The sequence below is a fragment of the Anaerosinus sp. genome, from assembly GCF_965318445.1.
Window position 1 is genome coordinate 1 of sequence record NZ_CBDNNH010000012.1, and the last position, 179,549, is coordinate 179,549.

At 33.5% G+C, this 179,549-nt stretch carries 187 protein-coding genes, 1 tRNA gene and 2 riboswitches; of the genes, 12 read left to right on the forward strand and 176 right to left on the reverse strand.

Going from position 1 to position 179,549, the window contains the following annotated elements; genetic code table 11:
* Positions 1–297 precede the first annotated feature (297 nt).
* The 54 genes from ACWZFG_RS06030 to ACWZFG_RS06295 all read right to left on the reverse strand — a co-directional run bounded on the left by ACWZFG_RS06030 (position 298) and on the right by ACWZFG_RS06295 (position 55,441).
* Positions 298–837: a hypothetical protein gene (locus tag ACWZFG_RS06030; RefSeq protein ID WP_418626610.1), complete on the reverse strand. Its 540-nt coding sequence runs from the start codon at positions 835–837 to the stop codon at positions 298–300.
* A gap of 274 nt (positions 838–1,111) precedes the next feature.
* On the reverse strand, positions 1,112–3,196 hold the full coding sequence (locus ACWZFG_RS06035; protein ID WP_177503928.1) for a polyribonucleotide nucleotidyltransferase: 2,085 nt from the start codon (positions 3,194–3,196) through the stop codon (positions 1,112–1,114).
* 126 nt (positions 3,197–3,322) lie between these two features.
* Entirely contained in the window at positions 3,323–3,589 is a 267-nt protein-coding gene (rpsO, locus tag ACWZFG_RS06040) for a 30S ribosomal protein S15 (RefSeq protein WP_147668692.1), read from the reverse strand.
* Positions 3,590–3,712: 123 nt separating this feature from the next.
* A complete protein-coding gene (locus ACWZFG_RS06045) occupies positions 3,713–4,633 on the reverse strand; it encodes a bifunctional riboflavin kinase/FAD synthetase (RefSeq protein WP_455577247.1) in 921 nt (306 codons plus the stop codon).
* 103 nt (positions 4,634–4,736) lie between these two features.
* A complete protein-coding gene (truB, locus tag ACWZFG_RS06050; RefSeq protein WP_418627387.1) occupies positions 4,737–5,633 on the reverse strand; it encodes a tRNA pseudouridine(55) synthase TruB in 897 nt (298 codons plus the stop codon).
* Positions 5,614–6,570 carry a DHH family phosphoesterase gene (locus ACWZFG_RS06055; RefSeq protein ID WP_147668697.1) on the reverse strand — a complete coding sequence of 319 codons (957 nt, stop codon included), beginning with the start codon at positions 6,568–6,570 and terminating at the stop codon, positions 5,614–5,616. Before ACWZFG_RS06055 ends, truB begins: the two co-directional genes overlap by 20 nt.
* A gap of 4 nt (positions 6,571–6,574) precedes the next feature.
* Entirely contained in the window at positions 6,575–6,928 is a 354-nt protein-coding gene (gene rbfA, locus ACWZFG_RS06060) for a 30S ribosome-binding factor RbfA (RefSeq protein WP_147668699.1), read from the reverse strand.
* 21 nt (positions 6,929–6,949) lie between these two features.
* Positions 6,950–9,148: a translation initiation factor IF-2 gene (infB, locus tag ACWZFG_RS06065; protein WP_177503934.1), complete on the reverse strand. Its 2,199-nt coding sequence runs from the start codon at positions 9,146–9,148 to the stop codon at positions 6,950–6,952.
* 14 nt (positions 9,149–9,162) lie between these two features.
* Positions 9,163–9,480: a L7Ae/L30e/S12e/Gadd45 family ribosomal protein gene (locus tag ACWZFG_RS06070; RefSeq protein WP_147668703.1), complete on the reverse strand. Its 318-nt coding sequence runs from the start codon at positions 9,478–9,480 to the stop codon at positions 9,163–9,165.
* Positions 9,473–9,739 carry an RNase P modulator RnpM gene (gene rnpM / locus ACWZFG_RS06075; RefSeq protein ID WP_177503938.1) on the reverse strand — a complete coding sequence of 89 codons (267 nt, stop codon included), beginning with the start codon at positions 9,737–9,739 and terminating at the stop codon, positions 9,473–9,475. Before rnpM ends, ACWZFG_RS06070 begins: the two co-directional genes overlap by 8 nt.
* Positions 9,740–9,741: 2 nt before the next feature.
* Entirely contained in the window at positions 9,742–10,806 is a 1,065-nt protein-coding gene (gene nusA / locus ACWZFG_RS06080) for a transcription termination factor NusA (protein ID WP_147668707.1), read from the reverse strand.
* A 28-nt stretch (positions 10,807–10,834) separates the two neighbouring features.
* A complete protein-coding gene (locus ACWZFG_RS06085; protein WP_418626833.1) occupies positions 10,835–11,281 on the reverse strand; it encodes a ribosome maturation factor RimP in 447 nt (148 codons plus the stop codon).
* A 187-nt stretch (positions 11,282–11,468) separates the two neighbouring features.
* A complete protein-coding gene (locus tag ACWZFG_RS06090) occupies positions 11,469–15,155 on the reverse strand; it encodes a PolC-type DNA polymerase III (RefSeq protein ID WP_177503942.1) in 3,687 nt (1,228 codons plus the stop codon).
* A gap of 59 nt (positions 15,156–15,214) precedes the next feature.
* Positions 15,215–15,820 carry an alpha-ribazole phosphatase gene (gene cobC / locus ACWZFG_RS06095; protein WP_147668714.1) on the reverse strand — a complete coding sequence of 202 codons (606 nt, stop codon included), beginning with the start codon at positions 15,818–15,820 and terminating at the stop codon, positions 15,215–15,217.
* A 1-nt stretch (position 15,821) separates the two neighbouring features.
* The gene (cobD, locus tag ACWZFG_RS06100) at positions 15,822–16,916 is read right to left on the reverse strand and encodes a threonine-phosphate decarboxylase CobD (protein WP_455577248.1); all 1,095 of its coding nucleotides are present in this window, start codon (positions 16,914–16,916) and stop codon (positions 15,822–15,824) included.
* Complete coding sequence (locus ACWZFG_RS06105) at positions 16,903–17,787, reverse strand: GHMP family kinase ATP-binding protein (protein WP_418626881.1); 885 nt, start codon at positions 17,785–17,787, stop codon at positions 16,903–16,905. Before ACWZFG_RS06105 ends, cobD begins: the two co-directional genes overlap by 14 nt.
* A 13-nt stretch (positions 17,788–17,800) precedes the next feature.
* On the reverse strand, positions 17,801–18,550 hold the full coding sequence (cobS, locus tag ACWZFG_RS06110; protein ID WP_177503948.1) for an adenosylcobinamide-GDP ribazoletransferase: 750 nt from the start codon (positions 18,548–18,550) through the stop codon (positions 17,801–17,803).
* Positions 18,551–18,555: 5 nt separating this feature from the next.
* Positions 18,556–19,509 carry an adenosylcobinamide-phosphate synthase CbiB gene (gene cbiB / locus ACWZFG_RS06115; RefSeq protein ID WP_418626880.1) on the reverse strand — a complete coding sequence of 318 codons (954 nt, stop codon included), beginning with the start codon at positions 19,507–19,509 and terminating at the stop codon, positions 18,556–18,558.
* Positions 19,510–19,513: 4 nt separating this feature from the next.
* Complete coding sequence (locus ACWZFG_RS06120; protein ID WP_177503952.1) at positions 19,514–21,028, reverse strand: cobyric acid synthase; 1,515 nt, start codon at positions 21,026–21,028, stop codon at positions 19,514–19,516.
* Complete coding sequence (gene cobU, locus ACWZFG_RS06125) at positions 21,021–21,596, reverse strand: bifunctional adenosylcobinamide kinase/adenosylcobinamide-phosphate guanylyltransferase (RefSeq protein WP_418626879.1); 576 nt, start codon at positions 21,594–21,596, stop codon at positions 21,021–21,023. The genes ACWZFG_RS06120 and cobU overlap by 8 nt, the downstream gene beginning before the upstream one ends.
* 18 nt (positions 21,597–21,614) lie before the next feature.
* On the reverse strand, positions 21,615–22,994 hold the full coding sequence (locus ACWZFG_RS06130) for a cobyrinate a,c-diamide synthase (protein ID WP_418626878.1): 1,380 nt from the start codon (positions 22,992–22,994) through the stop codon (positions 21,615–21,617).
* A 23-nt stretch (positions 22,995–23,017) separates the two neighbouring features.
* On the reverse strand, positions 23,018–23,638 hold the full coding sequence (locus tag ACWZFG_RS06135; protein ID WP_147668731.1) for a precorrin-8X methylmutase: 621 nt from the start codon (positions 23,636–23,638) through the stop codon (positions 23,018–23,020).
* Between the two features lie 13 nt (positions 23,639–23,651).
* A complete protein-coding gene (gene cobK, locus ACWZFG_RS06140; protein WP_177503959.1) occupies positions 23,652–24,422 on the reverse strand; it encodes a precorrin-6A reductase in 771 nt (256 codons plus the stop codon).
* Entirely contained in the window at positions 24,419–25,156 is a 738-nt protein-coding gene (cobJ, locus tag ACWZFG_RS06145; RefSeq protein WP_418626877.1) for a precorrin-3B C(17)-methyltransferase, read from the reverse strand. The genes cobK and cobJ overlap by 4 nt, the downstream gene beginning before the upstream one ends.
* Positions 25,144–26,193, reverse strand: a complete 1,050-nt coding sequence (locus ACWZFG_RS06150; RefSeq protein WP_455577249.1) for a cobalt-precorrin 5A hydrolase — start codon at positions 26,191–26,193, stop codon at positions 25,144–25,146. Before ACWZFG_RS06150 ends, cobJ begins: the two co-directional genes overlap by 13 nt.
* On the reverse strand, positions 26,190–26,945 hold the full coding sequence (gene cobM, locus ACWZFG_RS06155) for a precorrin-4 C(11)-methyltransferase (RefSeq protein WP_177503965.1): 756 nt from the start codon (positions 26,943–26,945) through the stop codon (positions 26,190–26,192). Before cobM ends, ACWZFG_RS06150 begins: the two co-directional genes overlap by 4 nt.
* A 5-nt stretch (positions 26,946–26,950) precedes the next feature.
* Complete coding sequence (cbiT, locus tag ACWZFG_RS06160) at positions 26,951–27,538, reverse strand: precorrin-6Y C5,15-methyltransferase (decarboxylating) subunit CbiT (RefSeq protein WP_418627164.1); 588 nt, start codon at positions 27,536–27,538, stop codon at positions 26,951–26,953.
* Positions 27,538–28,158, reverse strand: coding sequence for a precorrin-6y C5,15-methyltransferase (decarboxylating) subunit CbiE (gene cbiE, locus ACWZFG_RS06165; protein ID WP_177503969.1), 621 nt, complete (start codon positions 28,156–28,158; stop codon positions 27,538–27,540). The genes cbiT and cbiE overlap by 1 nt, the downstream gene beginning before the upstream one ends.
* Positions 28,143–29,249 (reverse strand): cobalt-precorrin-5B (C(1))-methyltransferase CbiD, encoded by a 1,107-nt coding sequence (gene cbiD, locus ACWZFG_RS06170; protein WP_177503971.1) that lies wholly within the window; start codon positions 29,247–29,249, stop codon positions 28,143–28,145. The genes cbiE and cbiD overlap by 16 nt, the downstream gene beginning before the upstream one ends.
* Before the next feature lie 134 nt (positions 29,250–29,383).
* A riboswitch (cobalamin riboswitch) is annotated at positions 29,384–29,557 on the reverse strand.
* Between the two features lie 51 nt (positions 29,558–29,608).
* Positions 29,609–31,177, reverse strand: coding sequence for an ArnT family glycosyltransferase (locus ACWZFG_RS06175; protein WP_418627165.1), 1,569 nt, complete (start codon positions 31,175–31,177; stop codon positions 29,609–29,611).
* A 14-nt stretch (positions 31,178–31,191) separates the two neighbouring features.
* Positions 31,192–32,175, reverse strand: coding sequence for a lysylphosphatidylglycerol synthase transmembrane domain-containing protein (locus tag ACWZFG_RS06180; RefSeq protein WP_147668747.1), 984 nt, complete (start codon positions 32,173–32,175; stop codon positions 31,192–31,194).
* Positions 32,168–33,019, reverse strand: a complete 852-nt coding sequence (locus ACWZFG_RS06185) for a ChbG/HpnK family deacetylase (RefSeq protein WP_418627166.1) — start codon at positions 33,017–33,019, stop codon at positions 32,168–32,170. Before ACWZFG_RS06185 ends, ACWZFG_RS06180 begins: the two co-directional genes overlap by 8 nt.
* Positions 33,020–33,051: 32 nt before the next feature.
* Entirely contained in the window at positions 33,052–33,840 is a 789-nt protein-coding gene (folE2, locus tag ACWZFG_RS06190; protein WP_177504116.1) for a GTP cyclohydrolase FolE2, read from the reverse strand.
* Between the two features lie 22 nt (positions 33,841–33,862).
* Positions 33,863–34,537: a 7-cyano-7-deazaguanine synthase QueC gene (queC, locus tag ACWZFG_RS06195; protein ID WP_177503977.1), complete on the reverse strand. Its 675-nt coding sequence runs from the start codon at positions 34,535–34,537 to the stop codon at positions 33,863–33,865.
* A gap of 153 nt (positions 34,538–34,690) precedes the next feature.
* On the reverse strand, positions 34,691–35,335 hold the full coding sequence (gene rpe / locus ACWZFG_RS06200) for a ribulose-phosphate 3-epimerase (protein WP_147668755.1): 645 nt from the start codon (positions 35,333–35,335) through the stop codon (positions 34,691–34,693).
* Between the two features lies 1 nt (position 35,336).
* On the reverse strand, positions 35,337–36,212 hold the full coding sequence (gene rsgA / locus ACWZFG_RS06205) for a ribosome small subunit-dependent GTPase A (RefSeq protein ID WP_455577250.1): 876 nt from the start codon (positions 36,210–36,212) through the stop codon (positions 35,337–35,339).
* A gap of 16 nt (positions 36,213–36,228) precedes the next feature.
* Positions 36,229–38,091: a Stk1 family PASTA domain-containing Ser/Thr kinase gene (gene pknB / locus ACWZFG_RS06210; RefSeq protein ID WP_177503983.1), complete on the reverse strand. Its 1,863-nt coding sequence runs from the start codon at positions 38,089–38,091 to the stop codon at positions 36,229–36,231.
* Between the two features lie 19 nt (positions 38,092–38,110).
* Positions 38,111–38,830, reverse strand: coding sequence for a Stp1/IreP family PP2C-type Ser/Thr phosphatase (locus tag ACWZFG_RS06215; protein ID WP_147668761.1), 720 nt, complete (start codon positions 38,828–38,830; stop codon positions 38,111–38,113).
* 39 nt (positions 38,831–38,869) lie between these two features.
* A complete protein-coding gene (locus ACWZFG_RS06220; RefSeq protein WP_455577251.1) occupies positions 38,870–39,301 on the reverse strand; it encodes an FHA domain-containing protein in 432 nt (143 codons plus the stop codon).
* A 29-nt stretch (positions 39,302–39,330) separates the two neighbouring features.
* The gene (gene rlmN, locus ACWZFG_RS06225; RefSeq protein ID WP_455577252.1) at positions 39,331–40,374 is read right to left on the reverse strand and encodes a 23S rRNA (adenine(2503)-C(2))-methyltransferase RlmN; all 1,044 of its coding nucleotides are present in this window, start codon (positions 40,372–40,374) and stop codon (positions 39,331–39,333) included.
* Positions 40,375–40,382: 8 nt separating this feature from the next.
* Positions 40,383–41,714: a 16S rRNA (cytosine(967)-C(5))-methyltransferase RsmB gene (gene rsmB / locus ACWZFG_RS06230; RefSeq protein ID WP_455577253.1), complete on the reverse strand. Its 1,332-nt coding sequence runs from the start codon at positions 41,712–41,714 to the stop codon at positions 40,383–40,385.
* Positions 41,715–41,728: 14 nt separating this feature from the next.
* Entirely contained in the window at positions 41,729–42,490 is a 762-nt protein-coding gene (locus tag ACWZFG_RS06235; protein ID WP_177503992.1) for a DUF116 domain-containing protein, read from the reverse strand.
* A gap of 12 nt (positions 42,491–42,502) precedes the next feature.
* Positions 42,503–43,441 (reverse strand): methionyl-tRNA formyltransferase, encoded by a 939-nt coding sequence (fmt, locus tag ACWZFG_RS06240; protein ID WP_455577254.1) that lies wholly within the window; start codon positions 43,439–43,441, stop codon positions 42,503–42,505.
* Positions 43,441–43,899: a peptide deformylase gene (def, locus tag ACWZFG_RS06245; protein WP_147668773.1), complete on the reverse strand. Its 459-nt coding sequence runs from the start codon at positions 43,897–43,899 to the stop codon at positions 43,441–43,443. Before def ends, fmt begins: the two co-directional genes overlap by 1 nt.
* A 93-nt stretch (positions 43,900–43,992) precedes the next feature.
* Positions 43,993–46,374 (reverse strand): primosomal protein N', encoded by a 2,382-nt coding sequence (gene priA, locus ACWZFG_RS06250; RefSeq protein ID WP_455577255.1) that lies wholly within the window; start codon positions 46,372–46,374, stop codon positions 43,993–43,995.
* Between the two features lie 56 nt (positions 46,375–46,430).
* Positions 46,431–47,621, reverse strand: a complete 1,191-nt coding sequence (gene metK, locus ACWZFG_RS06255) for a methionine adenosyltransferase (protein ID WP_177503999.1) — start codon at positions 47,619–47,621, stop codon at positions 46,431–46,433.
* Positions 47,622–47,681: 60 nt separating this feature from the next.
* Positions 47,682–47,784, reverse strand: a riboswitch (SAM riboswitch).
* A gap of 43 nt (positions 47,785–47,827) precedes the next feature.
* Entirely contained in the window at positions 47,828–49,033 is a 1,206-nt protein-coding gene (gene coaBC, locus ACWZFG_RS06260; RefSeq protein ID WP_418627176.1) for a bifunctional phosphopantothenoylcysteine decarboxylase/phosphopantothenate--cysteine ligase CoaBC, read from the reverse strand.
* Between the two features lie 9 nt (positions 49,034–49,042).
* On the reverse strand, positions 49,043–49,249 hold the full coding sequence (rpoZ, locus tag ACWZFG_RS06265) for a DNA-directed RNA polymerase subunit omega (RefSeq protein WP_147668781.1): 207 nt from the start codon (positions 49,247–49,249) through the stop codon (positions 49,043–49,045).
* The gene (gene gmk, locus ACWZFG_RS06270; protein ID WP_455577256.1) at positions 49,246–49,860 is read right to left on the reverse strand and encodes a guanylate kinase; all 615 of its coding nucleotides are present in this window, start codon (positions 49,858–49,860) and stop codon (positions 49,246–49,248) included. The genes rpoZ and gmk overlap by 4 nt, the downstream gene beginning before the upstream one ends.
* 20 nt (positions 49,861–49,880) lie before the next feature.
* Positions 49,881–50,144 carry an extracellular matrix/biofilm regulator RemA gene (remA, locus tag ACWZFG_RS06275; RefSeq protein ID WP_177504004.1) on the reverse strand — a complete coding sequence of 88 codons (264 nt, stop codon included), beginning with the start codon at positions 50,142–50,144 and terminating at the stop codon, positions 49,881–49,883.
* Positions 50,145–50,168: 24 nt separating this feature from the next.
* Positions 50,169–51,074, reverse strand: a complete 906-nt coding sequence (locus tag ACWZFG_RS06280) for a YicC/YloC family endoribonuclease (RefSeq protein WP_455577257.1) — start codon at positions 51,072–51,074, stop codon at positions 50,169–50,171.
* A gap of 109 nt (positions 51,075–51,183) precedes the next feature.
* Positions 51,184–51,783 carry a hypothetical protein gene (locus ACWZFG_RS06285; protein ID WP_177504011.1) on the reverse strand — a complete coding sequence of 200 codons (600 nt, stop codon included), beginning with the start codon at positions 51,781–51,783 and terminating at the stop codon, positions 51,184–51,186.
* A 27-nt stretch (positions 51,784–51,810) separates the two neighbouring features.
* The gene (dapF, locus tag ACWZFG_RS06290; RefSeq protein ID WP_177504013.1) at positions 51,811–52,647 is read right to left on the reverse strand and encodes a diaminopimelate epimerase; all 837 of its coding nucleotides are present in this window, start codon (positions 52,645–52,647) and stop codon (positions 51,811–51,813) included.
* Between the two features lie 40 nt (positions 52,648–52,687).
* Positions 52,688–55,441, reverse strand: a complete 2,754-nt coding sequence (locus tag ACWZFG_RS06295) for a cation-translocating P-type ATPase (RefSeq protein ID WP_455577258.1) — start codon at positions 55,439–55,441, stop codon at positions 52,688–52,690.
* A 155-nt stretch (positions 55,442–55,596) separates the two neighbouring features.
* Between ACWZFG_RS06295 and ACWZFG_RS06300 the strand changes: the two genes are divergently transcribed.
* Complete coding sequence (locus ACWZFG_RS06300) at positions 55,597–57,360, forward strand: Rqc2 family fibronectin-binding protein (RefSeq protein ID WP_455577259.1); 1,764 nt, start codon at positions 55,597–55,599, stop codon at positions 57,358–57,360.
* Between the two features lie 44 nt (positions 57,361–57,404).
* On the opposite strand, the gene ylqF is transcribed toward ACWZFG_RS06300, so the two are convergent.
* The 28 genes from ylqF to ACWZFG_RS06440 form a co-directional block, all read right to left on the reverse strand.
* Positions 57,405–58,286 carry a ribosome biogenesis GTPase YlqF gene (gene ylqF, locus ACWZFG_RS06305; RefSeq protein WP_455577260.1) on the reverse strand — a complete coding sequence of 294 codons (882 nt, stop codon included), beginning with the start codon at positions 58,284–58,286 and terminating at the stop codon, positions 57,405–57,407.
* A gap of 140 nt (positions 58,287–58,426) precedes the next feature.
* Positions 58,427–58,558: a hypothetical protein gene (locus ACWZFG_RS06310; RefSeq protein ID WP_418627074.1), complete on the reverse strand. Its 132-nt coding sequence runs from the start codon at positions 58,556–58,558 to the stop codon at positions 58,427–58,429.
* 100 nt (positions 58,559–58,658) lie between these two features.
* Positions 58,659–59,186, reverse strand: a complete 528-nt coding sequence (lepB, locus tag ACWZFG_RS06315; protein WP_177504022.1) for a signal peptidase I — start codon at positions 59,184–59,186, stop codon at positions 58,659–58,661.
* A gap of 54 nt (positions 59,187–59,240) precedes the next feature.
* Positions 59,241–59,582, reverse strand: coding sequence for a 50S ribosomal protein L19 (gene rplS / locus ACWZFG_RS06320; RefSeq protein ID WP_147668800.1), 342 nt, complete (start codon positions 59,580–59,582; stop codon positions 59,241–59,243).
* 110 nt (positions 59,583–59,692) lie between these two features.
* Positions 59,693–60,265 (reverse strand): RNA methyltransferase, encoded by a 573-nt coding sequence (locus ACWZFG_RS06325; protein ID WP_177504024.1) that lies wholly within the window; start codon positions 60,263–60,265, stop codon positions 59,693–59,695.
* Positions 60,266–60,267: 2 nt separating this feature from the next.
* On the reverse strand, positions 60,268–61,005 hold the full coding sequence (gene trmD, locus ACWZFG_RS06330; protein ID WP_177504026.1) for a tRNA (guanosine(37)-N1)-methyltransferase TrmD: 738 nt from the start codon (positions 61,003–61,005) through the stop codon (positions 60,268–60,270).
* Between the two features lies 1 nt (position 61,006).
* On the reverse strand, positions 61,007–61,501 hold the full coding sequence (rimM, locus tag ACWZFG_RS06335; protein ID WP_177504029.1) for a ribosome maturation factor RimM: 495 nt from the start codon (positions 61,499–61,501) through the stop codon (positions 61,007–61,009).
* A 2-nt stretch (positions 61,502–61,503) separates the two neighbouring features.
* The gene (locus tag ACWZFG_RS06340; protein ID WP_418627078.1) at positions 61,504–61,902 is read right to left on the reverse strand and encodes a YlqD family protein; all 399 of its coding nucleotides are present in this window, start codon (positions 61,900–61,902) and stop codon (positions 61,504–61,506) included.
* 92 nt (positions 61,903–61,994) lie between these two features.
* Positions 61,995–62,222, reverse strand: coding sequence for a KH domain-containing protein (locus ACWZFG_RS06345; RefSeq protein WP_455577261.1), 228 nt, complete (start codon positions 62,220–62,222; stop codon positions 61,995–61,997).
* Positions 62,223–62,227: 5 nt separating this feature from the next.
* Positions 62,228–62,509: a 30S ribosomal protein S16 gene (gene rpsP, locus ACWZFG_RS06350; protein ID WP_147668812.1), complete on the reverse strand. Its 282-nt coding sequence runs from the start codon at positions 62,507–62,509 to the stop codon at positions 62,228–62,230.
* Between the two features lie 30 nt (positions 62,510–62,539).
* On the reverse strand, positions 62,540–63,886 hold the full coding sequence (gene ffh, locus ACWZFG_RS06355; protein ID WP_177504034.1) for a signal recognition particle protein: 1,347 nt from the start codon (positions 63,884–63,886) through the stop codon (positions 62,540–62,542).
* Between the two features lies 1 nt (position 63,887).
* Positions 63,888–64,247, reverse strand: coding sequence for a YlxM family DNA-binding protein (gene ylxM, locus ACWZFG_RS06360; RefSeq protein WP_455577262.1), 360 nt, complete (start codon positions 64,245–64,247; stop codon positions 63,888–63,890).
* Positions 64,248–64,342: 95 nt separating this feature from the next.
* The gene (gene ftsY / locus ACWZFG_RS06365; protein WP_177504038.1) at positions 64,343–65,260 is read right to left on the reverse strand and encodes a signal recognition particle-docking protein FtsY; all 918 of its coding nucleotides are present in this window, start codon (positions 65,258–65,260) and stop codon (positions 64,343–64,345) included.
* Positions 65,261–65,283: 23 nt separating this feature from the next.
* Complete coding sequence (gene smc, locus ACWZFG_RS06370; protein WP_455577263.1) at positions 65,284–68,823, reverse strand: chromosome segregation protein SMC; 3,540 nt, start codon at positions 68,821–68,823, stop codon at positions 65,284–65,286.
* Between the two features lie 93 nt (positions 68,824–68,916).
* Positions 68,917–69,177, reverse strand: coding sequence for a stage V sporulation protein S (locus ACWZFG_RS06375; RefSeq protein WP_177504043.1), 261 nt, complete (start codon positions 69,175–69,177; stop codon positions 68,917–68,919).
* Positions 69,178–69,231: 54 nt separating this feature from the next.
* A complete protein-coding gene (locus ACWZFG_RS06380; protein ID WP_455577264.1) occupies positions 69,232–70,299 on the reverse strand; it encodes an elongator complex protein 3 in 1,068 nt (355 codons plus the stop codon).
* A 44-nt stretch (positions 70,300–70,343) separates the two neighbouring features.
* Positions 70,344–71,066, reverse strand: a complete 723-nt coding sequence (rnc, locus tag ACWZFG_RS06385) for a ribonuclease III (protein WP_147668826.1) — start codon at positions 71,064–71,066, stop codon at positions 70,344–70,346.
* Between the two features lie 12 nt (positions 71,067–71,078).
* On the reverse strand, positions 71,079–72,323 hold the full coding sequence (fabF, locus tag ACWZFG_RS06390; protein ID WP_455577265.1) for a beta-ketoacyl-ACP synthase II: 1,245 nt from the start codon (positions 72,321–72,323) through the stop codon (positions 71,079–71,081).
* A gap of 14 nt (positions 72,324–72,337) precedes the next feature.
* Positions 72,338–73,282: an NAD(P)H-dependent flavin oxidoreductase gene (locus ACWZFG_RS06395; RefSeq protein WP_147668830.1), complete on the reverse strand. Its 945-nt coding sequence runs from the start codon at positions 73,280–73,282 to the stop codon at positions 72,338–72,340.
* A gap of 80 nt (positions 73,283–73,362) precedes the next feature.
* Positions 73,363–73,593, reverse strand: coding sequence for an acyl carrier protein (locus ACWZFG_RS06400; protein WP_147668833.1), 231 nt, complete (start codon positions 73,591–73,593; stop codon positions 73,363–73,365).
* A 35-nt stretch (positions 73,594–73,628) separates the two neighbouring features.
* Positions 73,629–74,372, reverse strand: coding sequence for a 3-oxoacyl-[acyl-carrier-protein] reductase (gene fabG, locus ACWZFG_RS06405; RefSeq protein ID WP_455577266.1), 744 nt, complete (start codon positions 74,370–74,372; stop codon positions 73,629–73,631).
* A gap of 1 nt (position 74,373) precedes the next feature.
* Positions 74,374–75,318: an ACP S-malonyltransferase gene (gene fabD, locus ACWZFG_RS06410; RefSeq protein ID WP_177504051.1), complete on the reverse strand. Its 945-nt coding sequence runs from the start codon at positions 75,316–75,318 to the stop codon at positions 74,374–74,376.
* A gap of 18 nt (positions 75,319–75,336) precedes the next feature.
* Entirely contained in the window at positions 75,337–76,236 is a 900-nt protein-coding gene (fabK, locus tag ACWZFG_RS06415; RefSeq protein ID WP_418627449.1) for an enoyl-[acyl-carrier-protein] reductase FabK, read from the reverse strand.
* Positions 76,237–76,286: 50 nt separating this feature from the next.
* Positions 76,287–77,291, reverse strand: a complete 1,005-nt coding sequence (locus ACWZFG_RS06420) for a beta-ketoacyl-ACP synthase III (RefSeq protein ID WP_147668843.1) — start codon at positions 77,289–77,291, stop codon at positions 76,287–76,289.
* The gene (gene plsX, locus ACWZFG_RS06425) at positions 77,278–78,300 is read right to left on the reverse strand and encodes a phosphate acyltransferase PlsX (RefSeq protein ID WP_177504053.1); all 1,023 of its coding nucleotides are present in this window, start codon (positions 78,298–78,300) and stop codon (positions 77,278–77,280) included. Before plsX ends, ACWZFG_RS06420 begins: the two co-directional genes overlap by 14 nt.
* A 16-nt stretch (positions 78,301–78,316) precedes the next feature.
* On the reverse strand, positions 78,317–78,871 hold the full coding sequence (gene fapR / locus ACWZFG_RS06430; protein ID WP_177504054.1) for a transcription factor FapR: 555 nt from the start codon (positions 78,869–78,871) through the stop codon (positions 78,317–78,319).
* A 146-nt stretch (positions 78,872–79,017) separates the two neighbouring features.
* Positions 79,018–79,200 carry a 50S ribosomal protein L32 gene (gene rpmF / locus ACWZFG_RS06435; RefSeq protein ID WP_147668852.1) on the reverse strand — a complete coding sequence of 61 codons (183 nt, stop codon included), beginning with the start codon at positions 79,198–79,200 and terminating at the stop codon, positions 79,018–79,020.
* Positions 79,201–79,239: 39 nt separating this feature from the next.
* A complete protein-coding gene (locus tag ACWZFG_RS06440; protein WP_418627169.1) occupies positions 79,240–79,746 on the reverse strand; it encodes a YceD family protein in 507 nt (168 codons plus the stop codon).
* A gap of 155 nt (positions 79,747–79,901) precedes the next feature.
* Here ACWZFG_RS06440 and ACWZFG_RS06445 point away from each other — a divergent pair, with 155 nt between their 5' ends.
* A complete protein-coding gene (locus tag ACWZFG_RS06445; protein ID WP_455577267.1) occupies positions 79,902–81,143 on the forward strand; it encodes a nucleotidyltransferase in 1,242 nt (413 codons plus the stop codon).
* Positions 81,144–81,221: 78 nt separating this feature from the next.
* Entirely contained in the window at positions 81,222–82,451 is a 1,230-nt protein-coding gene (gene ylbJ, locus ACWZFG_RS06450; protein WP_455577268.1) for a sporulation integral membrane protein YlbJ, read from the forward strand.
* Between the two features lie 56 nt (positions 82,452–82,507).
* Here the strand turns inward: ylbJ and ACWZFG_RS06455 are convergent, their stop codons facing one another.
* Genes ACWZFG_RS06455 through rsmD form a run of 3 tightly spaced genes read right to left on the reverse strand, consistent with a single transcriptional unit; the run spans position 82,508 to position 84,052 of the window.
* Positions 82,508–82,954: an ATP synthase subunit B family protein gene (locus tag ACWZFG_RS06455; protein ID WP_177504060.1), complete on the reverse strand. Its 447-nt coding sequence runs from the start codon at positions 82,952–82,954 to the stop codon at positions 82,508–82,510.
* A gap of 13 nt (positions 82,955–82,967) precedes the next feature.
* Positions 82,968–83,468, reverse strand: coding sequence for a pantetheine-phosphate adenylyltransferase (gene coaD / locus ACWZFG_RS06460; protein WP_177504062.1), 501 nt, complete (start codon positions 83,466–83,468; stop codon positions 82,968–82,970).
* Between the two features lie 29 nt (positions 83,469–83,497).
* A complete protein-coding gene (gene rsmD / locus ACWZFG_RS06465; RefSeq protein WP_177504064.1) occupies positions 83,498–84,052 on the reverse strand; it encodes a 16S rRNA (guanine(966)-N(2))-methyltransferase RsmD in 555 nt (184 codons plus the stop codon).
* Between the two features lie 88 nt (positions 84,053–84,140).
* Between rsmD and ACWZFG_RS06470 the strand changes: the two genes are divergently transcribed.
* The gene (locus tag ACWZFG_RS06470; protein ID WP_455577269.1) at positions 84,141–85,835 is read left to right on the forward strand and encodes a DUF4127 family protein; all 1,695 of its coding nucleotides are present in this window, start codon (positions 84,141–84,143) and stop codon (positions 85,833–85,835) included.
* Between the two features lie 47 nt (positions 85,836–85,882).
* Positions 85,883–85,958, forward strand: a tRNA-Gln gene (locus tag ACWZFG_RS06475).
* Between the two features lie 55 nt (positions 85,959–86,013).
* Here the strand turns inward: ACWZFG_RS06475 and fusA are convergent.
* The 85 genes from fusA to ACWZFG_RS06900 all read right to left on the reverse strand — a co-directional run bounded on the left by fusA (position 86,014) and on the right by ACWZFG_RS06900 (position 163,874).
* Positions 86,014–88,089 (reverse strand): elongation factor G, encoded by a 2,076-nt coding sequence (gene fusA, locus ACWZFG_RS06480; RefSeq protein WP_418626810.1) that lies wholly within the window; start codon positions 88,087–88,089, stop codon positions 86,014–86,016.
* Positions 88,090–88,409: 320 nt separating this feature from the next.
* The gene (locus tag ACWZFG_RS06485) at positions 88,410–88,904 is read right to left on the reverse strand and encodes a cob(I)yrinic acid a,c-diamide adenosyltransferase (RefSeq protein WP_177504070.1); all 495 of its coding nucleotides are present in this window, start codon (positions 88,902–88,904) and stop codon (positions 88,410–88,412) included.
* A gap of 14 nt (positions 88,905–88,918) precedes the next feature.
* Entirely contained in the window at positions 88,919–89,341 is a 423-nt protein-coding gene (ndk, locus tag ACWZFG_RS06490; protein ID WP_177504073.1) for a nucleoside-diphosphate kinase, read from the reverse strand.
* Positions 89,342–89,353: 12 nt separating this feature from the next.
* Entirely contained in the window at positions 89,354–89,869 is a 516-nt protein-coding gene (locus ACWZFG_RS06495; RefSeq protein WP_177504075.1) for a gamma carbonic anhydrase family protein, read from the reverse strand.
* A 96-nt stretch (positions 89,870–89,965) separates the two neighbouring features.
* Positions 89,966–90,427 (reverse strand): type II toxin-antitoxin system RatA family toxin, encoded by a 462-nt coding sequence (locus tag ACWZFG_RS06500; protein ID WP_147668890.1) that lies wholly within the window; start codon positions 90,425–90,427, stop codon positions 89,966–89,968.
* 39 nt (positions 90,428–90,466) lie between these two features.
* Positions 90,467–91,711: an aspartate aminotransferase family protein gene (locus ACWZFG_RS06505; protein ID WP_177504077.1), complete on the reverse strand. Its 1,245-nt coding sequence runs from the start codon at positions 91,709–91,711 to the stop codon at positions 90,467–90,469.
* Positions 91,712–91,754: 43 nt separating this feature from the next.
* Entirely contained in the window at positions 91,755–92,012 is a 258-nt protein-coding gene (locus ACWZFG_RS06510; protein WP_147668897.1) for a YlmC/YmxH family sporulation protein, read from the reverse strand.
* Positions 92,009–92,314 carry a hypothetical protein gene (locus ACWZFG_RS06515; RefSeq protein ID WP_147668899.1) on the reverse strand — a complete coding sequence of 102 codons (306 nt, stop codon included), beginning with the start codon at positions 92,312–92,314 and terminating at the stop codon, positions 92,009–92,011. The genes ACWZFG_RS06510 and ACWZFG_RS06515 overlap by 4 nt, the downstream gene beginning before the upstream one ends.
* A gap of 104 nt (positions 92,315–92,418) precedes the next feature.
* A complete protein-coding gene (gene thrB / locus ACWZFG_RS06520) occupies positions 92,419–93,330 on the reverse strand; it encodes a homoserine kinase (RefSeq protein WP_177504079.1) in 912 nt (303 codons plus the stop codon).
* A 23-nt stretch (positions 93,331–93,353) separates the two neighbouring features.
* Positions 93,354–94,649, reverse strand: coding sequence for a homoserine dehydrogenase (locus ACWZFG_RS06525; protein ID WP_177504081.1), 1,296 nt, complete (start codon positions 94,647–94,649; stop codon positions 93,354–93,356).
* Between the two features lie 22 nt (positions 94,650–94,671).
* The gene (locus ACWZFG_RS06530) at positions 94,672–95,118 is read right to left on the reverse strand and encodes an ACT domain-containing protein (RefSeq protein ID WP_147668908.1); all 447 of its coding nucleotides are present in this window, start codon (positions 95,116–95,118) and stop codon (positions 94,672–94,674) included.
* Positions 95,119–95,245: 127 nt separating this feature from the next.
* The gene (spoIVA, locus tag ACWZFG_RS06535; RefSeq protein WP_455577270.1) at positions 95,246–96,724 is read right to left on the reverse strand and encodes a stage IV sporulation protein A; all 1,479 of its coding nucleotides are present in this window, start codon (positions 96,722–96,724) and stop codon (positions 95,246–95,248) included.
* 175 nt (positions 96,725–96,899) lie between these two features.
* On the reverse strand, positions 96,900–97,493 hold the full coding sequence (gene plsY, locus ACWZFG_RS06540) for a glycerol-3-phosphate 1-O-acyltransferase PlsY (RefSeq protein ID WP_177504085.1): 594 nt from the start codon (positions 97,491–97,493) through the stop codon (positions 96,900–96,902).
* A 22-nt stretch (positions 97,494–97,515) separates the two neighbouring features.
* A complete protein-coding gene (gene der / locus ACWZFG_RS06545; protein ID WP_177504087.1) occupies positions 97,516–98,841 on the reverse strand; it encodes a ribosome biogenesis GTPase Der in 1,326 nt (441 codons plus the stop codon).
* A gap of 18 nt (positions 98,842–98,859) precedes the next feature.
* A complete protein-coding gene (locus tag ACWZFG_RS06550; protein ID WP_455577271.1) occupies positions 98,860–100,245 on the reverse strand; it encodes a DUF512 domain-containing protein in 1,386 nt (461 codons plus the stop codon).
* A gap of 77 nt (positions 100,246–100,322) precedes the next feature.
* The gene (gene spoIIP, locus ACWZFG_RS06555; protein WP_455577272.1) at positions 100,323–101,450 is read right to left on the reverse strand and encodes a stage II sporulation protein P; all 1,128 of its coding nucleotides are present in this window, start codon (positions 101,448–101,450) and stop codon (positions 100,323–100,325) included.
* Positions 101,437–102,219, reverse strand: coding sequence for a DUF1614 domain-containing protein (locus tag ACWZFG_RS06560; protein ID WP_147668927.1), 783 nt, complete (start codon positions 102,217–102,219; stop codon positions 101,437–101,439). Before ACWZFG_RS06560 ends, spoIIP begins: the two co-directional genes overlap by 14 nt.
* Positions 102,220–102,335: 116 nt before the next feature.
* Complete coding sequence (locus ACWZFG_RS06565; RefSeq protein ID WP_455577273.1) at positions 102,336–104,306, reverse strand: bifunctional 4-hydroxy-3-methylbut-2-enyl diphosphate reductase/30S ribosomal protein S1; 1,971 nt, start codon at positions 104,304–104,306, stop codon at positions 102,336–102,338.
* A 24-nt stretch (positions 104,307–104,330) separates the two neighbouring features.
* On the reverse strand, positions 104,331–104,900 hold the full coding sequence (locus tag ACWZFG_RS06570; RefSeq protein ID WP_147668933.1) for a lysophospholipid acyltransferase family protein: 570 nt from the start codon (positions 104,898–104,900) through the stop codon (positions 104,331–104,333).
* 2 nt (positions 104,901–104,902) lie between these two features.
* A complete protein-coding gene (gene cmk / locus ACWZFG_RS06575) occupies positions 104,903–105,571 on the reverse strand; it encodes a (d)CMP kinase (protein WP_177504094.1) in 669 nt (222 codons plus the stop codon).
* A 13-nt stretch (positions 105,572–105,584) separates the two neighbouring features.
* Positions 105,585–106,880, reverse strand: coding sequence for a 3-phosphoshikimate 1-carboxyvinyltransferase (gene aroA / locus ACWZFG_RS06580; protein WP_455577274.1), 1,296 nt, complete (start codon positions 106,878–106,880; stop codon positions 105,585–105,587).
* A gap of 208 nt (positions 106,881–107,088) precedes the next feature.
* On the reverse strand, positions 107,089–107,235 hold the full coding sequence (locus ACWZFG_RS06585) for a hypothetical protein (protein ID WP_177504095.1): 147 nt from the start codon (positions 107,233–107,235) through the stop codon (positions 107,089–107,091).
* A gap of 97 nt (positions 107,236–107,332) precedes the next feature.
* Positions 107,333–108,568 carry an aminoacetone oxidase family FAD-binding enzyme gene (locus ACWZFG_RS06590; RefSeq protein WP_177504096.1) on the reverse strand — a complete coding sequence of 412 codons (1,236 nt, stop codon included), beginning with the start codon at positions 108,566–108,568 and terminating at the stop codon, positions 107,333–107,335.
* Positions 108,569–108,582: 14 nt separating this feature from the next.
* Entirely contained in the window at positions 108,583–109,308 is a 726-nt protein-coding gene (locus tag ACWZFG_RS06595; protein WP_147668945.1) for a pseudouridine synthase, read from the reverse strand.
* A gap of 22 nt (positions 109,309–109,330) precedes the next feature.
* Positions 109,331–110,293 (reverse strand): hypothetical protein, encoded by a 963-nt coding sequence (locus ACWZFG_RS06600; RefSeq protein WP_147668948.1) that lies wholly within the window; start codon positions 110,291–110,293, stop codon positions 109,331–109,333.
* Between the two features lie 16 nt (positions 110,294–110,309).
* Positions 110,310–111,590, reverse strand: a complete 1,281-nt coding sequence (locus ACWZFG_RS06605) for an FAD-dependent oxidoreductase (protein ID WP_177504098.1) — start codon at positions 111,588–111,590, stop codon at positions 110,310–110,312.
* Positions 111,591–111,669: 79 nt separating this feature from the next.
* Complete coding sequence (locus tag ACWZFG_RS06610; RefSeq protein ID WP_455577275.1) at positions 111,670–112,161, reverse strand: spore maturation protein; 492 nt, start codon at positions 112,159–112,161, stop codon at positions 111,670–111,672.
* 49 nt (positions 112,162–112,210) lie between these two features.
* Entirely contained in the window at positions 112,211–112,795 is a 585-nt protein-coding gene (locus ACWZFG_RS06615; protein ID WP_147668957.1) for a nucleoside recognition domain-containing protein, read from the reverse strand.
* Between the two features lie 69 nt (positions 112,796–112,864).
* Complete coding sequence (locus ACWZFG_RS06620; RefSeq protein WP_455577276.1) at positions 112,865–113,980, reverse strand: D-alanyl-D-alanine carboxypeptidase family protein; 1,116 nt, start codon at positions 113,978–113,980, stop codon at positions 112,865–112,867.
* Positions 113,981–114,168: 188 nt separating this feature from the next.
* On the reverse strand, positions 114,169–114,579 hold the full coding sequence (ytfJ, locus tag ACWZFG_RS06625) for a GerW family sporulation protein (RefSeq protein ID WP_147668963.1): 411 nt from the start codon (positions 114,577–114,579) through the stop codon (positions 114,169–114,171).
* Positions 114,576–115,160 carry a hypothetical protein gene (locus tag ACWZFG_RS06630; protein ID WP_455577277.1) on the reverse strand — a complete coding sequence of 195 codons (585 nt, stop codon included), beginning with the start codon at positions 115,158–115,160 and terminating at the stop codon, positions 114,576–114,578. The genes ytfJ and ACWZFG_RS06630 overlap by 4 nt, the downstream gene beginning before the upstream one ends.
* 78 nt (positions 115,161–115,238) lie before the next feature.
* Positions 115,239–115,778 carry an SMC-Scp complex subunit ScpB gene (scpB, locus tag ACWZFG_RS06635; protein WP_177504101.1) on the reverse strand — a complete coding sequence of 180 codons (540 nt, stop codon included), beginning with the start codon at positions 115,776–115,778 and terminating at the stop codon, positions 115,239–115,241.
* A complete protein-coding gene (locus ACWZFG_RS06640; protein ID WP_455577278.1) occupies positions 115,768–116,499 on the reverse strand; it encodes a segregation and condensation protein A in 732 nt (243 codons plus the stop codon). Before ACWZFG_RS06640 ends, scpB begins: the two co-directional genes overlap by 11 nt.
* A 3-nt stretch (positions 116,500–116,502) precedes the next feature.
* Entirely contained in the window at positions 116,503–117,489 is a 987-nt protein-coding gene (gene trpS / locus ACWZFG_RS06645) for a tryptophan--tRNA ligase (protein ID WP_177504105.1), read from the reverse strand.
* 12 nt (positions 117,490–117,501) lie between these two features.
* Positions 117,502–118,101, reverse strand: a complete 600-nt coding sequence (locus ACWZFG_RS06650; RefSeq protein ID WP_177504118.1) for a site-2 protease family protein — start codon at positions 118,099–118,101, stop codon at positions 117,502–117,504.
* A gap of 114 nt (positions 118,102–118,215) precedes the next feature.
* The gene (locus tag ACWZFG_RS06655; protein ID WP_455577279.1) at positions 118,216–119,031 is read right to left on the reverse strand and encodes an EcsC family protein; all 816 of its coding nucleotides are present in this window, start codon (positions 119,029–119,031) and stop codon (positions 118,216–118,218) included.
* A 151-nt stretch (positions 119,032–119,182) separates the two neighbouring features.
* Positions 119,183–119,782, reverse strand: coding sequence for a stage V sporulation protein AE (locus tag ACWZFG_RS06660; RefSeq protein ID WP_177504109.1), 600 nt, complete (start codon positions 119,780–119,782; stop codon positions 119,183–119,185).
* Between the two features lie 34 nt (positions 119,783–119,816).
* Positions 119,817–120,092, reverse strand: a complete 276-nt coding sequence (locus tag ACWZFG_RS06665) for a hypothetical protein (protein WP_177504111.1) — start codon at positions 120,090–120,092, stop codon at positions 119,817–119,819.
* A 9-nt stretch (positions 120,093–120,101) separates the two neighbouring features.
* Positions 120,102–120,455, reverse strand: coding sequence for a stage V sporulation protein AE (gene spoVAE / locus ACWZFG_RS06670; protein WP_147668986.1), 354 nt, complete (start codon positions 120,453–120,455; stop codon positions 120,102–120,104).
* Between the two features lie 11 nt (positions 120,456–120,466).
* Positions 120,467–121,471, reverse strand: a complete 1,005-nt coding sequence (gene spoVAD, locus ACWZFG_RS06675) for a stage V sporulation protein AD (RefSeq protein WP_147668989.1) — start codon at positions 121,469–121,471, stop codon at positions 120,467–120,469.
* A 21-nt stretch (positions 121,472–121,492) separates the two neighbouring features.
* Positions 121,493–121,951: a stage V sporulation protein AC gene (gene spoVAC, locus ACWZFG_RS06680; protein WP_177504113.1), complete on the reverse strand. Its 459-nt coding sequence runs from the start codon at positions 121,949–121,951 to the stop codon at positions 121,493–121,495.
* A 5-nt stretch (positions 121,952–121,956) separates the two neighbouring features.
* Entirely contained in the window at positions 121,957–122,154 is a 198-nt protein-coding gene (locus ACWZFG_RS06685) for a dodecin family protein (protein WP_147668995.1), read from the reverse strand.
* Positions 122,155–122,250: 96 nt separating this feature from the next.
* Positions 122,251–122,970, reverse strand: a complete 720-nt coding sequence (locus ACWZFG_RS06690) for a SigF/SigG family RNA polymerase sporulation sigma factor (RefSeq protein ID WP_147668998.1) — start codon at positions 122,968–122,970, stop codon at positions 122,251–122,253.
* Positions 122,971–122,981: 11 nt separating this feature from the next.
* Entirely contained in the window at positions 122,982–123,413 is a 432-nt protein-coding gene (spoIIAB, locus tag ACWZFG_RS06695) for an anti-sigma F factor (RefSeq protein WP_147669001.1), read from the reverse strand.
* Between the two features lie 10 nt (positions 123,414–123,423).
* Positions 123,424–123,759: an anti-sigma F factor antagonist gene (spoIIAA, locus tag ACWZFG_RS06700; protein ID WP_147669004.1), complete on the reverse strand. Its 336-nt coding sequence runs from the start codon at positions 123,757–123,759 to the stop codon at positions 123,424–123,426.
* 150 nt (positions 123,760–123,909) lie between these two features.
* A complete protein-coding gene (locus ACWZFG_RS06705; RefSeq protein ID WP_309320203.1) occupies positions 123,910–125,061 on the reverse strand; it encodes a D-alanyl-D-alanine carboxypeptidase family protein in 1,152 nt (383 codons plus the stop codon).
* 111 nt (positions 125,062–125,172) lie between these two features.
* Positions 125,173–126,342 (reverse strand): phosphopentomutase, encoded by a 1,170-nt coding sequence (locus ACWZFG_RS06710; protein WP_177503880.1) that lies wholly within the window; start codon positions 126,340–126,342, stop codon positions 125,173–125,175.
* Between the two features lie 27 nt (positions 126,343–126,369).
* Positions 126,370–127,257: a site-specific tyrosine recombinase XerD gene (gene xerD / locus ACWZFG_RS06715; protein ID WP_177503883.1), complete on the reverse strand. Its 888-nt coding sequence runs from the start codon at positions 127,255–127,257 to the stop codon at positions 126,370–126,372.
* 191 nt (positions 127,258–127,448) lie between these two features.
* Positions 127,449–127,631 (reverse strand): hypothetical protein, encoded by a 183-nt coding sequence (locus tag ACWZFG_RS06720; protein ID WP_147669012.1) that lies wholly within the window; start codon positions 127,629–127,631, stop codon positions 127,449–127,451.
* A 30-nt stretch (positions 127,632–127,661) separates the two neighbouring features.
* Positions 127,662–128,291 carry a stage II sporulation protein M gene (gene spoIIM, locus ACWZFG_RS06725; protein ID WP_147669015.1) on the reverse strand — a complete coding sequence of 210 codons (630 nt, stop codon included), beginning with the start codon at positions 128,289–128,291 and terminating at the stop codon, positions 127,662–127,664.
* A 90-nt stretch (positions 128,292–128,381) separates the two neighbouring features.
* The gene (locus ACWZFG_RS06730) at positions 128,382–128,912 is read right to left on the reverse strand and encodes an NUDIX domain-containing protein (RefSeq protein ID WP_147669018.1); all 531 of its coding nucleotides are present in this window, start codon (positions 128,910–128,912) and stop codon (positions 128,382–128,384) included.
* Between the two features lie 294 nt (positions 128,913–129,206).
* Positions 129,207–129,980, reverse strand: coding sequence for a sporulation transcription factor Spo0A (gene spo0A / locus ACWZFG_RS06735; protein ID WP_147669021.1), 774 nt, complete (start codon positions 129,978–129,980; stop codon positions 129,207–129,209).
* Between the two features lie 166 nt (positions 129,981–130,146).
* Complete coding sequence (gene spoIVB / locus ACWZFG_RS06740) at positions 130,147–131,454, reverse strand: SpoIVB peptidase (RefSeq protein WP_455577280.1); 1,308 nt, start codon at positions 131,452–131,454, stop codon at positions 130,147–130,149.
* Positions 131,455–131,580: 126 nt separating this feature from the next.
* Positions 131,581–133,287, reverse strand: a complete 1,707-nt coding sequence (recN, locus tag ACWZFG_RS06745; protein WP_455577281.1) for a DNA repair protein RecN — start codon at positions 133,285–133,287, stop codon at positions 131,581–131,583.
* A 14-nt stretch (positions 133,288–133,301) separates the two neighbouring features.
* Positions 133,302–133,754, reverse strand: coding sequence for an arginine repressor (gene argR, locus ACWZFG_RS06750; RefSeq protein ID WP_177503890.1), 453 nt, complete (start codon positions 133,752–133,754; stop codon positions 133,302–133,304).
* 4 nt (positions 133,755–133,758) lie between these two features.
* Positions 133,759–134,325: a tRNA (mnm(5)s(2)U34)-methyltransferase gene (locus ACWZFG_RS06755; RefSeq protein WP_147669034.1), complete on the reverse strand. Its 567-nt coding sequence runs from the start codon at positions 134,323–134,325 to the stop codon at positions 133,759–133,761.
* A 5-nt stretch (positions 134,326–134,330) separates the two neighbouring features.
* Complete coding sequence (locus tag ACWZFG_RS06760) at positions 134,331–135,182, reverse strand: NAD(+)/NADH kinase (RefSeq protein WP_147669037.1); 852 nt, start codon at positions 135,180–135,182, stop codon at positions 134,331–134,333.
* Positions 135,183–135,200: 18 nt separating this feature from the next.
* Positions 135,201–136,001, reverse strand: a complete 801-nt coding sequence (locus tag ACWZFG_RS06765) for a TlyA family rRNA (cytidine-2'-O)-methyltransferase (protein ID WP_177503892.1) — start codon at positions 135,999–136,001, stop codon at positions 135,201–135,203.
* Positions 136,002–136,007: 6 nt separating this feature from the next.
* Entirely contained in the window at positions 136,008–137,897 is a 1,890-nt protein-coding gene (dxs, locus tag ACWZFG_RS06770; protein ID WP_177503894.1) for a 1-deoxy-D-xylulose-5-phosphate synthase, read from the reverse strand.
* A 59-nt stretch (positions 137,898–137,956) separates the two neighbouring features.
* Positions 137,957–138,418 carry a divergent PAP2 family protein gene (locus tag ACWZFG_RS06775; protein ID WP_147669046.1) on the reverse strand — a complete coding sequence of 154 codons (462 nt, stop codon included), beginning with the start codon at positions 138,416–138,418 and terminating at the stop codon, positions 137,957–137,959.
* 10 nt (positions 138,419–138,428) lie between these two features.
* Entirely contained in the window at positions 138,429–139,310 is an 882-nt protein-coding gene (locus tag ACWZFG_RS06780; RefSeq protein ID WP_418627396.1) for a polyprenyl synthetase family protein, read from the reverse strand.
* Complete coding sequence (xseB, locus tag ACWZFG_RS06785; protein ID WP_147669052.1) at positions 139,303–139,560, reverse strand: exodeoxyribonuclease VII small subunit; 258 nt, start codon at positions 139,558–139,560, stop codon at positions 139,303–139,305. The genes ACWZFG_RS06780 and xseB overlap by 8 nt, the downstream gene beginning before the upstream one ends.
* Entirely contained in the window at positions 139,541–140,764 is a 1,224-nt protein-coding gene (gene xseA / locus ACWZFG_RS06790; RefSeq protein WP_418627395.1) for an exodeoxyribonuclease VII large subunit, read from the reverse strand. The genes xseB and xseA overlap by 20 nt, the downstream gene beginning before the upstream one ends.
* Positions 140,765–140,895: 131 nt before the next feature.
* Complete coding sequence (locus ACWZFG_RS06795) at positions 140,896–141,084, reverse strand: 4-fold beta flower protein (RefSeq protein WP_147669058.1); 189 nt, start codon at positions 141,082–141,084, stop codon at positions 140,896–140,898.
* Between the two features lie 56 nt (positions 141,085–141,140).
* Positions 141,141–142,454 carry a replication-associated recombination protein A gene (locus ACWZFG_RS06800; RefSeq protein WP_455577282.1) on the reverse strand — a complete coding sequence of 438 codons (1,314 nt, stop codon included), beginning with the start codon at positions 142,452–142,454 and terminating at the stop codon, positions 141,141–141,143.
* A gap of 11 nt (positions 142,455–142,465) precedes the next feature.
* Complete coding sequence (gene dut, locus ACWZFG_RS06805) at positions 142,466–142,918, reverse strand: dUTP diphosphatase (protein ID WP_455577283.1); 453 nt, start codon at positions 142,916–142,918, stop codon at positions 142,466–142,468.
* Between the two features lie 44 nt (positions 142,919–142,962).
* Positions 142,963–143,211: an RNA chaperone Hfq gene (gene hfq, locus ACWZFG_RS06810; protein WP_177503902.1), complete on the reverse strand. Its 249-nt coding sequence runs from the start codon at positions 143,209–143,211 to the stop codon at positions 142,963–142,965.
* 43 nt (positions 143,212–143,254) lie between these two features.
* A complete protein-coding gene (gene miaA / locus ACWZFG_RS06815) occupies positions 143,255–144,196 on the reverse strand; it encodes a tRNA (adenosine(37)-N6)-dimethylallyltransferase MiaA (RefSeq protein WP_177503904.1) in 942 nt (313 codons plus the stop codon).
* A complete protein-coding gene (locus tag ACWZFG_RS06820; protein WP_418627393.1) occupies positions 144,135–144,977 on the reverse strand; it encodes a class I SAM-dependent methyltransferase in 843 nt (280 codons plus the stop codon). Before ACWZFG_RS06820 ends, miaA begins: the two co-directional genes overlap by 62 nt.
* Before the next feature lie 12 nt (positions 144,978–144,989).
* The gene (gene mutL / locus ACWZFG_RS06825) at positions 144,990–146,822 is read right to left on the reverse strand and encodes a DNA mismatch repair endonuclease MutL (RefSeq protein WP_418627392.1); all 1,833 of its coding nucleotides are present in this window, start codon (positions 146,820–146,822) and stop codon (positions 144,990–144,992) included.
* Positions 146,819–149,422, reverse strand: a complete 2,604-nt coding sequence (gene mutS / locus ACWZFG_RS06830) for a DNA mismatch repair protein MutS (RefSeq protein ID WP_418627391.1) — start codon at positions 149,420–149,422, stop codon at positions 146,819–146,821. Before mutS ends, mutL begins: the two co-directional genes overlap by 4 nt.
* Before the next feature lie 171 nt (positions 149,423–149,593).
* Complete coding sequence (miaB, locus tag ACWZFG_RS06835) at positions 149,594–150,919, reverse strand: tRNA (N6-isopentenyl adenosine(37)-C2)-methylthiotransferase MiaB (RefSeq protein ID WP_177503912.1); 1,326 nt, start codon at positions 150,917–150,919, stop codon at positions 149,594–149,596.
* A 27-nt stretch (positions 150,920–150,946) separates the two neighbouring features.
* On the reverse strand, positions 150,947–151,291 hold the full coding sequence (locus ACWZFG_RS06840; RefSeq protein WP_147669101.1) for a DUF3870 domain-containing protein: 345 nt from the start codon (positions 151,289–151,291) through the stop codon (positions 150,947–150,949).
* 13 nt (positions 151,292–151,304) lie between these two features.
* Positions 151,305–152,135, reverse strand: a complete 831-nt coding sequence (locus ACWZFG_RS06845) for an Asp23/Gls24 family envelope stress response protein (RefSeq protein ID WP_177503914.1) — start codon at positions 152,133–152,135, stop codon at positions 151,305–151,307.
* 79 nt (positions 152,136–152,214) lie between these two features.
* On the reverse strand, positions 152,215–153,039 hold the full coding sequence (locus tag ACWZFG_RS06850; RefSeq protein ID WP_177503916.1) for a PHP domain-containing protein: 825 nt from the start codon (positions 153,037–153,039) through the stop codon (positions 152,215–152,217).
* Between the two features lie 65 nt (positions 153,040–153,104).
* Positions 153,105–153,365 carry a stage V sporulation protein S gene (locus ACWZFG_RS06855; RefSeq protein WP_110953204.1) on the reverse strand — a complete coding sequence of 87 codons (261 nt, stop codon included), beginning with the start codon at positions 153,363–153,365 and terminating at the stop codon, positions 153,105–153,107.
* 97 nt (positions 153,366–153,462) lie between these two features.
* Positions 153,463–154,263, reverse strand: a complete 801-nt coding sequence (locus ACWZFG_RS06860; RefSeq protein ID WP_455577284.1) for a TIGR00282 family metallophosphoesterase — start codon at positions 154,261–154,263, stop codon at positions 153,463–153,465.
* Between the two features lie 12 nt (positions 154,264–154,275).
* A complete protein-coding gene (locus tag ACWZFG_RS06865; RefSeq protein ID WP_177503920.1) occupies positions 154,276–154,791 on the reverse strand; it encodes a hypothetical protein in 516 nt (171 codons plus the stop codon).
* Between the two features lie 202 nt (positions 154,792–154,993).
* Positions 154,994–156,541: a ribonuclease Y gene (gene rny / locus ACWZFG_RS06870; protein ID WP_309320210.1), complete on the reverse strand. Its 1,548-nt coding sequence runs from the start codon at positions 156,539–156,541 to the stop codon at positions 154,994–154,996.
* Between the two features lie 243 nt (positions 156,542–156,784).
* Positions 156,785–157,210 (reverse strand): regulatory protein RecX, encoded by a 426-nt coding sequence (locus ACWZFG_RS06875; protein ID WP_177503922.1) that lies wholly within the window; start codon positions 157,208–157,210, stop codon positions 156,785–156,787.
* Positions 157,203–158,246 (reverse strand): recombinase RecA, encoded by a 1,044-nt coding sequence (gene recA / locus ACWZFG_RS06880; protein ID WP_177503924.1) that lies wholly within the window; start codon positions 158,244–158,246, stop codon positions 157,203–157,205. Before recA ends, ACWZFG_RS06875 begins: the two co-directional genes overlap by 8 nt.
* A gap of 166 nt (positions 158,247–158,412) precedes the next feature.
* Positions 158,413–159,993, reverse strand: coding sequence for a DEAD/DEAH box helicase (locus ACWZFG_RS06885; protein ID WP_177505845.1), 1,581 nt, complete (start codon positions 159,991–159,993; stop codon positions 158,413–158,415).
* A 17-nt stretch (positions 159,994–160,010) separates the two neighbouring features.
* Positions 160,011–161,279 carry a competence/damage-inducible protein A gene (locus ACWZFG_RS06890; protein WP_455577285.1) on the reverse strand — a complete coding sequence of 423 codons (1,269 nt, stop codon included), beginning with the start codon at positions 161,277–161,279 and terminating at the stop codon, positions 160,011–160,013.
* A gap of 156 nt (positions 161,280–161,435) precedes the next feature.
* A complete protein-coding gene (gene rimO, locus ACWZFG_RS06895) occupies positions 161,436–162,770 on the reverse strand; it encodes a 30S ribosomal protein S12 methylthiotransferase RimO (RefSeq protein WP_177505846.1) in 1,335 nt (444 codons plus the stop codon).
* A 72-nt stretch (positions 162,771–162,842) separates the two neighbouring features.
* Positions 162,843–163,874: an extracellular solute-binding protein gene (locus ACWZFG_RS06900; RefSeq protein WP_177505847.1), complete on the reverse strand. Its 1,032-nt coding sequence runs from the start codon at positions 163,872–163,874 to the stop codon at positions 162,843–162,845.
* A 271-nt stretch (positions 163,875–164,145) separates the two neighbouring features.
* Here ACWZFG_RS06900 and dat point away from each other — a divergent pair, with 271 nt between their 5' ends.
* From dat to ACWZFG_RS06925, 5 genes are all read left to right on the forward strand, one after another.
* Complete coding sequence (dat, locus tag ACWZFG_RS06905; RefSeq protein WP_177505848.1) at positions 164,146–165,003, forward strand: D-amino-acid transaminase; 858 nt, start codon at positions 164,146–164,148, stop codon at positions 165,001–165,003.
* A gap of 14 nt (positions 165,004–165,017) precedes the next feature.
* The gene (locus ACWZFG_RS06910; RefSeq protein WP_177505849.1) at positions 165,018–165,209 is read left to right on the forward strand and encodes a DUF896 domain-containing protein; all 192 of its coding nucleotides are present in this window, start codon (positions 165,018–165,020) and stop codon (positions 165,207–165,209) included.
* A 1-nt stretch (position 165,210) separates the two neighbouring features.
* A complete protein-coding gene (locus tag ACWZFG_RS06915) occupies positions 165,211–166,398 on the forward strand; it encodes an MFS transporter (protein ID WP_177505850.1) in 1,188 nt (395 codons plus the stop codon).
* A 418-nt stretch (positions 166,399–166,816) separates the two neighbouring features.
* Complete coding sequence (locus ACWZFG_RS06920; protein WP_455577286.1) at positions 166,817–168,370, forward strand: diguanylate cyclase; 1,554 nt, start codon at positions 166,817–166,819, stop codon at positions 168,368–168,370.
* A 254-nt stretch (positions 168,371–168,624) separates the two neighbouring features.
* Positions 168,625–169,977: a pyruvate carboxylase subunit B gene (locus tag ACWZFG_RS06925; protein ID WP_177505852.1), complete on the forward strand. Its 1,353-nt coding sequence runs from the start codon at positions 168,625–168,627 to the stop codon at positions 169,975–169,977.
* 60 nt (positions 169,978–170,037) lie between these two features.
* On the opposite strand, the gene ACWZFG_RS06930 is transcribed toward ACWZFG_RS06925, so the two are convergent.
* The 5 genes from ACWZFG_RS06930 to ACWZFG_RS06950 all read right to left on the reverse strand — a co-directional run bounded on the left by ACWZFG_RS06930 (position 170,038) and on the right by ACWZFG_RS06950 (position 176,306).
* The gene (locus tag ACWZFG_RS06930; protein ID WP_177505853.1) at positions 170,038–171,699 is read right to left on the reverse strand and encodes a nucleoside kinase; all 1,662 of its coding nucleotides are present in this window, start codon (positions 171,697–171,699) and stop codon (positions 170,038–170,040) included.
* Positions 171,700–171,789: 90 nt separating this feature from the next.
* Positions 171,790–172,782 carry an inorganic phosphate transporter gene (locus ACWZFG_RS06935; protein WP_147669149.1) on the reverse strand — a complete coding sequence of 331 codons (993 nt, stop codon included), beginning with the start codon at positions 172,780–172,782 and terminating at the stop codon, positions 171,790–171,792.
* A complete protein-coding gene (locus tag ACWZFG_RS06940; RefSeq protein ID WP_147669152.1) occupies positions 172,775–173,407 on the reverse strand; it encodes a DUF47 domain-containing protein in 633 nt (210 codons plus the stop codon). Before ACWZFG_RS06940 ends, ACWZFG_RS06935 begins: the two co-directional genes overlap by 8 nt.
* A 248-nt stretch (positions 173,408–173,655) precedes the next feature.
* A complete protein-coding gene (locus tag ACWZFG_RS06945; RefSeq protein ID WP_455577287.1) occupies positions 173,656–174,906 on the reverse strand; it encodes an aminotransferase class I/II-fold pyridoxal phosphate-dependent enzyme in 1,251 nt (416 codons plus the stop codon).
* A gap of 170 nt (positions 174,907–175,076) precedes the next feature.
* Entirely contained in the window at positions 175,077–176,306 is a 1,230-nt protein-coding gene (locus ACWZFG_RS06950) for an aspartate kinase (RefSeq protein WP_177505856.1), read from the reverse strand.
* Positions 176,307–176,671: 365 nt separating this feature from the next.
* Between ACWZFG_RS06950 and uraA the strand changes: the two genes are divergently transcribed.
* Both uraA and ACWZFG_RS06960 read left to right on the forward strand, forming a co-directional pair.
* Positions 176,672–177,916: a uracil permease gene (gene uraA, locus ACWZFG_RS06955; protein WP_177505857.1), complete on the forward strand. Its 1,245-nt coding sequence runs from the start codon at positions 176,672–176,674 to the stop codon at positions 177,914–177,916.
* 132 nt (positions 177,917–178,048) lie between these two features.
* Positions 178,049–178,966, forward strand: coding sequence for a DMT family transporter (locus ACWZFG_RS06960; RefSeq protein ID WP_455577288.1), 918 nt, complete (start codon positions 178,049–178,051; stop codon positions 178,964–178,966).
* Positions 178,967–179,006: 40 nt separating this feature from the next.
* Here ACWZFG_RS06960 and ACWZFG_RS06965 read toward each other — a convergent pair whose 3' ends face one another.
* Positions 179,007–179,201, reverse strand: coding sequence for a hypothetical protein (locus tag ACWZFG_RS06965; RefSeq protein ID WP_177505858.1), 195 nt, complete (start codon positions 179,199–179,201; stop codon positions 179,007–179,009).
* Positions 179,202–179,549 lie beyond the last annotated feature (348 nt).

The window sequence follows — 179,549 nt, forward strand, 5'->3', positions numbered from 1 at the left end:
TTTATAGAATGAATTTTTAGTAATGCTTAGCTCAGAACATATTTGAGAAATACCTTTGCCTCCTAGCAGGTATGCTTCAATTGAGCTCACTTTTCCTTCTATTGAAATCTTTCCTTTTCTGCCCATGAAAAATACTCCCTTCATAGAAACAGTTATATTATTTTAACTGTCTACTATAAAAGGAGCATATCAAAGACTTAGTGCAGGCATAAATGATAGAAATTCCCATGTTAAGATTGATTCTAAAAGAATGAAGACATCACTAGTCGTTCTAGCGATGCCTTTATTTTTAGTTGCTTAATTATATTTTTGTTGAAGAATTCCCTCTGTAAAACAATCCGCCATCATTAAGGCTTCCTGTTCAATTTGATCAAAAATTTCAACGCTGTCGCAATAACGATTGGTAAGGATCGCAGCAGCCTCATCTTTAGTTAATCCTAAATGTTCATACCACATTGCCTTCATTTTCTTTACAGACCAATAAGGATTGATATGGTTGAGAAAACAAACAATGTCATCTGCATTTTCATACCATTTGCATTCTTGGCGACTTGCTTCCTCGATATTGCCTATTTTTGCTGCATTGACTAAATTAGCTGCAATAATCAGATGATCGCGGATTAGACCACCAAATTCATTTGCATTTTTTCTCCCATAATAGCGGCAAAAAACTTCCGCAAAATCAGGTGCATTGCGCAGTAGACGACTTGATGAGCAATCTAAATCGGGTAAATTGAACGCTATCCCCATGATTACGATTCTAGTCCAGTAAACATGCTGTTCCCAAAGAAGTCTAAACTCATTATTTAATTCAATATTGCACATTCTATCATCCATAAAATTAACTTCCTTCATTTTTTTATACTGTATCATATGCAATTGTTCGCTGCTTGTTCTGCTTAAGATTAAAATTAATTTGGAAATTATTACTTGTACCGTATGATAGTGAAATATAAAAACAAAAAGCTCAAGTATGATACTTTTGTACCAATGCCTGAAGTTTTTTGAATTAATATTTTTCACGTATTTTTATATGCGTAAAATACAATTATAAATAAAAAGAAAAAACCGCTTAAACCCTTATAAACTAAGGACTGGAGCGGTTTTGTTTTTATTCTTCATCGTTTGGAAGTAGCACTTTGTGAGATAAATTAATACGCCCTTGACGGTCAATTTCAATGACTTTTACTTCAATTTCATCACCAATATTTACTACATCTTCAACTTTTGCGACTCTTTCTTTTGCTAATTGCGATATATGAATAAGCCCTTCTTTACCTGGTAATATTTCAACGAAAGCACCAAAATTCATTATGCGATTTACTTTTCCTTTATAAGTTTCACCAACTTCAATTTCCTTTACAAGTCCATTAATTATATCAATTGCTCTTTCTGCGGCACTAACATCTACGGCTGAAATAAATACTTTACCATCGTCTTCAATGTCAATACTTACCCCAGTTTCATCAATGATTTTCTTTATCATTTTACCGCCAGGTCCAATTACATCTCTAATTTTATCAGGATTAATTTGCATTGTTATAATGCGAGGTGCATATGGTGAAAGCTCTTTATTTGGCATTGGCATAATTTCTAACATTTTATCAAGAATAAAAGCCCTTCCTCGTTTTGCTTGTGCTAAAGCAGTTGCTAAAATTTCTTTTGTTAATCCAGCAATTTTAATATCCATTTGAATTGCTGTTATACCCTCTGTAGTTCCTGCAACTTTAAAATCCATATCCCCTAAAGCATCTTCCATGCCTTGAATATCTGTTAGAATAGTATAGTTATCTCCATCTTTTACTAATCCCATAGCTACTCCGGACACCGGACGTTTAATTGGAACGCCTGCGTGCATTAAAGATAAGGTGCTACCACAAACACTTCCCATTGAACTAGAGCCATTAGATTCTAAAACTTCTGATACTAAACGTAAAGTATAAGGAAACTCAGCAACACTTGGAATAACCGGAACTAATGCACGTTCTGCTAAAGCACCATGGCCAATTTCTCTTCTTCCAGGACCTCGCGATGGTCTTGTTTCTCCCACACTAAACGCTGGAAAATTATAATGATGCATGTATCTTTTAGATTCTTCGGTACCTAGACCATCAATAATTTGCTCGTCGCCAATTGCACCTAATGTAGTAATCGTTAATATCTGAGTTTGCCCTCGGGTAAATAAGCCAGAACCGTGAGTACGTGGCAATATACCAACTTCGCAAGTGATTGGTCGTACTTCTTCAATTTCACGTCCATCAGGTCTAATTTTGTTGATAGTAATCATTTGTCGAACGGTCTCTTTTACAATTTTTTGTAAAATATATTGAATATATTTCAAATCATCAGGAAATTGTTCTACAAAATGTTCAATCGTTTCATTTTTTACGGAGGTTATATTTTCTTCTCGCTCTAACTTATCTGAATTTTTTATTGCAACTGCTAATTTTTCAGTAGCATATTCGCGAACTAAATTATTAATATCTTCAGGAACTTCAAATAATTGAACCGATCTTTTTTCTTTACCAATCGTATTAACAATTGTAGTTTGAAACTCAACTATTTTACGAATTGCTTCATGTCCGAACATAATAGCATCTAAAATTATTTCTTCTGATAATTCATTTGCACCCGCTTCAACCATCATAACTGCGTCATGAGAACCTGCAACAATTAAATTTAATTCACTTTCATTTTGTTGAGCTACTGTAGGATTTAATATAAATTGTTTGTCTATATATCCAACCCTTACCCCCGCGATTGGTCCATTAAATGGAATATCTGAAATAGATAAAGCACATGAAGCACCAATCATTGCAATTACATCAGGTGCATTATCTTGTTCTACGGACATTACTGTTGCAACAATTTGTACATCATTGCGGAATCCATCTGCAAAAAGCGGGCGAATAGGTCTATCAATTAAGCGACTTGCTAAAATAGAAGATTCACTAGGGCGCCCCTCACGTTTTATAAATCCACCAGGAATTTTTCCTACAGCATATAATTTTTCTTCATAATCAACCGTTAAAGGAAAGAAGTCAACACCTTCGCGAGGCTCAGCCGAAGCTGTTGCAGTGACTAAAACTGCTGTATCGCCATACTTTATTAATACAGCACCATTTGCTTGCTTGGCCATTTTTCCTGTTTCAATGATTAATGATCTTCCACCTAATTGCATTTCAAAACTATGCATTCTTTCTCCTCCTACTTATACCTATCTATTCTTCAAAGATTATCTTCGACATTTTTTTTAGTATTTCCTTTTTTATATAAAAATAACCATAAACAAATAAAAAAGCGGGAATTTTCCCGCTTTAAATTATTTACGTAAATTTAATTTTGCAATAATCGTACGATAACGCTCAATGTCATTTGTACGTAGATAATTTAATAATCTTCTACGATGACCAACCATTTTCAATAGACCACGACGTGAATGATGATCTTTTTTATGCTCTTTTAAATGGTCTGTTAAGTAAAGAATTCTTGCAGTTAAAATTGCAATTTGTACTTCTGGTGATCCTGTATCACCTTCATGTACGCGATATTGTTCGATTAATTGCTGTTTTGCTTCTTGAGTTAACATTAAAATACCCTCCTAGTTTAAATAAAACCTATAGCCAAGAATAAGTTGGAGAATCAATCTTCCTCGCCATGGTCATGACATAAATTAATACCTTAGATACAATATCATAAAACGCTTGCAAAGTCAAATCCAAAAATTTTTAGCAAACAAAATATCATCATTTATTTGCTTTTTTAAACAATCTATATTTGCAAAACGCTTTTCATTTCTAATTCTTTTAAAGAATTCTATATTAATCGTTTTTTTGTACAAATTATTATTAAAATCAAACAAATGAGTTTCTAGATGTTTACTATTGCCATTAAAAGTAGGATTGACTCCAATATTTGTTATAGAAAAATAGGTAGTATTATTGACAGTTGTTTTAGTTACATATACACCTGCGGCAGGTAAAATTTTTTCTGTAGAGTCCAATATATTAGCAGTGGGAAACCCCAATAAACGACCTCTTTGATCGCCTTGACAAACTGTCCCATAAAATGAAAAAGGTCTACCTAATAATTTATTAGCTAAAGTTATGTTCCCCTCTATAAGCAAATTTCTAATTCGTGTGCTGCTGACTATTATGTTATCGTAATAAACTTCGGGATGAATATAGGCATTGAATCCAAACTTAGCACCTAGCTTTTTTAATAGCTGTGGTGTGCCTTTGCCTTTATATCCAAAAGAATAGTTCGGTCCAGCAACTAAATATTTAGGATCCAAATGCTCGCACAAAAGTGATAAAAAATCTTCTGGTGGTAATGAAAGCAATGATTTTGTAAAGGGAATATTAAAAAGAATGTCTAATCCTATATTCTCTAAAATCTTTTCTTTTTCAAAATTTGAATTAATTTGAGGCGGGCAAAGATTTAAATTAATAACTTCTAATGGATGATTACTAAAGGTAACTACTACGCTGATTCCCTTGATCGATTTTGCTAAGTCTACTGCTTTGTTAATAATTTTTTGATGTCCAATGTGAATTCCATCAAATGTTCCCAGCGCAACTACAATATTTTTATACTTATGCTTTAAATTAGTTAATTCGGTATATATTTGCATAAATTATTTGCCTCCCTTATAAACGTGTTTACCTTAATTACTTTTAATATACTATAGTAAACAAGAAAATCAACCTCTAATAGTAGACCACTATCGAGTTTGATTAGAGAGATTTTCTAACTAACACTTTTTTTGCAGTAAGTGTTCCAGATAAATTGTCATATCTAGCAATCCCAATAAAAGACTTATCCATATTATAAACTCGAAATAGTTGTGCTTTATTTATTAAATCTATTTTAACTGAACGGCCTTCTTGAAAATCTAAAATTTGCTTGAGGGATAAATTAATACTAGGTAAATGTTTTACACTGTAGTCTACATCTAGCAGTATTGATTTTTTTTGTTCAGCAATTTCTTTAAGTGTATATGAATCATTTAATGAAAAGTCTCCAACTCTTGTTCTTGTTAGAAAAGACATAGTAGCTGGAATCATTAATTTGTGTCCAATATCCATACATAAACTCCTAATATATGTACCTTTAGAGCAACTTACATCAAATAATAATTTATTATTCCTATATTGTATAGGTAAAATTTTTTTTATTTCTACTTTACGACTAGGAACTTCAACTTTTATACCTTTACGAACTAAATCACATAATTTATTACCATTAATTTTAATTGCAGAATGCATAGGTGGTGTCTGTATAATATCACCAACAAAAGAGTTTAAAGTATCTGAAATGACTTCAAATGAAGGTAATATATATTTATCAACCTTTTTTACAATCATTCCTGTGTCATCGCCTGAATCTGTTTCAAAACCAAATGTTAACTCAGCACGATAACTTTTATCAGCCTCAGACATGTATTCAATTAATCTAGTTGCTTTTCCAATTGCAATAGGTAATACGCCACAAGCTGCAGGGTCTAAAGTTCCTGCATGTCCTACTTTTTTTGTCTGATATACGCGACGAATAAAAGAAACAACATCGTGTGAGCTCATTCCTGGTGGCTTTAAAACATTAACTAATCCATCACTACACATCTGTTGCTCCATTCTTCATCTGCTTAGCAATTGTATCAATTAGTAATTTTTTTGCTTCATTAATAGGAAGTAGTATACTGCATCCAGCCGCTCGTTTGTGTCCACCACCATTGAAAATTTTAGCAATTGAACTTACATCAACTGATTTAGATCGCATACTTACCCTGCATAAATTATCTTGTACACATTTAAATAAAATTGCAATTTCAACCCCATCAATGACTCGTGGAAAATCAATGAAGCCTTCTGTATTATCGCAAATATTTAAAATATCCTCTGTAATTGATAATACTCCGACTTTATTATCAAGAAAAAATTCTAAACTTTCTAATGCTTTAATTAATGCACGCATATTTTCTAAACTTTTTTTCTCAATTTTTTCGGAAATCATATTTGGTGATACGCCCGCTTCAATGAGTTTTGCCGCAATCCTCATTGTCGAAGCGGAGGTATTTGCATATCGAAAAAACCCGCAATCTGTCGCAATTGCAGTATATAAACAAGTTGCAATGTCTTTGTTAAATTTACATTTTTGTGATTCTAAAAGCTCAAAGATAATTTCGCCTGTCGCGGCTGCGTCTGCATCTAAATATAAATAATCTGCAAATTTAATATTAGAAATATGATGATCAATATTTAAAATTGGAGCCTGTACCATTTGAGCAACCTTGCCAATTCGCTCTATATCACTTGAATCTAATACAATTAGTAAATCAGATTTAATTATATTAGATGGTTTCTGAATTAAAGAGATATTTGGCATAAAATTAAATTTTTCAGGAATATCATCATCTAAAATGCAAGTGACATTTTTTCCACAGTCTTTTATATATATGGCTAAAGCAAGTAGTGAACCGATTGCATCACCATCTGGATTAATATGAGCAGTGATAATAATATTATCACTGCTTTTTATAATTTCTGCAGCTTGAGATAAAGTAATGTCCATAGGATTAATTGGCCTCATTCTTTTTAATTTTATCAAGTAATTCTTGAATATGTACACTATGATCTAAAGACTTATCTATCTGAAAAGATAGTTCTGGCGTACATCTTAATTTGATTCTGTGCCCAATTTCTCTTCTTAAATAACCTAACGAACTTTGTAATGCTGCCCAAGTATTTTTCACTTCTTCTTGACTTCCTAGTAAGCTAACATAAATTTTAGCATATTTTAAATCACCTGAAACATCAACCTGTGTGACAGTTACAAATCCAATTCTTGGATCTTTTAATTCCTGTAAAATTATTTTACTAACTTCTTGTTTGATTAACTCTTGGACTTTTTCTATACGGAGCTGTCCCATATTATGCCCCCATTCCATACTCTAATTATTTATACTATTTGGTTTGATTTGCTCCATTGTATATGCTTCAATGATATCGCCTTCTTTAATATCCCTAAACTTATCAATTGTGATACCACATTCATAGCCAGCAGCAACTTCTTTAACATCGTCTTTAAAACGACGTAAAGATTCTATGATACCTTCATGGACTACAATACCATCACGAATAATTCGGATACTGGAGGAGTTCGTAACCTTTCCTTCTAATACATAAGAGCCAGCAACTAATGCTTTAGAAAAATTCATTACTTGACGAATTTCAACTTTTCCCTGAATAACTTCTTTATATTGTGGAGCAAGCATTCCCGTCATTGCAGCTTCTACATCGTTAATTGCTTCATAAATTACACGATAAGTTCGAATATCAATATTTTCTGTATCTGCAATTTTTTTCGCATTCGCATCAGGACGAACATTAAATGCAATAATTAATGCATTCGCAGCAGATGATAACATAACGTCAGATTCATTTACAGCTCCAACACCAGCGTGAATTACATTTACTCTTACTTCTTTATTATTATTTAAATTTAATAAAGATTGACGCAATGCTTCCACAGAGCCTTGAACATCTGCTTTAATTAAAATATTTAAATCTTTAATATTTCCTTCTTGAATTTGTTGGAATAAATCATCTAAGGATACTTTTTGAGAATGAGCTAGTTCATCACTACGTTTTTTTGCAATTCGCTTTTCAGCAATTGATCTAGCTAATTTTTCATCAACAGAAACTAAAATATCACCAGCTTCTGGAACATCAGCCAATCCTAAGACCTCAACCGGTGTAGAAGGTCCAGCCTTTCTTACTTTTTCGCCCCGATCATTAACCATTGCTCTAACTTTACCGACAGCAGTTCCTGCAATAATGGAATCTCCAATACTAAGTGTTCCAGCTTGTACAAGAACTGTAGCAACTGGGCCACGCCCTTTATCTAATTGTGCTTCAATAATAATACCTTGCGCAGCACGATTAGGATTTGCTTTTAATTCTTGAACTTCAGCAACTAAAAGTACCATTTCTAACAATTCTGTTATACCAATTTTTTGTTTTGCCGATACTGGTACCATGATTGTATCACCACCCCATTCTTCAGGAATGAGTGCATGCTCAGCTAATTGCTGTTTTACATGATCTGGATTTGCCCCTGGTCGATCAATTTTATTAATAGCAACAATAATTGGTACGTTAGCAGATTTTGCATGATTAATAGCTTCAATTGTTTGAGGCATAACACCATCATCTGCAGCAACTACTAAAATCGCAATATCCGTTACTTGTGCTCCGCGTGCACGCATTGCTGTAAAAGCTTCATGTCCTGGAGTATCTAAAAATACAATTTTTTTATTTTGGCAAACAACTTGGTAAGCACCAATATGTTGTGTAATTCCACCAGCTTCTCTAGATGTAACATGTGTTTTACGAATTACGTCTAATAAAGAAGTCTTCCCATGGTCGACATGCCCCATTACTGTTACAACCGGTGAACGTAATACTAGAGTTTTCGGATCATCAACAATTTCCGGAATCTCTGTTGGATCTGCTTCTGGTGGCAATTCTTCTACAGTAATATCAAAGTCAGCAGCTAAAAGGGTAGCTGTATCTAAATCAATTTCTTGATTAATTGTTGCCATAATACCTAGCATCATTAATTTTTTAATAATTTCGCTGACATCTCTACCTGTTTTTATAGAAAAATCTTTAACAGTAATAGATCCACCTAATTGAATTATTTTTGGTTTTGCCATTTCGATTGTATTTGGTTTTACTTGATTATTATGATTTTTTTTATTTTTATCGTTTTGATTGGATTTATTAAAATTTTTCTTTTTATTACGATTGTTAGTAGAACTTTGTTTATTATTCAATGTATTATTATTACCCTTACTATTAAAATTTGGTGACTTTTCATTTTTTTTATGGTCTAAATGGCTATTTTGCTTATCACTATGATTGGGCTCCGTAGCTTTTACATCTTTTTTTACAGCTGAGTTAGGTTGAACGATATTATTGGATTTTTTTACAGAAAAATGATTTTTTAAAATTAATTTTTCTGGATCTCCTACCGTACTCATGTGGTTTTTTGCTGCTGTAATTTCATTTTTCGTTAAAATATCCAATATAATTTTACTTGAAGTATTAAATTCTTTTGCCAATTCATATATTCTATATTTGGACATTGATCCACCCCCAATTACTCACTCTTATATAAATTAATTATTGCCTTTGCAAATCCATGATCATTCACTGCTACCGCCGCACGATATCCTTTACCAATCATATTACCTAACTCATCTTTTGTAAAAAGTTTTATTAACATTATATTATAATATTGCGCCATATTATAATATTGTTTATTAGTTTCATCTGAAACATCGTTTGCAACGATAAGTAGTTTTATTTTCCCGCTTTTTACTAGTTTTGCAATAGAAAATTCACCCGACGTTAGATTTCCAGATCTTTGTGCTAATCCTAATAAATTGGAAATTTTTTTTAACTTAGTATCATTCATTAGAAAAAATCCTTGATTGCAAATCATCATAAATGTCCTGACTAATTTGCATTTTAAATGATTTTTCTAAACGCTTTTCTTTATAAGCTTTACTAAAACATTCTTTATCATTACAGATATAGGCCCCACGTCCTGCTTTTTTACCAGATGTATCAATCAAAAATTCATTTTCCGGGGTTTTTACTATTCTTAAAAGTTCTCGTTTATTGTGCATAGTTTGGCATCCTACACACATGCGTTGAGGAATTTTTTTATTCATAGTTAAACCTCCGATGTTATTTCATCCATTTCTTGTGCGGCCTGTGATTCGCTTTTTATATCAATTTTCCATCCTGTTAATTTTGCTGCCAATCTTGCATTCTGCCCTTCTTTTCCGATCGCTAAGGACAATTGATAATCTGGAACAATAACTTTAGAAACCTTTTCAATTTCGTTGACTTCAACGGATAATACTTTTGCCGGACTTAGTGAATTAGCAATATATTTTACTGGATCAGCATTCCATTTTACAATATCAATTTTTTCACCTTTTAGTTCATCAACGATTGTTTGAACCCGCATACCTTTATGTCCTACGCAAGAGCCCACTGGATCAATATCTTCATCACGTGAATATACAGCAATTTTAGAACGCATACCTGGCTCACGTGCTACGGATTTAATTTCTACAATTCCATCATGAATTTCAGGAACCTCTAACTCAAAAAGACGCTTTAATAGGCCTGGATGTGTTCTTGACACTAAAATTTGCGGCCCTTTAGTTGTTTTCTTTACTTCAATTATGTAACTTTTTACTCTATCTCCATGTTTATATTGTTCAAAAGGTATTTGCTCAGACGGTGCTAAAATTGCTTCCGCTTTACCTAAATCAATAAAGACATTTTTTTGCTCAATTCGCTGTACGATGCCAGTTAAAATATCACTTTCTCTATTTGAAAACTCTTCATAAATGATTCCACGTTCAGCTTCTCGAATTCTTTGCACAACAACTTGTTTAGCTGTCTGGGCTGCAATACGTCCAAAGTTTTTTGGTGTAACCTCAATTTCAATTACATCCCCTACTTCGTAATTGCTATCAATTTTCTTTGCTTCAGATAACTGAATTTCCAAACGTTCATCTTCTATTACTTCTGCAATATTCTTTCGAGCAAAAACATGAATTTCACCAGTAATTCTATCTAGAGAAACGCGAACATTTTGTGCTAACCCAAAGTTTCGTTTATAAGCAGAAATTAAGGCTGCTTCTATTGCATCAAACAATACTTCTGATGCAATCCCCTTTTCTTTTCCTAATTGTTCAAATGCTTGCATGAACTCTGCGTTCATTTAAATCCCCCTTATTCAATTGTATATATTAAAATTCAACATATAGCTTGATTTTTGCAATTTTATCTCTTGGAATTACTTTGCTATCATTAATTATTAAATCAATATTTGTAAAACTAGTTAGTTTCCCTACGATAGATTTACTACCATCAATCGGTGCAAAAGTACTGATTTCAATCATATCACCTTTATGACGTTCTAAGTCTCTATCTTTCTTTAATACTCGATCAATTCCAGGAGAAGAAACTTCTAGATAATAACTTTCAGAAATTGGATCTAATTCATCTAGTTTAGATTCCAATTGCTCACTAAGGGATTGGCAATCTTCAATTTCAATGCCCCCAATTTTATCGATAAATACTCTCAAATACCAATCACGTTCTTTTACGTATTCAACGTCAACTAATTCTATATCTGTGTCTGCTAATAACTCAGCAACTAATTTTTCAACTAAATTTTCTATGTGATTTGCCACATAATCACCTCCCAAACTATATTTATTTTCCCTAATGCTAAATATCTTATACATAAAATTCCACAAAATAAAATACAGAGTATAAGAGTAAAGAGTGGGCTGTTACGCCCACTCTTTAAAACATCAATAATTCTCAATGCAAATATTATATCATTAATATTTATCATTTACAACCCATAGATAAAATTTATCCAAATAAGATAATTTGATCGGTTTCTGGTAAATGATCCAGACAACCATGTGCCTTTAAAATATCTATTGCCGTTTTTGAAATTTTAGCACGATTTTTTAAATCTTCAATAGAAGTAAATTCTTTTTCTTCCCTAGCAGCCACAATATTGTTAGCGGCTGAAACTCCTACTCCTTCTAACGATGCTAATGGTGGTAATAAAGAGTTTTGTAAGATAATAAACTTTTCAGGAGCTGAATCACGAATATCTACTTTTTCCAAACTATATCCACGTAAATACATTTCTAAAGCCATCTCTAAAACTGTTTGTAATCCTTTTTCCTTTACAGATAAATTATTCCCCATTTCTTCGAATTCTTTTAGCTTATCTTTAATGAAAATTTTGCCTTTTGAAATAATATCAGCATCAAATTCAGTAGCTCTAACAGAAAAATAAGCTGCATAGAATGCTAAAGGATAATGAACTTTACAATATGCAATTCGATAGGCCATCATTACATATGCTACAGCATGTGCTTTTGGAAACATATATTTTATTTTTTGACAAGACGCAATATACCATTCTGGAATGTTATGAGTTCGCAATTTTTCCACATCTTCAGCTTTAATTCCTTTTCCCTTCCGTACAGATTCCATAGTTTTGAAAGATAAAGATGGATCAACACCTTTATGAATTAAATACATCATGATATCATCACGTGCAGATATTGCTTCAGAAACTTTAGCAATGCCATTTTTAATTAGATCCTGCGCGTTGTTCAGCCATACATCCGTACCATGTGAAAATCCACTTATTCGAACGAGTTCACTGAAGGTTTTTGGTTTTGTATCGTCGAGCATCTGACGAACAAATTTAGTTCCAAACTCAGGTATTCCATAAGTTCCTGTTACACTTCCTAATTCTTCTGGAGTTACATTTAATGCTTTTGTTGAAGAAAATAAGCTCATTGTTTCTGGATCATCTAAAGGAATTGTTAGAGGATCCCGTCCAGTTAAATCTTCTAACATTTTGATTACAGTAGGATCATCATGTCCTAATATATCAAGCTTAACTAGACGACTACTAATTGAATGATAATCAAAATGAGTTGTAATTGTTGTTGAATTTTTATCATCTGCCGGATGTTGTATTGGTGTAAAATGATGTACATCCATATCACGTGGTACAACCATAATTCCCCCAGGATGTTGCCCAGTTGTCCTTTTCACTCCCGTACATCCATCGACTAAACTATTTGCATATGCTTTCCGTACAGTAAGTCTTCCTTCAGCATCAGAAAAATATTTACTAATATATCCATAGGCTGTTTTATCCGCAATTGTGGCGATTGTTCCAGCACGAAAAACATTATCTTTTCCGAATAATTCTTCTGTGTATTTATGAGCAACTGGCTGATAGTCGCCTGAAAAGTTTAAATCAATATCAGGAACTTTATCCCCATGAAATCCCATAAATACAGCAAATGGAATATCATGTCCGTTTTTGATTAATTTTTCATTGCACTTTGGACAGTTTTTATCTGGAAGGTCAAATCCGCCACCATAACTTCCATCGGTAATAAATTCACTATATTTACATTTAGGGCATAACCAATGGGGTGGCAATGGATTTACTTCTGTAATATCTGTCATCGTAGCAACAAAAGAAGATCCTACAGATCCTCGAGATCCTACTAGGTATCCGTCATCTAAGGATTTTTTAACCAACTTATGCGCAATAAGGTATAAAACGGCAAACCCATGTCCGATAATTGAATTCAATTCGCTTTCTAAACGGTCTTTTACTATTTTAGGCAAATCATCCCCATACAAAGTCTTTGCCTTAGTATAAGCCATGGATTTTATTTGCTCTTCGGCTCCCGGAATTTGTGGTGAATACAACTCATCAGGAATAGGTTTAAAGTTTTCAATTTTATCAGCAATTAAGCGTGTATTATTTATAACTGCATCAACAGCTTTTTCTTTTCCCAAATAAGAAAATTCTTCCAACATTTCTTCTGTAGTTCGCAGATATAATGGCGGCTGATGGTCGGCATCTGAAAATCCTTTACCGGTCATTAAAATTCTCCGATAAATCTCATCTTCAGGATTTAAAAAGTGTACATCGCAAGTTGCTACTAATGGTAATTTCAATTTTTCGGCGATTTCTGCTACTTTTAAATTAATTTTTCTTAGCCCATCTTCATCTTGAATTTTTCCATTTCTAATTAAAAATTCATTATTGCCGATTGGCTGAATTTCTAAATAATCATAAAATCTAGCGATTTCTAATAATTTATCATCACTCTCGCCATTAATAATAGCTTGAATTAATTCTCCAGCTTCACATGCTGAACCAAACAAAAGCCCTTCTCTATATTCTTCTAGTATTTTTCTAGAGACCTTAGGACGTCTATGGAAGAATTTTAAATGCGATAAAGAAACTATTTTATATAAATTTTTTAATCCAATAGGATTTTTAGCTAAGATAACAATATGATTAGATTTATTGATATCTTGTTCAAATAGATATCCTTCCATTCCGTAAATCACTTTGATTCCAGCTTTTTCTGCAACATCACAGGCCTCTGGGAAAGCCTGTACTACCCCATGATCAGTAATTGCAATCGCGGGATGGCCCCATTTAGCAGCGGTATTAATTAGATTCTTAATGGAGACAACCGCATCCATATTACTCATATGAGTATGTGCATGGAGCTCAACTCTTTTTATTTCAGAAGTGTCACTGCGAGTATTTGTAGAAAATCTTTGCATGCTATCAACAAACATGATATAGTCATTTGCATATTTATCATGCTGAACACTGCCTTTGATTTTTGCATAAAATCCAGATTTTATATCTTTTAAAATTGGCTCTAAAGTTTCCTTATTATCAAATATTCTTTTACAGCTAATTCCACTAGTAGCATCTGCAATATCGAATAATAATAGCTGCCGTCCTGTACGTAATTCTTTTACTTCAAGATTTACTATTTTCCCAGCAATAACAATATTCCTACCCTCATCTTGAATGTCAGAAATTATTTGCTCATTTTCACGAATTGGTTTACCAAAAATAACGACTTTATCTGTATTTGTAGTTTTTGCTGTCAATTCTTTTGTAGTATCGTTCTTTAACGCTTCTATATATTCTGGGGTCATAATATCATCAATAAAATCTTTATGTGGCTCGCAATTTTCTTGTTCCGTAATGCAATCAATTTCTATTTCCGTATTAAATTTTACTTTTATATAACTGCGAATTCGGTGAATAACTAAATGAGCAGTTAAAATTTCTTCTGCTAAATCACCATAAAGGTTTAATGTTAGCTTTCTACCATCAAAATTTCGCTTACTATTTAATAGTAAATGTTTGATTGTTGAGTTTCCTTCAGCAATATGTTCAATAAATATTCCCCAATTATTTTCAAAAAACAATTCGATATCTGCGTAAATAACATTAATTTGAACATTACTTATTTTATAAAGTTGTTGTAATTTTACAGCAAGCTCTTCAAAGAACTGTATAGGAATATTTCCATTTACAATAATCTCTATCTTCCAAACAGATTTCTCTATATCAAGTAAAACTTCTTGGATTTTACAATCACTTAAATCAAACCTTTCCTTGCTAGAAAGGTCTGTATTATGAATGATTTTTTTTAGTATATAAGGCTTATTTGGTCTAAGTGAATATGTATACATATATACCCCGCTTTTCGCATCGGTTATGACATTAAAATGTAATCACCTTGAATAAATTTTTATTCAAGGTGATGTGTATCGTTCATTAAAGTAAGAATTACATGATCTTCATAGTGCTCAATAATATTTAAAGCCGTATTATCTTGTTTAATACTCCAAACATATTTCAGTGGCATATGTAAAACTCCCGCTAATATTGTTCGTATTGCTGCACCGTGAGAAACAATAACAATATCTTCATTCTTATGTTTATTGATAAGATTTCTAAGAGCTGGCATTGTTCTCTGTTGAACATCAAAAAAGGATTCACCATCTGGAATACAAATAGCTTCGGCATCCATTGTAAACTTTTGAAAACAGCCTGGCCATTTTTTATTAATTTCATTATACGTCATTCCTTCCCATAATCCAAATGAAATTTCTTTAAAAGCAGGAAGAATTTGAGGTGATAAGTGGTGAGGCTTTGCAATAATTTGACCAGTATTTATCGCTCTTTTTAAATCACTTGTATAAACAGCAGCAATCTTTTGCTGTTTTAGTGCTACAGATAGAGCTTCCGCTTGCAAAAGCCCTTTTTCAGTTAAATCGATATCTGCATGGCCTTGATATCTAAAAGATAAATTCCAATGTGTTTGTCCATGCCTAACTAAAAATATTTTTGCCATGCTACCTCCTAGCCTCAAAAATAGTTTTTATTTCTCTTAATAAAATCTGGTTTTCTGCCTCTGATTTTACAGCTATACGGACAAAAAAATTATTTAGTCCAGGATAATTGCTGCAATCTCTAATCAATATATTCTTTTTCATAAGTAAAGTTTTCAAATGCTGTGCTTCCATGGTTTCATTTAAAATTTTTAATAGAATAAAATTTACCGACGGATTATAAATTTTTAGATTCGAAATATTAGCTAATTGATGAAAAAAAGAATCTTTAGATTTTTGCACGAATTGCTTTGTTTTTATTTGATACTCAATATCTTTTAAACCTGCAATGCCAGCTTTTTGTGCCAAAACGTTTACATTCCAAGGATCTTTTGCTAATTCTAACTTTTTTATCAGTTGCTCTGACATTGCAGCAAAGCCCAAACGCAAGCCTGGAATTGCATAAAATTTGGTTAAAGACTGTAGAAGAATTAAATTTTCAAATTTATCAAGCAGTGACCTAGCTGTGTACAGTGAATCATTTTTAACAAAATCTATAAAAGATTCATCTAAAATAATGTAGCAATTTTCTTTTTTCGCAGCGATAATGATTTTTTCAATTTCTTCTATTGTGAGTAAATTTCCAGTTGGATTATTGGGATTACCAATAAAACATAGGTCTATATTTTTCAATTTTTTTATTAGTGTTTCTGTCGGAAATAAAAAATTATCTTGTTCGGATAAATAAAAATAGTTAATTTTCGAATGAGCTGCACGAGCTGCTCGCTCATATTCCGAAAATGAGGGCGCAAGAATAAGGGCTTGTTTCGGTCGAAGCACATGACATAATATGTATAATAATTCAACAGCTCCATTACCTATAATGATTTTTTTCTTATTGATCTGATAAAACTCTGCAATAGTCTTTTTTAAAGAATAACATGCAGGATCAGGATAGTGAATGATTTCTGCAATCGAATTTAGAATTGTATTTTTAACCTGGAACGATAATCCAAGCGGATTAATATTGGCACTAAAGTCTAAAACTTTTGCTTCAGCAGAAGTTTTTCGCAAAAAACTATGTATATTTCCACCATGAATAAATTTATCTTGGTCCATATGATTTTACTACCACTCCTCCTGAAATGATCTGTACTTGTTTGATAAAATGAACGCTTGGAAAAGCTTGCTTAATAAAAGCTAAACAAGCTTTCATTTTCCCTTGACGAACTTGATCAAACATCATACCTAGAATAGTACCACTATGTGCGATGCTCACCCCAATCCCATCGTATTTCGCATTAATTTCAATAAATTCTTGTAAATAAGGCTTATATAAAATTTTCTGATTGGCTTTTGCACTTAACGTAGCACCTTGCCCAATAAGCGAGGAATTGCCTTCATAGATTCCTTTTTTTATCATTTTTAAGGCTTGCTTAATTTCAAATTCTTTAGATTGATTCAATAATCTTAAATCATTTCGTGAATTAAATTCTAATGTATTTATTTCACCACCTAAATCAAAAATTAAAATTGAAATGGGTGGACAACTTCCCAAGGTAGCTAATTTCATTCCATTTATATGATCAAATAAAACAAGATCTTTATAGAAAATCCCATCCGTTGGTTCTATTTGCGCAGCGATTTTGGCAATTTCATTTGGTGTCAAAATTTTTCCAGTTGCTATAGCTACAGCTTGACAAATAGCACTAATATCAGCACTACTAGAAGCCATTCCCTTTCCTTTTGGCAATTGTGAATATAATGATAAAGAATAGTGGAAATCTGAAACTTTTAAATATTTTAAAGTATTATATAAGGCTAGTTCAGCTTTCGGTTCTAAAGAGAAACTATTGTTGTTTACCTGAGACATTGTAACGATAACGTTAGAATACATATTAATTGGACAACTGACAAGAAAATTCTGCCCATCTAAGGTCCCTTGAATTAACTCTCCACAAGAACCAGGAGCTGAAACACATATCTTCATACTCATCTCCAATCTACTTTAAAAAAGCTAAAAGTACAATTACTTCGCTAAGCTCAGTTATCGCACCATAGACATCTCCTGTTAATCCGCCTAACAATCGAGTAACATATCGACAAAAAAAGATCGTAAAAAGTCCTGTAATCACCAAACTGAAATAGGCTTTGATTCCAAATGGCAATACTAGAAATATAGTAAATATAAATGCTATCCATAGAGTTTTTTTTGTAACATATTCAGCAAAATATCTTCCTAATCCTTCACGTCGAGCATAAGGAAATGTCGTTATCCCTATAACCATCATAAATCTTGCTATAACTGGCATAAGAAAAACAGTCGTGACAATTTGATTTGTTTGCGCGATTTCAAAGAATAATGACCATTTAAATAACACCAATAGTACAAAGCCAACAATCCCATTTGCACCAACACGACTATCCTTCATAATCACCAGCATTTTTTCACGGTCTCGCCCAGAAAAAATTCCATCCATCGTATCCATAAAACCATCACAGTGTAATGCGCCAGTGAAAAAAACCCATAAAAAAATCATTGTTGTTGCATATATTACTTCTGAAATGTGAATTCCTAAAGTAGGCAAATATTCTAAAATAAGATAAGTATATAATGCAAATAAAATCCCAAGCGCAGCTCCTACTAAAGGAAAAAATTTTACACTTCCACTAAAATTTCTTGCTGACCATTCTTTTTCTTCAATTAATCGTAATCTAGTTAAAAACTGTAATCCAGTAATAAAATGTCGCATATTTTTTAACCTCGCCAAAAATAACCTATTGCTGCTACCCAAACTAAAAATAATATCGTTACACCATACATAATGTAAATCGTATGGGTAATATGCATTGGAAGTAGTTCGTTTTTCTTTTCTCCCATATACGCCCGAAAAGAAGGAGTACCAAAGTAATAATTTAGTCCACCAAGTTGAACTCCTAATGCTCCTGCTACTCCAGCCTCACTATAGCCACTATTGGGGCTAGGATGTTTTTTCGCATCTTGACCTATTGAACGATAGGCTTGCTTAAAATCAAACTGTAAACAAAATGCAACAATGATAATCATAATCGCAGTAAGTCTCGCCGGAATATAATTAAATAAATCATCTAATTTAGCTGCGAACATGCCAAAGTCTATGTATTTATCATTTTTATAAGCAATCATTGAATCTAAAGTGTTTACTGTACGATAAAAGACAGCAAAGACTACACCGCCAATAAAATAATAACATAGTGGCGAAATAATTCCATCCACAATATTTTCAGCTATTGTTTCCACTGTTGCACGTGTAATATTGGCTTGATCAAGATTTTTTGTATCTCTGCCGACAATCCAACCAACTTTTATTCGAGCGTTCTCCAAGTCATTACGTAATAAATAATTTCGTATCTCAATTCCAGCTTGCGCTAAACTGCGTGGCGATATCGTAAAGCTTAATAAAATGATATTAGCTAAATAAAAAATCCATAGATTTAAATTGTACAAATAATGTAAGAAACTCCAGGTAATACTCGTTACGATTGTTAAGGCGGAAATTACCAAAAGCACTCCAGATAAGCGTTTTTTCGTTTTTCCATCAGAACTATTTAATAAAAATTTTTCTAAAATAGAAATTAAATTACCAATTAAGACTACTGGATGAAACTTGCTACGCGGATCTCCAATAAAAATATCAAATATAAATGCTAGAACAGCTATATTGATTATCATTTTATTACTCCATTATTTTATGAATTAAATCCATATTTAAATTGTTTCTTACTGTATTTGCTAGTCTGTTATAGCTTTGCTGCTTTTGCGCATATTGATTTGTTATTTGTTGTAGCGGTTCAAGATTTTTACGTTTTCTCAAGGCATTTAATAACGAACGACGATATAGATCATTATCAAAGATTCCATGCATATAAGTTCCTAATACCAATCCATCTTCACTGATTAATCCATCTTGATAAACTTTATTGCTGATTTGATTCGTAATGGAAAAAGCATGGTTTGTTGTATCTAGAAATTCTGTTTTACCCATATGAATTTCATAACCATTTAATACTTCATTTACCTCATTCATTCCTAAAAAGCCTTTTCCGATATAAGATGCAGTTACCTGATAAGTTGATTTGCTTTTAGCAAAAATTGTTCGTGTAGTAAGTAGTCCTAGCCCCTGAATGCAATCAATTTCCGATTCCATATGATGTGGATCAAGAATTTCTTGACCAAGCATTTGATAGCCGCCACATATGCCAATCACCGGGATAGATTTTTTTAAAGAATTCTTAATTTCTTGCGCATAGCCATTTTCATATAAATAAGATAAATCTTCAATTGTATTTTTAGTGCCTGGAAGAATAATTAAATCTGGCTCGCCAATCGGCTCGCCTTTTCCAATGTATTTAACTAAAACATCAGGTTCATTCGCTAGACTGTCAAAGTCCGTAAAGTTTGATATCTTCGGCGTCTTAATGACTGCAACGGTAAGTTCAGCAGATTCTTTAGGGAGATTTTTATCATTAAGCGATACAGAATCTTCATCATCAATTCCTAAATTATCTAAATATGGCAATACACCAACGACAGGTTTTCCTGTTTTTTCTTTTAAAAAATCTAAAGCTGGCTGAAGCAAACGAATATCACCGCGAAACTTATTAATAATAATTCCTTTTATCAAATCGCGCTCATCAGAGTCTAATAATTCTAGAGTTCCAACAATAGAAGCTAAAGCACCACCACGATCAATATCAGCAATTAATAACACAGGGGCATTTAACAATTTTGCCACGCGCATATTAACGATATCATTTGCTTTTAAATTGATTTCTGCTGGGCTACCTGCACCTTCGATTACGATTGTATCATACTCACGATCAAGTTTTTGTAGGCAGTCTTTTACCGTGCTTAAAGCTTTTAATGAATAGCCATTATGATATTCATTAGCCGTCATATTCCCTATAGGATTTCCCATCAAAATCACTTGAGATCTAGAATTTCCCGTTGGTTTTAATAATACAGGATTCATTACCACTTGCGGCTCTAATCCAGCTGCCTCAGCCTGAGCAACTTGGGCGCGTCCCATTTCTTTGCCATCTTTCGTAACATAAGAATTTAATGCCATATTTTGCGCTTTGAATGGAACAACCTTTTTCCCATCTTGAAAAAAAATTCTACACAAAGCCGTTGTCAATACGCTTTTGCCTACATGAGAACTCGTTCCTTGTAACATAATATAGTTAGCCATTGTTTTCCCCCTGCTCTGCTGCTAGTTTCTTTATGTCAACAGCAATACCACTAATCACCCAATAAACTTCATCTGCTCTGGCCGCAATCAACTGATTAATTTTCCCGGCAAAATCTCGATATTCACGTGCTAGAGCATTCTCAGGAACAATTCCCATCCCGACTTCATTTGTGACTAAAATAATATCTGTATTATTTTTTTTTGCAGTTTCTAAGATTTTTTCAAATTCTTTAGCAATGCCGTTATACTTTTCCGCAGAATTTAATCGTGTATCACTCGATAATAACAAATTACTCAAATATAAAGTAACACAATCGAATAAAATTACATCATGTGCTTCAGAAGCATTTTGTACACTAGCTTCCGCATGAAATGGCGATTCATACGTCTGCCAATTTAGCGGTCTCCGGTTTTTATGCACTTCTACCCGCAGTTTTATTTCTTCATCATAAATTTGTGCCGTAGCGATATAAGCAATTCTCTCACCGATTTTTTTTGCATATTCTTCGGCAAAAAAACTTTTCCCGCTTCTCGCACCGCCAGTTACCAATATAATTTTTGCTGCCATTTTATTTTCCTCAACCTCTTAAGATTTACTTGCAAACTCTTTACACTGTAAGACAAATTTTTTTGCGAACTGTCTATTGCCAATAAAATGCAAGTGTAAATAAGAAGCAAGAATATTATCTTTTGCGTATCCAGCTTTATATTGGATTCCAGTTCGCACCTTTTTCATCTCAAAAGCCCAAGCAAAATTATCATCTATTGGCTCAGTTGATGAAAAATGGAATTCATGTCCACGCAATAAGTCACCCTTGTTCGCTAAGATATTATCATTTAAGCTTTTCGCTTCAACGTAACCCACCGTTTGCAGTTTTGTATTTAATTTACACCGCGCAGGAATAATATTTACCATCGGATGGATTCCGTTAGAAAAATCACAAAGTGATGCCGTTAAATACATAAAGCCACCGCATTCAGCGTAAATAGGCATCCCAGACTTGCTTGCAGCTTGGATACTTTGTTTCATTTTTTGATTGTTCGCCAGCTGCTGGGCAAACATTTCAGGGAATCCTCCACCAAAAATCAAGCCGTCTACCTCTGGGATTTGGGAATCTTGCAAAGGGCTAAAGTAAACAATCTTTGCTCCTAAAGTCTCTAAAACCTTCAAACTCTCCTCATAGTAAAAAGAAAATGCTTCATCACAGGCTACACCAATGGTAACCTCATAGGAATCTTCTAAAAATTTTGGTTCAGGATGAGACGTGCTTAAAGGAAGACTTTGTTTTGCTAAATCAATCATTTGCGGTAAATCAATTCTGTCTTGAACAAAGGATGCAATTTTATCGACTATTTTACCAATCTCATTTTCTGTTGTTGGTACCAATCCTAAATGGCGTTCAGGAATAACTAATCCTGCATCACGATAAATTGCGCCTAGTACAGGAATCTTAATTTTCTCCATTGCATGACGAATAATCGTTTCATGCGATAGAGATCCTACTCGATTTAAAATAACGCCTCCAATATTGACAGAGGGGTCGTAGTTTTTAAAACCTAAGGCAATTGCCGCTGCACTATCGCCCATTGATTTAACATCTAGAACTAGAACCACAGTCGCCTTGAGTTTTTTTGCAATTTCTGCTGTACTGCTAATCCCATTTTTTCCGCCATCATAAAGCCCCATCACACCTTCAACAATTGCAATATCTGAGCTCTGTGAGGAATTGATAAAAAAGTCTTCTAATTCCGTTTCAGACAAAAGCCAAGTATCAAGATTGTGAACAATTTTCCCACTGGCAATTTTATGATAGCCTGGATCAATGTAGTCAGGTCCGATTTTATATGCTTGCACTTTAAAGCCTTGCTTTTTCAATGCAGCAATTATTCCCATTGTAATCGTAGTTTTTCCAGAACCACTATGCGCTGCCGCAATAATAATACGAGGAATTTTACAAACAGACATCATGAACTCCCTCTTTATCCTTTTTATAACATATATAAAATTGCATTTGTAATCGCAGCTGCAATCGGACTGCCGCCTTTATTTCCACGAACGGTGATATATGGTACAGGTGAAGTTTCCATTAAATGCTCTTTAGATTCAGCAGCACCAACAAAGCCAACCGGCACACCGATAATAAGCGCCGGATAAATTTCTTCTTGTTGCATTAAATGTAAAATTTCAAATAACGCCGTCGGGGCATTACCAATTGCTACAATAGAGCCGTTTAAAGCTTTTCCAAAAGAGCGTACAGCAGCCATAGAGCGAGTAATTCCCTCTTCTTTTGCTTTTTTCGCTACTTCTGGATCAGCGATCAGACAATGAACTTGTCCACCATATTCAGCTAAACGCTTTTTGTTTATTCCTGTCCTTACCATCTCAACATCAGTATAAATATCAGCTCCATTTAATAGCGCCGCTTTTGCCTTGGAAATTGCATCTTGATGAATTTTTATAATTGGCGCATATTCTGGATCACCTGAAGCATGGATAATACGGGAATACACCTTTATTTCTTCTTCGGACAAATGATACTCTTTTAAATATGGAGCAATAATTTCCATACTACGACGCTCTATTTCTGAAGGAATTGTAATAAAATTCATGAGTTTCTCCTTTTTATTGATTCATTTTATTTTTCTCTAATAAGTAAATCACTTCTTCTAAAGTATTGGCAACTGTCTTGTACGCTAATTTTGGACGTGCAATCATAATAATTGGAATGTTTAGCTCAATTGCTGCACTGATTTTCGTATCAGTACCTCCAACCGCGCCGCTATCCTTTGTGATAATCACATCCGCTTGATATTTCTTATAGAGCTCTCGATTTAATGTCTGAGAAAAAGGCCCCTGCATTAAAATCAACTGATTTGGCATAAATCCCATAGAAAAGCACTCATGTAATACAGTTTCATCGGGCAAAACTCTCGCCACTAAAAAATATTCTTTATTTCCAAGTAGTTTAGCAAAATACTTTAAATTACGGCTTCCTATTGTTAAAAATATTCGTTTTCCTATAGCAGCAGCCAAGCTTACCGCTTCATCATAATCAGTCACAATAGACATTTTATCATAACTTGGCAGGGCTGTTTTAGCCCGTTCATACCGAATATACGGGATATTCAATGTCTCACAAATAGCTAATGATGTTTTGGAAACATTCATTGCATATGGATGTGTTGCATCGATAACTGTTGTAAAACTATGCGCAACAATAAAATCACGCATAGTTTTAGCATCTAATACTTGAGATTGTACTTTTATTTCTAGATTTTCATAGAGAAATTCACCGTATTTGCTAATTACAGAAGCAGTAATTGAAAATCCAAGTTGCTGTAAAGAAATTGCTAATTCACGTGCATCTTGAGTTCCTGCTAAGATTAAAATCATAATTGATAACCTCTAGGTGTTATCATATATTGATCTTCTATGTACGTCTTGCTGTTCCCAATAATGACCAGGGAGAACATATCAATATGCTCTTGGGTAAAATGCTCTAAATCGGATAATATCACCGCTTCTTCTTCGCGCGTTGCACTATGAACGATGCCAACTGGCGTTGTCGGTGCTTTATACTTTAACATAATTTCGCGAATTTCTTGGATTTGATTTACGCGTTTAATACTTTTAGGATTGTATAAAGCAACAACAAAATCACCTTGAGCAATCAATTCCGCTCGTTTTTTGATTAATTCCCACGGTGTAAGCAGATCACTTAAGCTGAGTACTGCAAAATCATGCATCAATGGAGCGCCTAAAATAGCTGCGGAAGCATTTACTGCACTTATTCCAGGAATAATTTTAACTTCTGGACGTAAGGATTTTTCTTGCTGCATGACGAGTTCCAAAATCAAACCAGCCATGCCATAAATCCCAGAATCGCCGCTGGAAATTACAGCTACGTTTTCACCATTAACAGCTGCTTGAACAGCTAATTTACAGCGTTCAATTTCTTGCATCATTGCAGTTCCAATAACTTTTTTTTCAGCTAATATTTTTTCAATTAACTTTATATACGTATTATAGCCTACGATCACATTCGCATCAGTTATTGCCGCTAGTGCTTTTGGTGTCATATGGTCAAAGGACCCCGGGCCGATGCCAACTACACTTATTCTTCCCAAGCGATTGCTATTGTTGTCTTTATTAGTTTCGTCTTTGGTAATACTATTTTTTTTGATTGACTGGCAATCATTGCTGCTGCTTCGCATACATTTCCAACTCCTATTCTTGACTGAACAAATGCTGAACATTCAAGTTTATATTTATCAATTGCTTGCTTTAATTCATGATTAGAATAAAAATAAACTGGTTTATTTATCCTTTTGCAAACTGTTAACAATCCAGTTTCATCCTTTTTTACGATAGTACTTGCAAAACAACGAATTTGCTCTATCGTAATATCTGCTATTTTACAAGCCTGTGTAAGTGAAGAAAAAATTTCTTCCTCGGTTACTCCTTTTCGGCAACCAATCCCAATAACTACTTTACGTGGAGATAAAATCAATCCATTCGATAACGAAAAATCTTTCTTATCCGTTATCAACACTTTTATTCCATCAGGTAAAGTTTTTTTGCTCATATCAATTGGAATTAAATTAAGCTGCTTTTCTTGTGCTTTTTTTAGATACAATGCAAAATTCTCCATCGTTTGATCGATAAAAAAAGGAACTGACGCTTGGTTAGCTATCGCTAAATTTACTTTTTTAAGCATAGTAAAAGAAGCTATCGTTAAATTCAAATCAACAGCAACCATATCAGCGGCGACTTTGTTATGCACATCTGTAGCAGTTGTAATCACCGGATTTGCCTGAACTGTTTTCGCAATTTCAATTGCCAAACGATTCGCTCCTCCAAGATGTCCGGATAATAAGCTAATGGAATGATTCCCCATCTCATCTAGTACAACAATCGCTGGATCCTTTTTTTTATGCACGATTAAGGGCGCTATGATTCTCACAACAATTCCCGTTGCCATGATGAAGATAATGCCATCATACGCTTGAAAAATATCACTTACTAATCCCTTTAAGGAGTCAAACTCTACACCGAACTCTTTCTTTGTGCCTTTTTTACAGAACATATCCGCGTTTTTTCCCCGGCTAATTTTCTCTGCTAGCTTTACTCCAGTACTCGTCAATGAAATAACAGCTAATTTCATTTTGCATCTCTATACATATGGGCAAAATCAGGTGCATATAATCGTGATAGTTCATAATTGCTATCTAAACATTTGCTAACGACAATCATCGCCGTTCGCGTAATATCTTCATCTTTAATTTTTTCAACAATTGTACTTAAAGTAGCACGAATAATTTTCTCCTCTGGCCAAGACGCCTTTTGCACAATCGCAATTGGTGTATTCGCTTCATAACCGCCTTCAATTAAATCAGCAACAACTTGATCAAGCATATGTACACTTAAAAAGATACACATTGTCGCTCCATGCGCAGCCAAACTTTTTAATTTTTCTTTTTCAGGGACAGGTGTTCTTCCTTCATTTCTAGTAATAATCACCGTCTGTGAAACATTTGGCAATGTATATTCTTGTTTTAAAGCTGCTGCCGTTGCTAAAAATGAGCTAACACCCGGAATAACACAATATTCAATACCGCATTTGCTTAATGCATCCATTTGTTCTTGAATTGCGCCATAAATGCTAGGATCACCAGTGTGTAGCCGCACAACCATCTCATTGTTTTTCACGCTTTTTTTAATCACTTCGATGACTTCACCTAATGTCATTGAAGCACTATTATAAATTTTACAACCTTGTTTTGCAAAAGAAAGCAGTGCTGGATTTACCAGTGAACCAGCGTAAATAATAACGTCTGCTTCACTTAATAATCTTTGTCCTTTTACTGTAATGAGTTCAGGATCTCCAGGCCCTGCACCGATAATATATACTTGCATTGTTATTACCTCCTATTTTTTAATTTTGTACAAGAAATAATCGTAATTGGATTTTGTGCTTTTCCCATATGATATCTACCGATTGCATCAAATCGTGTAATTTGTGCAGAAAAGGTATTGTATGAATAATTTTCCGTTTCTTTTAAAAATTGTAATGCTTCATACATTGTTTCAATTGTAATTGCATTGATAATTAGACGTCCGCCAACTTTTAGTTTATCATCAATAAATGTTAATATTTCTGACAATTTTCCGCCACTACCGCCGATAAAAGCTACATCACAACTTGGCAAATCTAAAAGGGCTGAAGGCGCTTCACCTAAAATCGCAGTAAGGTTCTTCGCCTTAAACTTAGCCGCATTTTGCTGAATTAAATCAATTCCCTCGCGATTGCGCTCAATCGCATATACATGACCGTTTAGTGCTGAAAGGGCAGCTTCAATAGATAAAGAACCAGTCCCAGCTCCAACATCCCAAATAATACTATCAGGATTAATTTGGGCCTTAGCAATTGTTAGAATACGAATTTCCTCTTTTGTCATTGGTGTTTTCCCACGAATAAATTCATGATCGGGAATTCCTAGATGATACATTATGCTATCACCACCACTATACAATTTTTATATTCGACGGTAGAAGCAGCTTCTTGCAATGTCATTGTCACAATAGATTCATTCTCATAAGATAAATGGTTACAAGCGTAAAGCTGCACATTTTGGGGCCAATCATTTTTTAAAAGAAGGCTAGCAATCGTAGCACTTGTATATTTTGAATCAGTTAAAAAACCAAGTTTGCGCCCTTTTGAATACTTAAGCCGAGCTAAATCAACCTCTCTCCCATGTAAACTAATTAAATCCGCATCATGCCAAGGGAGCGCCAATCTAGCAAAAGCAAGCTGCATAGAGCTTATTCCCGGAATAACCTCAATACAGGAAAATCTTTTATTTAAAGCTGCTAGAAAGCTATAATACCCTGGATCACCTGAAACCATCACTACGACATCTTGGCTTTTTAAATTTTCCTCAATAAAAGCAAGTGCAGCTTCGATCTCACCTGTAATTGCATGAGTTAGCGCCATTTTATTTTGAAATGAGCTTAACGACCGTTTACTGCCAACTAAAACCTTTGCAAAATCAATCGTTTTTTTTGCAATTGGTAATAAATAATCTTCTGATCCTGGGCCTATACCAACGACAATTATTTTATGTTCCACCCTAAAACTCCTCCGATTTTTTTTGCATTTTCATCTATTCCTAAAATTGTACCATCTAAACTGGTGATAACAGCGCCAATACAAATTTCATTATAAACGTAGCGCATTGCTCGATAACTAATTCTTTGTGCAATCAGATCATAAATTCCTTCAATATGATTTTCTTCTAAAATTTCAATTGCAGCTTCTGTCGTAGTCGTACTTAAAATATCTCTAACTACTCCTGTAGATGCTCCTAAAGAAGCTGCATACACCGCTAAAATTTCAAGACGAGCATCTGCAACTCTATTATGTGTATGAAAAATCCCACCGGCAACTTTAATTAATTTTCCTAAATGACCAACAAATAAAATATTTTGAATCTTTCTTTCAGCTGCACTTTCCAGCATAAAGCCAATAAAATTACTAGTCTGTACTATTGCATCTGCCCTTACCCCAAAATTGTCAATACAAGCATCATATCCTATTTTCCCAGGAACAAAAATTAAAGTATCTAGCCCTTTTGCTTTAGCAACATCAATTTGAGGTGCCAATGAATCTTTAAAAGCTTCCTCTGACATAGGTCTTACTATTCCAGAGGTGCCAATAATGGACAATCCTCCCTCAATACCTAAAATTGGATTTAATGTTTTTTTCGCTAACTCAACTCCGCGAGGAATGATAATTGTAATTTCACAGCCATACTCTTCTTTTAATATTTCTTTTACTACATTGGTAATCATTTTTCTTGGTCCGGGATTCACCGCTGGTTGTCCTACTTTAGCAGCTAACCCTGGGCTAGTTACGATTCCTACTCCTGTTCCAGCTTTAATGATAATGTCTTTATGCTGAGCAGAGATGAGAACTTTAACTTCGATGATCATCCCATTTGTAATATCCGGATCATCACCAGAGTCCTTTCTAACAGCAGCAAATATTTCATTTTCGCTCTTTTTCTCCACATGTTCAATCGGAATCGAAAGTATTTCACCCGAAAGTGCTTGAATATTTACTGTGTTGAGATAGCTTCCTTTATGGGCTAGCAATGCTGCCTTCGTAGCTGCAGCCACACAGGTTCCTGTTGTAAACCCCGATTTTAAAAATTTTTTCAAAAATAAAACCCCCTGCAAAGGCAGAGGGTAAAAAAACGCAAACAACCACATATTAAAAATAACAGTTGTAGAAGCTTAATTACCCACCTGCCCATCATCCGTAGGTCGCTTATAAACAAGGCTGTTTATAGTAACGGTGTGCGTTAAAACAGGTAGGTCTCCTGGCTAAAATCATCATATCTTTACGCCTTCCCAGCAATCGCCAGTGGCATAGGTAAAGATACTCATTAATACAGTGGCGGGACCGCGCCGGTATCACACCGGACTTCCCTTTTAAGCAATTAAGCACCTGTTTCCTTAGTCATTTATCTTCTCTTATTTCAATATCTATAGATAAAATCCTGCTATATAATAAAAATTTACTTTATAAATCTAGTCTCTACTAGTATGAGTTTATTATCGACTTGGTTAATTATTGTAAGTTGATTTATCGTAGACTGTGGCAATCTATCATAATCGATATCTCTTAGAATAAAATAGGTTTTCTTATTCGTAAAAACTTTTTCTAAATCAGGAATAGATTTAGGAGAAAAAACTAGCTCATTGCCATAAATTCCACTATAGAAAGAAATTCCTGGGCGAAGAAATTTAGAAATATAAACATCGCTAGTTCCATCATATTGCTCTAAAAAAACGTTACTTACATGCTGACTCGTAAAATCAGGTGCAATTTTCGGAAATAATAAATTTACTAACACAGTAGAAAAAATCATCATTCCTACTACCTGACTTTTAAAAGCTATCTCAATATTTCGTTTTAAAAGAAAGAAAATCGTTACTAAGCACATCAGGATAATGGTAGAAGCTAAACTGATAAACCCAATCTCCGCTTGTGGCATTTCTTTTATCCCAATTGTACAGCCATAAACAAAAGTTGCCGATAAAAATAGTAAGCATCCAATCCAGCCCCAAGACCTTTTGGAACCAAAATAATTTCTACCGGTTAACTTATCAAGATACCATCCCACCAACATTGCTAATGCTGGAAACATTGGCAGTATATACGATACAAGTTTTGTTTTTGATATAGAAAAAAACAACAAAATGATTACTGCCCATAGATTTAGAAATAATAAATGATCAAATTTTCCATAAGAATCGGAAAAAGATTTATAGATAGATTGAAAAAGCAAAGTTATCCAAGGGAAAAACCCAACTAATAATACTGGAAGATAATAATACCATAATAGTCCACTAGGATGCTCTGGCGATGTAAATCTCGTTATGTTATGAAAACCAAGAAAACTATCGATAAATGCACTTCCATGCAAGCTATACATATAAATATACCATGGCAACGCAACCAAGCAAAAAATAATGCTTCCAGATAAAATTTTCATTTCAGATAAAAGATGAAATTTTTTTAAGCATACTAAGTACAAAAATACAATTACACCAGGGAAAAATAAGCCTATGGGCCCTTTAGTTAAAACTGCTAAGCCTGCAAAAATATAAAATGTATAATATTGTCTACTTAAAAATGCAAAGAGCGAAACCATTAAACAAAAATTTAATGTAATATCTGTAACAGCAGCTTTACCTAAATAAAAAAATTCAATACTTGTTACTAAAATTAAAGCACTATAGATTCCCACTTTATGATTAAATAATTTTTTCCCATAAAAGTATATTGCAATAATACTAAGCAAAGATAAAAATGCTGATGGGAATCTTGCCGCAAAATCATTTATACCAAATACTTGATAACTCATCGCAACAAGCCAATAATACATCGGTGGCTTATCATACCAATATTCACCGTAAATCTTTGGGGATAAAAAATCATTCGATAAAATCATTTCTTTAGGAGTTTCTGCATAGACCGGTTCATCAGGATCTAATAAAGGAAATCCAGATAAATTAGAAAATATAGTAATAGCAGCAATTATTATCATGATTCCAATTGAAATATTTTTATTTGTTGACATCATAAACTCCTTTATTATTTTAACTGTTTTGTTAAAAATTCTCGTCCAAAAACTTTAATTGTATAATAAAATCCAATAGAAAATGGCAAATATTCTGCAATCATTCTCCAGGCAACAGCAATAATCCCTACAGTTCCTGATGGTAAAAATTCATTAAATAATAAAACAAATCCGCCTTCTGCAATTCCAGATCCCCCAGGAGTTGGTGCAAAATAAAGAAGAATATTGAGAAAAATCATTCTTCCCATAACGATTGCCCAATTTACATCGACTCCCATACCTAAAAACAAAATAGGAACAACGCTATATAAAGCTAACAAACTTAAGCCCGATTCAACAAAAACTCTAAGCATACTTAATGGGGCACTTGATAGTAAAACGATAGCTCCTTTAATATCTCTATAAAAAGCATATAACATACGCCTTTTTGCGTATTTTAAGCGTTTTGAAAATTTAATTACCAGATAATCTGTAAATTTATTTTTTAGCGCCCAAATGATGAAAAAAGTCCCTAAAACAATAAATATAGATATTCCAATTAATACATTCGTAGAAATCCAGGGTAACAAACTGTTATCAAAATAAAAAATGATAGGTAAACATAATAATAAAAATAAAATAGATACGAGCGTACGTACAATAACAAAGACTGTAGCTTTTCCTGTTGGAATTCCTGCATTGCGTAAAAAAATTAATTGTGCAACTGCTCCACCTGTTGCTCCAGGAGTTAATAAAGCTAAAAAATAATTCCCGAATATTACCTGAACAGCTTGCTGTAACGTAATATGTTCATTAGAAGCACGGACTAAGTGCATTAATCGAGTTCCATCTAAAATCAATCCAATGATAACCAAAAAAATGGTTACAATAATTGACCAAGGTTGAAATTCTGTTAAATGACTTAACGTATTTATATCTACTGTAAAGTAAATAACTCCACAAGAAATAATGCCTAAAAGTAAGATAAGAAATAAAAATCTCTTATAAATTTTATTCATTCGCCAACGCTCCAAACGAAACCAATTCAATTTTATTATGTCGTAATGAGTTTAATAAATTTTTATCAGTTAATGCGGATAATTCTTGATCCCAATGATATTGCCAATCAAATAGTTTTCGCAACTCACCAGTATTATGCCCTGGATGAACCATGATTTCATTTACTCCATTGGGTAATTGGGAAATAATTTGGGCCAATGTAGCCTCATTCATATTTCCTCCAGCCATCATTCCCCAAAAATAATCAGGTGAAACAATATTTGCTTTTTTTAGTTTTTTTCTAGCGATTTGCGCAAGAAAACTCAAGCCACATTTTCCGATATATCTACCAAATGAAAACTCATGAAAAAAAAGATAATCTTCAGCGGGAATTCTAATTGCTTTTATTTTAAACTCTTTTGCAAGCGCAATAACAACATCGATCATCCCAGGAAGAACATGTAAATGTTGATGACTATCTAAATGCGTAATAGGTATACCTGTAGATTTTACTTTAGCAATTTGTGCATAAAATTCCTGATAAATTTCCGCTAATCTAACTGTTCCACAAATATATTTTTTTATAAAAGCAGGATAAGCCGAAGCAAAATTCCCCTCAGCATCAACTAAAGTAGAAATTTTTTTGGGCTCAAGGATAGGGCTTGCTGCAACTAATGTTAAATGTACTCCTACACCTACGCTATTTTCATTTGTATTAAGAAGATTTACTGCATGTTCAAATGCAGCGGCAACCGGCATAATCGATGTACTACTAATACATCCATGCATAGCCCCTTCCATTATTCCTTGGTTAATAAATTCGTGTAATCCATAATCATCTGCATTAATTATTAACTTTTTCATTCTATACTCCTCATTAATCAATTACCTAAGTATTATTTAACAAGTTCTGTATAATTTGCATATGCATTATGATTATGAATGGATTCATAATTTTCACATTCAATATCAAACCAATTTATGCATTCAAAAGTTCTTAGCGTGATGACCAGATCTCGAAGTACATCTTCGACAAATTTAGGATTTTCATAAGCAGTTTCTGTTACGAACTTTTCATCTTCACGTTTTAATAAGGGATAAATTGGAGAACAGGCTTGCCCCTCTAGTGCAGCTACTAAATCTTCAATCCATATTAAATCCTTTGAAGCATTATATTTTACTTTAACTTTCATTAAGCCACGTTGATTATGAGCACCATATTTTGATATCTCTTTACTACATGGACAAAGGGAAGTAAAAGGAACATTTACCCCTAAGATAAAATCTATATTTTCATCAATCGCTTTTTGCGCAATAAATGAACAATCTAAATCTAAAACAGATTTTTTCAGACTAATCGGAGCAACTTTTTCAATAAAATATTTGAAATCCATCTGTAAATATACAGTATTGGCCGATAGCTTTTCTAATGCATCATCTAATAAGGATTCTATATCATTACTATATATAGATTTTTGATTCCATTCACTTAAAATTTCAATAAATCGACTCATATGAGTTCCTTTATATTCTTTAGATAAATCAACAGTAAATTTTATTTTAGCTAAAACGCTTTGGCTTGTATTATTTTTACCTTTGATAAGAAAAGGTAAATGAACATCATTAACGCCTACTTTTTGTATAGAGATTCCTCTAGAATCAAAAATATTTTGGACATCTTTCAAATCTTTCACCTCTACTAAAAACCTATCTATTTATATATTCAATAGGGTCATTGACCCCAGCTTCCTCAAATCCACGCAATCTTAACTTACAACTGTCACAGATGCCACAAGCTTTTTCTTTTCCATTATAACAACTATGTGTATATTGCAAAGGCGCCATTAATTCCGTTCCTAATAATACAATCTCTTTTTTCGTCAAACGCAATAAAGGCGTTTCAATTTTTATATGTTTTTTATCTTGTATACTAGCTTTAGTAGAATAATCAGCTAAATTCTGAAACAATTGAATAAATTCCGGTCTGCAATCAGGATAACCTGAATAATCCAATGAATTTACGCCTATGAAAATTGTATCTGCTCCTATTGCTTCTGCATACCCTAATGCATAACTTAAGAAAATCAGGTTTCTTGCTGGAACATAAGTAACAGGAATATCTTTTCGTTCAATGTTACCGCACGGAACATCAATATTTTTATCAGTTAAGGCACTGCCGCCAATCGCATCCATATTCGTATCTATAATTAAATGATGTTTGACATTATAAAAATTTGCAACTTTTTTTGCACTTTCTAATTCAATCTTGTGCCGTTGATGATAGTTAAAACTAATCGGATATAATTCATACCCTTTATTATTTGCAACAGACATACATACTGTCGAATCTAATCCCCCAGAAAGTAATATAACTGCTTTCATTGTATACACCTCTTATATCACATCTATATTAACTTAATTTAACTTAACTTAACTTTATTAATCATACATTAACATTAACTAAATGTCTATCTATATCACGATTCCGACTTTAAGATTTAAGGACTATCCTTTCGCTTGGATAGCCCTTATCTTTTATTTTCGTAAATCCTCTATACTTTTAGCAATGTTATCGGACCCATAAATAGCCGAACCTGCTACTAAGATGTTTGCTCCAGCAGCAACTACTTGCGGAGCAGTTACTTTGTTTATCCCGCCATCAACTTGAATATCGATATTGAGATTTCTTGCTCTAATCATTTCTTTCAATTCTTTTATTTTCTTTAGAACCGAAGGAATAAACTTTTGTCCACCAAATCCGGGATTAACCGTCATTAATAAAACCATATCAATATCATCTAAAATTTCATTTATTGTAGTTAATGGGGTACCAGGATTCAGTGCAATTCCCACTTTCATATTATTTTCTTTAATATTTTGAATTATTCGATGTACATGTGGTGCTGTTTCGATATGAAAAGTAAAAATATCTGTGCCTGCTTTAGCAAATGAAACTACATAATCCTGAGGATTTTCTACCATTAAGTGCACATCAAAAATCTTAGTCGTTATTTTACGCAATGCAGCAATAACAGGAGCTCCTATTGTTAAATTTGGGACAAAGTGTCCATCCATGACATCTATATGTACCATTTCTGCCCCAGCTTGATCAATGTTCTTTATTTCCTCTCCTAATTTTGAAAAATCAGCAGATAAAATAGAAGGTGATATTTTTATCATCTTAAAATCCTCGTTTCGTTTTTTTTATTTCGTCCATTATTTCTACGTAAGATTGGTAACGATTTTCTGATATTGCAGCATGATCAACAGCATTTTTTATTTTGCATTGAGGTTCGTGAAGATGTAAACAGCTATTGAACTTACACGAACCTTCAACTTTATTAAATTCAGGAAAACATTCAGAAATTGCCCGTTCATCTAAATCATTAAATTCGGTAAGACTAAAACCTGGCGTGTCAACAACAAATCCATGCTCAGGCAATGATAATAATTCAGAAAACCGTGTTGTATGTTTTCCACGACCAATTTTATCACTTACCATTCCTGTCTTTAAATTTAACTTAGGATTGATTCGATTTAATAGCGTTGACTTCCCCGCTCCTGATGGACCAGCAAACACGGAAATTTTATTATTTAAAAGACTCGTTAATTTTTCTACTCCCTCATGACTAACATTCGAAACCTTTATCACCGTATAGCCTATTTTCTGATATTCTTGTACTAAAGTTTCTATTTCAGCACGATTTAATAAATCAATTTTCGTTAGACATATAATGATATCCAGTTCGGAATATTCGGCTAAAACCAAAAATCGATCTAACAAACTAGAATTAAAATCCGGATTTTTAGCTGCAAAAGTGATAATCACTTGTTGAACATTTGCAATCAAGGGACGTAAAAGTACTGATTGGCGGGGAAAAATATTTTCTATTATTCCTGTTTCATCTCCAAGTGAGGTGTATTGAACTTTATCCCCGACACACAATGAATACCTATTTTTCTTAAAACGCCCTCTTAATTTACACTCAATTACAGAGGTTTCCCCTTGGACGTAATAATAACTATTATATTTTTTTATTATAATTCCGTCCTTCATTTTATCGTTCCTCGCATTAGTAATTTTCTTCCTTAACTAAATTCCCATTCACATAAATTTGTACTCGATATGGTGAGCTTGCATTAATTGTTTTATTAATTTTTTCATTCGCATAATGTGTGTTTTCATAAACAACTTTGCGTCCAGATTTATCAGTTACAACAAATTGGATGGATTTTGCTCCATTAGGCTCCTGAGGAACAACGAAAGTAACTTGTTGTTCTGATTTATTATTTTTTCCGCCTCTCGCTACAACGAAATCAATAGTTGAACCTTCAGCAATACTCGTTTCTGCCACAATACTTTGCTCAACTACACTATCTGGCGATACATTATAATTTTCAATCGTAGTAATCTTACCTTTTTGTAAATTTAAAGCTTTTAATTTAGTCTCTGCCTCTGATATAGACATGCCATGAAAATCAGGAACCGTAACTTTCTTTTCTTCTTCCCCTTTACTGATTACAATATCCACGCTATATCCTTTCATTACTTGAGTTCCCTGTCGAGGATTCTGCTCGACTACAGTATTAACTTTTTGGTCAGAAAAAATTTCATCCACTCGACCTAACTGTAACCCCATATTTTTCAGTTGAATTTCTGCTTCTCGTTTATTTAAACCTCGTAAATCAGGGGCTAATGCAACCTCTCCGCCTTTACTTATATAAATCGTAATCGCGCGTTGCTCTTTTACTATTGCTCCAGCTTCCGGAAATTGAGAAACAACTTGTCCCGCTGGAACTTTATCGTCATGAGTTTCTTCAACAGTCACACGCAAATTTTTATCTTCTAACATGTGTTTTGCTGCGATTAATTGCTTACCAACAACATTAGGCACTGCCACCTCATTTGCGCTCCAAAACTTTCCATAAACCAAAAATGTTCCGATAAAAAAGCTAACAACTAAGAGAAGAAATAAACCTATAGGCAATTTATTTTTTAAAATTATTGATTGAAATTTAGTTGGTTTATTTTCTTTCCTACCCTTATACTCTGTTTTGGGCAAAATTTGTGTAGCATATAAGTCAGAAACATTTTCATAGCTGTCTTTCTCAGACTTTATTAAATTTTTTGCGATGTTTAAATCAGAAATCATTGCACTAATATTAACATACCGATCGGAAACTCTTTTTTCCATTGCTTTTAAAACAATCGCCTCAAGCAAATCAGGAATCTCTTTGTTAAATTCTTTTATTGATTCAGGATTCTCTTGAATTTGTTTTAACGCAACGCTAACAGGTGTTTCACCTTGGAAAGGAACTTTTCCTGTTAATAATTCATACATAAGTACACCGAGAGAATAAATATCCGACTTGTCATTTACGCTTTCACCTCGTGCCTGCTCGGGAGAAAGATAATGAACAGAGCCAATGACGTTTCCTGAATAGGTCATCGTCGAAGAGGTTACTGCACGAGCTATTCCAAAGTCTGCAACTTTAACTCTGCCGGAATCAGTAACTAAAATATTATGTGGTTTTATATCACAATGCACCAAATTATTGCTATGTGCATGTTCAAGTGCTTCTGCTATTTGAAGTGAAATATTTAATGATGCTTTTACAGATAAAGCACCTTCACGTTGTAATTTTCCTTTTAATGTTTCCCCTGATACGAATTCCATGACAATATAATGGACATCTTCAAATCTTCCAACATCATAGATATTTACAATATTGGGATGAGATAATTTTGCTGCAGCTTGTGCTTCTTTTTTAAACCTATTAATAAATTCATCATCATCAATAAAATGAGCGCGAAGAATTTTTATGGCAACAAACCGATCTAATAATTGATCATGCGCGCGATATACTTCAGCCATTCCACCGCCACCCACACGATCTAAAATAGCATATCGATCATCTAATATACGTCCTATCATCAGATACTCACCTCCTAAATTAAAAATCACCAATTAAGATAGCTGTAATATTATCCTCGCCACCTGCTGCTATAGCTTTTTCAATAAATATATCCAAACTTTTTGATAGATTACATTGATTTGTTAATATAATGTCTTTCAATTCATCGTCTGAAATAAGATTTGTTAATCCATCGGTAGTTAACAATACATAATTACCCTGATTAACTTTCATATATCCCGTATCGACTTCTAAGTCTTCATTTACGCCAACAGCACGTGTTAACATATTGCGCAACGGATGAGTCGGTATTGATTCCTTTTCAATTTCTCCTTTTTCCAATAAGTCATTTACTAAGGAATGATCTTTAGTAATCTGTCCTAAATTGCCGTCTTTTAAAAGATATATTCTGCTATCTCCTACATGCGCCCAAAAAATCTTATTGTCAATAAACCAGACAGCACTGACTGTAGTTCCCATTCCTTTATATAATGGATCCGCTAATGATTTATTATATATTATATCATTAGCATACAATATGGATAACTTCAATAACTCTCCATAATCCTCAACATATGTATGAATATGGCTATTAATATAATTTTTTATTTCTTTAATGACTAGGCTGCTAGCTACTTCACCAGCTAAATGCCCTCCCATTCCATCGGCAACAATATATAAATTAAATGCACCACATTCAAAATTATCTTCATTGGTTTTTCTGCTTAATCCAATATCTGACTTTGCATATGCTAACAATACTGATCACCTCTCAAATTCACAATAGCCTTTGTCCTTTTAATTCACTTGCTCATATTTTATAACAGTATTGCCCAATTTTATTATATCCCCATTATGTAGAACACAATGGGCATAAGATTTATCGTTTATTAGAATTCCATTTAAGCTTCCAGCATCGTAAATAATTCGTTTATCATCTTCATGCACAATATAAGCATGTAGGCGCGAAACACTACTATCAGATAACACTACCTCGTTGTTTATCATTCTACCAATATTAATTCGATATTTTTCAACAATAAAAACTTTTCCTCTATCTTGACCTTCTAAAATGGTAAAAACGGTTTTTGCTAATGAGGGTCGTTCCATTATAGATAATGGCAACTCTTCCTTATCAAAAATTCTAGTTCGCTGCTGCGTATATTCATCATCATCCTCTTGATTTTTTAATAAAGACTTTAATTTATCATTTATCTTATCAAAAAGCATTATAAACACTTCCCACATTAAAATAGATTTTAAGATTCATCCATAGATTTATTTCTTAATTGCCCACATGCGGCTTGAATATCTGCGCCCATTTCTTTTCTAAGCGTAACTGATATATGATTTTCTAGTAAAAAATTCATAAAGTTTGATATTTTCCTTTGTTCAGGGCGAAACCAGCCTCTTTCTTCAACAGGATTTACTGGAATAAGATTTATATTCGCTAGTTTTCCTTTTAATAAACCTACTAATTCTTTAGCATCTTCTATTGAATCATTAAAATCATTAATTAAAATATATTCATAGGTAATTCTTCGCCCTGTTTTTTTTGCATAATTTGAAGCCGCTAAAATCACCTGTTCTATATTATATTTTTTATTTATTGGCATTAATGTTGTTCTTATCGTATCATTCGCCGCGTGAAGAGAAACTGACAAAGTAATTGGGAGTTTTTCTTCTGCTAATTTATACATATTAGGAACAATTCCTGAAGTAGAAAGCGTAATATTTCTGTAGCTTAAATTTAAAATTTCTTTATCATGACAAAGCTTAATAAAATTCAGCACATTGTCATAGTTATTTAAAGGTTCTCCCGAACCCATAATTACAATACTATTAACGCGTTGTCCTTCTTTATTTAAAATTTTATTAATAAAAAAAATTTGAGCTAATATTTCAGCACCTGTTAAGTTTCTTATCATTCCATGTAAAGTAGAAGCACAAAAAGTGCATCCCATATTACATCCAACCTGTGTGGAAACACATACACTATTCCCATAATTATGCTTCATTAGAACGGTTTCTATCGCAACTCCATCATGATAGGCTAATAAAAATTTTGTTGTGTTTTCATCTTGTGAAATCTGTTTATCCACCAAATTAACTGTTTTAATAACAAAGGCTTCATTTAATTGCTCGCGCATTTTTAGTGGCAAATTCATCATTTGTTTGAAATCTGTAACATTCCGTTTATATATCCATTCAAAAATCTGTTTTACACGATATTTTTCAATTTTTAAAATTTTTAGAAGTTCATATACTTCATCTATATAAAGTCCAAAAATATTTTTTTTCAAAAAAACACCTACTTATTTTTTAGCATTCTCGCAATAAAAAATCCATCAACGTTATGAATATGTGGCCATAACTGAATCATTTTATTGTTTTGCTGAGATAAGTTTACATACTTTCTTGCATCATCAAGAATAAAATTCTCATGTGAAGCTAAAAAATCTTCGATAACTTTATTATTCTCTTCAACTTCTGTTGTGCAAGTACTATATACTAAAACACCACCTGGCTTAACAGCTTTTGCTGCACTGCTTAAGATTTCACCTTGTAATTCTGCCAACTCTTTTATTAATGTCTCTGTTTTTCGCCAACGTGAATCAGGTTTCTTTCTTAATACGCCCAGACCTGAGCAAGGTGCATCTACTAATACACGATCAGCTTGCATTGGATATTTATCACCAATTTGTTGTGCATCAATTAATTCTGTATGAATGATGGAGATGCCTAATCGCTTTGCATTTTCACTAATGATATTTAATTTTTGTTCATAAATATCGGTCGACAAAATTTTTCCTGTATCTTTCATCAAGGCAGCGATATGTGTGCTCTTACCTCCTGGAGCACTACATGTGTCAATGATAAACTCGCCTTCTTGCGGTGCAAGAACATGGGCAACTAACATTGAGCTTTCATCTTGTACTTGAAATAGCCCTTCATGTAGAGAAGCCATATTCGTCAATGTTGTATGTTTTTTACATAAAATGCCTTCCGGCGTAAGTAAAGAAGGAACAGCTTCTGCACCTTCACTATGCAAACGCTTTATTAAAGCTTCTCTTGTTATCTTTAATAAATTTGTTCGAATGGATAAATCAGGCGGACAATTATTAAAAGCACAGAGCTTTTCAGTATCAGCCTTTCCTATTTTTTTAATCCATCTTTCAACCATCCAAAGTGGATGATAGTATTTTAAGGATAAATATAACGCGCTATCTTCTTCTGGCGTTGGATATGCTGCTTTTTCAGGATGGCGAATTATATTCCTTAAGACTGCATTAACCAACTTTGCCGTTCCAATATGTCCATATTTTTTTGCTAGCTCTACTGACTGATTACAAGCTGCTGAATCCGGGACTTTATCCATAAATAAAATCTGATATGCGCCCATTCGCAAAATATCTTGAATAATCGGGGAGATTTTATTTAATGGTCGACTCATATATCTATTTAAAATCCAATCTAAAGTTTTACCAACTTTTATTGTTCCATAAGCTAATTCCGTAATAAACCTTCTATCCTGTTCATTTATTTGATGTTTGGGAAAAAGTTTATTTAATACAATATTAGCATAAGCTTGCTTTATATTAACATCATTAATAACTCTTAATGCTAGTTCTCTAACATTCATTTAGACACCTGCCATTATATTAAAAATTCTTTAATTGCTTTTTCTACTTCATTCACATTAACTCTTGTATTGTTACACGGACCAAAGGGTCTTTGATTCAACACCCCAATGACCGGTAATGGATATATATCTTGAATGCCACTAGTTAAATCACGCTCACACGCAATAGATAAAACTGCTTTAGGCTTCACTTTTTTTATTATTTGCCTTGCTAAAGTACCACCAGTTACAACAGCAAAAGAAAAGCCATATTTTTCAGATAATTTTAGTAAGTCGCCAATTTGACATCTTCCACATTTTTTACAATTTTTCACATCACGCGTAATTTTATGTGGACATGTTTCCTCCTGTAAACAATGAGGTGTAACTAATAATAAATTTTTAGCATGAATCTTAATACCGCGGTTTCGAATAATTTGATTGCTAACTTCAATAAAAGAACGTTCAATCTTTTCTTTATTTACATCTATCACTTTCCCAATTATAACAGCCATTGGAAACAAAATATTTATTGCTGCCCATGCCTGTCGATGAAAACATTGGATTGTTGGCCATCCTAGGATTGAAAAAACAATCCCCATAAATCCAAAAGAAATCGAAAATAAAAGCGCAATTAAAATTATTCCTAAAATAACTGGCAAATGTTCACTAATATTAGATAAGCCTAAAAAACTTATTTTCCAAACCCCATAGGTGGAAATTGAAGTGATTAATAAACTAACTGAAATTAATATGATAAATAATCTCTTTTTAGGTCGATTTATCGCGTTTATCAAACCCTCACCTACTTATTTTAAAACATCATTTAGCCTAATCCCATGACCATTTATATAGTCTTTTGCATGCATTCGACGTTTATTCGCCGGCTGAACTTCCATAATTTCAAGCATGCCTTCACCCGCCGCTACAATAAAACCATTTTTAGTGAAATCAATAACCGTTCCAGGCTCATAGCTATGAGGTTCTTCATTAACAACTTTACTTTTCCATAATTTCAAAACAGCCTCTTTGTTCATACAATAGCTTCCGGGCCAAGGCGATAACCCACGAATTAAATTATGTATTTGTAAAGCATCTTTATCCCAGGTTATTTTTTCTAATTTTTTTGTTAAGAGCGGTGCATATGTAGATTTACTTTCATCTTGTTTTACTCTGGAAAGCTTATTCATCTGCAATAACGTTATCGTTTCTAATAAAGTTTCCGCACCTAAAATCATTAATTTATCATGAATAACCCCAGTGTCATCTTCATCAGCGATGTATACGTCTTTCTTTAATAACATATCCCCTGTATCAAGACCAACATCCATAAACATAGTTGTTACACCGGTTTTCTTCTCCCCATTAATTACAGCCCAATGAATCGGAGCTGCACCACGTAACATCGGTAGTAATGACGCATGAACATTAATACAACCTAAAACAGGTATATCCAAAATTCTTTTTGATAAAATCTGTCCAAAAGCAACCACTACAATCAAATCTGGTTGTAAACTCTCTATGAGATCTTCAAACTCATCTGTTTTAATCTTTTCAGGTTGCAAAATCGTTAAATTTACACTGCTTGCAAATTCTTTTACTGGTGAATAAATAACTTTTTGCCCACGCCCTTTGCGACGGTCTGGCTGGGTAATTACTGCGAGTATCTCATGATTTTTATGCAAAGCCTTTAAGCAAGGTACTGCAAAATCTGGTGTTCCCATAAAAATAACTTTTAACTTATTCATTATTGCTTACCTCTTGAAATACTTTTTGCTTTATCTATAAACAGTATACCCTCTAGATGATCAATTTCATGCTGCATTGCAGTTGATAATAATCCAGTTGCCTCAATTCGCACTTTTTTCCCGCGACGATTTAAAGCTTCTACTACGACTTTATCGTATCGTTCTACTTCACCAAAAATATTAGGAATGCTTAAACAACCTTCTGTATCAATCTTTTTTCCTTCTTTTTCAATAATGATGGGGTTAATTAACTCTATAATGCCTTCTCCAACATCAATAACAACGACTCTTACCCCTTCTCCAACTTGAGGAGCAGCTAAGCCCACACCATTTTCATGATACATCGTTTCTGCCATATTATCTAACAATCTTTTTACTGTTTTATCTATTTTTTCTACAGGGCTACATACCCTTTTTAATATACTATCTCCAGCTTTTTTTACTTCTAAAATAGCCACAATAAACTCTCCCTATTTTATATTAAATTCTCTTTAACTATAAAATTTTATCACACTAGACGAAAAAAATCCATGACATCATCAATCTGTCTGTTACAATGAATTCATTGGGTCAACATCAATTGTAATATCCTTCCTTTTATCTAATTCATTTTCACAAAGAAGTTGTTTTATTTTTCCCATTTCCCTACTTTTAATTAGAATATTCATTTTATAAATATCTTTTACCTTGACAACATTAGCACTAAAAGGCCCTATAATATTACATTTTACTGATTTCATCATTAAATGGAGCTTTCTAGCTAATATCTCAGCTTTTTTTATTAATATTTCTTCGACCATATCAAAAATTATAATTTTCAGCAATTGGTTGTAAGGAGGATAGTTTAAAATTTTTCGAAAGTTCATCTCTTCATGATAAAAACTTATAAAATCATGTTCTTTGGCATGCGTAATCGCATAATGGCATGGATTATACGTTTGCACAATAACATTTCCTTGATTTCCATGTCGCCCGGCTCGCCCAGAAGCTTGAGTTAAAAGCTGAAAGCCTCGTTCAGCTGCTCTAAAATCAGGAATATTAATTGTAGAATCAATACTTAAAATAGCTACCGCTGTTACATTTTTGAAATCATGTCCTTTTGCTACCATCTGGGTACCTAAAAGTATCTGATATTTTTCTTTTCGAAAATCATCCAGAATTTTTTCATATGCCATTTTTTTAGTTGTCGTATCTCTATCCATCCTTAGCACGCTTGCATTAGGAAATAGCCTGCATAATTCTTCCTCTAATTTTTGCGTGCCGGTTCCAAAGTATTTAATATATCTACTATAGCAATGCGGGCACTCTTGCGGTACTGTCTTCACCGAGTCACAATAATGACAACGTAAAATACCACTAAAGTGGTAAACCATTGGAACATCGCAATGATTACATTTTATAATATGACCACATTCTCTGCATAACACAAATGTAGAGTGCCCACGTCTATTTAATAAAATAATAATTTGTTCTTTATTTTCGAGAGTTTTCTTTATTAACGCATACAAATCATCTGATAGAATTGATCTTTTGCCTTTCGCTAATTCATTCCTCATATCCACTATATGAACACTAGGTAAATTGGAATTATTTGCCCTCTTAGGTAATGATAGCAACTTATATTCGCTACATTGAGCTTTATAATAGCTTTCAAGCGATGGCGTAGCACTACCTAATAATAAAATTGCATTTGAATAAAACGTTCTCATTTTTGCCACTTCACGTGTGTGGTAATAAGGTCGTTCTTCTTGCTTATATGAAACTTCATGTTCCTCATCAATAATAATGACACCAAGATCATCAAGAGGCACAAAAACTGCTGATCTAGCCCCAATAACTATACCAACTTCTTTATTATGCAACCTTTCAATCGCGTCATTACGTTCTTCAATAGATAATTTACTATGCATTACAACGATGTCATTTGAAAAATTTTCTTTAAATCTTTGAATCATTTGACTTGCTAAAGCAATTTCAGGGACTAAAATGATCGCCTGTTTATCTAACTTTCTAATTTTTTCTACAATATTAATATATACTTCTGTTTTACCACTACCAGTCACTCCATATAATAAAAATGTATCATGTTTTTTCTCGTATATTTTTGCAGTGACTTGTTCAATAGCATTTTCTTGTGACGGATTTAAAGATTTCTTTACCATTTGGAAGTGATAATCTTTGTAACTATCTCTTAACACTCGCTCATTTACAACGTGAATAAAGCCATCTTTCTCTAATGCATGAATTACCGAGGAAGAAAATTCCATTAATGTCTTTCGTGGAAGTTTTCTTTTTGTTAGCATTAGGTTTACTAAACGCAGTTGTGCTGGCTTATTTTTTAAATATATGCTCGGCTCTTTATCGCAAAATTCATTAATCATAACAAATTTTTCGAATTTTTCTTTCACTCTACTTCGGACTTTATATACTTTTTTAATTTTCCCCTCACTTAATAGTCGCTCTAGAACTTTTTCCATGTCATATGTAGGAAAATACTTTTTTAAGCAATTCATATTAAGCGGTCCATTTGCTTGCAAATATTTATAAATACAACAACAATTTATCCCATTTTCCTCTAATGCTATCGCCTCATAAAATAAATCCACGCTAATACTTTTCTTCCCAGGGATAAAAAGCCTCATACTTTCGCCTAGACTACATAAGTAATATGACGCTATCCATTTAGCTGTATCTATCATCTCTTGATTAAACCAAGCACTCTTGTCAATTACAGCAACCACTTCTTTTAATCCATCACAATTTTCAACAAAAGCGATTTCAACTACAAAACCCTCTAAATACTGATGTCCAAAAGGTACACAAACTCTCCAGCCAATATCAAGATAAGAAAATTGGTCGGGAACAATATAAGAATATCCTTTTGCAATCGTTTTTATTGGCATATTTATAAATATTTTTGCTACTTTATTCATCTTTTCACCATATTATCAAAATAGTAAAGGGACTCTTTTGAGTCCCTTTAGCATAATTAATTTAAAGCTTTTTTTAAAATCTCAACTTTGTCTAAGCGTTCCCAAGGTAAATCAACATCAGTACGTCCAAAATGACCATATGCCGCTGTTTTTGCATAAATCGGACGTCTCAAATCTAGCGTCTTAATAATTCCAGCTGGACGAAGATCAAAATTATCTTTTACTAACTGAACAATTTTAGTTTCCTCAATTTTAGCAGTCCCAAAAGTTTCAACCATAATTGAAACTGGTTTAGCAACACCAATCGCATAAGCAATTTGAATTTCACATTTATCAGCAAGTCCTGCAGCAACAATATTTTTCGCTACATATCGTGCTGCATAAGCTGCAGATCTATCAACTTTCGTAGGATCTTTCCCTGAAAAAGCTCCACCACCGTGACGAGCCATACCACCATAAGTATCAACAATAATTTTTCTTCCAGTTAAGCCCGCATCACCCTGTGGACCGCCAACAACAAAGCGCCCTGTAGGATTTATATAATACTTAGTTTCATCATCTAGTAATTCTGCTGGCACAATAGGTTTAATCACTTTTTCAATAAGATCTTTTTCAATTGTAGCTAAATCTACTTCTGGACCATGTTGAGTAGAAATAACAATCGTATCAATACGAACTGGCTTGCCATCAACATATTCTACTGTTACTTGAGTCTTTCCATCCGGTCTTAAATAATCAAGTTCACCATTTTTACGAACTTCCGTTAAACGTCGTGCTAATTTATGAGCAAGTGCAATCGGCAATGGCATAAATTCCGCAGTTTCATTTGTTGCATAACCAAACATCATACCTTGGTCTCCAGCACCAATTGCTTCAATAGCTTCATCCATAGTACCTTTTTTTGCCTCTAGCGCTTTATCAACCCCCATGGCAATATCTACAGATTGTTCATCTATGGAAGTTAAAATTCCACAGGTTTCAGAATCAAATCCATATTTTGCTCTTGTATAACCGATATTTTTAATCGTTTTTCTTACAATTTTAGGAATGTCAACATAACAATTTGTAGTAATTTCACCAACAACATGCACTTGCCCGGTAGTGATTAATGTTTCACATGCAACTCTTCCCATTGGATCTTGCGCTAATATTGCATCTAATACACTATCAGAAATTTGATCAGCAATTTTATCTGGATGTCCTTCTGTTACTGATTCTGACGTAAATAAAACACGTTTTTTAGTCAAATCTATTCCTCCTAATATAATATTTAAAATCAAAAAAAGCTCTCGAAAGAGAGCTTTTCACTCTCATCTTACAGACTATTCTGCAGGATTTGGCACCGTTTTGAATGATTCAATGGTTGCCGCAGCTTCATTGGGCCAGTCCCTCCACTACTCTTGATGAGCAAATATTTCATTTTAATTAATCATAATGTATCTTTTTAAAAAAATCAAGATACAATCTGATATTTTTTAATTATTTTATCTAAAATCAGACATGCTAGTTCATCTTTAGACATTTTATCAAGATTTTCAATTTTACCATCTTTATAAATAATTTTTGCAATATTTGTATCAATATTAAACCCTGCACCTGGTAATGAAACATCATTTGCTACAATCATATCTAGATTTTTCCGTTGGATTTTGTCTTTGGCATACTTAATCAAATCTTGAGTTTCAGCAGCAAAACCAACTAAAATTTGATTTTTTTCTTTTAATTGCCCCAATTCTTGAAGTATATCTGGATTCTTTTCCAACTGTAAAATTAACTTTTCTTCATTTTTCTTTATTTTATTTTCTTCCACAGTGCGTGGTCGATAATCAGCTACCGCAGCAGCTTTAATGATAATATCTGCATCTTTATATTCCTTTAATACCATTTCTCGCATTTCTAATGCATTTTCTATTTTTATTAATGTTACACCCTCTGGTTCTGGTAAATAGCTTGGTCCAGAAACTAAAACAACGCTAGCTCCTAATAAAGCCGCTTGCTTTGCAATAGCATACCCCATTTTTCCACTCGAACGATTGCCGATATACCTGACTGGATCAATTGCTTCAATTGTCCCAGCTGCTGTTACTAACACTTTTTTGTTTATTAAAGCTTGGGTAGAAATAAAATGTTGTTTTATTTCTTCAACAATATCTTCTGGATCTGCCAATCTTCCAATTCCACTAATACCGCAAGCTAAATGACCTGATTCAGGCTTAATAAATTTATACCCGTAGGTTTCTAAAACTTTTATATTATCTTGTAATATTTTATTTTCATACATATTGGCATTCATTGCTAGTGCAAATATAACTGGAGCTTTCGTTGCCATGATTAAAGTAGTTAACATATCATCTGCAATACCATTTTTTACTTTGCCAACAATATTGGCAGTTGCCGGAACAATCAATACTAAATCAGCTAAATTAGCTAATGCAATATGCTCAACATTCCACACTGGGACATCATTCCACATACTCGTATTAACCGGATTTCCACTGATTTCACGAAAAGTCAAAGGCGTTACAAAATTTTGTGCTGCTTTTGTCATAACAACATGGACGTTTGCACCATTTTTTCTTAAACGGCTGACGATTTCAACAGCTTTATATGCAGCAATTCCTCCAGTAACGCCAACAATAATATTCTTGTTTTGTAGCATATGAAATACCTACTTTATGCCAGATTTAGTTCTTTTGTACGATATTTGATTATCATAGATTTCTTCTAAAGCATTTGTTACTTTTTTCGTTGATTTTGTATGAACAGTTAAGGTATCACCGTCCATAAGCTCTCTTGCCCTTTTAGCAGCTAATACAACCAATGTATATTTACTATCAACTTTTTTAACTAAAATATCTAACGATGGATTAATCATTTAGATTCGCCTCTACTTTCAGATATATTTCTTATTAAAATTTTATTTCTAATTACATTACAACGCTCAGCTATGACAATTGCCATGATTTTTTTTACAGCAATCTCAATCTTATCATTAACAACTACATAATCATAGCATGCAGCTTTTGCAATTTCTTCACGAGCTAAACTTAACCTTTTTTCAATAACTTCTAAAGAGTCTGTTCCTCGGTCATGCAACCGTTTAATCAACTCTTCAATAGAAGGAGGTAAAATATAAATTAGAACTGCATTAGGAAATTTTTTCTTTATTTGTAATGCACCTTGAATATCAATCTCTAAAATTACATCATTATCTTTTAACATGTCTTGAAGCTTTATTACTGGTGTTCCGTAATAATTATCATAAACTTCTGCCCACTCGAGCAATTCGTCATTTTCTATCATTTCACAAAAATCTTTTTTTGATGTAAACCAATAGTTTACACCATTTATTTCACCCAATCTTGGGCTTCTTGTTGTTGCTGAAATAGAGCATCTAATTTCTTTATTTTTATTTAATATCTCTTTGCAAATTGTTCCTTTTCCCGTACCAGATGGCCCGGATAAAACAAGCAAAAGTTTTTCCATCACTTTAATTACATTCCCTTCTATTCAGCGTCGTCATTGTTATCTTTGCTTATCAAACGATGTGCGACGGTTTCTGGCTGAACTGCTGATAAAATCACATGATCACTGTCTGTAATAATAACGGCACGAGTTCTTCTCCCATAAGTAGCATCTATTAGCATCCCGCGGTCACGAGCTTCCTGGATAATTCTCTTAATTGGCGCGGATTCTGGACTAACAATAGAAATAATACGATTTGCTGACACGATATTACCAAAACCGATATTAATAAGCTTAATTTCCACCTTTATACCTCCTATAGATGAGTATTACTCAATATTTTGGATTTGTTCACGTATTTTTTCAACTTCACTTTTCATGTTAACTGCAAGATTCGCTATGGAAAAACTATTCGCTTTTGATGCTATAGTATTAATTTCACGATTAATCTCTTGAATAATAAAATCTAACTTCCGCCCAATTGTATCACTATTACTATTTATCGAAATAAAAAATTGTTCAAAATGACTCCCTAATCTTACAATTTCTTCTGTTATATTAGAATGATCCGCAAATAATGCAACTTCTTGTAAAACTCTATTTTGATCAAGGCCTATCCCTTTATCCTCTGAAGCTTCTTGAATTCGAAGCAACAATTTTTGTGTATAGGTTTTCGTAACTTCATCAGCATATTCTTCTATTTCATTGGTCTGAGATTTTAATAAATCAATCCTCCTATTTAAATCAGCCAGAATATTACGTCCTTCTAAAATGCGCATCTCACAGAGGCTTGCCGTCGCTTTTTCAACTGCATTTAAAATTTGAGGTTCCAACTGCTCTATATCCAGTTCTTTCTCTTCTCGCACTAAGACATCAGGAAATTTTGCAAGTTCATAAATATTAGGATCAAAGTCCGTATGTATCACTTTAGATAATTCCTTTAATGCCTTATGGTACGATATTGCTAACTCTTTGTCAACTTTTATTTCATTTTGGATATTATATTCAGATAAAACAATAGAAACTTCAATCCGCCCTCGCTTAATAGATTGCAGAATTAAATTACGTATTTTATCTTCTAATAAATTAAGTTTTTTAGGCAGGCGAATCATAATATCAGTATATCTATGATTTACTGTTTTTATTTCAACTTCGCATTGAAATGATTCACCTATATACATTTCCCGACCGAAACCAGTCATACTTTTAAGCATCTCAACACCTACTCTCATCATGAACGCGTTATTAAATATTCATCATTTAATACAAAATCCCTTTTAATTTCGCAAAAAATATAAAGATAAGTTAACATTATTTAATTTAATGTTAACTTATCTTTAAGAACTATTTTATTTTTTTTAAATCAAAAAAGAATCGATGTTCCCGATTATCATCAGTTAAAATAATTAAAACGACCGGTTTTTCTTTATTTACCTTACTTTCATCGAAATAAACATACCCTTGAACAAAATAATTATTTTCTGATTCACCTAAAATTTTCTCAGCATTATTGGGTATCTTAGAATAAATTACTGGATAAATAGAATCTTCCTGCTTTAAAAAAGCGCGTGTTCCTTTACAAAAATCACTTGTATTTCCTTTTAGCTGAATACTAAAACTTAGCAAATTTACATAATCACTAATTATTTTTTCTGTATCTTCAATCTGCATCGCAGGCTGCTTTTGTATAGCTCTTTCTCGTGACTCCGTAGCAATAAGCAAAAAACTTGTATATAAATGAGCATGTTCCGAAGATTCATTTAAAATAGTTGTTTTTTCCTCATAGGCACACCATGGCTTAGTAAATTCAAAAGGCTCTGTTTTAACTTGACTAATCCCATATAATTCTGCTTGTTCTATGGTAAGACTATTTAAGGGAGCAATTGCAAATGCTGATTTAGTTAATATAATTGTAAAAAAAAATAATAAACTAAGAATTTTCAAAGGAAATCTCTCCCCTCATAAAAATAATTAAAGATATACTCCATGAAAAACTTCCTGGGCTGGGCCAGACATATATACATGATTATTATCCGCCCATTCAATAATTAAATCACCACCATCTAGCTCTAAAGTTGCTTTTCGCTCAGTCTTGTTATTTAATACTGCGGCAACTAGAGTTGCACACGAGCCAGTACCACACGCCAAAGTAATTCCTGCTCCACGTTCCCATACTCTCATTCGAATATGATGCTCATTTTTTATTTCGGCAAACTCAACATTTATTTTTTTAGGAAAGCTCTTATGTACCTCTAATTTAGGTCCAATAGAATTTAAATTTATCTTTTTCATGTCATCTACAAAAATTACACAATGGGGATTTCCCATAGATACACAGGTCATATTATATTCTATTGTATCTACTAATATTTTTTCATTGATGATTCTATTATTTCCAAAACCTATCACTGGAATAAGCGCTCCGGATAAAATAGGTTCTCCCATATCAACTTTTACCTGATTAAATCTTCCATTTTCAAAAATTATTTCTGGACGAATAATTCCTGCTTTTGTTTCCAGTTCAATTTTTGTTTTTTCCGTTAATTTATTTTCATAAACATATCTAGCTACGCAGCGAGTAACATTCCCACACATTTCGGCTTCACTGCCATCTGAATTAAATATTCTCATCTTAAAATCAGCAATTTCTGATGGTGAAATGATAACTAAGCCATCTGCGCCAATTCCAAAATTACGATTACAAACAGCAATTGCAGTTTTTTCAAAATCAAGAATTGTTTCTGTAAACCCGTTCACAAGAACGAAATCATTACCAGCTCCATGCCATTTTGTAAAATTAAATCCCATTAGTATGATCTCCTATTCTAAAATCTATATTAAATATATTCTACTTGCTAACGGCTTTATATGCAACTTTGTTTTCCATAGAAAATAATGTTTTTATTCCACTTGTAATTAAACCAATACCAGAAGCAAAAAGAATCAGTACCCATTCTATCCAACCTAAAGAAACAGTGTAAAAAATATTTTGCATATATGGGATATATATAACAGCTAGTTGTAATGTAATAGAAATCAATACGGCAATATTTAAATAATAATTACTGAAAATTCCTATTTTAAAAACATTACTAGATTCTGATCTACAATCAAAAACATGACAAATCTGAGAAAAAACTAGCGTCGTAAAAACCATTGTCCTAGCGTAATTGATATCTTGATGATAACTTAAACTCCATATAAATATTAAAATAGAAGTGATTCCAATTTGAATGCCTCTATATATAATTTTTCTTAATAATCCACGAGAAAAAATTTTTTCTTTTCGTTGTCGTGGCAATTCTTGCATAATTTTTTTGCTATTTTTATCAAAACCTAGTGCCATAGCCGGCAATCCATCTGTCACCAAATTGACCCATAATATTTGTACCGGTAGTAAGGGAATAGGCAAACTGATGAGAATTCCCAAAAACATTGTTAAAACTTCACCCGTATTACATGCTAAAAGATAGCGTAAAAATTTTCGAATATTTGCATATACTCCTCTACCTTCCTCAATAGCCGCGACAATAGTAGCAAAGTTATCATCCATTAAAATCATAGAGGATGATTCCCGCGCTACATCAGTTCCGTTTTTTCCCATAGCAATTCCAACATCAGCTTCTTTTAGTGCTGGCGCATCATTAATTCCATCTCCAGTCATTGCAACTATATTACCAGAATGTTTTAAGGATTTTACAATCTCTAGTTTATGTCTAGGTGATACTCTCGCAAAAATTCGTACATTTTTAAAAGCCTTTTTATATTGATTCCTTGGAATTTTTTCAATTTCTTGTCCTGTTAATACGATATCTTTATCTTCATTGAACATTTTTAGTTCTTTGGCTATAGCAACAGCAGTATTAGGATTATCTCCAGTAATCATAATCGTTCTAATTCCAGCATTTTTACAAATTTGTATCGCTTCTCTAGCTTCTTCACGAGCGGGATCAATCATTCCTACCAATGCAAGAAAATCCAGATTGCATTCTACCATGTCACGATTACTATACGATTCATCCCACCTAGGAATTTTTCGCGTCGCGATTGCTAAAACACGCATAGTTTTTTTCCCCATAGCGTTACATTCATTAAGAATTTTCTCTCTTAAGACATTCGTTAATTCATTTCGCGTTCCATTTATATAGCAATGTGTACAAAGCTCTAATACTTTCTCAGGTGCACCCTTTGTATATAAAACAAGTTCTTTTTTTTCATTAGCATAAAGAACAGACATAATCTTCAAAAATGAATCGAAAGAAAATTCTTTGATTTTTTTATTTGATTTTTCAATAGATTCTCGCCACATGTTACATTTCGCAGCAGCAACAATAAGTGCACCTTCTGTAGGATCACCATCGATACTCCAATTACTTTCTTCCCTTCTCCATTTTTCATTAATTTCTATTTTGTTTTTTTGTAATATCGCATTATTGCATAAAGTAAAAGCCTTTAAACATTCTTTTAAACCTTGACCTTCTGCTGTACTGATAGATTGTTCATTTCTAATAAACTGACCGTGTAAAGAATAACCATCACCTGTAACTTGATAATCTTCATCAAGCATAAAAATTTTCTTTACAGTCATCTCATTTTTTGTTAAAGTACCTGTTTTATCTGAACAAATGACATTCACACAACCTAAAGTTTCTATAATAGGTAATTTACGAATGATCGCATTTTTTTTTATAATCTTTTGTACACCTAAAGCTAATGCAATTGTTACAATTGCTGGTAAACCTTCTGGAATGGCTGCTACAGCTAAACTAATCCCCGACATACACATAAAGAAAATCGGCTCGCCCTTAAGTATCCCAATTAGTACAATACTTAAACAAATTCCTAAGCAAAATAATAGTAATCGATTACCTAGATATTTTAGATTTCTTTCTAAGATGGTTTTGCTGTTGCTGTCTATTTGCAATAAATTTGCGATTTCCCCCATTTCAGTACTCATTCCTGTTCGACAAACAATTCCTTTTGCGATACCAGCTATAATAATAGTTCCTGCATAAATCATATTTTTTCTGTCATTAACCGAACTAACTTCTTTTATTATTTTCTTTACATTTTTGCTTACAGGTATAGATTCCCCCGTAAGTAAAGACTCATTTACCTCAACATTATTTACTTCATATAATCTACAGTCAGCAGAAATTTTATCACCAGCACGAAAAGAGATGATGTCCCCTGGAACTAGATGTTTAGTACTTATTTCTTGCCAAAATCCATTTCTCAAAACTTTCGCATGGGGTGTCGATAATTTTTTTAGCATCTCAATAGATTTTTCAGCACGAAATTCCTGAACAAAACCTAATACCGCATTTAAAATTACGATGATTAAGATAGTAATCGCGTCCGTATATTCTTCTAATAATAGTGATACTATAGTAGCACCGATCAATATTAAAACCATAAAATCTTTGAACTGGGATAATATTTTTTTCCATATAGTATCTTTATCTTTTTCCGTAATTTCATTGTACCCATATTTACGCAGTCTAATTTTACTTTCAGCACTACTTAATCCTTGTTCTATATTAACGTTAAAATATTTAGCAACATCATTACTTTCATGTAAGTATTCCTTATAATCTTTCACTATGCCATCACCTCAGTATCAACATTCTTTACCAATACTATTCTCTGCCAATTAAAATTAGAATAGTTTGACCATTTATTCATCCAATGATATACTGTCAGGATAACTAAAATCTAATTTATCCAAATGATGAATCTATAAGCTGAGAGGTATTTATGAACATTGATGGAATTACACTTTGTCCTTTAGTAAATGAGCTAAATAGTCATATCGCTGGAGGGCGAATTGATAAAATTGTGCAATTAAATAAAGATACTTTATTCTTTTTTATTCGTATTCCTAAAAAAAACTATATTCTTCACCTATCCACCAATTCTAATCATCCTATATTACATTTAACAAATCAAACAGTCGATGCACCAATGAATCCACCTGCTTTTTGTATGCTGCTACGCAAGCATCTTGAAAACGGGCGTATCGCATCAATAAAGCAAAACAACTTAGATAGATTATTATCTATGGATATTGATGTTATTGGGACAGGCGGGGCTATCGTAACTAAAACGCTTGTTATCGAACTTATGGGAAAATACAGTAACGTAATTCTATTACAGGATAATATAATTATTGATTCCTTAAAAAAAGTTACTCGACAAATGAATCGTTTTAGAGAGATATTGCCAAATAAGCCATATATAGAACCACCAAAACAAAATAAAATAAATTTTATTGACGCATCAACGGATTGTTTTGTAGAATGCCTGCTTGAAAACCCTGAACTGCCATTACATAAGGCGTTTATGAACGTAGCCATGGGGATAGGGCCTATGATAGCAAAAGAATTTTTAAATTATTCTCGACTTTCCGTTGAACGATACGTTAAAGAATTAACAAAAAAAGATTTGGGGAAAATACATATTGCAATAGATACAATTAAAAATTTTATCCTCACGAATAAGATAATCCCTACACTTGTTCAAAATGAACAAAATAAAATAATTGCTCTTTTACCATTTCCTTCTCAATCATCTAACAATAAGCAGATAGCCTTTCCTACAATGAGTGAATTAATAGATTATACAATAAGAAAAGAAACAAATTATTCTCTTCCAGAAAAAGAAGTTTTATTAAAATTAATAAAACATGAATTATCTAAATTAAATAATAAATTACTTATATTAAAAGATGAACTTAAAGATGCTAATAATTCACAGACTTTTAAAATTAAAGGGGATTTATTAACTACGTTCCAATATACAATAACTGCTGATATCAATGCTGCGACGATAAACCTTCCTAATATTTACAGTGAATTTCCTGATGAAAATTTAGTCCAAATAGAAATTGATCCTACCCTTTCTTTGATTAAAAACGCTCAAAACTATTATCGCAAATATAATAAGCTTAAACGAGCACAACTTCTGTTAGAAGATCAAGTTTATCAAACTCAACATACGATTTCATATCTTGAAAGCATCGATGTTTCTTTAATTTCTTCGCAAACGTTGAGTGAGTTAGCAGAAATAAAAAAAGAACTAGTAGCTGAAGGTTATATCCAAGAGAAAAAGAAATCTACGAAAATATATAAACCATCTTCACCTTTAAAAATTTTTTTAACAGAAGATACATCGATATGGATTGGTAAAAATAATTTTCAAAATGATATGGTAACTTTTAAAATTGCACAAGCAAATGATATGTGGCTTCATGTCAAAGATCACTCTGGCTCACATGTTATCATTCACACAAATGAAAAAATAATCAATGAAAACACATTACTTTTAGCTGCAAAATTTGCAGCATACTTTAGTCAGGCTTGTGGATCATCAAAAGTTTCTATCGACTATACTCAACGACGTTATGTAAAAAAACCTGGAAAAGCAAAACCTGGATTTGTAACTTATAGTAATCAAAAAACTATTGTCGTTGATTCTAATAAGGAAGAAATAGAAGCTTTATTAGCTAAATACTCAATATAAAATAAAGGTGTAAAGTCATATTTTTATGATTTTACACCTTTATTTTATATTGAATTTATTCGATCTAGGGTAATTAATCCCAGTTTTCCATTCCGAAACTCATTTAAAATAATTCGTCTGGCTTTTTCTTCATCAATCATGCCACCTTTTAATAAACAGCCTCTTTTTTTAGCAATTGCCTGTAATACCTCTGATGAACTTTCTAATAAATCACTTTGTAATTTATAGCGCTCAATCAATCGTTCTGGATAGTACTGAATCATAGTCTCTAAAAAAATATTCATTACTTTTTCCATATCATAAACTTCATCATTAATTGCACCGGTAAAAGCTAGCTTTAATCCGACTTGCATATCTTCAAACTTAGGCCATAAAACACCTGGAGTATCTAATAAATCAAGATTTTTACCGATTTTTATCCATTGCTTAGCTCTTGTAACTCCTGGTTTATCTGCTGTTTTAGCTATAGCTGCACCAGCCAATTTATTGATTAACGATGATTTTCCTACATTGGGAATTCCCAGAATCATCACACGTGCCGAACGTGCATTTACTCCCTTGCTTACTAGTTTATTTACTTTTTCTTTTGCCAGCTCATCTATTGTTTTTAATAATAGTTTCATCCCTTTTCCAGTCATTGAATCAATTCCAACTGCTGGAATATTTTTCTGATTAAAGTACTGAATCCATTCTTTTGTTGCTATTTGATCTGCTAGATCAGCTTTATTCAAAGCAATCATATGAGGTTTATCTACAATAAGATCTGCTAACATAGGATTTGCACTACTCAAAGGAATGCGCGCATCAAGCAACTCTACGACCACATCAACCAATTTCAAGTTATCTTGTATTAAGCGCCTCGCCTTTGCCATATGCCCCGGAAACCAATTTATCGTTGGAAAATCATTTTTATTATCTTCAATCATCTATTCTCATCCTCATATAAATTATTAATTTTACTAGCTTTTATTCTTCCATTCACTTTATCAATTGCTGATTTTACGCCATTGATAAAGTGAATAGCCCATTGTACATAATTTTTAAATTTAACATACAATTCGCTAATCTACCTTATCCCTTGTTCTATTTTTTCAATTTTGTCTACAAGCAATGCAATTTCTTCGCTTAAAGTGCCTTCACTAACGATATCCAATTTTATAATCGCGTCCCAAATTTCGATTAATTGTAATTTATTCACCAAATTCACCTCAACAGTAATACTATATAGATAATTTTCTCTATATAGTATTACAAAAAGAAGAATTTTTACTAAAAAAACCAGTATTTTATATACTGGTTTATGGTAACGTTTTTATATTGTCGATTGGCCAAAAAACCATCATAGCTTTGCCTTTAATTAAATCTAAAGATACAAAACCAACATCTTTGAAACGGCTATCTTCAGAATTATTACGATTATCACCCATTACAAAAATCGTTCCATCAGGAACAGTTGATAATGGGTATGAGCCACGAGTCTGATTTAATATATATGGTTCATTCATCAGCTGATGATTAACAAAAACTCTTCCATCTTTAATTTCAATCGTATCTCCAGCAACGGCAATAACTCTTTTAATAAAGTCACGACTTGGATCCTTTGGGTAACGAAAAACTAAAATTTCCCCTTTTTCCGGCTCACGGAAACGATAAATAAATTTATTCACAACCAATCTTTCGTGACTCAACAAAGTTGGCTGCATAGATGGACCTTCGACCAGATATAGCTCAACGATAAAATAACGAATAAAGAAAGCTAAAACAACAGCGATAAGTATCGAAATAAACCAATCTTTAACCTCTTCACCCAATGATATATTGCTCATATCAATTACCTCCTAAAATAAAGAATAGGGACTATAACAGCCCCTATTATACTACTAGCGTCTTTCTCTGATACGAGCAGCTTTACCAGTAAGATTACGTAAATAATAAAGTTTCGCACGACGAACAATACCTTTACGTACAACTTCAATTTTTTCAAGTCTTGGAGAATGTACAGGGAAAGTACGCTCTACACCAACACCATAAGAAATTCTTCTTACAGTAAATGTTTCACGAACTCCACCGCTTTGACGCGCAATTACAACACCCTCAAATGCTTGAATACGTTCGCGAGATCCTTCGACAACTTTTACATGTACGCGAACAGTATCTCCAGGAATAAATTCGGGAATATCTGTACGAAGTTGTTCTTGTTCTAAAGCTTGAATAATGTTCATTTATATTTTCCTCCTCATTTTAGACGTTCATTGCGATAAAATCGTAGCGGACCGTCTAGATACTGAACTAGTATATCATAAATATTTTACAAATTCAAATATTTTTAAACTTATTTTTCCCACCAAAGTTCGCCCAGCAAACGATCCAAAATAATTGCAACTGCAGCACGAACAGGTAAATGATTATAATCAACAGGACCATAAATAGGCTCTAGAATATAGTTAAATTGAGCCATTATTTTATTTTCAATCCCCCATCCAGTACCAAATAAAATTAAATAAGAGTTATTATCATTTTCAATTTTTTTTCTTAAATGAGAATAAGATATTGTATTAGGATAAATACGCGCATCTGTTGTGATAATATAAGGCTCATTTCCCGTTTCTTCCTTAATGTTAGAAATCGCTTCATCAATGGTTTTAACAAGACTTAATGTTCTAAATGCTTCTTTTCTATCTGGGTGATGCTGTCCACCATATCCATCCTGCCAATACCGAATTACATTATTTGCTAATTCAGCCTGTGTATCCAATGGATGAATAAGAAAATATTTATCAATTCCATATGTCCGTGCAGTCCTAGCAATATCATGAATATCAAAATTTGTAATAGCTGTAGTTACAATTTGATTATGTTTATTATAAATAGGATAATGAACTAATCCTATATATACCCTAGCCATTTTTATAAATCTCCTAATTCTCTTTTTATTTCCTCAAGAAATAAAACATCTTTAGATGATAAAGATGTTTTATCTAATAAATCTGGTCGATTTAGCAAAGTTATTCGTAATGATTCTTTACGTCTCCAATCAGAAATTTTAGCATGATTTCCAGATAATAAAACTTCTGGGACTTCCATTCCTAAAAAATTACGTGGTCTAGTATACTGTGGATGTTCTAACAAATCGTTATAAAAAGAGTCTGTTAATGCAGATTCCATAGACCCCAACACTCCTGGAAGCATTCTTGCAACTGTATCAACAAGAACCATTGCTGGAATTTCCCCACCGGTTAACACATAATCACCAATTGAAATTTTTTCATCCGCCAAATAAGAGATTCGTGCATCAAATCCCTCATAATGACCACAAATTAAAACAAGCTGATCATATTTTGATAACTCAATGGCTTTTTTCTGAGAAAAAGTAGCTCCACTCGGGCAAAGTAAAATAACTCTTTTATTCTCAGAAAAGGTAGGAATACTATCGATTGCCCTATATACAGGTTCTGGTTTAAGAACCATCCCCGCACCTCCACCAAAAGGGTAATCATCAACAGTATTATGCTTGTCCTCCGCAAAGTCACGCGGATTAATCGTATGAATCGTTAATATATTTTCTTTAACCGCTCTCTTTATCATACTTTGTCCAAATGTGCCTGCAAACATTTCTGGGAATAAAGTCACTATATCAATTTTCATTTTAAACCATCTCTTCTTGAAGTTTCACAATCATGTATCCATTTTCAACATCAATACTCTTTACGACAGATTTTAGTGCTGGAATAAGTAATTCTTGATTATCTTTCTTAACTATATAGACATCATTACTACCAGTTTTTAATATTTCTACAACATGCCCCAATATAGTTTCATCTTCATCCCGTACAAGTAAACCGATAATATCAAAGCTATAAAACTCTCCTGGTGATAAAGGAGGGACATCTTTTCTTTCTACTTTTAAAAGTTTCCCGTTTAAAGTATTTACACTTTCTTTACTATCAAATTCATCAAATTTAATAACAATAAATTGATTATGATACCTAACACTATTTATAGTTAATTTTTTTGAATCATCAATAATCACATTTTTTAAACTTTTAAAACGATTGGGGAAATCAGTTAAGGGTATAATACGAATTTCACCCCGCACACCGTGCGGGGCACCAAACTTGCCAATTGTAATTAAATTATCCATTCCTAACTCCGAAAAGCTATGATTTTTCCATCTTCTAATAAAATTTCAGCATTCATTAATTGAGGTAACTGCTCCCCAACTTTAACCTCAATAATGCGTTCTAAAGTCCCTTGAACAATTTCAGAACCAATTTCTAATTGTGCGGTTTCCTTTAATTTTTCTAAAAGGCGATTTTTAAATTCAAGACGTTTTTGTTTTTCCGCTTCAACCTGATGGCGAATTTGAACTAATCCTTGCGCATCTTGTTTGGCTTGTTCTGCCATAATTCTTTTTGCATGAAATTCAATTTGTTGTAATTCAACATCGGCTTTTTTAATCTTATCTTGTATATCAGCAGATAATTCTTTTTTTAAGTCTTCTGTAACTTTAGCTTTTATTGTCACAGGACATTTTAAAGTCATACTTTCCACTCTAAGTCCTCCTTAAAAATATTGTTAAAAATAAATAAACAATTAGCGGCAATAACTCAATTTGAGTTTACTTGCCGCATAATTTAAATAATTTCTACAGTAACTTTTTTATTTTCACGGGTAGCAGCAGCCTTTACAACTGTTCGCATAGCTTTTGCAATACGACCTTGTTTTCCAATTACTTTCCCCATATCATCAGGTGCTACATGAAGTTCATATACAGTAATATTATTATCTGGATTTTCATTTACGATAACCTGATCTGGATTTTGTACTAATGCTTTGGCGATAACTTCAACAATTTTTTTCATCGTTATTACGCCTCTTTCTTAGTGCTTTTTGTTTCATTCCATTTAGCCATAATCCCTAATTTACTAAATAAGGACTTTACAGTATCTGTAGGTTGAGCTCCTTTAGACATCCATTCTAAAGCTTTTTCCTCATCAACTTTAATCACTGCTGGTTCTTTTGTAGAATCGTAATGCCCAAGAATTTCAATAAAACGACCATCACGCGGAGAACGAGAATCAGCTACAACAACGCGATAGAAAGGTTTTTTCTTTGCACCCATACGATTTAAACGAATTTTTACTGCCATCAATATTCACCTCCTTTACATAAAGACTTATTATTTCATAAAAGGTAACTTAAACCCGCTAAAACGACCGGTTTTCTGCATCCCCTTCATTTTCTTCATTAATTTTTTTGCTTCATTAAATTGCTTTAATAATTTATTTACATCTTGAACACGATTTCCACTACCTATTGCAATTCTTTTTCTACGACTGCCATTGAGAATACTCGGATCTCGCCGTTCTTTTTTCGTCATAGAAAGAATAATCGCTTCAATACGTTTTATCTCTTTCTCATCAAAATCAACATCGCCCAATTTTTTCTTTAAATTTCCCATTCCTGGAATCATTCCTAAGATTTGATCTATTGAGCCAAGCTTTTTTACTTGATTCATTTGATCGAGAAAATCATCTAAAGTAAATGAATCTTTACGAAGCTTTTTCTCCATCTCCTGCGCTTGCTCTAAGTCAAAATTAGATTGAGCCTTTTCAATTAAACTGAGAACATCGCCCATTCCAAGAATCCTGGATGCCATCCGATCCGGATGGAAGGCTTCGAGAGCTTCGAGTTTCTCACCCATACCAACAAATTTAATTGGACAACCAGTGACAGCCTTTACTGATAAAGCAGCACCGCCTCGAGCATCACCGTCTAGTTTCGTTAAAATAACACCATCAAGACCAAGATCCTGATTAAAATGCTCGGCAACATTTACTGCATCTTGACCTGTCATTGCATCTACCACTAATAAAATTTCATGTGGCTTAACTGTCTGCTTAATTGCTTTGAGTTCTTGCATTAACTCTTCATTAATATGCAAGCGACCAGCAGTATCAATAATGACAATATCATTTGCATAAGAATTCGCATGCACAACCGCTTGTTCAGCGATTGTTACTGGATTTATTCCCTCTGACATTGTAAACACAGGCAAAGCCAATTGTTCGCCTAAGACTTGCAATTGCTTAATAGCCGCTGGACGATAAACATCGGCAGCTACTAGTAAGGGACGTTTTCCTTGTTTTTTCAAAGCATAGGCAAGCTTACCGGCTGTAGTCGTTTTCCCTGCCCCTTGTAAACCAACTAACATAATAATCGTTGGCGGTTTCGATGAAATGTTAATCCTACTTTGTGTATCTCCCATTAACGCAGTTAATTCATCATTTACGATTTTTATAACAACTTGAGCTGGAGTTAATGTATCTAATACCTCTTGTCCAATCGCCCGTTCTTTTACTTTTTTTATAAAATCTTTAACAACTTTAAAATTAACATCAGCTTCCAATAAAGCCATCCGAACTTCTCGCATCGCTTCATTGACATCATCCTCTGTTAACTTACCTCTACCACGAAGTTTTTTAAAAGTTGCTTGCAACCTATCAGCTAAACCCTCAAAAATCATTTTATGCCTCCTCTGCCTCAGTAACTAAATCAGATATTTTCATTAAGATATTCTGAAAAACAGGCATCCTCTGCATATCTTGAGGCAACTCAGACATCATATGCAATATTTCCTTAATTTTTCGTTGTTCAAATTGATGTCGTTCTACCAATTTAAGTTTTTCTTCATATTCTACTAATACCTGTTCTGATCGATGAATAATATCATAAACAGCTTGCCGAGAAACTCCAAGCTGATCCCCTATTTCAGACAAAGAAAAATCTTGTAAAAAATGCATCTCTAAACAACTCTGCTGCTTTTCTGTAAGCAAAGCTCCATAAAAATCATAAAGAACAGCAATTTTTAATATTTTATCCAACATTCTGTTCCCACCATTACTTTAAAAGTAATATGCGTCAAGTAGATTTACTTGACATTAGATATTATACAAGAGTAATTAATCAATGTCAAGCCTTTTTACTTGTCACTAAATAAAGCTTTTGCAAAAGAGTCAGAGTCAAACGGTCGTAAGTCGTCAATTCCTTCTCCTACACCAATCCATTTTACAGGAATATCCAATTCCGCTTTCATTCCAATGACAACTCCACCTTTAGCTGTTCCATCTAATTTAGTTAATACAAGACCTGAAATTCCGGCAGCTTTTGAAAAAATTTGTGCTTGATTAATTGCATTTTGTCCCGTTGTTGCATCTAAAACTAATAGTGTTTCATGGGGCGCCTTAGGAATTTCTCGCTGAATTACCCGTGTGACCTTTTTCAATTCTTCCATTAAATTATATTTAGTATGTAAACGCCCTGCTGTATCAATAATTAAGACATCTACTTTTCGTGCTTTCGCAGACTGAACTGCATCAAAAGCAACTGCAGCAGGATCAGCTCCTTCGGTATGTTTGATAACATCAACGCCAACTCGATTCCCCCAAATTTCCAACTGATCAATCGCAGCAGCTCTAAAAGTGTCAGCGGCTGCAAACATAACACTTTTTCCTTCCTGCTTATAATAGTTGCCCAATTTTCCAATCGTCGTGGTTTTGCCAACTCCGTTCACACCAATGACCAAAATCACGATTGGTGTATCATCTGTAATTTTCTCTTTTACAGTAGTTCCACCTAATATTTCACTAATTTGCTTTTGAATAAATGGTTTTAAATCCTCAGGATTTTTAATCTCTTTACTCTTGATTCCTTTACGAATCTCTTTCATTAAATAATCTGTCGTTTTTACCCCCACATCGGCCATAATTAAGGCCTCTTCCAACTCATCCAAAAATTCATCATCAATTTTTGCATATCCAACAATAATTTGTTCAATTTTTTCGGTAAAACTTTGACGTGTTTTTTCCAATCCTTTTTTTAACTTATCAAAAAAACCCATATTTCAAATCCTCCATATATTGCTTAAGCTTCTTCTAATTTAACTGAAATTATTTTAGATATCCCGGTATCATCAACAGTCACCCCATGCATAGTATCGGCAGCTTCCATTGTTCCTTTACGATGTGTAACAACTACAAACTGAGTATGAATAGAGTAATCTCGTAAAAATTCGCTAAAGCGCTTTAGATTTGCTTCATCAAGAGCCGCATCTACTTCATCTAATACAACAAATGGACTCGGACGAAATGCTAGAAAAGCAAATAATAACGCAATTACAGTTAATGCTCTTTCCCCACCAGATAAAAGTGATAGGTTTCTCATTTTTTTATCTGGCGGCTGGACGTAAATCTCAATCCCACTCTCAAGAATGTCCTCATCTATTAATGCAAGTTTTGCTTGCCCACCCCCGAAAAGCCGTATATATATTTTTTGAAAATTATCATTAATCGCTTCAAATGCCATTTTAAATTGTTTAGTCATTGCAATATTCATATCTTTTATAATGCCTAATAAATAGTTTTTTGCAACAATTAAATCCTCTGATTGCTTTTTCATAAAGGAATATCTAGATTGTAATGCGTCATATTCTGAAATTGCATTCGGATTAATCGGTCCTAATTCTTTAATTGAAAGCTCTAAGTTGTTAATTTTATCTTGTACTTCTTTAATATCCACGCATGCATCTTGATCATCTTCTGCAAAATCTATTAAAGAATACTCCTGTTTCAACTTTTCTGAATATGTATTTACTTCATGATTATATTTCATAAAATCAATATCTAATTTATATAACTCTTCTTTTATTTCATTATGATTTTTCCGCAATTTTTGTGCGTTTTTATCATTTTCTTGTATTTGCGCTAATTTACTAAGTTTTATCTGATAATAATTTGAATAATCTTTAGCTACGCTTGTTTCCAATAACTTCAATTCATTATTTACTAATTCTTCCTGTTCAATCTCTTGTTGATATTTTTTTTGATTCCCTTGAAATTCAAAAAGTTTTAAACTTAATTCTTCTATTAAATAAACAAGCTGATCTTCATTTCGCTTATATTCGTTCTTTAATAAATTTTTATTGTTAAATTCCCCTTTAAGTCGATTACATTCAATTTTTAAGTTTAATAAATTTTTATTTTCCGACTCATAATTAGATTTTAAATTTGCTAAAGTATTTTCTATTTCTATATTTTGTTTATTTTTATTTTTGATTTGTTCTTCACAATTTCCAATTTCCTGCAAATATATTTTTCTTGTTTTTTCAAGCTGATCCATTTGTATTTTAGTATTTTGTAATTCTTCTTTTAAAATTTGATTTTTTTCCTCAATATTTTTCAAATCATCTACGACTTTTTGACTATTAATTTTTAAAGTTTCCTGTTTAAGATAATATGCATTCAATTTTTCTTTCAGCTTTTCCATTGAGAAAAAATTACGATCGATTTGACCTTTCTTTTCAATTAATAGTGTATCTAATTTTTCATTTTCTGTACATAAATCTTTTATCAGTAAATCTAATTTTTTTATTTCCTCTAAGCGATTAAAAAAATCCATCTCATTTTTTTTACTACTTCCGCCTGATATTGCCCCACTTGGATTGATTACTTCTCCGCCTAAAGTAACAATTCTAATTCGATTCGTTTTAATAATCTTTAATGCTGTATCAATCGAATCTACCACAAGTGTTCTACCCAAAAGATTTTCCACCGCTTTTTTATATTGCACATCAAACGAAACTAATTGATGTGCTAGCCCAATTACGCCAGGTATTTGTAAAATCTTTCTATCTAGTTCTAATCTATTCACTTGCAATAAATTTAATGGTAAAAATGTCACCCTGCCAACCTTTTCTTTTTTCAAAAAGGCTATCGCCTGTTTTGCAACCAATTCATTCATCGTAATAATATTTTGCAGATTTCCTCCCAATGCTACCTCTATGGCAGTAATATATTCTGCTGGTACTTTTATCAATTCTGCAATAACTCCACATATGTCTTTTCGCCAAGCACATTGGCTTTTTAGCACTAATCTAACAGCTTTATTAAATCCATCATAATTTTCTTGTAATGACGTTAAAAATTTAAATCTATTTTGTTTTTCAATTAACATCATTTTTGTCTTTTTATTCTTTTCTTCTACTTCATCTAGTTCCTTATGAAATGCATGAGTTTGCTCTTGCGTTTTTTGAAGTATTCCTTCCTTTTGCAAAATCAAATATTTCAACGCATTTACTTGACTATTGATAAAACGCGTATTATAGATACAAACACTTCGCTTAGATGAAAAATTTATTAGTTCTTGGTTAATTTTATTTAAACTAACTTGCGCAGAATTCATATTTTCTGCGATAAGGTTTAATTTATTACGTTTTTCCATTAAATCTGTAAAATTAATTAATGCATCTTCTTTATATTTTCCTAAACTTTTTTCGTTATGATTTATCGCTTTTTCTATATTTTCTTGTCTATTTTCAAGAATCCGAAGTTCTTCATTTGTTATCTTTAATTTAGATTCTATGTCTAGACTATCATCTGCGAGCATTTTAGACTTTATCTTTAAAGCCTCTAAGTCAGCTTTTTTCTGTGTTATCTCTAAAGTTGTATGATCAAGTGAGTTTTGTGCTTGTACAATCCTATCTTTTGCAATAATTATACAATTTTTATTCTTTTCTATTTTGAACGAAATCTCTTGCCTATATTCATTTAACCCTTTTAATTGTGTATCAATTTCTAAAATTTCATTATTAAATTTAGTCTTATCAACATCGTTTAAGGTTAATAAATTTTCTAGAGATTTTAGGTTAAGATTCAAAGAATCTTTTTTTTCGATGATACGGTTTAACTTTTTTTTGCTAATCAAGAATTCATGTTTTATGCTTTTTATTTTGTAGTTTTGCAATGAGTCAAATAATAGATTATATTGTCTTGTCTTATTGGCACTTTCTTTTAACGGTATACATTGTATTTCTAACTCATTTAAAATATCAGTCACTCTTAAAATATTTTGTTCCGTATCCGTTAATTTTCTAATAGAATCTTTTTGGCGAGTTCGGTATTTAGTAATCCCCGCAACCTCTTCAAAAAATGCTCTTCGCTCTTCAGGACGACTATTTAAAATTTGATCAACTTTATTTTGGCTAATCACACTCATCGCATCTTTTCCTAACCCCGTATCAAAAAAAAGTTGATGAATATCTTTTAGCCTACATGCTACTTTATTAATATAGAATTCACTTTCACCTGAACGAAAAATTCTTCTCGTCACAACGACTTCCTGGTACTCTAACGGTAAAACTCCATCAGAATTATCAAATATTAAAGAAACTTCAGCTACACCCGATGCTCTTTTATTACTACTGCCTGAAAAAATAACATCTTCTGTTTTCACTCCACGCAAGTTCCTAATATTTTGTTCTCCTAAAGCCCAACGAATCGCATCCGTAATATTACTTTTACCACTCCCGTTTGGGCCGACAATCGCCGTAACCCCCATATCAAAATCTAATTCAACCTTGTCAGCAAAAGATTTAAATCCATATGATTCTAGCTTACGCAACTGCACCACGTTCACCAACCCATTATTTCATACTATCGTATTGATATTATACACTATTTTAATAATGATTAGCAAAAAGTAGTAGCTAATTGCTACTACTTATCGCCTCTCAATGATAAATTTTATTCCCGTACAAATATTCCCATCTATAGTGGTTTCAATAAAGGCGGGAATAAAAACTAAATCAAAACCATTTGCAGCAACAAACCCTCTGGCTATTGCAATAGATTTAACAGCTTGATTAACTGAGGCCGCACCAATTGCTTGCATATGAACCTTACCATCATTTCTTAGGGAAGCAGTTAATGCCCCTGCTACCGCTTTCGGATTAGACTTATTAGATACTTTTAATATATTCATATCACCGATCCTCCAATTTTTAAGGATTACAGTTCAGAATATTCTTTGTAAAAATTAAATATTACTTATCAAATTTATATTTAGTGTATAGATTTGATTATCACATTTAATTTTTATAAAATTTTTCTCATTTGCTTCTTGAGAAAATTTTAAATTAAAATAAGGAAAGATTCTTGACCATTTCTTAATATTAGAATTTTTATTTCCTCTAATTTTAGAAGTAAGACGATTAGAGTGAAAAATGATAATTTCCTGTTTTAAAAAATTTTTTTTATATAAATTAATTTTTTCTAAAAATTTTGTAATGCTTAAATAAAATATTTCAGCTTGCACTAATTCGCCAAAAGCAGGATGATAGGGACCTGCAAGTACGTTAGCGGAATTTAAATTTTCAGTTGCTTGTAATCCCATTCTAATAATTGGGATCTGATGATTATCTAATAAAATTTTTAATATTGAACAATACTTGATAGATTCATCTAAGGATAGCGGAGTATATTGATTTTCGCAATAAAGTTTTGCTAATTTTGTATGATTTAAAACAACCGTTGGATAAATTCTTACAAAGTCAGGCTTCAATTCAATAATATTTCGAATTGTTAATAAACCTTTTAGCAGTGTATCTTTCGGTAACCCTGGCATAACCTGTAATCCCAATTTAAAGTTAGCATACTTTCGAATTACCGCTACCGCTAGTTCCACGTCTTCCTTCGTATGCCCACGACAAGATTTTTTCAGAACTTTATTATCTAAAGATTGAACTCCCAGTTCAATAATTGATACTCCATATAATATCAGGTTTCTTAAAATTAAATCATCTATTGCATCTGGTCTCGTTGAAATACGAATTGCTTGGATTTTGTCTTGTTTTAAGAATTCATAGGCAGGACTTAATAGTTCTTGTTGCTTTTCTATAGATAATGCGGTAAAACTTCCTCCATAAAAAGCTACCTCAATAAAAGCTGCATAATTTAACCTTTCTAGCCAGTCAAGAATTATTTTCCTTACATGATATTCATTCACCGTTGTTTGGCTGCCTGTAATTTTATGTTGATTGCAAAACACGCATTCATTTGTACATCCATAATGTGGAATAAAAACAGGAATAATATAACGTTTCATAATGAATACTCCTAAAGAAAAATGGATGACGTAAAGTCACCCATTTATATATTTATTTTATTTATCTTAAGCAAAGCTTCTTTTGCAGCACATTGCTCTGCCTCTTTTTTACTTTTTCCAAAACCAGAACCACTTTGATGTTGGTTAATAAAAACTGCAATATGAAACAATTTATCATGATCAGGGCCACTTTCAGAAATCAACTCATAATGAATCTTACTGTCACTATTCTTTTGAACAACTTCTTGTAATAAAGTCTTATAGTCTTGTACATATTTACCTTTTTTTACTATATCTAAATCATCTTTTAATTGCCCCAATACAAAGCTAGTAGCATTATCAATCCCCTGATCCAAATATATTGCACCAATTATTGCTTCAAATGCATCAGCTAAAATTGATGCTCGATTACGCCCACCTGTAGCCAATTCGCCCTTCCCGAACAGCAGATGTTTCCCAACATCTAATAAATGAGCCCTTTTTGCTAAAGTAGCCTCACAAACAACGCTAGCTCTCGCTTTTGTTAATTCACCTTCTGGCAGATTTGGAAAATTACAATATAAATAACTACTAACTATTAACTCTAAAACTGCATCACCTAAAAATTCTAGCCTTTCATTATGAATTACATGAAGTTTTTTTACTTCATTTGCATATGAAGTATGCGTTAATGCTTGATGCAAAAAAGAAATATCAAAAAACGTTATTCCTAATGTATGAGAAAATGTATTAAGTTCATCTTTTCTTTCTTCATTTAAAGTGTTCATAGCAATAAATGTTTACTTAGCAAATTTTTTTAATAAAATAGTAGCATTATGTCCACCAAAACCAAAGGAGTTAGATAATGCTGCATTTACTTTGCATTTTCTTGATTTATTAGGAACATAATCTAAATCTAGTTCTGGATCTGGTTGTTCATAATTAATAGTAGGAGGAACCTCATCATTTTCAATAGTTAACGCTGTAGCAATACATTCAACTCCGCCAGCAGCTCCTAGTAAATGTCCAGTCATAGATTTAATAGAACTTACTGCTAAATTATATGCATGATCTCCAAATAAATCTTTAATTGCTAATGTTTCATTTTTATCATTCATTGGAGTAGATGTTCCATGCGCATTAATATAATTAATTTCTTCTACATTCATTCCAGCATCAATAATTGCACGTTTCATACATTTAGCAGCTTGAACTCCACCAGGAGATGGAGCTGTAATATGATATGCATCTGAATTAGATCCATATCCAACCACTTCTGCATAAATATGCGCCCCTCTAGCTACCGCATGATCAAGACTTTCTAATATAACGACGCCTGCCCCTTCACCCATAATAAATCCACTTCTATTTTTTTCAAATGGGCGTGACGCTACTGTAGGATTATCATTATGTTCTACAGACATAGCTTTCATTGAGCAAAATCCAGCCACTGCTGCTGGTGAGATACAAGCCTCAGTTCCTCCAGCAACCATAACATCAGCTTCACCATATTGAATTAGTCTAAATGCATCACCTATAGAATTTGTCCCAGTTGCACAAGCCGTTACCACACAACTACTAGGACCTTGGAGCCCAAAAACAATAGACGTTTGACCAGTAGCCATATTACCAATCATCATTGGAATAAAAAATGGACTTACTCTACTAGGACCTTTTTCAAATAAACTTACATATTGAGAGTGCAAGGTTTCAATTCCACCAATACCTGTACCAATAATAACTCCGATACGTTCTTTATCCTCTGATTCTAAATCAATTTTAGAATCTTCAAATGCCATTTTTGTAGCTGCAACGGCAAATTGGGTAGATCTATCCATGCGTTTAGCTTCTTTTTTATCAATATATTCTGTTGGATCAAAATCACGTACTTCGCCAGCAATTTGTGTAGTATATCCAGTTGCATCAAATCGTGTAATTTGATTAATGCCAGATTTTCCTGCTAATAAGGCATTCCAAAAGTTTTCTTTTCCAATACCAATCGGAGTAATAGCTCCAATCCCAGTAATAACAACTCTATTTTTCAATCAAAGCACCTCACTTAATTTGTAACTTCAGCTTCCTTAAGAAGCTGAGCAAAAATTTCTTTTACTGATAAAATTTCTTCAATTTTATGAATATACTCCCCAGTAAATACAAGTCCATTTTCGACATCACCTTGTTGCGCTCGAATTAAGGCCTTGATTATGCAAAAATTCTGTTTGCATTTTTTTAAGCAAGCATCACATTTATCTATAGGAGAAATTCCATTCATTATCTTTTCAGCAAATGGATTTCGTACAGCACGACCTGGAAGCCCTACTGGGCTCTGTATTACAACAACGTCTTCCGGCCTAGCTTTTAAATAAAATTCTTTCAACGCTGGTGCTGCATTTGACTCTTCACTCGCAGCAAAGCGAGTTCCCATCTGAACACCATCAGCACCAAGTTTTATTAAATCTACAATGTCATATCCTGACATTGCGCCACCAGCGGCGATAACAGGAATATTGACAGCCTGTCTAATTCCTGGAATTAACGACTTTACTGATTGATCTGTTCCTAGGTGTCCACCAGCTTCTTTTCCTTCAACAATTACAGCCGTCGCACCCAAGTTTTCTGATATTTTAGCTAACTTTACAGATGATACAATTGGTACAATTGGTGTATTTGACTCCTTACCCAATCCAAACATATCACGTGAAAATCCAGCACCAGCAACAACTAGATCAATACCTTCACTTATAGCAGTTTTAACTAAATCACTAAATTTACGTGCAGCTACCATAGCATTTATTCCAATAACACCAGAAGTAAGTTTTCTAGCTAATCTAATTTCATGACGTAATTCATCCATTGACATACCAGATGCGGCAATAAGTCCAATTCCACCAGCATTGGCTACTGCAGCAGCCAATCTAGCAGTTGATAATCTAATAGCCATTCCACCCTGAATAATCGGCACCTTTGCAATTTTTTCACCAATTTTTAATTCTGGAAGTTTCACGAAATAATTCCTCCATTCAATAAAACATCACCTCAATAAAGTCCCGCTTTAGCGGGACTTTCAGAGAGTGATAAACTACATTATTTATTTTGCTCTATGTAGTTAACAGTATCTTTCACAGTTTTAATTTTTTCAGCTACTTCATCTGGAATTTCAACACTAAATTCTTCTTCAAATGCCATGATTAATTCAACAATATCAAGAGAATCAGCACCTAAATCATCAATAAAAGTAGAATCAATAGTAACATCATCAGCTTCAACACCTAATTGTTCTACTACAATTTCTCTAACTTTTTCAAAAGTTGACATACATTCACCTCCCTCCAAAGGTTGTTTCATATATATTACATTACCATGCCACCATCAACATTCAAAGTTTGCCCAGTAATGTAAGATGCATTATCAGAAACTAAAAACATTACAGCTTTAGCAACATCATCTGCTTCACCAAATCTTTGCAATGGAACTCTATTACTTAACTCTCTTTTTACTTCTTCAGATAAAATCGCCGTCATATCAGTAGCAATAAACCCCGGAGCAACTGCATTAACCGTTATTCCACGCGATGCCAATTCCCTTGCCATTGATTTTGTAAATCCAATAACACCCGCTTTAGCTGCTGCATAGTTTGCTTGACCAGAGTTCCCCATAATTCCAACAACTGAAGTCATATTCACAATCCTACCAGATTTCTGTTTCATCATCAATCTAGAAACTGCCTTTGTGCAAAGAAATATTCCCTTTAGATTTGTATTTAATACATCATCCCAGTCAGATTCCTTCATTCTCATTAATAATGAATCTCTAGTAATACCTGCATTATTTATTAGTATATCAATTCTTCCGCATTCTTTAACAACTTCTTGAATCATTTCTTCAACTGCATCTGCTTTAGAAACATCCGCTTGAATTAAAAATGACTTTCCACCAAAAGAGTTAATTTCACTTTCAACAGATTGCGCTGCTTCTTGATTTCCAGCATAATTTATTACAACTAAAGCACCAGCTTTTGCCAATGAAATTGCGATTGCTCTACCAATTCCGCGCGATGCACCAGTAACTAGAGCAACCTTACCATCTAAATGCATTTTAACGAACCTCCTTGAAATAATCAAGAGTTTTTTCTAAGGAGGTAATATCTTCGACATTTAAATTTATGATTAATTTATCAATTTTCTTATTAAAGCCATTTAAAACTTTTCCCGGACCAACCTCAATAAAAGTCTTAGCACCTTGTTCTACTATCTCAGCAACGCAGTCTTCCCACTTTACAGGACTAGCCGCTTGTTTAACTAATAAATTTTTAATTGTAGCAGCATCATGCATTACTTTACCATTAACATTCGCTACTACCGGGATTTTAGCATCACGAATTTCTACTTTGTCTAATTCAACGGCTAACTTTTCTGCTGCTGGTTGCATTAATAAACTATGAAATGGAGCACTTACTGGTAACATTACAGTTTTTCTAGCACCTGTATCTTTTAAACAGCTACAAGCTTCTTCTACGCCACGAGTAGTTCCTGCAATAACAACTTGCCCCGGACAATTAAAATTAACGGCTTGTACTGATTCTCCATTGTTCGAAATTCTTTGACAAATTTCAATAATCTTCTCTCTATCCATACCTAATATTGCAGCCATTCCGCCTTTCCCCAAAGGCACAGCCTCTTGCATGAATTTACCACGTTGGTGAACAAGATATACAGCATCTTCAAAATTTATTGCGCCGGCAGCTACAAGTGCAGAGTATTCACCTAAACTATGCCCTGCAACAATATCAGGACTTAAACCTTTTGACTTTAACACCTCAAAACATATAACACTCATTGTTAAAATAGCCGGCTGTGTATTATATGTTTTTCGCAGTTCCTCTTCCGGTCCATTAAAACACATATCTTTAATAGAAAAACCTAATGCTTTATCAGCCTTTTCAAATAAATCTTTAGCTATTTCATAATTTTCATATAATTCTTTTCCCATTCCTACAGTTTGAGAACCTTGTCCAGGAAAAACAAAAGCAATTTTATTCATCTGATCGCTCCTATTATATTATTTTTGAAACGTATTGTTTAATTTTTCTTTTACAGGATAAATCCCTTTAATTAAATTTTGCATAATATCATCCACAGATTCAATTGAGCTAATTAATCCAGAAATTTGCCCAATCATAACCGATCCATTATCAATATCACCTTTGTGAGTCGCTAAATGCAGTTTTCCCGCACCCAACTGTTCTAACGCTTCTATACTTGCCCCATTTTTTTCGAGTTCTAAATATTCACGCGTTAATTTATTTCCAATTACACGAACAGGATGCCCAGTGCTCACGCCCGTAACAACAGTTGATCGATCTTTAGCTTTCAGAACAGCATTTTTATAATTTTCATGGGCAATACATTCTTTTGATGCAACAAATCGCGAACCGATTTGTACTCCTTTCGCCCCAAGTGCAAATGCCGCTGTAATCCCACGTGAATCAGCAATCCCACCGGCTGCTATAACAGGAATATTTACAGCATCTACAATTTGAGGAACTAATGCCATTGTTGTAATTGTTCCAATATGTCCTCCACTTTCCATTCCCTCTGCAATTACAGCATCTACACCGATTTTCTCCAATCGTTTTGCTAACGCAACTGACGCAACTACTGGAATCACCTTACTGCCGATTTCTTTTAATGCCGGAATATATTCTCCTGGATTTCCCGCACCAGTAGTAACTACAGGCACTCTCTCATCAATTACAACTTCCATAACCTCTTTTACAAAAGGAGACATCAGCATAATATTTACACCGAAGGGCTTTTGCGTAAAGCTTTTAGCCTTTCGTATTTCATTTCTTAATATATCCGGCGGCATATGCCCTGCACCAATAATACCAATTCCTCCAGCGTTAGATACGGCAGCAACCAATTCAGCTGTACCAATCCAAGCCATTCCACCTTGCATAATCGGATATTCTATATTTAATAAATCACAAATAGTATCATTAAACAAAACTATTCCTCCTTCGACCATTTCAATACACAAGATGCCCATGTCAGCCCTGCACCAAATCCGACTAAAACTATAATGTCACCTTTTTTAAAATGGCGTTCTTTCACAGCTTCTGCAAGCGCAATTGGAATTGAAGCTGCAGAAGTATTTCCATACTTATTAACATTAACAAAAACTTTATCCATTGGCAAGTGTAAACGTTTTGCTGCCGATTTAATAATGCGAATATTTGCTTGATGTGGGATAAGACAATCCACATCCTTAGTATCCAAACCTGCATCTTCTAAAGCTTTATAAGCAGCCTCGCCCATAATTTTAATTGCAAATTTAAAAACTTCATTACCATTCATATGAATATAATGCATTTTATTTTTCACTGTTTCCAAAGTTGCAGGATAAAGACTTCCTCCTGCTGGCATATGCAAGAATTCAGCTCCAGAACCATCTGCACCTAATTCTACACCAAGTATCCCATATCCTTCTTCAACAGGACCAAGAACAGCTGCACCAGCACCATCCCCAAATAATACACAAGTATTACGATCTTCCCAGTTTGTAATTTTCGATAAAGACTCCGCAGCAACAATTAGAACCTTTTTGTACATTCCAGATTGAATAAATTGACTTCCTACACTCATGGCATATACAAAACCAGAGCAAGCAGCCGATAAATCAAAAGCTGCTGCATTTACCGCTTGTAATTTATTTTGTACTACACAAGCCGCCGACGGAAAAACCATATCAGGTGTCAAGGTTGCTACAATAATAAGGTCTATTTCTTCTGGCTTAACCCCTGCATCAGCTAAAGCATTTTGCGCCGCTTTCACTGCAATATCTGAGGTTGCTATATTGTCATCGACAATTCGGCGTTCACTGATTCCTGTCCGATCTATAATCCATTCATTATTCGTATCAACCATTTTCTCTAAATCCGCATTTGTTACCACTTTTTCTGGTGCATAGTACCCAGTACCTATTATTCCTACTCCAAATTTATTCTTTGACATTTTCTACATCGGCCTCCTTTATTACATTATCCTTAATATGCTGAACCACATCATTTTTTATATAATTACAGGTTATTCCAACTGCACTTCTAATCGCTTTGGCTTTTGAACTTCCATGACAAATAATAAAGCACCCATCTACCCCTAATAAAGGTGCACCACCATATTCAGCATAATCGACACGTTTACTAAGCTTTTTAAGACTTGACTTTAATACTAAAGCCGCCAATTTTGAAAATATATTACTATTTTTTATTGCATCTTTTAGCAAATCAATCATTGTTTTTGCTAATCCCTCGGCAAATTTTAAAACAATATTTCCTACAAAGCCATCACAAACTACAACGTCAACAGTTCCTTTAGGAATATCTCTTCCTTCAACATTTCCAATGAAGTTAATTGTTTTTAAGCTTTGTAAAAGAGGATATGTCGATAAAGCCTGTTCATTTCCTTTTGTAGGTTCCTCTCCTATATTTAGCAAACCAACTTTCGGATTATGTATACCAAAAACATATTTAGCATATATTGCCCCCATAATGGCACTCTGCTTTAATTGGTTTGGTTTACTATCAACATTCGCACCAGAATCTAACAATAAAGTTATTCCTTCACTGTTAGGTAGTGGAGTCGCAATTGTCGGTCTATCAATCCCAGAAATACGCCCTAAACCAAGAAGTGCCGCAGCTACAGCAGCACCAGTACTTCCAGCGGAAAGAACCGCATCACATTCTCCTGTCTTTACCAATCTTGTAGCCACAACAATCGAAGAATTTTTTTTTCTTCTTACAGCTGCACCAGGATGCTCTCCCATTTCAATTACTTCATCTGCATGATAAATCGAAATTTTATTTCTATTCCAATTAGGTTTAGTCGCTAAAACTTTATTAATTTTTTCTTTATCTCCGACTAAAACTAACTCGCAATCAAATTGTTCTGTAGCCTCTATAGCACCAAGCACAATTTCTTTTGGCGCATCATCACCGCCCATTGCATCAATTGCAATTTTCATAAAGAAATGCCCTCCATTAATCTAATGAAACCATAATAAATTTAGCACGAAATACTTCTTGACATGCATTTTTTATTTTCACCCAAACAAAATATTTATTACCTCTTCGCTTTACAATCTCTGCTTTTGCGATCAATTTTTCACCGACTTCTATCGGTATTTTATACTTTATATTTGCCACTCCAGTTACAGCGGCCGGCGCATCAATTACTGCTAAAGCCAAAGAATTTGCTTGAGAAAAGACATGATATCCCCTTGCCACTTTTGTTTTTTCAAAAACCATATCTTCTGTAACAGTCATTAAAGATATTCCGCTTTTGCCTAATTCTAAATCTATAAGCTCTCCTACAACATCTCTATTAGATATTGATTTAACTTTTAATTGCGCATCTTCTGCCATTTTTTTTATGCGTTCGCGCAATTCTGGAACCCCTAGTTCTAACCTATCTAAACGAATTGTCTGAATACTAACGTGTAAACGTTTTGACAATTCTTCATCAGTTAAAAAAGGGGTTTCTTGTATATATTCTAATAAAAATCGTTGTCTATCAGCTTTCTTCATCCGCGCCATACTACTATCACCTATTTTTAGTATCAGGTACTATAATCAAGTCATTGTGTCCATTATAAAACATATCAATACTAAAAATCAAGAAAAATAAAAAATAAAATGAGCAATATATAAGTTAACTTATATATTGCTCATACTAGAAATTTTTATTCAGCTTCTACTTTAACTACTTCTTTACCATCGTAGTAACCACATTCAGAACATACACGATGTGGCATTTTAGGTTCATGACATTGCGGACATGCAATAAGACCAGGAACAGTTAATTTCCAATTCGCGCGACGTTTATCACGACGAGCTTTAGACATTTTACGTTTAGGTACTGCCATTTATTACACCTCCTTAAATCAACTCAGGCAATTAAACCTTTACCGCTTATTTAAAAGCTTTTGTAATGCTGCAAGCCTCGGATCAACAATGTGTCTATCGCACCCACATTCTTCATCATTCAGGTTCGCACCACATTTCAAACACAATCCGCGACAATCAGGACTACATATATTATTCAGTGGTTGCGACAGCAATATCGTCTCACGAATTAAATTCGCAATATCAACTTCGTTTCCACTAAAACAAATTACTTCTTCCCCGACGTCCTCATCGCTCACTTCTGCTTTACACTCTTCAAGAAAACTCAACATTTGCTTTTGAGAAAAATATTCTAAACAACGATCACATTGAAAAGATTTAGTAAAACTGATATCCCCAGAAATCCTAAAGCAAGTTCCCGTATATAAAACTTCTCCCTTAATATCAACATTACCATCTATGGTATATTGACTAACATTTATATCAAGTTCCTCTGCTGAAGTCGTAAAACTAAATATGTAAGCTTTCCCAACATTAGTTTTAGGTTGCACGACATTAATTTTCATCATTTCCACCTCAACCTCAATCTATTATAGCGATACGAAAGAAAAATGTCAAGATTTTTATCTTTTAAATAAATATAATATAGTTCTATCTATATTTAGTAAGAAAAAATGTTAAAATAGATTTTATCTAAAATAAATACAGGGGTGAAGTCTTTATGTCTATATTAGGCATTATCGCAGAATACAATCCATTTCACAATGGTCATCAATTCCATTTAAATATTTCAAAAGAGAAAGTACAACCATCTGGAATCATATGTGTTATGAGTGGAAATTTTACTCAAAGAGGTGAAATAGCTTTGCTAGATAAATGGAGCAGAGCTGAAATGGCAATAAAATGCGGAGTAGATTTAGTTATAGAGCTTCCATTTGTGTTTACGGCACGCAGTGCTGAATCATTTGCAAGTGGCGCTATAAGATTGTTAGATGCCTTAAAAATCGTTAATACCGTTTCTTTTGGTGCAGAAATTTCAAATTATAATTTGCTAAATAGTATTGCTCTCATTTCAGAAAACACAGATTTTTTACCCCTCTTTAAAAAACACCTAAAATTCGGTAAAAGCTATCCGCAAGCATTAGCAACATCTATTAGTTCACTACTAAATATCTCGCCTGAAATAATTTCTAAACCGAACAATATATTAGCGATAGAATATTTAAAAGCAATTCATCAGTATAATTCCGCTATCCAGCCTTTGCTAATTGAACGCTCTATAGCTCAACATAATGACACAAGTATAGCTGATGTTATTGCTAGCGCATCTGCTATTAGGCATCAAATTTTCACCAATCCACAAGGTTTATCGGCGGTAAAAAACTGTATTCCTATTTCAACTTATAATGTAATGATGAACCGATTACAAGAAAATTTGCTTCCTTCTCTAGATAACTTATCAATCCCACTACTTGCAAAGTTACGCAATACTACCATATTAAATCTTCAAGAAACTCCTGGAGTAGCTGAAGGTTTAGAACATAAAATATTTAATGCTATGAATATATCGACTTCTTATGAATCATTACTTGAAAATATTAAAAGCAAACGATATCCAAATTCTAGGTTGCAAAGAATTTTACTTCATTTTTTAATAGGTACAAAAAAAAATTCCTTACACTCCTTTGACAAAAGCGGACCTTTATATGCTAGAGTTTTAGGTTTTAATCAAACGGGAAGAACTTTATTAAAGAAAGTAAAACAACACTCCGATATTCCTATCATAACCAAAGTAAGTAAACACATTACATCTAAAGATAAAAACAATTCAAATCTAACAGATCTACAAAAAATGTTATTACTAGATATTTATGCAACCGACTTATTTTTTCTTAGTCTTCCAGATTCAAAAAAACATATTGGAGGATTAGATTTTTTAAACAGTCCTATTTTTTTAATTTAATATTACATTAAAAGCTTCTCAAAAACCATTAATTTGAATATGAATTATTAAAATTAATTTTGAGGAGTATAAAATTCAATGAAAACCATTAAACATTCCAAAATAATTACTTATTTATTTGCACTAGGTCTAATTTTCATGACCATTTCAATAATCACTAATCCAAAAATAACTTTTGATGCAGCAATTTCTGGGATAAGTTTATGGTGGAACGTAATCTTCCCGTCTTTATTACCTTTCTTCATTCTTTCAGAACTTCTCATGGGTATTGGAGTTGTAAATGCCATAGGCGTTTTTCTTGAACCCTTAATGCGTCCCGTTTTTAATGTTCCTGGTGTAGGTGCTTTTGCTTTATCTCTTGGCCTTGCTTCAGGATATCCAATGGATGCAGTTATAACTAGTAAGTTGAAAAAAAACAACCTTTGTTCTTCTATTGAAGCGGAACGATTACTTGCATTCAGTAATACAGCTGATCCATTATTTATCTTTGGCGCAGTGTCCGTTGGAATGTTCCAGTCTCCTGAGTTAGGCATGATTTTAGCTTTGGCCCACTACTCTTCTAGTATAATTATAGGATTCATTTATAGTTTCTATGGAAGAAATAAAGATCAAATTTCTTCCTGCGTAAAACCCTATAATAATATTTTTAAACGTGCATTTCAGGAATTATATTTATATAGACAAAAAGACCCCCGCTCCATTCCTAACCTACTAGGAGACGCTATTAGAACTTCAATGAACACTATCTTATTAATCGGTGGATTTATTGTTATTTTCTCAGTCTGTCTGAATTTATTATCAGCAATTGGTATAATCGCATATTTAAATCTTTTCTTTGCTAATCTTTTGACAATTATAGGATTTAGTGATGCTCTTTCACAAGCATTAAGCTTTGGATTATTCGAAATAGATTTAGGTGTATTAGCTGCAAGTCAAGCAGATTGCCCTTTAACTGAAAAAGTTGCAATCGCAAGCGCAATTATTGCTTGGAGTGGTTTATCTGTACATGGGCAAGTAGCAAGTATTGCAACTGAATCCCACATTCGAATGTTTCCCTATATAATCTCTCGTTTTTTACATGCAATTTTCTCAGCAATTCTAGTTCTTTTACTTATGGGACCAGCAAATTTCATCACTCAACTGTTTTTATCCCCTGATATTACCGTTACAAAATCAATTCATTCATTGTCAGATTGGATCTTAAGAATAGATTTTATCGCATACCAAACATGTCTTATATTGCTTGTTATGTTCATCTTATCTATGTTTTTTTTATTTTTAAAAAAGTTATTTTATATTCAGAAATAAATATAATGCGTTCTAAATATTTAGAGCGCATTATATTTTTATAGCTAAACTTCAAGTTATTTAATTTTTTTTAATTCAACATGTGCTTGTCTTATTGTTTGAAGCGCAGTATTTAAATTTTGATCTAACTGACTAAAAACTGCATCTGCATATTCAAAAGCATCACTACGCAATGCTTCGCGTTCCTTCTTCGTTGCATCCATTAAATCTTTTGCACTTTCTTGAGCTTTTTTGGCTATAATATGATCATTTATTAAAGAATCTGCCCTATTATGAGCCATCTCAACGATTTTTTTAGCTTCCTCCTCAGCCTCAGCTAGAATATGATTTCTTTCCTTTACGATATTTTGTGCATCTTGAATTTCATTTGGAACATCACGTCTTAATGCATCTAAAAGAGTCACTAAATCATCTTCTTCTATTACTCTCTTGTTCGTAAAAGGCACTCTGCCTGCCTCTAAAATCAACTGTTCCATTTTATCCAAAAACTCTTCAATGGTCATTAATAGCACCATCCTATCTATTCATTTGTTTTTTCAAATCAGAAATTCTTTGTTTTATTTTTATTTCTACATACTCGGGCACGAGTCCTTTAATATTTCCATCAAAATTTGCTAATTCTTTAATTCCAGACGAACTTAAAAACGAATACTCATTACTCGTCATCATAAATATCGTCTCAATCTCAGAATCTATCTTTTTTAATAATAAAGCTCGCTGAAACTCATATTCAAAATCACTAATCGCTCTTAAACCACGAACAACAATTTTAGAATCATTTTCTCTAACATATTCATTTAGCAATCCACTAAAACAATCTATTTTTATATTTTTTATATGTTCAGTAGATTTTTTTAATAAATCTACACGTTCTTCCATTGTAAACAACGGTTTTTTGTTTGGATTGTGAAAAACGCCAACGATAAACAAATCAAACATTCCACTTGCTCTTTCAAAAATATCAATATGTCCGTTGGTAACAGGATCAAAACTCCCTGGACATACAGCAATCCGCATAATTTTATCTCTCCTTTTACGCTTAATAACTATTTATTATATTGATATATACTGATTATAGTTGTGCCATATTTTTGCTGTTTTTTTAAATTTAAATATTTTAAATTCTCAATTAATTTATCTTCTCTAGAATGTTCAATAATGACCAGCGCTTCATTAGAAAGAATTTCCAGTTCGTCTAAGATCACTAGAACTTTTTCACTCAACCCTTTGTTGTATGGAGGATCACAAAAAACAAGATCAAATCGCAAATCCATATTCATAAACTTTCTTAACGCTGAGAAAACATCCATTTTATAAATATTGCATTGTTCGATTAATTTTGTATGTTCAGCATTATCTTTTATTACACGCATGCTATCTAAGCTCTGATCAACAAAAAAGGCTTTATTAGCCCCCCTACTCAATGCCTCTAATCCTAAATTCCCACTTCCCGCGAAAATATCCAATACATTAGAAGCATAGATTTTATTTTGAATTATACTAAATAAAGATTCTTTTACCCTATCTGCCGTTGGTCTAGTTACTAAGCCTTTTGGCGCTTTTAATTTGCATCCTTTTGCAATTCCTGTTATTATTCTCATTGTACTCCCTCATATAAAATTATATTTTATATTCTAGCATATTTGCTATCATTAGTGAATATTAGCACGTACAAAATACATGTTTAATATGCAAGACTTAAAGAAAGGTGATAAAGTGAAATCTAAAATTATTGCAAGCTTTTCTATTTTTCTTATAATAACCTGCTATTTTTTTTCAACTATTCCTAGTTATAGACTAATGACACCCATCCCAATTCAATATCAACATAAAATTTTATTGATTCCGTTAGACAGTCGCCCGCCTTGTACAAATTTTGTTATTGACCTAGCTAAAATAGTAAATATTGAAATAATCATTCCACCTGATGAAATTCTTGACAATTATAAAACACCCGCAAATCAAATTTTAGTACGACAATGGTTGAAAGATAATATTAAAAATGTAAATTTTGCTATTATATCTACAGATATGCTCATTCATGGAGGCCTAATGGCTTCACGCCTTTCCGAAGGCTCAGAGAATGACATAGTTGATACACTTCAGCTATTGCAAGAAATACATAACCAATATCCAAGCATAGATTTATATGCCTTTAATATAATCCCGCGTCTTTGGGTTGGCGACAGCGAAGAAACTAAAAAATATCAAAAAAGTATTCTAGAGTTTTCTAAATTAAAAGATATTATTTATACCTTTCATAATCCTATTGATATAGAACGACAAAAGGAAGTAGAAGCAAAACTGCCAGCGAATATCAAAAATAATTATCTTACCTTATATACTGAAAATGAAAAATTGAATAAAGAATTAATAAATTTAGCCCAAAAAGGTGTTTTGAAACAACTGATTATCGGTCAAGATGATGGACAATCCTTCGGCATCCCCAATATAATAAAAAGAAATTTACAACATTATTTATGGCAAAAAAACATCGCTGAAAACCAGGTGATTATTACCAGAGGGACCGATGAAATTGCTTTAACTATATTAGGGAGTATAAATTCTACACTTCAAAATCATCAACCTAAAATTTTTGTACAATACAATGATGAAAAAGCATCAAGTATTGTAATGCCCTATATGCCACATTCAGTTGCAACTACCGCAAAAGAAAAAATTGAAATTGCTAAAGGAATTCAAACCACTTCTATTGATAGTGCAGATTTTGTTCTTTACGTTTACATTGGAACTAAAGACAATATGCAGAATCGATATACTAGTACACAAGAATTAAAAAAGCTTTTAGAGAGCGGCTACAAAGTCGCGTTAGTTGATTTAAGTGAAAACTTCGAAGCTTCTGAAACACTTTTTCCTGTGTTAAAAGCTAACCACGTTCCATTAAATCAGTTGATTGCCTACTCTGGATGGAATACCACAAGCAATTCTCTCGGAACTACAATCACACAAGCAACTTTATTTACTAGCAAATTACACAATATCACCAGCGAAAGGGATTTAGAATCCACGTATTTGAATCATTTGACATTTTTAACTTCACGCTTCTTAGAAGATTGGTATTATTTAAAATCTTCACATGAAAAAATTGACCGTCTTTTAAAAGCACAAAATATTGATGTATATGATTTAAATGATTCTTACAACTTTGCAAACGCACAATTACAAAAAGAAATGTTGCAGCAATCTCGTATTCTATTGAATGACTCTGCTTATACAATTCCAATTAAAATCCAGTATAATGATACTTATTTTCTTTTAAAAGTTAAAGATATAAATATTGATGTAAAATATCCTTGGCAGCGAACCTTTGAAATTGATTTAAAACCTACACTATCTTTTGTTATTGCCAAAGATATTTCTTGACTTTCACATTATAAAAGAATATAATATTTAACTATCGGGTATGTTTTTGGGGCGTCGCCAAGTTGGTAAGGCACGGGATTCTGACTCCCGCATTCGTTGGTTCGAGTCCAGCCGCCTCAGCCATTTTGATTTTTAAAAGTGATATAAAAAAAAGAGGAGCTTTCTTAGCTCCTCTTTTCTATATATCACTTTTTTCATTTTTTTTAGATTCAATGATATCTTTTGCCAATTTATTAGGTAATTCTTCATAATGTGAAAACTCCATATCAAAGGTTCCTCTGCCTTGCGATATCGATCGTAAATCTGTAGCATACCTCGCTAATTCACTTAATGGAGCTTGAGCTCTCACCAATCCCATTCCTTTGGTTATGTTTTCCATCCCTAAGATTCTACCTCTGCTAGCATTTAAATTACCAATAATATCTCCCATATAATATTCTGGAATACTAATTGTTAAATTATAGATTGGCTCAAGCAATATAGGTTTTGCTAACATCGCTCCTTTTTTAATCGCCAATGCACTTGCCATCTTGAATGCGATTTCGGACGAATCCACGTTATGATATGATCCATCACATAAATTGACTTTGATATCAACCATAGGATATCCAGCTAAAATACCCGCTTCTAAAGTTTCTCGAACCCCTTTTTCAACCGCCGGAACATATTGTTTAGGTATAGCTCCACCAAAGAGCGTTTCGATAAACTCAAACCCGCTTCCAGCTGGCAAAGGTTCTATTTGCAGCCATACATGCCCATATTGTCCATGGCCACCGCTTTGTTTTTTATGCTTACCTTCTACTTTCTCACTAGCAGTTATCGTCTCTCTATAGGGAATCTTGCGTTCTTTCAACAAAACTTCAACCCCAAATTTTCTTTTTATTTTATCTAAAATAATTTCTAAATGTAATTCTCCGATACCACTGATTAATAATTGTTTTGTTTCAGAATCTTTAAAAACTTTTATTGTCAAATCTTCGTCGGTAATACGCCCTAATGCATTGCTAATCTTATCCTCATCGCCCTTGTTTTTCGCCTGTATCCCCATCGTAAACATCGGTTTAGGAAATTCAATTGGCTCATATAAAATGGTATTTTCTTTGCTGCAAAGTGTATCTCCAGTCGCTACATATTGCATTTTTGCTATGACAACAATATCTCCTGCATGAGCTATTTCCATAGCCTCCTGTTGTTTTCCTCGCATCGTAAAAAATGCATTTATCTTCTCCGATTTTTCCTTATCAACATTATATAAAGTCATATCTGCTTTTAATACGCCTGAAATTATTTTTAAATAATTTAGCCTACCGACAAATGGATCTGCTGTTGTTTTAAAAACAATAGCGGAGAATTCATCTGTAGCAACCCGTTCAATAATTTCTCCTGTATCGGGAATAATTCCCATCACCGGTTTGAGCATTGGTTCTGGCATATAATTGATAATGGAATTTAACAGCTTACGAGATCCAATATTCTTTAAGGATGACCCACATAAAACAGGAAATATTTTTGCCGCCTGAATTCCCTCCGCTAAAGCAATAGAAACTTCTTCTTCTGATATCTCTTTTCCCTCTAAATACTTATCTAATAAATCATTATTAAATTCGGCTACGACTTCAATTAATTGCTGTCTAGCGTCCTCTACTTCTTTTTGCAAAAATTCTGGTATTTCTCCTTCTACAGGCACATTGTTACTCGTAACAAACCGAGTATTCATCGATAATAAATCTACAACCCCATGAAAGGCTTCTTCAGAACCAATCGGAATCTGAATAGGCACTACGCCTGTTCCAAATTTTACTTTTAACTGTTCGACTACAGCATAAAAATCTGCATGTTCCCGATCCATTTTATTAATAAAAAAAGCCCTTGGCAATTTAATTGCACTAGCATACTCCCAAACCTTTTCCGTCTCAACTTCTATTCCCGCAGGAGCACATAGCACAATTAAAGCACTATCAGCCGCCTGCATTACAGATTTCACTTCGCCTATGAAATCAGGATAACCAGGAGTATCAATAAAATTCAATTTATAACCTTGCCATTCACAAGAGGCTAGAGTACTACTTATACTCATCTTTCTTTTTACTTCTTCAACCTCAAAATCAATGAGTGACGTCCCTTCATCTACTTTACCTATTCTTTTTGCATAGCCAGCATTAAAAATCAAAGTATCTGTCAGTGAAGTTTTCCCTGATTTTCCGTGTCCTACAATTGCAATGTTTCTAATAAGATTTCTTGTATACTCTTTCATGGTTATCCCTCCTGTGCTATTAACTCGACAGCTACAATATTGTCAGTATTTTCTGTATTCTCTGACAACATGCCATTCTCCTTTTTTAAAATTGATTTTTCTAAAAATTAAACCGTCCTAAATCATATAAATTATTTAAAGTAATTTATATGATCTAGGACGGTTTAATAAGTAATTATTTATTTTTACTGATGACACGTATAACACTTCGCAATGGTTTTGGCACAGAAAAAACATAAATAGAAACCGCTTTCACTAAAACCCCTCCTATGATAATCCATCTACATTACCATATGTATCACAGAAGAATTTTGTGACAATTAAAGTTCTTCATAACGCATCAACACAAAACACAAATCAGATAATCTGTTTAAATAGATTGTTACATATTTCGATACCGCTTCGTGATGATGTAAAGCAAGAACTCTGCGCTCAGCTCTTCTAATCGTAGTTCGTGCTACATCTAAAGCGGCACCAGCAGACGTATCTCCAGGCGTAATAAAAGCAGTTAACGGTGGTAATTTCCCCTCAAAATTATCAATAATATTTTCAATCTCATCAATATGTTTTTGGGTAATATATTCTTTAGAAGATTTGCTTGCCAATTCAGCCATTAATAGCATACTAATTTTTTGTATACTATGAATTTGCTCAATTACCTCTTCCTTCTTCGCAAAAGCTCTAGCTAGCCCTAAAAAAGAATTTGCTTCATCAACTGAACCATATGCCTCTACTCGTATTGAATCTTTATCAACACGTTCACCTGTAAAAAGCCCTGTAGTTCCATGATCGCCAGTTTTTGTATAAACACCCACAATATCATCTCCATTTAAAAATTATACATTAATTCATCTGCTAGAAAAAATAAATTGATTTCCCGTCGCGCATTTTCGATACAATCCGATGCATGTACAGCATTTAAAGTACTATCTGTAGCAAATTTAGCTCGAATTGTATTAGGTTCTGCATTTACTGGATTTGTGGCACCATTAATTTTTCTTACCTCATTGATTGCATTTTCCCCACTTAAAACTAATGCAACTAATGGACCTGAAATCATAAAATCAACAAGTTTAGCATAATAAGGTTTACCAATATGTTCAGCATAATGTTTTGCTGCCAACTCTTTTGTCATTTTCAACATTTTTAAAGCTTCAATTTTCAAACCAGCTTTTTCATATTCAGTTAAAATAACCCCTATTGAATTCATTTTCACAACATCCGGCTTTATTAAAACAAGTGTATGTTCCATTTGCTTGACTCCTTATTTTATGTATTCTTGTGCTATATCATAATAATGCATAGCCGATTTTTTTATATCTGCTATTTCTTTTTCAGTTAATTGTCGAACCACTTTTCCCGGAATTCCCATAACCATCGAATTTGGTGGTATAACTTTTCCTTCAGTTACTACACTTCCTGCTGCAATTATAGAATTTTCACCAATTTTACAATAACCGAGTAAAACTGCTCCCATTCCAATTAGACAATTATTCTCTACTGTGCATCCATGTACAATTGCCCCATGCCCAACGGTTACATAATCTCCAATAAGGGCTGGGCAATCCCCCATTACATGTACTGTACAATTATCTTGAATATTAGTATATTTTCCAACTCGAATTTTTTCTATATCGCCACGCAGCACAGAATTAAACCAAATATTTGCTCCTTCTTCAACTTTGACATCACCAATAACAGCAACACCTTCTGATATATATACACTTGAATCAATTTGAGGTGCTACTCCTTTATACGAAATAATATTTTTTTTATTCAAATAAAACAACTCCTAATTTAAAGAATCTATTTTCTATGATATGACAATTTCTATATTCCATCAAGCCATTATTTGTTATTTTTTAATTTTTATGTTTCAAGATGTCATCTTTATCTCATTTTCTTTTTGATTCAATTCTTTTTCTATTGATTCAAGCATTTTCATACTATTATCCGATATTTTTTTTATTAGTATCGGATTAATAAAGTTTGCTAACATCGAAATTCCTAAATCAACATCTATAATAAGCTTTACTATAGTTCCCTCTTGCGTTTTCTCCAGTATCCATTCTCCGTTAAAATTAGTAAAATCACCTTCAATTTGTTTATATGAAATTTTATAGTTTTTTTCATCAAACAAATCTTCTTCTATCCATCCTACTTTTATTCCATCCACGAATACCTTCCATGAAGTTATTGTTTTACAAGTATCACGCTCTAAGATTTTTACCTCTACTACGTTGTCCATAAATTCTGGATAACGTTCCATTCTACAAATAAATGGATAAATAGCATCACAACTGTATTTTAAAAGTTTGTCAACCTCTATATGCGGCATAAAAAAACCTCCCTATACTTATTTTAACTGTAAATATATTTATTCCATAAATTTTTCAATACTTTGAAATGCTTCTGCAAAAATGTTAATCACTTGATCAATTTCTTTCTCCGTAATAATAAATGGCGGCTCTAATCGAATTACCTTTGGGTTATTTAGCGTATATGCAACTAAAACACCGCGTTTTATAAGTTCAGCAATGGTTAATCCACCTATTTCCTCCTTAATCAACTCAACTCCAATCATCAAACCACGCCCACGAATTTCTTTTATTAAATGTGGATAAGTAGATTTTAATTGTTCTAATTGGCTAATGAAATATTTCCCTTTTTTACCAACCATTAAATTTTCATATTCACGTTGCATAAAGGTAATAGTTGCAATTCCTGCACTACAAGCTAAAGGATTTCCTCCAAAAGTCGAAGTATGCAAAAAAGGACTCTCTATAAAAGAATTCCATATTTCTTTTGTAGACGAAAAAGCTCCAATTGGCATTATCCCACCGCCAAGGGCTTTAGCTGTAAGAATAATATCCGGTACTACTTCATCATAATTCACCGCAAAAAATTTACCCGTGCGCCCCATTCCGGTTTGAATTTCATCACAAATTAGTAGACAATTATATTCTTCACATAGTTGCTTTACTTTATTCAAATATCCGGTATCAGGAACTATAATTCCACCTTCCCCTTGTATTGGTTCCACAATAATTGCAGCTGTATCTTTGTCAACAATTTTACATAAAGATTCTATATCATTAAATGGAACATGAAAAAAGTCTTGAAGTAATGGCTTAAATGGATCTCTATATAACTCTCTTCCGGTAGCACTTAACGCACCTAAAGTCTTCCCATGAAACCCATTCAGCATGGCAATAATTTTACTTTTACCCGTATAAAGTTTAGCTAATTTCAAAGCCCCTTCCACTGCTTCGGCTCCACTATTTACCACAAAACTATATTTTATATCCCCCGGCAAGATTTCCGCTAGTAAATTTGAAAATTCTGCCAAAGGTCGATTTAGAAAAACTTTGCTCCCCATAGGCATGAGATCCAATTGCTTTTTTACTTCATCAATTATAAATGAGTTGCGATGTCCAAAATTAAAAACTCCATACCCTCCTAAACAATCTATATATGGCTTATTGTTTATATCGTATATGTATAATCCATCTGATTTATCTTCAACTTTTAAAATATTCATAAAATATAACAATTTAGGCAACGATGGGTTAATATATTTTTTATACTTCTCAACAATTTCATCACAAATAAAGTTATCCATATTAATTCCCCCATAAAATTCAATTAAACAGACTTATTTAAACTCATTCTGAATTGTCTTTATATTTATAACTATTTATAATAATTAGTTCATTGCTAATTTTCTGTACTGATTCCCAAGGAATTGATATTGCACGATTGCTTCCAATGAAATGCGATAATGCATTTCTATTGGGAATCAATATAGAATGAATACTTCCACTTGTATCATCAAATACCAATTCACATTCATCCAAAACTCCAATCTTTATCCCATCGTTAATATCGACAATTTCTTTTCCCCTAAGCTCACTTAATCTCATAACCTCACCCACCTTATTATTCTTTCAATAACCGGTTGAAATACTGCTAAAAGTATAGAAATTAGTGCAATGGGTTCGACCTCTATTGCAAAAATTATAATTTTATCAGGAATAACAATTTTTAAAAAAGAAATTAACAGCGTAATTGCCAAATAAATCCCGCCTGCTGTTCCTATTAAATCTTGTATTGCTAATGACAATGGAGATGATACAGGCTCAACTTCTACTTTTTTTCTATATTTGTAGCTACGCAACCAAATTCCATATATAAGTAAAAGGAATATCCCGCCAATACTCCACACGATAATACCTCCTCTATCTATATAAAATTATGAGCTAACTCGCAATTTATTCAAAAAAAAAAATAAGAATAACAGATGAAACTGTCATTCTTATTTATGCATGTTTAAATTTCCGTAGCCTGTACTCCTTGTGAGTCAATATCTAAAATAACATATTTTGCATCAACATCATTTGATCTAAAAGCACTTACCATCGCTTCGCCTATTTCATTCATTTTTTCAGTTGTAAATGCAATCAAGCAAGGACCTGCCCCACTTAAAGCAACACCTAATGCACCATTTTTTAAGGCTTTGTTAAATACATCTTCCATTCCAGGGATCAAACCTAGGCGATATGGTTGATGTAATTTATCCCCTAGGGCATTTCTCAAGTGTTGATATTCGCCTTTACACAGCGCACCTACTAATAGCGCCGTACGGCTAACATTAAAAACCGCATCTTGTAATGGAACCATATTAGGCAGGACTCTTCTTGCCATTTTAGTCGATAAATTAAAGCTAGGAATAGCTACGACTAATTTAATTCCTTTTGGTGGCATAAAAGATAAGCATTGTGCAATATGATCTTGATCAATACTTAACGTAATGCCGCCAAAAATAGCTGGAGCAACATTGTCCGGATGCCCTTCTATATCCGTTGCCATCTGAAATATCTCTTGCTTATTAAATGGGCTGTCAATAACTACATTAGCCGCCATTAATCCAGATACAATAGCAGCCGCGCTACTTCCTAATCCACGTGCTAGCGGAATTCCATTAGACATTTTGATTATTCCACCATTATATTTTTTTTCCGCTTTTCTTAATAAATATTGAATAGATTTCCAAACAACATTGCGTTCATCACACGGAATATTATTTTTACCTTCTCCATCAATTTCTATTGTTAATTTTCCACTGTTATTCAAGGTCAATTCTAATTCATTATAAATTGTACAAGCAATTCCTATAGAATCAAAACCTGGCCCACAGTTTGCTGAAGTTCCTGGAACTTTAATTTTTACTGATTTCAGCATTTTTTCTCCCCCGTTATTGAAACCTATTTGCGCTGCGCCTCAACCCTTATAATATTACGAATCTCTGTAACATCTTTTAAATTTTTAATTATAGCCGAAGCCTTTGCAAGATGTTCTTGCGCTACTTCATGTGTAATTAATACAATTTCAGCACAACCGTTTACACGACGTTTTTGAATGACAGAATTTAAACTTACTTGATTATTTCCAAAGGCCCCTGCAATTGTTGCTAAAACCCCTGGTTCATCTTTTACTAATAAACGTACATAATAAGCAGAAATCGACTTTTTTACTGGGCAAATCATTTTATCTTCAAAACAAGTACAACTAATTTTTCCACTTGTTTTGTGAACAATATTGCGAGAAATATCAACAATATCAGCAACAACAGCACTAGCTGTTGGCCCTTCGCCAGCCCCACGCCCATAAAACATCGTCTCGCCTACAGCATTTCCTTTTACGAAAATTGCATTAAATACATCATTCACCGATGCTAATGGATGCGTATTCGGTACCAATGCAGGATGAACTCTAACATCGATGCCATACGCAGGTACATCTTTTGCAATTGCCAATAATTTTATTACATAACCAAGCTCACGTGCATATTCAATATCTTCTGGAGTAATCGCTGTAATTCCCTCCACATAAACATCATCTAAATGAACTCTAGTATTAAATGCGATAGAAGACAAAATCGCAATTTTCCTGGCAGCATCTAATCCACCAACATCAGCAATAGGATCAGATTCAGCATAACCTTTTGCTTGTGCTTCAGTAAGTACAGTATGATAATCCAATTTTTCATTTGTCATTTTAGTCAGCATATAGTTTGTCGTACCATTGACAATCCCCATAACTTCAAGGATTTTATTTGCTGTTAAGCACTGCTTTAAAGGTGTTATAATTGGAATACCACCGCCAACACTAGCCTCAAACATGAAATCCACCTTATGCTTTTCTGCTGCCTCAAACATTAATTTTCCATACTTTGCAACGACATCTTTATTTGCTGTTACTACATGCTTTCCAGCTTCTAATGCCCGTAACATATATTCTTTCGCTGGATTCTCACCGCCCATGACTTCGACTACAATATCAATACTATCATCATTTATAATTTCTTCAAAATCATCTATAATTGTACATGTAGAAGGAATTTTACGTTTTTTGTTTAAGTCACGCACTAGAACTTTTGTTATAGCAACTTCTCTACCAATTTTCTGTGTAATTTCATGAACATTTTCTAATAATACCTTAATAACACCCGTTCCAACTGTGCCAGAACCTAATAGTCCTATCTTAATCTTTTTATTCATACTTTTACCCTTTCCATCTTATCTAAGCTTGTCCTAATACTTCTAATCTTTTTACTCCCTCTACCATTCTTAGCTTATCTAACAAAGCCTCTAAATCTACTGCCAAATCTGCTGTTTCTATTGATACTGTCGCATTTGCAACCCCTTGTAGTGGAATTCCTTGATTAATAGTTAACACACTCCCTGAGTCTGCAGATATTGTGTTCAATACTCTTGATAATACGCCTTGTTTATGGTCTAATAATAATGTTAAAGTAACTATTTTATCTCGACTTGCCTCATAGAACGGAAATACAAAATCCTTATATTTATAATAAGCACTGCGACTTAATTCCATTTTTTCAACAGCTTCATTAATCGTTCTTGCTTCACCGCGTTTTAACATTTCCTTTACTCGAATTGTTTTTTTTATTGCTTCTGGCAAGATTTCCTCTCTTACCAAAAAGAATCCTGATTGTTGTTTATGCATGAAAGAACCTCCGTACTCTTGTAATGGATAATAATCTATATACAAAAGACATTATAACACTAATAGATTGATAATTACAAGAGTATATAAAAAAAGTCAGCTTGCTTTTACAAGACTGACTTTTTTTTTAAAAAATAATACAAATTAGACCGCCGCTTCCATCATTTACAATACGTGTTAGTGCATCTCTTAATTTATTTTGTGCATTTTCAGGCATACAAGATAATTTATTTTGAATTCCTTCACGAACTAAAGAATTTAACGACTTACCAAATAAATTTGTACGCCAAATTCTTTCTGGCTCTCCTTCAAATTCTTTCATCAGATATTGAATCAATTCTTCACTTTGTTTTTCAGTACCTAAAATAGGCGCAATTTCTGCCTGTACATCCGTTCTTATAATATGCAATGATGGCGCAGTAGCTTTTAATCTTACCCCAAACTTACTGCCTGTTCGAATAATTTCTGGTTCTTCCAGCACCATTTCATCCACCTGTGGTGCAACAACAGCATATCCTTTTTCTTTTACCATTTCTAACGCATCTGATAACTTATCATACTCGCGTTTTGCAACAGACAAGTCTTGCATAATTCTTAGCAAATGATGTTCACCACTAATTGTAAATCCTGTTAATTCTTCAATAACTTGATAGAATAAATCGCCACGTGTCATCACTTCAATTGTTGCTACTCCACATCCTAAATCCATATCCTGCAAAACTACTTCAGAAACAAATTCAGATTCATTCAGAGAATCTATAGCTGTATCAATATCACGCAATCTATGAATATCTTGTACCACACCTTCAACAATCCCAGTAAAATTTCGTTTTAGCCAATAATCTTCCATTAATTCATCAATCCATTTTGGCAATGAAACATTTACTTCTTTCACAGGGAATTCATATAAAACTTCTTGTAAAATTGCATAAATATCATCACTATTTAATTTTGCACAATCTACTGGAATCACTGGAACATTATATTTTTCCTCTAACGACAACACAAGTTCCTGTGTATCAGTCGCTAATGGCTTATTCGTGTTTATAATTACTAAAAAAGGTTTTTCTAGCTCTTTCAATTCATTAATTACACGTTCTTCTGCCGCAAGATATTGTTGCCTAGGTAAATCAGTTACTGTTCCATCTGTGCTTATCACCAAGCCAATCGTTGAATGCTCTGTTATTACTTTCTTCGTTCCAATTTCCGCAGCTTCTTGAAACGGAATTTCTTCCTCAAACCAAGGAGTTAATACCATCCTTGGTTCATCTTGTTCTGCATATCCTAAAGCTCCTTCTACAGTATATCCTACGCAATCAACCATGCGTACTCGGACCGAAACATTTTCTTTTATATTAATTTCTACTGCTTCATTTGGAATAAATTTAGGCTCTGTCGTCATAATAGTTTTTCCAGCTGCACTTTGTGGTAATTCATCTTTTGCTCTTTCTTGCTCATATGGATCAATAATATTAGGCAATATAAGTGTTTCCATAAATTTTTTAATAAAAGTTGATTTTCCTGTACGTACTGGACCTACTACCCCAATATAAATATCACCGCCAGTACGCTCAGCGATATCTCTAAACAAATCAAATTTCTCCATAAACGAAACCTCCCTAAAATTAATCAAATGAGCTATCGCCTAAAAATCCACTCCTTTCAAAAAATAAGTGCATTAATCACTAATAATATATGACACTACGTCCAATATATTACAAAATATTAAAGATAAAAAAACTGAATCCATATATGAATTCAGTTTTTTTATCTTTAATATTTTATTTATTCCCAGCCTTAATTTTTACTTCCGTCCCTTTCAATAAACGAATAATATTCGATTTATGCCGATATATAACAAATCCGGCTGCTAATGCGCTAAAAATTATGTACTCTATTTGACCAATCCAAAAATAAGCAAGAATAGGAACTAATCCTGCAGCAACAATTGAAGCTAAAGATACATACTTTGTAAAAACCACAATTAGAACCCAAACAATAAATATAGCCAATGTCACTATAGGCATCAATATCGCAATAACACCAAGTCCTGTTGCTACACCTTTCCCCCCAGAAAAACGTAAAAATAGCGACCAATTATGTCCGATAATTACTGCGATCCCACCAATAATCATCGCTATAGGTGTGTTTAAAAAATAAATTCCAAGCAAAACACCTAAAATACCTTTTACAAAATCAGCAACAAAAATTATTATTGCAGGATATATTCCTAACGTTCGATATGCATTCGTTGCCCCAATATTTTTACTACCGAACTTTCTCAAGTCAGTGTTCCAAAAAAGCTTTCCAAGAATCAAACCGCTTGGAATTGAACCTATCAAATATGCAATCGGTGCAATAAGAAACATTTCCATACGTATCGTCCTTTATTCAAAATTAAACTTCCTCTTCTTTTCTTCCACGTACAATTAATTTTAATGGTGTTCCTTCAAAACCAAAACTTTCCCTTAACTTATTTTCTAAAAATCTTAAATAAGAAAAGTGCATGATTTCAGGTTCATTTACAAAGAAAATAAACGTAGGAGGCTTAATATCTGCCTGTGTTGTAAAATATATTTTTAATCTTTTCCCTTTATGCGATGGTGGCGGATTAATCGCCGTTGCGTCTGTAATCACTTGATTCAAAACACTTGTTTGAATACGCATCGCTTGTTGTTCTGCTACATATTTCACTAAATCAGTCACACGATGTACTCTTTGTTTAGTTAATGCAGAAGTATATAGAACTGGCGCATATTGCATAAAGCCTATCTCATCCCGCAAATCTTCCGTAAAACGCAATGAAGTTTTATCATCCTTTTCTACTAAATCCCATTTATTAACTACAATAACTATACCTTTTCCAGCCTCATGCGCATAACCAGCAATTTTTTTATCTTGCTCAGTTATCCCTTCATCAGCATTAATGACCATCAAAACAACATCAGAGCGATCTACTGCACGAAGTGAACGCATAACACTATATCGTTCTATCGGTAAATCAATTTTAGCCTTACGACGCATCCCAGCTGTATCAATTAAAATAAATTTCGTATCATCTTTGACAAAATGAGTGTCAATCGCATCTCGAGTTGTCCCTGGAATATTGCTCACGATGACACGTTCTTGCCCAAGTAAAGCATTTACAAGCGAAGATTTGCCTACATTAGGTCTTCCAATTACTGCAATGCTAATTTCATCAGCTTCCTTCTCATCCACTGCATCCTTTGGAAAATTTTCAACTACTTGATCTAATAAATCTCCTAAATTTAATGCATTAGATGCGGATATAGGAATGGGATCGCCCAATCCTAAATTATAAAATTCATAAATTTCATTTTCTTTATTTGGACTATCCACCTTATTTACAGCAAGCAAGACTGGTTTCTTACTTGTACGTAAAATATGTGCAACCTCCTCATCGGCTGCTGTCATCCCTGTCTTTGCATCTACAACAAATACAACAACGTCAGCTTCTTCAATTGCTAAATTCGCTTGATGGCGCATAGACGTTAAGATATGATCTGTTGTTTCAAGCTCAATCCCACCAGTATCAATCATTGTAAACTCAGTATTTAACCATTCTGCATCTAAATAAATACGATCACGTGTGACTCCAGGTATGTCTTCAACAATAGATACCCTCTTTTTCCCAATTTGATTAAACAATGTAGATTTACCAACATTCGGTCGTCCTACAATTGCGACTATTGGTTTACTCATTCTCATCCCTCATCTTTATCAATTATTTTTTGTATATGCACAATTTCCCTGCCAAGTATAATTCATGTCTTCAGTTTCATTTTCTTCCTTAAAATTATTCCACATTTTTAACAAACGATTTAAATCTACTGCATCATGTGCAATTTGAACTTTTGCCCCTAATTCTTTTTCAATATCACTAATATGATAATCATCCAAAAATATATTTTCTCCTTTTCGCAAAGAAACACCAGGAATAATGATTCCGTCACGCTTTCCAGATAGGAATTTTAATTGCTGGATAATATCTTGTCCTGTTAAAAGACCCGTAACAGTAATATTTTCACCAAAAAATTTATTTTCAATAGGAATAACTCTAATAAACAAATTTTTTATCTCTAACTCACGTAATAATATCGATAATATTTTTTCGGCGGATTTGCCACACACAATATCTAAGTATATCGGCTCTTCATACGCATTGCAATCCTTATCTTGGCAAGCATTCCATTCCTCAATAAAATCTCTCGTAAGTCCAATACCATTCTCAAGTTGCGGAAAATCATCATAATAATCAGCATCTGGAATATCTTGATTAGCTAAAAAATAAAATTCGTCTCCTAAGTAAACAAAATTTTTTCCAAACTTCTTCCGTGCAATCAGCTGCCATTTTTCAACTTGCTCAATTATCTTCCCTGCTTGCTCCATTGAAAAACCTGTTAACGAATAACAACTTTCCCGATACTTTGTTAAGCCTACAGGAACAATAGCCAAGGATAAAACATTTTCTCCCATGTTAATTAAATCATGAATGGTTTGATCTAATATCTCACCATCATTAATTCCCGGACACAAAACAATTTGGGTATGAATTTGAATATCATTTTTAACTAAGTACTCAAGCTGCTCTATGATATTCGCCGCTCGCTTATTATTAAGCATCCGAGCTCTTAATTGTCCATTTGTTGTATGAACAGAAATAAATAATGGAGAAAGATGCAATTGTTTAATTCTTTGTAAATCCATTTCGCGAATATTAGTTAACGTAACAAAATTTCCATATAGAAAAGACATTCTATAGTCATCGTCTTTAATCGACAAACTGTCTCGCATATTAGGAGCAATTTGATCAACAAAGCAAAACCAACATTTATTTCCACAGCGTCGAATATTATCAAAAACAGCACTTTCGAATTCTACGCCCAATTCTTCATCATATTCTTTATCAAATTCAATAAGTTCTTGCTCACCATTTGCTTTTTCAATCAAAAGCTCTATTTCTTCTTCCGCAAATGCAAAACTTAAATCTATAATATCCATTAACTCCTGTCCATTTACACTAAGAATCCTATCCCCAATTTCCAAACCCAATTCTTCAGCTAAACTCTCTTTATGTATTCCGGCAATAACACCGTAATGACTCATTTTTCCACCTCATACCTACTTCATAAAACTATGCTAGGAGTAAAATAACACTCCTAGCATAGAAAATTTATATTCTGCTATTTTTCCTTATCTTTATTATATTTCTTTCCCCAAAAGTTTGCAAATTCTTTTCTGCGAAAATTACTCAGTTTACCTTTAGCTTCTCTCATACTACCAGTACTTAAAAATAAGAACACCGCCGTACCTATAACAAAAAATAAAATAATCCAACCAATAGATTTAACTGAACCTGATATTCCTGCTTCTGGTGTTCCAACGCCACTTTTCCCTTCAATATTACTATTATTAGCTGAAGTTACACCAATTACACTTGGAACAACTGCAGCAAACATAGCAATCCCACGTTCAGCTGCTTCACGATTATTGGTATGAGAGCCAACTTCAAGCAACATAGATTTAGGATGTAAATCTTGATTGTAATCTCCACCTTTAGCAAAAAAGATTCCTTTAACTAATCCAGGATATTGTTCATCAGAGGCTGCCTTCATTTGAAGTGCATATTCTTCAATTTGCTTCCCTGTTGGTCCATATTTTCCTACAACCAATTGTATTTTTGTTATATCCTCGCCATTGATATTCGCCTGATATGCTTCCGGTGGTGTAGCATCACGATGAATGTCAAAAATCGCTGCCGGACTTTGCTTTAATAATTGAACGACTGTGCGCCTGGATCTTTCATATGCCATATCATCATGCGGTACATGATTTGTATCCACATGTATAGGCTCTAATCCTTCCTTAGCTAAAGCATCTGAAAATACATTTCCTACCTTGATAATCCCTCCATTCCCACTATCTGAACTTTCTGTCCCATCACTAGGAACATAAGCTTCATCATTATGCGTATGGTAAATCGCAATTTTTTTATTATCTTGCGCATAAACACGCTGCAATTCTAGTAAACCAGCAAAATTTGAAACAAAAAAATGACTTAATTTTGCAACATCTTTCTTTTCCAATAATTTCACATATGCAATTTGTCCTTGAATAGATGTAATTTGATATCTATTATTATCTTCGGTAATAAATTCATCACCAATACGAACTTTCCATCCAGTTGTATAAACGATTTTCCCACTATCGTCCACCATGTTATAATACATATTTTCCGCTTTTACATCTACTGTAACTAAAAGAAGCAAAACCGTTAAAAGCATAATATTTTTATATTTAATCATTTTCATTATTCCTTCTCCCTTGCTCTTTTAACTTTGAAGAAGTTTTTCGTTTTTGGTCAATAGATACAACGTCAGCTTTTTCTTTTTGCTCTAATTCAGTTAGTTCATCACTAAACTCATACATCGGTTGGATTTTATGAATCCGGTTATTAGCCCTGTGTCCACCTTGTAATTTTTCTCTTGTTTCTCCCACTAGCTCAGCAGTCATTACAGCAATTAAACCTGCAATAATTGTGACATCAAAAGCTCCTGCTCCACCTAATGCGCTTGTACCAACAATATTATTTCTTAATAACGTAATTAAGTGTACAACATCACTTAAAATCACACCTAAAACCCCACCAATAAAAGCACTTCGTCTCGATCTTCCGATTAAATACGCAATTAAACCAGCACCAACTCCATAAATAATTTTAGGGTCCATAAACATGGTTTCTGGTTCAAACGGAAAATATTTAGATCCTAAAAAAATAAATAAAGCAACCATAATTGATGCACCAATTGCACGAATCTTTTCAATCCCACGATCAGAAGTAAAAATTAACCATACCGACAATAAAAATGGCAATACTGCCCCACCTACATTTACAGAAACTTGAATTCTCCCGCCTTGAAAAAGTGGAAATTCTAAAAAGCTCCCCATGATCATCAGAATGATAAAAATAACCGCTTGTCGATCATTTAATCGCATTCTATCTAAAAGCCGTTGCGCAACACCAAAATAAATTAAAACTCCAATAACTAGTAAAGCAATCATACCTATTGGAAAATTCATATTCTTATCACCTCTTAATTTAAGAATGGATTAAGAATATATTGCCCATTTTCGTCCACAAAATTCAAAAACATGACTTAGAAAGCCATGTTTTTGAATTAAATAATAATTTTTTATTAATCAGAAAAATTTTTGAAAAGATGCCCAAATTTATCTCCTAATGTATCATTTACAGCCTCTTGATGTTGAATATATTTTTTAAACTCTTCCCGCTCAGCATCTTGTTTCACTTGTAATAAACTTAATCCTATCCGCTTATTTTTTCTATCAATTTGGATTACTTTTACCTTCAAATCATCTCCAATATTAACGACTTCTTCTGCTTTATGTATACGTTTCTCAGTCAATTCATTTAAACGAACTAAACCTTCCAAAGCTCCATTAAATTTGACAAAAGCTCCAAAATCCATTAATTTAGTAACCTTTCCTTGAACAATCATACCTTCTTTAATTAAATCAACTTTATCAAGCCAAGGATCTCTAACTATATCTTTTAAACTTAAAGATATCCTTCTTGCTTCTTTGTCTATTTTTGTAACCATTACTTTTACGATATCACCAATACTCATAATTTCCGCTGGATCTTTTACCCGATGCCAAGCCATATCCGAAATATGAAGCAATCCATCAAATCCACCAATATCAATAAAAGCACCATATTTTACAAAGCGTTTTACAGAACCCTCAAGAATCTGATTTATAGCTAAAGAATCGAAAAGCTCATTTTCCTTTTTTGCTTTCTCAATTTCTAATAAAGAACGTCTAGATAAAATAACTTTTTGTTTATCTTTATCAACTTCAATTATAATAAAGCTGTATGCATTTCCTACATATTGAGTCAAATCTTCAATATAATGCAAATCAATTTGCGATGCTGGGACAAATCCTCTAAGCCCAAAAACAGATAAAACTAATCCCGCTTTCACTGCTTCTAAAACTTTCAACTCTAACACGGTTTTATTTAACATAGCATCTTTTATTTTATCCCATGCAACAACCTTATCTGCTCTAATCTTTGATAAAACCAATCCATTTTTTCCATCAACCTCTACTACAAATACATCAATTTTATCGCCTATTTTTATGATATCTTCAATATTTTCCGGTTGTGGAAATGCTAATTCATTGATTGGTATAATCCCTTCTGATTTATAGCCAATATCAACAAATACTTCATTATTATATATACTAATTATTTTGCCTTGTACAATATCACCTTGTTGTATTTCCTTTAAATCGTCACCTAAAAAGTTTTCCATTTGATTCATTTTATGATAAACCTCCTCTATCAACCAATCTGGTGTTGATGCTCCAGCTGTTATTCCTATTGTATTTATGCCTTTATTAAACCAATTATCATTTATTTCATTTACTGTTTCTATATGATACGTATGTTTGTTTTTTTTCAAACAAAGTTCTGCTAATCTTGTAGTGTTCGCACTATTTTTTCCTCCAATAACAATCATCATATCGACTTGATTAGCTAACTCCATTGCAGCCTCTTGCCTCTTTTCAGTAGCATTACAAATTGTACGCTCAACTTTTACATTTTCTACTCTTTCAATTAAAGAATTCACTATTTTCTGAAATTCTTCGCCTGAAAAAGTAGTTTGTGCCACAACCCCAACCTTATTAAAAAAAACTATATCATTTAACTCGGCTTCATGTTCAATAATAATAGCTCGATTTTTAGACCACTCAAAAATACTTTTCACTTCCGGATGTGATTTTTCACCAACAATAATCACCTGATAGCCTGCTTCCGACAACTCATATGCCGCCATCTGTGCCTTTTTTACATGTGGACAAGTTGCATCTACTAAAGTTAGCCCCTTCTCCTCAGCTTGTTCATAAACCTTTGGTCCTACACCATGCGAGCGAACAATAACAGTTCCTTGTCTTATATCATCAAGGGAGTGAACCATTCCTACTCCTTCATTCGCTAATTTTTCAACCATTTGAGGATTATGGATAATTGGTCCTAACGTATACGCTTTTCCTTCTAAACTAACACTATCTTGTGCTATTTTTACTGCTCTTTTTACGCCATAGCAAAAGCCATGATGTTTCGCTAATATTACTTTCATTATTAAATATCTATAATTATGAATTTAACATTTAATTAAATTCATAATTTCCTCCATAATTTCTTCTGAAAATTTTTGTAGTTGCACCTTATCAGCTTGCTCACCTTCAAAGGTAATTGCTTTCCCATATTTAACCTCAAAAGGCCCAAAAATTTTATTTGTCCCAATTACAGCAGTTGGAATAACCGGAACCCCAGCTTTAATTGCGATTAATGCAACCCCGGGCTCAGCTTTACCGATATTCCCATTTTTACTACGCGTGCCTTCTGGGAATAATCCTAAACATTCTCCATCTTTCAATAGTTGAATAGAGTTCCTAATCGCAGAACGATCTGCTGCACCTCGTTTAACAGGAAAAGCATATAATTTTTTTATTATAGTTCCCAATAAAGGAATTTTAAACAATTCCTCTTTTGCCATAAAATGTACATATCTAGGTACATATGTTGCAGCTAAAGGAGGATCCCATAAACTCAAATGGTTTGCCGCAATAATAACTCCTCCATGAGTTGGAATATTTTCTATCCCAGATATTTTACAGCGAAAAATTACATTAAATATAAACTTAAATAAACTTTTTAAAAACTTATACATAATTATGCCCTTTCACATAATTTTATTATAGAATCTACAGCTTCATGAATGCTCATATTCGTCGTATCAATTAAAACTGCATCTTTTGCCTGAATAAGTGGAGATATTTCCCGTTCACTATCAGCTTTATCTCGCGCAGCTATTTCTAGCTGCAGCTCCTTTAATCCAATCTCATATCCCTTATTCTTCAACTCTTTCCAACGCCTCATTGCACGTTCTTCAATCGAAGCGGTTAAAAAAACTTTTATTTCAGCATTTGGTAATACATGCGTACAAATATCTCTACCATCCATGACTACGCCACCATTAAGCGCCATATTCTGTTGTAAATTTACCATTTTAGCTCTAACTTCACCTATTTGTGCCACTTTTGATACCAATCCAGTGACCTCCGGCGTGCGTATTTGTTCTGTAATATCAAATTCATCCATAAACACTAAAACTTTATCGTTCCCATATTTTAATTGTAGCTGAATATTTTTTAACACGTCTAAGATTGCAGTCTTAGACGTTCCTTTATCTTCTTTTAAAACTTTCCAAGCTACAGCTCGATACATAGAACCAGTATCGATATATGTATAATTCATCTTTTTTGCAACTAATCGTGCTACGGTACTCTTTCCTGCCCCTGCCGGCCCATCCATTGCGATTACTAATTTCTTCTTATTCATTTTTATCTCCTCATTACTTTTTTAGCTCATTTAAAACAGTATAAAAATTAGGATAAGATATATCCACACAATGCGGAGACTGAATTGTAACACCATATGCAGCCATGCCTGCGATTGCCAATGCCATTGCAATACGATGATCATGATAAGAGTAGCACTCTGCTTCTTTTAAAGCTGCCTTTCCATGAATAATTAATCCGTCGTCAGTAGCCTGGATCTTTGCTCCCATTTTCGTGAATTCTGCCTCAATTGCTGCTAATCGATCCGTTTCCTTCACTCTCAACTCTCCAGCACCAGAAATAATTGTATCACCTTCAGCAAACATTGCCGCAACAGTAAGAATTGGAATTTCGTCAATTAGCCTTGGCATAATTTCTGCACCAAAAGTGACACCTTTTAATTCTGCTGATCTTACGATAAAATCTGCAACTGGTTCTTTTCCACTCCACTTTTCGTTTACTATCTCAATATTAGCTCCCATATCTTTTAAAACATCTAAAATACCTGTTCTTGTAGGATTAATTCCAATGTTACGAATGATCAATTTACTATTAGGTATAATTGAAGCTGCTACCAGCCAAAAAGCCGCTGAACTTATATCCCCTGGAACGACAATTTCCTCTGGAGACACAAATTTATCTACTTTTTTAATTCCTATAGACGTACCAAACTTTCTTAATTTAACTCCAAACGTTTCAAACATCCTTTCTGTATGATCTCGTGAAGTATAAGGTTCAGTAACAATCGTTTCTCCCTCAGCATACATACCAGCTAATAAAATAGCCGATTTCACTTGTGCACTTGCCATGGGCATAGCATAGTTAATTGCTTGAAGCTTATCCACAGGAATAATTGCAAGTGGCAAGTATTTAGAATCTTCGCGAGAAACAAGCTTTGCTTTCATTTCACTTAAAGGATTAATTACCCTACGCATAGGGCGTTTTCTTAACGATTGATCCCCAGTAAATGTTGAAAAGAAAGGTTGTGCGGCTAAAATTCCCATCATTAAACGTAATGTAGTCCCTGAATTTCCGGCATCTAAAACATCTGATGGCTCTGTTAATCCATGAATACCTTTCCCATAAATGACAATTTCATTTTCATTAATAAAATCAACCTTAACCCCTAACGCTTGTATACATTTCACTGTAGATAAGCAATCTTGGGAGTTCAAAAAATTTTTAATTCTTACCGGTTTATCTCCAAGTGCAGAAAACATAACACTGCGATGAGAAATAGACTTATCTCCTGGAATGAAAAAATCTCCTTTTAATCCTTGTCCCGCTATAATTTTCATTATATCTTTCATCAATTAGCCCTCTCCAGTTCTATAAAAATATATAAAATAATTTAAACATTCCACTGAAATCATCTAGCTAATTTTAAGCTTATAGTACTACAACGTCTCTATAAATTCTTTAAACATTAGTCTTTCTAATTATCAGATAAAATTACAAATATCTGTTTCTTATTCTATCCAAACTCCTTTTCTTCCTGCTAAAACTATATTTAGTTCATCATTTAATTCTAATTCCCTCCAATTTATCTACAATCGATAAACACATAACAAAGAAATCATTACACATTAGACTTTGTACGCCTATTAGAAAAATCATCAAACATAATGTAGCACGAAATAAAAATTTTTCAATATACTTATCCATTTTTTCATCTCCGATAATTTCATAATGAAAAAGGATAGAATAACTAATTATTCTATCCTACCTTTTATTTATTATAAACAAATTTTAACAGATTAATCTAATCGGCTGCATAAAATCCCGCAACGTAGCCCGTTGAAAATGCGGCCTGTAGATTATAACCTCCAGTTAAGCCATCAATATCAATTACTTCTCCAGCAAAATATAACCCTTGGATTATTTTAGATTCCATCGTTCTAGGATTTATTTCTTTGATATTTATCCCGCCAGCCGTTACAATCGCCTCACTTACCGGCCGAGTTCCTTTTATTGTTAAGGTCAATCCCATAATCGTTTCAATTAAACGTTGACGTTCTTCTTTTGTCACCTGATTTATCGGTTTTTCAGGATCAAGATAAGCTAAATCCATAATGACAGGAATTAATTTTGCCGGAAGCAATTCTCCTAAAGAATTCTTTATCTGCTTACGAATAAACTTATCAAAGTCTCGCTGAATCCGTTTATTTAATACTTCTTCCGTTAATGCTGGTTTTAAATTAATAACCAGCTCAATAAAATTATCTTTATTCAAATTTTCCGCAACTAATCTACTTAAAGATAAAATAATCGGACCAGATACCCCATAATGAGTGAATAACATCTCCCCAAAATCTTCTCCAGCTTTAATCCCATTCACTAATATGGTCGCCCTTATATTTTTTAACGACAAACCCTGCGCATCTTTTACCCACTCATCTTCAGTTTCTAATGGAACCAAAGAAGGATGAATTTTTATAATACTATGTCCTAATTCTTTTACTAAGGTGTACCCATCTCCAGTCGACCCTGTTCCAGGATACGAAGCTCCACCTGTAGCTAAAATAACTGCATCGGCAGGATATATTCCCCCACTTATACTTTTAACCCCAGTTATTTTTCCATCCGTGCTTTGAATTTTACTCACAGCCTGATCAGTAATAATTTCAACACCTAAGCGATTTGCCTCATGCACTAGAGCATTTACAACATCTGCCGCTTTATCACTAACGGGAAACACCCTGCCGCCCCGTTCTACTTTTGTTGGGACATCCAATTGATGAAAAAAATCTACAACATCTTCATTGCTATACTGGCTAAATGCGCTATACAAAAAACTTCCATTTCCAATCATATTTTTTATATACTCTTGCTTACTTGCTGTGTTCGTAATATTGCAACGCCCTTTTCCAGTAATCAATAATTTCTTACCTACTCGCTTCATCTTCTCTAAAACTGTAACGTTTGCCCCAGATCGTGCTGCATAAATCGCGGCAATTAAACCAGCTGCACCGCCACCAATTACAATTACTTTTTTCATTTTTACTACTCCTGTTATCCATTGATAAAATTCTTTAATCGATCAATTTCCTGTTGTGATAAAGTTCTGTATTGGCCGCGTCGTAGCCCTTTTAAGTCCAAATTAGCAAACTCTATTCGTTTCAAGCTTTTCACTGGATGCTTAATTGCTTCACACATTCGCCTTATCTGCCTATTTTTCCCCTCATGAATAATAACTTCAATTTCAGCTGTATTTGTTAAAGCATCCCCATTCAGCAACCGAATTCTTGCTGGTGCAGTGATTCCATCTTCTAAACGAATACCGACTCTTAACAAATCCAACTTCTCTTCCGTTGGTATACCAAAAACTTTTGCAATATACGTTTTATAGATTTTATATTTAGGATGAATCAATTGATTTGTTAGTTCACCATCATTCGTTAATAATAAAACGCCTTCTGTATTATAGTCTAATCGTCCAACAGGATAAACGCGTTGGTCTACCTCAGTTAACAAATCAACGACTGTTTTTCTTCCCCGTTCATCTTTTGCCGTTGTTACAACACCTTTAGGCTTATTTAATAAAATATAAATAGGTTCTTCTAGCGCAATTGGCTTTCCATCTACAAGAACCTTATCTTTCTTTATATCAACTTTAGTACCTAGCTCCATAATAATTTTTCCATTAACGCTAACTCTACCCGCTAAAATCAATTTTTCAGCTTCGCGTCTTGATGCAACCCCTGCTTGACTCATTACTTTTTGTAACCGTTCCAAAATTCCTACCCCTTTTAAAGCTTATTTAATTTTGCATAATTTGATTAAAATCAACTTGCATTTTACATAATTTCATCATTTGATTATCATGATTCATCTGCTGGCAACTGCCGCAAATACCTTCGCCACAGCACATTGTAGCATTATTGGTTACCGCCATTGGTATATTATACCCATAATCATTTAATCCATTTATTAAGCCTCGATGCTGACTGTCTGGGCCAGCACTAATCACTAAATCAATTTTCCGATCATTAAGCAACTCTTTTAATAGTACAAACCCAGTTTTTCTTAAACTATCTACATCATATACTAAAACACCTTGCTTGCGCAATTTTTCACCAACAAATATTTTTCCCACTTTACCAGGGGCAAGAATGGCTGTAATCATATTGTTATTTTCAACAAGCTTATGTATTACAGAAGATGCAGGTGCCTGACCGATTCCCCCAGCTACCAATAATATATTACTCTCTTTTATATTGTCAATCCATGGTTTTCCAAGCATTCCATTATAGTAAGGCCCTCTTACAAGAATATTCCCATCGTTAATAAATAAACGAGCTGATTTTGCGCCGACAATCTCAACTGCAACTGTTATTATATTTTTCTGTACGGCCATCACCCCTACAGGAAAACAGCAACATCCCTCATCTTCCGCATTACGTAAAAATACAAAAGCTCCTACTTCGTCTAATCTTTCTGCTAATTCTTGACTTACCGTAAACTCAATGATATAAGTTTTTTCATTGAGCTTTTCTTTAATAGAAAATTGAGTTTTTTCTTCAACTCTAGATATTTTATTAGTAGCAATACATTTTTTTTGCCAAAAATTTTCATACAAAATGCATACACCTTGCCAGTCACAATCACAAAATTCTTTTCCCTGCAATTGCGAACAATACACACAATGGTTTGTATCTGCTAAAAGGCAAGGACAATAAGACGAATTGATATCAATGCATCTTTTTATTAACTCTTTTAACATAGTAGCTCCCCCTTGCCTATACTAAACATTTATAATAAATATCTTTTAGTCCAGCTTTTTCAATATTTTGCTGAATAAATTCAGAATTAATTTCATAAAGACCTTCTTCTTTCATTCGATTAAAATAAACTGACCCAGAAAAAGTATAGCGGATCCTTCTACCGCTTTCATCAGTCATTTTTCTTTGTACAAATTCGATAAAATCACCAATTGCGATTGTATTGGGCAAAACTAAATATTCCATATCTAAGCTGCACCGAACTGCATTATGTCCGGCAAGTAATCCAGTTACAATAGCTTCTGTATGCCCTACAATTGTACCTGATTTTTCTCCTGCACAAAATAAATTGTCAATATCATCAACTCGTAGAGTACAATCACATGGAGCTATTGCTAAATAGCGCATCGAATTCCCAACTCCGCCAGAATAAGGATCTTCATAACGCGCTTTTTCTAGTCCATGAATTTTTCTTAAATCCTTTAACGGAAAATAAGATGTCATCAATTTTGCATGGCCAGTATCGAGTAATATAATATTTTCTGCAAATGCATCTAGTGCATATTGACTACAAGCTTTCTTTAATAAGCCACCTTTTTTTCTTAGTCCTTCTGGAATTTTTAATACAGCAACACCTTTGCGTTCTAGTTCTGCTTTTAATTCATCACTCAATGAATCCTTATTAATTTTACACGAACCACTCATCGCACCTACTGAACCATCTGCTTTTTCACCGAAAAACTCTTTCACCCCCGCCTTGCCACTAAGGCTAATTCTCGGGCCAAAAGATGGACAGCGAAGAATGCACATCGCACAACCATTTCCATAACGTAAACAATTTCCCATTGGGCCAGCACTACCTGTTGCATCTATAAAAGCATCCCCCTGTAATACTTCTCCATTATCAAGAGCAACTGCTTCTATATGCCGCCCTGCCTTCTTCACATTATTTACTCTAACTTGTGTTTTTATTTCAACACCATACTCTAAAAGAATTTTTTTTATCATTGGTTCCATCGTAGTTACATCATATAAAGATGCATGCTGATGCCCTGGAAAGTCAATATTTGTATGACGAGAGTTTTCGTCCATTACTTTAAAAAACTCTCCCGCGCCCATGGCAATACTTTCTTCAGCAGCTGTATATCTTCCATTATTGCGGAAGATTCCCCCCACGAGTCCAGTTCCTAATAGTAGATCGGTTCTTTCAATTAAAATAACTTTAGCACCAGCTTTGGCCGCCGAAAGTGCGGCTGCGCATCCCGACCAGCCGCCTCCACTTATCACTACATTACTCAAGGCTTTCCCTCCCTGCCTAAAATCTTAATTCCATAGTATTCAGGCAAGTTAAAAATGCCACAGATCTAAGATGAAAAAGCTAGGTAAACAATAAAGAACCTAGGTAAACAGCAGTGAAAAAAGCTACCAAATCCGCAAATAGTCCAGTAAAAATAGAATATCCTACTTTACTAATTCCTACTGAGCCAAAATAAACTGCTAAGATGTAAAAAGTAGTATCACTACTCGCCATAATCGTCGCAGCTATTTTACCATAAAGAGAATCAACGCCATAAAAATTCATTAAATCTACGCCTAAGCCCATTGTTCCCGTACCTGATAATGGTCGCATCATCGCTAAAGGAATTAATTCACTAGGTATTCCTAAAACTCTGAAAAGAGGGGCACCAAAGGATAAAAATTCCCCCATTGCTCCTGATGATCGAAAAACTTGGATGGAAACCATCATCGCAACTAAAAAAGGTATAATTTTTACTACTGTATGGATACCCTCAGCTGCTCCTTCAACAAAGCATTCATAAACTTTTATTTTCTTAATCAAGCCAAGTACGATTATACTAGTGATAATCATTGGAACGGACCATATCGATACTGCCTGTATGAAATCGCCAAACATAGCATCACCTCAATCGCAATATTTTTCTGCATAAAAAATCCATGCCAAGACCTGCAATTGTCGCTATACAGCTTACCATGAGTACACAACCTACAATGTCTGTCGGTGTAGCAGCCCCCATAGCCGATCTTAACGCAATGATGGTCATCGGAACTAGAGTCGTTCCGGTTGTACATAAAACTAAGAAAGTACACATCGCCGGTGTTGCTTTCTTTTTTTCTTTATTTAAGGTTTGCAATTGCTGCATGGCTTTTATTCCCAAAGGTGTTGCAGCATTTCCAAGGCCTAGCATATTTGCACTTATGGTCATAACAATCGCACCAAGCGCAGGATGGTTAGCTGGAATGCTAGGAAAAATCAATCTCAATAATGGCTTTAAATTTTTTGCCAAAAAACGAATCATCCCTGCTTGCTTTGCAATGTTCATCAGCCCTAGCCACAGACACATCATACCAAGCAAATTTAAAGATAATAAAACGGCATCTTGGGCAGCTTTTATCGCACTTTCTGTTACAAATTCAATATTTCCACAAAATCCAGCATAAATAATTCCGAACACAAGAAAAAATCCCCATATATAATTTATCATTGCTCGCCACACCTCCTATTCCAAGGTATGAATAAAAACAATAAAAAAAGAACGACTTTAATAGTCGCTCTAGAAAAACTTCGTCATGAATAAATTAAATACTTTATTTAATGATCTATATACAGTTTGAAAAAACGATTTTTTATCTACGCCATTGGCAGCTATTAAATCCGTTGTTGCTACTTCTTTGTTATTATACATAATTTTTAAAGTTCCTAATTTAGTTCCTTTATGGAAGCCTGCTTCTATTTTTTCTGGTAAGTCAATCACCGTGACAAAATTCTTTTTGTCTTCATCGACCATTGGAACAACAATATCATTTTTAGCAACAACATCTACATCTGATTTAACACCATAGTTTACTGAAACATTTTTTATGACAGCATTGGCATTATATAATTTTACTGCTTTTATTTTTTGGAAACCATAATCTAACAGCGCAATTGAGTCATTCCACATAAATTCACTATCTAACACAACTGCAACCAATTGAATCCCATCACGCTTAGCCGCGGATACTAAACAACGACCTGCTGCATTTGTATATCCGGTCTTAACACCATTTCCACCTTCGTAAAGCCACAACATTCTATTTTCATTAAATAACTCTCTGCCATAATCATTCGTTGCCCACGGAATAATTTTAGTCTTTGTGCTTACAATCTCTTCAAATAAAGGATTTCTATAGCCATAAGCAGCAATAAGTGCTAAATCATGCGCTGTCGAATAATGATTAGTGTCAGGTAGTCCGCTCGAATTCGTAAAAGCTGTGTGAACTGCTCCAATTTCATGTGCCTTTTGGGTCATCATCTTTGCATATGCATCAACTGAACCCGCAATGTGTTCCGCTACTGCTACCGTTGCATCATTTCCAGATACAAGCATTACACCGTATAAAAGATCTCTCAATGTTAATTTTTCTCCATGTTCAAGCCATAAAGAAGAGCCTTCAGTTTTGGAGGCATTTTCACTCGCCTCAATAACATCATTTAAATTGCCGTTTTCCAAAGCAACAATCAGCGTCATCATTTTTGTCGTACTTGCAGGATACCTTCTGCTTTCAGCATCCTTAGCATACAATACCTTTCCTGTCGTCGCGTCCATAACAATTGCAGATTTAGCTGTCAATGCGGGTTCACTACTTGCAAAACAATTCGTTCCCCCCATATTTATTAAAAATATCATACATAATATTATCTTCCATAAATTTACCATAAACCTATTATTGAGCTCCCTTCAAATCAAACGGATAATAAAACATAATAAATATTATAAACATCTTTATAACATTCGTCAAAGGATATCCATTGTTTTATCAAATCTTTACAAAATAAAACAAGACCCCCTAAATACGAAAGTCTTGTTTTATTATTTCAATTATTTTCTTTCGATTCTAAATCATCGTAATTTGTCATATTCCCATTAAGCATTTCTTGTATTTTTTCCATTGCTTGTGGCATAAAATCCAATAATTTATCATAAACATTGTGATTGTCTACACACATAAATCGAATACCTTGATTTACGGAACAAACTAAAAAGCCGACCGGTCTTACACTAACACCTCCACCACTGCCGCCTCCAAAGCCACTTTTATTTTCATTTTGTTCTATCTCACCTTTACCGCCACCAGCGACAAAACCAAAAGTTACTTTTGATATTGGAATAATCACTGTCCCATCCGGTGTAGTTACTGGATCACCTACAATTGTGTTTACATCAATCATTTCTCTAATACTGTTCATAGCAGTCTGCATGAAACCTTGTATTGACGTATCGCTCATTTTTTTGCCTCCTGCTTAAAATTTCTTATCATACATATAAAATCCCCAAAAGTAAAAGTAAATATACATTCCGCATCTACAAATAGTTGTTGTACAATAAAATTAGGTTGAATCTCAATATTAAGATATTTTGAATTATGAATAAAACAAGTATAGAACAATGAATTTAAAACGCCATAGGTAATCGATGTAATCGCAGGATCATAACAGCTATAACATATCTTTATCTTGCCTTTTTTAAAGCCGAATTTATGCTTAAAATTCCCAAAGTTTTTTTCATTTTGCGTTCTATATAAAGAACTACTAAAGATATCTTTTATTTCACTCCAGTTTTTATCCTTTGATTTATCTTCTGTTTGAGATTGAAGTTGCTGTTTTTTTAGTTTTTTCAATAAAAATTTTTCATATATTTTTTTCAGATAAGGCGAAAAGATTTTTTCGTATAACCGTATATTAAAAATAAGTATTTTAATCGTTAATAAATCTTCTGTAGAATTTTTAACATATTTTATCGATAAATTTATTTTAATAAAAAACCATGCGCAAAAAAGCAGAAAAAATATAATTAAAAGATATTTCAAAATAATCTCACCCTAATATTTTAATCATTCATACTTTCCCCAAAACAAAAAAAATTATGTATAATAAACAAAATGTTATTACACATAATCTTTTATTTCTGCCTGTATTCCTTTTTCCGGCAAGGCTGGTAAATCATCAATACAATCTAAGCCAAAGCACTTTAGAAATTCTTCTGTTGTCCCATATAAAATTGGCCGCCCAATCACCTCTTTGCGCCCAACATCTTCGATTAGACCACGTTCTAATAAAGTCGTCAATACACGATCGACACGCACACCTCTTAGCATTTCAATTTCCTGCTTTGTGATTGGCTGGCGAAATGCAATAATTGATAAAGTTTCTAACGCTGCTACTGACAATTTAGGTTCAACCACTTGTGCTAACGCTTCAATGATTTCTGATAGCTCTGGTTTCGTACATAATTGATATCCGCCTGCAACCTTTATAATTGTCAAGCCACGCTGACTACTTTCCATATCAGCTTTCAATTTGACGATTAAATCCTCAATATTCTCCTTATCAACATTTAAAATATCTGCAAGCCGATGGACTGATAAAGGGTCTCCATTTACAAATAATAATGCTTCAATATGCCCTTTTAATTCATCATAAAACATTATCATTTTCTCCTTTTAATTTAATATAAATTGGTGCAAATGCATATTGCTGCTCAATAAATATTCGTTTCAATTTTATTAACTCTAATAGTGCTAAAAAAGTAGTAACCATCTCTGCCTTATTAGATATACAGCTAAAAGTATCTGTAAATAAAACCGTTTTTTTATTTTTATGTAACAAAAAAATTATATCTTCCATTTTTTCTTCAATTGTAAATGGGTCGCGCTCAACAATTGCGGCTTCTTCCACCGCAGAAGATAAAACTGCTTTAAAAGCATTAACCAAACTAGACAGCGGCAATCCCTCAAGTGGTAAATAGCGAGTCGTTAAAGATTCTGGTTGCTTAAAAAAATACTTTGCTTGTTTAACTGCCAATTGATCCAAAACTTCACTTACTTCTTTAAATCGTTTATATTCTAGTAATCGTTCTACAAGCTCCTGCCGTGGATCAATCTCCTCTTCCGCTATATCATTTTCTGACTTTGGCGGTTTTGGCAAAAGAACTCGCGACTTTATCTGCAGTAAAGTTGCCGCCATAACTAAAAATCCACTGGCTATCTCAATATTAAACTCTTGAAACTGCTCTAAATATCCCATATACTGCTCTGTTATCTCAGCAATCGGAATATCATAAATGTTAATTTTATTTTTTTCAATTAGATGCATAAGGAGGTCCAATGGACCTTCAAATGCATCTAATTTTATTTTATACGCTTCCATAGCTTACAAATGCATAGCCTCTCGAACTTCTTCCATCGTTTTAGCTGCAACTTTTCCTGCCCGCTCAGCACCATATGCTAAAATTTCTTTTACTCTTGCAGGGTTTGCTTCATATTCGGCACGACGTATATGCATATCTGTCATTACGTCTACCATTTTTTCCGCTAACCGCTTTTTACATTCTACACAGCCAATTTCAGCCTGTTTACAACATTTACAAATTTCATTGACATTCTCTTTATTAAAGATTTTGTGAAATTTATAAGCTACACAAACATCAGGATTCCCAACATCTGTCTTTTTGATACGGTTTGGATCAGTAACAATCAAGCGAACTCGTTCTCTTAGTTCCTCTGGGCTAGCAGCGAATGGAATTTCATTTCCATAGGATTTACTCATTTTCCGGCCATCAATTCCAGGTAATAGCGATGATTTGCTTAACTGCGCTTGTGGTTCTGGAAATACTGGTTGATATAGATTATTAAATCGACGAACAATCTCGCGCGAAAGTTCTAAATGTGGAATTTGATCTTCCCCTACCGGAACATATTCCGCTTTATATAAGATAATATCCGCTGTCATCAATTCAGGATATCCGAGGAATCCATATGTATTAATGTCTTTACCCTGTTCACCAAGTTGTTGAAGTTTATCTTTATACGTTGGAACACGCTCTAACCAGGATAATGGAGTCATCATGGATAAAAGTAAATGTAATTCAGCGTGTTCCTTTACTTTCGATTGAACAAAAATTACATTTTTTTCTGGATCAAGCCCAGCACTCAGCCAATCTAACGCCATATTATGAATATTTTCGGGAATTTTACTTGTATTTTCAAAAGCAGATGTCAATGCATGCAAATCAACAATCGAAAAAAAGCATTCATATTCATTTTGTAATTTAACCCAGTTTTCTAATGCACCAAGATAATTCCCCAAATGAAATCGTCCTGATGGTTGCATCCCACTAAAAATACGTCCTTTAGTCATTAATAATTCCTCCTAAAAAATCAGCATAATAAATTGATTCATTAAAAAATTTAAAAAATATTGGACAGGACGAATAATCGCCCCAATTACACCGATATAAATTAATGCAATAAGAATAAATGATCCATATCTGCTGTAACTTTCATATTGATAAGCCAGTTTATGTGGAAGAAAGTTCATTAAAACTTTAGACCCATCAAGCGGCGGAATAGGGATCATATTAAAAATGGCAAAGATAATGTTATAGGTATAAATCATTTTTAATGTAATAATTAACCAATCTGTCAATACATTAAATTTTAATAAAATAACCATAACTACCATAGCTAAAAATGCCATAATCAAATTAGCAGCCGGACCTGCCAAAGCAACCCACATCATTCCCTGTCGCCAATTTTTAAAATTACGCGCCTCAACCTCAACGGGTTTCGCCCAACCAAATTGAACGAGCCATAACATAATCAATCCAATCGGATCAAGATGTGGAATTGGATTTAAAGTCAACCTTCCTTGAAATCTTGGTGTAGGATCGCCTAAATGAACGGCCACTCTAGCATGTGCATATTCATGTATCGTTAAAGCAATCAACAATGCCGGAATACGAAAAATCATATCTGCATCAAACACGTATCTACCAACCTCCTAAATCATCATAAGTTATATAAAATTCGTCATAAAGATAATCAATCCCTGCAAAAAATGCAAAGATTGTACGATCCCTTCAAATCATCGCATAACTTTTTGATTATCGATTAACCAGCGCTCTTGATAAAAACATTTTGCCGCAGCGACGACTTCATTTATATACCAAACATTAATTGCTGCCCCAACACCAGAACTGATTACCGGTAATGCCTGCATTAGCTTGCGTCTTGCCATATTCATGCCTAACTGTTTAGCTAACTTCTCTACAGTCATTACCGCATACCTGCGATTTAATTGTTTTTTTGCAAATTCCCCCATCAGTCGATTTGATTCCTCTTCCAATACGATATTAATTTCATTCATCATCGTTAAAGCTGCCATTTTTTCTTCTATTGTATTCGCTCCTGCAGCGGACAAAATTCCAAATACAAAATCTTGCTCCCACACTTCAATTCCTTCATATCCATAACACAAACCAATTTTATAAATCGTTCTCAGTGCTAACGTGATGACTGCAGGCACATCGATTACCAAACCCGTAAACCCAGCCCAGCCTGTCGCCGCCCCTTCGGTCGCTGCAATTCCCAATGCCCACTTTTCTATATCGTGTGCTAAAAAATCAGAAATAGCCAATCCTTTATGCCGCAAATATTTAATTTCAGCTACCGCAGCAGTATTTTTTAATTTTTCAACATCTGTCGTTTTCTTCGCAATAGAATTTGCACTATCGAGAACATACTTTATCCCTTGCAAAGGAATTATTTTTTCTAATACCCAAGACGCAGGAGCTGTTACCTTATCTAGAGCCTTTGCGATAATTCCTGGTTCTGCAGATTTCCATTGTTGAATTAAACAATACTGTGTTTCCTCATATTCTGACATTATGGGTCTATACATCTATTACACCTCATATTAAAAGTACAAATTTGCATAATGATGATGTATTTCGCCTTTTCATTCTTATTTTCCTTTATCCGATGACGAATCTACTTTTAAACGTTTTTTTAATTAAATCCTAATTTATGCATAAACAGAAATCCTGTGAAAATCACAGGATTTCTGTTTGATAATCAATACTGTTTTTTTGCAAAATTTCTTCGATAGCCTTTCTTGTAATTGGTGCGCCAATACAAATATCATCTTTTCTTTTCATTTTGCCAACATCCCCTATACCAACGACTAAAGGTATATCCAATTCATTAAGTATATCTACAGTATCTCCCTTTATGATTGGTTCACCAATCATAAGATTTCCACATTTTTTATCACCTTTTTTATCTACTGCCGTACGACTAATCGTTCCATCTTTTACAATACATAAATCAACTTTAGCTCCTTGAATCCCTGTAGTATTAGATGCTACAGCAACCGCCCCCAGCACTTCAATATCTGGATGCTTTGCCACATACTCTAGCGCAAACTCTCCCATCCCTTTTTCTGGCTCACCTTTATCATCAAACATCACCAAAACTGGATCATGCTCAGCTTGTTTTATTAAATTTACCATTGTCTCGCCAGAAATCGGAGTCGGATTCCCTGCGGAGGCGGATATACATCTTAGATTTAAAGATTGTGCCACTGTCTCAACTGCCTCTTGTGCAACACTATCCCCATCAGTTACCAAGATAACCCGAACTCTTTTTTTCATACATTTCCCCTCAATTCAAGAATCTCGTATTGCATCATGATTCATTTGCTTGAGCATCACTTAATAACTTTTCACTTTTTACAATAATACTTTTTAAATTTTTCATACTATGACTCAATTCTTCTGACATTTCATATTGCATGGCACTTATTTTTTTTACATTTTCACTCCAATTTTCTTGCTTCTTCTTTTCCCTATCCTTTTCTGTAGAATCTTGTTGCTGTGAAATAAGCTTTTCTAAACACTCAATTTTTTGATCCATTTCCTTCATCAATGTCAATATCTCATCTTCTATCATTTGCTTTTTCATTCATTCACCTTATCCTTTTGGATTAAAAATTAGTGACATTAAAAACCCAAAAAAAATTGCTGACATCAACCCAGCAGAGGTAGCTGTCAATGCCCCTGTAAATATCCCTAAAAATCCTTGTTTATCCACCGCTTCGATTGTTCCAGCCGCTAAAGAATTCCCAAATCCGGTTAAAGGTATCGTTGCACCAGCGCCACCAATTTCTATTAAAGGTTGATACCAACCTAACCCGCCTAAAATTGTCCCTGCAACTACAAAAGAAACGAGTACATGTGCCGGTGTCAACTTCGTTAAATCCATTAACAGCTGCCCAATAACGCAAATAATACCACCTATAATAAAAACCATGATATAATCCTGCATCCTTATCCCTCCTAAGCTTGTATTGCTACGGCATGAGCAATACAAGGAATAGATTCTTTCTGTTGATAAGATGTTGGACTGTGTAAACTCCCTGTTCCAACTAACAAAACTTTCTTATATTGTTTTTTTTGCAGCATTTTGTAAATATGCCCATTGAAAACTACTGCTGAACTCGCACAACCACTCGCACCAGCGTGTGCATCTTGCTCTTCTCGATAAATCATACATCCACAATCTTGATAGTTATTACTAAGATAAAAGCCATGCTCTGCACATAATTTTATGACCATTGTTTTACCAATCATCCCTAAATCACCAGTAAATATCATGTCATATTCACTTGGTTGTATACCAAAATCATTAAAATGACAAAGTAATGTATCTGCTGCCGCTGGTGCCATCGCAGCTCCTAATGAATTCGTATCTTTGATCCCCATATCTACAATTTTTCCAATGGTTGCACCAACAACTCGAGGGCCATCTCCTACAGTGGAGATTAAAGATGATCCCGCTCCAGTTACCGTCCATTGTGCAACGGGCGGTCTTTGTACGCCTAACTCTGTAGGAAAACGATACTGTCTTTCTGCAGCATCATGATGACTTGATGCTGCAGCAGCGACAAGATTCGCGAATCCCCCATCAATCATCATTGAGCTGATAAGAATACTCTCCGCCATTGTTGAGCAAGCTCCATATAACCCTAAAAAAGGGCGTTGCAATGTGCGCATTGCAAAATGGGTACTCATCAATTGATTTAATAAATCCCCTGCTAAAATACACTCTATTTCACTCACTTGTTTATTAGCTTTTTCTGCAGCCTTTGCTATTACTTGTTCCATCATATACGACTCACATTTTTCCCAACTATCAAACCCATTAATATTGTCTTCCATCAAGATATCAAAGTTTTCTCCCTGGTATCCCTCTTTCTCTTTTGGACCACCAATATTAGCGGTAGAAATAATAATAGGCGGATTTGCGAATTGGATACTTTGTTGTCCAATTTTTTTATTCATCATTATCACCTCTTAACTAGCTCACCAAAAAACTCTAAACCATCGAATCAAACCTACAATAAAGGCCATAACTAATCCATATACAATTACAGGACCAGCAATGACAAACATCTTAGCTCCAATGCCAAAAACAAATCCTTCCCGCTTAAATTCCATTGCACAAGATACAATAGAATTTGCAAACCCTGTTATAGGAACAACAGAACCTGCCCCAGCTCTTTTCCCAATTTCGTCATATATACCAATACCCGTTAAAAAAGCACCTAAAAAAACCATCACAGAAGAAGTAGCAGCAGCAGCATCCTTTTTGATTAAACCTCCATCTAAAAAATAATTTTGAACAACTTGTCCAATGCAACAAATCAATCCTCCGACACAAAATGCCCATAATATATTTTTTATCACTGGTGGTTTAGGAACAATTCCATCTACTTCATTTTGGTATTGCTTTTGCATTTCATTCTTTGATAACTTTTTCATATTAATCACTTCACTTTAAATGCCAACTTTACATTAGCGCGATATTCTACAATTTCGCCTTCATTTATGTTTGCAGTAAAATTCGTTACTTCTACACCTACAATATAATGAATCGTTTTTGCTGCTTCATGTACAGCATTGTCAACCGCTTCTGTCCAATTATTTTTGGAGCTACCAACCAATTCAATAACTTTTACTACCATTTATATCAAACCTCCAATATTAATAAACTTCATATGTATTTTCTTCTTTTAATCATTTTTTATACTCACAAAATAAAAATAGATCTCTTACGAGATCTATAAAAAGTTCTTAATTTTTTTTAATGCTTGCTTTTCAATTCTTGATATTTGAACTTGTGACAGACCAATTTGGTTGGCGATTTCCGATTGTGTTTTATCTTCATAAAAACGCATTCTTATTACATACCGCTCTTTTTCAGATAATCGGTCTATTACCTCATTTAATGTTATTTTCTCAAGACAATCTATTTCATCATTTGTACTTGCAATTTGATCTAATAACAATAACTGATCCCCACTATTATTTGTAGTAGCTTCATATAATGAAACAATGGGCTGCATTGCGTCTAAAGCAGAAATAATTTCTTGCGTAGATAATTCCGATTTTTCTGCAATTTCTTGAATTGTCGGTTCATGCCCTAATGATCCTCTCAAAAATTCCTGAACTTTATGTACTTTATACGCAATATCTTTTATAGGTCGACTTACCTTAATTGGATTGTCATCACGTATAAATCTTCGTATTTCACCTATAATCATCGGTACTGCATAGGTAGAAAACTTTACATTAAAAGATAAATCAAATCTTTCTATAGCCTTTACCATCCCCATACACCCAATCTGAAATAAATCGTCCCATTCATAACCACGATTTGTAAACCTATGGACGATACTTCGTACTAAATTTAAATTTTCTGTCAATAAAACTTCTTTTGCTCCTATATCTCCTGATTGAGCCTGAGTAATTAAATCCATTATCTTTTCATTACTCAACATACACAGCCCACCTACTGTGCAGAAAAGCACTGAATTTTTCTAATCATCTTCACACGGGTGCCTTTACCTAACTCTGATGATACTGACAAATCATCCATAAAAGATTCCATAAAAACAAAGCCCAATCCCATTCTTTCGGGATCACTTGAATAAGACGGTTCTCGTGCCATTTCAACATCAGCAATTCCTTTTCCAAAATCCTCTATAATATATTCAATCTTATCTTCATATAAAGTCATGCAAAATTCAACGATTCCTTTTTCTTCACCATACCCATGAATAATTGCATTAGATACAGCTTCTGAAATTGCAACTTTAATTTCTTCAATATCACTTAAAGTCAACTCTGCTTGAGCGGAAAAAGTTGCTGCTGATAATCTTGCAATACTAACATTTTCACTTGAGCTATACATAGACATTTTAATTTGATTTTTAATCTCCATCATATCCTCCTCATAAGCAAGTAAATGCATCCGTTTCTGTTGGATAAGTTTTTATAATTTTAAACAGCCCAGACAATTCAAAAATCCTCATAACAACAGGTTGGATACCCACTATGCATAAACTTCCACCCATAAAATGAATTTTTTTATATCGTCCTAAAATAGCTCCAATGCCAGAACTATCGATAAACTCAACTCTTTGTAAATTCAATATAACCTCTTTAATTCCTGTATTATCCATACATTTATCTAAAGTGTTTCGAAAATCATCTGTCACGTGCATATCTAACTCTCCATCAACACGCACTACTAATACACCTTTATTTATTAACGTTGTTATTACCATATTATCCTCCTCAAACTCTTTTTCTTTTTCATAGTATTCTATCTTATTCTATAAAAGGAATAAATTACCTTCTAGATTGTAAAAAAATAACGAAAATGTTTTTGCATTTCCGTTATTTTATAAATTTATCAAGTTAGCAAACAATTACTCTCATGGTAATAATAATTTTTCCACAAGATCCGTTATCGTAGAAAAGAAATTTTTTCTTTCCACGTTTTCTTGCGCCAGTAAATCTGTACTCCCTACACAAACCGTTTCATCATATAGATAAACTTCACCATATTTTTCCCCTGCAATGACCGGCGCAGTTATATTTTCCTCAACTTTAACTTCTTTTCTTAACTGATTTTTATTTTCCTTTTTTATCGTAATATTTATATCGTCTTTTGCAATTAAAATGATTTTCTTCTTTACCCCTTTACTTACGTTAGTTTCACAAATCGCTTCATTTTTTTGCATAGCTTGAATTGCTTTATAGTTAGCAAACCCCCAATCTAATAATTTCATACTTTCTTTTAAATGTTGTCTAGGTTCAGGTGCAGCAAAAACAACCGATATCAATCGTAAACTATCACGCTTTGCCGTACCAGCAAAGCAGTATTTTGCCTCTTCAGTCCAGCCTGTCTTTAAACCATCAGCTCCTTCATACCACCATAATAATTTATTCGTATTAACTAGCCAATTTTTACCATCTCGTAGCCAATATTCTTTTATGCTGGATACCTCTCTATACAGATCGTGCTTAACAGCTTCCTTCACAATAAGTGCCGTATCATAAGCACTCATATAATGATTTTCTACGGGTAATCCATTCACATTTGAAAAGTGTGTATTTTTTAATCCTAATGCTAAAGCGCGTTGATTCATTGCTGAAACTGCGGATTCTTCGTCCCCATAAATATATTCCATCATTGCCATTGCAGCATCATTTGCACTGACAACAGCTGTCGCTATTAATAAATTTTTAAACGTCATTTTTTCGCCAGTTTCTAACCAAATCTGTGAACCACCCTGACGATATGCATGTTCACTTACAGAAACTAAATCATCTAAGTTTACACGTTTTTCCTCAACAGCTTCTACTGCTAATAAAATTGTCATTGTTTTTGTTACACTAGCCGGTGACAATTTTTCATTACTGTTTTTCTCAAAAAGAATATTTCCGTTCTCATCCATTAAAATTGCCGATTTTGCTTGTAATTCAACTGAAGCATCAACATTTTTTATAAAAAGATTACTTACAAAAAAACAAATTAAACTACATACCATAAAAAATGACGTATATTTTTTTATTTTTTTCACAAAACAACGCTCCTTTCCTATTTTGTAATATTAGATTATCCAACAATAAATTTTATACACTGGAAATAAATAATCAAATAAAAGAAGTCATTGATTCAACAATGACTTCTTTTATTTGATTAATAACGTTTTTCCATATGAATTTTTAAGATTGAAATTTTCAGCAATTGTTGCCGCTACATCAGAAAAACTAGTACGAGTCCCTAGATTTTTTCCTGTTAAATTTTTGTTATAAACTAAAATTGGAACATATTCACGACTATGATCTGTAGAAGGTGTCGTCGGATCGCAGCCATGATCTGCTGTAACTATAAGGAGATCATCCGTATTTAATAAGGGTAAAAAGGTTTTCAATTCCTCATCAAAATCTACGAGAGCTTGTGCATAACCTTTTGCATCATTTCTATGACCATATTGGCTATCAAACTCTACTAAATTGGCCATAATTAGACCTTTAATATCTTGCTGCTTTACTAAGCTAGTTAAGAGCTCCATCCCATGTTTATTTGATTTTGTTGGGTTTGACTTCGTTAAACCTCTTTGTGCAAAAATATCGCCGATTTTACCAATTCCAATCACATTATATCCTTGCTCCTTCAGTTCATCTAATACAGTGTTTTCTGGTGGTAACAAGCTATAATCATGACGATTAGGAGTACGAATGAATTTTCCATTTTCTCCAATGAAAGGTCTGGCGATAATTCGTCCCACTGCATCTTTTCCTATGCACACTTTATCACGTGTAATTTTACATATCTTATATAGATTCTCCAATGGAATTACATCTTCATGTGCAGCTATTTGAAATACACTGTCTGCAGATGTATATACAATTGGATAACCCGTCTTTACATGTTCTTCTCCTAATTCTTCAATAATTTTTGTGCCCGAAGCCACTTTATTACCTAAAACAGGAAATCCTGTTAGCTCCGTAAATCTTTTGATTAAATATTCTGGAAAGCCTTTTGGATATACAGGAAAAGAAATTTTCAATGGGCAGCCTGCAATTTCCCAATGTCCGCTAGTTGTATCCTTTCCTTTTGAAATTTCCATCATTTTCCCAAAGCTAGCCAATGGATTTTGTACATTTTTAATCCCTTTAATATTAGAGATGCAGCCCAAGCCTAAAGATTCTAAAGTTGGCAAATACAACCCATCACATACTTTAGCAATATTACCTAATGTATTTGATCCGACATCACCGAATTTATCTGCATCTGGTGCTTCTCCAATACCTACACTATCCATAATGATAACAAAAATTCTTTTAAACAATCTCATCAACTCCTATCACAACAATTACTTTCATTATGCACGCGGATGTGATTTATCATACACTTCTTTGAGCGGATTTTTTACTATTTGTGTATATAATTGAGTTGTCGATATATCAGCATGCCCCAACATTTCCTGTACAGAACGTAAATCTGCACCATTTTCTAATAAATGCGTTGCAAAAGAATGTCTTAGTGTATGTGGGGTAATATCTTTAGTAATACCGGCTTCTTGTGCATATTTTTTTATAATTTTCCAAAACCCTTGTCTTGTTAATCGACCACCATGATGGTTAATAAATAATGCTGGTTCATCATATGTACGAACAACTTTCATTCTTCCTTTTATAATATAATCGTGTACTGCTTTTACTGCAATGGAACCAAGCGGAACAATCCGATTCTTTGATCCTTTTCCATAACATTTAACGTACCCCATATCTAAATTTATATCAGATATGTTTAATGCGATTAATTCCGAAACTCTAATACCGGTAGCGTAAAGTAATTCAAGCATCGCTTTATCTCTTAATCCTCCAGAAGATTTTATCTCTGGTTGTTTTAACAATTCCTCAACCTCATGAACAGAAAGAATTTTAGGCAATTTTTTTTCTACTTTAGGTGTATCTAATGATTGAGATGGGTCATTTTCTAAATAATTTTCTTTAACAAGGTACTGATAAAATGCTTTAATTGCAGCAATATTTCGTGAAATTGTTGACACAGCACGACCTTTAGTTTGTAAACTTTTTAAATATTCTTGGATCATATTCTCATTAGAATCTTTTTCAACTTCTAAATTTAAATCGTTCATATAATTTTGAAATTGCTTTAAATCACGACCATAGGATTCCAAAGTGTTTTTTGCTAATCCACGCTCAATTGCTAAATAATTTATAAAAGCATTTACGTATCCTTCCATGATTACCATCCTTCACTCTTCATACACTATACACAATAAAAATTATGCTGCAAATAAATTTTGCTGTTCTAAATCAACAAATAAAACCTTAGTTTACTAGTATAAAACAATAATTACATACATAATAAATTCCACATAAAAAACTATTCCCCTGTAGTATATATCAAATAAATAAAATAAATTTTACCAGATTAAACACGTAAAGGCTCCTGATATTTTCGATCTTGAATTTGATATTGGTCAGGCTGAAAAATTGAAGTATCGCCTATTAACTTTGATAAAACATAACAGGTAAGAATCATTAAAATAATAATAATAATAAATATTTTTCCTATTTTCATGAAAAAGTTTTTATTTATTACATACATAACCAAGATTAGACCTCCTTTATATAAGTCATTCTCCTAAAATAAATTGACAATCCATCTCATAAATACGGGGGAAACATAAACTTCTAATAAGGAGCTTAAAATTATTCCAATACACAAAATAAAGCAAATAATACTATATAAGATAGATGAATATGCCAGATTATCTTTTTTATATTGCCTTCTTTTAATTAAGTTTAGAGAGAAGTTAATTGCTGCTATACTCATTATTAAAATCATTGGAATACTTAATAAGTTATGTGGGAGAACAACAGCTAAAGCTAAAAAAATCCCTTTATAAATATATTCATTAACCAAGAACCCTACTGTAAATCCAATAACAATTCCCTTTAAACAAACAATTCCTAGAACAAACGGCAATCCTATAATCGTAAATCCTAAAATCCATATAGCAAGTATAGTTTTTGTGTTCTTAATGATGACATCACCAAGAATCATGCTATCATTTATCTTGGAAGTATCTGATAGGCTGCTTAAATATAAATTTAAATAGCCTGCTAATTCATTTCTCTGAAGTTCAGGTAAAAACTTCATTGCCATAGCACCAATTACAATTCCAACTAATAAAACCAATATAGAAAAAAAATATTTTGCAATATTTTTTTTTAAATGTTCGAGGAAAACATACCGAAATTTATTATACATAAAAATCCCCCTTGTATAATGCTATTACACCTTATGCAAAGAGGATTTAGTTTAGACCAATTTGTCCACTTTATTAACTTATACTATACGCTATACACCCGCTAATAATAGAGCCAAAATACTTTTTGCATCATTAATTTTTCCATTTTGAATCATATTTTTTATTTCTTCTTTAGTATATTTTACAACATGAATAAATTCATCTTCATCTGGACATTGTTTTCCTGTAATCAAATTCTCTGCCACATAAAGATGAATCATTTCATTTGAGAATCCAGGGGTTGTTGCAATAGATGTTAACTTACGTATTTTTTGCGCAGTATACCCTGTTTCTTCTTTTAATTCTCGAATAACACATTCATCTGGGTGCTCCCCACTATCTAGTTTTCCTGCAGGAACTTCTAACATAACCTTGCCAACTGGATATCGATATTGTCTAACCAAAGCTATCTTACCATCATTACATATAGGAACAACCGCTACCGCTCCTGGATGCTCAATCCATTCTCTTGTTGCTTTTTTCCCATTTGGTAAAGCAACAGTATCTTTTTTTACTTTTAATAATGCACCATCAAATACATTTTCAGAATGCAAAAATTTCTCCTTTAAATCTTCATCCATTTCCGTATCCTCCAATAATAAACTAAAGCTTAATTCAGATAATTTTTAATTCTACTCACATTTTTACAAAGACTCAACCACTCTAACTCTCACTTATAAAAGCAGAAAATTTATAAGCAGATAAGCAAAATCTTTATGCTTAGATTTCGTTATCTAAGCGAATGAATCATAGAATAAGTCCTTATATAGTAATCTACTATACGTTAATAAATAAGTAAAGTTTTTTATCATGTCCACAAATATTTCTTTACTAAATAAATAAATCCCAACGATTATCGTTAGGATTTATTTATCTTAAGCCCGCATTTCCATTCTTAATTTATCAGCAATCATTGCCATAAATTCAGAATTAGTTGGTTTACCTTTATCAAGTTTAATTGTATAGCCAAAAATCTTATTAATCATATCCATATTGCCTCTGCCCCAAGCAACTTCAATTGCATGGCGGATAGCTCTTTCCACACGACTTGGTGTTGTCATGTATTTTTCAGCAATTAATGGATATAAAACCTTTGTAACTGCTCCAAGCAGTTCCACTTCATTTATAATCATCATAATTGCATCGCGTAAATACTGATATCCTTTTATATGCGCGGGAATTCCTATTTCTCGAATAATATTGGTCACTTCCATATCCATAGGTCTTGCTTTTATTGCTTGCGCAACAACTAAAGGTCTTTGCTCTGTAATTGTTCCAGCTAATTGTCTAATCCTACTAGCAATTACATCAACATTAAATGGTTTTAAGATGTAGTAATCTGCTCCTAATTCTACAACTTGCTGTGTAATACTTTCTTGACCTATCGCAGTCAACATGATAATTTTTGGGCGCTTTACCGATGAATTATTTAAAGCTTCTAAAACACCAATGCCGTCAAGGTGAGGCATGATTATGTCAAGTATAATGACATCTGGTTCCTCTGCTTCAATAATTTTTAAGATTTCTTCTCCATCATAAGCTACCCCTGCAACCTCGATATCAGGTTGTTCTGACAAATACTCCTGAATAATTCCTACAAACTCACGATTATCATCAGCTACAGCAACACGAATTTTTCCTTTTATCACCTATTATCCTCTCCTTGCACTTTATAAGAACATAATAGGTATATTCGACAGTTACCTTTTATTCCCTCTATTTTTTGTAAAAAATATACAACATTTTTTTCAACATTTTCCGACATTTTTTTTATATATTTAAAAATATCCTACATTTTTATTAATATCTATGACTTTATCCGAATAGGGATGGAATTTTTTCATTGTTTTGCTTAGGAATAATTCCGCCCTCCATTAACATCCAGTCAATAAAGCAACCATATCCACGTGTTGGATCATGAACAAATACATGTGTAACTGCACCTATTATTTTTCCTTTTTGGATTATCGGGCTACCACTCATTCCTTGTACTATTCCCCCAGTTCTTGAAAGTAAATTATTATCTACAACTTTTACGACTAGCCCTTTTCCCTTAGGATAACTCTGCATATTAATTTTTTCTATTTCTACTGCAAACTTTTCTATTTTTTGCCCCTCAACTACTGTTAAAATCTCAGCTGCCCCTGTTTCGATTTCTGCCATTGACGCAACTGGCAATTCACTCTCATAATAGTCTACAATAGCATCTTTATTTATCCTACCATAAATACCAAAATCAGTATTTTTATCAATAGTGCCCATTAATTGCTCTACATCTAAAAATCTTCCTATTTTTTCCCCCGGCGAACCAGCTTTTCCATTTTGTATTCCATCTACTGATGCTTGAACTATTTTCCCATTCTCACAATTGATGGATTGACTTGTATCACTATCAACAATAACATGTCCTAACGCTCCATAGACATTGCTTTTTGTATCATAAAAAGTCATTGTACCTACGCCAACCGCACTATCTCTCACAAACAATCCTATACGATATCGTTTTGTTTGTTGGCAAAATACAGGCTGAACTTGTATTTCTTTTATTTCAGCATCATGCTTAAATTCTATTTTTAAGGGTATATTATTTTTCCCCGCCTCTTCAACGGCCTCCGCCACATCTATATCTTTTTTCATTATCTTATTATTAATACTAATAATTATATCTCCAACATCTATCCCTGCATCTTTTGCCGGAAAATATCTTTGCCCTCCTGCATCAATAATTGGCGATGTTCCAACTACCATAATTCCTTCTGAATGCAAAATTACGCCAATTGATTGTCCACCAGCCTTCACATGAATTGGCTGAATCACCTCTACTGCAACCTCTTTTATTGGAATAACACCTAGCAATTTAAATTCTACAATATTGCTATTTAATTTAACTGAATCCAAAAATACAGGTTGCAACGAAGAATCAAGTTTGTTTGTAACTTCGGATTTGACCGCATTATTTACTGTCATTGTAAAAGGATAGTTCGTTTGAAACACTTTTAGATCCTCTTGCATTATAACGATTTGCTCTGGTAATGCGTAGATATTACGAAATTGTGGCAATAAAGAAAATGCAATAATCATTAAAGAAAAAATTATTCCAATAAGTTTCTTATAATTTTTCATTGTTCACCATCCTTAATCAATTACTTATCAAAATTATTTTTCCTGTTAAGAATCAGATTATTCTGCATTTATTCCTACATATTTCCAAAAACTTATTGAAATATAGAAAAAGAGGCGTATTTTAAATTACGCCTCTTTTTTCCATTGATTTTTTTTAAATTGTGCATTTTTTTTCATTTCTAAGGCATTGTCCATTGCCGCTTTTGTGATATCTGCCCCGGATGCCATTCTCGCCAATTCATTCAAATGTTCAGTATCATCTAGCAACTTAATACTCGTAATCGTTTTTCCATCATAGGTTTGTTTTTCTATATATAAATGTGAATCTGCCATACAAGCAATTTGAGGCAAATGTGTAATGCAAAGAACTTGTTTATGCATTGCTACCATAGCAATTTTTTCTGCTACCATCTGCGCTGTTTTCCCACCAATTCCCGTATCTATCTCATCAAAAATCATAACACCAATATCCTCTTTATCTGCACATACAGCTTTAATCGCTAAAGCTATGCGTGACAGTTCACCACCAGAGGCTACTTTTTGTATAGCCTTTAACTGCTCACCTAAGTTAGCCGAAAATAATATTTCTATATCATTTATACCATAATAGTCTAATTTTTCATTGCGCGTTACCGCAATTTTAAAATGAACATTTGCCATTCCTAAATCTATCAAATGATCCTGAATACTCTTTTCTAATTGTATAGCAATTGCCTGACGCCTTTGACTTATCTCGTCCGCGAGCTTTCGCATATTGACCTCTAGCAAATCAATAGTTGATTTTAACTTTGAAACAATCTCATCAAAATTTTCAATTTCTAATAATTCCTGTTTTGCGTTATTATAATGATGCAAAACATCTGCAATTGTCGCGCCATATTTCTTTCTTAATTTATAAATTAAATCCATTCTATCTTGCAACTTATTTAACTTTTCTGGATTATAATCTAATTGATCGCCATATTCACGTACCTCATAGGTACACTCTTCTAATTGACAAATTGCTTCATTAATCATTTTCAATGCATTTAAAACTTGGCTATCATAACGACTAATTGTTTCTATATTTTTCTTTAATTCTATCAGTGATGGAACTATTGCAACATGACCTTTGTCTCCACCCTCTAACAATAGGTAAGATTTTTTTGCCAGATCTGAAATTTTTTCTGCATTTGCTAATATTTTTATTTCTGCCTCTAATTTCTCATCTTCATTTTCTTTTAATTTTGCCGCAGCAATCTCATCAATCTGCCATTTTAACATGTCAATCCGCTGTGCATACTCTCTTGATTCCGCTTCTTTTTTCTGTAAAATTGCAACCTCTTTACGCCATGCTTGATAAATTTGTCTATACTGCATTAAAAGTTCTTTAATTTTTAGGTCGTTATTATCGACTAAAGCAAACTGATTTTCATGCCGAAATAATGTTTGATTTTCATGCTGACCATGCACATCAATTAGTAATTCACCAAATTGTTTCAGCAACATTAAGGTTACCTGACAATCATTAATCATAATCGTATTTTTTGCATTTTTAGAAACTTTACGACTAACAATTAAAACCTCTTCATTATCAGCTATCCCGTTTTCAATTAAAAAGGTTTTAATATCCATGCGATTTGAAATGTCAAAGACAGCTTCTACCCTAAACCAATCCATACCATTTCGAATATATTCTACAGACATTCGTTTGCCTAAAATCGCTCCAAGCGCATCAATAATAATCGACTTTCCCGCCCCAGTCTCACCAGTTAAAATATTTAAACCTTCTGAAAAATCAACCTTTATCTGCTCAATTAAAGCAAAATTCCATACCGTTAATCTTTTTAACATATGATTTACTCCTATTAATTTGTCAAGGATTCAAGTTTTTTCAGAACTTCAGCTACTGCATCTATTGGTTTTACAACAACTAATATATTATCATCACCAGCTACTGTTCCGATAATTTCTGGCCATTTCGCATAATCAAGTGTAGAGGCAACAGCATTTGCAGTTCCCGGCAATGTTTTAATCACAATAATATTTTCGCTAAAATTTAATCCAATCACAGAGTCTTGAAACATTCTAGCCATACGGGATTTAGAAAATATAACATTTTTCTCTATAGGATAGGCATATCTATACCTTCCATCGCCTGTTGGAATTTTAATTAACATCATCTCTTTAATATCTCGTGACACAGTCGCTTGCGTAACTTCAATATTCTGTTTTCGTAAAGCTTCCGCTAAATCTTCTTGTGTTTCAACAATCGTATTTTCAATGATTTCTTTTATTCGGGCATGACGTATAGCCTTCATAAAATCAACTCCTTACTTTTTCAATCAAGTATACTACTGGGGCTGTACTTGCGTGATTGATCATCGACCAACAGCTAACAGTATAATTTTTCACGGGTAAATTACTCAAAAAATCAATTAAATAATGATATTCTCTCTTACCACTCTCATGCCCGGGATATGCCGTAATCGCAACTACACCGCCAACATTTAACAATTGAAGCATTGCTTCAATTGCAGGCATTGTAGTATCAATCGTTGTCGTAAGCTCATGATTTCCACCGGGTAAATAGCCCAAATTAAAAATTGCAACATCAACACCTCGTAATACATATTGTTTTACATTCGCATGATTATCTAAAATAAGTGTTACTTTTCGCTCTAACCCTTTTTCCTGCAATTTTTCCTTTGTGCAGCGCAATGCCAATTCTTGAATATCAAATGCATAAATTTTAGCTGTCGCTAATGAATTTTCTGCAAGATATAAAGTATCGTTTCCTTTGCCTGCTGTTGCATCAACAAGAATCTCAGCACGATATACCTGCTCTTGAATTAACTTATGCGCAACACTTACAGGATTTAAGATCTGCATACTTTTCAATCTCCCCGCCACAATTTTGTCCGAACAGTTTTATAATAATTAGAATCGTCAAATTTGACAACTCTTGCTACTAGCGCTGATTTTCTTACAATGATCTCATCTTCACTTATCAACCCATGACTTACCTGTCCATCAATCGTAAGTACAATATCATGATGTGTTGCCGTAATTTTAACATGAGCTTCCTCATCTTCTGATATAATTAGCGGTCTTGCATTTAACGTATGTGGACAGATAGGTGTGATGAGCAAAACCTTTAAACTCGGATGAACAATTGGACCACCTGCTGAAAGGGAGTATCCCGTTGATCCTGTAGAAGTAGAAACAATGACACCATCCGCTTGATAATTCGCTAATATAGAATGATCAATAGAAAGTCCTAAGCGTATCATCCGTGAAAATCCACCTTTAGTCACAACGACATCATTAATTGCAGCGCCAACATAAGTCATTGCCCCATTTCGTTTAACGATTGCATCAAGCATTAGCCGTTCTTCTATTTTATACTTACCATCAATAATTTTTTGCAGTTTACTTTCTATTTCAGCTAATTCAATATCTGCCAAAAAGCCTAATCTTCCAATATTAATTCCACAAACCGGAATATTTTTTTTTGCTAAAACACGACAAGCGTTTAATAAAGTTCCATCCCCACCCAATGTCAGTACCAAATCAACATCTTTTTGTAATAGAGATTCCACCGCTAAATGGGGATAACCTAATTCTAGAGCCGCTTTTTCTTCAATAATAATTTTCACTTCTTTATCAGAAAAAAACTCTACAACTCGCGCCAACAATATATTGACATCTTTTTTATCTATATTAGGAATAACACCTATTGTAAGCATTTTTCTCGCCTCCACACCTTATAAACCGTTGTGTGCATCCCTAACTACATTCTCTATTACCTCTGCATCAATGCCATCATTTTTATCTTCAAGCTTTATGTGAAGTAAATATTCAATATTCCCCTCTGGACCTTTAACTGGAGAAAAAGTTAAACCTACTGGAATAAGCGAGATTTCATTGCATAAATTTACAATTTTACGAATTACTTCTTTATGTATCTCTGGATCTCTTACAACACCTTTTTTCCCAACCTTTTCTCTCCCTGCTTCAAATTGTGGTTTAATTAATGCCACAACTTCAGCATTAGGTAACAATAAAGTTTTAACAACAGGTAAAACTTTATCTAACGAGATAAAAGCTACATCAATAGATGCAAAATCCAATAATTCGCCTAAATCCACTGGAGTTACATTTCTAATATTTGTTCTCTCCATATTAATTACACGTGGATCTGTACGCAATGACCATGCCAATTGACCATAGCCAACATCAATCGCAAAAACCTTTTTCGCTCCATTTTGCAAAGAACAATCCGTAAATCCACCTGTAGATGCGCCAATATCCGCCACGATTTTATTCGTTAAGTCAATTGCAAAAGTTTTTATTGCTTTTGCCAATTTAAGCCCGCCTCGACTAACAAAGCCAATGCTATCCCCTGTAACTTTAATGTCTACGGTATCTTTTACCATCGTTCCAGCTTTATCTACTTTTTGCCCATCTACATATACTAACCCAGCCATAATGGACGTTTTTGCTCTTTCACGACTTGCAACTAAATTTCTTTCAACCAATAACACATCTAACCGCTCTTTTGCCATACTCTCTCACCGCACCTCAATATTCCTGATAAACGCATATGTTCTTGCTGCTATATGTGCAGGCGTTAATTTATATAACTCAAGTAAGTTTTCGCGTTTTCCTTGCTCAATAAATTTATCCGGATACCCTAATCTTAAAACTTTTGTATCACAAAATTCTCGTTCATTTAAAGCTTCTAAGACCGCTGAACCAAAACCACCAGCTAACATATTATCTTCTATTGTCACAATGTATTTAACTGTTTTTGCTAAAACTTCTATCATTCTTTCATCTAAAGGTTTTATAAATCTTGCATTGATAACACCAGCCGAAACATTTTTTTCTTTCAGTAAATTTACTGCTTCTACACATGAATCAACCATTGCTCCAACAGCCAAAAACATAACATCTGAACCAATTGAAATTTCTTCACTCATACCAACAGGAATATGCTGATATTCTGTTTTTACTTCAACGCCCAATCCATTCCCACGCGGATAACGAATTACAACCGGTGTCCTTAATGAAAATGCTGTTGCTAACATATCTTTTAATTCATTTTCATCCTTTGGTGCCATTATCGTTAAATTAGGAATATGCCGCAAATAACTATAATCAAAAACACCATGATGCGTCGGTCCATCTTCGCCTACAATCCCTGCACGATCTAAAGCAAAAACAACCGGTAATTTTTGCAAACAAACATCGTGTAGTATTTGATCATATGCACGTTGTGCAAATGTCGAATATAATGCAACAATTGGCTGTTTTCCCTCACAAGCTAATCCTGCTGCAACTGTGACTGCATGTTGTTCCGCGATGCCAACATCCAAAAACCGATCTGGATAGATCTCACCAAATTTTTTTAATCCAGTTCCTTCTGGCATAGCTGCGGTAATTGCTACAATATTTTTATTTTCCTCAGCTAATTCAATAAGCACTTTACTAAAAACTGAAGTATAAGTAGGTTTATTCGTAGTTTTTTTTATGATCTCTCCAGTTTCAATACAGAATGGACCAACTCCATGAAATTTATCCGATTCACATTCAGCTGGCAAATAGCCTTTGCCTTTCCTTGTTAAGGTATGTATCAAAATTGGACCTTGCATCGTTTTTGCTTTTTCTAATACTTCTCGCATCAATTCAATATTATGTCCATCAATTGGTCCTACATATTTAAACCCAAGTTCTTCAAATAATTCTCCTGGAACTAATAAAAAGCGTAAACTATCCTTTAGCCGTTCTACAACCTTCGCAACACTCTCTCCAATTGTCGGTATTTTTTTCAATAAGAACTCTAAATCATGTTTTACCTTATTATAAGTAGGTGCTGTACGCATCGTTGATAAATACTCCGATAGAGCACCTACATTTTTATCAATCGACATTTCATTATCATTTAAAATAACAATAAGATGTTTTCCTAAATCACCCGCATGATTTAACGCCTCAAATGCCTGTCCCCCCGTCATCGAGCCATCGCCAATCACTGCAACTACATAATTATTTTTTTTTGATAAATCCCTAGCAATTGCCATACCAAGAGCCGCGGAAATCGAAGTGCTAGAATGTCCTGTACCAAAACTATCATAAGGACTTTCGCTTCGTTTGGGGAATCCACTTAAACCACCTTGTGTGCGAATCGTCGAAAAAGCATCCCGCCGCCCAGTTAAAATCTTATGAACATAAGACTGATGCCCAACATCCCAAATAAATTTATCTTCTGGACAATCAAATACCGTATGTAATGCCAAAGTTAATTCTACAACACCTAAACTTGGTGCTAAATGTCCACCATTTTCCGCAATTGTACGGATAATAAGCTCGCGGATTTCTCCCGCGAGCTTATTTAACTGTATTAAGGAAAGTTGCTTTAGTTGTTTTGGACTATCTATTTTATCTAATATTTTATTCAAAAATCTCACATCCTTAGGAAACTACCTACCAAAACACTTCTATTATATCATAGAACCATTTAGATAAACATCATCTTACAAAAAACATAAGCTGTGGTAAAACCTAATAATCCACCTACCAAAACTTCTATTGGTGTATGACCAAGCAACTCTTTTAATGTAATCTGATGTACTGTATGATTTACTTTTAATTCTTTAATTATTTGATTTAACACTCTCGCGTGACTTCCTGCTGCACGTCTAATTCCAGCCGCATCATACATAACAACAGATGAAAAAACAAAAGCAATTGCGAATAACGTAGAATCAGCTCCTTCACGCATAGCAATCGCCGTCGTCATTCCAACGACCAATGCCGTATGAGAACTTGGCATTCCACCAGATCCAAACATTCGTTCCAAACTAAATTCCTTAGATGAAATAAAATCAAATAGAGTTTTTAACACTTGTGCCAAAAACCATGCAAATAAAGCTGAAAATAAAATTGTATTATTCATCAATTGGAAAATTAGTTCAGCCATTTATTTCACCTCAATGATCACGTGTTATTAGATAACGAACTACGTGCCTTAAAAATTCGGCCTCCCTTCCAAAAATCTTCAATGCATCTAATGCAGATGCAACAGCGTCATTTGCCATTTCTTTAGCCTTTTCCAAAGAATATAAAGTCACATAGGTCGACTTATTATTTTTTATATCACTTCCTACAGGCTTACCAATCTTTGCAGCCTCGCCAATAACATCTAAAATATCATCAGTAATTTGAAATGCCAAGCCAAAATTTTCTGCATATTCAGTTAAAGCTATCATTTCTTCTTTATTTGCACCTGCCAGAATCGCACCACTTCGAATTGCCGCTCGAAATAATGCTCCAGTTTTCGCTTGATGCATTAATCTCAAAGTTTCTATATCTACTTTTTTATTTTCTGACAATAAATCAATTACCTGTCCACCAACCATACCATTGTAACCAGCTGCCTCACTAAATTCTTTTACAACCTTTAGCAAACGCTCCGCAGGAACATTTTCTTGACGCAATACTACCTCAAATGCATTTGTAAGTAAAGCATCTCCAGCTAAAATAGCAATTCCTTCACCAAACACTTTATGATTCGTTAAATTTCCCCGACGATAATCATCATCGTCCATCGCTGGTAAATCATCATGAATCAATGAATATGTATGAATCATCTCTAAAGCACATGCAGGTTTAATATAGGGTTTCCCGTCTTCTCCACTTACAGCTTCCGCGGCAGCCATAAGTAAAATCGGTCTTAGACGCTTTCCTCCTGCTAATAAACTATACTGCATTGCATCATATAATTTAGGTGCTATATTATGATCAGTCTTTAGTAACGTAGATAGTTCAGCTTCGATAAGAGGTATTTTGCTTTCACAATATTCTCTAAACATTCTCATCATCCGCCTTTATTTTATAATCTACTGTCACTATTTTGCCTTTGCTTTCCTTTAATAGTTTATCAATTGCAGTTTCTGCATTATCTAACTTTTCTATACATAAATTTGATAATAATACTCCTTCTTTATATTTATCCATCAGTTCGTCAAGGCTAATTTCGCCATTTTCTAATTCAGAAACAATTTCTTCTAAATTTTTTAATGCATTTTCAAAAGATAGTTTTTTATTTTTTGCAACTGCCATTTGTCAAAGTTCCCTCCCCTATACAAGTTACTTTGGTATCTATTTTCCCATCTGCTAAATATAAAGTTAAATTTTCATCTTTCTTCACTTGCTTAATTGATTTTATCAAGATGTTTTCTTGTTTAGCTATAGTATATCCACGGTTTAACGCCGCTAAAGGGTTTAAGAGCAAAAGCTTTTCCAATAACACTTCTAAGCCGTGACGTTTCTGTAATAATTGATTACATTTTCCTTGTCCCATTCGTTCTACACACTTATCTAATAACTCTCTCTTTCTATCTAATATAAATTGCGGATTTGACAATATACGCTTTTGCTTACATAAATTTATTCTATGTCGCTTTTCACTTAGGATGTGTTTTACTTTTATATCCATCTTATCGCGTAAAATTCGAATTCGATGCAAAAGCTCTTTAACATCAGGCACAATAAGCTCAGCAGCTTGCGAAGGAGTGGCCGCTCGTACATCACTAACAAAGTCAGTTAAAGTATAATCGGTTTCATGACCTACAGCCGAAACAATAGGAATAGCTGACTCAAAAACTGCACGGACAACTTTTTCATCATTAAATGCCCACAAATCTTCTATTGAACCGCCACCACGGCCAACAATGATGACATCTACCGGAAATTTTGTATTAAAAGCCGCAATTGCATGAACGATTTCGAATGGAGCTTCATCTCCTTGAACTTTTACTGGATACAAACATAATTGAATCTGTGGATTTCTCCTTTTGGAAACAGTATATATATCACGTAAAACCGCACCTGTTGCTGAAGTAATAACACCAATTTTTTTCGGAAAATACGGCAATATTTTTTTATGTACAGAATCAAATAAACCTTCCATAGTTAATTTTTCCTTTAATTGCGCAAAAGCAAGACTTAGTTCACCTATACCATCCGGAAATAGACTATCCGCATAAAGTTGATACTGTCCATCGCGCTCAAATATTGTTATATAACCACTAACAACTATTTGCATGCCATCTTGTGGCATAAATTTTAAAAACTGTGCTTTATTTTTAAACATCACACATTTTATTGATGACTGCTGGTCTTTGAGCGTGAAATAACAATGACCTGAATAATGTTTTTTAAAATTTGATAATTCACCTCGAATTAGAACGGTTTGTAAAGTCTGCTCTACATCTATTAACCTTTTTATATATTTTGTAATTTCACTTACACTATATATGTTCAAAATCATTCTCCTACACTTTATCGTATTATCTCTCATAATTATGCATAATAATCCTCTTTATTATAACATAAAAAAAAAAAGGTGCTACCGAATATCAAACTATATTCGGTAGCACCTCTTAATAAATCGATTTACTTCGAATGTAAAATACGCCAAGTAAAAGCTTCACCATTTTTAAATATCTGACCAATATAACCTTCTGAACTAGAATATAATCCACCACCACTTACAAAAGCAATCGGCTGCCCAACTTTATCGTAAACGAAATTTCCAATAAGCCAAGCAACATGTTGCCCATTTAGACTAAATACAGGTTGCATTTTCCTCACCTCTTGTTTTATCTTATGTAATCAAGACAAAAAGTGACTCAATACTATTAATATTTAGTACCCCAAAATCTCTGTAATCTTAATTTCATTTCTTTTTCCTGCCCCTGCTCTGTAGGCTTATAGTAAAAAATATTTTTTAATTCATCAGGTAAATATTGTTGATAAAAAAAATGTTCTCCATGATCATGCGGATAAACATAATCCTTCCCAGCCCCAAGATTAGATGCCCCTTTATAATGTGCATCTCTCAAATGGGGCGGAACAACTCCACAATTTTTTGTTTTGACGTCATGAATTGCTGCATCAATACCTAAATAAGCAGCATTACTTTTAGGGGCTGAAGCAATATAAGTTACAGCTTGCGCAAGTGGAATTCTCGCTTCTGGCATACCGAGAAATTGCACTGCTTGTACCGTTGCCATCGCAACTACTAGAGCTTGTGGATCCGCATTTCCAACATCTTCTGCTGCACAAATTGCAATTCTTCGTGCAATAAAATTAATATTTTCACCTGCAACTAACATTCTGGCTAAATAGTGCAATGCTGCATCCGGATCACTTCCTCGCATACTTTTTATAAATGCAGAAACCGTATCATAATGTTTATCTCCACTTTTATCATAGTTATGTAGTTTTTCACCTATAACTTCTTGCAATATTTCTATATTTATAACGCCTCCAGATTCTAGCAAAGCTGTCGCTTGCTCTAAAATGTTAAGCGCCACTCTTGCATCTCCAGATGAAATCTCTGTGATCAGCAGCAATGCTTTTTCGTCACAAATAAATTTTTCATTTCCCAAACCACGTTCTTTATCTTGCAATGCTTGCTTTAAAATGTTTTGAATATTTTCTCTAGAAAGCAAACTCAATTTCACTACACGTACTCTTGATAATAATGCTACATTTACTTCAAAATATGGATTTTCCGTTGTCGCACCAATTAAAATTAATCTTCCATCCTCTACATAAGGTAATAATACATCTTGTTGTCCTTTATTAAAGCGATGTATTTCATCAATAAAAATTATTGTTCTTTGCGTATAGAGATGTAATCTTTCTTTCGCAGCCTCAACAATTTTGCGAATATCGCTAATTCCTGCGGCTACTGCATTGATTTTTTCAAAATGGCTATTTGTCATTTTTGCGATCATTTGAGCCAATGTCGTTTTTCCCGTTCCTGGTGGTCCAAATAGAATCATAGATGGAATCTTATCGGCTTCAATCATCTTGCGTAAAAATTTATTTTTGCCGACTATATCTTCATGACCAATAAATTCGTTAAAGTCACGAGGTCTCATTCGTACTGCCAACGGTTGAGTTTGATTCAAATTATTTTGATTTGAATAAGAAAACAAGTCCATGCAATCACCTGCTACCTTTCTCCAGTTGAACCCATTCCACCTTTACGGATGACACCATTTGATATATCATCATCCACGGTTAAATATTGATAAAAAACACCTTGCGCAATGCGCTCACCTTTATCAATATGAACGACTTCATCATTATGATTATAAAAAGCAATCATTATATGTCCTTCATTGTCTTTATTATTATAATAATCAGCATCAATAACACCTTGACTATTAATTAAGCATATTTTTTTCTTCATTGAAAATCCAGATCTTATATGTATTCCCAAATATTCATTTTCTTGCATATATGCTTTAATTCCAGTAGGTACAATAGTAACTTTATGTGGAAATAATTCGATATCAACAGCTGATTCGATATCATAGCCTGCACTTGCTACCGTTTTACGCTGTGGTAAACGAATATTCTTTTCTTTATATTCTGTAACAATTTCAAATCCTCTACTTTTCATTCTATAACTCCTTAAAATAGCTGGGCATAAATGCCCAGCTATTTTTACTCAAATTCTTCTTTATCGTGAGAATAACTATTATTCAACGCTTTAAATGGAGTAATTGTCGATATAGCATGTTTATATACCAATTGCTGCTTGCCATCATTTTCAATAATAACGGTAAAATTATCAAAGCCTTTTACTAAACCTCTTAATTGAAAACCATTCATTAAATATATAATAACAGCTACATTTTCTTTACGCACTTGATTTAAAAAACTGTCCTGCAAATTAATGCCCTTAACTGCCACACCCAAACCCCCCCTATTTTATTATGGTTGCATTAACAGTATTCTACTTAATCAAAAAATATCCTGCCACATCCTTGTAAATTTCTTCCACGATTTCATTGGGAGTATATTTCTCTACATTATACCAACGAATATATGGCATCTTCCGGAACCATGTCAATTGTCTTTTTGCGAAATGTCGTGTGGATTTTTTAATATGCTCTATCGCATAGTCTAAAGATACTTCGCCTTGCAAATATTCAACAATTTCTTTGTATCCAATTCCCTTCATTGCTTGACAAGTAGGCGAAACGCCGTGATGAAGAAGTTGTTTTACCTCATCAATCAGACCTGCATCGACCATCAAATCAACTCGCTCATTAATACGTTCATATAAATGACTACGATCCATCATTAATCCAATCACCATAGCATTATATACCAATTGATTATCCTTCGCACCTTTTTCTTGAGAAATACTCTCTCCACCTAAATGATATACTTCTAATGCGCGAATCACACGACGAAAATCATTGATATGCAATCTATTCGCTGCAACTGGGTCAACTTTTTCCAGCATAGCATGCACATACTCTTTTCCTTTTTCTCTAGCAAGTTCTTCTAACTGCATTCTATACTTCTCATCGCCAGGGGTTTCATTAAATTGATAATCTTCTAATAAAGACTTTACATATAATCCAGTTCCACCCGCAATAATCGGAATTTTCCCCATTTTATTAATTTCATTGATTTGTGCTGCTGCTAATTCTTTAAATTGTGTAACATTAAATTCTGCATCGGATTCAAGTATATCAATAAAATGATGTTTAACGCCAGACTGTTCTCCCCTCGTTGGTTTTGCTGTTCCGATAGAAAACCCTTTATAGACTAGCATTGAATCACCAGAAATAATTTCCGTATCTAATTTTTTTGCCAGTTCAATACTAAGATTTGTTTTTCCAACAGCAGTTGGTCCAATAATTGTAATTACTTTTTCTATTTTCATCACCTACCTGTATAACACCATAGTTTATATTGCTATATTTTCCCCCAACAATATTTTCTATGAATAATCGTTCAAACTCTTTACTCCGACGATTTTCTTTTACAACAACGTATTTTCTAGCAACTCGCCTTGCTTCTTTTAAAGCCTGTAATTCAATAGGGCGATGATCTGCAACTGCACGTAGCGGCTTTAGTGCAACACTTTCTTTTAATGGGTGCCGAAACATTGGATCAAAATAAACAACATCAAAGGTTTTATCCGGCAAACTAAGTAAATACTGATTATAATCAGCTTGTACAACTTCAATCTGTTTCAATGCTTTTTCTAACCTAACATTTTCAACGCAAAATTCTTCCAAGCCATTTTTTACGATAAATGATGTAACTCCGGAATTTTCCACACCTACAACTTTACCTTCTACACCGACAATGTAACTTGCTACAATTGCATCAGTTCCCATCCCTAATGTACAATCCAAAACCGACATTCCTTTTTTAAGGTGCATTGCCATAACCATATGATCAACCTGTCCGCGATCAATATTTTGAATTCTTAACTGTGCCATATTTAAATGAAAAAATAATTCACCCTCATCAGTATATGCAACTATACGTTGTTTTGTTACAACAATTATAGTATCTGCTTTAGAACGCCTCTTTAGCAATTCAACAGAATCATTATTTCGGAAAACAAATTGTATGTTTAGTTTGTCAGCAATCATTTTTGCTCTTTCTATCAAAGACTCTGTAACTTTTTGTCCTGTCGTTACAATGACTTTCATTTTACACCTCATCTAAGTTCGTTTAAACATCTTTGCTAATTCATCATTTTGAAATTTAATAATCACAGGGCGTCCATGTGGACAAGTATACGGCAGCGTCGTATTCGCAAGTTCATCTAAAATAATTTGCATCTGTCTAATATTCAATAAATCCCCTGCTTTAATTGCCGCCCGACATGCGGTAACTGCAATACATGCATGTCGAATTTCTTTTGCTGAAGGATTTCGCATTTCCTGCACTTCGCCGAGAATTTCTCGAATAATTGCCTCAGCCTCACCAATAGGGATATCTGCAGGCACCTCAGTTAATCGCATCGCTGACGGACCGCTAGGCTCCATAGAAAATCCAAGTTTTGAAAACAACGCTTGGTTATCTAATATAATTTGATATTCTTTATCATCAAAATCTAGAAATAAATGGACTAACAACTGCTGTGAAGGAATTTCTTCTGCCATTTGAGCAAACCTATCATAAAGAATTCTCTCATGCGCAGCATGTTGATCTACAATATATAAATCTTTTCCTGCACTGGCAATAATATAACAATCAGCCACTTGTCCCATCGGCTGTAATGGTTCTGTATAGTTTGAAGTTTCTTCCGCAATATAAGATTCCACCTTATTTTCTTGCACATTTTCTATTGTTCTAAATTCACGATTTTTTTCAGTCGATAACATCTTTTGAGCTGTTGAAAAATCAGCATTAGGATCTTTCAATTCAAGCTCTCTTCTTAACGAATTATTATATGTTTGATTTTGCGCTAGTTTTAAATCATTATGAGGAAAACTTATAGGAACACTTGTATAGTGTCTTTCAATATTTTGTACCGGAGATGCTACTGTCTCCAAATTTTCTGGCATTTTTATTGCGTCTAATACAGCTTTATATACAGCTTTAAAAATTCTACCTTCATCAGAAAATTTCATTTCTGTTTTCTGTGGATGCACATTTACATCTATTGTATGTTGAGGAACATTAATAGTTAATACTGCTAAAGGAAACCCATTCTTCGGCAGCATAGAATGATACGCATTATCTATTGCCTTAGCAATCGAACGACTACTAATAACTCTTCCATTCACAATATAAGTTTGCCATTGTCTACTGCTACGCAGTATTGCTGGTTTTGATAAATATCCCGAAATTCCAATTCCTTCATCTTGAAAATGTACACCTAGTAACTCATTACCAACTTTTACACCATAAATACTTTGTAATGTATCAAATAAATTTCCATTTCCCGGAGTAGTTAAAACTAATTTATTATTATTAATAAATTTAAATAATATATTGGGATTAGATATTGCTAATTTAATTAAGATATCATTAATATGTGTTCCTTCTGAATTTGGTGTTTTTAAAAACTTTTTTCGCGCAGGTGTATTATAAAATAAATCTTCCACTTTAATTGTTGTTCCAATATTTCCACCAGCTTCTCTAGTGTCAATTATCGTTCCACCCTGTATTTCAACCAATGTAGCAAATTCATCATCTACTAAACGCGTAGTTAATGAAAATTTTGATACAGATGCAATTGTTGCTAATGCTTCGCCACGAAAACCTAAAGTAACAAGCGAAGATAAATCACTTACTTGGTACAATTTACTAGTTGCATGGCGTAAAACTGCTAGCTGGGCATCTTCTTTGCTCATACCGCGACCATTATCTGTAACGCGCATAAAACTAGTTCCACCAGCCATAACTTCCACTTCAATTTTAGTTGCACCAGCATCAATTGCATTTTCTACTAATTCTTTTATCACTGATGCCGGACGTTCTACAACTTCTCCCGCAGCTATTTTATTTATTGTCTGTTCATCTAGGACATGAATTAAACTACTCATATCTTACCAGCCTCTTTTTTTGCTTCCTGCTGTAATTGATATAATTTATTAATTGCTTCTAACGGTGTCATGCTCATTACATCCAATGCTAAGATTTGTTCATTTAATGGATTTGCAAATAAAGATGACATACCCTCATTTGCACTTATCGCTTTTTCTTTTACCACTTTTGTATCCATATGCTTTATTTGCTTTGTCGGTTCTGCTTCTAGATCAGCAAGAATCTTTTTTGCCCGTTCTGTGACCACTTTTGGCAAACCAGCTAATTTTGCTACATGAATACCATAACTTTTATCAGCACCGCCCTGAATAATTCTTCGTAAAAATACAACTTCACTACCGCGCTCTTTTACAGCTACGCAATAATTTTTAATTCTCTCACTGTAATTTTCTAAATCCGTCAGCTCATGATAATGCGTCGCAAATAATGTTTTTGCCCCAATTTTATCTCTAACATATTCAATTACGGCTCTAGCAATACTCATTCCATCAAAAGTGCTCGTTCCTCTACCAATTTCATCAAGCACAATTAAGCTTTTTTTTGTTGCATATTTTAATATTTGTGCAACTTCATTCATTTCTACCATGAATGTACTTTGCCCACTGACTAAGTCATCACTTGCACCAATTCGTGTAAAAATTCTATCAACAGGAGCAATTGAAGCTTCTCTAGCCGGAATAAAACTTCCAACTTGCGCCATAAGTGTCAATAACGCAACTTGCCTCATATAGGTTGATTTTCCAGCCATATTGGGTCCAGTAATCACCATAATTTCACTTTCATGATGATTTAGTTCTGTATCATTGGGTACAAATAATTCCCGTTCGAGAATTCGCTCTACTAATGGATGTCTCCCATCTTTTATTATGATTTCTCCATTAGTATTCATTTTAGGACATATATAATTATAACGGCTAGCCGCTTCACTTAAACTATATAATGAATCAACCTTTGCAACTTGCCGAGCCGTCTTTTGAATACGATAAATTAATTTTTTAATCTGCTCGCGAATTTCAACAAAAAGCTGATATTCTAGACTAACAATTTTTTCTTGCGCACCTAAAATTTTTGTTTCAAATTCTTTCAAATCTGGAGTAATATATCGTTCTGCATTTGCCAGCGTCTGTTTACGAATATAATATTCTGGCACAGCTGCAGCATTAGAATGCGTAACTTCTATATAATAGCCAAAAACCTTGTTATAACCAATTTTTAAAGATTTAATGCCTGTAGTATCCTTTTCATGTTGCTCCATGTCTTGTAACATTTGTCTGCTATCACGCGCAATTACTCTAAGCTCATCTAGCTCCTTATGATATCCTTCTTTAATAATCCCACCATCACGAAGCGAGATTCCCGGTGTATCAACAATTGCATGATTCAGCAAATTTACAACATCATCATATAATTCAATATTTTCAAATGCCTTACATAATAAGTCGCTTTTCGCATCCTTTAAGCTCTCTTTAATTTTAGGTAAACTAGCAAGTGATAACCTAAGAGATACTAAATCTCGAGCATTTGCTGTTCCAACTTCAATTCGAGTTAAAAGACGTTCAAAATCATAGACTTCCTTTAACGCTTCCATTAATTGATTTCTCATACTAAATGTATCTATTAATTCTGAAATCGCTGCCTGACGCGCATTAATCTGGCCTATATTAAGTAAAGGATACTCTAACCATTTTTTTAATAATCGACTCCCCATTGCTGTTCTAGTAAAATCCAATACCCCTAATAAAGTATCTTTTTTCCCACCGTCACGAAGATTTCTCGTAATCTCTAAATTTCGCAAAGTATATGTATCCATGATTAAATTTTCAGTGGAATCTAAGTAAGCTAATCGATTTAAATGCGTTAAATCCGTTTTTACCGTATCATGCAAGTATCTCAACAATGCAGCTGTCCCTTTACGAGCATAAGTACTATGAGGTTGTTCATTGTGATCAAAATGTACATTTAATAATTCCTCATCATCTAATGACACCTCTTTCATAAAAGAAAAACTACAATGGTTTAACCTTAAATTACAAAACTCTTTTAATTCATTATTAAAGGAAAGTGCTTCTACCAAAATAATTTCTGGGGGCATCAAACGATATAATTGGTCAAATAATTCTTGACGTCTTGTATCGCTATCATAAATTCCATAAAAACATTCACCTGTCGAAATGTCCGCACCAGCTAAAGTCGTTTTCCCGTCATCTTCATAAAGTAAGGCAATATAATTATTATTTGCATCAGATAAAACCGTTTCGGATAGTACAGTTCCCGGAGTAATAATTTTTATCACTTCTCGTTTAACTAATCCTTTTGCTTTTACATCTCCAGTCTGTTCACAAATCGCAACTTTATATCCTTTATTGATTAACTTTGTAATGTACCCTTCTGAAGCGTGATAAGGCACTCCACACATTGGAATTCTCTCTGGTAATCCTGCATCACGTCCAGTTAGCGTAATCTCTAGCTCACGCGATGCTAACTGTGCATCTTCAAAAAACATTTCATAAAAATCTCCTAATCGAAAAAATAAAATTTCATCAGGATGTTTACTTTTTATTTCTTTATATTGTGCCATCATAGGCGTATATCCAGCCATAAATCCACTTCCTTTACTACAAAATTTAGATATAAAAAGAGATAGAACCATGTCTTTTATTGTAATAAAAATTCATTTACTACAATAAAAAATATTCTATCTCCATCTTTTTATTGCCAAACTCCTACTTACCCATTTTACTACAAATCAACAAATTAAACCAGATGTCTTTTATATTAATTCACCTTTCAATACCCACGTTTGTGGATGCGTGATTTTAATTTGCACAAGCTGCCCTACTGCTTCATGTCCAACTTTATCCCATAAAACAATCTTATTTGTGCGAGTCCGACCAGACAATACATTTTCGTCTGTTTTACTAGATCCTTCAACCATAACTTCAAGAACTCGTCCTTCTAATTGTTGATTAATCTCTAAACTGATCTGATTCTGTACATCCATCAATTGCTGTAACCGTTTCTTTTTTAATTCAGTAGAAACTTGATTTTGCATTTCAGCAGCTGGCGTACCTGACCGTTTGGAATATAAAAATGTATATGCTGCATCATAACGAATTTCTTTTAAAAAATTCAAAGTATCTTGAAATGTTTCCTCTGTTTCACCTGGAAAGCCAACAATTAAATCTGTCGTAATACTAGCGTGAGGAACAGCCTCACGAATTTTCCTTACTAAATTCCGGTAATCATCCGTTGTATAGCCACGATTCATAGCTTTTAAAATAGTATCATTTCCGTATTGGACAGGTAAATGAAATTGCTCACATATATGACGACTATTTTTAATCGCCTCAATAACTTTATCATTTAAGTCACGCGGATGAGATGTCATGTAACGAATTCGTTCAATGCCTTCTATTTTATCAACTGCAGTTAATAAATCTGCAAAATCCGCTGACGCACTATCCTTTCCATAAGAATTCACATTCTGACCAAGTAAAGTGATCTCTTTAAATCCTTGCGATGCTACATCACGAACTTCTTTTAAAATATCTTCTAAATCACGACTGCGTTCACGCCCTCGCACATAAGGTACAATACAATACGTACAAAAATTATTACACCCATACATAATTGGTATCCATGTAGATATTGAACCATTACGTATAGTAGGTAAATCTCCAGGCATTTCCTGATCTCCTTGAATAATATTAACCACTCTGCCATGCGATTGTTCAACTTCTGCGATAATATTAGATATCTCATGAATTTTATTTGTTCCCATGACAAAATCAACATGTGATGCTTTTTTTAATATAGCATCACCATCTTTTTGTGCCATACAACCTGTAATTCCTATAATTAAATTCGGATTAGCTGTCTTTAACCTTTTTAAATCACCAATTTTTCCATAAATCTTATTTTCTGCACTTTCACGCACACAACAAGTATTTACAATAATTAAATCAGCCAATGACAAGTCATCTTGCTTTTCATACCCTATATTTTTCAACTGACCTGCCAAGCGTTCAGAGTCATTCTCATTCATTTGACATCCATAAGTCAAAAAACTTACAAACTTCTGTTTAATATTTTGCATCTATAAAATTGCCTCCAAAAATCTTCATTACGTCTCTTCTATAGTATTTTCATATTCTAGCATAAAATTGCGGTATTTATCATAAATGATTCGAATCGCTGTAATAATCGCTTTTTTTGCACTTCCCTGATAAATGCGTTCAATCATCTGACACATTCCATCCGGTCCGTTTTTAAAGGAGCAGCCAATTAATGCTCCAGCTACATGCTGACTAGCTAAATTCGTTGCCAAAGTGCAGTCCGCCTGAATAATTTCACTCGTATTTACATCTACGATAACAATCAGTCCAATTGTTTTATATAGTTCTCCAGCTGTAATTCCAGTTGGTAATTTCGCGTATCCAGAGAATAACACTAAATTTTGATTCAACATGAAAAGCCTCCATTTATTTCATAGTCAATCCTATAATATAAACATCTATCTTATATACATTCATTGCTGTCATTAGCTCAACTGCTGTTAGGATTTCTTTGCGTTTTTGTTCTGCTATTTTCGGTAAATAAATACCATAAGGTAATTTTACATCCACTGTAATAACAAGACCAACCTCATTCTCTAGATTTCTTTCTCGTTTTACCCGAACTTTATATGCTTTTCCTTTTACTTCCCCTAGTTCAATAACATGCCTTACTATAGATGCGACGGCTTCGTCACTCACTGTTAGTTTCCCATAATAACTAAACATTGGTCGAACAATAGATTTTTCACCAAGTCTACGCCGCTTTGTTTTCGTTTTTTTTAAAAAAATATCTAACGGATCAATTAAATATCCCGAAAAATGTGGTTTTAATTCAATCGTCGGTACAGGGATAATATGTTTTCCTTGCTTTAAGCGATAATATTGTGCTTTATTAATTTCTTCTTTACTTGCAATATCCTCAATTCGAACAATTTTTTTTATTGCCGGTAAACCAAGAATCTCTGCTATCTTATGCACCATATTTTCTGAAGTACCTAAAATAAGAATTTTTTTAGGTACTATCTCTTTTATTGCCTCGCGAACTTCCTTAGCATGATCTTCCAAGATAAAAATTGCTCTTTTTACTGCCATAATTTTGCTAGCTTCGCGCTTCGCAGAACGACCCGCAATAATTTTATTATCTTTGATCAAAATACCATCATCTATAATTGCATCTGCTTTTTCATTATGGGCAACGACGAGAGCTCTATGACTCTTACCAGTTCCACTAGGACCTACTAGAGCAATAACTTCCATTTTGCCCCTCCCTTAAATAAACTACCAATTTTTACTCTCATAAATATCATTATTATATCAAAAATAAATGTATTTGTAATTAGCAACTTTTCTTATCTAAAATTTCTGCCCAAATATCATCAATAGTAAACATCCCTAACTTCTCTGGATATCTGGTCTTTATTGCATGATAATCTGAGCCTCCAGTAATGAATAAGTTATTTTTTTTAGCCAACTCCATATATTTTATAACCTCTTCAGGGCTATGTTTAGGATGAAAGACTTCAATTCCACTAATCCCTAAAGCAATTAAATGATGAACAATTTTATCATCACCTATCATACCAGGATGTGCTATTATAGAAACTCCTCCAGCCCGCGAAACTAATTGAATAATTTCTTCACATGTAAGTTTAGCATGAGGTTCATAGGCTGGACAATTTTTACCTAAAAGCTGATCAAATATCTCCCCAAGCCTTTTAAAATAGCCTTTTTCAACTAAACATCTAGCGATATGTGCTCTGCCTATAGATGTCGTATCTCCTGCTATTTCCAAAACTTCTTCCTTTTTTATTATGTATCCTAAAGAATTAAGTTTTTTTATCATGTTATCTAGACGATTCCAGCGTGCATCTACCAGTGACTTTAACTTTTCCTTTAACGGAGGATAGTATAAATCAATATGGTATCCAAGAATATGAACTTCATTTGAAGGCATATCTGCACTAAATTCAATTCCTCTTATAATTTTTATTGACTCTTGATAGAGTAAATTTTTTTCATCAAGTTTTAATAAACCATTCAGTGTATCATGATCGGTTATCGCTATATACTTCAAGTTATTCTTTATTGCCAACTGAACAACCTCTTGCGGTGATAATCTCCCATCAGATGCTGTTGTATGAATATGTAAATCACTTGCCATAATCATTCTCCTACTTTACTAGTTATACAATAAAAAAACCTGTTCAAATGAACAGGCTCTTTATTCTATCTTGGCTCTACAATTAACTTTATTGCTGTACGTTCTTCACCATCAATCAAAATATCCGTAAAAGCTGGAATACAAATCAAGTCAACGCCGTGCGGGGCAACAAAACCCCGAGCAATTGCAACTGCTTTCACAGCCTGATTTAATGCCCCTGCTCCTATGGCTTGCATTTCGGCACCACCACGTTCTCTTAAGACCCCTGCTAAAGCTCCTGCGACAGAATTTGGATTTGACTTTGCTGATACCTTCAAAACTTCCATAATTATTAGTACCCTCCTTTAATATTAAGAAAAAGAACTTATAACAACTTACAGTATCATATATTCGCCGTTTAGTAAAAAATACCTTTAATCCATTTTACATTTTTTCAATTTTTTTCAATAAATCTTTTTCTAAAATCCTAAAAATTTTTTTAACTTTACCATTACATTCATTTATATGTATAATAATCGCAGAAAATACCTTAGCGCCTTTCGCTAATTCAAATTTTACTGGTAGTCCCGTTAAAAATTTTTTCAAAATTAAATCTTTATCCACCCCTAAAATCGAATCCCACGGACCAACCATGCCTAAGTCTGTAATATATCCCGTCCCTTGTGGTAAAATCCGTTCATCTGCAGTTTGAATATGCGTATGAGTTCCAACCACACAAGATACCCTCCCATCCAAATACCACCCCATAGCCATTTTTTCAGAAGTTGTTTCTGCATGGAAATCTAAAATTATATAATCACAATCTTTTTGAATTGCACCTATAATTTCATCAGCTTTACGAAATGGACAATCTATCGCTGGCATAAAAGTGCGGCCTAATAAATTGATAACACCAACCTTTTTTCCTTTACATTCAAAAACGCAGTAACCTTTGCCTGGCGTATCTGGTGGATAATTCGCTGGACGAATAAGATAATCTTCAAAATCAATAAAGGAAAAAATTTCTTTTTTATCCCAAATATGATTTCCTGATGTAACTACATCAATCTGTATTGAAAACAATTCATCCAAAACTTTTTTTGTAATTCCTACTCCACCAGCTGAATTTTCTCCATTTGCAATAACCATATCTATATTATATTCATCATGCAATATCGGAATCCATTTTTGTGCTTCAGCTCTTCCTTCTTTTCCACAAATGTCTCCCACGATCAATATATTCATTTCTTTACCCCTTTATTTGTTAAAGATCATAACTCGTCCATCTTCACGAATGCCAATTAACTTACTCATTTCTCTACTTTTATGTACATTAAACAGCATCCTATCAATTGCTTCCTCTTGTACCAGTAATTCCTCTTCTCGTATAGCATCATTATCATCTGTAATGAGATGCTCCCAAAAACATTCTTTTATTAACGCAGTAATTAAAGCAATCTCCCCTCGCGACAAAGTTGCAACATCTCGTATAACATTGATAAATACAGTATTCTCAAAACTTTCCTTTTTGATTGAAATACTACTGTTTTTTATTCCTTCCAATGCATGATAAGAAAGAATGCTACTATATAGTTTATTCTTTAAAGTAGTATATTCATCATTGATATCTACGTCATCTAAAACAAATGTCATTTTTAAAGATTCTATTGTTGGATCAAAACTAATTGTTCCAATTTCCGGATAACAGATCAAGATAGAAACTAATAAACTAACTCCATCTGCATTACGCTTTTCATCTTGTTCAATATTCATTATACATCACACCATTCAATAAATTAGCTTCTCCATAATAAATTAGCATATACATCAAATTCTATATCGTCGTATTCGCTAAAATTCACTAAATCCCTTTATTACAAAACGACCTCGCCACATAATAGCAAGGTCGTTAATTTGCATAATTACAACAGTTATCTTATTAAAAAACGATAACTATATAAGATTGTAAGCAATATTATTTCGCATAATCAACTGCTCTAGTTTCCCGAATAACAGTTACACGAATTTGTCCCGGATATTCTAATTCACTTTCAATTTTCTTAACTATATCACGCGCTAATCCAACTGATGTAATATCATCAATCTTATCCGGTTTTACCATAATACGAATTTCTCGTCCAGCTTGTATTGCAAAAGATCGATCAACACCATCAAAAGATTCTGCAATTTCTTCCAATCTAGTTAAACGTTTTAAATAGCTTTCTAAGCTTTCGCGTCTAGCACCTGGGCGTGCCGCAGATACCGCATCGGCAGCAGCAACTAAAACAGCTTGTACTGTTTTTGCTTCTTCATCACCATGATGTGCAGCAATTGCATTAATAACTTCTGCAGATTCACGATATTTTTTAGCTAAATCAGCACCAATCGTAACATGTGGTCCTTCAACTTCATGATCTACAGCTTTTCCTAAATCATGCAATAGTCCAGCACGTTTCGCGAGCATAACATCTACACCCAATTCAGCTGCCATAACTCCAGCTAAATGAGATACTTCTATAGAATGATTCAATACATTTTGTCCATAACTTGTTCTGTATTTCAATCTCCCTAAAAGTTTCACTATCTCTGGATGTAATCCATGAACACCTGTTTCAAAAGTTGCCTGTTCTCCAGCTTCCTTAATGCGTTGTTCAACTTCTTTTTGCGCTTTTTCAACCATTTCTTCAATACGCGCCGGATGAATTCTTCCATCAGTAATCAACTTTTCTAAAGCGATTCTTGCGACTTCGCGCCGCACAGGGTCAAATCCAGATAGTATAACAGCTTCTGGTGTATCATCAATAATTAAATCAATCCCCGTAAGTGTTTCTAACGTCCGAATATTACGACCTTCTCGTCCAATAATTCTTCCCTTCATTTCATCATTAGGAAGAGCAACAACAGAAACTGTTGTCTCAGCAACATGATCAGCAGCACAACGTTGAATAGCTAAAGAAATAATATTACGCGCTCTTTTATCAGCTTCTTCTTTCGCCTGCTGTTCTAAATCTTTTATCATCATTGCCGTTTCATGTTTGATTTCTTCTTCAGCATTCGCTAAAAGCATCGTTCTAGCTTCTTCAGAGGTTAAACTAGAAATACGTTCTAATTCAGCCATCTGTTTTTCATGAATTTCATGAATTTCTTCTTGACTCTTGTCCAGTTCAACTTCTTTTTTATTGATGATGTCCTCTTTTTTTTCTAGAGAATCAATTTTACGGTCAAGATTTTCTTCTTTCTGCATCAGACGACGTTCTAAGCGCTGTAATTCTACACGACGTTCTTTTGTATCTCTATCTAATTCCAAACGCAATTTATGAATATCTTCTTTTGCTTCAAGTAATGCTTCCTTCTTTTTGGCTTCGCCAACCCGTTCAGCATCAACAATAATTTTTTTTGCGGCTTCTTCTGCCGAGCCAATCTGTGACTCCGCAGTTTTTTTCCTTGTCCAATAACCTGCACCTGCACCAACCACTACCGCAAGCACAACGGACAATACAATTTCAACTACAATAATCCTCACACCTCCTTGTTATATTCGTTAATACAGATAAAAGTAGAGCCTCGACTCTACTTTTAAAACATTTGTCTACATACTACAATTGTAGTAATCGACTTTGCCTTTTTAAGCATTAAATCACAACACACATAATAATTTTAAAGGTTTTTCATAGCAGTGTCAAGCTATGAAAATCTTACTTAGAAAATCAAAATATGGCCTTACCCTATGTTTAAAATTTTCCATTATTAAGATACTGTATTAACTTCATAGTATATTTTCTATTGTCTGGTGTGAAAATCCTTTATTCAATAAAAATTTCACTAAAATTTCTTTGTCATATTCGATGAAATTTGAATATTTTTTTCTTAAAATACTTTTAGCGATATCAACTTCGTCTGACAACTCAACTTTATCTATATTATTTAAGATGTCATTTTCATCGAATCCTTGTGCCAAAAGCTTTTTAGCAATGTAATTTGCACTATATTTATGTGTCTGATAATATTTAAAAAACAATTTCTCACATAGAGATGCATCATCTAAATACCCTTTTTGTTTTAGCACTATAATGGCCTTATTTATTTCATCACTTGTATATGATTTTTGCAACAATTTATTTGATAACTCGACTATTGAATAATCGCGCTTTGCTAACATGTTAACCGCAATCTTCAATGCTGTATTATTCATCCTGCTCCTCATTTATTACCGCTTTCTCAGCTACCACTTCTGCCCCTGAGTCAGTAACAATCAATTTTTCTCTTATTTTACTTTCAATTTCAGCACAAATATTTTTATTTCCACGTAAAAATTCTTTTACATTCTCTCTTCCTTGTCCGAGTCTAGTGCCAGCATACGAATACCAAGCACCGCTCTTTTCGATAATATCCATATCCGTACCTATATCAACAATACAACCTTCATGAGAAACGCCTTGTCCATACATAATATCAAATTCAGCCTGCTTAAATGGCGGTGCAATTTTATTTTTTACAACTTTAATTCGTGTTCTGTTTCCTACAATTTCATTTCCTTGTTTTAATGTGTCTATCTTCCTCACATCTAAGCGAATTGTAGCATAAAATTTTAAAGCTCTGCCACCAGTAGTCGTTTCAGGACTACCAAACATAACACCAACTTTTTCACGAATCTGATTAATAAAAACCGCTGTAGTTCTTGACTTACTAATAACACCTGTTAATTTGCGCATTGCTTGTGACATCAAACGAGCTTGTAACCCCACATGCGAATCTCCCATTTCTCCCTCAATTTCAGCTTTTGGAACTAATGCTGCAACAGAGTCAACCACAACGACATCAATCGCACCACTCCGAACCAATGCATCTGCAATTTCTAATGCCTGCTCTCCATTATCTGGCTGAGATATCAACAAATTCTCTATATCTACACCCAATTTTTTTGCATATACAGGGTCCAATGCATGTTCTGCATCAATAAACGCTGCAATTCCGCCCAATTTTTGCGCCTCAGCAATAATATGTAAAGCTATTGTCGTCTTACCTGATGATTCAGGTCCATAGACCTCGATAATTCTCCCTCTTGGAACTCCACCAACACCTAATGCTACATCCAAAGGCAATGTTCCCGTAGGTATTACTTCAATGTTCATATTTTTTGAAGCTTCACCTAATTTCATAATAGAACCTTTACCAAAATCTTTTTCTATTTGTTTCATCGCATTTTCAAGTGCTTTTAATTTATCCATTAAATTCCGCTCCCTTAAATATCTTTTTTATTATTTTACAAACATTTGTTCGCAAAGTCAATACAGTAACTTTGCATCTTATTCGACAAAAATAAATTTATTACCTTTCTTAAAACAAAAAGACATTGTAACATACAATGTCTTTTTTATCATTTGCAAATCTACCTTATCTACTTTTTGCTGGTTCTACATTAATTTTATAACCTTTCACCGTATTTTTATGCATTACTGATAAAACACGCTCAGCCACATCTTCTGGCACTTCAACGAAAGTAAATCGGTCATAAATATTAATTACCCCAATAATATTTCCGGGAATATCCGCTTCTGAGGCAAATGCGCGTACGATATCTTCCGGACGAATTTTTTGACTACGCCCGATATTCATAAATAATCGTACCATTCCAGGTGCGCCACCTGTATTCTCAATTTTTGAAATTGGCTCTTCCTCTTTTTCTTTAAACCCTTCAACAGATAATTTAAGTGCTGCGGCTGCAACATCAATTAAATCATAATCTACAGTTAAATCGGACACGATTGTATGATAATCAGCAAAATTATTATTTTCCAGTGTTTTAAGTAAACGTGTTTTAATAATTTCACGTTGACGTTCTAAAATATCTGCCGAAGAAGGTAATTGCTTACGAACAAGTTTTGTCTTTGCTAAACGTTCAATTAATTTTAATTGACGATATTCTCTCGGTTCAATAAAAGTAATTGCAACACCTTTTTTCCCGGCACGTCCTGTACGTCCAATACGATGTACATAAGATTCATGATCTTGCGGGATGTCATAGTTAACAACATGTGTAATATCATCAATATCAATTCCACGTGCCGCAACATCGGTAGCAACAAGAATTTCTAATTTTCCATCTCTAAACTTTTTCATTACACGATCACGTTGAGATTGGCTTAAATCACCATGCAATCCATCAGACATATAGCCACGTGCCTGTAATGATGCCACTAAATCATCTACGCCTTTTTTAGTTCGACAGAAAATAATGATTTTTCCTGTTTCTTCTACATCAAGAACACGACATAAACCTTCTAGTTTTTCTCTTGTTTCATAATAAATTTGGTCAATCAAAGGTACAGTTAAATTTTCCCGGCTAATTGTTACTTTCTTTGGATTTGTCATATATTTTTCTGCTAATTTTGCAATTGGAGCTGGCATTGTTGCGGAAAAAAGTAAAGTCTGACGTTCTGTTGATGATAACTGCTCTAAAATCGATTCAATATCATCAACGAATCCCATATCTAACATTTCATCGGCTTCATCTAAAATCAATGTTTTTACAGCATTCAATTTTATTGTATTACGTCGAATATGATCTAATAATCTTCCCGGTGTTCCAATAACAATCTGAACTCCGTATTTTAAAGCACGAATCTGTCGATCAATAGATTGTCCACCATAAATCGGTAAAGTTTTTACTTTTTTATATTTTCCAATCTTAGTGAATTCTTCTGATATTTGAATAGCAAGTTCGCGTGTTGGCGTAAGCACTAAAGCTTGAATATGACGATTCCCATCAATGATACGTTCAATCGTTGGAATCCCGAAAGCTGCAGTTTTCCCCGTACCTGTCTGCGCTTGACCAATGACGTCATGCCCCTCTAAAACTAGCGGAATCGTTTGGCTTTGAATTGGGGATGGTTCTTCAAAACCCATATCACTAATTGCCGCTAATACCTTTTTACTTAAAACAATTTCACCAAATGTAGTTATATCTTTTTTCAAATTAAATCCTCCTAAAATTACGTTTCTTTAACATAGCGCCTTATTATATCTAATGCAGTTTGTGTCGCACGATATTTAACCGCTGTTCTTTTTCCTTTAAATTGATTTTTATAACATTTTGTTCCGGAGTGTCCTGTTATTGCAATATAAACCAAGCCGACAGGTTTTTCATTGCTACCACCATCTGGCCCTGCAATTCCAGTAATTCCAATACCAATGTCTGTATTAAATTTACTTCTGATTCCTTCTGCCATCGCTTTGGCTGTTTCCTCACTAACGGCCCCAACTGAGCCCAAAATACTAGCAGGAACCTTCAACTCTGAAATCTTAACTTCATTATCATAGCTTACAACGGATCCATATAAATATTCAGAGCTACCCGGAACATCTGTTATTCGGCTCGTTAATAGCCCACCAGTGCATGATTCAGCACAAGCAATTGTAAGGTGTTTCTTTTTTAATAGATTTCCTACGACTTCTTCAATACCTATATCATCTGTACCAAAAATATATTCGCCAATTCGATTTCGAATTTCAGATTCTAAAACTTCAATCATTTGTTCGGCTTCTTTTTTTGTACTCGCTTTTGCGGTAATTCTAACGATTACTTCTCCTGGTCTAGCTAACAATGCTAATGTTGGATTTGATTGTGCTAATATTAAATCTTCTATACTTTCTTCTAATGTAGACTCTCCAATACCAACCGTATTTAGCACCCTAGATAAAATAATAGAATCCATACCATATTTTCCAGTTAAATATGGTATCACTTTCTTTTGAAACATGTCTTTCATTTCAAATGGGGGCCCTGGCAAATTAATAATCACTTTTCCATTATTCTCTAAGATGATACCAGGTGCAGTGCCACAAGCATTGTCCAATACTATTGCACCATCAGGTATCATTGCTTGTTTTATGTTATTCTGAGCCATTGGATATCCGCGGAAAGCACAAATTTCCTTAATATTATCTAAACTTGCTTGATGTAAGCTCAACTCTTTATCAAACAAAGATGCACTTACTTCCTTCGTTATATCTCCCTGCGTTGGTCCTAATCCACCTGATGTAATGACAATATCAGCTCTGTCTAAAGCAATGGTCAATGCTTGCTTCATACGATCTCGATTATCTCCAACCGTTGTTTGATATAGCACATCAAAGCCCAATTTATTTAATTCTTCTGCTAAATATGCAGCGTTTAAATTTACAATTTGCCCCAGTAATAGTTCTGTTCCTGTTGTAACAATTTCTACAACCACCGTTTCAATCTCCTTTCTACTTTTCATAAGCTTCTGCGCTTCCATCTCCGTGTATGTTTAGTATTTACATTTGCAAATAAAAAATAGCAGGTATTTAACGCCCCGCTATTTTCATGTATTAATATATAGTAATCACACATTCTTTAACACATTACGTTGAAAAATCGGTAAACAAATTGCTTATTATTCAGTTATTTTCTCTGCTAATATATCATAAGTAAAACCTTGAACTATTTTTGCTTTTATCATATCTCCAGGTTTACTATCTGAATCACACTCAACATAGACTTGTCCATCAACTTCAGGAGCTTCTCGATAGGACCTTCCATAAGCGACAGTTTCCTGCTCTGTATCCCGTCCTTCGATTAAAACCTCTATTTCTTTACCTTCCATTTCTTGATTTAATTCTTCAGAAATCTTACATTGTAAAGACATTAAATCATGATATCGTTCCTGCTTTACGACATCATCAATCTGATCATCCATCTCATATGCAGGAGTATCCTCTTCTCTCGAATAAGTAAACACACCAACCTTATCAAAGCGCTGTTCTTCTACAAAACTTTTCAACGCTAGGTATTGTTCTTCTGTCTCCCCTGGGAATCCAACAATAAATGAAGTTCTAATTGTAACATTCGGAATTTTGTTACGAATTTTCTTTAATAAAGCTTCTATACTTTCCCGCGTATCATAGCGCGCCATTGCTTTTAAAACAGTATTATCTGCATGTTGAAGTGGTAAATCAACATATTTACATATTTTAGGTTCAGCTGCCATCAGTTCAATTAGTTCATCAGTGAAATATTTGGGATAACAATACAAAATTCTAATCCATTGCAGTTTCTCAATCTTAACTAATTCTTTTAATAAATCAGTTAAACGCGATTTACCATATAAATCATGTCCATAATTTGTTGTATCCTGTGCAATTAAATTAATTTCTTTTACACCTTTATCCGTAAGGCTTTTTGCTTCCGCAACAATAGATTCAATAGTTCTACTACGATAATTACCTCGAACTAACGGAATAACACAATAGGAACAACGATTATTACATCCTTCCGCAACTTTTATATATGCACTATATTCCGGTGTCGTCGTTATTCTTGTCATTTTTTCATCGTATATTGTATCAGTCTCTCCAATGAGTAAAACGCGTTTTCCTTTTAAAGTCTCAGCTACAGCTTCATCAATACGATGCCATGCGCCTGTCCCAACAATTGCATCAGCTTCTGGAATCTCATCTAACAAATCTTGCTGATATCTTTGCCCTAAGCATCCCGCTATGATTAAAGATTTACATTTCCCAATCTTTTTGTAATCTGCCATATTTAAAATTGCAGTAATAGATTCATTCTTTGCTGTTTCTATAAATGCACACGTGTTTACTATAAGTACATCTGCATTCTGTGGATCCGCTGTTAACTCAAATCCTCGATCTTTCAATGCACCTAGCATTATTTCTGTATCAACTAAGTTTTTCACGCAACCAAGGCTAATAAAACCAACTTTTTGCATGTGTTACCTCCATATTTTATCCAAATATAAGCATTTTACACTATTGAAATATATGAGTAGATATGCTGTGCTTTATCCAAACCGCACATTTTTCACCCAATTATCCAATAATGTCTCTTTTTCTTTTTTAGTATAATTCACATCATTTTTTAACAATATTAAATTTTTACCTGAAAACGACTTATACGCCAAGCTTTCTTGATTCGTAGGCATAAAAAAGAATTTATTCGCTTGCAAGCACATTTGTGCATCATCGCTAACTAGCCAATGCATAAATTGAACGGTTTCCGCCTTATGTTTTGTCCCTGACAAAATACCAAAGCCAGTCAAGCTATAAGAAGATCCTTCTTCTGGATAAATAATTTGAATAGGAAATCCATCCTTGACATATTTCATTGCTTCACTTTGAACTGCAATTGCTACATCAACTTCCCCCATACCTGCCATTCTAACTGGCGTAACTAAAAATTTAGAATACTGAATAATCTTTGGATGCAATGATCTAAAAAGATTCATTGCTGCCGACTCACCAAAATCAGCACTCATACTATAATACAAATTCGCTGCATCATCCGCTGCCATAAAATCTGTAATGCCAATTCTAATATGGTCATCTTTAACCAAGGCTTCCCACCCTGTAGGCAAATGCAAGGCATGAGATAAATAATCTTTATTCGTGCAAAAAACAATTGGATCGTACCAAACTCCGACCCACATACCATCTGAGGCTCTAAACTTTTGCGATATAATATCAGTATTTTCTGATGCGTAAGATTGTAAAGCATTTGAAGATAATTTTATCTTATTTAATACCTCTTTATTCGTTAGTACAGCATCCGCTTGTGGCTCCTTTACTTCCGCTGATACTTTATCTACAATTTCATTTCCTGACAAAGGAATAAAGTTCACTTTGACTTTCGTATTCTTCTCATATTCTGCTGCTAATAAAGCAGCAGTTTCTATTGGAATACTTGTATATACAGTAATACTATTTGCATAGTCTTTAGTACTCTTATCAGCATATCCTGCTAAATAAATATTACTAGTAAATACAACCGCTAAGATAAAAAAAGTTAACCATAACAGTGGTATATAACGTCGCATATCTATGCCTCCGCAAAAAAAATAACAAACATTACTATACAACGAAATGACTTATGATGCAATAAAAAGAAATTTTACTTTATATTATCATAAATGACGATAGAATCATAGTAAAAAGATATTCTCTGCAATTCCTTCATAAAATTTCAAATAAATTGTTTGCATAAAGTTTATTTTCATCTTTATTGTATTTTTCCCTTTATAGTAAATTAAATATGACGTATAATATATTTTTGTTAATACATTATATTTAATTAGGAGGTTTCACATTATGCGTCCGTTAGGATTTTTTGATGGAAGAATAGTTGAACTAGATGAAAAAATTGTTGCTATGGAGGACCGCGGACATCAATTTGGCGATGGGATTTATGAAGCAACTAGAATCTATAATGGGAAATGCTTTCAACTGAAACGACACCTTGATCGTTGTGTTCACTCATTAAGAGAGCTAAAAATTCCTATTGTTTATACATATGAAGAGCTAGAGGAAATTCACTATAGTTTAATTCAAGCAAGTGGAATAACTAATGGATTTATTTATTTTCAAATTACTAGAGGTACAGCACCTCGTGAGCACGGCTTCCCTAAAAACGTAATTCCTCATCTTTCAATGTTTATTCGTCCAATGCAAACAAAAACTGAACTACAAGCTGTGGGCGTTAAATGCTTTCTTACCCCAGATCAAAGATGGTTGCGTTGTGATATCAAATCATTAAATTTACTTGGCAATGTTTTAGCAAAACAAGCCGCTCATGACGCAAAATGTTTTGAAGCCGTAATGTATCGCGAAGATAAAAATTTAATTACTGAAGGATCTAGCAGTAACTTCTTCATTGTAAAAGATGAGGTAATTTGGACACATCCAATTAACAATCTAATTTTAAAAGGTATTACACGTACCATATTATTAGAGGATATTATTCCTTCACTAAACTTAACTATTCTAGAAAAAGCTTTTTCACCAGAATTTGCTCAAAAAGCTGATGAAGCTTTTATCACAAGTACTAGTTTAGAGGTAATGCCAGTTATTTCGCTAGGGGGTAAAATAATTGGCGATGGTAAACCTGGAAAAATCACGCAGAAACTACAAAGAGCCTATCGAGAAAAGGCTCATCAAGAATGTAAATAATAAGGAGTTTTAATTTGATTACACCTGAATTAATTCAACGAATCAATGAGTTAGCAAAAAAGAAAAAGGCAAATACAATTACTGAAGAAGAATTAGTCGAGCAAACAAAACTAAGAAGAATCTACATTGATCACTTTAAAATGCATGTAAAACATCATCTCGATAATATTGAATTTGTAGATACTCCACCAAGAAAGCTACATTAACATGAATAGCTTAAATAAAGGATCACATAGCTGGTATTCTGTTCTTTTATTAACAATGGGACATTTTTTTAGTGATTTTTATGCAAATTTTCTTCCAGTCCTGCTCCCAATTGTTATCCCAAAACTTGGCTTATCTTTGACGATGAGTGGGCTTTTAATTATGGTTTTATCTTTTACTTCAAATGTTTTACAACCTTTTTTTGGATATTGGATGGACCGTTCAAACTTAAATTGGCTAATTCTTGCAACAATTCCAGCCGGCGCAATATTCATTTGTTATACCGGAATAGTTGACACAAAAATCATGTTATTTATTTTAGTCGCTTTAAGCGGTGTTGCTGTTTCTTTTTTTCATCCATTGGGGTCTAGCTTAGTTAGCAAAGTAAGCGCTAGTAATAAAATAGGAATTTCACTTTCGATATTTGTAGCTGGGGGGAATCTTGGATTTGCCTTAGCCCCTATCATTTTAGTATATTTTACCGCTCACTATGGGCTTGACTCGCTTCCCCTATTAATAATTCCAAGCTTTATTTTAACAATAGCTTATTATCACTCAAAATTATATAAACAATGTTCTAGCTCTGAAATAAATGTATTAGTAAATCGTCATATTCCCAAGTTTCATAAGAATACTAATTTAATTAAACTTAATCTTGTTATGGGATTACGTGCTTGGACACACGTTGCAGTCACAACATTTTTGCCAGTACTACTTGCATCTCAAGGATATAGTAATACTTTTTCTGGTGTAGTTCTAACTATTTTTTTAGTCGGAGCCGCATTAGGTGGATTAATTGGTGGATATGCAAGCGATAAGTTTGGCATAAAAAAAGTGATTGTAACTTCTTTAGCATTAGGAATTCTCCCTACTTACATATTTTTATCAAGTTCAGAAATCACCATGTTAACATGGATTGCTATCGTTTTATGCGGTGCCGGATTGCAATGTTCAGCTCCGTCTTCATTAGTTTGGGCACAAAAGTTATTACCCAACAATGCTGGCATGGCCTCGGGAATGATGTTGGGTCTTTCTTTTGGTTTAGGAGGTATTGGAACTGCAATTACTGCAACACTTGCTGACTATATAGGTCTTCCAACTTCTTTATTGTTAACTGTATTACCATTAGTTGTTGCCGTACCTTTAGCAATGACAATTCCAGCACCTACTTTAGATAATAAGCAGCTATAGATTCTATAGACTAAAAAGAGAGGATACCATTGCGAATAAGCAATGGTATCCTCTCTTTTAACTATTTTTTATGTTAACTTATACTGCACCGATCATCTATCATTTCATACTATATAATATAGAAGTAATTTATAAAGAAGGTGTAGATATGTTGCTTTATTACAATTTTTTAAATTTTCTTAGCCTATTATTTATTCTATCAGCTTCAATTATGCTTGTTAAAAATATTACTTATTCTCATTTATATAAAAACATACTAACAACTACTTTAGCATTAAATATAATTCAATTAGGTGTAAGTATCTATATTAATACCACTCTAACAGATACGTTTTATTTTTACTTTTATAATATTATGATAATTACTCAAATTTCAATAACGATATTTCTTTTTATCATTTTACAAAAAATTTTTTCTATGAAAAGAGCATATCTGCATAGTTTTGAAGAAAGTGAACATCAAAGCGACTTACTAGAAACTTCTTTAGCAAAAATTGGCGCAATTTTGAATTCACAGCTCAATTTATCTGACACATTGAATACAATTGCAGATATGGTTGCCGATATGTTACGCGCAAATCAAAGTATTGTGGCTATATATGATACTAAGGAAAATCAGTTAAGCATCGCTGCAACTTATGGGATTAATGTGCCTCCTATTGCCTTCCCCATAAATACCAGTCTCAGCCAGAGGGCCATTCATGAGTATAAAACAATTTATATTAATGATACTAGAAACTGTCCAGACCTATTTACACCAAAACTTTTATTTTCTAAAGTTCGTTCAATCATCGCAGCCCCTATTATTCATACTGGAAATATTATTGGCACAATTGAAGTCTATTCTAGAAGCATCAATGGATTTAACGAAAATGCTGCTGACTTTCTTTCCGTACTCGCCCATCATGCTGGAGCAGCAATTAACGCTGCAAAGTTATATGAAGATACAAAACAAAAACTTTTAAACGAGAAATACTTATCTGCGATCACGTATTCCACGTCCTTTACGTTTGACACAAATACCATAGTTGACGAATGTACACATCATGTATTAAATGCACTAAACGCAGATATAGGAATCGGCTGTTTATCTACAGATGTAGAGTATACTTTTACTCCAATTAGTAATATTAATATCACAAATAAATTAACAGAGATTGATTTAAATCCATTTCCATCCTTAAAACTTTTAATTAACAAATTACAACCTTTTAATTCTTTAAATGAAGTTCTACCTCCGATTCATTCTTTTTTACACTTACCACTTAAAATTAATTATCTTATGATTTTACCATTGGCTGTTAACAAGCGTTTATTAGGAATCATTCTAGTCGGCTGGTACAATTTTAAATCAAATAAGCATAAAGAAGAATATTCTTTTATAAAAATGATGGCAAATCAAGTTGCTATTGGTCTAGAAAAAGCACATTTTTATAATCAAATAAAATCTATGGCTTTATCCGATGGATTAACAAAATTAGCAAATCGTCGCAATTTTGATATGTTTTTAAAAACAGAATTACGACGAGCAGAATCATTGAATAAACCATTGAGCTTAATTATGCTTGACCTAGATAAATTTAAGCAATACAACGATACATTTGGTCATATTAATGGAGATCAACTCTTACAGCAAGTTGGTGCAATTCTAAAACATAATGTTCGTTCCATTGATCTTCCAGCTAGATATGGTGGTGAAGAATTCAGCATTATCCTGCCTGAAGGAAACATTAGTGAAGCAATTAGTACCGCCGAACATTTAAGAAAAGAAATTGAAAGTTATAAATTCACTAATCAGGGCGGCATTTTTACCAAACATATAACCGCTAGCTTTGGCATCGCTACGTATGACCCTAATATTACAATGAATGCGCCTTCCTCAGATACGATTATTGCCATTGCCGATAAAGCTCTTTATCAAGCGAAGCAAGAAGGTCGCAATCGAGTAATAAGTTCAAATATATTTCAATAACGATAAATAAAATTTATAATTTTTCCTCTCTCAATAGCTTAAAATTTTCAGATTTTTTCGGTAAAATTTACACTTTTCAGAATTTGTTCAAAAAATCACAAATATCTCGCCAGGCGCATTGACAAACACTTTCTAAGTACCTATAATGAAGTTGTTAGATAAGACGACAGTAAAATGGCTTAAATAAATTTAAGCTATTTTACTGTTGAAACTTAAATTTATAATGTTTTAATTATATTGGGAGGGTTTACTTAATGGCAAAAAAACCAGTTAAAATTACAGAAACTGTTCTTCGCGACGGACATCAGTCTTTAACTGCAACTCGTATGCGTTTAGACGATATGAAACCAATGTTAGAAACACTTGATAAAGCCGGCTATTTCGCAATTGAAGCTTGGGGCGGAGCTACATTTGATACTTGTCTTCGTTTCTTAAACGAAGATCCATGGGCTCGTTTAGATTATTTAAAAGCTCATCTAAAAACTCCTATTTCCATGTTATTAAGAGGTCAAAACCTTTTAGGTTATAACCATTATGCAGATGATGTTGTTGCAGCATTTGTTAAGAAAATGGTTGAACATGGCATTGGTGTTATCCGCGTTTTCGATGCACTAAATGATATTCGCAATCTTGAAGTTGCAATTAAAGCTGGTAAAGAAGCTGGTGCACATGTACAAGGGACATGTGTGTATACAATCAGTCCTTATCATACAAAAGAAAGTTATGTAGAATTAGCTCGCGGTTTGGTAAAAATGGGCGTTAACTCTATCTGCATTAAAGACATGTCTGGTTTACTAAAACCTTACGTAGCTTATGATTTAGTAAAAGCTTTAAAAGCTGAAATTGGTGATTTACCACTTGAATTGCATACACACTACACAAGCGGATTTGGTTCAATGACTTATTTAAAAGCCATTGAAGCTGGTGTAGATATTATTGACTGTGCATTATCTCCATTCGCTCTTGGCACTTCTCAACCTTGTACGGAGACTATGATTGCAGCACTTGAAGGCACTGATCGTGATACAAACATTGATAGACATGCATTAAAACCAGCAGTACTTCATTTTGCACAAGTTAAGAAAGATCTTGCTGAAACATTTAAATTAGCTAAAACATCATTTGATGTTAATACAGATGTTCTTGATTTCCAAATTCCTGGTGGCATGCTTTCCAACTTATTCAACCAATTAAAAGAACAAGGTATGGAAGACAAATATCAAGATCTTCTTGATGAAATGCCTCGTGTACGTGCTGATCTTGGATATCCTCCATTGGTTACTCCATCCAGCCAAATCGTCGGCTCCATGGCTACATTCAATGTAATGATGGGCGAACGTTATAAAATTGTACCTCGTGAAGTAAAAGATTTAGCTCGTGGTAAATATGGTAGAACTCCACTTCCTGTAAATGAAGAAGTGCGTGAAAAAATCATTGGAAATGACCCAATCATTGATTACCGTCCAGCTGATGATATTCCTCCACAAATGGAAAAATTAAAAACTGAATTAGCTGAAAAAGGTTATCCTAATGCTTCTATTGAAGATGTTTTATCTTACGCTTTATTCCCTGAAGTTGCATTAGAATTCTTTAAAAATAATCGTTAATTCAAAAGAAAAAAGACCTTGCACAAATGTGCAAGGTCTTTTTTTCTTTTGAAAATTTATTTAAAAACATGATTTTCCAATAAATTCTTTTAATATTGAATTTACCGGAATTTCATCATCGTTCTCAATACTAACAAAATACTCTAAAAAATCTAGGAGACGACTAGCCTCTGCATATTCAGCTTCCGTTTGCTTTACCTCTCTTAATAATGGTTCCGCATGTTTTTTCAAAACCCCCAGCTCATATATCAACGCTGAATTAAACATAATATCTGCTTCCTCTTGAAATGGGAAAATATTTTTTTCTTCTCCATTACGTACAGACGGCCATTGTTTTAGCGTTTTCACTGCACTTGATCCCCTAAATTTATGATCACGAACAATTCGACGAATTAAACGAGCATCTGTCGTTGGAATTCTATTATGACCATCTATAGCCAATTGAGTCAACGCACTTATATAAATTTTCAATTTTTTATTACGTGGGATTTTACTTGTTAAACGCTCATTCAGCCCGTGAATTCCTTCAATAAGAACAGGCTGGTCTGGCTTGATTTGAATTATATTTCCCTTATACTCTCTCTGCCCTGTAACAAAATTATAATATGGAATTTCTACAGACTTCCCATTTAAAAGCTCAACTAAATGTTGATTAAAAAGATCTGTATCCAAGGCCTCTAAAGATTCAAAATCATATTCTCCTTTTTCATTTTTAGGCGTATGTATACGATTATGAAAGTAATCATCTAATGAAATGGTTATAGGTACTACCCCATTTACTCGAAGTTGAACTCTAAGTCTCTGCGCAAAAGTGGTTTTCCCCGATGACGATGGACCAGCAATTAATATAATTCTAGCCTGACTTGTATGACTTACAATAAAATCTGCAATCTGGGCAATTTTCTTTTCATGTAAAGCTTCTGAGATTCTTACAATATCATATATTTCATCTTTTCTCGTATACGCATTTAATTTTTCAACATAATCGCATTGAAGTATTTTAGCCCATTTTTCCGCCTCATTAAAAATATCTGCCAATTTCTCTTGTGGAGAAAATTCAGGAACTATCTTCACATTGGTAATCTCAGGTATTCTTATAATTAAACCTGATCTATATTGATTTAACGCAAACAAACTTAATTCAGATGTATTACTTAACATCGGCCCATATAGATAATCATATGTATTGCCGCAATAATATACACTAACTAATTCTCGTTTTAAATCCTCAATAAGACTTACCTTCTCCGCTTGGCCAGATTTTTTAAACAACTCTAACGCTTCAGCTTTTGGTAGTGTTTTTTTTAGAATTGGCCTTTTTTCTAACACGATTTCACTCATCTTTGCTTCTATTTCTTTTATATCAATTGAAGTTAAATTTCGACCTAAATATACTTCACAAAATAATCCTTTACTAATTGAATGCTCCACTGTAACTTTAACATTGCGATATAATTCATATATAGCTACAATCAAAAGAAATGTTATTGATCTTTGATATACTTTTAGTCCAAACTCTGTATTTAGCTCGATAAATTCTATACTGCAATCATCATAAAGGCATGCTTGTAAATCTTTTATTAAATTATTTACTTTAGCTGCTACAATCAAATTAGAATGAGAATTATTAAAATCATCACTTATCTCTTTTAAGGATATCCCCCTCCGATATATCTTTTCAATATCCCTATTTTTTACCTTGGTAACAACTTTAATGTTCATAATAAAACCTCCACATCTCACGGAAAAAAATTAAGGTAGTATACATGATATGTATACTACCTTAATTATACACCAGATTATGTAAAGAGCCTAGGAAAATATAACTCGAACAATACAATAAATCACTGCTCCCATCAATGCAGTACATGGAATTGTTAATAACCAAGCCATAAGCATTTGTTGCGCAACCCCCCAACGCACTGCACTAATTCTTTTCGCACTACCAACCCCCATGATAGAACCAGAAACTACATGCGTTGTGCTTACTGGAAGATGTAGCAAAGTCGCTCCAAATACAACAATAGATGAATTCAAATCAGCTGCAAAACCACTTATTGGCTCCAATTTGAATATTTTTCCTCCCATCGTTTTAATAATGCGCCAACCACCAGCAGCTGTACCTAATCCCATAGATGTAGCGGCCGCCAATTTTACCCATGTAGGAACTTCTAAAGTTTCTATATATCCGCCACTTAGAAGTGCAAGAGTAATAATCCCCATTGCTTTTTGCGCGTCATTAGAACCATGTGAAAAAGACATCATCGCAGCAGATAAAATCTGCATTTTTCTAAATTTATTATTGATCGTAGATGGTGCAAATCGCCCAAAAATTAAATATAAAATCATCATAATAATACAACCAGAAATAATTGCAATTACAGGCGATGCAACAAGAGATAAAACAATTTTTCCAATGCCATAAAAATTAAGCCCCATTGCACCTGTCGAGACCAAAACTGCACCAATAATTCCACCTACTAATGCATGAGAAGAACTGCTTGGAATTCCAAGCCACCATGTAACTAAATTCCAAATAATAGCACCAAGTAATGCTGCAATTATAATTTTTTCATCAACATGAGATGCCGACTTTACAATATCTCCACCAATTGTTTTTGCTACACCAGTACTATACATAGCACCCAAAAAATTTAACATTGCAGCCATCAAAATAGCAACTTTAGGTGGAATAGCTCTCGTGGAAACCGATGTCGCAATTGCATTTGCGGTATCATGAAATCCATTAATATAGTCAAACAGCAATGCTAACGCTACTACTGTAAAAATTAATACCTCAAGCATATTTCATTACCACACCTCTTAGTAAGTCTGCTGTATCCTCACAGCGATCTAACGTATCCTCTAAAAACTCTAAAACCTCTTTCCATTTGATTACTTCAATTGGATTTAGTGTAGACTCAAACAAGTGTGCAACTTCTTTACGATAAATTCTATCACCTTCGCTTTCAATATTTTCAATATTTCGCGTACAGTCTAAAATAGCATGTTGATTTTTCTTAATATCTTTTAACAATTCTAGAGCTTTAAGCAATTCTTCAGTACTGCGAATTAGAAGTTTTGCTAATTCAATCGTTCCTTCTCTGGAATCTCCCGTTTTATACAAAACTATCCGCTGTACGGTTCCTTGTAAAAAATCCACGCCGTCATCAAGCTTATTTGCTAATGCATAGATATCTTCTCTATCAATTGGAGTAATAAAAGTCTGATTTAATTTATCAATAATTTTCTCATTAATATCATCAGCTTTATGTTCAATCTCAATAATATCTTTCATCAATTTTTCAGCTTGACTATAATCGCTTACTACAGTGTGTAGTTTTAACGCACCCGCATGAAAGAACTTTGCACTTTCTATAAACAAATCAAAAAACTCATCATCTTTATGCTTAAAACTAAAGTTAAACATACATTGCCCCCCAAAATAGTTACTTATTTATGTAATTTATTTGACCAAGATTTACTATATCACCAATTATTAAATTATACAATGACAAAAATATACTAAAAAAGCCTGTATCCGTAAAAATATAAAAGCATTAATGCTTTTATATTTTTTTCTTACAGTAGAATTAATGCAAAATTATTTTTTTTCTTATAATAAAATAGTCCATAATAGATATATATCTATTATGGACTATTTTTAGAAAAAAATTCTTATTTTTGCTCTACAAAATTCATTGCATTTAAAACTTTTTCAGCCATTCCTTTTATTTTGGCTGATGGTACTGCACAAACGGCAATCCTAACGCCCATTTTTAATGGTACAGCGAAAATTAAATCATCATGTAGTTTTGTACATACTGCATCAGAATCAGCTGCTGGAATAGAAATAAAGAAACCAGCACGATATGGTAGCATATTTAATCCACATGCTTTTGCTTCGCTCATAAAAATATCTGCACGTTCGCGAATTAATTGATAATAACCATCTCTTTCTTTTTCAAACTGTACAAGTAATGTTTTATCTTGATCAACTGTTGTTAATAAAGTCATTGCACCACGATTAATATTTGACCAAGTAGCTCTACTTGTATATTGATTGATTTCTGCAAATTCTTTGATCACATTTTTATCAGAAGATATACCAATCATCGCACCTGTACGCTGCCCATACATCGTATAACCTTTAGACATACTAAATGCTAAAATGCCTAAAATATTTGCAGGTAAATTGCTAAATTGTTTTAAAAATTTGCGTGATTCATTTTTCTCTCCTGCATAATCAATATAAGCAATATCTATTAAAACAGTAATTTTTTTCTCAGGATTTTTCGCTTGTACTTTACATACATCCAGCACCTTTTTCCAATCGTCATCCGTTAAACTAAAACCAGTTGGATTATGCGCCGGCGTATTAATAATAATAACGAGTGAATTTTGCTTAGAAAGCAGTTCATTTACTTTTGTTTCAAATGATTTAATATTGAAATTTTGATGTTCATCAAACAATTGATATGTATCCAATTCACGTAATGCTTCTTTACAAAGCACGCTATAAGGACCCCAATACCAATCAGAAGTCAATACTTTATCCCCAATTTCAGAATAATTCCAAATTGTATGATGAATTACCCCTGTACCACCAGCCGTAGCCACAGAATTAAAATAGGCATCTGGTCTTTGATCAGCAAAAGCTAAGTTAATCGTTGCATCCAAATAAGCTGGCAAGCCAGAAATTGGTGCATAAGCAATCATATCGTTAATTGACATTCCACGTAAAACTTTTTCTACAGTTGGAATACAAGCTAATTTTTCATTGTCATCCATAATTGCGCCAATTGTCGCATTTACCACTTTATCTTTACCATGCTCAGCTGTCGCTTTTACAGCTGCTCCACTGGCCCCAAAAATCTTATCCGTAGCAAACTTTCCTTTTGCATGAGATGCTGCAACACTATTTGTCATTTTTTATCCCCCTTAGAAATAGTACTTCAACTTACTACTAAGTGTCCAAATAAATTATATTCGTTTTAATAAAGTAAAGTCCTGCCCAAAATATAAGTATACAAAATTCTTAAAAAATTCTACCTAGCAAATAAGCAAGCCTTAAAAATCCAGCTTGCCTAATAACAGTTTTATTTTTCCGGGAAAAATTCTGCATGAATTGCATTTACAGCTTCTTTCACTTGGCTGTTTTTAATTAAACAAGAGATGCTAATTTCAGATGTGCTGATTACTTCTATATTAATGCCTGCTGTTGATAACGCACCAAACATTCTAGCTGCAATACCGGGACTACCAAACATACCTGCACCAACAATAGATACTTTTGCTACATCTTCTTCAATCAATACAGCGATTGCATTTAATTGATCAGCAACTTTATCAACTATCTTCTTTGCTTCTGCTAAATCAGTAATTGCAACTGTAAATACCATATCCGTAACATTTTTTTCTATGTTACGAATACTTTGTACAATCATATCGACATCAACATTCGCTTCCGCTAAAGCAGCAAAAATCGAATGCGCAATTCCTGGATTATTAGGTACTCCTAATACCGCAACTTTTGCTACATCGCAGTCATGTGCAACGCCTCTAATATTAAACTCTTTATCTTCCATTGTACATTCCTCCCTAATAATCGTTCCCGGTCTTTTTGTAAAAGTAGAGCGAACGTGTATTGGTATATTAAAATATTTTCCCATCTCTACAGAACGCGGTTGCATAACCCCTGCACCAAGTCTTGCCATTTCAAGCATTTCATTATAGGTGATTTCTTTCATTTTTCGAGCACTTTTTACCATCCTCGGATCAGAGGAATATACACCCTCCACATCCGTAAAAATTTCGCAACTATCTGCTCTTAAAGCTCCTGCAATTGCCACAGCCGAAGTATCTGAACCACCACGGCCAAGCGTAGTTGGATCTCCATTCATATCAAGCCCTTGGAATCCAGCAACCACCACAATCTGACCTTTATCCAATTCAGCTAAAATGCGCTCAGGATTAATATCAACAATTTTTCCTTTTGTATGTACTGCATTCGTCTTTACTCCAGCTTGCGCACCAGTTAAAGATATTGCAGGATGACCAAGATTCTTAAATGCCATTGCTAATAAAGATATAGATACTTGTTCTCCCGTAGTAAGTAACATATCCATTTCTCTTGCATATTGATATGGTTCTTTATTAATTCCTTTTGCCAAAGCAATTAAATCATCAGTTGTATCTCCCATTGCAGATACAACCATAACAACCTTATCATCCTTATTCTTTTCTTCTATAATTCTTTTGGCCACTGCTATAATTTTCTCAACACTGCCAACTGAACTTCCGCCAAATTTTTTTACAATTAACGCCATCGCCATCCCCCTAAACTTCTAAAAAACATCACGCTAACAATTATATACTATTCTCTTTAAGAAAACAAACTCCTCCTACATATGGACATTTTATTACAAAAAGTTGATTTTAGCAACTAAGAATCTTTTAGAAAGCAACTAACCTTGGAAAATTTCTACTCAACTCTTTTACATGGAGTAAATTTTCTGTAAAAAAATCTGGACATTTTCTATAGACTATGATAAATTGTATTGCAAAGATATCCTTTAAGTTAGTCCTGTGAGACTAAGAAGGTGCACCATATTTGTGATGATGTTACTTTCAGGTCTCTTGCGTAATGTAAGGGATTTTTTTTTTGAAAATTTTAATAAAAGGAGCAGAATTTATGAATAACCGTGTAATTTCAGTAGATGAAAAGCTACCATTATTGCAAACAATTCCTTTAAGTTTGCAACACTTATTTGCTATGTTTGGAGCAACAGTCCTTGTCCCGATTCTTTTTAAAGTAAACCCTGCCACAATTTTATTATTTAATGGAATTGGAACTCTATTGTATTTATTCATTTGTAAAGGTAGAGTTCCTGCATATTTAGGCTCCAGTTTTGCATTTTTGTCACCAGTATTTTTAGTTTTGCCTCAATACGGCTACGAAGCGGCATTAGGTGGATTTATTGTCGTAGGCGCAATATTTTCATTAGTTGCACTTAGCATCAAAGCTATCGGTACAAAATGGATTGATATCGTATTTCCGCCTGCTGCGATGGGGGCAATTATCGCTGTCATCGGTCTTGAATTGATGCCGACAGCCGCTGGTATGGCTGGACTAACAGCTGAGCAAGTTGATACAAATACAATTTTTGTCTCAATTTTCACTTTAGTCATTACAATTTTAGGCTCGGTTGCCTTCCGTGGGTTTTTAGCAATTATTCCAATTTTAATCGGAGTAATTAGCGGTTATATCTTAGCCTTTTTCTTGGGCTTAGTTGATTTAGCACCAGTCGAAGCAGCTTCCTGGTTCGCTATGCCAACAATCTATACGCCTGAATTTAATTTCAGTGCAATTGCAATTATTTTACCAGCAGCACTTGTTGTTATCGTTGAACATATCGGTCATCTTATTGTAACAGGCAATATCATCGGTAAAGATTTAACTAAAGAACCTGGTTTAGATAAATCTTTATTAGGTAACGGAGTTTCTACTATCCTTTCTGGATTTTTTGGCTCTACACCAAATACTACTTATGGTGAAAATATTGGCGTACTCGCTATTACAAAAGTTTATAGTGTTTGGGTTATCGGCGGTGCAGCAGTTTTTGCGATTATCTTGTCCTTTGTTGGAAAACTCGCAGCTGCAATTCAAAGTATTCCCGTTCCTGTTATGGGCGGAGTATCCTTGCTCCTTTTCGGCGTCATTGCAGCTTCTGGCATTAGAATGCTAGTAGAATCAAAGGTCGATTACAATAAGCCTAGTAATTTAATTTTAACTTCTGTAGTTTTAGGTATTGGCGTAAGCAATGCAAGCCTTACTATCGGCACCGTAACAATGAAAGGCATGGCACTAGCAACTGTTGTAGCAATCATATTAAGCTTAACCTTTAAGGTGATTGATTCATCCCATAATAACGATTAAATTATTTATTTTCACATAAAAAATAAGCCTAATCATGACAAAATGCAGTTTAAAAGAGATATAATACTATATATCCTGCATAATCTGTTGTATGATTAAGGCTTATTTTTATTTTCAGAAAGTGGTGTTATTTTGTCTTCTCTTTCATTTTTAAAAATCTATTCAAACAATCCTAAACTACGTGGTATTATATTTACTTTACTAGGCGGTATCTTGTGGGGATTTTCCGGAACTTGCGGACAATATCTATTATCTATAAAAGGTTTTGATGCTACGTGGATTACAATTATCCGTATGATAATCGGAGGTATAATTATATTAGCCTTCTCAGCCATTCACAAAAGAGAGCAATTAAAAAGAATTTTATTAAATAAACACGATCTTTTTCATCTTTTTTTATTTAGCATATTCGGCCTGGTAATTTGTCAATATACTTATATGACAGCCATTTTTTATCTCAATGCAGGCACTGCAACTGTTTTGCAATATCTTGGCCCGCTGTTTATTATGATCTATACCTGTATAAAGACATTGCGATATCCATCCGCTAAAGAGTATCTCTCTATTTTTTTAGCTATTTTAGGTACTTTTCTATTGGCTACCCAAGGAAATATTAACGCTTTAGTCATTTCCTCGCAAGGATTACTCTGGGGCCTTTTATCCGCCTTAGGCGTCATGTTTTATACAATACTTCCAATAAATCTTATGGCAAAATGGGGAAGTATTATCGTAGCGGGTTATGGTCTACTCTTTGGAGGTATCTTTCTTTATCTTATTTCTGGCGAATGGACCTTTCCTTTTTCAATTGACCTATATACGGCATTTGCATTAGCTGCAATAATCATCTTTGGCACAGTGATTGCTTTTATCCTTTATTTACAAGGCGTAAACGATATTGGAGCAATAAAAGCAAGTATGATTTCTTGCGTTGAGCCTGTCTCAGCCGCAATTTTTTCAGCAATTTGGCTTAATTCGCAATTTACGTTTATCGATATCATAGGATTCCTATGTATTATTACAACTGTTTTTTTACTAATAAAATCAAAATAAAATGGGGTAGATAAATCATCATCGATTTATCTACCCCGTTTTAAACTCTATTCAAATCTACAATGACATTTTGAGCATTCATGCCACTTATCAAAGCAATGACCACATTTATGACATTTATTGCAGCCCCAGACACATCCACATCCACAAGATGGACAAACTTGATGACATTCATGGTGACATTTTGGACAGCAATGACACTCATGCTTTTTACCACAACAACCCATATAAGCAACCTCCTTATCCTCATCTACTATAGCTTATGAAGATTAAAAACTATCGGTTACTATGATTAAAAGGAAAAGTTTTACATAGCGATAACAATATGGTCACCTAACAGCGGCCGCTTTTGCACTCCTAATAAATAAAGAAGCCTGCACAACATCAAATTGATATGCTCCCTTTATAGTAGACAGTTAAAATAATATAACTGTCTACTATAAAGGGAGTATTTTTCATGGGCAGAAAAGGAAAGATTTCAATAGAAGGAAAAGTGAGCTCAATTGAAGCATACCTGCTAGGAGGCAAAGGTATTTCTCAAATATGTTCTGAGCTAAGCATTACTAAAAATTCATTCTATAAA

Coding starts and splice junctions, on each gene's coding strand:
- spoVAD (WP_147668989.1), bottom strand. CDS start 121,471: ATGAATAAAAAAATTGGACAACAAAGTATCCAATTCGCAAATCCGCCT.
- ACWZFG_RS06840 (WP_147669101.1), bottom strand. CDS start 151,291: ATGTTGAATCAAAATTTAGTGTTATTCTCTGGATACGCGAAATTACCA.
- cobS (WP_177503948.1), bottom strand. CDS start 18,550: ATGCGACATTTTATTACTGGATTACAGTTTTTAACTAGATTACGATTA.
- nusA (WP_147668707.1), bottom strand. CDS start 10,806: ATGAACGCAGAGTTCATGCAAGCATTTGAACAATTAGGAAAAGAAAAG.
- ACWZFG_RS06665 (WP_177504111.1), bottom strand. CDS start 120,092: ATGAAAAAGCAAATGATAGAAGATGAGATATTGACATTGATGAAGGAA.
- ACWZFG_RS06175 (WP_418627165.1), bottom strand. CDS start 31,177: ATGTCAACAAATAAAAATATTTCAATTGGAATCATGATAATAATTGCT.
- ylqF (WP_455577260.1), bottom strand. CDS start 58,286: ATGATTGAAGATAATAAAAATGATTTTCCAACGATAAATTGGTTTCCG.
- cbiT (WP_418627164.1), bottom strand. CDS start 27,538: ATGTATCATCTAGGAATTCCCGATCATGAATTTATTCGTGGGAAAACA.
- ACWZFG_RS06130 (WP_418626878.1), bottom strand. CDS start 22,994: ATGTCTGTTTGTAAAATTCCTCGTATTATTATTGCGGCAGCGCATAGT.
- spoIIM (WP_147669015.1), bottom strand. CDS start 128,291: ATGTATAATAAATTTCGGTATGTTTTCCTCGAACATTTAAAAAAAAAT.
- der (WP_177504087.1), bottom strand. CDS start 98,841: ATGAGTAAACCAATAGTCGCAATTGTAGGACGACCGAATGTTGGTAAA.
- ACWZFG_RS06525 (WP_177504081.1), bottom strand. CDS start 94,649: ATGAATAAAAAGATTAAGATAGGACTATTAGGTTCTGGCACAGTTGGA.
- ylxM (WP_455577262.1), bottom strand. CDS start 64,247: ATGTTGGATAAAATATTAAAAATTGCTGTTCTTTATGATTTTTATGGA.
- truB (WP_418627387.1), bottom strand. CDS start 5,633: ATGGAGCAACAGATGTGTAGTGATGGATTAGTTAATGTTTTAAAGCCA.
- ACWZFG_RS06650 (WP_177504118.1), bottom strand. CDS start 118,101: ATGATTTTTCGTATTCCGGCATTGTTGATTGCTTTAACGATACATGAA.
- rnc (WP_147668826.1), bottom strand. CDS start 71,066: ATGAACACTTTAAATGAAGAAAGAAAAGATGAACTTAATACATTTTCT.
- rsgA (WP_455577250.1), bottom strand. CDS start 36,212: ATGAAGGACGGAATTATAATAAAAAAATATAATAGTTATTATTACGTC.
- pknB (WP_177503983.1), bottom strand. CDS start 38,091: ATGATAGGACGTATATTAGATGATCGATATGCTATTTTAGATCGTGTG.
- ACWZFG_RS06150 (WP_455577249.1), bottom strand. CDS start 26,193: ATGAAATTAGCTGTTATTTCATTGACGAGTACTGGAGTAAAGCTAGCA.
- ACWZFG_RS06120 (WP_177503952.1), bottom strand. CDS start 21,028: ATGGCTAACTATATTATGTTACAAGGAACGAGTTCTCATGTAGGCAAA.
- ACWZFG_RS06685 (WP_147668995.1), bottom strand. CDS start 122,154: ATGGTAGTAAAAGTTATTGAATTGGTTGGTAGCTCCAAAAATAATTGG.
- rnpM (WP_177503938.1), bottom strand. CDS start 9,739: ATGAATAAAAAAATTCCTCAACGCATGTGTGTAGGATGCCAAACTATG.
- ACWZFG_RS06920 (WP_455577286.1), top strand. CDS start 166,817: ATGAAAAGAGCATATCTGCATAGTTTTGAAGAAAGTGAACATCAAAGC.
- ACWZFG_RS06325 (WP_177504024.1), bottom strand. CDS start 60,265: ATGGCTAGGGTATATATAGGATTAGTTCATTATCCTATTTATAATAAA.
- spoVAE (WP_147668986.1), bottom strand. CDS start 120,455: ATGCAGGATTATATCATGGTTTTTATTATAGGTGGTATTATTTGCGTT.
- ACWZFG_RS06760 (WP_147669037.1), bottom strand. CDS start 135,182: ATGCTTACAATAGGTGTTATTCCTAATATAGATAAAAAAGATGTCAAT.
- miaA (WP_177503904.1), bottom strand. CDS start 144,196: ATGAAAATAGAAAAAGTAATTACAATTATTGGACCAACTGCTGTTGGA.
- spoIIAB (WP_147669001.1), bottom strand. CDS start 123,413: ATGGAGATTAAAAATCAAATTAAAATGTCTATGTATAGCTCAAGTGAA.
- rsmB (WP_455577253.1), bottom strand. CDS start 41,714: ATGAATGTTAGAGAACTAGCATTAAGAGTTATTAATGATGTTAATATA.
- ACWZFG_RS06345 (WP_455577261.1), bottom strand. CDS start 62,222: ATGAAAAAAATTGTTGAAGTTATCGCCAAAGCATTAGTACAAAATCCA.
- spoIVA (WP_455577270.1), bottom strand. CDS start 96,724: ATGGAGAAATTTGATTTGTTTAGAGATATCGCTGAGCGTACTGGCGGT.
- rpmF (WP_147668852.1), bottom strand. CDS start 79,200: ATGGCAGTACCTAAACGTAAAATGTCTAAAGCTCGTCGTGATAAACGT.
- ACWZFG_RS06950 (WP_177505856.1), bottom strand. CDS start 176,306: ATGGCGTTAATTGTAAAAAAATTTGGCGGAAGTTCAGTTGGCAGTGTT.
- recA (WP_177503924.1), bottom strand. CDS start 158,246: ATGGATAAATTAAAAGCACTTGAAAATGCGATGAAACAAATAGAAAAA.
- rsmD (WP_177504064.1), bottom strand. CDS start 84,052: ATGAGAATAATAACAGGAATTGCAAAAGGATGCAAATTAAAAGCGCCA.
- ACWZFG_RS06930 (WP_177505853.1), bottom strand. CDS start 171,699: ATGAACATTAAAGTTGTTACCAAGGTAAAAAATAGGGATATTGAAAAG.
- coaD (WP_177504062.1), bottom strand. CDS start 83,468: ATGCGGATTGCTGTATGTCCAGGGAGTTTTGATCCTGTTACCAACGGA.
- plsY (WP_177504085.1), bottom strand. CDS start 97,493: ATGGAAATGTTTCTTATTGCACCGATTGCATATTTGATAGGTTCAATT.
- ACWZFG_RS06660 (WP_177504109.1), bottom strand. CDS start 119,782: ATGAAAAAAAGAGTTCGGGTTATCTTGGTAACTGATGGGGATAGTGTT.
- ndk (WP_177504073.1), bottom strand. CDS start 89,341: ATGGAACATACACTTGTTTTAATAAAGCCGGATGTTGTGAAAATGAAT.
- ACWZFG_RS06865 (WP_177503920.1), bottom strand. CDS start 154,791: ATGAATATTGAACAAGATGAAAAGCGTAATGCAGATGGAGTTAGTTTA.
- ACWZFG_RS06600 (WP_147668948.1), bottom strand. CDS start 110,293: ATGTTAAAAGAGTTAATAAAAAGATGCATTGATATCAATTCGTCTTAT.
- ACWZFG_RS06710 (WP_177503880.1), bottom strand. CDS start 126,342: ATGAGATTGTTTAAAAGAATTTTTGTTATCATTATGGATAGTGTAGGT.
- ACWZFG_RS06590 (WP_177504096.1), bottom strand. CDS start 108,568: ATGAAAAAAGTAATTGTAATTGGTGGCGGTGCAGCTGGTTTAATTGCC.
- ACWZFG_RS06565 (WP_455577273.1), bottom strand. CDS start 104,306: ATGAAAGTAATATTAGCGAAACATCATGGCTTTTGCTATGGCGTAAAA.
- ACWZFG_RS06860 (WP_455577284.1), bottom strand. CDS start 154,263: ATGAATATATTGATCGTGGGAGACATTTGTGGAAAAGAAGGAAGAGCT.
- fmt (WP_455577254.1), bottom strand. CDS start 43,441: ATGAATAAGTTAAAAGTTATTTTTATGGGAACACCAGATTTTGCAGTA.
- trpS (WP_177504105.1), bottom strand. CDS start 117,489: ATGACTAAAGGACGTATTTTTAGTGGGATGCAACCATCAGGACGATTT.
- spoIIAA (WP_147669004.1), bottom strand. CDS start 123,759: ATGGTAATAACAACGTTAATAAATAAAGGTGTATTAGTAGTGCGTGTT.
- ACWZFG_RS06400 (WP_147668833.1), bottom strand. CDS start 73,593: ATGTCAACTTTTGAAAAAGTTAGAGAAATTGTAGTAGAACAATTAGGT.
- cobK (WP_177503959.1), bottom strand. CDS start 24,422: ATGATTTTAATCTTAGCAGGAACTCAAGATGCACGTGAATTAGCAATT.
- cmk (WP_177504094.1), bottom strand. CDS start 105,571: ATGAATAAGAAGAAATTAGTAATCGCAATGGATGGGCCGGCAGGGGCA.
- ACWZFG_RS06690 (WP_147668998.1), bottom strand. CDS start 122,970: ATGTTGAGTAATGAAAAGATAATGGATTTAATTACTCAGGCTCAATCA.
- coaBC (WP_418627176.1), bottom strand. CDS start 49,033: ATGCTACAAAACAAGAATATTATTGTTGGCGTTACTGGAGGAATTGCT.
- rplS (WP_147668800.1), bottom strand. CDS start 59,582: ATGAACATTATTCAAGCTTTAGAACAAGAACAACTTCGTACAGATATT.
- ACWZFG_RS06070 (WP_147668703.1), bottom strand. CDS start 9,480: ATGAATGATACTAAGTTAAAAAAAATTTCCAATTTATTAGGATTAGCA.
- spoVAC (WP_177504113.1), bottom strand. CDS start 121,951: ATGAAAAAGTTATCAAAGAATGAAATGCAAAAGCAATACCAAAATGAA.
- ACWZFG_RS06775 (WP_147669046.1), bottom strand. CDS start 138,418: ATGGCTGAACTAATTTTCCAATTGATGAATAATACAATTTTATTTTCA.
- ACWZFG_RS06510 (WP_147668897.1), bottom strand. CDS start 92,012: ATGAGATTAAGTGAGCTTAGGGGAAAAGAAATTGTCGATATTAACGAT.
- ytfJ (WP_147668963.1), bottom strand. CDS start 114,579: ATGAGCGATACGTCAATACAAGGTTTCATGCAGACTGCTATGAACAGT.
- ACWZFG_RS06610 (WP_455577275.1), bottom strand. CDS start 112,161: ATGATTATCACTAGTATAATCGTACTTGGCTTGATTAAGAAAATAAAA.
- ACWZFG_RS06945 (WP_455577287.1), bottom strand. CDS start 174,906: ATGACAAATAGTGTTGCAGCATCTCATGCAAAAGGAAAGTTTGCTACG.
- infB (WP_177503934.1), bottom strand. CDS start 9,148: ATGTCCAAATATAGAATATATGAATTGGCAAAAGAATTTAATACTTCA.
- fapR (WP_177504054.1), bottom strand. CDS start 78,871: ATGGCGCGGATGAAGAAAGCTGATAGACAACGATTTTTATTAGAATAT.
- dat (WP_177505848.1), top strand. CDS start 164,146: ATGCGTCCGTTAGGATTTTTTGATGGAAGAATAGTTGAACTAGATGAA.
- ACWZFG_RS06560 (WP_147668927.1), bottom strand. CDS start 102,219: ATGAATTTTCCAATAGGTATGATTGCTTTACTAGTTATTGGAGTTTTA.
- ACWZFG_RS06220 (WP_455577251.1), bottom strand. CDS start 39,301: ATGCTTTTTGATAAGATAAATGATAAATTAAAGTCTTTATTAAAAAAT.
- ACWZFG_RS06765 (WP_177503892.1), bottom strand. CDS start 136,001: ATGGCAAAAGAGCGGTTAGATGTGTTATTGGTTGAAAGAAATTTAGTT.
- rpsP (WP_147668812.1), bottom strand. CDS start 62,509: ATGGCAGTAAAAATTCGTTTAAATCGTATGGGTGCAAAGAAAAAACCT.
- ACWZFG_RS06375 (WP_177504043.1), bottom strand. CDS start 69,177: ATGAATATATTAAAAGTATCTAATAAGTCTAATCCGAAAGCGGTAGCA.
- rpoZ (WP_147668781.1), bottom strand. CDS start 49,249: ATGATTAATCCATCGTTAGATATTTTAGTTAAAAAAGTTGATAGTAAA.
- ACWZFG_RS06445 (WP_455577267.1), top strand. CDS start 79,902: ATGTCTATATTAGGCATTATCGCAGAATACAATCCATTTCACAATGGT.
- rpe (WP_147668755.1), bottom strand. CDS start 35,335: ATGATAAAAATATCACCTTCTATTTTATCTGCTGATTTTTCAAAATTA.
- ACWZFG_RS06030 (WP_418626610.1), bottom strand. CDS start 837: ATGGATGATAGAATGTGCAATATTGAATTAAATAATGAGTTTAGACTT.
- lepB (WP_177504022.1), bottom strand. CDS start 59,186: ATGAGCAATATATCATTGGGTGAAGAGGTTAAAGATTGGTTTATTTCG.
- ftsY (WP_177504038.1), bottom strand. CDS start 65,260: ATGGGTTTTTTTGATAAGTTAAAAAAAGGATTGGAAAAAACACGTCAA.
- ACWZFG_RS06890 (WP_455577285.1), bottom strand. CDS start 161,279: ATGAAAAGTAGAAAGGAGATTGAAACGGTGGTTGTAGAAATTGTTACA.
- fusA (WP_418626810.1), bottom strand. CDS start 88,089: ATGAAAGAGTATACAAGAAATCTTATTAGAAACATTGCAATTGTAGGA.
- ACWZFG_RS06035 (WP_177503928.1), bottom strand. CDS start 3,196: ATGCATAGTTTTGAAATGCAATTAGGTGGAAGATCATTAATCATTGAA.
- ACWZFG_RS06570 (WP_147668933.1), bottom strand. CDS start 104,900: ATGTATAAGTTTTTAAAAAGTTTATTTAAGTTTATATTTAATGTAATT.
- ACWZFG_RS06900 (WP_177505847.1), bottom strand. CDS start 163,874: ATGCGACGTTATATACCACTGTTATGGTTAACTTTTTTTATCTTAGCG.
- argR (WP_177503890.1), bottom strand. CDS start 133,754: ATGAAGGCTATACGTCATGCCCGAATAAAAGAAATCATTGAAAATACG.
- ACWZFG_RS06530 (WP_147668908.1), bottom strand. CDS start 95,118: ATGCATAAACAACAATCAGGATTCTTTTTGGTAAGAGAGGAAATCTTG.
- plsX (WP_177504053.1), bottom strand. CDS start 78,300: ATGAAAATTGCAATTGATGCAATGGGCGGTGATGATGCGCCAAAAGAA.
- fabD (WP_177504051.1), bottom strand. CDS start 75,318: ATGAATAAAATTGCTTTTGTTTTTCCTGGACAAGGTTCTCAAACTGTA.
- ACWZFG_RS06850 (WP_177503916.1), bottom strand. CDS start 153,039: ATGGCAAGTGATTTACATATTCATACAACAGCATCTGATGGGAGATTA.
- dapF (WP_177504013.1), bottom strand. CDS start 52,647: ATGGGATTTAATTTTACAAAATGGCATGGAGCTGGTAATGATTTCGTT.
- ACWZFG_RS06505 (WP_177504077.1), bottom strand. CDS start 91,711: ATGGATAACTTTATTTGTGATGAAATTGTTGAGAAGTATAAAAAATAT.
- queC (WP_177503977.1), bottom strand. CDS start 34,537: ATGAAAGCAGTTATATTACTTTCTGGGGGATTAGATTCGACAGTATGT.
- ACWZFG_RS06280 (WP_455577257.1), bottom strand. CDS start 51,074: ATGATGAGAGTAGGTGTTGAGATGCTTAAAAGTATGACTGGTTTCGGT.
- ACWZFG_RS06925 (WP_177505852.1), top strand. CDS start 168,625: ATGGCAAAAAAACCAGTTAAAATTACAGAAACTGTTCTTCGCGACGGA.
- cobD (WP_455577248.1), bottom strand. CDS start 16,916: ATGGACCAAGATAAATTTATTCATGGTGGAAATATACATAGTTTTTTG.
- xseB (WP_147669052.1), bottom strand. CDS start 139,560: ATGGCAGTTGCAAAAAATAAAAAACTATCTTTTGAAAATGCATTAAAA.
- mutL (WP_418627392.1), bottom strand. CDS start 146,822: ATGAGTAGTTTAATTCATGTCCTAGATGAACAGACAATAAATAAAATA.
- ACWZFG_RS06340 (WP_418627078.1), bottom strand. CDS start 61,902: ATGACTTTAAAATGTCCTGTGACAATAAAAGCTAAAGTTACAGAAGAC.
- ACWZFG_RS06795 (WP_147669058.1), bottom strand. CDS start 141,084: ATGCAACCTGTATTTAGTCTAAATGGGCAACATGTTGCTTGGCTTATT.
- ACWZFG_RS06915 (WP_177505850.1), top strand. CDS start 165,211: ATGAATAGCTTAAATAAAGGATCACATAGCTGGTATTCTGTTCTTTTA.
- ACWZFG_RS06470 (WP_455577269.1), top strand. CDS start 84,141: ATGCAAGACTTAAAGAAAGGTGATAAAGTGAAATCTAAAATTATTGCA.
- ylbJ (WP_455577268.1), top strand. CDS start 81,222: ATGAAAACCATTAAACATTCCAAAATAATTACTTATTTATTTGCACTA.
- fabG (WP_455577266.1), bottom strand. CDS start 74,372: ATGCATTTAGATGGTAAGGTTGCTCTAGTTACTGGTGCATCGCGCGGA.
- gmk (WP_455577256.1), bottom strand. CDS start 49,860: ATGGAAAAACTTTTGCTTGTTTTATCCGGGCCATCTGGTACGGGAAAA.
- priA (WP_455577255.1), bottom strand. CDS start 46,374: ATGAATAAAGTAGCAAAAATATTTATAAATATGCCAATAAAAACGATT.
- ACWZFG_RS06185 (WP_418627166.1), bottom strand. CDS start 33,019: ATGAAAAAGTTAATAATTAATGCAGATGATTATGGATTACACGAATTT.
- recN (WP_455577281.1), bottom strand. CDS start 133,287: ATGTTAAAAAGATTAACGGTATGGAATTTTGCTTTAATTGAGCAGATA.
- ACWZFG_RS06620 (WP_455577276.1), bottom strand. CDS start 113,980: ATGATATTTTTAATAAATATGGGGGGAACGAATTGTTTTGCAAGTAGT.
- ACWZFG_RS06105 (WP_418626881.1), bottom strand. CDS start 17,787: ATGAAGATATGTGTTTCAGCTCCTGGTTCTTGTGGAGAGTTAATTCAA.
- fabK (WP_418627449.1), bottom strand. CDS start 76,236: ATGCAAGGTGGAATGGCTTGGATTGGTACAGCTGAATTGGTTGCTGCC.
- ACWZFG_RS06420 (WP_147668843.1), bottom strand. CDS start 77,291: ATGTCAAAGAATAAATTTGGAGTAGGAATAATAGGTACTGGGTACTAT.
- rpsO (WP_147668692.1), bottom strand. CDS start 3,589: ATGTTAACTCAAGAAGCAAAACAGCAATTAATCGAACAATATCGCGTA.
- ACWZFG_RS06730 (WP_147669018.1), bottom strand. CDS start 128,912: ATGGATGAAGATTTAAAGGAGAAATTTTTGCATTCTGAAAATGTATTT.
- ACWZFG_RS06045 (WP_455577247.1), bottom strand. CDS start 4,633: ATGCAAATATATACCGAATTAACTAATTTAAAGCATAAGTATAAAAAT.
- trmD (WP_177504026.1), bottom strand. CDS start 61,005: ATGAAAATTGATATAGTGACTTTATTCCCAGAAATGTTTGCAGGCACA.
- ffh (WP_177504034.1), bottom strand. CDS start 63,886: ATGATTTTTGAGGGTTTAGCTGATAGGTTGCAAGCAACTTTTAAAAAA.
- rimO (WP_177505846.1), bottom strand. CDS start 162,770: ATGCAAAAAGTTGGTTTTATTAGCCTTGGTTGCGTGAAAAACTTAGTT.
- rbfA (WP_147668699.1), bottom strand. CDS start 6,928: ATGGGACAGCTCCGTATAGAAAAAGTCCAAGAGTTAATCAAACAAGAA.
- cobM (WP_177503965.1), bottom strand. CDS start 26,945: ATGCAAGTATATATTATCGGTGCAGGGCCTGGAGATCCTGAACTCATT.
- ACWZFG_RS06940 (WP_147669152.1), bottom strand. CDS start 173,407: ATGTTTAACTTTAGTTTTAAGCATAAAGATGATGAGTTTTTTGATTTG.
- ACWZFG_RS06585 (WP_177504095.1), bottom strand. CDS start 107,235: ATGGATAAGTATATTGAAAAATTTTTATTTCGTGCTACATTATGTTTG.
- ACWZFG_RS06055 (WP_147668697.1), bottom strand. CDS start 6,570: ATGGACATTACTTTATCTCAAGCTGCAGAAATTATAAAAAGCAGTGAT.
- ACWZFG_RS06455 (WP_177504060.1), bottom strand. CDS start 82,954: ATGACCATTGAAGAGTTTTTGGATAAAATGGAACAGTTGATTTTAGAG.
- xerD (WP_177503883.1), bottom strand. CDS start 127,257: ATGGAAGGATACGTAAATGCTTTTATAAATTATTTAGCAATTGAGCGT.
- thrB (WP_177504079.1), bottom strand. CDS start 93,330: ATGCTGAAATCAGTAAAAATTAAAGTTCCAGGAACTTCAGCAAACTGT.
- ACWZFG_RS06875 (WP_177503922.1), bottom strand. CDS start 157,210: ATGAATAATACAGCATTGAAGATTGCGGTTAACATGTTAGCAAAGCGC.
- scpB (WP_177504101.1), bottom strand. CDS start 115,778: ATGTTTTATGATGAATTAAAAGGGCATATTGAAGCATTATTATTTGTA.
- cbiB (WP_418626880.1), bottom strand. CDS start 19,509: ATGATAATCAATATAGCTGTTCTAGCATTTATATTTGATATTTTTATT.
- ACWZFG_RS06090 (WP_177503942.1), bottom strand. CDS start 15,155: ATGTATACATATTCACTTAGACCAAATAAGCCTTATATACTAAAAAAA.
- ACWZFG_RS06845 (WP_177503914.1), bottom strand. CDS start 152,135: ATGGAAGTTATTGCTCTAGTAGGTCCTAGTGGAACTGGTAAGAGTCAT.
- ACWZFG_RS06500 (WP_147668890.1), bottom strand. CDS start 90,427: ATGCCGCATATAGAGGTTGACAAACTTTTAAAATACAGTTGTGATGCT.
- ACWZFG_RS06440 (WP_418627169.1), bottom strand. CDS start 79,746: ATGAAAATTAATGTCGTGCAACCTAAAACTAATGTTGGGAAAGCTTAC.
- rimM (WP_177504029.1), bottom strand. CDS start 61,501: ATGGATAATTTAATTACAATTGGCAAGTTTGGTGCCCCGCACGGTGTG.
- ACWZFG_RS06655 (WP_455577279.1), bottom strand. CDS start 119,031: ATGTATAGACCCATAATGTCAGAATATGAGGAAACACAGTATTGTTTA.
- mutS (WP_418627391.1), bottom strand. CDS start 149,422: ATGGCTGGATATACGCCTATGATGGCACAATATAAAGAAATAAAAAGT.
- ACWZFG_RS06755 (WP_147669034.1), bottom strand. CDS start 134,325: ATGCAGATCTTAAATCCTGTAAGTGTTGCGCATAAGTTAATTCAAGAG.
- ACWZFG_RS06855 (WP_110953204.1), bottom strand. CDS start 153,365: ATGGAAGTTTTGAAGGTATCAGCAAAGTCAAATCCAAATTCTGTCGCA.
- spoIIP (WP_455577272.1), bottom strand. CDS start 101,450: ATGAAAATGATTAAATATAAAAATATTATGCTTTTAACGGTTTTGCTT.
- spoIVB (WP_455577280.1), bottom strand. CDS start 131,454: ATGAAAAATTATAAGAAACTTATTGGAATAATTTTTTCTTTAATGATT.
- miaB (WP_177503912.1), bottom strand. CDS start 150,919: ATGCAAAATATTAAACAGAAGTTTGTAAGTTTTTTGACTTATGGATGT.
- ACWZFG_RS06180 (WP_147668747.1), bottom strand. CDS start 32,175: ATGAATAAAATTTATAAGAGATTTTTATTTCTTATCTTACTTTTAGGC.
- ACWZFG_RS06820 (WP_418627393.1), bottom strand. CDS start 144,977: ATGAAAGTCATTGTAACGACAGGACAAAAAGTTACAGAGTCTTTGATA.
- ACWZFG_RS06800 (WP_455577282.1), bottom strand. CDS start 142,454: ATGGACTTGTTTTCTTATTCAAATCAAAATAATTTGAATCAAACTCAA.
- ACWZFG_RS06640 (WP_455577278.1), bottom strand. CDS start 116,499: ATGGAAGCGTATAAAATAAAATTAGATGCATTTGAAGGTCCATTGGAC.
- ACWZFG_RS06935 (WP_147669149.1), bottom strand. CDS start 172,782: ATGCTTGAGGTATTAATTTTTACAGTAGTAGCGTTAGCATTGCTGTTT.
- aroA (WP_455577274.1), bottom strand. CDS start 106,880: ATGAAAGATATAATGAAAATTATAGCGGGACAAGGATTAAAAGGAGAT.
- cobU (WP_418626879.1), bottom strand. CDS start 21,596: ATGGCAGCAAAAATTATATTGGTAACTGGCGGTGCGAGAAGCGGGAAA.
- ACWZFG_RS06780 (WP_418627396.1), bottom strand. CDS start 139,310: ATGTTTAGAGAATATTGTGAAAGCAAAATACCTCTTATCGAAGCTGAA.
- ACWZFG_RS06615 (WP_147668957.1), bottom strand. CDS start 112,795: ATGATAAATTATATATGGGGATTTTTTCTTGTGTTCGGAATTATTTAT.
- ACWZFG_RS06380 (WP_455577264.1), bottom strand. CDS start 70,299: ATGAAACGTTATATTATTCCTGTTTTTATTCCACATTATGGATGTACA.
- ACWZFG_RS06135 (WP_147668731.1), bottom strand. CDS start 23,638: ATGAATTTTATTACAATTCCTTCAGAAATAGAGCGTCGTAGTATGGAA.
- cobC (WP_147668714.1), bottom strand. CDS start 15,820: ATGGCAAAAATATTTTTAGTTAGGCATGGACAAACACATTGGAATTTA.
- ACWZFG_RS06550 (WP_455577271.1), bottom strand. CDS start 100,245: ATGAGTCATTACGGTGTTATTGCCGGAATACATAAAGAGAGTTTAGCT.
- dut (WP_455577283.1), bottom strand. CDS start 142,918: ATGAAAAGTAGAGGATTTGAAATTGTTACAGAATATAAAGAAAAGAAT.
- uraA (WP_177505857.1), top strand. CDS start 176,672: ATGAATAACCGTGTAATTTCAGTAGATGAAAAGCTACCATTATTGCAA.
- ACWZFG_RS06300 (WP_455577259.1), top strand. CDS start 55,597: ATGAACATTGATGGAATTACACTTTGTCCTTTAGTAAATGAGCTAAAT.